The sequence below is a fragment of the Pseudomonas sp. JAI115 genome (genome assembly GCF_014200835.1).
Lineage (GTDB): Bacteria > Pseudomonadota > Gammaproteobacteria > Pseudomonadales > Pseudomonadaceae > Aquipseudomonas > Aquipseudomonas putida_A.
Genome location: NZ_JACHCY010000007.1, coordinates 1 through 225,318, shown reverse-complemented (window position 1 = coordinate 225,318; position 225,318 = coordinate 1). Strand labels below are relative to the sequence as shown.

General features: G+C 60.8%; 212 protein-coding genes (1 of these 212 only partly in view). 118 read left to right on the top strand and 94 right to left on the bottom strand.

Annotated features, from left to right (window positions below; all coding sequences use genetic code 11):
* Positions 1-340, bottom strand: partial view of an excinuclease ABC subunit UvrA gene (uvrA, locus tag HDC30_RS18265; RefSeq protein ID WP_183784276.1) — the 5' portion only. It extends 2,495 nt beyond the left edge of the window; the window shows 340 of its 2,835 coding nt (coding positions 1-340); it begins with the start codon at positions 338-340; the stop codon falls past the left edge of the window.
* A 191-nt stretch (positions 341-531) separates the two neighbouring features.
* Between uvrA and HDC30_RS18260 the strand changes: the two genes are divergently transcribed.
* Together HDC30_RS18260 and HDC30_RS18255 are read left to right on the top strand one after the other, a co-directional pair.
* Positions 532-1,929 carry an MFS transporter gene (locus HDC30_RS18260; protein WP_139055401.1) on the top strand — a complete coding sequence of 466 codons (1,398 nt, stop codon included), beginning with the start codon at positions 532-534 and terminating at the stop codon, positions 1,927-1,929.
* Positions 1,930-1,938: 9 nt separating this feature from the next.
* A complete protein-coding gene (locus tag HDC30_RS18255; protein ID WP_007966163.1) occupies positions 1,939-2,457 on the top strand; it encodes a single-stranded DNA-binding protein in 519 nt (172 codons plus the stop codon).
* Between the two features lie 200 nt (positions 2,458-2,657).
* Here the strand turns inward: HDC30_RS18255 and HDC30_RS18250 are convergent, their stop codons facing one another.
* The 6 genes from HDC30_RS18250 to HDC30_RS18225 form a co-directional block, all read right to left on the bottom strand.
* A complete protein-coding gene (locus tag HDC30_RS18250) occupies positions 2,658-3,815 on the bottom strand; it encodes a glutathionylspermidine synthase family protein (RefSeq protein ID WP_183784274.1) in 1,158 nt (385 codons plus the stop codon).
* A 2-nt stretch (positions 3,816-3,817) separates the two neighbouring features.
* Positions 3,818-4,495, bottom strand: coding sequence for a DUF1190 domain-containing protein (locus HDC30_RS18245; protein WP_183784272.1), 678 nt, complete (start codon positions 4,493-4,495; stop codon positions 3,818-3,820).
* 17 nt (positions 4,496-4,512) lie between these two features.
* Complete coding sequence (locus HDC30_RS18240; protein WP_041074455.1) at positions 4,513-4,938, bottom strand: DUF350 domain-containing protein; 426 nt, start codon at positions 4,936-4,938, stop codon at positions 4,513-4,515.
* A 15-nt stretch (positions 4,939-4,953) separates the two neighbouring features.
* On the bottom strand, positions 4,954-5,604 hold the full coding sequence (locus HDC30_RS18235; protein WP_095139068.1) for a DUF2491 family protein: 651 nt from the start codon (positions 5,602-5,604) through the stop codon (positions 4,954-4,956).
* Between the two features lie 195 nt (positions 5,605-5,799).
* Complete coding sequence (locus HDC30_RS18230) at positions 5,800-6,498, bottom strand: PspA/IM30 family protein (protein ID WP_007966153.1); 699 nt, start codon at positions 6,496-6,498, stop codon at positions 5,800-5,802.
* Positions 6,499-6,515: 17 nt separating this feature from the next.
* Positions 6,516-7,184: a YjfI family protein gene (locus tag HDC30_RS18225; RefSeq protein ID WP_047602485.1), complete on the bottom strand. Its 669-nt coding sequence runs from the start codon at positions 7,182-7,184 to the stop codon at positions 6,516-6,518.
* A 570-nt stretch (positions 7,185-7,754) separates the two neighbouring features.
* Here HDC30_RS18225 and HDC30_RS18220 point away from each other — a divergent pair.
* The 5 genes from HDC30_RS18220 (at position 7,755) to HDC30_RS18200 (ending at position 12,943) form a co-directional block, all read left to right on the top strand.
* Positions 7,755-8,885: a ThiF family adenylyltransferase gene (locus HDC30_RS18220; protein WP_097089405.1), complete on the top strand. Its 1,131-nt coding sequence runs from the start codon at positions 7,755-7,757 to the stop codon at positions 8,883-8,885.
* Positions 8,886-10,079, top strand: a complete 1,194-nt coding sequence (locus HDC30_RS18215; RefSeq protein ID WP_183784270.1) for an MFS transporter — start codon at positions 8,886-8,888, stop codon at positions 10,077-10,079. It abuts the gene before it with no gap.
* A gap of 90 nt (positions 10,080-10,169) precedes the next feature.
* Positions 10,170-10,904 (top strand): TenA family transcriptional regulator, encoded by a 735-nt coding sequence (locus HDC30_RS18210; RefSeq protein ID WP_183784268.1) that lies wholly within the window; start codon positions 10,170-10,172, stop codon positions 10,902-10,904.
* Positions 10,905-11,085: 181 nt separating this feature from the next.
* Positions 11,086-12,195 (top strand): DUF3182 family protein, encoded by a 1,110-nt coding sequence (locus tag HDC30_RS18205; protein ID WP_027614240.1) that lies wholly within the window; start codon positions 11,086-11,088, stop codon positions 12,193-12,195.
* Entirely contained in the window at positions 12,185-12,943 is a 759-nt protein-coding gene (locus tag HDC30_RS18200; RefSeq protein ID WP_027614239.1) for a S9 family peptidase, read from the top strand. The genes HDC30_RS18205 and HDC30_RS18200 overlap by 11 nt, the downstream gene beginning before the upstream one ends.
* 114 nt (positions 12,944-13,057) lie before the next feature.
* Here the strand turns inward: HDC30_RS18200 and HDC30_RS18195 are convergent, their stop codons facing one another.
* The 5 genes from HDC30_RS18195 to HDC30_RS18175 all read right to left on the bottom strand — a co-directional run bounded on the left by HDC30_RS18195 (position 13,058) and on the right by HDC30_RS18175 (position 18,439).
* Positions 13,058-14,032, bottom strand: coding sequence for a lysylphosphatidylglycerol synthase domain-containing protein (locus HDC30_RS18195; RefSeq protein ID WP_183784266.1), 975 nt, complete (start codon positions 14,030-14,032; stop codon positions 13,058-13,060).
* Complete coding sequence (gene clsB, locus HDC30_RS18190; protein ID WP_183784264.1) at positions 14,029-15,303, bottom strand: cardiolipin synthase ClsB; 1,275 nt, start codon at positions 15,301-15,303, stop codon at positions 14,029-14,031. The genes HDC30_RS18195 and clsB overlap by 4 nt, the downstream gene beginning before the upstream one ends.
* Positions 15,300-16,097 carry an endonuclease/exonuclease/phosphatase family protein gene (locus tag HDC30_RS18185; protein ID WP_183784262.1) on the bottom strand — a complete coding sequence of 266 codons (798 nt, stop codon included), beginning with the start codon at positions 16,095-16,097 and terminating at the stop codon, positions 15,300-15,302. Before HDC30_RS18185 ends, clsB begins: the two co-directional genes overlap by 4 nt.
* Entirely contained in the window at positions 16,094-17,020 is a 927-nt protein-coding gene (locus HDC30_RS18180) for a DUF72 domain-containing protein (RefSeq protein ID WP_183784260.1), read from the bottom strand. Before HDC30_RS18180 ends, HDC30_RS18185 begins: the two co-directional genes overlap by 4 nt.
* A gap of 213 nt (positions 17,021-17,233) precedes the next feature.
* The gene (locus tag HDC30_RS18175) at positions 17,234-18,439 is read right to left on the bottom strand and encodes an MFS transporter (RefSeq protein ID WP_183784258.1); all 1,206 of its coding nucleotides are present in this window, start codon (positions 18,437-18,439) and stop codon (positions 17,234-17,236) included.
* Between the two features lie 339 nt (positions 18,440-18,778).
* Here HDC30_RS18175 and HDC30_RS18170 point away from each other — a divergent pair, with 339 nt between their 5' ends.
* Positions 18,779-20,872, top strand: a complete 2,094-nt coding sequence (locus tag HDC30_RS18170) for a mechanosensitive ion channel family protein (protein ID WP_183784257.1) — start codon at positions 18,779-18,781, stop codon at positions 20,870-20,872.
* A gap of 142 nt (positions 20,873-21,014) precedes the next feature.
* Here the strand turns inward: HDC30_RS18170 and HDC30_RS18165 are convergent, their stop codons facing one another.
* A complete protein-coding gene (locus HDC30_RS18165; RefSeq protein ID WP_183784255.1) occupies positions 21,015-25,448 on the bottom strand; it encodes a DEAD/DEAH box helicase in 4,434 nt (1,477 codons plus the stop codon).
* 324 nt (positions 25,449-25,772) lie between these two features.
* Here HDC30_RS18165 and HDC30_RS18160 point away from each other — a divergent pair, with 324 nt between their 5' ends.
* Both HDC30_RS18160 and HDC30_RS18155 read left to right on the top strand, forming a co-directional pair.
* Positions 25,773-26,657 (top strand): sugar nucleotide-binding protein, encoded by an 885-nt coding sequence (locus HDC30_RS18160; RefSeq protein WP_041074483.1) that lies wholly within the window; start codon positions 25,773-25,775, stop codon positions 26,655-26,657.
* A complete protein-coding gene (locus HDC30_RS18155; RefSeq protein ID WP_150368202.1) occupies positions 26,650-27,579 on the top strand; it encodes an NAD-dependent epimerase/dehydratase family protein in 930 nt (309 codons plus the stop codon). The genes HDC30_RS18160 and HDC30_RS18155 overlap by 8 nt, the downstream gene beginning before the upstream one ends.
* A 183-nt stretch (positions 27,580-27,762) precedes the next feature.
* On the opposite strand, the gene HDC30_RS18150 is transcribed toward HDC30_RS18155, so the two are convergent.
* The 5 genes from HDC30_RS18150 to HDC30_RS18130 all read right to left on the bottom strand — a co-directional run bounded on the left by HDC30_RS18150 (position 27,763) and on the right by HDC30_RS18130 (position 31,933).
* On the bottom strand, positions 27,763-28,461 hold the full coding sequence (locus HDC30_RS18150) for an OmpW family protein (RefSeq protein ID WP_027612943.1): 699 nt from the start codon (positions 28,459-28,461) through the stop codon (positions 27,763-27,765).
* A 223-nt stretch (positions 28,462-28,684) separates the two neighbouring features.
* Entirely contained in the window at positions 28,685-29,203 is a 519-nt protein-coding gene (locus HDC30_RS18145; protein ID WP_003228673.1) for a DUF3299 domain-containing protein, read from the bottom strand.
* A gap of 11 nt (positions 29,204-29,214) precedes the next feature.
* On the bottom strand, positions 29,215-30,480 hold the full coding sequence (locus HDC30_RS18140) for an ABC transporter permease (protein WP_064589441.1): 1,266 nt from the start codon (positions 30,478-30,480) through the stop codon (positions 29,215-29,217).
* A 1-nt stretch (position 30,481) separates the two neighbouring features.
* Entirely contained in the window at positions 30,482-31,192 is a 711-nt protein-coding gene (locus HDC30_RS18135; RefSeq protein WP_108183942.1) for an ABC transporter ATP-binding protein, read from the bottom strand.
* A gap of 138 nt (positions 31,193-31,330) precedes the next feature.
* Entirely contained in the window at positions 31,331-31,933 is a 603-nt protein-coding gene (locus HDC30_RS18130; protein WP_150368199.1) for a DUF2796 domain-containing protein, read from the bottom strand.
* Between the two features lie 135 nt (positions 31,934-32,068).
* Here HDC30_RS18130 and HDC30_RS18125 point away from each other — a divergent pair, with 135 nt between their 5' ends.
* Positions 32,069-32,428, top strand: coding sequence for a hypothetical protein (locus tag HDC30_RS18125; protein WP_183784253.1), 360 nt, complete (start codon positions 32,069-32,071; stop codon positions 32,426-32,428).
* 4 nt (positions 32,429-32,432) lie between these two features.
* On the opposite strand, the gene trxA is transcribed toward HDC30_RS18125, so the two are convergent.
* The 3 genes from trxA to HDC30_RS18110 form a co-directional block, all read right to left on the bottom strand.
* Positions 32,433-33,305 carry a thioredoxin gene (gene trxA, locus HDC30_RS18120; RefSeq protein ID WP_096796332.1) on the bottom strand — a complete coding sequence of 291 codons (873 nt, stop codon included), beginning with the start codon at positions 33,303-33,305 and terminating at the stop codon, positions 32,433-32,435.
* Between the two features lie 170 nt (positions 33,306-33,475).
* Positions 33,476-34,132 (bottom strand): methyltransferase, encoded by a 657-nt coding sequence (locus tag HDC30_RS18115; RefSeq protein ID WP_097089378.1) that lies wholly within the window; start codon positions 34,130-34,132, stop codon positions 33,476-33,478.
* Entirely contained in the window at positions 34,129-34,593 is a 465-nt protein-coding gene (locus tag HDC30_RS18110; RefSeq protein WP_027612936.1) for a YbaY family lipoprotein, read from the bottom strand. The genes HDC30_RS18115 and HDC30_RS18110 overlap by 4 nt, the downstream gene beginning before the upstream one ends.
* A gap of 127 nt (positions 34,594-34,720) precedes the next feature.
* On the opposite strand from HDC30_RS18110, the gene nrdR reads away from it, so the two are divergent.
* The 12 genes from nrdR (at position 34,721) to HDC30_RS18050 (ending at position 43,688) form a co-directional block, all read left to right on the top strand.
* On the top strand, positions 34,721-35,185 hold the full coding sequence (gene nrdR / locus HDC30_RS18105; protein ID WP_003228656.1) for a transcriptional regulator NrdR: 465 nt from the start codon (positions 34,721-34,723) through the stop codon (positions 35,183-35,185).
* Complete coding sequence (ribD, locus tag HDC30_RS18100) at positions 35,182-36,315, top strand: bifunctional diaminohydroxyphosphoribosylaminopyrimidine deaminase/5-amino-6-(5-phosphoribosylamino)uracil reductase RibD (RefSeq protein ID WP_183784251.1); 1,134 nt, start codon at positions 35,182-35,184, stop codon at positions 36,313-36,315. Before nrdR ends, ribD begins: the two co-directional genes overlap by 4 nt.
* 47 nt (positions 36,316-36,362) lie before the next feature.
* A complete protein-coding gene (locus tag HDC30_RS18095; RefSeq protein WP_095139117.1) occupies positions 36,363-37,025 on the top strand; it encodes a riboflavin synthase in 663 nt (220 codons plus the stop codon).
* Between the two features lie 16 nt (positions 37,026-37,041).
* A complete protein-coding gene (gene ribBA / locus HDC30_RS18090) occupies positions 37,042-38,133 on the top strand; it encodes a bifunctional 3,4-dihydroxy-2-butanone-4-phosphate synthase/GTP cyclohydrolase II (RefSeq protein ID WP_007966103.1) in 1,092 nt (363 codons plus the stop codon).
* Between the two features lie 236 nt (positions 38,134-38,369).
* Complete coding sequence (gene ribE / locus HDC30_RS18085; protein ID WP_003228649.1) at positions 38,370-38,846, top strand: 6,7-dimethyl-8-ribityllumazine synthase; 477 nt, start codon at positions 38,370-38,372, stop codon at positions 38,844-38,846.
* Positions 38,843-39,343, top strand: coding sequence for a transcription antitermination factor NusB (nusB, locus tag HDC30_RS18080; RefSeq protein WP_123588845.1), 501 nt, complete (start codon positions 38,843-38,845; stop codon positions 39,341-39,343). Before ribE ends, nusB begins: the two co-directional genes overlap by 4 nt.
* A gap of 17 nt (positions 39,344-39,360) precedes the next feature.
* Entirely contained in the window at positions 39,361-40,326 is a 966-nt protein-coding gene (gene thiL / locus HDC30_RS18075; protein ID WP_115988798.1) for a thiamine-phosphate kinase, read from the top strand.
* Complete coding sequence (locus HDC30_RS18070; protein WP_007910933.1) at positions 40,323-40,826, top strand: phosphatidylglycerophosphatase A; 504 nt, start codon at positions 40,323-40,325, stop codon at positions 40,824-40,826. Before thiL ends, HDC30_RS18070 begins: the two co-directional genes overlap by 4 nt.
* 34 nt (positions 40,827-40,860) lie before the next feature.
* On the top strand, positions 40,861-41,598 hold the full coding sequence (locus HDC30_RS18065) for an ABC transporter substrate-binding protein (protein ID WP_183784249.1): 738 nt from the start codon (positions 40,861-40,863) through the stop codon (positions 41,596-41,598).
* 256 nt (positions 41,599-41,854) lie between these two features.
* On the top strand, positions 41,855-42,472 hold the full coding sequence (gene ribA, locus HDC30_RS18060; protein ID WP_027612931.1) for a GTP cyclohydrolase II: 618 nt from the start codon (positions 41,855-41,857) through the stop codon (positions 42,470-42,472).
* Positions 42,469-42,888, top strand: coding sequence for an MFS transporter (locus HDC30_RS18055; protein ID WP_115988800.1), 420 nt, complete (start codon positions 42,469-42,471; stop codon positions 42,886-42,888). The genes ribA and HDC30_RS18055 overlap by 4 nt, the downstream gene beginning before the upstream one ends.
* Positions 42,888-43,688, top strand: a complete 801-nt coding sequence (locus HDC30_RS18050) for a cobalamin-binding protein (RefSeq protein ID WP_183784247.1) — start codon at positions 42,888-42,890, stop codon at positions 43,686-43,688. Before HDC30_RS18055 ends, HDC30_RS18050 begins: the two co-directional genes overlap by 1 nt.
* 110 nt (positions 43,689-43,798) lie before the next feature.
* On the opposite strand, the gene HDC30_RS18045 is transcribed toward HDC30_RS18050, so the two are convergent.
* From HDC30_RS18045 to HDC30_RS18025, 5 genes are all read right to left on the bottom strand, one after another.
* The gene (locus tag HDC30_RS18045; protein WP_183784245.1) at positions 43,799-45,682 is read right to left on the bottom strand and encodes a TonB-dependent receptor domain-containing protein; all 1,884 of its coding nucleotides are present in this window, start codon (positions 45,680-45,682) and stop codon (positions 43,799-43,801) included.
* Positions 45,683-45,823: 141 nt separating this feature from the next.
* Entirely contained in the window at positions 45,824-47,722 is a 1,899-nt protein-coding gene (gene dxs / locus HDC30_RS18040) for a 1-deoxy-D-xylulose-5-phosphate synthase (protein ID WP_150368191.1), read from the bottom strand.
* 91 nt (positions 47,723-47,813) lie between these two features.
* Positions 47,814-48,701, bottom strand: coding sequence for a (2E,6E)-farnesyl diphosphate synthase (ispA, locus tag HDC30_RS18035; protein ID WP_183784243.1), 888 nt, complete (start codon positions 48,699-48,701; stop codon positions 47,814-47,816).
* Positions 48,698-48,940, bottom strand: coding sequence for an exodeoxyribonuclease VII small subunit (locus HDC30_RS18030; RefSeq protein ID WP_003228627.1), 243 nt, complete (start codon positions 48,938-48,940; stop codon positions 48,698-48,700). The genes ispA and HDC30_RS18030 overlap by 4 nt, the downstream gene beginning before the upstream one ends.
* Positions 48,941-49,045: 105 nt before the next feature.
* On the bottom strand, positions 49,046-50,191 hold the full coding sequence (locus HDC30_RS18025) for a Fic family protein (protein ID WP_183784241.1): 1,146 nt from the start codon (positions 50,189-50,191) through the stop codon (positions 49,046-49,048).
* A 280-nt stretch (positions 50,192-50,471) separates the two neighbouring features.
* On the opposite strand from HDC30_RS18025, the gene HDC30_RS18020 reads away from it, so the two are divergent.
* The 13 genes from HDC30_RS18020 (at position 50,472) to rffA (ending at position 67,098) form a co-directional block, all read left to right on the top strand.
* On the top strand, positions 50,472-51,263 hold the full coding sequence (locus tag HDC30_RS18020; RefSeq protein ID WP_183784239.1) for a YfaP family protein: 792 nt from the start codon (positions 50,472-50,474) through the stop codon (positions 51,261-51,263).
* Positions 51,264-51,301: 38 nt separating this feature from the next.
* Complete coding sequence (locus HDC30_RS18015) at positions 51,302-53,014, top strand: DUF2138 domain-containing protein (protein WP_183784237.1); 1,713 nt, start codon at positions 51,302-51,304, stop codon at positions 53,012-53,014.
* On the top strand, positions 52,999-53,649 hold the full coding sequence (locus HDC30_RS18010) for a DUF1175 domain-containing protein (RefSeq protein WP_064589422.1): 651 nt from the start codon (positions 52,999-53,001) through the stop codon (positions 53,647-53,649). Before HDC30_RS18015 ends, HDC30_RS18010 begins: the two co-directional genes overlap by 16 nt.
* Positions 53,646-58,220 (top strand): alpha-2-macroglobulin, encoded by a 4,575-nt coding sequence (locus HDC30_RS18005; protein ID WP_183784235.1) that lies wholly within the window; start codon positions 53,646-53,648, stop codon positions 58,218-58,220. Before HDC30_RS18010 ends, HDC30_RS18005 begins: the two co-directional genes overlap by 4 nt.
* A gap of 1 nt (position 58,221) precedes the next feature.
* Positions 58,222-59,841 carry a DUF2300 domain-containing protein gene (locus tag HDC30_RS18000; RefSeq protein WP_183784233.1) on the top strand — a complete coding sequence of 540 codons (1,620 nt, stop codon included), beginning with the start codon at positions 58,222-58,224 and terminating at the stop codon, positions 59,839-59,841.
* 3 nt (positions 59,842-59,844) lie between these two features.
* A complete protein-coding gene (locus HDC30_RS17995) occupies positions 59,845-60,657 on the top strand; it encodes a YfaP family protein (protein ID WP_183784231.1) in 813 nt (270 codons plus the stop codon).
* Entirely contained in the window at positions 60,654-62,468 is a 1,815-nt protein-coding gene (locus HDC30_RS17990) for a hypothetical protein (protein WP_260319942.1), read from the top strand. Before HDC30_RS17995 ends, HDC30_RS17990 begins: the two co-directional genes overlap by 4 nt.
* Entirely contained in the window at positions 62,465-63,157 is a 693-nt protein-coding gene (locus tag HDC30_RS17985) for a WbqC family protein (RefSeq protein ID WP_183784229.1), read from the top strand. Before HDC30_RS17990 ends, HDC30_RS17985 begins: the two co-directional genes overlap by 4 nt.
* Positions 63,154-64,083: a glycosyltransferase family 2 protein gene (locus HDC30_RS17980; protein WP_183784227.1), complete on the top strand. Its 930-nt coding sequence runs from the start codon at positions 63,154-63,156 to the stop codon at positions 64,081-64,083. The genes HDC30_RS17985 and HDC30_RS17980 overlap by 4 nt, the downstream gene beginning before the upstream one ends.
* Positions 64,064-64,693, top strand: coding sequence for a trans-aconitate 2-methyltransferase (locus HDC30_RS17975; protein ID WP_183784225.1), 630 nt, complete (start codon positions 64,064-64,066; stop codon positions 64,691-64,693). Before HDC30_RS17980 ends, HDC30_RS17975 begins: the two co-directional genes overlap by 20 nt.
* A complete protein-coding gene (locus HDC30_RS17970) occupies positions 64,650-65,360 on the top strand; it encodes an acetyltransferase (protein WP_260319941.1) in 711 nt (236 codons plus the stop codon). The genes HDC30_RS17975 and HDC30_RS17970 overlap by 44 nt, the downstream gene beginning before the upstream one ends.
* 133 nt (positions 65,361-65,493) lie before the next feature.
* The gene (locus tag HDC30_RS17965; protein ID WP_311661348.1) at positions 65,494-65,868 is read left to right on the top strand and encodes an EamA family transporter; all 375 of its coding nucleotides are present in this window, start codon (positions 65,494-65,496) and stop codon (positions 65,866-65,868) included.
* Between the two features lie 78 nt (positions 65,869-65,946).
* Positions 65,947-67,098: a dTDP-4-amino-4,6-dideoxygalactose transaminase gene (rffA, locus tag HDC30_RS17960; protein ID WP_183784223.1), complete on the top strand. Its 1,152-nt coding sequence runs from the start codon at positions 65,947-65,949 to the stop codon at positions 67,096-67,098.
* 429 nt (positions 67,099-67,527) lie between these two features.
* On the opposite strand, the gene HDC30_RS17955 is transcribed toward rffA, so the two are convergent.
* The 9 genes from HDC30_RS17955 to HDC30_RS17915 form a co-directional block, all read right to left on the bottom strand.
* Positions 67,528-68,274 (bottom strand): helix-turn-helix transcriptional regulator, encoded by a 747-nt coding sequence (locus HDC30_RS17955; protein ID WP_027612915.1) that lies wholly within the window; start codon positions 68,272-68,274, stop codon positions 67,528-67,530.
* A 223-nt stretch (positions 68,275-68,497) separates the two neighbouring features.
* A complete protein-coding gene (gene ppa, locus HDC30_RS17950; protein WP_008052339.1) occupies positions 68,498-69,025 on the bottom strand; it encodes an inorganic diphosphatase in 528 nt (175 codons plus the stop codon).
* Positions 69,026-69,137: 112 nt separating this feature from the next.
* Positions 69,138-69,950, bottom strand: coding sequence for a zinc-dependent peptidase (locus HDC30_RS17945; RefSeq protein ID WP_027612913.1), 813 nt, complete (start codon positions 69,948-69,950; stop codon positions 69,138-69,140).
* A gap of 4 nt (positions 69,951-69,954) precedes the next feature.
* On the bottom strand, positions 69,955-70,611 hold the full coding sequence (locus HDC30_RS17940) for a DedA family protein (protein WP_027612912.1): 657 nt from the start codon (positions 70,609-70,611) through the stop codon (positions 69,955-69,957).
* Positions 70,612-70,957: 346 nt separating this feature from the next.
* Positions 70,958-71,419 (bottom strand): N-acetyltransferase, encoded by a 462-nt coding sequence (locus tag HDC30_RS17935; protein ID WP_003228592.1) that lies wholly within the window; start codon positions 71,417-71,419, stop codon positions 70,958-70,960.
* A gap of 114 nt (positions 71,420-71,533) precedes the next feature.
* Complete coding sequence (gene eutC, locus HDC30_RS17930) at positions 71,534-72,358, bottom strand: ethanolamine ammonia-lyase subunit EutC (RefSeq protein ID WP_183784221.1); 825 nt, start codon at positions 72,356-72,358, stop codon at positions 71,534-71,536.
* Positions 72,359-72,363: 5 nt separating this feature from the next.
* A complete protein-coding gene (locus HDC30_RS17925; protein WP_183784219.1) occupies positions 72,364-73,758 on the bottom strand; it encodes an ethanolamine ammonia-lyase subunit EutB in 1,395 nt (464 codons plus the stop codon).
* Positions 73,759-73,964: 206 nt separating this feature from the next.
* Positions 73,965-75,335 carry an ethanolamine permease gene (eat, locus tag HDC30_RS17920; protein ID WP_183784217.1) on the bottom strand — a complete coding sequence of 457 codons (1,371 nt, stop codon included), beginning with the start codon at positions 75,333-75,335 and terminating at the stop codon, positions 73,965-73,967.
* Between the two features lie 306 nt (positions 75,336-75,641).
* On the bottom strand, positions 75,642-77,162 hold the full coding sequence (locus tag HDC30_RS17915) for an aldehyde dehydrogenase family protein (protein WP_025108675.1): 1,521 nt from the start codon (positions 77,160-77,162) through the stop codon (positions 75,642-75,644).
* Between the two features lie 462 nt (positions 77,163-77,624).
* Between HDC30_RS17915 and HDC30_RS17910 the strand changes: the two genes are divergently transcribed.
* The 4 genes from HDC30_RS17910 to HDC30_RS17895 all read left to right on the top strand — a co-directional run bounded on the left by HDC30_RS17910 (position 77,625) and on the right by HDC30_RS17895 (position 81,959).
* Positions 77,625-79,532 carry a sigma-54-dependent Fis family transcriptional regulator gene (locus HDC30_RS17910; RefSeq protein ID WP_183784215.1) on the top strand — a complete coding sequence of 636 codons (1,908 nt, stop codon included), beginning with the start codon at positions 77,625-77,627 and terminating at the stop codon, positions 79,530-79,532.
* A 156-nt stretch (positions 79,533-79,688) separates the two neighbouring features.
* Complete coding sequence (gene mpl, locus HDC30_RS17905) at positions 79,689-81,038, top strand: UDP-N-acetylmuramate:L-alanyl-gamma-D-glutamyl-meso-diaminopimelate ligase (protein WP_183784213.1); 1,350 nt, start codon at positions 79,689-79,691, stop codon at positions 81,036-81,038.
* Entirely contained in the window at positions 81,035-81,682 is a 648-nt protein-coding gene (gene ubiX, locus HDC30_RS17900) for a flavin prenyltransferase UbiX (protein WP_007968137.1), read from the top strand. The genes mpl and ubiX overlap by 4 nt, the downstream gene beginning before the upstream one ends.
* Positions 81,675-81,959 (top strand): YceK/YidQ family lipoprotein, encoded by a 285-nt coding sequence (locus HDC30_RS17895; RefSeq protein ID WP_096796309.1) that lies wholly within the window; start codon positions 81,675-81,677, stop codon positions 81,957-81,959. Before ubiX ends, HDC30_RS17895 begins: the two co-directional genes overlap by 8 nt.
* A 117-nt stretch (positions 81,960-82,076) precedes the next feature.
* On the opposite strand, the gene HDC30_RS17890 is transcribed toward HDC30_RS17895, so the two are convergent.
* From HDC30_RS17890 to HDC30_RS17880, 3 genes are all read right to left on the bottom strand, one after another.
* On the bottom strand, positions 82,077-82,718 hold the full coding sequence (locus tag HDC30_RS17890; protein WP_007968134.1) for an oxidoreductase: 642 nt from the start codon (positions 82,716-82,718) through the stop codon (positions 82,077-82,079).
* Between the two features lie 27 nt (positions 82,719-82,745).
* Positions 82,746-84,473, bottom strand: coding sequence for a C13 family peptidase (locus HDC30_RS17885; protein ID WP_183784211.1), 1,728 nt, complete (start codon positions 84,471-84,473; stop codon positions 82,746-82,748).
* 110 nt (positions 84,474-84,583) lie between these two features.
* Complete coding sequence (locus tag HDC30_RS17880) at positions 84,584-85,039, bottom strand: MaoC family dehydratase (RefSeq protein ID WP_003228575.1); 456 nt, start codon at positions 85,037-85,039, stop codon at positions 84,584-84,586.
* A 180-nt stretch (positions 85,040-85,219) separates the two neighbouring features.
* Between HDC30_RS17880 and HDC30_RS17875 the strand changes: the two genes are divergently transcribed.
* From HDC30_RS17875 to HDC30_RS17865, 3 genes are read left to right on the top strand one after another with little or no spacing between them, the layout of a single operon-like run.
* Entirely contained in the window at positions 85,220-85,582 is a 363-nt protein-coding gene (locus HDC30_RS17875; RefSeq protein ID WP_095139173.1) for a CidA/LrgA family protein, read from the top strand.
* Positions 85,582-86,298 (top strand): LrgB family protein, encoded by a 717-nt coding sequence (locus HDC30_RS17870; protein WP_007960614.1) that lies wholly within the window; start codon positions 85,582-85,584, stop codon positions 86,296-86,298. Before HDC30_RS17875 ends, HDC30_RS17870 begins: the two co-directional genes overlap by 1 nt.
* A 10-nt stretch (positions 86,299-86,308) precedes the next feature.
* Entirely contained in the window at positions 86,309-86,899 is a 591-nt protein-coding gene (locus tag HDC30_RS17865) for an LON peptidase substrate-binding domain-containing protein (RefSeq protein ID WP_007960613.1), read from the top strand.
* Between the two features lie 3 nt (positions 86,900-86,902).
* On the opposite strand, the gene HDC30_RS17860 is transcribed toward HDC30_RS17865, so the two are convergent.
* Entirely contained in the window at positions 86,903-88,219 is a 1,317-nt protein-coding gene (locus tag HDC30_RS17860; protein WP_027612902.1) for a bifunctional DedA family/phosphatase PAP2 family protein, read from the bottom strand.
* 110 nt (positions 88,220-88,329) lie between these two features.
* Complete coding sequence (locus HDC30_RS17855; RefSeq protein ID WP_103367244.1) at positions 88,330-89,028, bottom strand: DNA-3-methyladenine glycosylase; 699 nt, start codon at positions 89,026-89,028, stop codon at positions 88,330-88,332.
* Positions 89,029-89,205: 177 nt separating this feature from the next.
* Between HDC30_RS17855 and HDC30_RS17850 the strand changes: the two genes are divergently transcribed.
* The 13 genes from HDC30_RS17850 to HDC30_RS17790 all read left to right on the top strand — a co-directional run bounded on the left by HDC30_RS17850 (position 89,206) and on the right by HDC30_RS17790 (position 101,763).
* Complete coding sequence (locus tag HDC30_RS17850; RefSeq protein WP_183784209.1) at positions 89,206-90,477, top strand: glutamate-5-semialdehyde dehydrogenase; 1,272 nt, start codon at positions 89,206-89,208, stop codon at positions 90,475-90,477.
* The gene (nadD, locus tag HDC30_RS17845; protein WP_049827899.1) at positions 90,446-91,168 is read left to right on the top strand and encodes a nicotinate-nucleotide adenylyltransferase; all 723 of its coding nucleotides are present in this window, start codon (positions 90,446-90,448) and stop codon (positions 91,166-91,168) included. The genes HDC30_RS17850 and nadD overlap by 32 nt, the downstream gene beginning before the upstream one ends.
* Before the next feature lie 72 nt (positions 91,169-91,240).
* Positions 91,241-91,735 (top strand): ribosome silencing factor, encoded by a 495-nt coding sequence (gene rsfS / locus HDC30_RS17840; RefSeq protein WP_007960601.1) that lies wholly within the window; start codon positions 91,241-91,243, stop codon positions 91,733-91,735.
* A 9-nt stretch (positions 91,736-91,744) separates the two neighbouring features.
* A complete protein-coding gene (gene rlmH / locus HDC30_RS17835) occupies positions 91,745-92,212 on the top strand; it encodes a 23S rRNA (pseudouridine(1915)-N(3))-methyltransferase RlmH (RefSeq protein WP_003185785.1) in 468 nt (155 codons plus the stop codon).
* A 10-nt stretch (positions 92,213-92,222) separates the two neighbouring features.
* Positions 92,223-94,118: a penicillin-binding protein 2 gene (gene mrdA, locus HDC30_RS17830; protein ID WP_183784207.1), complete on the top strand. Its 1,896-nt coding sequence runs from the start codon at positions 92,223-92,225 to the stop codon at positions 94,116-94,118.
* A gap of 31 nt (positions 94,119-94,149) precedes the next feature.
* A complete protein-coding gene (gene rodA, locus HDC30_RS17825; protein WP_047296919.1) occupies positions 94,150-95,253 on the top strand; it encodes a rod shape-determining protein RodA in 1,104 nt (367 codons plus the stop codon).
* 17 nt (positions 95,254-95,270) lie between these two features.
* Positions 95,271-96,281 (top strand): lytic murein transglycosylase B, encoded by a 1,011-nt coding sequence (gene mltB, locus HDC30_RS17820; protein ID WP_007960589.1) that lies wholly within the window; start codon positions 95,271-95,273, stop codon positions 96,279-96,281.
* Positions 96,281-97,291, top strand: a complete 1,011-nt coding sequence (locus HDC30_RS17815; protein ID WP_007960588.1) for a septal ring lytic transglycosylase RlpA family protein — start codon at positions 96,281-96,283, stop codon at positions 97,289-97,291. Before mltB ends, HDC30_RS17815 begins: the two co-directional genes overlap by 1 nt.
* Before the next feature lie 187 nt (positions 97,292-97,478).
* Positions 97,479-98,636: a D-alanyl-D-alanine carboxypeptidase family protein gene (locus HDC30_RS17810; protein ID WP_003228546.1), complete on the top strand. Its 1,158-nt coding sequence runs from the start codon at positions 97,479-97,481 to the stop codon at positions 98,634-98,636.
* Positions 98,637-98,721: 85 nt separating this feature from the next.
* A complete protein-coding gene (locus HDC30_RS17805; RefSeq protein WP_027612895.1) occupies positions 98,722-98,997 on the top strand; it encodes a DUF493 domain-containing protein in 276 nt (91 codons plus the stop codon).
* Positions 98,997-99,644, top strand: coding sequence for a lipoyl(octanoyl) transferase LipB (gene lipB, locus HDC30_RS17800; protein ID WP_027612894.1), 648 nt, complete (start codon positions 98,997-98,999; stop codon positions 99,642-99,644). Before HDC30_RS17805 ends, lipB begins: the two co-directional genes overlap by 1 nt.
* Before the next feature lie 25 nt (positions 99,645-99,669).
* On the top strand, positions 99,670-100,668 hold the full coding sequence (lipA, locus tag HDC30_RS17795; RefSeq protein WP_160768663.1) for a lipoyl synthase: 999 nt from the start codon (positions 99,670-99,672) through the stop codon (positions 100,666-100,668).
* A gap of 129 nt (positions 100,669-100,797) precedes the next feature.
* Positions 100,798-101,763 (top strand): LD-carboxypeptidase, encoded by a 966-nt coding sequence (locus HDC30_RS17790; RefSeq protein WP_096796300.1) that lies wholly within the window; start codon positions 100,798-100,800, stop codon positions 101,761-101,763.
* A gap of 100 nt (positions 101,764-101,863) precedes the next feature.
* Here the strand turns inward: HDC30_RS17790 and HDC30_RS17785 are convergent, their stop codons facing one another.
* The 5 genes from HDC30_RS17785 to leuS form a co-directional block, all read right to left on the bottom strand.
* A complete protein-coding gene (locus tag HDC30_RS17785; protein ID WP_183784205.1) occupies positions 101,864-103,186 on the bottom strand; it encodes a lytic murein transglycosylase in 1,323 nt (440 codons plus the stop codon).
* 61 nt (positions 103,187-103,247) lie between these two features.
* Positions 103,248-103,412 carry an alternative ribosome rescue factor ArfA gene (gene arfA / locus HDC30_RS17780; RefSeq protein WP_027612891.1) on the bottom strand — a complete coding sequence of 55 codons (165 nt, stop codon included), beginning with the start codon at positions 103,410-103,412 and terminating at the stop codon, positions 103,248-103,250.
* A 182-nt stretch (positions 103,413-103,594) separates the two neighbouring features.
* A complete protein-coding gene (holA, locus tag HDC30_RS17775) occupies positions 103,595-104,632 on the bottom strand; it encodes a DNA polymerase III subunit delta (protein WP_097089332.1) in 1,038 nt (345 codons plus the stop codon).
* A 39-nt stretch (positions 104,633-104,671) separates the two neighbouring features.
* Positions 104,672-105,277: an LPS assembly lipoprotein LptE gene (lptE, locus tag HDC30_RS17770; RefSeq protein ID WP_007960576.1), complete on the bottom strand. Its 606-nt coding sequence runs from the start codon at positions 105,275-105,277 to the stop codon at positions 104,672-104,674.
* A gap of 88 nt (positions 105,278-105,365) precedes the next feature.
* A complete protein-coding gene (gene leuS, locus HDC30_RS17765) occupies positions 105,366-107,972 on the bottom strand; it encodes a leucine--tRNA ligase (protein WP_183784203.1) in 2,607 nt (868 codons plus the stop codon).
* Between the two features lie 256 nt (positions 107,973-108,228).
* On the opposite strand from leuS, the gene HDC30_RS17760 reads away from it, so the two are divergent.
* Together HDC30_RS17760 and HDC30_RS17755 are read left to right on the top strand one after the other, a co-directional pair.
* Positions 108,229-108,552, top strand: coding sequence for a hypothetical protein (locus tag HDC30_RS17760; RefSeq protein ID WP_096796296.1), 324 nt, complete (start codon positions 108,229-108,231; stop codon positions 108,550-108,552).
* Between the two features lie 105 nt (positions 108,553-108,657).
* Positions 108,658-109,437 carry a YdcF family protein gene (locus tag HDC30_RS17755; protein WP_097089329.1) on the top strand — a complete coding sequence of 260 codons (780 nt, stop codon included), beginning with the start codon at positions 108,658-108,660 and terminating at the stop codon, positions 109,435-109,437.
* 91 nt (positions 109,438-109,528) lie between these two features.
* On the opposite strand, the gene lnt is transcribed toward HDC30_RS17755, so the two are convergent.
* From lnt to miaB, 5 genes are all read right to left on the bottom strand, one after another.
* On the bottom strand, positions 109,529-111,052 hold the full coding sequence (lnt, locus tag HDC30_RS17750) for an apolipoprotein N-acyltransferase (RefSeq protein WP_096795276.1): 1,524 nt from the start codon (positions 111,050-111,052) through the stop codon (positions 109,529-109,531).
* 17 nt (positions 111,053-111,069) lie between these two features.
* The gene (locus HDC30_RS17745; RefSeq protein ID WP_027612886.1) at positions 111,070-111,909 is read right to left on the bottom strand and encodes an HlyC/CorC family transporter; all 840 of its coding nucleotides are present in this window, start codon (positions 111,907-111,909) and stop codon (positions 111,070-111,072) included.
* Between the two features lie 5 nt (positions 111,910-111,914).
* Positions 111,915-112,409, bottom strand: a complete 495-nt coding sequence (gene ybeY / locus HDC30_RS17740; protein WP_096795275.1) for an rRNA maturation RNase YbeY — start codon at positions 112,407-112,409, stop codon at positions 111,915-111,917.
* Positions 112,402-113,400, bottom strand: a complete 999-nt coding sequence (locus HDC30_RS17735; RefSeq protein WP_097089326.1) for a PhoH family protein — start codon at positions 113,398-113,400, stop codon at positions 112,402-112,404. Before HDC30_RS17735 ends, ybeY begins: the two co-directional genes overlap by 8 nt.
* Before the next feature lie 284 nt (positions 113,401-113,684).
* Complete coding sequence (gene miaB, locus HDC30_RS17730; protein WP_064589373.1) at positions 113,685-115,013, bottom strand: tRNA (N6-isopentenyl adenosine(37)-C2)-methylthiotransferase MiaB; 1,329 nt, start codon at positions 115,011-115,013, stop codon at positions 113,685-113,687.
* Between the two features lie 132 nt (positions 115,014-115,145).
* Between miaB and HDC30_RS17725 the strand changes: the two genes are divergently transcribed.
* Positions 115,146-115,475 (top strand): DUF1820 family protein, encoded by a 330-nt coding sequence (locus HDC30_RS17725; protein WP_003185742.1) that lies wholly within the window; start codon positions 115,146-115,148, stop codon positions 115,473-115,475.
* Between the two features lie 124 nt (positions 115,476-115,599).
* Here HDC30_RS17725 and HDC30_RS17720 read toward each other — a convergent pair whose 3' ends face one another.
* The 4 genes from HDC30_RS17720 to HDC30_RS17705 all read right to left on the bottom strand — a co-directional run bounded on the left by HDC30_RS17720 (position 115,600) and on the right by HDC30_RS17705 (position 119,118).
* Positions 115,600-116,154, bottom strand: a complete 555-nt coding sequence (locus HDC30_RS17720; protein WP_003228518.1) for a tetratricopeptide repeat protein — start codon at positions 116,152-116,154, stop codon at positions 115,600-115,602.
* Positions 116,155-116,379: 225 nt separating this feature from the next.
* Complete coding sequence (gene hemL, locus HDC30_RS17715) at positions 116,380-117,663, bottom strand: glutamate-1-semialdehyde 2,1-aminomutase (RefSeq protein WP_183784201.1); 1,284 nt, start codon at positions 117,661-117,663, stop codon at positions 116,380-116,382.
* Between the two features lie 15 nt (positions 117,664-117,678).
* Positions 117,679-118,302, bottom strand: coding sequence for a thiamine phosphate synthase (gene thiE / locus HDC30_RS17710; protein ID WP_007960555.1), 624 nt, complete (start codon positions 118,300-118,302; stop codon positions 117,679-117,681).
* 18 nt (positions 118,303-118,320) lie between these two features.
* Positions 118,321-119,118, bottom strand: a complete 798-nt coding sequence (locus HDC30_RS17705; RefSeq protein ID WP_007960553.1) for a hydroxymethylpyrimidine/phosphomethylpyrimidine kinase — start codon at positions 119,116-119,118, stop codon at positions 118,321-118,323.
* Positions 119,119-119,559: 441 nt separating this feature from the next.
* Here HDC30_RS17705 and HDC30_RS17700 point away from each other — a divergent pair, with 441 nt between their 5' ends.
* The 4 genes from HDC30_RS17700 to HDC30_RS17685 all read left to right on the top strand — a co-directional run bounded on the left by HDC30_RS17700 (position 119,560) and on the right by HDC30_RS17685 (position 126,049).
* Positions 119,560-121,914, top strand: coding sequence for a hybrid sensor histidine kinase/response regulator (locus tag HDC30_RS17700; RefSeq protein WP_183784199.1), 2,355 nt, complete (start codon positions 119,560-119,562; stop codon positions 121,912-121,914).
* Between the two features lie 97 nt (positions 121,915-122,011).
* The gene (locus HDC30_RS17695; protein ID WP_183784197.1) at positions 122,012-123,661 is read left to right on the top strand and encodes an acyl-CoA dehydrogenase family protein; all 1,650 of its coding nucleotides are present in this window, start codon (positions 122,012-122,014) and stop codon (positions 123,659-123,661) included.
* 182 nt (positions 123,662-123,843) lie between these two features.
* Positions 123,844-125,343 carry an AMP nucleosidase gene (gene amn / locus HDC30_RS17690; RefSeq protein WP_167734182.1) on the top strand — a complete coding sequence of 500 codons (1,500 nt, stop codon included), beginning with the start codon at positions 123,844-123,846 and terminating at the stop codon, positions 125,341-125,343.
* 70 nt (positions 125,344-125,413) lie between these two features.
* The gene (locus HDC30_RS17685) at positions 125,414-126,049 is read left to right on the top strand and encodes a pseudouridine synthase (protein ID WP_260319940.1); all 636 of its coding nucleotides are present in this window, start codon (positions 125,414-125,416) and stop codon (positions 126,047-126,049) included.
* Here the strand turns inward: HDC30_RS17685 and HDC30_RS17680 are convergent.
* Together HDC30_RS17680 and HDC30_RS17675 are read right to left on the bottom strand one after the other, a co-directional pair.
* Entirely contained in the window at positions 126,044-126,253 is a 210-nt protein-coding gene (locus HDC30_RS17680; protein ID WP_003228500.1) for a DUF2788 domain-containing protein, read from the bottom strand. The genes HDC30_RS17685 and HDC30_RS17680 overlap by 6 nt on opposite strands.
* A 216-nt stretch (positions 126,254-126,469) precedes the next feature.
* Complete coding sequence (locus HDC30_RS17675; RefSeq protein WP_008081091.1) at positions 126,470-126,949, bottom strand: Lrp/AsnC family transcriptional regulator; 480 nt, start codon at positions 126,947-126,949, stop codon at positions 126,470-126,472.
* Between the two features lie 454 nt (positions 126,950-127,403).
* Between HDC30_RS17675 and HDC30_RS17670 the strand changes: the two genes are divergently transcribed.
* Complete coding sequence (locus tag HDC30_RS17670) at positions 127,404-128,444, top strand: DUF6515 family protein (protein WP_096795269.1); 1,041 nt, start codon at positions 127,404-127,406, stop codon at positions 128,442-128,444.
* Here the strand turns inward: HDC30_RS17670 and HDC30_RS17665 are convergent.
* Positions 128,438-129,346, bottom strand: a complete 909-nt coding sequence (locus HDC30_RS17665) for a cation diffusion facilitator family transporter (protein ID WP_183784195.1) — start codon at positions 129,344-129,346, stop codon at positions 128,438-128,440. The two genes, HDC30_RS17670 and HDC30_RS17665, sit on opposite strands and share 7 nt — an antisense overlap.
* Before the next feature lie 15 nt (positions 129,347-129,361).
* Positions 129,362-129,781, bottom strand: a complete 420-nt coding sequence (locus tag HDC30_RS17660; protein WP_025108718.1) for a hypothetical protein — start codon at positions 129,779-129,781, stop codon at positions 129,362-129,364.
* 109 nt (positions 129,782-129,890) lie between these two features.
* Here HDC30_RS17660 and hrpB point away from each other — a divergent pair, with 109 nt between their 5' ends.
* The gene (gene hrpB / locus HDC30_RS17655) at positions 129,891-132,410 is read left to right on the top strand and encodes an ATP-dependent helicase HrpB (RefSeq protein WP_183784194.1); all 2,520 of its coding nucleotides are present in this window, start codon (positions 129,891-129,893) and stop codon (positions 132,408-132,410) included.
* A gap of 95 nt (positions 132,411-132,505) precedes the next feature.
* On the opposite strand, the gene HDC30_RS17650 is transcribed toward hrpB, so the two are convergent.
* Positions 132,506-133,585 (bottom strand): endonuclease/exonuclease/phosphatase family protein, encoded by a 1,080-nt coding sequence (locus tag HDC30_RS17650; RefSeq protein WP_183784191.1) that lies wholly within the window; start codon positions 133,583-133,585, stop codon positions 132,506-132,508.
* 74 nt (positions 133,586-133,659) lie between these two features.
* Complete coding sequence (locus HDC30_RS17645; protein ID WP_183784189.1) at positions 133,660-134,334, bottom strand: YciC family protein; 675 nt, start codon at positions 134,332-134,334, stop codon at positions 133,660-133,662.
* A gap of 178 nt (positions 134,335-134,512) precedes the next feature.
* Between HDC30_RS17645 and HDC30_RS17640 the strand changes: the two genes are divergently transcribed.
* The 3 genes from HDC30_RS17640 (at position 134,513) to HDC30_RS17630 (ending at position 136,641) form a co-directional block, all read left to right on the top strand.
* Positions 134,513-135,271: a DUF2076 domain-containing protein gene (locus HDC30_RS17640; protein ID WP_098965755.1), complete on the top strand. Its 759-nt coding sequence runs from the start codon at positions 134,513-134,515 to the stop codon at positions 135,269-135,271.
* A 244-nt stretch (positions 135,272-135,515) separates the two neighbouring features.
* The gene (locus tag HDC30_RS17635; protein WP_007963710.1) at positions 135,516-135,995 is read left to right on the top strand and encodes an NYN domain-containing protein; all 480 of its coding nucleotides are present in this window, start codon (positions 135,516-135,518) and stop codon (positions 135,993-135,995) included.
* A 40-nt stretch (positions 135,996-136,035) separates the two neighbouring features.
* Complete coding sequence (locus HDC30_RS17630) at positions 136,036-136,641, top strand: PolC-type DNA polymerase III (RefSeq protein WP_027612872.1); 606 nt, start codon at positions 136,036-136,038, stop codon at positions 136,639-136,641.
* Positions 136,642-136,776: 135 nt separating this feature from the next.
* On the opposite strand, the gene HDC30_RS17625 is transcribed toward HDC30_RS17630, so the two are convergent.
* Entirely contained in the window at positions 136,777-137,229 is a 453-nt protein-coding gene (locus HDC30_RS17625; RefSeq protein ID WP_095139246.1) for an Lrp/AsnC family transcriptional regulator, read from the bottom strand.
* 163 nt (positions 137,230-137,392) lie between these two features.
* Between HDC30_RS17625 and yedA the strand changes: the two genes are divergently transcribed.
* On the top strand, positions 137,393-138,334 hold the full coding sequence (gene yedA / locus HDC30_RS17620; protein ID WP_097089307.1) for a drug/metabolite exporter YedA: 942 nt from the start codon (positions 137,393-137,395) through the stop codon (positions 138,332-138,334).
* A gap of 65 nt (positions 138,335-138,399) precedes the next feature.
* The gene (locus tag HDC30_RS17615) at positions 138,400-139,740 is read left to right on the top strand and encodes a DEAD/DEAH box helicase (RefSeq protein WP_097089306.1); all 1,341 of its coding nucleotides are present in this window, start codon (positions 138,400-138,402) and stop codon (positions 139,738-139,740) included.
* A gap of 117 nt (positions 139,741-139,857) precedes the next feature.
* Here HDC30_RS17615 and HDC30_RS17610 read toward each other — a convergent pair whose 3' ends face one another.
* Both HDC30_RS17610 and HDC30_RS17605 read right to left on the bottom strand, forming a co-directional pair.
* Positions 139,858-141,099: a TIGR03862 family flavoprotein gene (locus tag HDC30_RS17610; RefSeq protein ID WP_183784187.1), complete on the bottom strand. Its 1,242-nt coding sequence runs from the start codon at positions 141,097-141,099 to the stop codon at positions 139,858-139,860.
* Positions 141,100-141,392: 293 nt separating this feature from the next.
* Complete coding sequence (locus HDC30_RS17605; protein WP_183784185.1) at positions 141,393-142,313, bottom strand: histone deacetylase; 921 nt, start codon at positions 142,311-142,313, stop codon at positions 141,393-141,395.
* A gap of 82 nt (positions 142,314-142,395) precedes the next feature.
* On the opposite strand from HDC30_RS17605, the gene HDC30_RS17600 reads away from it, so the two are divergent.
* From HDC30_RS17600 to HDC30_RS17590, 3 genes are all read left to right on the top strand, one after another.
* Entirely contained in the window at positions 142,396-142,965 is a 570-nt protein-coding gene (locus HDC30_RS17600) for a GNAT family N-acetyltransferase (protein ID WP_027612866.1), read from the top strand.
* Between the two features lie 105 nt (positions 142,966-143,070).
* The gene (gene tesB, locus HDC30_RS17595) at positions 143,071-143,940 is read left to right on the top strand and encodes an acyl-CoA thioesterase II (protein ID WP_003228466.1); all 870 of its coding nucleotides are present in this window, start codon (positions 143,071-143,073) and stop codon (positions 143,938-143,940) included.
* A complete protein-coding gene (locus HDC30_RS17590; protein ID WP_183784183.1) occupies positions 143,937-144,530 on the top strand; it encodes an HAD family hydrolase in 594 nt (197 codons plus the stop codon). The genes tesB and HDC30_RS17590 overlap by 4 nt, the downstream gene beginning before the upstream one ends.
* A 117-nt stretch (positions 144,531-144,647) precedes the next feature.
* Here the strand turns inward: HDC30_RS17590 and HDC30_RS17585 are convergent, their stop codons facing one another.
* From HDC30_RS17585 to HDC30_RS17570, 4 genes are all read right to left on the bottom strand, one after another.
* The gene (locus HDC30_RS17585; protein ID WP_183784181.1) at positions 144,648-145,598 is read right to left on the bottom strand and encodes an alpha/beta fold hydrolase; all 951 of its coding nucleotides are present in this window, start codon (positions 145,596-145,598) and stop codon (positions 144,648-144,650) included.
* A complete protein-coding gene (locus HDC30_RS17580; RefSeq protein WP_027612863.1) occupies positions 145,599-146,489 on the bottom strand; it encodes a neutral zinc metallopeptidase in 891 nt (296 codons plus the stop codon).
* Positions 146,490-146,678: 189 nt separating this feature from the next.
* Complete coding sequence (locus tag HDC30_RS17575) at positions 146,679-147,512, bottom strand: aldo/keto reductase (RefSeq protein WP_183784179.1); 834 nt, start codon at positions 147,510-147,512, stop codon at positions 146,679-146,681.
* Entirely contained in the window at positions 147,496-149,235 is a 1,740-nt protein-coding gene (locus tag HDC30_RS17570; RefSeq protein WP_183784177.1) for an FAD-dependent oxidoreductase, read from the bottom strand. The genes HDC30_RS17575 and HDC30_RS17570 overlap by 17 nt, the downstream gene beginning before the upstream one ends.
* A gap of 176 nt (positions 149,236-149,411) precedes the next feature.
* On the opposite strand from HDC30_RS17570, the gene HDC30_RS17565 reads away from it, so the two are divergent.
* The 4 genes from HDC30_RS17565 to HDC30_RS17550 all read left to right on the top strand — a co-directional run bounded on the left by HDC30_RS17565 (position 149,412) and on the right by HDC30_RS17550 (position 153,237).
* Positions 149,412-150,188 (top strand): IclR family transcriptional regulator, encoded by a 777-nt coding sequence (locus tag HDC30_RS17565; protein ID WP_183784174.1) that lies wholly within the window; start codon positions 149,412-149,414, stop codon positions 150,186-150,188.
* A gap of 226 nt (positions 150,189-150,414) precedes the next feature.
* Entirely contained in the window at positions 150,415-151,476 is a 1,062-nt protein-coding gene (locus tag HDC30_RS17560) for a Gfo/Idh/MocA family protein (protein WP_103367269.1), read from the top strand.
* Positions 151,477-151,478: 2 nt separating this feature from the next.
* Entirely contained in the window at positions 151,479-152,294 is an 816-nt protein-coding gene (locus HDC30_RS17555; protein ID WP_027612858.1) for a sugar phosphate isomerase/epimerase, read from the top strand.
* 64 nt (positions 152,295-152,358) lie between these two features.
* Positions 152,359-153,237, top strand: coding sequence for a DMT family transporter (locus tag HDC30_RS17550; protein WP_103367270.1), 879 nt, complete (start codon positions 152,359-152,361; stop codon positions 153,235-153,237).
* Between the two features lie 127 nt (positions 153,238-153,364).
* Here the strand turns inward: HDC30_RS17550 and HDC30_RS17545 are convergent, their stop codons facing one another.
* Positions 153,365-154,702 (bottom strand): MFS transporter, encoded by a 1,338-nt coding sequence (locus tag HDC30_RS17545; RefSeq protein ID WP_183784172.1) that lies wholly within the window; start codon positions 154,700-154,702, stop codon positions 153,365-153,367.
* A gap of 267 nt (positions 154,703-154,969) precedes the next feature.
* Between HDC30_RS17545 and quiC the strand changes: the two genes are divergently transcribed.
* Positions 154,970-156,871 carry a 3-dehydroshikimate dehydratase QuiC gene (quiC, locus tag HDC30_RS17540; RefSeq protein ID WP_183784169.1) on the top strand — a complete coding sequence of 634 codons (1,902 nt, stop codon included), beginning with the start codon at positions 154,970-154,972 and terminating at the stop codon, positions 156,869-156,871.
* Positions 156,872-156,973: 102 nt separating this feature from the next.
* Positions 156,974-157,651: a TetR family transcriptional regulator gene (locus HDC30_RS17535; protein ID WP_027612854.1), complete on the top strand. Its 678-nt coding sequence runs from the start codon at positions 156,974-156,976 to the stop codon at positions 157,649-157,651.
* 117 nt (positions 157,652-157,768) lie between these two features.
* Here the strand turns inward: HDC30_RS17535 and HDC30_RS17530 are convergent, their stop codons facing one another.
* Complete coding sequence (locus HDC30_RS17530) at positions 157,769-158,623, bottom strand: shikimate dehydrogenase (protein ID WP_096795254.1); 855 nt, start codon at positions 158,621-158,623, stop codon at positions 157,769-157,771.
* Entirely contained in the window at positions 158,620-159,069 is a 450-nt protein-coding gene (gene aroQ, locus HDC30_RS17525; RefSeq protein WP_025108744.1) for a type II 3-dehydroquinate dehydratase, read from the bottom strand. Before aroQ ends, HDC30_RS17530 begins: the two co-directional genes overlap by 4 nt.
* Positions 159,070-159,399: 330 nt before the next feature.
* Between aroQ and HDC30_RS17520 the strand changes: the two genes are divergently transcribed.
* Entirely contained in the window at positions 159,400-159,828 is a 429-nt protein-coding gene (locus tag HDC30_RS17520) for a DUF4160 domain-containing protein (RefSeq protein WP_183784167.1), read from the top strand.
* Positions 159,825-160,271, top strand: a complete 447-nt coding sequence (locus tag HDC30_RS17515; RefSeq protein WP_097089285.1) for a DUF2442 domain-containing protein — start codon at positions 159,825-159,827, stop codon at positions 160,269-160,271. The genes HDC30_RS17520 and HDC30_RS17515 overlap by 4 nt, the downstream gene beginning before the upstream one ends.
* Before the next feature lie 55 nt (positions 160,272-160,326).
* Here HDC30_RS17515 and trmA read toward each other — a convergent pair whose 3' ends face one another.
* Positions 160,327-161,406, bottom strand: coding sequence for a tRNA (uridine(54)-C5)-methyltransferase TrmA (gene trmA / locus HDC30_RS17510; RefSeq protein ID WP_027612851.1), 1,080 nt, complete (start codon positions 161,404-161,406; stop codon positions 160,327-160,329).
* Positions 161,403-162,698, bottom strand: coding sequence for an NCS2 family permease (locus HDC30_RS17505; protein WP_007963748.1), 1,296 nt, complete (start codon positions 162,696-162,698; stop codon positions 161,403-161,405). The genes trmA and HDC30_RS17505 overlap by 4 nt, the downstream gene beginning before the upstream one ends.
* 224 nt (positions 162,699-162,922) lie before the next feature.
* On the opposite strand from HDC30_RS17505, the gene HDC30_RS17500 reads away from it, so the two are divergent.
* A complete protein-coding gene (locus HDC30_RS17500) occupies positions 162,923-163,372 on the top strand; it encodes a DUF4879 domain-containing protein (RefSeq protein WP_135296611.1) in 450 nt (149 codons plus the stop codon).
* Between the two features lie 66 nt (positions 163,373-163,438).
* Positions 163,439-163,990, top strand: a complete 552-nt coding sequence (locus tag HDC30_RS17495) for a DJ-1 family glyoxalase III (RefSeq protein ID WP_183784165.1) — start codon at positions 163,439-163,441, stop codon at positions 163,988-163,990.
* Between the two features lie 5 nt (positions 163,991-163,995).
* Here the strand turns inward: HDC30_RS17495 and HDC30_RS17490 are convergent, their stop codons facing one another.
* From HDC30_RS17490 to HDC30_RS17480, 3 genes are all read right to left on the bottom strand, one after another.
* Entirely contained in the window at positions 163,996-164,283 is a 288-nt protein-coding gene (locus HDC30_RS17490; RefSeq protein WP_027612848.1) for a HigA family addiction module antitoxin, read from the bottom strand.
* 14 nt (positions 164,284-164,297) lie between these two features.
* Positions 164,298-164,576 (bottom strand): type II toxin-antitoxin system RelE/ParE family toxin, encoded by a 279-nt coding sequence (locus HDC30_RS17485; RefSeq protein WP_027612847.1) that lies wholly within the window; start codon positions 164,574-164,576, stop codon positions 164,298-164,300.
* 100 nt (positions 164,577-164,676) lie between these two features.
* Entirely contained in the window at positions 164,677-165,915 is a 1,239-nt protein-coding gene (locus HDC30_RS17480) for an MFS transporter (protein ID WP_007963751.1), read from the bottom strand.
* A 425-nt stretch (positions 165,916-166,340) separates the two neighbouring features.
* Between HDC30_RS17480 and HDC30_RS17475 the strand changes: the two genes are divergently transcribed.
* The 3 genes from HDC30_RS17475 (at position 166,341) to HDC30_RS17465 (ending at position 169,045) form a co-directional block, all read left to right on the top strand.
* Positions 166,341-167,783, top strand: coding sequence for a cytochrome ubiquinol oxidase subunit I (locus HDC30_RS17475; protein WP_027612845.1), 1,443 nt, complete (start codon positions 166,341-166,343; stop codon positions 167,781-167,783).
* A 3-nt stretch (positions 167,784-167,786) separates the two neighbouring features.
* Complete coding sequence (gene cydB, locus HDC30_RS17470; RefSeq protein ID WP_007963753.1) at positions 167,787-168,794, top strand: cytochrome d ubiquinol oxidase subunit II; 1,008 nt, start codon at positions 167,787-167,789, stop codon at positions 168,792-168,794.
* An 83-nt stretch (positions 168,795-168,877) separates the two neighbouring features.
* On the top strand, positions 168,878-169,045 hold the full coding sequence (locus HDC30_RS17465; protein ID WP_007963754.1) for a DUF2474 domain-containing protein: 168 nt from the start codon (positions 168,878-168,880) through the stop codon (positions 169,043-169,045).
* A gap of 76 nt (positions 169,046-169,121) precedes the next feature.
* Here HDC30_RS17465 and HDC30_RS17460 read toward each other — a convergent pair whose 3' ends face one another.
* Together HDC30_RS17460 and HDC30_RS17455 are read right to left on the bottom strand one after the other, a co-directional pair.
* A complete protein-coding gene (locus HDC30_RS17460) occupies positions 169,122-170,246 on the bottom strand; it encodes a methyltransferase (RefSeq protein WP_183784163.1) in 1,125 nt (374 codons plus the stop codon).
* 150 nt (positions 170,247-170,396) lie between these two features.
* Positions 170,397-171,125, bottom strand: a complete 729-nt coding sequence (locus tag HDC30_RS17455) for an autoinducer binding domain-containing protein (RefSeq protein WP_027612843.1) — start codon at positions 171,123-171,125, stop codon at positions 170,397-170,399.
* A gap of 330 nt (positions 171,126-171,455) precedes the next feature.
* On the opposite strand from HDC30_RS17455, the gene HDC30_RS17450 reads away from it, so the two are divergent.
* Positions 171,456-172,232, top strand: coding sequence for a ferredoxin--NADP reductase (locus HDC30_RS17450; RefSeq protein WP_027612842.1), 777 nt, complete (start codon positions 171,456-171,458; stop codon positions 172,230-172,232).
* Between the two features lie 42 nt (positions 172,233-172,274).
* On the opposite strand, the gene mscL is transcribed toward HDC30_RS17450, so the two are convergent.
* Positions 172,275-172,688, bottom strand: coding sequence for a large-conductance mechanosensitive channel protein MscL (gene mscL / locus HDC30_RS17445; protein ID WP_027612841.1), 414 nt, complete (start codon positions 172,686-172,688; stop codon positions 172,275-172,277).
* A gap of 285 nt (positions 172,689-172,973) precedes the next feature.
* Between mscL and katB the strand changes: the two genes are divergently transcribed.
* Genes katB through radA form a run of 3 tightly spaced genes read left to right on the top strand, consistent with a single transcriptional unit; the run spans position 172,974 to position 176,523 of the window.
* Entirely contained in the window at positions 172,974-174,515 is a 1,542-nt protein-coding gene (katB, locus tag HDC30_RS17440) for a catalase KatB (RefSeq protein ID WP_183784160.1), read from the top strand.
* A 60-nt stretch (positions 174,516-174,575) separates the two neighbouring features.
* The gene (locus HDC30_RS17435; RefSeq protein ID WP_183784158.1) at positions 174,576-175,112 is read left to right on the top strand and encodes an ankyrin repeat domain-containing protein; all 537 of its coding nucleotides are present in this window, start codon (positions 174,576-174,578) and stop codon (positions 175,110-175,112) included.
* Positions 175,113-175,155: 43 nt separating this feature from the next.
* On the top strand, positions 175,156-176,523 hold the full coding sequence (gene radA / locus HDC30_RS17430) for a DNA repair protein RadA (RefSeq protein WP_007963764.1): 1,368 nt from the start codon (positions 175,156-175,158) through the stop codon (positions 176,521-176,523).
* Between the two features lie 110 nt (positions 176,524-176,633).
* On the opposite strand, the gene HDC30_RS17425 is transcribed toward radA, so the two are convergent.
* Positions 176,634-177,002, bottom strand: a complete 369-nt coding sequence (locus HDC30_RS17425) for a PilZ domain-containing protein (protein WP_183784156.1) — start codon at positions 177,000-177,002, stop codon at positions 176,634-176,636.
* A 159-nt stretch (positions 177,003-177,161) separates the two neighbouring features.
* Here HDC30_RS17425 and HDC30_RS17420 point away from each other — a divergent pair, with 159 nt between their 5' ends.
* The 3 genes from HDC30_RS17420 to yjiA all read left to right on the top strand — a co-directional run bounded on the left by HDC30_RS17420 (position 177,162) and on the right by yjiA (position 180,565).
* Positions 177,162-179,228 carry a carbon starvation CstA family protein gene (locus HDC30_RS17420; protein WP_007963766.1) on the top strand — a complete coding sequence of 689 codons (2,067 nt, stop codon included), beginning with the start codon at positions 177,162-177,164 and terminating at the stop codon, positions 179,226-179,228.
* Positions 179,229-179,243: 15 nt separating this feature from the next.
* Positions 179,244-179,441, top strand: a complete 198-nt coding sequence (locus HDC30_RS17415; protein WP_003228401.1) for a YbdD/YjiX family protein — start codon at positions 179,244-179,246, stop codon at positions 179,439-179,441.
* A gap of 152 nt (positions 179,442-179,593) precedes the next feature.
* On the top strand, positions 179,594-180,565 hold the full coding sequence (gene yjiA, locus HDC30_RS17410; RefSeq protein WP_027612836.1) for a GTPase: 972 nt from the start codon (positions 179,594-179,596) through the stop codon (positions 180,563-180,565).
* Positions 180,566-180,681: 116 nt separating this feature from the next.
* Here yjiA and HDC30_RS17405 read toward each other — a convergent pair whose 3' ends face one another.
* The 5 genes from HDC30_RS17405 to morA all read right to left on the bottom strand — a co-directional run bounded on the left by HDC30_RS17405 (position 180,682) and on the right by morA (position 189,140).
* Positions 180,682-181,392, bottom strand: coding sequence for a GntR family transcriptional regulator (locus HDC30_RS17405; protein WP_115988856.1), 711 nt, complete (start codon positions 181,390-181,392; stop codon positions 180,682-180,684).
* Between the two features lie 23 nt (positions 181,393-181,415).
* On the bottom strand, positions 181,416-182,120 hold the full coding sequence (locus HDC30_RS17400; protein WP_183784154.1) for a FadR/GntR family transcriptional regulator: 705 nt from the start codon (positions 182,118-182,120) through the stop codon (positions 181,416-181,418).
* A gap of 84 nt (positions 182,121-182,204) precedes the next feature.
* A complete protein-coding gene (locus tag HDC30_RS17395; RefSeq protein ID WP_007963773.1) occupies positions 182,205-183,518 on the bottom strand; it encodes a C4-dicarboxylate transporter DctA in 1,314 nt (437 codons plus the stop codon).
* 280 nt (positions 183,519-183,798) lie between these two features.
* Positions 183,799-185,052, bottom strand: coding sequence for a serine hydroxymethyltransferase (gene glyA, locus HDC30_RS17390; RefSeq protein ID WP_003228394.1), 1,254 nt, complete (start codon positions 185,050-185,052; stop codon positions 183,799-183,801).
* 239 nt (positions 185,053-185,291) lie between these two features.
* The gene (morA, locus tag HDC30_RS17385; protein ID WP_183784152.1) at positions 185,292-189,140 is read right to left on the bottom strand and encodes a cyclic di-GMP receptor MorA; all 3,849 of its coding nucleotides are present in this window, start codon (positions 189,138-189,140) and stop codon (positions 185,292-185,294) included.
* A 287-nt stretch (positions 189,141-189,427) separates the two neighbouring features.
* Between morA and ettA the strand changes: the two genes are divergently transcribed.
* On the top strand, positions 189,428-191,092 hold the full coding sequence (gene ettA / locus HDC30_RS17380) for an energy-dependent translational throttle protein EttA (RefSeq protein WP_003228391.1): 1,665 nt from the start codon (positions 189,428-189,430) through the stop codon (positions 191,090-191,092).
* 346 nt (positions 191,093-191,438) lie between these two features.
* Positions 191,439-192,776, top strand: coding sequence for an NADP-specific glutamate dehydrogenase (gdhA, locus tag HDC30_RS17375; protein WP_150367950.1), 1,338 nt, complete (start codon positions 191,439-191,441; stop codon positions 192,774-192,776).
* Here the strand turns inward: gdhA and HDC30_RS17370 are convergent.
* The 4 genes from HDC30_RS17370 to HDC30_RS17355 all read right to left on the bottom strand — a co-directional run bounded on the left by HDC30_RS17370 (position 192,773) and on the right by HDC30_RS17355 (position 196,351).
* Positions 192,773-193,267 carry a GreA/GreB family elongation factor gene (locus tag HDC30_RS17370; RefSeq protein WP_096795243.1) on the bottom strand — a complete coding sequence of 165 codons (495 nt, stop codon included), beginning with the start codon at positions 193,265-193,267 and terminating at the stop codon, positions 192,773-192,775. The genes gdhA and HDC30_RS17370 overlap by 4 nt on opposite strands.
* A gap of 71 nt (positions 193,268-193,338) precedes the next feature.
* Entirely contained in the window at positions 193,339-193,695 is a 357-nt protein-coding gene (locus HDC30_RS17365) for a hypothetical protein (RefSeq protein WP_007963787.1), read from the bottom strand.
* Positions 193,696-193,913: 218 nt separating this feature from the next.
* Positions 193,914-195,767: a DUF4105 domain-containing protein gene (locus HDC30_RS17360; protein WP_183784150.1), complete on the bottom strand. Its 1,854-nt coding sequence runs from the start codon at positions 195,765-195,767 to the stop codon at positions 193,914-193,916.
* Between the two features lie 95 nt (positions 195,768-195,862).
* Positions 195,863-196,351 carry a DUF3015 domain-containing protein gene (locus tag HDC30_RS17355; RefSeq protein WP_007909797.1) on the bottom strand — a complete coding sequence of 163 codons (489 nt, stop codon included), beginning with the start codon at positions 196,349-196,351 and terminating at the stop codon, positions 195,863-195,865.
* Positions 196,352-196,628: 277 nt separating this feature from the next.
* Here HDC30_RS17355 and HDC30_RS17350 point away from each other — a divergent pair, with 277 nt between their 5' ends.
* Both HDC30_RS17350 and HDC30_RS17345 read left to right on the top strand, forming a co-directional pair.
* Positions 196,629-199,067: a Lon protease family protein gene (locus HDC30_RS17350; RefSeq protein WP_027612829.1), complete on the top strand. Its 2,439-nt coding sequence runs from the start codon at positions 196,629-196,631 to the stop codon at positions 199,065-199,067.
* Between the two features lie 264 nt (positions 199,068-199,331).
* Positions 199,332-199,661, top strand: coding sequence for a hypothetical protein (locus HDC30_RS17345; RefSeq protein WP_007963794.1), 330 nt, complete (start codon positions 199,332-199,334; stop codon positions 199,659-199,661).
* A 6-nt stretch (positions 199,662-199,667) separates the two neighbouring features.
* Here HDC30_RS17345 and HDC30_RS17340 read toward each other — a convergent pair whose 3' ends face one another.
* Entirely contained in the window at positions 199,668-201,500 is a 1,833-nt protein-coding gene (locus HDC30_RS17340; protein WP_183784148.1) for a hypothetical protein, read from the bottom strand.
* 174 nt (positions 201,501-201,674) lie between these two features.
* On the opposite strand from HDC30_RS17340, the gene HDC30_RS17335 reads away from it, so the two are divergent.
* From HDC30_RS17335 to HDC30_RS17325, 3 genes are all read left to right on the top strand, one after another.
* Positions 201,675-202,163: a TIGR00645 family protein gene (locus HDC30_RS17335; RefSeq protein ID WP_007963798.1), complete on the top strand. Its 489-nt coding sequence runs from the start codon at positions 201,675-201,677 to the stop codon at positions 202,161-202,163.
* A 135-nt stretch (positions 202,164-202,298) separates the two neighbouring features.
* Complete coding sequence (locus tag HDC30_RS17330; RefSeq protein ID WP_027612827.1) at positions 202,299-202,604, top strand: DUF6482 family protein; 306 nt, start codon at positions 202,299-202,301, stop codon at positions 202,602-202,604.
* A gap of 121 nt (positions 202,605-202,725) precedes the next feature.
* Entirely contained in the window at positions 202,726-203,343 is a 618-nt protein-coding gene (locus HDC30_RS17325; RefSeq protein ID WP_003228367.1) for an FKBP-type peptidyl-prolyl cis-trans isomerase, read from the top strand.
* A 136-nt stretch (positions 203,344-203,479) separates the two neighbouring features.
* Here the strand turns inward: HDC30_RS17325 and HDC30_RS17320 are convergent, their stop codons facing one another.
* From HDC30_RS17320 to HDC30_RS17310, 3 genes are all read right to left on the bottom strand, one after another.
* Positions 203,480-203,737 (bottom strand): hypothetical protein, encoded by a 258-nt coding sequence (locus HDC30_RS17320; protein WP_003228365.1) that lies wholly within the window; start codon positions 203,735-203,737, stop codon positions 203,480-203,482.
* 204 nt (positions 203,738-203,941) lie between these two features.
* Positions 203,942-204,283, bottom strand: a complete 342-nt coding sequence (locus HDC30_RS17315) for a zinc ribbon domain-containing protein YjdM (protein ID WP_025108781.1) — start codon at positions 204,281-204,283, stop codon at positions 203,942-203,944.
* Between the two features lie 180 nt (positions 204,284-204,463).
* The gene (locus tag HDC30_RS17310) at positions 204,464-205,432 is read right to left on the bottom strand and encodes a polyprenyl synthetase family protein (protein WP_003228362.1); all 969 of its coding nucleotides are present in this window, start codon (positions 205,430-205,432) and stop codon (positions 204,464-204,466) included.
* Between the two features lie 241 nt (positions 205,433-205,673).
* On the opposite strand from HDC30_RS17310, the gene rplU reads away from it, so the two are divergent.
* The 5 genes from rplU to HDC30_RS17285 all read left to right on the top strand — a co-directional run bounded on the left by rplU (position 205,674) and on the right by HDC30_RS17285 (position 209,432).
* Positions 205,674-205,985, top strand: coding sequence for a 50S ribosomal protein L21 (rplU, locus tag HDC30_RS17305; RefSeq protein ID WP_003228361.1), 312 nt, complete (start codon positions 205,674-205,676; stop codon positions 205,983-205,985).
* A gap of 35 nt (positions 205,986-206,020) precedes the next feature.
* Positions 206,021-206,278 (top strand): 50S ribosomal protein L27, encoded by a 258-nt coding sequence (gene rpmA, locus HDC30_RS17300; RefSeq protein WP_003228360.1) that lies wholly within the window; start codon positions 206,021-206,023, stop codon positions 206,276-206,278.
* A 194-nt stretch (positions 206,279-206,472) separates the two neighbouring features.
* The gene (cgtA, locus tag HDC30_RS17295; RefSeq protein ID WP_097089258.1) at positions 206,473-207,696 is read left to right on the top strand and encodes an Obg family GTPase CgtA; all 1,224 of its coding nucleotides are present in this window, start codon (positions 206,473-206,475) and stop codon (positions 207,694-207,696) included.
* Positions 207,697-207,833: 137 nt separating this feature from the next.
* Complete coding sequence (gene proB / locus HDC30_RS17290) at positions 207,834-208,952, top strand: glutamate 5-kinase (RefSeq protein WP_027612826.1); 1,119 nt, start codon at positions 207,834-207,836, stop codon at positions 208,950-208,952.
* Between the two features lie 12 nt (positions 208,953-208,964).
* Positions 208,965-209,432 (top strand): CreA family protein, encoded by a 468-nt coding sequence (locus tag HDC30_RS17285; protein WP_183784146.1) that lies wholly within the window; start codon positions 208,965-208,967, stop codon positions 209,430-209,432.
* Positions 209,433-209,615: 183 nt separating this feature from the next.
* Here HDC30_RS17285 and rpsT read toward each other — a convergent pair whose 3' ends face one another.
* Positions 209,616-209,888 (bottom strand): 30S ribosomal protein S20, encoded by a 273-nt coding sequence (rpsT, locus tag HDC30_RS17280; RefSeq protein ID WP_003228351.1) that lies wholly within the window; start codon positions 209,886-209,888, stop codon positions 209,616-209,618.
* Between the two features lie 252 nt (positions 209,889-210,140).
* Here rpsT and murJ point away from each other — a divergent pair, with 252 nt between their 5' ends.
* The 6 genes from murJ (at position 210,141) to ispH (ending at position 217,721) form a co-directional block, all read left to right on the top strand.
* On the top strand, positions 210,141-211,679 hold the full coding sequence (gene murJ / locus HDC30_RS17275; RefSeq protein ID WP_027612825.1) for a murein biosynthesis integral membrane protein MurJ: 1,539 nt from the start codon (positions 210,141-210,143) through the stop codon (positions 211,677-211,679).
* 129 nt (positions 211,680-211,808) lie between these two features.
* The gene (gene ribF / locus HDC30_RS17270) at positions 211,809-212,747 is read left to right on the top strand and encodes a bifunctional riboflavin kinase/FAD synthetase (protein WP_003228347.1); all 939 of its coding nucleotides are present in this window, start codon (positions 211,809-211,811) and stop codon (positions 212,745-212,747) included.
* Between the two features lie 13 nt (positions 212,748-212,760).
* Positions 212,761-215,592: an isoleucine--tRNA ligase gene (gene ileS, locus HDC30_RS17265; protein WP_183784145.1), complete on the top strand. Its 2,832-nt coding sequence runs from the start codon at positions 212,761-212,763 to the stop codon at positions 215,590-215,592.
* On the top strand, positions 215,585-216,097 hold the full coding sequence (gene lspA / locus HDC30_RS17260; protein ID WP_007963824.1) for a signal peptidase II: 513 nt from the start codon (positions 215,585-215,587) through the stop codon (positions 216,095-216,097). The genes ileS and lspA overlap by 8 nt, the downstream gene beginning before the upstream one ends.
* Before the next feature lie 7 nt (positions 216,098-216,104).
* Positions 216,105-216,542, top strand: coding sequence for an FKBP-type peptidyl-prolyl cis-trans isomerase (gene fkpB, locus HDC30_RS17255; protein ID WP_183784284.1), 438 nt, complete (start codon positions 216,105-216,107; stop codon positions 216,540-216,542).
* A 234-nt stretch (positions 216,543-216,776) separates the two neighbouring features.
* The gene (ispH, locus tag HDC30_RS17250) at positions 216,777-217,721 is read left to right on the top strand and encodes a 4-hydroxy-3-methylbut-2-enyl diphosphate reductase (RefSeq protein ID WP_097089253.1); all 945 of its coding nucleotides are present in this window, start codon (positions 216,777-216,779) and stop codon (positions 217,719-217,721) included.
* Here ispH and HDC30_RS17245 read toward each other — a convergent pair.
* The gene (locus HDC30_RS17245; protein ID WP_183784143.1) at positions 217,678-218,244 is read right to left on the bottom strand and encodes a GspH/FimT family pseudopilin; all 567 of its coding nucleotides are present in this window, start codon (positions 218,242-218,244) and stop codon (positions 217,678-217,680) included. The genes ispH and HDC30_RS17245 overlap by 44 nt on opposite strands.
* 131 nt (positions 218,245-218,375) lie before the next feature.
* Between HDC30_RS17245 and HDC30_RS17240 the strand changes: the two genes are divergently transcribed.
* The 7 genes from HDC30_RS17240 to thiO are packed head-to-tail and all read left to right on the top strand — an operon-like array spanning position 218,376 to position 225,141.
* Complete coding sequence (locus HDC30_RS17240) at positions 218,376-218,849, top strand: GspH/FimT family pseudopilin (protein ID WP_183784141.1); 474 nt, start codon at positions 218,376-218,378, stop codon at positions 218,847-218,849.
* Positions 218,846-219,295 carry a type IV pilus modification protein PilV gene (gene pilV, locus HDC30_RS17235; RefSeq protein ID WP_097089249.1) on the top strand — a complete coding sequence of 150 codons (450 nt, stop codon included), beginning with the start codon at positions 218,846-218,848 and terminating at the stop codon, positions 219,293-219,295. The genes HDC30_RS17240 and pilV overlap by 4 nt, the downstream gene beginning before the upstream one ends.
* A complete protein-coding gene (locus tag HDC30_RS17230; protein ID WP_150367942.1) occupies positions 219,292-220,005 on the top strand; it encodes a PilW family protein in 714 nt (237 codons plus the stop codon). The genes pilV and HDC30_RS17230 overlap by 4 nt, the downstream gene beginning before the upstream one ends.
* 10 nt (positions 220,006-220,015) lie before the next feature.
* Entirely contained in the window at positions 220,016-220,495 is a 480-nt protein-coding gene (locus HDC30_RS17225) for a PilX N-terminal domain-containing pilus assembly protein (RefSeq protein WP_183784282.1), read from the top strand.
* Positions 220,482-223,565 carry a pilus assembly protein gene (locus HDC30_RS17220; protein ID WP_027612815.1) on the top strand — a complete coding sequence of 1,028 codons (3,084 nt, stop codon included), beginning with the start codon at positions 220,482-220,484 and terminating at the stop codon, positions 223,563-223,565. Before HDC30_RS17225 ends, HDC30_RS17220 begins: the two co-directional genes overlap by 14 nt.
* A gap of 15 nt (positions 223,566-223,580) precedes the next feature.
* Positions 223,581-223,982 carry a type IV pilin protein gene (locus tag HDC30_RS17215; RefSeq protein ID WP_027612814.1) on the top strand — a complete coding sequence of 134 codons (402 nt, stop codon included), beginning with the start codon at positions 223,581-223,583 and terminating at the stop codon, positions 223,980-223,982.
* Between the two features lie 58 nt (positions 223,983-224,040).
* Positions 224,041-225,141, top strand: coding sequence for a glycine oxidase ThiO (gene thiO, locus HDC30_RS17210; RefSeq protein ID WP_183784139.1), 1,101 nt, complete (start codon positions 224,041-224,043; stop codon positions 225,139-225,141).
* Positions 225,142-225,318: the final 177 nt, after the last annotated feature.

Sequence of the window (225,318 nt, the reverse complement as noted above, 5' to 3'; positions counted from 1 at the left end):
GTGCATACAGCAGGCGCAGGTAGTCATAGATTTCGGTGATGGTGCCGACCGTGGAACGCGGGTTGTGCGAGGTCGACTTCTGTTCGATGGAGATCGCCGGCGACAAACCTTCAATGGTGTCGACGTCGGGTTTTTCCATCATCGACAGGAACTGTCGGGCGTAGGCCGACAGGGATTCGACATAGCGGCGCTGACCTTCGGCGTACAGCGTGTCGAAGGCCAGGGACGACTTGCCGGATCCGGACAGGCCGGTGATGACGATCAGTTTGTCCCGTGGCAGGGTCAGGTCGATGTTCTTCAGGTTGTGGGTACGGGCCCCACGTATCAGGATCTTGTCCAAAGTGGCCTCGCTCGGCGGGCGTCGAAAACGTAGGAGTATACGGGCAAATACTGGATGGATGCACACTATCAAACGAAGGGTTTTTTACCTTGCATGAAGAGAGTTTCATCTATACGCGTCATAGCGTCGCGATATACCCCGTCTTTCGATGGGACTGGTAGAATCGCCGCCGGTTCACACGAGGTTTTTCCATGCACGATCCCCACAGCGAACGCATGAGTGGCAGCGAGACCCGCGCAGCGAGCGGTCTGGCCCTGGTGTTCGCCTTCCGTATGCTTGGCATGTTCATGGTGTTGCCGGTACTGGCGACCTACGGCATGGACCTGGCGGGAGCGACCCCGGCCCTGATCGGGCTGGCGATTGGCGCTTACGGCCTGACCCAGGCGATTTTCCAGATTCCGTTCGGGATCATTTCCGACCGTATCGGCCGGCGGCCGGTGATTTTCCTCGGGCTGGTGGTCTTCGCCCTCGGCAGTGTGCTGGCGGCTCAGGCCGATTCGATTTGGGGCGTGATCGCCGGACGCATCCTGCAAGGCGCCGGGGCAATTTCCGCTGCGGTGATGGCGTTGCTTTCCGACCTGACTCGCGAACAACACCGCACCAAAGCCATGGCCATGATCGGCATGACCATCGGGCTGTCGTTTGCCGTGGCCATGGTGGTCGGGCCGTTGCTGACCCGCGCGTTCGGCCTGTCCGGCCTGTTCCTCGCCACGGGCGGCATGGCCCTGTTCGGGATCGTCATCGTGATGTTCATGGTGCCGAAATCCACCGGGCCGCTGAGCCATCGTGAATCCGGAGTGGCGCGTCAGGCCTTGATGCCGACGCTCAAACATCCCGATCTGCTGCGCCTGGACTTGGGCATTTTTGTGTTGCACGCGATGCTGATGTCGAGCTTCGTCGCGCTGCCGCTGGCGCTGGTGGAAAAGGCCGGTTTGCCCAAGGAGCAGCACTGGTGGGTTTACCTGACTGCGCTACTGATCTCTTTCTTCGCCATGATCCCGTTCATCATCTATGGCGAGAAGAAACGCAAAATGAAACGAATTTTGCTCGGCGCCGTCCTGACGCTGATGTTCACTGAGCTATTCTTCTGGCAGTTCGGTGACAGTTTGCGGGCTCTGGTGATCGGTACGGTGGTGTTCTTCACCGCGTTCAATCTGCTGGAAGCTTCGTTGCCGTCGCTGATCAGCAAGGTTTCACCGGCAGGCGGGAAGGGCACGGCCATGGGCGTGTATTCCACCAGTCAGTTCCTCGGTTCGGCACTCGGCGGGATACTTGGCGGCTGGCTGTTTCAGCATGGCGGTCTGTCGGTTGTGTTCCTTGGATGTGCGGGTCTAGCTGCCATCTGGCTGGCCTTTGCTGTTACCATGCGCGAACCTCCCTACGTGACGAGCCTGCGCTTGCCGTTGTCGCCCGAGGCGATCCGCGAAGCGGGTCTGGTCGAGCGCCTCAAGGCCCTCGTAGGGGTAACAGATGCAGTGATAGTTGCTGATGAAGCGGCTGTTTACATCAAACTGGACAAAGAATTAGTGGATCGCGACACCCTCGAACGCCTGGTGAACAACCCGGCCGGGGCTGCTTGCGAAGCCTAGGAGAACGTTATGGCCCGTGGGGTTAACAAAGTCATATTGGTCGGCACTTGCGGCCAGGATCCCGAAGTTCGCTACCTGCCTAACGGTAACGCCGTGACCAACCTGAGTCTGGCAACCAGCGAACAGTGGACCGACAAGCAAACCGGTCAAAAGGTCGAGAAGACCGAATGGCACCGTGTTTCGATGTTCGGCAAGGTTGCGGAAATCGCCGGCGAGTACCTGCGTAAAGGTTCGCAGGTGTACATCGAAGGCAAGCTGCAGACCCGCGAGTGGGAAAAAGACGGTATCAAGCGTTACACCACAGAAATCGTGGTCGACATGCAAGGCACCATGCAACTGCTCGGCGGCCGTCCACAACAGGGCGACCAACAAGGCGGTGGCAACAACTACCAGCAGCAGGCGCCACGCCAACAGGCTCCGCGTCCGCAGCAGTCGGCTCCGCAACAGCGTCCAGCCCCGGCTCCACAGCAGGCTGCACCGCAACCAGCTCCGGATTTCGACAGCTTCGATGACGATATCCCGTTCTGATTCGCTGCTGCATCCACGCTGAATAAAAAAGGCCCGTCGTTCAAAACGACGGGCCTTTTTCATTGCGCAAAATCCGCGATTACCACTGATCTCCTGTGGGAGCGGGCTTGCTCGCGAAGGCGTCGGATCAGTCAAAGCATTTGTTGAATGGCAGTCCGCTTTCGCGAGCAAGCCCGCTCCCACAAATGCGGATGTGTGGTTCAGTCGAGGATCAGGTGCGGCAGAAACCGGCTTGAATCCTTGGTGATCAGACTGTTGTCTTCGCGCACGCCGATCCCCGCCGCCTGATCACCAATCACCCACGAGCCGATCAGCGTGTAGCTGTCGTCGAACTTCGGCAATGGCGCAAATTCCTGCAGGATGAATGGCGCATCGGTGTAGGGCCCGTCTTCTTTGACGATCAGACCTTCTGCCGTTTGCAGTTCGATATTCGCGCCTTCGCGGGAGAAGTACGGTTTGCGTACCCAGCCCTTGGGCACCGCACTGGCCGGATTCGGATCAAGGTGCGCCGCGAGCAGATTCGGATGCCCCTTGTGCAGCTCCCACAGCAAAGGCAGCGCGCCTTTGTTTGACAGGATCGACTTCCACGCCGGTTCGAAAAACTGCGTATCGCTTTCGGCAATCGCTGCACCGAACGGCTCGTGGAAAATGAATTCCCAGGCATGCAGCTTGAACAGGTGCGGGATCCAGCGATCCTCAAGGTCGACGAAGCGACCCTCGGCGGTCAGGCCGATGTCTTCGATGTCGATGTGCCGGGATTCGATGCCGACCTTTTCCGCGATCAGGCGCAAGTAGTCGGTGGTGCCCTTGTCTTCGACCGAGTCTTTCATCGACGCAAAGTAGAACGGCCGCTTGAGCTGCAACTCGGCAAACGCCTGGTGCAGCTTGGTATCGATGCTGTTGAACTGGTCGGCATGGCGCGGCAGCATCCCGCGCTCGATGCACTGCTCCAGCCAGCCCCACTGAAACGCCGCTGCCTCATAAAGGCTGGTCGGCGTGTCGTAGTTGAGTTCCAGCAGCTTCGCCGGGCCGTTGCCGCTGTAGGAAAAGTCCATGCGCCCGTAGAGATGGGGATGACCTTCCAGCCAGGAAGTGCGGATCATGTCGTAGTACGGCGCCGGGATGCTCAGGCGATCCAGCAGCTCTTCGCTGTGCACCACGCGGTCGACCAGGTTCATGCACATCTCGTGCAGTTCGGTGGTCGGATCCTCCAGATCGTTTTCAATCTGCGCGAGCGTGAACTGGTAGTAGGCGCTTTCGTCCCAGTACGGCTCGTCGTCGATGGTGTGGAACAGAAAGCCGAGGCTTTCGGCAGTCTGTTTCCAGTCGGGGCGCTCGGCGCAGTGGATCTTCTTCATGGTCAGCTGCTCGAACTGCCCCAGCCGCCCCAACCGCTGCGCGCGGAAGACTGGCTGCCGAAGCCGCCGCGGGACGTCGACGAAGCGACGTTGACCGGTTTGCTCCGGGTGCTGTCGTAGCGGGTGTCGGTGCGGGTAGCCGGTGCCGATTCGATTTTGCGGTACCGCGTCGAGGTGTTGTAGGTCTGGCGCGTATCGCGATCGCGATAGACCGTGCGATTGGCGTTGTTGCTCATCGCATTGCCGATCAGCCAGCCCGTCAGCCAACCGTTGCCGCCGCCGGACGAGTGAGATGTACTTTGTGCGTTCTGCGCGGCGGAGGCTTCACCGGCAGGCATCTGCGCATTGGCAAGCGCATTCAGGTCCTGTGGCGCCTCGCCGTTCTGCGGCACCTTGAAACCGCCGAGCTTCGGCACGAAGCGGCCATCGGAGTTTTTCTGGCACCAGTCGGCGGCGAAGTCGGCGTCGCACTTGGCCTTGTCATCGTAGGCCGGGGCAATGCGTCGGTGTTCGGTCAATGCCGCGACGTAGGCGTTGGAGCAGACATCGGCGGCCACTTCGGCGCCGACGCACTCCTCGACAGATTGGAAGCGTTGCTGATCCTGCGCGGCAACCTCGCCGGAAATCGCCAGCGCCACCGAAGCGGCGAGGGACAGTTGAACGTACTTGCTGCGTTTCATCGAAGGCTTCCTGCCGATCAGTTGGACGGGGTCATGCACGCGGCATTGAGCATGCCGACACTGATGGCCACTGCGGCCACGTAGATACCCGAAGCGATTTCACCGTTGGCTATCCGCTTGGAGGTGCCTTTGAGAACCAGGCCGGTGGCGAGGAACGCGAGCAATTGCACCACCGCCGCAATCACTGCCCACAGCACGAAATCGAGGACGTTGACCGAAAACGCGATCACGTTGCTGGCCGGAATCGCAAAACCGATGATCGCGCCGGACAGGGCGATCGCGGCAGCGATGTTGCCGGAGCGGATCAGCTCAAATTCTTTGTGGGGCGTGATGCGCGTGTAGACGAACTGAAACAGCATGAACAGCAGCACGGCGCCGATCAGGTAGACGACGAAACCGACCAGTGCGGTCTTGTTCAGGGAAACGGCCAGCACTTCCAGCATGGAAAACTTCCTTATTTAAATGGTGCTCAAATCAGTCGTGTACAGCGAAATGCCCAGCGAGGTACTCAGGCTGACGGTGCCTTCCTCGTCCTGTTCGACGGAGAACAGCAGCAGTTCGCGGCGATCGGTCAGGCCGGTCTCGCGCGCGTAAAGCATGGAGTGGTGTTCGATGGTGTAGCTCTCGTCCGGGTTGACCACATGTTCGGTCATCGGTACGAGTTCGGTCTGGCCTTGTTCGGTGCCCCATTCGCGGCTGTACTGGACGCCGTCGTGGGTGTAGATCGGCAGGCCGATCGGGCTTGCGGGGCCGGCCAGGCGCTGCAGCTCGGCGTCACTGTTGACGGTCACGTAGCTGAGGTAGTTGAACAGGGTGACCGACTCGATCTGGTCGTCACCGGTGACGTGGATCTGCAGCCAGAAGTCTTCGTTATTGAGGTAGTAGCGATGCAGCTTGTTGGATTGGCCGAGGTCGATCCAGCCGGCGCTCCAGATTGCCTCTGCCGCTGGAACCTGCACCGAAGTGCTGCCATCGAGCAGCAAGGCCAGAGTCGAATCGAATCGCACGCCTTTGCCTTGTGCCATCCCGAGTGGGCCACTGGCAACGGTTGGCGTTGGCGCAGCGGTCTGCCAGTTGCTGGTGCCCAGCAAGTCTTTGAACCATCCCATGGGTACATTCCTTGACGCAGGTGGAGGTGTTCGTCGTAAAAAACGCCGCCAGTGTACCGGGCCGGGCGACGAACGACACGCCGTAAACCATGTGGGAGCGGTTTGCTCGCGAAGGCGGTGTGTCAGGCAGCTAAGGTACCGACTGGCACACCGCTTTCGCGAGCAAGCCCGCTCCCACAGGTTTTGTGCAAACGCTTACTGCGCGGACTTCTGCTTCAGACGCTCGAGGATCGCATTGGCGCTGCCTTCGTTCGGCGTGATGCCGGCGTCGCGCAGTTTGCGTTCCAGGTCATTGCCGGTCGAAGCGTCAGCCAGCTCATCGGCGGCACTCAGCTCGGCAGCGCGTTGCTGCTGCTTGGCCTGCAGACGGTTCAGCGTGCCCACCGCGGTTTCCAGCTTGCCATTGGCGCCGCCGCTGGCGATGGATGCGCTGACCTGTGCTTTCTGCACGCTTTCACGGGCCTTGGCCATGTCCACCTGCTGGCGCAGGCTCTTGATCCGCGACTCGGCCTTGCTGATGTCCTTGCGCATGTTTTCGGCGTAGGTGCCGAATTCGTCGCTCTGGGCTTTCTCGGCGGTCAGGTCGTTGGTCAGGGTCGAAATCGCTTCAGCCACTTCCATCGCCAGGTCTTCGCGGCCGGCGTTCAGCGCGGAAACCGCCTTGGCTTCCAGATCCTTGATCTTGGCGTCGTACTCGCTCACGCGGTCGGCGGCCAGCTTGTGCTTGGCCATGATGGTGACCAGCTCACGGCGGGCATTCGACAGCGCGGTGTCGGCGTCGCGGATTTCCTGGTCGAGGATGCGCAGGGCCTGTTGGTCGACGATCGCTTCGCCAACTTCATTGGCGCCGCCGCGCAGCGCGGTGAACAACTTGCTCCAGATGGACTGAGTCATTGGATATTCCCTGTTGATTACTTGAAGAAGTGTTCGAAGGCTTCGCTCGCGCGCTGCACGTTGTCGACCAGGGTTTTCACCTCGGTGACGACGTTGGTCAGGCTCGAGTCGGCGCTGAGGGCGCCAAACATGTTGTAGACGGTCTGACCGTTGGGCATCGACTCGATGCCGATCGACGACAGCGGGAACATTTCCCGGCTGCGCAGCACGGCGTCGTTGAAGGCGCGCACGTCAGTGATCGAATCGATATCCACCAGCACGGTGTCGACGATGATCTGCTGACCGGCCACGGCGATGTGAATCGGCAGACCGCCGAATTCGTTCATTTCCAGCCTGATGCTGGGTTCGGAGCTCTGGATCAGAGACAGCGTGATCTCGTGCGAAGCCACCTCGTCCAGTGCCTTGAGGGCGTTGAAGAGGCTATCGATGTTCCAGTTGTTGCCTGCGCTCATGTAATTCTCCGACATGAATGAGCCAGCCAGAATCGGTTGGCGTAGCTGTTGCTCCATCTGCTTGAGCAAGCTTCGGTTTTCCGGAAGCACCCAAGTTTCGTGTTTCACATAACCGGCGGCAGCCAGGCCCGCGCGCATCTGCTTCATGTAGAAGCTCGACGGTTTTTTCGCGGACGGTTTCGAGCGCTCTCCCTTTGGGCTCTCTGATGCAACGGTGGGGGAGCGACTTTTCATGGCAATGACTCCGTTATGAACATCTCACGCGTGAGCCACACTACAACCAATTCAAAATGCCATCAATGGCTCACGCGTGAGATTTTTTCGGCATGTCGACATCGCTGATGAGGTGGTGGTCGCAAGCGTTGTCCCGGGTGGGGAGTGTGTTTCTGATTAATCACTGATGTTTATTGTCTGGAAGGCGAGTTTGTTTCTCAATTCTCTCGCTGTGATTTTTTATTGTTTAAGTATTGAAGATAATTCCTACATTGTTTTTCTATGTTTCCGTAAGAAGTAATGGCGGCACTTCGTAAAAGCGTAGGAAGTGTATTTTGCGTGAGTAATATTAAGAAACAAGGTGAGTTCGCAACCACTGAAAACTTATTCTAGTTTTGGGGTGTGCACATCTTCACCCCGGTGGAAACAGCTTCACCACCGGCCCTTCAACTTTTGAGGAAATCATTATGACTTTCGAAAAAGCATCTTCCGCTGGCGATTCTCAGATCGGCTGATCTGATCAGTAAGAACCGGGGCCTTAATGGCCCTGGTTCTTTATCAAGTTGTTTTAATAGCGATTGAGGCTCGAATATGAAGCTTTGTCTTAAACCGACGATTATTCCGTTCAAACTTGATGGTCAGGTCGTTTTGCGCTTTAACGGTCAATACGCAAAAATCCCCGACCCCCACGGTGCTGTCTGGGAGTTCGCCAAGGCACTTGATGGCCGTACACCCTATGAGGAGTTGATTACCCAGGTGGCAGGCCGTTATCCCGCGGTGGATCAGGACGAAATCCGAAGCGTCGCGCAAGATCTGATCAAATACCGGCTGGTCGAGAGTCCGGATGCCTTTGAGACTACTTCTCTTTCGGATCATGATCGCATCAGATTTTCCCGCAACATCGACTTTTTCGGGTCGATGGCGGCTGTGGGCGAGAACAAGTTCACCCCCCAGGAAAGACTGCGCATGGCCAAGGTCTGTGTCCTGGGCTGCGGCGGTCTGGGCACCCATATTCTGTTCGACCTGGTAGCGCTGGGTGTCCACCATCTGACGATCCTCGATTTTGACACGATCGAGTTGAGCAATTTGAACCGGCAGATCCTTTACAAGGAAGCCGACGTCGGCATGCCGAAGGTTGCAACGGCCAGGCGCAGGTTGCTTGAATTCAACAGTCACCTCGACATTACTGCTCACGAAACCCGCCTGCAGTCGGCGCAAGACGTCGCCGGCATCGTACGCGGCCACGATATTGTGATTTGTGTCGCCGATAAACCCGCGAACTACATGGCCGACTGGCTGAATGAGGCCTGTGTTGAACAGGGCGTACCCTTCATTTCAGGCGGGCTTGATGTACGGCGCTCGGTGTTTTATTCGGTGGTGCCTGGCTCCTCGGGCTGCGGTGCTTGCTGGCTGACGTCGGCGCGTAACAAGAGCAGCCTGGTGAACAGCGTTTCGACCATGGCCAAACAGCACGACATCACTTATGAGCATCCCGGCCCGGCTCTTGTGACTTTGGTGGCTGTCACCGCCGGGATGATGGTCAGCGAAACGGTCAAGATCATCACCGGCTGCCAACCGCCACAATTGACCAACAAGCTCAAGGAATTCACATTCGACGACCTGAACGTCAGCGTTGCTGAAGTCTGGCAGCAGAATCCGGACTGCACAGTGTGTGGACATCTCGCGAACGGGCAACGGTCGCGGCAGGCGGAGACTGTCTAGATGTTCAAACTCCTGGCTTCCTATGCCATCACGTCCATCTGTTCATGGGCCATCGCGTTTCTGATCCCGCTTTATGTTTATGAGCAGACCGGCTCCCCAGTCTGGACGTCGCTGGCTTTTTTCGCCGCGATGGCGCCCTACATACTGGTCACGCCCTTCGCCGGTGTGTGGAGTGATCGCTACAGCAAACGGCGTTTTCTGATTGGTGGTGATCTGATCAACATCGTCACCGGCTGCCTCATATATGCTGCCGTGAGTACGCTGTCCGGGAGCAACTTGAGTATTACTCTGTTACTGCTGAGCTTTCTGTTGGCAAGCGTCGGTGCCACCCACCACCCGGTCTTCCAGAGTATTGCGCCTGCGCTGATCGAGGGGCCCAAACTCCACCGGTTCAATGCGATCGTCAACGCCAGTGACAACATCATTCGCATCGTTGCACCAATCGGCGTTGCAGCCTTGCTGGCCTTCAGTACCAAGGAGCAGTTGCTGATTGGCAGCATTGTCGGATTTGCGCTATCCCTGCCGCTTTGCTTCTTGCTGAAAGAGCAGGGTAAGCCTGCGCCTGCCACCACGCGGGTATTCACGGAAATCAAAGCCGGACTGCTGTATGTCATCCAGCAGCGAGAACTGTGTTCGTTTGTCATGCTGTTCTTTTTCTGCAATTTCGGTTTTGCCTTGATCGGTGCCAGCCTTGTCTATGTCTACACCACGCTACTGGCCGTGCCATTGAGTGATGTGGGCTATTACTACGGGCTCATTGGTGCAGGTGCCGTCGCCGGATCAGCTATGGGGGGGGTTCTGGTGAAGAGATATCCGGCCGGCATTCTTATCCGTCGAAGCTGTTTGCTGGCCGGGGTGTTCACGCTGATGGGGGCGATGGCCAACGATCCGTGGTCACTTTCGGCACTGTGGGCGCTTTCTACCGGTTGCCAATCCGTGGTGGTCATCGCTTTTTTCACCTATCGCCAGCAAGTGGTTCCGCAAACCATTCTGGGGCGAACGGTGGGAGTTACACGGCTCATTGCCTACCTCGCGATTCCTCCCGCGAGCCTGCTGAGTGGATGGCTGTTACTGCATTTCTCGAGCAGTGCTGTGATTCTTGCGTCAGGCGGTCTGTGCATCATTTTCGCCTCTCTATGTGCTTACTTTCTGGCCAGGTTTGAGCGCCCGGTCATTTACAGCGACGCACAATGAATACGGTTTTGTAAGTTTTTCGGGGTTTCGGAATAACTGGAAAGTTTCGATCAGTTGGATGGCTGATAAAGAATTAAAAGGAATTTAAAGTTGGATGAAAACAAAGAGTTGAATGGCGGCGATAGGGTGAAGGTCATTAAATTCATAACCGGAGGCACATTATGGGACGAATGGCTGGACGCTGATGCGTTAGATGGATTGGTTAATCATGAACTGTTGCTGGCAATGCAAGACGGTCATGTTTCTCTGCAGGGGATGCGTTACTTTCTGATCCAGCATCATTACTACTCGCGAAACTTTACCCGCTTTCTGTGCGCGATCCTCAATCGCCTTGAGTCCCTTGGCGACATAAAATTGCTATTGGAAAACATGCAAGAGGAAATGGGCATAGATGGGAATAACAAGCTCACGCATGCCGAGTTGTTTCAAAGGTCGCTGCGGATCCTGGGCACCCATCCCTTGGCTGAATTGCCTTTACCTCAGACCGTGGATTTCACCCAATGCATCATGCAGCTTTGCCGGAGTGAAAATCCTGTAGAGGGCCTCGCAGCGCTCTGCCTGGGAGCCGAAGCCATTGTGCCGCTGATTTACAAACCGATTCTGCTGGCACTGGAGGGACTGAATGTCAGTGAGGAAGGCCTGGAGTTCTTTCGCCTGCATATCGAAGAGGATGAGGACCACGCGATAACCATGCTGGGAATTCTGCAACGCCTGACTAACCAGACTCCTGAAGCCAAGCGGCTTGCGATTCAAACCGGGCGTCAGGCTATGCTCAAACGTTGTGTCATGTTCGATGCCATCTGGAAGGAAGTCAGTCAGCAGTAGTCGGCGTCCCGTTTCGTGCAAATTGCCGCGGATTCGCTGGCAGTCGTGCAGTTTGAAACAGGCCCGATGCCACCATGCTTGTTCCAAGCGATTGAATCATTGGGCATTCCCGGCGCCAGGCGATTGGCCTGATCTCTGCACTTCTCTCATTACATTCATCAATTGGCTTGAAGGGGGACGCATGACCCCGATGTCGAGCAGGAAAGTGGTCGTCGCCCATTCGGTTCGGGCCGGGGCGCCGCAACATGAAGTGCAGACCAACAAGGCACTTGCCCGCTGGCTGGCGCAGATTCTGGGGCTCAGCTTCGGCGGAAGCTTTGACCCGCAGAAGCATCGCGGTCGCGATTTGTATTGGCTGCCGACCCAGACCATTGTTGGCCCGGCCAGCGCGCGTAATCTGGGGATCAGGGGTCCCGGCGATTTGTGGGGCGGGTACGTCGAACACGATTTCATTTGCACCAAAGCCATCAGCCACGGCTTGCGCAGTCATCTGGCTCACGCGCCACAAGGCTGGGCGCCGCAATTCTCCGAGCGCGTTCGCGATGTGGTGCTCGACGGCTTGACGGTGTTTGCCGTGGAAGATGCGCGACCCGCTGCCGAGCATCTGCTGTACAGCGGACCGATCCGCCTGAAGCCGATTCACGCCTGTGCCGGTCGTGGCCAGGAAGTTATCAACAGCCTCGACGCGTTCGATGAAGTACTGGCCCGTGCAGAAGCGGAAGCGTTGTTTCGCGATGGCGTGGTGCTCGAACAGGACTTGAGCAAGGTCTTCACCCACAGCGTTGGCCAGTCATTCATCGGCGACAAAGTGCTTAGCTACTGCGGTGATCAATACTTGACCAAGGATGCCCATGGCGAAGACGTCTATGGTGGTTCGAATCTGTTGGTAGTGCAGGGCGGCTACGAAGATCTGCTGGCGCTGGACTTGCCGGATGACGTGCGACTGGCCATCAAGCAGGCGCAGATTTTCGACCGGGCGGCGGATGAGGCTTATCCAGATTTCTACGCCTCGCGGCGCAACTACGACATTGCCCAAGGCCTGGACAGCAATGGCAAACCCCGCAGCGGGGTGCTCGAACAATCCTGGCGCATGGGCGGTGCCAGCAGCGCTGAATTGGCCGCGTTGCAAAGCTTCGTCAATGATCCGCAGATGCCCGCGATCCGCGTGTCGACCGTAGAAACCTATAGCGATCAAAGCCTGCCGGCGGACGCCATCGAAATCTATCGCGGGCCAGCGGAGAACAGCGACTTCCTTCTCAAATACGTAACGGTCAAATCTTATGACGGCTAGAAGCGAAAGCATTCAGATCGACATTGATGATGAACAGATGAGCGGGACGTTTCTCAGTCCAAAATCGAAGGTCCCCGGCGTGTTGTTTGTGCACGGTTGGGGCGGTAGCCAGGAGCGTGATCTTGAACGCGCCAAGGGCATCGCCGGTCTCGGTTGTGTATGCCTGACCTTCGACCTGCGCGGCCACACCGGTGGCACCGGCATTCCGCTGACGCGGGTGACGCGCGAAGACAATCTGCGTGACCTACTCGCAGCCTACGACCGCCTGCTGGCGCATCCGGCGCTCGACACCTCGGCGATTGCGGTGGTTGGCACCAGTTATGGCGGTTACCTGGCTTCGATCCTCACCTCGTTGCGTCCGGTGCGCTGGCTGGCGCTGCGGGTACCGGCGCTGTATCGCGACGAGCAATGGCACACGCCCAAGCGTGAACTGGACAAGGCCGACCTGCGCGACTACCGGGCGACGTTGGTCCGTGCAGACAGCAACCGTGCATTGCACGCCTGTTCACAGTTCACCGGGGATGTGTTGCTGGTGGAATCGGAAACCGACGACTACGTGCCCCACGCGACGATCATGAGCTACCGTGCCGCCTGTCAGCAGACGCATTCGCTGACGCACCGGATAATCGATGGCGCCGACCATGCCTTGAGCGAGCCGGTTTCGCAGCAGGCCTATACTTCGATTCTGGTGGACTGGATTACCGAGATGGTGGTGGGTGAGCGGTTGAGCATCATCCAGTCCACATGATTTGTTGTGGCTCTTCGGACGCCTTCGCGAGCAAGCCCGCTCCCACATTTGGAATGCTTTCTACCTGTGGGAGCGGGCTTGCTCGCGAAGGGGCCATCAGCCATAACAAAAAAATCATGAAGGTTTCTTTTCGATCCGCAACGCCTTCGCCTTGGCCTCGACCAGCAAATACATCACCACCGTAATCAACAACGGCAACAGAAAATAGATCGCCCGATAAGCCAGTAACCCCGCCACCAGACTGCCCCGCGAAGCTTCGTGCTGCAGCAGCGCGACAAACACCGCTTCCAACACTCCAAGCCCCGCCGGAATGTGCGTGATGACTCCGGCAATCGCGCTGATCAACAGCACGCCGAGCACCAACGGATAATCCAGTTTGCTCGGCAGCAGAGTGAAAATCACCGCCGCCATCAGCGACCAGTTCAATGCACCGAGCAGCAATTGCAGGACGGCCATGCGCAGTGATGGCAGGTTGATTTCCACCCCGCGAATCGACCACTCGCGGCGCTTGGAGAACTTGCACGCGGCGAGGTAACCGGCACTCAATAACAACAGCAGCACGCCAATGCCCTGCAACGCGGCGCTGCTGATTTTCCAGCCCGGCGGCATGCTCACCAGGCCGCTGCTGAACACTACGCCGGCAATCGTCATATAACCGAACCAGTTGGTGGCCAGGCTCAGACCGAGAATCTTGGCGATGTTGCTTTTGCTCACCCCCAGGCGCGAATACAGCCGATAGCGCATGGCAATCCCGCCGACCCAGGCGCTGAGATTGAGGTTGAACGCATAACTGATGATTCCCACCGGGAGGATCTGTTTCCAGGTCAGGTCCTGGCGAATGTAGGTGCGGCCGATCAGGTCGAAACTGGCGTAGGTGAGAAAGCTCAGCAGGGTCAGGCTGGCGGCAATGATCAGCGTGCGCACCTTGAAGTCGGCCAGGGTTTGCAGGACTTCCGCCCATTCGATACGGGTGGCGAACATCGTCAGCAACACGATCAGCGCGAGGAAGAACAGCAACGTCAGTGGGCGTTTCCAGCGACTCCAGCGAGAGTGAGTGGCGGGCGCAGACTGTGCGTGGGAATGGCTCATGACGTGCGCCCCCGAAACGGCTTTAGCCGCGGTTTGTGCGCCGGCAACCATCCGGCCATTGACGGGAAATGCCGCAGGAAGTGAAACACCAGAAACCCTACGGTCATGTGCCAGATCCGCCCGCGTGGCGACATGTCGGCGTCCATGGCCTTGCAGTGATTCTGGCTCAGGTCTTCAAGGCGCTGAAACAAATGCTGATTGAACGCGCGATCGCGGATCAGCACGTTGGCTTCCAGGTTCAGCGACAGGCTCAGCGGGTCGAGATTGCTCGAGCCGACGGTGCTCCATTCCTCATCCACCAACGCGACTTTGCCGTGCAGCGGGCGCTGGCAATATTCGTGGATCTGCACGCCGGCCTTGAGCAGGTAGTCGTAGGTCATGCGCGCCGCGAGTTTGGCCACCAGCATGTCCGGTTGACCTTGCAGGATCAGCCGCACCTCGACGCCACGGCGCGCGGCGTTGCGGATCTCGCGCAGCAGGCGGTAGCCGGGGAAGAAATAGGCGTTGGCGATCACCACCCGGCGTTTGGCCCGGCGCAATGCGTGCAAGTACACATCTTCGATGTCGGTGTGATGCTGATCGTTGTCGCGAAACACCAGACGTACCTGACCGTCGTGATCGTTGAAAGCCATGTCCGCCCGGCGCTGACGCCGGCGCTGCCACCAGAACCGTGCGCGTCCCGGACGACCACTTTGCAGCAGGGCGAAATGATGAATGTCAGCGACCGCTGGCCCTTGAATCTGCACCGCATAATCCTGTTTCGCTTCGGGGCCGAAATCGGCTAGGTGATCGCCGGAAAAGTTGATCCCGCCAATGAACGCGATCAGTCCGTCGACCACCACAATCTTGCGGTGCAGGCGGCGGAACCAGTTGGTGCGAATGCCCAGGTGCTTGGGCGCCGGGTCAAACATTTGCAGATGCACGCCCGCTTCGCTCAGTGCCGCGAGATAACCGGTGGTCAACTCGCCGCAACCAAAACCGTCGAGGCTGACAGTGGTGCGCACGCCACGCCGGGCGGCGTCGATCAGGATCTGCTGCAACTCTGCGCCGACCTTGTCTTCGAAAACGATGAAGGTCTCCAGCAGAATTTCACTCTTCGCCGCACGCATGGCGTCGAACACCCGGGGGAAATATTCCTCGCCGTTTTCCAGCAACTCGACGCGGTTATTGCCCTGCCAGCCGTACTCGACATCGACATGCCCGGGCTCGCGCACTGGCGGGTTGATGCTGATCGGTTCCACGGCGGATTTCTCCAGCGGTGCGCTGCTCATAGTTCGATCTCCACCGATAACGGGACGTGGTCGGAAAGGTGTGACCAGGGCCGGTTGGCCAGGACTTTCGGTTGGCTGGCCTTGAGGTTGCGTACATAAATACGATCGAGCCGCAGCGTCGGCAGGCGCGCCGGAAAACTGCGCGCCGGTTTGCCGTGATGCTCGGCGAACACCTCGCGCAGGCCGCAGGGTTCGAGCAGCGCGTCGGCACGCTGGCGCCAGTCGTTGAAGTCACCGGCAACGATCACCGGTGCGTCAACCGGCAGCTCCGCCAGACGCTCGCCGAGCAGTTTCAATTGCGCATTGCGATGGCTTTCGCGCAGACCCAGATGCACGCAGATCGCATGCACTTCGACGCCATCGCCGGGCAGGCGCAGCACGCAATACAGCAGCCCGCGGTTCTCGTGGCCGCTGATCGAGACGTCGAGGTTGTCGTGGCGGATGATCTGGAATTTCGACAGCAATGCATTGCCGTGATCGCCCTCCGGGTACACCGCGTTGCGCCCGTAGGCGAACTGCGGCCACAGGCTGTCGGCGAGGAACTCGTATTGCGGCATCGTCGGCCAGTTGCTGTAGCGCTTGGGATGATGCTCGTGGGTGCCGTGGACTTCCTGCAAAAACACCACGTCGGCGGCCACGCTGCGCACCGCTTCGCGCAGCTCCGGGAGGATGAAACGTCGGTTGAGCGCAGTGAAACCCTTGTGGGTGTTGACCGTCAGCACGGTGAAACGACGCACCGACACTTCAACGCTGGTCTGCTCGTCGGTGAACCCGACCGGCTCTGGAATACTCATGCCAGCACCCCTTCGGCAGCCGGTTCACCGGGGGTGGTGGCGAGCGTTTTATCCAGCTCGAATCGGTGGAGCAAACTGCGCGCGTCGTAGGGCGCGCGGACTTTGATGTCGTTGTCGAAATAGCAGAACACTTCGCGGGATGTACGCGCCCGCGGCTTGAGGCGCGGCGCGATCAGATGCGCATCGCCCGGCTGCCGGCCGTGATGCCAGGCGTCGATGCGTTCAGCCCATTTGTTCAACGCGGCGTCGGTGTAGCCGCTGGCGTACAGCTCTTCGGCACCGTGCAGGCGCAGGTAGACGAAATCGCTGGTGAGGTCTTCGCGGTACGGCCATTTGCCGGCGGTGTCGGCGATCACCAGGGCGGTGTTGTAGCGTTTCAACAAGCGCACGAAGTTGGGATCGATGAACGTGTCATTGCGCACTTCCACGGCATGGCGCAGCGGTTTTTTGCGCCAGGCTTTGAGGCTGGCGTGGCCGTGAAGATGTGAATCGTGTTGGCGGGCGAGGGCGGCGGCCGCTGCAGTATCGTGGGGCAACAATGAGAGGAAGTGTTCGAAGCGCTCGGGGTCGAATTTGAAGTTCGGCGGAAACTGCCAGAGGATCGGCCCGAGCTTTTCCTTAAGCTCCAGCACCCCGGAGGCGAAGAAGTTCGCCAGCGGCTTTTCGATCTCGCGCAGGCGCCGGACGTGGGTGATGAAGCGCGGCGCCTTGACGCTGAACACGAAGTCGTCCGGCGTTTCGCTGTACCACTGGGCATAACGTTCGGGCCGTTGCAGGGCGTAGAACGATCCATTGATTTCGATGCTGTTGACCGCCCGCGAAGCGAACTGTAATTCGCGCTTCTGCGTCAGTCCTTTCGGGTAGAAATCCCCGCGCCACGGAGCGTAGCGCCAGCCGGAAATACCGATGTGAATCGTTGCCATGCCGCCCTCCCGTTGTCAGTCCTCGTACAGCCTGTGTCTGTTGATGACTGCGGGCGGTTCGGGAAAGTTTCGGTGGCGTTACGGACGGTACATCCCTGAGAGCAACACAAAGCTAATGTGGGAGGGGGCTTGCTCCCGAAGGCGGTCGTTCAGTCAACATCAATGGCGACTGATACACCGACTTCGGGAGCAAGCCCCCTCCCACAGGGTTACTCAGTGGCCCGTGAATACTCGGCCTTGAGCCGGTTCGGCATAGGCCGGACCGAGCCGATCCAGTCGACCGCTCCATGCGGTGAGTGCCAGCGCCACCAGCACCACCAGACCACCGATCCACGCCGTATGAATCAGGCCCAGATGTTCGACGATCAATCCGCCGCCCCACGCCCCACCGGCAATCCCGAGGTTGAACGCAGCAATGTTCAGCCCGGATGCCACGTCCACTGCCCGCGGTGTGTGATGTTCAGCCTGACGCACCACATACACCTGCAACCCCGGCACGTTGCCAAACGCCACCGCGCCCCACACCAGCACCGTGGCCAGCGCCAGCCATGGATGGGCGGCGGTGAAGGTCAGCACGAACAACACGGCCGCGAGCAGGGCGAAGATGATTTTCAGGGCGCTGATCGGCCCGCGTTTGTCTGCCAGTTTGCCGCCCCAGATATTGCCGACCGCCACCGACACGCCGTACACCAGCAACACCAGGCTGACGGTGCTGGCGCTGAAGCCGGAGAGGTCCTGCAGGATCGGCGCGAGGAAGGTGAAGGCGATGAACGAGCCGCCGTAACCGATCGCGGTCATGGCGTACACCAGCAGCAGACGCGGTTGTTTCAGCACTTGCAGTTGCTGCAGCAAGGACGCCGGTTTGCTGTGGGCGATGTTGTTCGGCACATACAGCAGGCTGCCAATGAAGGCGATCACACCCAACGCCGAGACGGCGAGGAAGGTTTCGCGCCAGCCGAAATGCTGACCGATGAACGTGCCCAGTGGCACGCCGGTGACCAAAGCCACAGTGAGGCCGGTGAACATTATGGCAATCGCGCTGGCAGCTTTTTCCTTGGGCACCAGGCTGGTGGCGATGGTCGAGCCGATAGAGAAGAACACCCCGTGGGCCAGACCGGTGACGATCCGCGCCAGCACCAGCGATTCATAACCCGGCGCCATCCACGCCAGCAGGTTGCCGAGGGTGAACAGCACCATCAGCGACAGCAGCAACAATTTGCGCGGGACTTTGCCGGTGAGGGCGGTCAGCACCGGCGCGCCAATGGCGACGCCCAGTGCATACAGACTGACCAGCAGCCCGGCGGACGGCAGGCTGACGCCGAGATCGGCGCCGATGGTGGGCAACAGGCCAACGATGACGAACTCGGTCGTCCCGATGGCGAATGCGCTGAGAGTCAGCGCGAGCAAGGCAATGGGCATGACAGCACTCCGGTAGAGGTTTGAATGGAGCGCAGTGTCGGGGTTTGGGTTGTGCGGAAAAATACGGGGTTGGGCATTTGATATTTGCCTTGGACGCAAAGGTCAAAAGCGCTCCCCCTCACCCCAACCCTCTCCCCCAAAGGGGCGAGGGGGAAGGGAGCTGATCTCGGTTGCACTCAATATTGAGTTCGGCTGGATATTTCAGGTCGATGTAGCTCGAGAGCACAACTCGGTCGGCTCCCTCTCCCTCGGGGAGAGGGCTGGGGTGAGGGTGCTCTTGAACTTGCCAGACAATTACCGATCAGTTCCTTACAGGTTCAGCCAAGAGGGATCGGAGTTTTGATCAAGTTCAGGATCGCCATTTTGCTGGGAGCGCTGCTGTTTCTCGGCGCCAGCGAACTCGAAGCCGCCACGCTGCCGGGTGTTCCGGCCGCTGTTGAAGAACCGGCCAAACCCGAGCCGATTGTGCAGGGTGGTCTGCTCGGCGCGATCAGTTCGAGCATCGACGATGTGCAGGACAAACTCGATCTCAACGAGCATCTGGTCGACGCCTGGCGCCTGCGTGCCGATCGCGCGGCGGATGAGGTCGACAAACTGGTCAACCAGCCGACGGACCGATCCGGCTGGAGCGTCGCCGGGGATTTCCTGACTCTGTCCGGCGTGTGGCTTGGCACCTTCGCGTTGCTTACGGTGCTCGGCAGCCTGCTGGCCAAGCGGCTGAGTCAGGGCCGTTGGCTGCGCACCCGCCAGCGCAGTCAGGATCTGGCGGGTTACCTGCTGCCGTACACCGTGCCGGCGCTGATCTGCCTGCCGCTGACGCTGTACGTCAGCCACTTTCTGCAAGCCTCGGTGGGTCGGGCGCTGGCGTTGTGTCTGGCGTATGCCACCAGCAGCGGGATTTTCTCCACCTCGATGCTGTTGTGCGTGGTGGTGATGTTCAACGTCGGCCACAAACGGCCGGCCGCGCGGATCATCCGCGACTACTGCCCGAAGCCGCTGTTCCTGATTGGCTTTCTCGCCGCCCTCAGTGACGCGTTGACCAGTCCACAGATCGCCCGTCAGTTGGGTGGCAACATCACCAGCAGCGTCGCGGTGTTCACTGGGTTGATAGCCTCGATCATCTTCGGTCTGCTGGTGATTCGCCTGCGCCGGCCGGTGGCGCACCTGATCCGTAATCGGCCACTGGCGCAACGTCTGAAACAGCCCTCACTGCAGGAGTCGCTGCGGATTTTTTCCGGGCTCTGGTACTGGCCCATCGTGCTGATGGTGCTGGTTTCGGCGGTGAATCTGATCGGCATCGGTGAGGACAATCAAAAGGCCCTGCGCTGTGCGCTGTTCACCACCGTGCTGCTTATCGGCACGGTGTTCCTCAGCACCATCCTCCAGCACCTGTTCAAGTCGCGCAAAGCCGAAGCGATCCAGCGCAGCAGCGCCTACAAGGAACGCTTTCTCAGCCTGTTGCACGCGCTGCTGCGGATCGTCATTGCGATTGCCTTCATCGATATTCTCGGGCGGATCTGGGGCGTTTCACTGCTTGATTTCGCCCAGAGCAGCACGATCGGCCGGGCGATCAGTAATGCGTTGAGCAGCATCGGCCTGATCTTCCTCGTCACCTGGCTGCTGTGGGTGGTGCTCGACACGACGATTCAGGAAGCGTTGAAACCACCGGTGAGCAAACGCTCGTCGCGCCAGCCCAGCACCCGGGTGAAAACCATCCTGCCGCTGCTGCGCAACGCGATCAAAATCATCCTCGTGGTGATCTGCGCGATTACCACCATGGCCAACCTCGGTATCAACGTTGCGCCACTGTTGGCCGGGGCCGGGGTGGTCGGCTTGGCCATCGGTTTCGGTTCGCAGCAACTGGTGCAGGACGTGATTACCGGGCTGTTCATCATCATCGAGGACACCCTGTCGATCGGCGACTGGGTGGTGCTTGATTCCGGGCACGCCGGCACCGTCGAAGGCCTGACCATTCGCACCCTGCGCCTGCGTGACGGCAAGGGGTTTGTGCATTCGGTGCCGTTCGGCCAGATCAAGGCAGTGACCAACCAATCACGCCAGTTTGCCTACGCATTTTTCTCGGTGCAGTTCACCTACGACACCGACGTCGACAAGGCCATCGAGCTGATCCGCGAGACTGGCGACTCGATCCGTGAAGACCCGTTCCTCAAGTACAACCTGCAAGGGCCGCTGGATGTGTTCGGGGTGGACCGGATGGACCTGAACGGCGTGGTGCTGACGGCGCAGTTCCGTACCGTGTCGGGTGGGCAATATGCGGTGAGCCGGGCGTTCAACCAGCGTTTGAAAAAGCTTGTGGATAACAGTCCCGAGGTGCATTTCGCGCAGACTTATCCACAGCAGGTTTTGTTGCCCAAGCGGCAGGGTGAGGGGGAGTTGGTGGCGAGCGAGGCGCCACAACGGTCGAGTACCTGACGGCCGGATTTCGTGCTGGGATTGCCGGCCTCTTCGCGGGCAAGCCCGCTCCCACAGGGTTCTGGGTGATGTTGAAATAGTAGGCACACCAAAAATCACTGTGGGAGCGAGCTTGCTCGCTAAAGGGCCGGAACTGTCGACATCAATGCCGGATCAGCTTGCTACGCACCTGCTCCATGACCACCTGATCCAGCTCACTCCAGAAAACCTGCTTGCCGGCAATCTCGGCAGCAACCGGCACCCCATCCCGATACACCAACCGATTACTAACCAACGCTGGCACCTTCGCTCCCGGTAACAATGTCCCCGCCAGGTTCAATGGATCCACCCCGCACACCGCGATCAAACTGCCGTCATGCGCCCGCCGCCGTACTTCGCGCAGCAACGGAATCGCCTCGGGCAAGGCAAACTGTTCCCCCGCCAGACCACTGACAAAGCGCCCGCCGCGAATCTCGCCACGGGCCTCCAGCCGATGAAACGTGCGCAGCAATTCGCGCCAGCTCGGCAGCCAGTCCGCTTCGCGCTCCAGCAGACGCCAGAACACCACGCCGTAGCGGCGCAGCAACGTCATGGCGACATGTTCGAGGGTTTCCGGCGAAGCGCTCTGGCTGTTCTCCACGAGCGGCCCGCGCCGCAACAACGCCCAGCGCCCGGCATCGTCCATGCCACCGACAAACGCCCCGCGCCCGCGTCGACTGCTGCGTTGCTGGCGCTTGCTCGCCGGGGTAATCAGGGCGCGCAAACCGGCGAAGCTGTCGGCGTTCACCAGGCCGGCACCGACCAGTTCCTGCAAGGCGATTTCCAGCTCGGTGCGCAGCAGATGCGCTTCATGCATCAACTCATCGAAAAACAACGCGCCGTGCTGACTCAGCGCCTCGTAGACCTTTTGCGTTTTCGCTGACAGTTCGCTGACCGGCGTTTGCTCGGCCAGCGCACTCCACAGTCCGACCTGACTGCGCGGCAGCAGCACAATCGGCGTACTGCGCAACGCCGTGCCGCTGACTTTCTGCCGGGCGCTGAGGCGCGTCCACACCAGTTTGCCGTTGCGGCACAGGTCATCCAGCCAGCTCGGCGAATAGTCTTTCAGGCGTGCCGGGAGAATGTCGCTGTCCCACGCGGAGGCCGCTGCCGGGTAACCTTCGAACTGGCCGACAATCGCCGGCAACACCGCGCTGCCCTGAGCGCGCGTAGCGGAGGACAGATGCTGCCAGTCGAACAGAAAACGCATGAAATCCTGCAGAGCCACCGGCTCGATTTCCCGGCGCAAACGCTTGACCGTGTAGCGATGAATGCGCGCCAGCAGATGCCGTTCGCACCATTCTTCAACCGTCGCGCCCGGGGTGAATTTACCGCGCAGCACGTAGCCTTCGCGCTCCAGTTGCGCGAGGGCCTGATTGACCTGCGGTATCGGCAACGCGAGTGGTTCGGCAATGGCGGCTAACGGCAGCGGGCCAAATGCGCCCAGTCGCGCGCGGAGCACTTCGACCAGCGCTTCCTCTAACGTCCAAGGTTCGTTGAAACCGGGCAAGGCCTCTTGCTGCGGTTGCAGCGTGGCCTGTGGATAAAGCGCCAACAGGCAGGTCAGGCGTTCTCGCGCCAGCCACAACGAGCCAGGCTGTGGATGTGTAGTGACTGTGAGGCCGTCTTCGCGAGCAGGCTCGCTCCCACAGTTGACAGTGTTCCAACTGGCGGAACGCGGTTGAATGTGGGAGCGAGCCTGCTCGCGAAGCTTTTCTTTTGCCGTTACTGGCGGAACGGCCAAGCGGCAGGCGCGACCGCTCGCAGTCAGCGCGTCAAGCCATTCGCGCCAGTGTTCGCCAGCCTGAACTTCAAGGTCGCTGATGCAGGCCAGGCTCATCAGCGCCTCGTGCATTTCATCGACGTTGGCCGGCGTCGGCCACGCTTCTTCACGCACCGCGTTAATGGCGTCTGCGTCCAGCGCACCGAGATCATCAGTGGACTGCGGATCGCTCCAGCGCCGGTTGATCACCGCTTGGGTGCGGCGTTCTTCCAACGGCGCATCGTCGAGAAAGCTGTACGGCCGCGCGCTGAGAATTTCTGCCGCCAGCGGTGACGGCGTCGGCAGATCGCGGCTGATTAACCGCACCTCGCCGCGCTCCATGCGCCGCAGCAGATTGAGCCAGCCGTCGCTGTCCATGGCCTCGTGCAGGCAATCGTCGAGAGTCTGTTCAATCAGCGGATGCTCGGGAATTTCCCGTTCACCGGCGAGGTTTTCCAGGCAGGCGATCTGATCGGGAAATACGCTGGCAATCAGGTCTTCGCTTTTCATCCGCTGCAACTGCGGCGCGACTTTGCGCCCGCCGGTAAAACGCGGCAGCGCCAACGCCACCCCGGCATTCCAGCGCCAGCGCACACCGAACAATGGCGCGTCGAGAATTGCCTGAATCAGGATGTGCTCGGCGCTGTTGCTGTGCAGGTACCGCCAGACATCATCCAGTTCGAAACTGTGGCTGGTGGACAGCGACAGGACGATCGCGTCTTCGCTGGCGGCAGCCTGCAATTCGAAGTTGAAGGTGCGGCAGAAACGCTTGCGCAGCGCCAGGCCCCAAGCGCGGTTGATGCGGCTGCCGAACGGTGAATGGATGATCAATTGGGTGCCGCCGGACTCATCGAAAAACCGTTCCATCAACAGCGTGTCCTGCGAGGGCAGGGCGCCGAGGGTCAGGCGAGCGCGGGCGAGATAGTCCACCAGTTGTTCGGCGCTGGCGCGGTTCAGACCGAGGGTTGCGGTCAGCCAAACGAGCGCCGGTTGCAGATCGCCGGGGCTGGCGCCGAGCAACAGGTCGAGAGTCGCTTGCAGCCGCGCCACCGCCGCAGACAATTCATCGCTGCGCCCCGGGGCTTCGCCGAGCCAGAACGGAATGGTCGGCGGCTGGCCCTGAGCATCCTCGACCCGCACCTTGCCGGTTTCAACCCGCAGGATTCGGTAGGAGGTGTTGCCGAGCTGGAACACATCACCCGCGATACTTTCCACGGCAAAGTCTTCGTTGACGCTGCCGATGTTCAGGCCTTGTGGCTCAAGCATCACGCTGTAATCGGCGTTGTCGGGGATGGTGCCGCCGCTGGTCACGGCGGTCAGTTGCGCGCCACGGCGGCCACGCAGGGTGCGGCTGACCGCATCGCGGTGCAGGTAGGCGCTGCGGATGCCCTGACGACCGTTATAGCCTTCGGCGAGCATGGTCAGCAGCGCCTGATAGTGTTTTTCGTCGAGATCGCGGTACGGCGAGGCTTTGCGGAACAGCGCCAGCAGCGCGTCTTCCGCCCATTCCCGGCAACTGACTTCGGCGATGATCTGCTGCGCGAGTACATCCAGTGGCGCTTGGGGAATGTGCAGGGTGTCGAGTTCGCCACGGCGCACGCAGTCGAGCAGGGCGGCGCACTCGATCAGGTCGTCGCGGGTGGTGGCGAACAAGCGGCCCTTGGGTGTGCCGCCGACTTGGTGCCCGGAGCGCCCGACCCTTTGCAGAAACCCGGCAATCGAACGCGGCGAGGATATTTGGCAGACCAGATCGACTTCGCCGATATCGATGCCCAATTCCAGCGAGGCGGTGGCGATCAGCACTTGCAGTTCGCCACGCTTGAGCCGCTGTTCGGCGTCGAGGCGGAATTCTTTGGCCAGGCTGCCGTGATGCGCGGCCACCGCGTGTTTGCCCAGACGCTCGCTGAGGTGTCGGCTAAGGCGTTCGGCCAGGCGCCGGGTGTTGACGAAAATCAGCGTGGTGCGGTGTTCGCGGGCCAGTTCGGCGAGCCGGTCATAAACCAGTTCCCAGACATCGTTGGCCATCACCGCCGACAACGGCACCGGCGGCACCTCGATGCCCAGATCCCGTGGCCGGGCGTGGCCGATGTCGATGATTTCGCAGGGGCGATCGGTGCCGACCAGAAACCGTGCCACGGCATCGATCGGCTTTTGCGTGGCGGACAAGCCGATGCGGGTCAAGGGTTCGGCACACAGCGCCTGCAGGCGTTCGAGGCTCAGCGCCAGATGACTGCCACGTTTGCCGGCAGCGATGGCGTGAATCTCGTCGATGATCACCGTGCGCGTGCTGCCGAGCATTTTGCGTCCGGACTCGGAGCCAAGCAGCACGTACAGCGATTCCGGAGTGGTCACCAGAATGTGCGGCGCACTTTTGCGCATGGCGGCGCGGTCTTTCTGTGGCGTGTCGCCGGTGCGCACTGCCGTGGTGATCTGCAGTTCGGGCAGGCCCGTCTGGCGCAACTGCTCGGTGATTCCCGCCAGCGGGTTTTGCAGGTTGATGCGGATGTCGTTGGACAACGCCTTGAGCGGCGAAACGTAGACCACCAGGGTTTCGTCCGGCAGACCTTCGGGGTTTTCCAGGCCACGGTGGACGAGGTCGTCGAGCACGGCGAGGAATGCGGTGAGGGTTTTACCGGAGCCGGTGGGCGCGGCGATCAGTGTCGAGCGGCGCTGGCGGATCAACGGCCATGCGCGGGCCTGGGCGGCGGTGACCGTCGGGAAGGTGCTGCTGAACCAGGCGCTGACGGCGGGGTGAAAGCCTGCCAGGGCCGCGTCCTTGGGGATGGGCAGATTCATGGCTCAAGTTATGCGGGTGGGGGCGGCAAGATGCAAGTACCGCTGGGGACCTGCGCTGTTCATCAGGGCCTCATCGCTGGCAAGCCAGCTCCCACAGTGATTTTTGTTGTTCACAAGTTGGCAATCAACACTGAACCCTGTGGGAGCTGGCTTGCCAGCGATGGGGCCAGTTGATTCAGCACAATTCCCGGCGATCTACACTTTACGGGTGACGGTTGCGCACTAAACCCGCAAAATGCAACGATTCCGGCAATTATCGACGACGGGTGTCACAAGCACCGTCGCTAAAGCCATCGTTCCAATCAGACTGGGCCTGCTGACTCTATGCGAATGCGCCTTATGTTACTGGGCGGCGGAAATGCCCTTGGGCAGGCGCTGATTCGCCTCGGTGCGGAAGAAGACATCGGTTTCCTCGCCCCCCGCCCGCCAGAAGACGGCTGGGATGCCGCGAGCCTGACGCAACTGCTCGACGATACCCGTCCGGATGCGTTGATCAACCTCGCCTACTATTTCGACTGGTTCCAGGCCGAGACCGTCAGCGAAAGCCGTCTGGCCGGGCAGGAACGCGCCATCGAACGGCTGGCCGAGCTGTGCCAGCACCACAACATCATCCTCGTGCAGCCTTCCAGCTATCGGGTGTTCGACGGTTCGCGTGCGACCGCCTACAGCGAAAAGGACGAGCCGGTGCCGTTGGGCCTGCGCGGTCAGGCGCTGTGGCGGATCGAACAAAGTGTCCGCGCCACTTGCCCGCAACACGTGTTGCTGCGCTTCGGCTGGCTGCTCGATGACAGCCCTGAAGGCACCCTCGGGCGCTTCCTCGCCCGCGCCGAACAACCGGACGAATTGCTCATGGCCGATGACCGCCGGGGCAATCCGACCCCGGTGGATGACGCGGCACGGGTGATCATTTCGGTGCTCAAGCAACTCGATTGCGCAGCGCCGCTGTGGGGCACTTACCATTACGCCGGCCACGAAGCGACCACGCCGCTGGCGCTCGGCCAGGCGATTCTGACCGAAGCGCGCAGTCTGCATCCGCTGGCAATCGAAGCACCGACCGCTCAGGCCCACGCCGCGCGGCCGGACGCCGCCGAGGAACCGCAGCACGCGGTACTCGCCTGCAAGAAAATTCTGCACACTTTCGGGATCAAGCCCCGCGCCTGGCGCGCCGCACTCCCGGCTTTACTGGATAGGTTTTATCGTCATGGCTGAAGGCCCTGTTTTAATCACCGGCGGCGCCGGTTTCATCGGCTCGCACCTGACTGACGCGTTGCTCGCCACCGGCCACTCGGTGCGGATTCTCGATGATCTGTCGACCGGCAAACGCAGCAACCTGCCGCTGGACAACCCGAAGGTCGAACTGATCGTCGGTGACGTCGCCGATGCCGCGCTGGTCGCGCAGGCCATGCAAGGCTGCAGCGCTGTCGCGCATTTGGCGGCGGTGGCCTCGGTGCAGGCGTCGGTGGACGATCCGGTGAAGACCCACCAGAGCAATTTCATCGGCACCCTGAATGTCTGCGAAGCCATGCGCCAGGCCGGGGTCAAGCGCGTGCTCTACGCCTCGAGCGCAGCGGTGTACGGTAACAACGGTGAAGGCGAGTCGATTGACGAAGAGACGCCAAAAGCCCCGCTGACGCCATATGCCTCGGACAAATTGGCCGGCGAGCACTACTTCGATTTCTACCGTCGTCAGCATGGTCTGGAGCCGGTGATCTTCCGCTTCTTCAACATCTTCGGCCCGCGCCAGGATCCCTCTTCGCCGTACTCCGGGGTCATCAGCATCTTCAGCGAGCGGGCACAGAAAGGCCTGCCGATCACGGTGTTCGGCGATGGCGAGCAGACCCGCGATTTCCTCTATGTCGAGGATCTGGTCGACGTGCTGGTGCAAGCGATCGACAAGCCTGAAGTGGAAGTGGGGGCGATGAACGTCGGCTGGAATCAGGCAATGAACCTCAAGCAGATGCTGCAAGCGCTGCAGGAAGTGGTCGGCGAGTTGCCCCCGGTCAGCTACGGCCCGGCGCGCTCCGGCGACATCCGTCACTCGCGGGCGAATAACGCGCGTTTGCTGCAACGCTTCAAGCTGCCAGAGCCGACGCCGATGCGTGTGGGGCTGGCGCGGTTGCTCGGCAAATAGGTTTACCGCAGACATGAAAAAGGCGCCTTTTTACAGGCGCCTTTTTCACGGCCGGAATTTGTCGCTAATCCTGTGGCGAGGGGATTTATCCCCGATCGATCAAGAAGTGATCGTCGTCAGTTCTAAGCCTGCTCACCCAAAGCCTCATTCACCACCACGTGAACGTTCCTGGTTGAATCTGCCTTAGAACTTGTAGCCCAGACCCACCATGTACACAAACGGATCGACATCAACATTGACCTTGGCACGGGTGCCCGGCGCCACGGCGTTGTTCTCGACGGTGGCTCGAGTATCGATGTCGATGTAGCGCACCTGGGCGTTGAGCATGATGTTGTCGGTCAGCATGTAGTCGGCGCCGACCTGCCAGGCCAGGCCCCAGGAGTTTTTCGCCTTGAAGTTGCTGAAGCCGTTGGACTGGGCTTCGCTGCCGACGTGCTCGTCGTAGATCCAGGTGTAGTTGATGCCGCCACCGATGTACGGCTGGAATGGCGATTTCGCATCCAGCGGGTAGTACACGACGCTGAGGGTGGGCGGCAGGTGTTTCAGGGTGCCGAGTTTGCCGTTGGCAGCTGGCAGCGCGGTGCCTTTGATTTTAACGTCATGCTCGAACGGCGAGGCCGCCAGCAACTCGATCCCGATGTTGTTGGTCAGCATGTAGGCGAAGTTCAGACCCAGTTGGGTATCGCTGCTCATGGTCGCCTTGCCGCCCAGGTTGGTGCCGCTCAACGGACCCTGATCGACCTTGACATTGGAGCTGTCGGCCTTCGGGTTGACGGTGATCGCACCGGCGCGAACGATGATGTCGCCGGCTTCGTGAGCGTGGGCGAGCGGGGCTGCGAGCGCGAGGGCAAACAGCGAGGCGCTGAGCAAGGACTTGTTCATGGGGGCTCCAAAAGGACGTTAAAAGTGTCTGATGTCCTATGGTATGAAGCCAACTGATACGGTCTTTTGACTCAGCTCAATGAAACAGTGATGCCGCGGTTTTTTGTGGAACCTTGGCCGGCCCCTTCGCGAGCAAGCCCGCTCCCACTTTGGAACGCGGTCACCTGTGGAGCGGGCTTGCTCGCGAAGAGGACGGATCAAACAATACAAAAACTACCGGGATTCACTCCGGCAGCTCATACACATAAATCTTGTCAGCCGCCATCTGATACCCGGCATCGGCCAGTTCGCTGGTGGACGCCTTGACCTGCAACGGTCCCTCGACCCAGTACGGCTGATACAGCTCGTCGAGCTTCACGCCCAGCTCGCTTTTCACATGCACGATCTGGTTCGATGGCGGTGGCGGCACATGGATGCAAGCGCCGAAATACGGCACCAGCAGGAAATCGGTGGTGCGGCCCTCTTCGTTGACTTCCAGCGGCACGATGTAACCCGGCAGGCGGATGTTCTGCCCGTCGAGACTCTGCACCACCGGCGCGTTGGGCATGTCCTGCTTGGCGGCTGGCGCCGACTCGGCCGAGAGCGCATCACTCATCTTCGACATGTCGTGCAATGGCGTCATGTTCGGCACTTCCGGCGCGGCGTCTGGCGGGATCATCTCCGACCAGGTCAGGTCTTTCGGCGCCGCTGCCCACACAGGCAGGGCAACCAGCAACAGCAGCGCAAGCACGGCGCGGGGCATGGTGAACATCCTCATAAACGGATCGACAGGCCATCGGCCAGGGATTGGCGATACGCGCGCCAGGCCGGCACGCTGCCCATCAGCAGCGCGGCCGCCAGAATGCCACCGAGCAGCGTCCATTCATACTCGCTCGGCCACGCCAGCGGCAGATACAAACCGTAATTGGCCTGCACATAGCCCTGCGCGGCGGCGATGCCGATGTACAGCAATGCCAGTCCTGCGATCACCCCGGTCAGCGCCAGCGCGAAGGCCTCCAGCACCAGCAGGCTCGCGATGTGCCACGGCCGCGCGCCGACCGAACGCAAAATCGCCATCTCCCGGCGGCGCTCGTTGAGGCTGGTGAGAATCGCCGTGAGCATGCCGATCAACCCGGTCAGCACCACGAACAGCGAGACCACGAACAGCGCCTTTTCAGCGGTACTCATCAGGCTCCACAACTCCTGCAAGGCCACGCCCGGCAGGATCGCCAACATCGGCTCACCGCGGTATTCGTTGATCTCGCGTTGCAGGGCGAAGGTGGAAATCTTGCTGTTGAGGCCGAGCATGAACGCGGTGATCGCCTGTGGCGTCAGATCCATGTTGCGTGCCTGATCTGCGGTGATCCGGCCGTTGCCGCGCGCCGGCACGCCGTTGTGCCAGTCGATGTGAATCGCCTCCATGCCGCCGAGGCTGATGTGCAACGTGCGATCTACCGGCGTGCCGGTGCGCTTGAGAATGCCGACCACGGTGAACGGTTTGTCGTCGTGTTTGACCAGACTGATAGCCGCCACCCCGTGGGCCAGCACCAGTTGATCGCCGAGTTTGTAATGCAGCGCTTCGGCGACTTCGGCGCCGAGCACCACTTCGAACGGGTCGGTGGCAAATGCGCGGCCGTCGGCCAGTTCCAGATGCTGCTGGCGGCCGTATTGGTAGTGCTCGAAATAGGCTTCGGTGGTGCCCATCACCCGGTAGCCGCGATGTGAATCGCCGAGGGACATCGGGATCGCCCACTTCACCTTCGGGTTGCTGGCGAAGTGTTCGAAGCTGTCCCAGCGGATGTTGTTGGTCGCGTTGCCGATGCGGAACACCGAATACAGCAGCAGGTTCACCGAACCTGAACGGGCGCCGACGATCAGGTCTGTGCCGCTGATGGTGCTGGCGAAACTGGCCTTGGCCTCGGTGCGCACGCGCTCGACGGCGAGCAACAGGCACACCGACAGGGCGATCGCGAACGCGGTGAGCAGGGCGGTAAAGCGGCGGTTGGCCAGGCTGGCCATGGCCAGACGAAACAGATACATCTCAGACCTCGGCAGACGTGGCGGCGCGATTGAGCTCGGCCAAGGACAGGTGGCGGTCGAACAGCGGCGCCAGGCTCTGGTCGTGGCTGACGAACAACAGGCTCGATCCGGCTTCGCGGCATTCGGCGAACAGCAGACGGATAAAGTTTTCCCGGGCGTCGTAATCCAGCGCCGAGGTCGGTTCGTCGGCGATCACCAGTTCCGGTTGGCCGATCAAGGCACGAGCGGCGGCGACCCGTTGCTGCTGACCGATCGACAGCGAATCGGCGCGACGACCGAGGATGCTTTCATCTTTCAGGCCCAAGTGGGCGAGCAGGGTGGCGGCGGCCTGATCGACGCTGCCGTGACGCTGTTTCGCCCGTTCGGCACGCAGTTTGGAGAAGTGACACGGCAACTCGACGTTCTCACGCACCGAGAGAAACGGCAGCAGGTTGAACTGCTGGAAGATGTAGCCGGTGTGATCGACGCGAAAGCGGTCGCGGGCGCCGGCACCGAGTTCGGTCAGTTCCTGGCCGAGCAGACGAATGCTGCCGCGACCGGGCTTCTGCACGCCACCGAGCAGGCCGAGCAGGGTGGTCTTGCCACTGCCGCTGGGGCCTTTGAGGAACAGGGTTTCGCCCGGTTCCAGGCGAAACGTCGGGATGTCCAGCAGCGGCGGGTGACCGGGCCAGTTGAAGCCCAGGTCGGACAGTTCGATGAGTGCTTGGGTCATGGCACCAATTTCATGGAGTGAACACATAACCCTGTGGGAGCGGGCTTGCTCGCGAACGCGGTGGATCAGCCAAATCTATGTTGACTGACACACCGCATTCGCGAGCAAGCCCGCTCCCACAGGGGATTATCGGTGTGATCAGAAATTCAAGGCAGCCGCCTTGGCCGTCACTTCGGTACCTTGCTGGCCGCTCGGCCCGATCAGTTGTACCTGAATTTTCTGGGTGGCCGGGAAGGTATTGAAGATGTTCGCCAGATCCAGCGTCTTCAGAGCACCCGGGGCCGCGCAGGTAAATTGATAGTGCGCGTGGATTTCGCTGTGATCGTGGTGATGCGCTTCACCACCCTTGGCATCTTCGTCGTGGTCATCATCGTCATGCTCGTCGGCAGCCGGTTTGTCGCCGAACAGCGGGCTTTCCAGTTCCTGGCTGGTGACCTTGCAACCGGCGGCGGCTGGCAGGCTGAACAGCGCCAGCGGGTTTTCCAGTTTGGTGCGCGCGGCCACGACTTTGGCTTTGTCGGCGTCGCTGGCGGCGGCGTGTTCGAAGCCCACCAGGTTCATCGCCGGGCTTTCCAGTTCCAGCTCCAGGGTCTGGCCGTCGAGTGCGGCGTTCAGTCGGCCTACACCGTGTTCGTGGGCCCCGAGGCTGCCGTGCTCATGGTCATGATCGTGCTCATCGGCGGCATGGGCGATGGCCAGCGGCAACAGGGCAAACGGCAAAGCGAGCAGCAGACGACGCATGGCGGTCTCCGGAAAGTAAAGTGAAGAGTTTGTTATGTAATCTTATAACGAAAGTTCGCAGAGTTTGCCCGTGCGCTTGGCGTTGCACAAGTCCCGTGGGAGCATGCAGGTCAGAAATGTGCAGGAGCGAAGCAGATGTTGCGGATACGCGGAACCGTCGGCGCGACGCCGGTGGATTTGACGGTGGAGCTGGATGACAGTGATTGGGCGAAGCTCGGCGCAGCCCTTGGCGCGCAGCCGCAGGGCGATCAGCCTGAAGCGGCATTGAGCACGCCGGCAGTGAAGCCACTGAACCAGGACGATGCGTTGTGGCACGTCGCGCAGGATCTGTTGCGCAAGGCCGGGCAACTCAGCGGGCCAGATCTTCTGGAGCAGCTTGAGGGATTGACCGGCAGCGCGGCCGCAGGCAAACGCCTGCTGGTGCGCTTGCGCCACAGTTCACAGGTGAAAGTGGCGAGCGGCGGCGATACGCCGCTCTACAGCTGGGTCGAGTGAGCGGTTAGTACAGCGCAGCGAAGACCTTGCGCCGGTAAGCGGTCACCAGCGGATGATCGTTGCCCAGCAGTTCGAACACCTGCAGCAACGTCTTGTGCGGCAACCCTTCGCCGTAGCTACGGTTACGGATGAACAGCTTGAGCAACGCCTCCAGCGCCGCTTCGTATTGCTGACGCGCCAGTTGCTGGATCGCCAGTTGATACACCGCTTCGTCGTCTTGCGGATCTTTGGCCAGACGCGCCTTGAGGTCGGCAGCATCCGGCAGATCACGGGCAAGTCCCAGGAACTTGATCTGCGCCTTGGCCCCGGCCAGTGCAGCCTTGTGCTCATCGCTCTTGACCGCGTCGAGCACGGTTTGCGCTTCGCCCAGTTCGCCGCGCTCGGTCAGGCAGCGGGCGTAGAGGATCAGCGCCTTGGCGTTGCTGTTGTCTTCGGTGAGCATGACCACCAGCGCCGCTTCCGCGTCAGCGAAACGCCCTTCATCGAACAGCGCCTGCGCCTGTTCGAACGGATCGGCGGCGGCCGGCGGCGGCATTTGCACATGCGGCTCAAGCAACGCGCGCACTGCGGATTCCGGTTGCGCACCGGCAAAACCGTCCACCGGTTGACCGTCCTTGAACAGCACCACGGTTGGCAGGCTGCGGATGCCGAAGCGGGCGACGATGTCCTGTTCGATGTCGCAGTTGACCTTGGCCAGCAGCAGTTCGCCCTGATAGCTCTCGGCAATGCCTTGCAGCATCGGCATCAACGCCTTGCACGGCGCACACCACTCGGCCCAGAAATCCACCAGCACCGGTTTGTTGAAGGAGGCTTCGATCACCGACTGGTCGAAATCGGCAGTCGTGGCGTCGAAGATGTACGGCGTTTGCTGACTCATGGGGGATCTCGTAAAAGCGTGGATGGGGCAACTATACGGCTTGGCGGGGTGTGGCCGGAAGCGGTCAGTCTTTGAGAGGTGTGTTGCCTGCCAGAATGCTTTCGCGAGCAGGCTCGCTCCCACATTTGGAATGCGTTACCCCTGTGGGAGCGAGCCTGCTCGCGAAGCTTTTAGTCACGCCGCGCATGGTAAAGACTGACATGTCTGAACTCTTCCGGCTCCGCCAGATCCGGCAAGGTCATCGCCTCAAGCATTTCGATTCGCTCATACAACGGATGGCGAAAATCCCGGACCCGTGAATCCGCCACCAGCGCCTCGCGGCCACGGCTGAGAAACGCATCGAGCAGCGGCAGGTTCTCGCGGTCGTAGAGCACGTCCGCCACCAGAATCAGATCGAAGCGATCAGCCTCGGCAAAGAAGTCCGTCGAATAACTCATCTGCACATCATTGAGTTGAGCATTGGCCCGGCACGCAGCAATCGCCAGCGGATCCAGATCACAGGCCACCACCTCCAAAGCCCCGGCCTTCACCGCAGCAATCGCGGCGATCCCGGAGCCGGCGCCGAAATCCAGCACCCGCTTGCCGCGCACCCATTCCGGGAACTCGGCCAGATAGCGCGCCACCGCCAGGCCGCTGGCCCAGCAGAAACTCCAATAGGGCGGCTCGTGAAGGATGCGTCGGGTTTCATCCGGGCTGAACTCGCGGTGCATGTTGTCACCGTCGATCAGCCACAGCTGCAAATCGGTGCCCGGCAATGCACAGGCCTTGAGCCGCGCATCACCGAGCAATTCACCCAACGCCTGTTGCAGGTCGAGCGGTACGGTCAAGGTGCTTTGACAAATTGCAGCTGGCCAAGCGCCTGAGTGGTCGGCTGGGTGATGGTTTGCGACGGCAGGTGCAGGATCAACTGACCGGACTGCGTGGCTCGCCCGCGCAGCTCAACCCGTGCGCCGGCCGGGAAGGCTTCCGGATTGAAGCGCAGGCGAAACGGCAGAATCTGGTTGTTGCCGATCAGGCTGGAACTGGCGAGCAGTTGTTGCGGGCGCGACTTTTCATCGATCACCAGCAGCGCCAGTTCGACTTCGGCCCCGGCCGGCACGCCTTGCAGGGTGCCGCTCAGTTCCCGTTGATAGGCCGGCAGCGGACCAAGATCAGCGGCCTCGCGGGCTTTTTTCTGCGCCTGTTGTGGTGCAGGTCCCGGTGTTGGCGGTTGCGGTTTGGGCTTGTCGCTGCCGCAGGCCACCAGCAGGGCGAAAAGACTGAGCAAAACGAGCGGTCGTAGCGACATTGGCAGCTCCAGAAAATGAAATCCGTGGATCAAACGATCATGGCAGTCTGTATACCGCAAACCCTATGGCTTGTCTTGCCACCGGGATGCGCTACCATGGCCCTCCCTTTTTTTGTTGCCAGCCACCATGCACTGTCCCTTCTGCGGTGCCAACGACACCAAGGTCATCGACTCGCGTCTGGTCGCCGAGGGCGAACAGGTGCGCCGCCGGCGTGAATGCCTGGCCTGCGGCGAACGTTTCACGACATTCGAGACGGCCGAACTGGTGTTGCCGCGCCTGATCAAAACCGACGGCAGCCGCCAACCGTTCGACGAAGAAAAACTCCGCGCCGGCATGCAACGCGCGCTGGAGAAACGTCCGGTGAGCGTCGAGCGCCTCGAATCCTCTCTGGTTCACATCAAGCACAAGCTGCGCGCCACCGGCGAGCGCGAGGTCAAATCCCTCGTGGTCGGCGAACTGGTGATGGCCGAGCTGCAAAAGCTCGATGAGGTGGCCTACATCCGTTTCGCTTCGGTGTACCGGCGCTTCCAGGACCTCAACGAGTTCCGTGAAGAGATCGACCGCCTCGCCCGCGAACCGGTGAAAGAATGACCCGCGCCGCCGAGCAGGCGATCCTCGACGCCCACTTCATGGCGCGCGCGCTGGAACTGGCGCGCAAGGGCCACTACACCACCCATCCCAATCCACGGGTTGGCTGCGTGATCGTGCGTGACGGGCAGATTGTCGGCGAAGGCTTTCACGAGCGCGCCGGCGAACCCCACGCCGAGGTCCACGCCCTGCGCGCTGCCGGTGAACTGGCCCGGGGCGCCACGGCTTACGTGACCCTTGAGCCGTGCAGCCACCATGGCCGCACACCGCCGTGCGCCGATGCGTTGGTGACTGCCGGGGTGGCTCGGGTGGTCGCCGCGATGCGCGATCCGAACCCACAGGTCGCCGGGCGTGGCTTGCAGCGTCTGAGCGATGCCGGGATCGCCACCGAAAGCGGCGTGCTGGAAGTCGAGGCGCGCCAGCTCAATCAAGGTTTCCTGAAGCGCATGGAACATGGCTTGCCGTTCGTGCGGGTCAAGTTGGCGATGAGTCTCGACGGGCGCACGGCGATGGAAAGTGGCGAGAGCCAGTGGATCACCGGCCCGGCCGCGCGTTCCGCCGTGCAGCGTTTGCGCGCACAGGCGGCCGTGGTGTTGACCGGCGCCGACACCGTACTGGCCGACGGCGCGCGCCTGACCGTGCGCGCCGACGAACTGGGTCTGGATGCCGAACAAACCGCACGGGCCATGAGCCGTCCGCCGCTGCGGGTGCTGATCGACGGGCGCTTGCGGGTGCCGTTGGATGCGCCGTTCTTCAAGGCCGGCCCGGCGCTGGTCGCCACCTGCATGGCGGTCGAAGAGCAATACGCCAATGGCCCGGAATGCCTGATCGTGCCGGGTGACGACGGTCAGGTCGATCTGCATCAGTTGCTCATCGAACTGGCCAACCGTGGCGTCAACGAAGTGCTGGTCGAGGCTGGCCCACGCTTGGCCGGCGCGTTCGCGCAGCTTGGTCTGGTCGATGAGTTCGTGATCTTCATCGCCGGCAAGTTTCTCGGCTCCTCGGCGCGGCCGCTGCTGGACTGGCCGCTGGCCTATATGAAGGACGCTCCCGAGCTGAAAATCACTGAAATCCGCGCGGTTGGCGATGACTGGCGAGTCACTGCGACGCCAGTCGTTTCGGCGAGCGTATAATTCCCGGCCATCGCCTTAGCGCTGGCTTCGTTCTCAAGGAGAACCCCATGTTTACCGGCATCATCGAATCCATCGGCAGTATCCGTGCACTGACCCCCAAGGGCGGTGATGTGCGGGTGCATGTCGAAACCGGCAAGCTCGACCTGAGCGACGTCAAACTCGGCGACAGCATCGCGGTCAACGGCGTGTGCCTGACGGCGGTTGAACTGCCGGGCAACGGTTTTGCCGCCGACGTCAGCCGCGAAACCCTCGACTGCACCGCCATGAATGACCTGAAAAGCGGCAGCCCGGTCAATCTGGAAAAAGCCCTGACCCCGACCACCCGTCTCGGCGGGCATCTGGTCAGCGGTCACGTCGACGGTGTCGGCGAAGTGGTGTCGCGCAGCGACAATGCCCGCGCCGTCGAATTTCGCATCCGCGCGCCGAAAGAACTGGCCAAGTACATCGCCCATAAAGGCTCGATCACCGTCGACGGCACCAGCCTGACCGTGAACGCGGTCGATGGCGCCGAATTCCTGCTGACGATCATTCCGCACACCTTGAGCGAAACCATCATGGCTTCCTACAAGCCGGGCCGCCGGGTGAACCTGGAAGTCGATTTGCTGGCGCGTTATCTGGAGCGTTTGCTCCTCGGCGACAAGGCTGCTGAGCCAAGCGCTGGCGGTATTACTGAAAGCTTTCTGGCCGCCAACGGCTATCTCAAATCCTGACTGAAGGGGGTGCCTTGTGGCGCTCAATAGCATCGAAGAACTGGTTGAAGACATCCGCCAAGGCAAGATGGTCATCCTCATGGATGACGAAGACCGCGAGAACGAAGGCGACCTGATCATGGCCGCCGAATGCTGCAAGGCCGAGCACATCAACTTCATGGCCAAGCACGCCCGTGGCCTGATCTGCATGCCGATGAGCCGCGAGCGCTGCGAACTGTTGAAGCTGCCGTTGATGGCCCCGCGCAACGGTTCCGGTTTCGGCACCAAGTTCACCGTGTCGATCGAAGCCGCCGAAGGCGTGACCACCGGTATCTCCGCCGCCGACCGTGCGCGCACCGTGCAAGCGGCGGCGGCAAAAGACGCCAAGGCTGAAGACATCGTCAGCCCGGGCCACATCTTCCCTCTGATGGCCCAGGCCGGCGGCACCCTGGCGCGCGCTGGTCATACTGAAGCCGCCTGCGACCTGGCGCGTATGGCCGGTTTCGAACCAAGCGGCGTGATCTGCGAAGTGATGAACGACGACGGCACCATGTCCCGTCGCGCTGAGCTGGAAGCGTTCGCCGCCGAACACAACATCAAGATCGGCACCATCGCCGACCTGATTCACTACCGGATGATCCACGAACGTACCGTTCAGCGGATTGCCGAGCAGCCGCTGGACAGCGAACTGGGCCAATTCAACCTGGTGACCTATCGTGATTCGGTGGAAGGCGACGTGCACATGGCCCTCACGCTGGGCACCGTTTGCGCCGAGGAACCGACCCTGGTTCGCGTGCACAACATGGATCCGCTGCGCGACCTGCTGATGGTCAAGCAACCGGGCCGCTGGAGCCTGCGCGCCGCGATGGCTGCGGTGGCCGAGGCCGGCAGCGGTGTGGTGCTGTTGCTCGGCCACCCGCTGGACGGCGATGTGTTGCTGGCGCATATCCGCGAAACCGCTGATCAGGCGGCGGTGAAAAAGCCGACCACTTACAGCATCGTCGGTGCCGGTTCGCAGATCCTGCGTGACCTCGGCGTACGCAAAATGCGCCTGATGTCTGCGCCAATGAAATTTAATGCGATATCCGGTTTCGATCTGGAAGTTGTAGAATACGTGCCCTCCGAATAATGACCCGGTGAATTCGGCATTGTTGATGTAGATCCTTGTGGTGAGGGGATTCATCCCCGACGGGCTGCGTAGCGGCCCTATTTGGTTGGGACTGCTGCGCAGTCCATCGGGGATGAATCCCCTCGCCACAGGGGTGTAGTCGAACAGCAATGCGGTGTTTCCGGTCATGAATTTGTGGCTAATATCACTGAGGGATGCGTACGAAACGTGTCCCGGCTCTTTAAGAGATCTGACGAATGACCCTGAAGACCATCGAAGGTACCTTCATCGCCCCTAAAGGCCGCTACGCTCTGGTAGTGGGCCGTTTCAACAGCTTCGTGGTTGAAAGCCTGGTCAGCGGTGCAGTTGATGCCCTGGTTCGCCACGGCGTGAGCGAAAGCGACATCACCATCATCCGCGCGCCTGGCGCCTTCGAAATCCCGCTGGTTGCGCAGAAAGTCGCCCAGAAAGGCGAGTTCGCAGCCATCATCGCCCTCGGCGCGGTCATTCGTGGCGGCACTCCACACTTCGAATACGTGGCAGGCGAGTGCACCAAGGGTCTGGCCCAGGTGTCCATGGAGTTCGGCGTACCGGTCGCGTTCGGCGTCCTGACCGTTGATTCCATCGAGCAAGCCATCGAACGTTCCGGCACCAAGGCTGGCAACAAAGGTGCTGAAGCTGCCCTGTCCGCTCTGGAAATGGTCAGCCTGCTGGCGCAGTTGGAGGCCAAGTGATTAGCGACGATAGCGATCGTTTCAACCCGCGCGATCCGAAACCTGCGGATGCCGGCAAGCCATCGAAGAGCGTCAAGCGTCGCGAAGCCCGTCAGCTCGCGACTCAGGCCCTGTATCAGTGGCACATGGCCAAGGCTTCGCTGAACGAGATCGAAGCGCAGTTCCGCGTTGATAACGATTTCACCGATGTCGACGGCGCGTATTTCCGCGAAATCCTCCACGGGGTTCCGCAGTTCAAGACTGAAATCGACACCGCGCTCAAGCCGTGCCTGGACATAGAAATCGAAGAGCTGGACCCGGTTGAACTGGCGGTTCTGCGCCTGTCCACCTGGGAACTGCTCAAGCGCGTCGATGTGCCGTACCGCGTGGTGATCAACGAGGGTATCGAGCTGGCGAAAGTCTTCGGTTCGACCGACGGCCACAAGTTCGTCAACGGCGTACTCGACAAGCTGGCTCCGCGCCTGCGTGAAGCTGAAGTGAAGGCGTTCAAGCGCTGATACGCGCTTGAGACCTCATGGGCGAGTTTGAGCTGATCCGCAATTTCTTCGCCGCCGCGCCTTGTGCGCAGGGCGGCGAGGGCGTTGCTCTGGGGATCGGCGACGACTGCGCCTTGCTGGCGGTTCCCCCCGGGGAACAGCTGGCGATTTCCACCGATACGCTGGTGGCCGGCGTGCACTTCGCCGATCCCTGCGATCCGTTTCTGCTCGGTCAGCGCTCGCTGGCCGTTGCGGTCAGCGACCTGGCCGCCATGGGCGCCACGCCCGTTGCCTTTACCCTTGCCCTGACTGTGCCGACGGTGACCGCCGATTGGCTGCAAGCCTATGCCCACGGTTTGAACCGCATGGCGCAGAGCTGCAGCATCGCGCTGGTCGGCGGCGACACCACGCGCGGGCCGTTGAGCCTGACGGTCACGGTGTTCGGTCGGGTGCCGGCCGGGCAGGCCTTGACCCGCAGCGGCGCACAACCGGGCGATCTGCTCTGCGTCGGCGGCGAGCTGGGCAATGCCGCCGGTGCCTTGCCGCTGGTGCTTGGCCAGCGTGAAGCCGCAACGGATATCGCCCAGCCGTTGCTCGATCATTACTGGTCGCCTCAGCCGCAACTGGCTCTTGGTCAGGCGCTGCGTGGCAAGGCCACTGCGGCTCTCGATATCTCCGACGGCCTGCTCGCCGACTGTGGGCATATCGCCCTGGCCTCGCAGGTTCGCCTCAAAGTTGAACGTGAGCGCGTACCGTTGTCCGATGCTTTAGTGGCGTTTCTCGGTCAGCGCGGTGCCGAACGGGCGGCGTTGAGCGGCGGCGATGACTATGTGCTGGCCTTCACGCTACCGTCCGTCGAGTTGCCGGCACTGCTGGCCGATGGCTGGCCGATCCATGTGATCGGGCGTGTGGCGCAGGGCCAGGGTGTGGTCCTGCTGGATCGCGAAGGACACGACATCACCCCGCAAATCCGGGGTTATCAACATTTTCAGGAGACACCGTGACAGATCACCCGAAACAGGTTCCGGCCGAATTCGTTCCGCCGTCGGTCTGGCGCAATCCCTGGCATTTCCTCGCGTTCGGCTTTGGCTCCGGCACCTTGCCGAAAGCGCCGGGCACGTGGGGTTCGTTAGTTGCGCTACCCTTTATCCCGTTGTGGCAGATGCTGCCCGACTGGGGTTACTGGCTGATGCTCGGAATCACCATGCTGTTCGGCTTCTGGCTGTGCGGCAAGGTCGCCGACGATCTGCGGGTGCACGACCATGAAGGCATCGTCTGGGACGAAATGGTCGGGATGTGGATCACCCTGTGGCTGGTGCCGGAGGGCTGGTACTGGTTGCTCGCGGGGTTCCTGGTGTTCCGTTTCTTCGACATTCTCAAGCCGTGGCCGATTCGCTGGATCGACCGGCATGTCCACGGCGGCGTCGGCATCATGCTCGACGACGTGCTGGCTGGCGTATTCGCCTGGCTGGCAATGCAGGGACTGGTGTGGATTTTCGCCTGATCCGGATCGTCAGGGTTAAGTGAGGAAACTAGGGATGGCTCGACGCTGGTTGGCGCTTGTGATGTTTACCTTGTTGAGCACCGTCGCCGGTGCCCAAGAAGCCGTGCCGACGCCTGCGGTCATCCATCTGGCCAGCGAAGACTGGGAAGACTACACCGCCGCCGACGGCCACGGCCTGGGCTGGGACGTGCTGCGCAAGGTGTTCGAACCGGCCGGGGTGAAACTCGACATTCGCAGCGAACCATACACTCGTTCAGTTGGGCTGGCCCAGCGTGGCGAGGTCGATGCTTGTGTCGGTTCTTATCATGAAGAATTCAGCGACCTGCTCTATCCGCGCTGGAATTTCGACACCGACCACATCTACGCCCTGGGCCTGGCAAGTAATCCAGCACCGACCCCGGAAACCCTCGGTCAATATCGGCTGGCCTGGGTTCGTGGTTACGACTATCAGAATTATCTACCCGGCGTACGCAACTTCAACGAGGTCGTGCGACGTACCGGGATCCTCTCGATGCTCACCCACAACCGCGCCGACTATTACATCGATGCTTTGACCGAAATCGATTACGTGCTTGGCCGGGCCAGGGAACCGACGCAGTTTCGCAAGACGCATATCGCCGAACTGCCGCTGTACCTGTGCTTCGCCAACACACCGCAAGCGCGCATGTTGATGACAGTGTTCGACCGGCGCATGGAGCAGTTGATCAAGAGCGGCGAGCTGAAGCCAATTTTCGAACAGTGGAAGCAGCCGTATCCGTTCGAGCCGAACTGAGTGCAGATCTTGTGTGCAGCACTGCCCCCCCCTGTGGGAGCGAGCCTGCTCGCGAAAGCGCTGGGTCAGGCAGCACAGAGATTGAATCTACCGACGCCTTCGCGAGCAGGCTCGCTCCCACAGGGATCTGCACTGCCCGGGTGTTATCAAACTTTTTGATCGTTATGCCCGATAATTCAGCCTAAGCGTCTGCAGGAACCTGCTGTTACAATGCCGGCCTGCGAATTTTCAGAATTTTTAGATCAGGAGCACACCGGTGCCTGTCGTTTTTGTCGCCGCTTCCAAGCTGCCAACGCCTTTTGCGCAATTCACCATGCACGGTTTTCTCGATGAGGCTACCGGCCGCGAGCACGTTGTGCTGAGCCTGGGTGATTTCGCCGACGGTGCCCCGGTTCTCGGCCGGTTGCACTCCGAGTGCCTGACCGGTGACGCCCTGTTCAGCCAGCGCTGCGACTGCGGCTCGCAACTCGAAGCGGCGCTCAAGGCCATCGCCCGCGAAGGCCGCGGCGTGCTGCTGTACCTGCGTCAGGAAGGTCGTGGCATCGGTCTGCTGAACAAGATCCGCGCCTACGAGTTGCAGGACGGCGGCGCTGACACTGTTGAAGCCAACGAGCGTCTGGGCTTTGCCGCCGATCAGCGTGACTACGCCATGTGCCTGCCGATGCTCGAGCATCTGGGTGTGAAGTCGCTGCGTCTGATGACCAACAACCCGCGCAAGGTCAAAGCCCTGACCGACATGGGCATCGTCGTCGCCGAGCGCGTGCCGCTGCACACCGGCCACAACCCGCACAACAAACTGTACCTGGCGACCAAGGCCAGCAAGCTCGACCACATGATGGGCAACGAGCATCAGGGCGAGGTCGACCGCGCGTGACCCGCGGTCAGGTGCGACGCCGTCTGGCGGTCGACTGGTGGAAATACCTGGCGTTGGCGCTGCTGCCACTTTTTGTCCTGAACCTGCTGTTCGGTCAGGGCGAGGGCATTCTGCCGGTGCTGACCATGCCATTGTTCATCGCCGGCGTTGCGTCGATGTTTGTCAGCCTGAAGTTCTTCGGGCGCTACAAACACGCGTTGATCGCCACGCAGAAAGCCCTCGACACCCCTGATGAACCGGCGGCCTGGATTGCCTTGGCGGCCCAGCGTCGCAGTGCATTCCTCGCGGCCGCATTGCCGGCATGGATCGGTGCGCTGGCGGTGTTCGTCGGCCTCGAAGCCGTACCGCTGATGCTGCTGGCGTTGTCCACGGCGGTGCTGTTCTACCTCTATCGCATCCCGCGTCAACTCGGCTGATGCGTCGTCTGTGGCTGGCGGTTCTGCTGCTGGCCTGCGCCGGCCCGGTGCTGGCGAGTCTGCGAGTGGTCAGTCTCGCGCCTTCTCTGTCGGAAATCGTTATCGAGCTGGGCTCGGCCGATCTGCTGGTTGGCGTGCTCGATGCCGGCGAGCGTCCGGCGGCGCTCAAGGATATCCCCTCAGTGGGGCGCTACGGTCAGCTGGACATGGAGCGTCTGCTCAGTTTGAAGCCCGATTTGCTGCTGCTGTGGCCCGGCAGTGTCGGCCCGGCACAACGCGATCAGCTCAAACGCCTGAACATTCCGACCTACGTCGCCGAGCCGCACAATCTCGAACAGCTGTCTGCGCAGATCGAGACGATTGCCGCGCAACTGGGGCGACCTGAGCGTGGGACGAAACTGGCGGCGGACCTGCGCCAGAAGCTCGATGACCTGCGCCAACGCTATCGCCGGGACACGCCGCTGACCGTGTTCTATCAAGTCTGGGACAAGCCGCTGTACACCGTCGGTGGCGGGCAGATCATCAGCGATGCGCTCGAAGTCTGTGGCGCACGCAATGTGTTTGCCGATCTGAGTTTGCCGGCGCCGCAGGTGAGTGTCGAGGCGGTGCTGCAGCGCGATCCGCAGGTGATACTGGCCGGTGAGCAGGCCCAGCTCGATGCATGGAAAGACTGGCCGCAGGTGGCAGCAGTGAAGCAGGGGAAACTGCTGTTGGTTACCGATAAAGGCCTTGAGCGCCCAAGCGGCCAAATGATCGATGCCACCGCCAAACTCTGCCAATTGATCGCGCCTGACCGCTGAAGCCGGGGTGGCTTCTTCGCGAGCAGGCTCGCTCCCACAGGGAATTGCATTCCAAATTGTGGGAGCGAGCCTGCTCGCGAAGGAGCCAGTCAAATCAGCGAAGATTCAAATCAAAGCTGGGGAGTCCAGGTGACGCCAACTACCCACGCCCGACCTTCCTCGCGATAGCCATACTGGCTGCCGTCATAGCTGTACAGCGCACGGCTGTAACCCTTGTCCAGCAGATTCTCGACCTTCAGATCCAGTTTGATCTCGCGATTCAGCGCCCAGTTGCTGCGCAGTCCAAGCGTGCCGTAGCCACCCAACGGCTGGGTGTTGTTCAGATCGTCGTAACTGCTGCTGACCAATTGCCAGCTCGCGCCGACGCCCAACCGGTCAAACTGTCGATCCAGATCCCAACTCATCGTGCGCCGCGCACGACGCGCCAACGTGTGCCCGCTATCGCGATCACGCGGGTCGATAATCGCCACACCGAGATTGCTCTGCCAGCCGAACAGTTCCTGTTTCAGCGCCGCTTCAAAGCCATTGATCCGCGCCGAGGCCACGTTCTCCGGGCGTGAGTTGCTGCCAAAGATGATCGCGTCTTGCAGATCAGTGCGGTAAATCGACGCCTCCAGCCGACTGCTATCGCTCAACTGACTGCGCCATTGCAGCTCGTAGCTTTTCGAGGTTTCCGGTTTCAGATCCGGGTTACTGAAGTCCGGGTAGTACAGGTCGTTAAAGGTCGGCGCGCGAAAGCCTTCGCTGTAGCTCAGCAGCAGATCGTTGTCCGGGTTCAGGGGCAGGGTGAAGGTGCCGCTCCAGGTGTTCTGGCTACCGAATTGCTGGTTGTCGTCGTGACGCAGACCCAGTTCCGTGGAGAAGCTGTCGGCCTGATAGCGATGCTGGATGAACGCGGCACGGTTCCAGCGGCTGTCCTCGTTGAATGCGGTGCTGCTGTTGACCCGGTCTTCGTACCAGTCGCCGCCGAGGATCAAGCTGTTGCGCGCATCCAGAGTCAGGTCGTTCTGCCAGTTCACCGAATCGCGATAGGTATTGAACACCGTGCGCTCGTCGCTGAGCTTGTCGAAGGTTTTCTCGCGATTTTCGCTGTGACCGAATTCGACGCGGGTTTTCCAGATTTCGTTGACCCGGGCATCGACGTAGCTGCTGACACTGCTGACGTTGAAGTCGCTGTAAGGCTGCTGTTGCACCGACTCGAAAGTAGTCGTATCGAAGCGGCCGAACGGGTTGTCGAACTCGCTTTTGCCACGGTTATCCAGCAGGTTGCCGCCGACTTCGATGTCATCGGTCAGTGCATGGCTGAGACTCAGGCTGACGGATTGATTGCGATAGGCATCGTGATCGCTGTCGCTGGGGTATGACTCATGAGTACGGTCGAGGCCGGCGGTGTCATCGAGGCTGGCGCCGAGGTTGAAGCGGGTCTTGTCATCGCCACCGGACAGGCCGAGGCTGCGTTCCCAGGTCTGGTTGCTGCCGAAGCCGACGTGCAAGCGCGGCTGCAGGCCTTGCTCGGTGCCGCGCCGGGTGAAGATCTGGATCACCCCGCCAATCGCATCGCTGCCGTAAATCACCGAGCGCGAACCGCGCAACACTTCCACGCGCTCGATCTGGTCGATGTTCAGGTGCTGCAGATTGCTGTCGCCGGAGGTCGAACTGCCGATGCGCTGGCCGTCGACCAGCACCAGACTCTGCGCCGATTGCGTGCCGCGAATGTAGATCCCCGGCAGGCTGCCGCGCCCACCGGCCTGCGCCACTTGCACGCCCGGTACCCTTTGCAGCAGGTCGGTGACGCTGCCCGGTTGCAGGCGGTCGATGTCTTCTCGGGTGAACACGGTGTTGGCGGCGCTGCTGTCGTTGCGCGCTTCGACCTGGCGGTTGGCGCTGATCAACGTGTCGGGCAGCTTCAGCGCTTCGTCGCGTTCGAAGGTGTCGGCGAGGGCGCTGGCGGCTGGCAGCAGGAGAAAGGGCAGGGCGAGGCGCGAGAGGTTCATCGGTGTTCCCGTGGGTATTTCTGATGTACACAAATCAAATGTGGGAGCGGGCTTGCTCGCGAAGGCGGTGTATCAGTCCACTCATCATCGACTGATCCGACGCCTTCGCGAGCAAGCCCGCTCCCACATGGGTATTGCGTGTTACTTGTTGAGCAGTTCCAGGCGCTCGCGAATCGAGGCTTCGATTCCCGCTTCATCCAGCCCGCACTCGGCCAGCATCTGCGCGGGTTTGGCGTGCTCGACGTAGATGTCCGGCAAGCCCAGATGCAGCATCGACTTGAGAATGTTCTCGCGCGCCAGGAATTCGCTGACCGCGCCACCGGCGCCGCCCATGATCGCGTTCTCCTCGATGGTCACCAGCAACTCGTGGCTGCCGGCAATCTCGCGTACCAACGCTTCATCCAGCGGCTTGACGAAGCGCATGTCGACCACGGTCGCATCCAGCTTCTCGGCGACTTTCAGCGCTTCGGTCAGTTGCACGCCGAACACCAGCAGGGCGACTTTGCTGCCCTGGCGGCGGACGATGCCCTTGCCGATTTCGATCGGCTCGAGATCCTTGTCGATGGTCGCGTTCGGGCCGGTGCCGCGCGGGTAGCGCACCGCCGCCGGGCCGTTGTACAGGTGGCCGGTGGTGAGCATTTTGCGCAATTCGTTTTCATCGCTCGGGGTCATGATGACCATGCCCGGAATGCAGCGCAGGAACGACAGATCGAAGCTGCCGGCGTGGGTCGGGCCGTCTTCGCCCACCAGACCGGCGCGGTCGATGGCGAACAGCACGTCGAGGTTCTGCACCGCCACGTCATGCACCAACTGGTCGTAACCGCGTTGCAGGAACGTCGAGTAGATCGCCACCACCGGTTTGGCGCCTTCGCAGGCCATGCCGGCAGCGAACGTCACAGCGTGCTGTTCGGCAATCGCAACGTCGAAGTAGCGCAGCGGGAAACGTTCGCTGAACGCCACCAGGTCCGAGCCTTCCTTCATCGCCGGGGTAATCCCGACCAGGCGCGGATCAGCCGCGGCCATGTCGCACAGCCATTCGCCGAACACCGCCGAATACTTCGGCCCGCCGGCCTTTTTCGGCGCAGCAGCCGGGGCGTCGACCGGCTCGAGCTTGGTGATCGCGTGGTAACCGATCGGGTCGACTTCCGCCGGGGCGAAGCCTTTGCCTTTCTTGGTGACGATGTGCAGGAACTGCGGGCCCTTCAGATCGCGCATGTTGCGCAGGGTGGCGATCAGGGTCGGCAGGTCGTGGCCGTCGATCGGGCCGATGTAGTTCCAGCCCAGCTCTTCGAACAGGGTGCCGGGCACCAGCATGCCTTTGGCGTATTCTTCGGTGCGGCGGGCGATTTCCCAGGCGCCGGGCAGGCGCGACAGGACTTTCTTGCTGCCCTCACGCATGCTCGCGTAAGTGCGGCTGGACAGGATCTTCGCCAGATAATTGGACAGGCCGCCGACGTTGCGCGAGATCGACATGTCGTTGTCGTTGAGGATCACCAGCATGTTGGCGTTGACTTCCGGCGCGTGGTTCAGCGCCTCGAAGGCCATGCCGGCGGTCAGCGCGCCGTCACCGATCACCGCAATCGCCTTGCGATCGCTGTTTTGCAGGCGGGCGGCAATCGCCATGCCCAGCGCGGCGCTGATCGAGGTGCTGGAGTGGCCGACGCCAAAGGTGTCGTACTCGCTCTCGGCGCGACGCGGGAAAGCGGCGATGCCGTCCTTCTGGCGCAGTGTTTCCATGCGCTGGCGACGACCGGTGAGGATCTTGTGCGGATACGCCTGATGACCGACGTCCCACACCAACCGGTCATCCGGGGTGTCGAAGACGTAATGCAACGCGATGGTCAGCTCGATGACGCCCAGGCCGGCACCGAAATGCCCACCGGTCTGACCGACCGTGTAGAGCAATTCCAGGCGCAACTCATCGGCCAGGGTTTCCAGCTCGGCTTCGCCTAACCGGCGCAGGCCGTCCGGCGTGTTCGCGCGGTCGAGCAGGGGCGTGGTCGGGCGCTTGCGGGGAATCTCATGAAACGTCGTGGGCATCAGGCGAATCGTTATAGGTATAAAAGATGCGGCAGTTTACCTGATGCATCGCCCCCTGCCCACGCGTTGGTCTTTTTTGGCAGGTTGGCGTTCAGTTGCGCCGCTCGACGATATACCGGGCCAGGTCGCGCAAAGGCTCGGCTGCCGCGTCAAACGGTCGCAGCGCGTGCAGGGCCTGATCGCGCAGTTCCAGAGCGTAGACCTTGGCCGCGTCCAGTCCCAGCAGGGCCGGGTAGGTCGGTTTGTCGCGAGCGATGTCGGCGCCCTGGCGTTTACCGAGGGTTTCGGTATCGCTTTCGACGTCGAGAATGTCGTCCTGCACCTGGAAGGCCAGACCGATGGCCTGTGCATAAGTCTGCAGGGCTTTGAGTTGATCCTGCTCGGCGCGGCCGCTGGCCAGGGCGCCGAGCTTGACGCTGACTTCGATCAACGCGCCGGTCTTGTGCCGGTGCATTTGCTCCAGCGCTTGCTGATCCAGCTTCAGGCCGACCGAGCCGAGGTCGATGGCCTGACCGCCGACCATGCCTGCCGGGCCGGCCGCGTGCGCCAGCGCCGTGACCTGTTGCAGACGGATGTCAGCGTCGAGGTTGCTCAGGCGCGGGTCGAGCAGGGCGCTGAAAGCCAGGCTCTGCAAGCCGTCACCGGCGAGAATCGCGCAGGCTTCGTCGAATTTCTTGTGGGTGGTGGGCTGGCCGCGACGCAGATCGTCGTCGTCCATCGCCGGCAAATCGTCGTGCACCAGCGAATAAGCGTGGATCAGCTCCACCGCGCAAGCCGCACCGTTGGCTTGCTCAGCCTTGCCGCCCAGCGCTTCGCACGCAGCGTAGGCGAGTAGCGGACGTACGCGTTTGCCGCCGATCATCACGCTGTAGTGCATCGCCTCATACAGGCGCGACAGCTCCGGCAGCGGAGCCTTGAAGAGGATTTCCAGTGCCGCATTGACCCGCGCCTGGCTGGTCGCCGAATACGCGGCAATCATTCTGGCTGTTCCGCGTCGAAGGGTTCCTCGGCGAGTTCGCCATCGCGCTCCAGCAGCACTTGCACCTTCTGCTCGGCCTGGGCCAGCGCTGCCTGGCAGTCACGGGTCAGACCGATGCCCTGCTCGAAAGCGGTCAGCGAGTCTTCCAGCGACAATTCACCGTTCTCCAGACGCTCGACCAGTGTTTGCAGGTCGGCGAGGGACTGTTCGAAATCCAGTGCAGCTTTTTTGCGGGCCATGGCGGCGATTTCCGGTTGACGTTAAACCGGCGCGACACTAGCAGATAGGGGGTTTATGGGCAAATGAGCGGGTCTTTCGCGAGCCCTCGCCACAGGGGCAGCGGTTCAATTCGAGGAATTGTCCGGGTAATTGATTTTGTATCGTGTGCTCCGTCCGCCTCCGGGCATACGCTGCAGACAACCCTTTTCCAGCAGTTCCGCCAGATGTCGCGTCGCCGTGGCTTTGGAAACCTTGGCCACCGCCTGATACTGCGCCGCGCTGATACCGTGTTCGAACCCGCGCTCTCCACCGTCAAGCAAACGATTGAGCACTTTACTCTGCTCCACCGAAAGCTCGGATTCACGGTGCGCCTGCCAGAAGCGGGTTTTACCCAGCACACTTTCGATACGCGCGATGGCTTGCCGCAGACTGCGTAAAAGAGTCTGCAGAAACCAGGTGAGCCATTGGGTGACGTCCAGCGTGGCCTTTTGGCTGGCCTCAAGCACTCGGTAATAGCCGCTTCGGTCATCGAGGATGCTGGCCGACATGGCGTAAAACCGGATGGCCTGTGCTTCGCCTTGCGCCAGCGCCAGATCGGTGATGGTCCGAGTCAGTCGACCGTTGCCGTCATCAAACGGATGCAGCGTGACAAACCAGAAATGCGCGATGCCGGCACGTAGCAAAGGATCAAGCGCTGTTTGATGCTGGCTGGCCTCGAACCAGGCGAGAAATTTATCCACCTGTCGTTCGAGACCTTGGCGCGCAGGGGCCTCGAAATGCACAGTGGGACGGTCGAGACGACCGGAAACTACCTGCATCGGCTCCTCGCCGCGAAGCGCACCGAGATGCATCGACCTTGCGGTGAAGTCGCTTTCCTGGTCCGGAGACAGCCATCGATGCCATTCCAGTAATCGCTCCAGCGTCAGTGGTTCGGCGAAGCGTCGCGTGGCATCGAGCATCAGTTGGGCCAGGCCTTCGCTCCGTTGACTGACTTTATCGCTATCGGGCAACTCCAGCCCCAGGCGTCGAGCCAATGACGAGCGCACCGAGCCGACATTCAACTGCTCACCCTCAATGGCCGAAGAGGTCACGATGTTTTGCAACAGTGCGTCGAGTTCGGTCTGAGCGCTCAGGGAGTTGCCTACGGATCCAGCCATGCCCATCAATTGGCCTTGTGCCTGAACGCATTCACGCAGCAGCGGCGCCAGACGTTCTGCCTGCCAGTTGAAGTCGGGCCAATCCGGCTGCTGCCAGATCCATTGAGTGGTCATCGGTTACTGCCTGTAATAGGGGCGTGAGCCGAATAGAAATGCTATTCGGCTCATTTAGTGAGCCGAATATGACGGCTATTCGGCTCACCGTCTACTTTACGGCGTGATTCCCACCGCAAATCCACATGTATCCGATTGTTAAAAAACTGCCGAATCGCTAATCTTCGCGCCTTCTACGACCCCATAGTCACGGGTCTTTCAGACGAAACGCAGTTTCCACCGCTGTGAAGTACCGAGGATCGGGTGCAAGGTTTCGTTCAGGCATGGCAGGAGGCATTACATGCGTTCATTTCTTTGGCTGCTGATCGGTTTGGCCTGCGCGCCTGCGCTGCTGGCAGCGCCGAATGCCGAGCTGTCGGAACCGGTGGGCGGTTGGCGCTATAACGGCTTGCTTGATCGCAGTGAAAACCCGCAAGTCGCCTATCCCACGCCGCCGATCGATCGCGGCATTCAGCGCAATCGCACGATGATTCAGGGCCAGCTCAAGGCCATCGGCAATCAGCGCGGGCCGCACACGCTGGCGGTCAACGGCAATCCATTGAATCTGTATACCGACGATGACGGGCGTTTCGCCCGGCCGTATGCGTTCGGCGCCGGTTCCAACAGTGTCGAAGTGCGCAGTGCCGAGGTCCAGTCGCTCAAGCGCGTGCAGTTCTATGAAGCGAACAACCTGCGCACCCCGGCGAAGATCCGTGTGGTGCTCGGCTGGGACGATCCCAAGGCCGAGCTCGACCTGCACATCATCACCCCGGACGGCCAGCACGCGTTTTTCGCCCATACGGCGCTGACCAACGGCGGCGGTCTGGACCCGGACGGCGTCGATGGCCCCGGCCCGGAAATGTTCACCATGACCGCGCCGCTGCATGGCACCTATCTGGTTTACGTCAACTATTGGGGCAACTTCGGCGACGGCGGCTATAACTTCGAGGAGGCCAGCAATCAGAACGAGGTCATCACCTCGCAAATCACGCTGGTGCTCAACGAAAACACGGTCGACGAAAAACGCGAAACATTCATCGTGCCCCTGCGGGCGATCGGTGATCTGCTGCTGGTCAAGACTTTCAACTATTAAGCATCCCGCTCCACGGATGAACTTCGGGTTTTGTGAACATGAGTGATAACGCTGCTTCTCCGGCCGTCCCGACACCTGCCGGCCAAACCTCCCGGCGCTGGCCGGCGCTGCTGATCGGCCTGGTCCTGGTAGCCGGGGTGGCCGGTGGTCTTGGCTGGCTCCTGCACAAGCCCAAGGTGCCGGCAGCTCTACTTGCCAGTGACAAGCTCGGCCTGAGTCGTCCGGATGCGCTGCTGGAAACCCGCTCCTTGAGCCAGTTGCCCAAGGACCTGCTGACGGTGCCGTTCCTCAAGGCCACGCTCACCGAGGATTTCGTCTTCTATTACGAAACCCACGCCGACCGCCTGGGGTTGATCGGCAGCCTGCGGCGGATCATCTACGAACACGACCTGAAGCTGCAGGACAGCCTGATCGAACAGCTTTTCGATCAACCGGCCGATGTGGCGTTGTGGCGTGGCGCTGATGGCCGGCTCAAGGATTTTCTGCTGGTAATGGATCGCGGCGGGTTGGCGAAGCTGCTCGAACCGCTGGCGAAAGTGGCGCTGGACGATTCGCAACTCAGCGTCTTCGGCAGCCTCAAGGTCGGCAGCGACGAAGTGCCGCTGTACCAGCTCAGCTACAACGCCAGCAAATCGCTGCTGTTCGCGTCGCGCGGCGACAAACTGGTGGTGCTGTCCAACCCGAACAAATATTACGACCCGGCCAGTGGCGAATCGGAAGAGTCCGGGCACGTCTCGCCGCAAGCGCTGGCAGCGCTGCTCAGCGGCGACAAACTGTTCCCCGAGGCTTTCGGTCTACCGGCCAAGGCGCCGGAGCTCAAACAGCGTCTGTCGGTCAATTCCAGCGTCCTTGCGATGGGCTATCAGCGCTTCATCCCGAACTTCGCCGGGCTGCGTTTCGACATGGACGACAAGGGCTGGCACAGCTACCTCGCCATGGACGAACTGGATAATCAGCCGGACTTCGATTTCAAACCGGTGTGGCAAGCCATGCCGCTGGGCGCCAGTGCCTGCGTGACCTTGCCGGTGGCGGCCGAACCGCAGAAACCGCTGCTGGTGAAACTTGGCGCCGACGAAGCGGTGGCGCAGAAACTCACCGAGCACGTGGCCGGCGCGGCAGGCCTGTGCTGGTACGCAGATTCGCGGTTGTACACGCCGTTGCTGGTCGCCAGCCTGAAGGACGAGGACAGCAGCAAGCTCGATGGCGACCTGGGCACGTTGTTCGGTTCGATGGTGGGCGCCTACGAGGCGAATGTCGATGAACACGCATTCCCGGTGGTTGAAAAACAGGAAGGCCAGAGTCATGTCTGGCAGCGTCAGGTCAGCTCGAACTTCGGCCCGTACGCCGCCAAGACTGCCGAGAATCCGGACGCGATCAGCGGCCGCGCTTATATGAAAGTCAGCCTCGCCCGTCACGGTTCGACGCTGCTGTTTTCCCTCGACGACAAACTGGTGGACAAGGCCCTCGGCACCCTCGACAAACGCTTCCCGCCGATGGCCGACGTGCTGCCGAAAGATGTGCTGATGCCGATCTATTTCGGCCCGGATTCGATGGCGCAACTGATGCAGCAGGAAACCCTCGACAGCCTGCCGCAGGACATGGAGCCGGTGTTCTACAACGCCGCACAAACCTACCTGATCCCGAAACTGCGCACCCTCGGCGGCTACGGAAAATACGCGCTGACCCTGCCTGAAGGCAGCGAGCCTGACGGCCACTGGCAATGGCTGCCGCTGGAATGGAAAGCGCTGTGACGGCATTGATCCGCAGCCTCGGCCTGCTCGCGCTGCTACTCAGCGCCGGTGCCAGAGCCGTCGAAGCGCCGGCGCTGGATCCGGCGCAGTCCCAGGTGTTCCGTGCCTGGTTCGTGCGCATCGCTCAGGAACAACTGAGCCAGGGCCCGAGCCCGCGCTGGTATCAGCAGGACTGCGCAGGCCTTGTGCGTTTCGCCGCCAACGAAGCGCTGAAAGTCCACGACGACAAGTGGCTGCGCAGCAATGGCCTGTCCAATCGCTACCTGCCGCCGGAGCTGACGCTCAGCGATGAGCAGCGCAAGCTCGCCCAGCAATGGCAGCAGGGCGGCGGCAAGGTCGGGCCGTACGTCAACGCGATCAAACTGATTCAGTTCAACAGCCATCTGGTCAGCCGCGACGTGTCCCAGGCACGCCCCGGCGACCTGATGTTTTTCGATCAGGGCGACGACCAGCACCTGATGATCTGGATGGGCCGCTACATCGCCTATCACACCGGCACGACCACCCCCACTGACAACGGCATGCGTTCGGCAAGCCTGCAGCAACTCATGACATGGAAGGACACCCGATGGATACCCGACGCAGCCAACCCCAACTTCATCGGCGTCTATCGACTGAACTTTCTCTCCCAATGACCGGTGCCCGCATGCTGCGACTCTGCGCTCGAATTCCTCTGCTGCTGGCGCTGTTGCTGCCATTGGCGACCGTCAACGCTGAAGATTCGGTGGAGCCGAGCGGCTACACGCCGGTCCCCGGTGAAAGCTTCTTCCTGCTGGCCGACAGCAGTTTCGCCGCCGACGAACAGGCGATGGTTCGTCTCGAAGCGCCGGGCCGGGACTATCGTCGTTTCCGCATGGAGCCGTACGGCGGCGCCGACATCCGCGTATACCACATCGACAAGCCGCTGGATTTCCTCAAACGTCAGAAGAACCTGCACCGCGTGGTCAGCGACGGTCAGTTCAAGGGCGAGGGCTTGTCCAACACCCTCGCGTACCTGTGGGACAACTGGTACCGCAAATCGCGGCGGGTGATGCAGCGCGCGTTCTCCTACGAGTCGCGCAAGCAGGTCACCGAGGAAGTGCCGGAGCTGAAGATGGGCACCGCCATCGCCGCGCCAACCCCGTACGACGCGCAGCCGCAATTCGCGCTGATTCCGGGTCTGCCGGTGGTCAGCCAGTTCCGCTATCCGCTGTGGCAGGCCAAACCGATACAGCCGCCGGCCGGGGTCAATCTGGCCGGTTCTTCCAGCGAGTTCGTCAGCGTTGCACCGGGTAACGTGTACATCCCGTTGGGCAACCTGAAGCCGGGCCTGTACCTGGTCGAAGCGCTGATCGGCAAGTATCGCGCGACCACCATGGTCTTCGTTTCCAACACCGTGGCAGTGAGCAAGATTGCCGGTGATGAATTGCTGGTCTGGGCCGCACGCAAACACGAAGGCAGTTCGGTGCCGAAGGTCAATGTGCTGTGGACTGACGGCCTCGGCGTGATGAGCAGCGGTGCCACTGATGCCGATGGTTTGCTGCGCCTGAAACACGTCAGCCCCGAGCGCTCGTTCGTCATTGGCGAGGACGAAGAGGGCGGGGTGTTCGTCTCGGAAAACTTCTATTACGACAGCGAAATCTACGACACCAAACTCTATGCGTTCACCGACCGACCGCTGTATCGCCCGGGGGATTGGGTGTCGCTGAAAATCGTCGGTCGCGAGTTCAAGAATGCGCGGGATTCGGTGCTGCCGGGCGCTGCTGACGTCAACGTCAGTGTGCTTGATGCCACCGGCACCGAGCTGCAACGCCTCGACCTGAAACTCGATTCCAAGGCTGGTACCCAGGGCCGGTTCCAGTTGCCGGACAACGCTGTGGCCGGTGGTTACGAGATCCGCTTCAACTACAAGGATCAGGCCTACAGCAGCGCCTTCCGCGTGGCCGAGTACATCAAGCCGCACTTCGAAATTTCGCTGAATCTGGCCAAGCAGGATTACCGCACCGGCGAGCCGGTGAAGGGCAGTCTGGTGCTGCTGTACCCGGACGGCAAACCGGTGGCCAACGCCAAACTGAGCCTGAGCCTGCGTGCCCAGCAACTGTCGATGGTCGACAACGAGTTGCAATACCTCGGGCAATTCCCGGTGGAGCTGACCAGCACCGAACTGACCACTGACAGCAAGGGTAACGCGACACTCGACCTGCCTGCCGCCGACAAACCGAGCCGTTACATGCTCACCGTGTTTGCCAGCGATGGCGCGGCGTATCGGGTCAAGACCACCAAGGAGATCCTCATCGACCGTGGCGCTGCGAGCTTCCGCCTGAGCGCGCCGCAACGTTTCAGCGCAGTCAACGACAAAGTCGCGTTCAGCTACGCCAACGAGGGCGGCAGCGAGCAGAGCAAAGCCGTGACCCCAAGCAGCTACAGCTGGGTGCGTCTGGAAGACCAGAGCACTGGCGAAGGCAAACTCGCGGCGACTGACAAAGGCTTTAGTCTGGCCTTCGAGCGTCCGGGTACTTACAACCTGACGCTGAAAGATCAACACGGTCGCGTCCTCGGCGCCACCGGCCATTCGGTCACCGGCGACGGTGTCAAAGCGGTGCCGGGCACTGTGGAAATCGTCCTCGACAAGCCCGAGTACAAGGCCGGCGATGAAGCGCTGGCACTGATCACCTTCCCTGAGCCGGTCAGCGATGCATTGCTGTCGCTGGAGCGCGACAAGGTCGAAGCCACCGCGCTGCTGGCCAAGGGCGGCGACTGGCTGAAACTGGAAAAACTCAGCGACACCCAATACCGCGCGCGCATTCCGGTGAAGGACAACTTCGCGCCGAACCTGACCTTCTCGGTGCTCTACACCAAGGGCGGGCAGTACAGCTTCCAGAACGCCGGGATCAAAGTGATTGCCCCGCAAATCGACGTGGCGATCAGCACCGACAAACAGGTGTATCTGCCGGGCGACACGGTGACCGTCGACCTGACTACGCAGTTCGCCGGTAAAGCAGTTCCGGCGCATCTGACGGTGAGTGTTGTCGATGAAATGGTCTACGCGCTGCAACCGGAAGTCGCGCCGACCATCGACCAGTTCTTCTACCACCCGCGTCGCAATAATGTGCGCACCAGCGCCAGCCTGTCGTTCATCAGTTACGACGTGGCGTTGCCGGGCAGCCCCGGCGCGCCGGGCAAGGCCAACCGCAGCGAACGTGGGGTGAAAGTGCTGGAGCGCCCACGTCGTGAAGACGTCGACACCGCCGCGTGGCAGCCGGAATTGCTCACAGGTGCCGACGGCAAAACCCGTTTCACCTTCAAGATGCCGGACTCGCTGACCCGCTGGCGCATCACCGCCCGGGCTATCGCCGACGACGGCCAGGTCGGGCAGAAGAAGCAGTTCGTCCGTTCGGAAAAACCGCTGTACCTGAAGTGGAGCGGGCCGAGCAAATTCCGCAAGGGCGATCAGCCGCAACTCGGTGTGTTTGCCTTCAGCCAGGCCGAAAAACCGGTCAAGGCTGAGCTGGTCACCCATTACGCTGGCGCCGAACAACGCCTGCCGGTAACCCTGAACAACGGCATCAACTACGTGCCGCTGCCAGCGTTCGCCCTGGCCTCGGGTGAGTGGACCGCCGAGTTGGTGCAGGACGGCAAAACCGCTGACGCCCTCGCCGTGCGCCTGAGCGCGACCGGTGACGGCTGGCAAGTCACGCAAACCCAGAGCTTCGACGTCGCCAGCGGCGACACCCCGTTGAGCCTGCCGGCCGACGCCACCGACATTCGTCTGCGTCTGGATGACAGTCCGCAAGCGCTGTTCCGTTCCGCCCTCGATGATTTGCTGAGCTACCCGTACGGCGGCGTCGAGCAGACCGCCAGCCGCTTGCTGCCGCTGAGCATCGCGTATCCGTCGCTGGCGTCGAGCCCGCAGATCCGCGATCGCCTGCGCCTGATCATGCAGAACAGCCGTCTGCGTCTGGTGCAAATGGCCGGGCCGTCGGCGAGCTTCACCTGGTGGGGCTTCGACGGCGAGCCGGACGCGTTCCTCACCGCTTACGCCTACTACGCCGACTGGAACGCCAGTCAGGTGCTGGAACTGACTTTGCCGCCGGAGCATTGGCAGCGAGTGCTGGAGGTCTACGCCAAGCAAGCGCCGAACACGCCGCTGCTGCAGCGGGCGCTGATCCTGTCGTTTGCCAGGCAAATGCATCTGCCAGTGAACACCTTGCTCAGCGGTTTGATGGACGATCTGGCCAAGGCCGGTGAGGGCAATGCCGAAACCCTGATGGACGACGGCGAAGACAGCCTGGTGATGAGTGACCCGGATTCGGCGCTCGGTCTGGCGGCCGCGCGGGTGTTGACTGCGGCGCTGGCGACCCAGTCGAAAGTCGCGTTGCCGGAGGCATTCAACCGTCAGGTTGGCGCGGCGCAACAGCGTCTGGCGGTCAGTTCGCAGCCGTTTGCCGAAGCGCTGAACCTGTCGCTGCAACCGTTTGATCAGGCGCGGGCGACGGCGCTGTTGCAACGTCTGTTGCCACAGCAATCGACCCTCGAACGCGCCCTGGCGCTGAGCTGGTTGCAACGCAGCATCGCCCAGGCCTCGCCGACCATCGCACTGATGCCGGGTGAAGGCTGGAAGAAAAACTACGGCGCAACCGGCGAGATGTTCTGGACCTGGCAGGGTGCGACGCCGGTGCCGAGCGTGTTGTCGGTGTCCGGCACGCAGGAGCGTCCGCTGCGGGCGGCGTTGAGCTTCCAGACCCAGCAACCGGCGGTCGACCCAATGGCCGTGACCATCACCCGTCGTCTGTCGCGACTGGTGCCGGGCGACGAGGCATTCACCTTCAAACTGGAACCGGTCGGCAACAAGCCGCTGTCCAGCGACAGCCTGTACCTGGACGAAGTGATCCTCACCAGCAAGGCGCCGAAACCGTTGCGCTACGGCATGCTCGAAGTGCCGCTGCCACCGGGCGCCGATGTCGAGCGCACCACTTGGGGGATCAAGTTGCAGGGCAAGGACGGCACCGAGCCGACCGCGCTGGAAAAGGCGCGCTTCGAACCGGGGCAATTGGCCTACGCGGTGCCGGTGGATGCGCTGAGCGGCGAATTGCGTCTGCGCCATCTGGTGCGCTTCTCGCAGAAGGGTCAGTTCAACCTGCCGCCGGTGCGTTTCACTCAGGTCTACGCGCCGCAGCATCAGGCCCGGGAAGCGAAAGCCGCCCTCGGTCAGGTCACGGTCAACTGACATGAACCGGCCGCTGCTGTGGCTGTTGATGTGTGTGATGCCTGCGCTGGCGACGGCGCAGGATGAGCCGCTGCGGCTGGCGTACAAGGGCGAGTTGCTGTCGTTGAATCAGACGCAACTGACCGCCCGCGAGCCCTTGCCGTCGACGCTGGATACGCCGCTGGGCAGTCTGTGGAAATTGTTCGTCTATGCGTGGCTGGTGGATACCGGTGCGCGCGAGCCGGCGTATGAATGTCGCGGGCAGTCGAAGGAAGAGGTTTATTGCTGCTCGGCGGGCGGCAGGATCGAGCGTGATCAGGCGTTGGTCAAATCCTGCGGCTTGTACTTTGAGCCGGCGCGATTGGGCATCGCTGCTGCCGATTGGCGCACGTATTGGCAGGTGCGGCAGGCGCCTTCGTGGTTGCTGGATTTGCCAGGCGTGCAGCCGGCCACGCGGGTTTCCGTGACTGACTTGCTGAAGGTGTTGTCGGTGCTGCCAGCGCGGGAGCAGATGCGCCGCGTGTTGCTCGACGTCGTGCTGAATGCGGCGGACGGCAATGTGGTCGGTGAGCTGGGCGGGCGCTTGCGGGTGAAAACCTGGAGCTGGCTCGGCGATCAGGATCCGCAATCGCGGCAGGGCGGTTTCGCCGGTTGGACGGCGGACGGCTCGCCGATCTGGGCCAGTGGGCGTGGTACCAGTCAGATGGTTTTGCGCCATTACGGTCAGTCGCTGGCGACGGTGCTGCCTTCTTCGTGGCCGGCGGAAGCAGGGCGTTGTGTAGAGGTCGGACTGTTCTCGCGTTATCCGCTTTCGCGAGTCCTGTCGGGTGAGCGCGTCGCTGGCTCTGGGCCTTTGCAGGGCGACTACCGCGTCGAATTCGCCAACGGCAATGCGCTGGATATCCACAGCGGCGGCGAACTGTTTCTGCTCAACGACAAACTGGTCGCCAGACTTGATCGCGAAGAATACGTCGCCCGTGTGCTTGAGCGCGAAGCCAAACCTGAACCGGCCGAAGCCGCCAAAGCCTTGGCCGTGGCGATCCGCACCTATCTGCTGCAAAACGCCACGCGCAACGGCGATTGCCTGAGCATCGACGACAGCAGCAACCGCCAGCGCGTCGCCCCACGCCCAGCCTCCGCCGAGTCGCGCAACATCGCCGCATGGACCGCGGATCTGGTGTTGGCCGGCAGCACCGTCACCTATCACTCCGATCAACCCGGCCCGGACAAACTCGCCTGGCAACAAGCCGTCGAGCAGGCCAACGCCGGCCAGCGCTACGACGCGATTCTGCTGCACGCCTATCCGCGCGCCAGCCTCAGCCGTTGGGACAACCCGGTTGCTTCCTGCGAAGCACTGCCCGCCGCACAGGACTGGCTGCAAAAGCAGCGTCGCGGCTGGCGTCCGACGCTGGAAAGCGAAACCGGCTACAACGAAGTCAGCTCGTTCGCCGTGTGCAAACTTGCGTTCGGCCGCCCGTTTGTCGATCGCGAACGCCAGCGCATTTACGTGCGCGGCGTGCTCACGCTGCAGGATCGCCTCGACCTGACTCACGAATACCTGCACCTGGCCTTTGAAGCACATCCCAATGGTCAGGATGAAACCTACATCGAAGGGCTCGCCCGTCACCTCTTGCTGGAATAGACCATGACACTCCGTTATCCACAGGTCTTGCTGTTGCTCTGTGCGTTCAATGCATGGCCGATGGCAATGGCCGCTGACAGCGTCAAACTCGATACCCCGGTCGGCGGCTGGCGCACCGGCGCGCCCGAGGGCGAAGGCGAGAACTTCCGCCAGACCGTCAACTACCCGGCCTCCTCGGTCAACACCCCGGTCGGCCAGGCCAACACCGCGCGCATCAGCGGCGAAATCAAAGCCACCCCCAAGAGCAAGGATCCCGGCCGGCTGATCGTCAACGGTGTCAGCATGCCGCTGAAAATCGACGACAGTGGCCGCTTCGACCGCCCGTTCTCCTTCCCCAACGGCAGCAACAGCGTCGAAGTGCGCAGCCCCGACGGCCAGCAACGCCATCGCACGCAGTTCCTCAACGCCAGCGGCGGCGCCACCCCGGCCAAACTGCGCGTGCTGCTCTCCTGGGACAGCGACGGCACCGACCTCGACCTGCACCTGATCACCCCCGACGGCGCGCACATCTGGTACGGCGACCGCGTCGCACCCAACGGCGCCGCGCTCGACGTCGACGTCACCACCGGCTATGGCCCGGAAATCTTCGCCATGCCGGCGCCGATCAAGGGCCAGTATCTGGTGTATGTGAATTATTACGGCGGTGGGTATCGCGGGGATGATGAGGGTGGAGATGAGGCGGTAAAGGCACTGACCACGGCGCAGGTGACGGTGATTACTGAAGAGGGGACGCCGAGCGAGAAGATGGAGACGTTTCTGATCCCGATGCGGGCGGTGGGGGAGTTGACGTTAATAAAATCTTTCAGCTATCCATGAGCGGCAGAGCAGTTGCTGAAATTCGGCTCACTAATACTGAATACTGGAAAAAACGCGGTGTGGATCTCATTTTCAGGTGGAACAGAAGCGGCAACACGATAGGTAAAACTGTTTATAATTGCGCGTCACGGGGCATTAGTAGCCCCGTATTTTGCGTGTGGCGTACGGGCTACCTCCCAGATCAAAGGGTGACGTTTATCTCTGCGCCGATCAATATGGCAATTTTATCGAAAGAAGTGATCATGAACCGCTTGGGGCAAAACAAATTATATATCCCATTTAAAGAATTAATATTGTCTTTGTTTATAATCGCTTTGCTTTTTATATGGCAAGGAAGCAAGGGATTTAATCTTTGGGATGAAGGGTTTCTTTGGTACGGCGTCCAGCGGGTCATGCTGGGTGAAGTGCCAATACTTGATTTTATGGCCTACGACCCAGGGCGTTATTATTGGTCTGCGGCGATTATGAACATCGTCGGTAGCAACGACATAATTAGTCTGCGGGCCAGTGTTGCGATTTTTCAGGGGGTGGGGCTTTTTGTCGGCCTTTGGTTGATTTCCCGATCCGGAAAAGTTGCACGTAAGCCGGATATTGTATTCGCTTTGATCTCGGCTTTGACTCTAGTTCTCTGGATGTTTCCGCGGCATAAGCTTTTTGATATTACCCTGTCGATATTACTGATTGGCGTACTCAGCTATCTGATCAGTCATCCAATTCCAAAACGCTATTTTATTGTCGGAATTCTTGTAGGTCTGGTCGCGGTTTTCGGACGCAATCATGGCATTTATGGCGTTGCTGGCAGTGTGGGAGTGTTTGCCTGGATCTCTATCAGGAATCATTCTGCTCCAAACTTTTTCAAAGGGGGATTGTTGTGGGCGGCCGGTGTCGTTGTCGGATTTCTTCCTGTTATTTTAATGGCATTGCTAATGCCAGGCTTTGCCATGGCATTTTGGGAAAGTATTCGTTTCCTGTTCGAGCAGCAGGCGACAAATTTGCCGTTGCCGATCCCTTGGCCGTGGACGGTCGGATTTGCCAGCGCTACGGTCGGTGAGGCTGTCCGCGGCTTACTGGTCGGCCTTTTCTTTGTCGCAACTCTCGCCTTTGGCGGGATCTCGATTGCATGGGTTATCTACTGCAAGTTCAGGGAAAAGCCTGTACCTCCGGCGCTGGTTGCATCGGCCTTCCTTTCACTTCCCTATGCGCATTACGCCTTCTCGCGTGCGGATGTGGGGCATCTCGCGCAAGGTTTATTCCCGTTTCTTATGGGATGTCTGGTGGTGCTTTCCAGCGTTCAATCGAAAGCAAAATGGCCGCTTGCCGTTGCCCTGTGTGCTGCCAGTTTCTGGGTGATGAATGTGTTCCATCCTGGCTTGCAATGTCTGGCAAGCAAAGAATGTGTGAATGTCGAGGTTTCCGGTAGGAACCTTCAGGTCGATCTTGGCACGGCAAAAGCAATAACCCTGCTCCATCAACTGGATAATCAGTATTCCTCCGGTGGTGAGAAGCCTTTTGTCGTAGTGCCGTTCTGGCCGGGAGCCTATGCACTGTTGGAGCGCAAATCCCCAATGTGGGAGATTTATGCGTTGTTCCCTCGCTCCGCAGTGTTCGAAGAAAAGGAAATTAGCCGGATAGAGGAATCCAGACCCGGCTTTGCACTTGTTTTTGATCTGGCCTTAGATGGAAGAGATGAACTGCGCTTCAGAAATACACACCCTTTGACTTATCAATATATTGTTGACAAGTTTGAGCGGGTTCCGGATTTGAGCAATCCGCCCTTTGAGATTTATCAAACAAAAGTCCCCGGTCAATGAAAAAAATCGCCATTCTTCAGTCGAACTATATTCCATGGAAGGGCTATTTCGACATGATCGCCGCCGTGGATGAGTTCATCCTTTTCGACGACATGCAATACACCCGACGCGACTGGCGAAACCGTAACCAGATCAAAACGCCTCAGGGTATTCAATGGTTAACCGTTCCTGTATCGGTCAAGGGTAAATACCATCAAACCATTCGAGAAACCAAAATCGATGGCACAGACTGGGCAGAGGCACATTGGCGAACCTTGCAGCAGAACTATCGCCGCGCTCCGCATTTCGCTGAGATTGCGCAGTGGCTAGAGCCGCTTTATCTGCAGGAGAGCTATACGCATCTCTCGCAGTTGAACCGCAGCCTGATCGAAGCCATCTGCCGCTATCTTTCGATCAAGACTAAGATCAGCAACTCGTGGGACTACACCTTTGAGGATGGAAAGACCGAGCGCTTGGTGGACCTTTGTATGAAAGCTGGTGGCGGTGAATACATCTCGGGTCCGGCGGCTAGAGACTATATCGATGAAGGTCTTTTTTCCGCCTCCGGGGTCAAACTTAGCTGGTTCGATTATGCCGGATACCCCGAATACCCTCAGATGTGGGGCGACTTCGCGCATGGCGTCACTATTCTCGATCTGCTTTTCAATTGTGGCAGGGACGCTCCCCGCTACATGAGGTACGTTGCATGAATCTTTCCATTGTGGCGACTCTCTATCAGTCTGCTGCCTACGTTACCGAGTTTCACGAGAGAGCCAGTGCTGCCGCCAGAACACTGGTGGGCGACGACTACGAAATAATCCTCGTAAACGATGGTTCTCCGGACAATAGTTTAAAACTGGCAGTAAAGTTGACCGAACAGGATCCGCATGTCGTTGTGGTTGACCTGTCACGCAACTTTGGTCACCACAAGGCCATGATGACCGGGCTGGCGCAAGCCAGAGGTAAACGCGTGTTCCTGATTGACAGCGATCTTGAAGAAGAGCCCGAATGGCTTGTGGATTTCGCCGGGCAAATGGAACGGGAACACTGCGATGTAGTGTATGGCGTTCAGGAGAGCAGAAAAGGCAATTGGTTCGAGCGCTGGAGCGGCCAGTGGTTTTATCGTTTCTTCAAAGGTCTGACGGGGCTCGCATTGCCAGTAAACGCTGTTACGACGAGAATGATGACGCGGCGTTATGTAGATGCCCTGTTGCAGCACCGGGAGCGTGAAGTCTTCATGGCAGGCCTTTGGCATACCACTGGCTTTACTCAACATGCCCGTGTGATCAATAAACACAGCACCAGTGAAACCACCTATACCCTTCGCAGGAAAATGTCGCTGTTGGTCAATTCCGTGACCTCGTTCAGCAACGCGCCCTTAGTGAGTATTTTCTATATAGGCGTATCCATCTCCCTGTTTGCAAGTATATACATCGCCTACCTCGTTGCGCACTGGTTGTTCCTTGCAAAACCCATGAGCGGCTGGACTTCGGTGATGGCGTCGATCTGGTTGCTCGGCGGCATGATCATTTCATTCATCGGTGTAGTGGGTATCTACTTGTCGAGAATCTTCTCGGAAACGAAACAGCGTCCCTATACCATCGTGAGACAGATTTATGCACAACGACAAGAATGATTTGCTCAAAGAAGTAGCGACGTACTACTCGGAAAAACTGGCCGAGCATGGCGTAACGCCTCGCGGAGTCGACTGGAACGGTGTAGAGAGTCAATTCGTCCGGTTCGAGCAGTTATGCAAAATTATCGACCCGACGTCAGCTACGTTTTCGTTGACTGACCTCGGCTGTGGATATGGTGCACTGTACGATTTTCTTGTGGCGAAACATCCAAAGGCTTCTTACCTGGGGGTAGATGTGTCGGCGGAGATGACTGCTGCCGCCGAGGCCCGCATCCAATCAGCCAATGCGCGATTATTCACCGCATCGCAACCCGATGTAGTGAGTGACTACAGTGTTGCCAGTGGTATTTTCAATGTTCGTCTGCAGCGTACGGATGCTGAATGGTATGACTACCTTCAGGCGACGCTGGATATCCTGGATCAATCCAGTCGACGCGGTTTTTCCTTCAATTGCCTGACTTCATATTCCGATGAAGACAAGAAGCGTGATTATCTTTACTACGCGGACCCAAGCCAGTTATTTGATCTGTGCAAGCGCCGTTACTCACGTCAAGTAGCGTTGCTGCATGACTATGGGCTATATGAGTTCACTATTCTGGTGCGAAAGTAATATGAGAAGGCAGATTGTAATATTCGGCTCTGGCGAGATCGCCCAACTTGCGTATTTCTACTTCAGTTCGGACTCGGAATATGAAGTGGTCGCCTTTACCGTTGATTCCAAATACATCAAGGCCCCAGAGTATTGTGGTCTGCCTGTCATTGCATTCGAGGATATACCAGGCAGGTTTCCGCCAGAGCATTTCGATTTTTTTGTAGCGCTCGGTTACGCCAGTCTTAATGCCGTGCGCAAAGAAAAGTTTCTCGCTGTAAAGGCTTTGGGTTACACCTTGGTCAGTTATATCAGTTCCCGCGCAACGGTTCTCAACAATGGCGAGATAGGCGAAAACTGCCTGATTCTGGAAAACAGTATCGTCCAGCCTTTCGTATCGATTGGCAAGAATGTGACTTTGTGGAGCGGAAGTCATATTGGCCATCACTCGGTAATCGGAGATCACACGTTCATTGCCCCGCATGCGGCTATTTCCGGTGGCGTCGAAGTCGGCGAGCAGTGTTTCATCGGGATAAATTCCACTTTGCGCGATCATATAAAAGTCGCAGAAAGGTGTGTTATCGGTGCCGGAACACTGCTACTGGCAGATGCGGCTGCCGATGGCGTCTATATTGGCACCGCTACCGAGCGTTCAAACTTTCCAAGCACGAGTCTGAGGGGACTATGAGGTATTCTGGCAGAGGTTGCGAGATGGTTGAGTATCTGATCGTGGTCGTTCACGCAAAATTCCAGCACCGGCTTTATTGCGGCCGAAATTACGGGCGGAAGGAATCGGGCATCGCTGTAGTGGAGAGATATTCGTGATCCGCGTTTTCGATTACATGTACATTCTGGCAACTATCGTTTTCACCGTATATGGACAGTTAATTTTAAAGTGGCGTATAGCACAGTTTGGTCCGCTGCCAGTGGATACTTTCAGCAAAATCAAGTTTCTTTTAGGGCTGCTTCTGGATCCTGCAATATTTTCGGGGTTCGCCGCTGCCTTTTTGGCTTCGCTGGCGTGGATGGCGGCCATGACAAAGTTTGAATTGAGTCACGCTTATCCATTCATGAGTATCAACTTTGTTGTGGTTTTGCTTTTGAGTGCTTGGATTTTGAGTGAGCCCATTACATTGCAGAAAGTATTAGGAGTCGGATTGATCGTTGTAGGTACCGTGGTCGCCGCCCGGGGCTAGTTGCCGGTCACCCAATGTTTCTGGCTCAGGTTGTTTTCAGTTTTGAATTCCGCGTTGAAGTCGCATTTCGGAGAGTAAATGAAAAAAGTAAACTCAAAAATTCCTTTCAACTGGCCACATATGACGGGAAAGGAGCTTTACTACATAGCCGAAGCGCACTTCAACGGCAGCCTGGCGGGTGATGGGCCTTTTACGAAGCGTTGCCATAGCTGGCTCGAAGAGCGTTCCGGGTGTAATACGGCATTGCTGACCCACTCTTGCACAGCGGCGCTAGAGATGACAGCCCTTCTGCTGGACATTCAACCGGGTGACGAAATCATCATGCCGTCGTACACGTTTGTGTCCACTGCTAACGCTTTTGTTCTGCGCGGAGGGGTTCCCGTCTTTGTCGATATTCGTGAAGACACGTTGAATCTTGATGAAAAACTTATCGAGTCAGCGATTACGCCGCGTACTCGTGCAATCGTGCCCGTTCATTATGCGGGTGTAGCGTGCGCGATGGATGAAATCATGTCGATCGCACGCCGCCATGGCTTGATGGTCGTCGAAGATGCGGCGCAGGGAGTTATGGCCAGATACAAGGGGAGGGCGCTGGGCAGTATTGGTGACCTCGGAGCGTACAGCTTCCATGAAACCAAGAATGTGATATCCGGAGAGGGCGGAGCATTACTGGTCAATCAGTCCACTCTGGCCCTGCAGGCAGAGATCATTCGCGAGAAGGGCACAGACCGTAGCCGGTTTTTCCGAGGCGAGGTGGATAAGTACACATGGCAGGAAGTTGGCTCTTCGTTCTTACCGGGAGAACTCATTGCTGCCTTTCTCTGGGCGCAACTTGAAGAGGCCGACCGCATTACTCGGGAGCGCCTGGCCAGTTGGGAGCGTTATCACGAGTTACTCGCGCCGCTGGAAGCCAAGGGCGTGCTGAGACGTCCGATCGTGCCTGCAGAGTGTGAGCATAATGCCCACATGTATTACGTGCTGTTGTCACCGGAAATTGATCGTCAGGACGTGCTGAACCAGTTCAAGAGCAACGAGATCTGGTCGGTTTTCCACTATGTTCCTCTGCACTCATCACCGGCCGGGCTGCGATATGGACGTGCTCATGGAAATCTTGATGTCACCAATCGACAAGCTGAGAGGCTCGTACGGTTACCCCTTTGGGTGGGACTGTCGGAGGAGCAGCAGGATCGCGTTGTAGCGATACTGAATGACGTTGCAAGCAGGCTCTAAACGTCAACGCGCCGGCGATTTGCAATTCAGCTTGATTGATTGTCTGGTCCTGAAACAGGTGTAAGCGTTATTCAGGGTCAGACAGAAAGGCATTAAAAAGCCGGCTTGTGGCCGGCTTCTCGGGGACTGGCTTGGTTTATTTTTGGTAAACCGCGTCAGCCTTCAAAACGTACACCCGGATCTGCGTCCGGCTGTGGGACTTGGCCAGACGTTGGTCTGCCGCGTCAGGCGTCATCTGAGCCGCGGGAGCGGGGCGATGCGCAAATGTGGGGCGCAGGATACTGAGTTTTGTTGGGGATTCCCAGCCTCAACTGCGGAATAGAGCCACCGCGGGGGGCAAAATTCGCGATTTGTACTGATTTTCGGGGCCTCTTCGCGAGCATGTTCGCTCCCACAGGGGTTGGTGCAGGGTTGAAGATCCCTATCCGATCAGAGAAACGGCACCACCGGCCGGCGTTTGCCCAGGGTCGACCACCAGAATACCCAGCCCAGAATATGGATCCGCTGCTCATCGATCTGCGCTGCGCGGAAGATTTCGTCCGGGTATTCGGCGCTGTTGTGGCTGCGCAGGCGCAGGGCGTTGCCGGGCATGCGGTGCAGGTATTTGATGCGCAGCATGCCGTCGTGTTCGATGGCGTAGATTTCGCCGTCGACCACCTGGGTCAGGCCGCGGTCGATGCCGACGATGGAGCCGTCTTCGATGCGCTCGGCCATGCTGTTGCCGATCATGTGCGCGCAGATGGCGTCGCTTGGGCGGATTTCCAGTTGGGCGAGATGGGCCCGGGGCAGGCGGACGGTCTGCTCGGGGTCGAGGATGACGTGGGTTTTGTCGGCGCCGGCGCTGAGCGGTGTTTCCTTGAAAAACGGCAGTTCGATGTCGTTGGGGTTGATGATGGAATAGACGCCGTTGACGGACTGCGCGTCGAAGGTGTCGCCGTTGCTGGCAGGCGTTTGCAGGCGGGGTGACTCTTTGCTGCCTTCGCCGGTTTTCAGCCACTCGCTGTTGACCGAGAGCAGGCGTGAGACTTCCTCCATGCGATACGCCGGGACGCCCCGGGTGTACCAGTTATGAATGTTTTGGGCTTCCGTGCCCCAGAACTTTGCGAATCCCGTGGTGGTGATGTTCGCTGCTTCCAGGAGTGCCTTGAATCTTGGACCGCTAGTGTTCTTTCTCATAAACACCGAGTCTACGGCCGTGCCAGAGCGGTTTGAATAAACCGGCTGTTCAAAAAAAGCCTGTATTTTGCGACTGGATGTAAGACGTGCTTGTGGGAAATCACTCACTTCGAAACTTTTCTGTAGTCCGCAATAAACACACTGTTTAAAGCGGCGTTTCTCAGGCACAAAAAACCCCGGATCAACCGGGGTTTTCTTCAAGCGTCATGCAGCCAGCCGGCGCTTAGCCCTTGTAGGCAGCTACCGACTTGGTGATCGCGTCGCGAGCGGCATCAGCGCCAGCCCAGCCTTCGATCTTGACCCACTTGCCTTTTTCGAGATCCTTGTAGTTCGCGAAGAAGTGCTCGATCTGCTGGATCAGCAGCGGTGGCAGGTCGGTGTATTCCTTCACGTCGACGTACAGCTGGGACAGCTTGTCGTGTGGGACTGCGATGACTTTGGCATCGCCGCCGCCGTCGTCGGTCATGTTCAGGATGCCGACTGGACGCGCGCGGATCACCGAGCCTGGAGCAACCGGGTAAGGGGTCACAACCAGCACGTCGAGGGGATCACCGTCGTCAGCCAGGGTGTTCGGGATGTAACCGTAGTTGGCCGGGTAGAACATTGGGGTGGCCATGAAACGGTCAACGAACAGGCAATCGCTGTCTTTGTCGATTTCGTATTTGATCGGCGCGTGGTTGGCCGGGATCTCGATCGCGACGTAGATGTCGTTCGGCAGGTCTTTGCCAGCCGGAATCTTGCTGTAGCTCATTGGGCGTTGCCCCCGTAGTTGACCAAAAACACTTGGCCGGATTGACCAAAAAGTGGCGGCGATTATAGGCATATTCCTACGCCGACGCCACGTACCAGAAGTCGTGCAGCGCTTACTCGTGCGCCTGATAGACCGGGTCTGTGGCCTGAAGTTGCCGCAGCCTGCCCAACGGATCCTGCCGGTAGAAAAGCTGCAGTTGCAAGTAGACCTGTGGATAAGCCGCGTGCAGCAGATCCGGAGCGCTGAAGAAGTATTCGCTGGTGACCGCAAAGAACTCCGCCGGGTTCTCCGCGGCGTACGGGTCGATGGCGGTTTCGGCGTCGGGGTTGCGGTCGAGCTGGCGGTTGAGGTCATCGTAGGCGTGTTGCATGACCTCGGCCCAGTCGCTGACGCGCATGTCGGCGTGCAGTGGCGGCAGACCGTTGGCGTCGCCGTTGAGCATGTCGAGTTTGTGCGCCAGTTCGTGGATCACCAGGTTGTAGCCTTCCCAGCCACCACTGGCCATCACCCCCGGCCAGGCGAGGATGATCGGCCCCTGTTGCCAGGCTTCGCCACTGTGTTCGCCGTCCCACTCGTGCTCGACGCCGCTGGCATCGCGATGGCGTTGCGGGCTGAGGAAGTCGTCGGGGTAGAGGACGATTTCGTGGAAACCCTGATACCAGTTCAAGTCGCCGAGATTGAGCAGCGGCAACTGGGCCTGGGCGGCGAGCAGCAGGCGCTGTTCCTGATGCAGTTCGACGCCGGGCAGGGCGGTCAGGTGTTTTTCTTCCAGAAACAGCACGCTGGCTTCACGCAACCATTGGTCTTCGGCGGCGCTGATGCCGTCGAGAAAGCTCAGGTGATGGCGCACCCGTTGCCACAGGTCGTCGGCAATCGGGTGCCTGGCCAGAATGCGCCGGCGACGCCAGGCGCTCAGTGACCACATCGGATCAGTGGGTTTCGGCTTTGGAGCTGGAGCCGCCGAAACGGCTGCGCACCACGCCGATGATCATCGGCACCAGCGACAGCAGGATGATGCCAACCACCAGCAACGACAGGTTCTTCTTGATGAACGGCACGTTGCCAAAGAAGTAACCCAGGGTCACTAGGCCGCCGACCCAGAGGATGGTGCCGAACACGCTGAACGCGAAGAAACGCGGGTAGGGCATTTTCCCGACGCCGGCGACGAACGGGGCAAACGTGCGGATGATCGGCAGGAAGCGCGCCAGGGTCACGGTTTTACCGCCGTGCTTGTCGTAGAAATCGTGGGTTTTTTGCAGGTAGTCGCGACGGAAGATTTTCGAGTTCGGGTTGCTGAACAGTTTTTCGCCCGCCGTTCGGCCAATCACATAGTTGGTGCTGTCGCCGAGGATCGCCGCGAGCATCAGCAGTCCGCCCAACAGCACCGGATCCATGCCACCGCCCGCCGCCACGGCACCGGCGATGAACAACAGCGAATCACCCGGCAGGAACGGCATCACCACCAGACCGGTTTCACAGAAGATGACAGCGAACAGAATCGCGTAGATCCACGGCCCGTAGTTGGTGACCAGCAAATCGAGGTACACATCGAGATGCAGGATAAGGTCGAGCGGGTTGAAATCCATGGGGGCACCTGTGGTGACGGCCCGACTCGGCAGGCCTGTGCGGATGATTCGGGTGTAAGCCTACAGCGGGGTGTAGTTTTTCTTACAAGCCGGAAAGCTCGGGATTATACGGTCTGAGAGGTGAAAAGCGCGTTGGTTTTGTAGCGAGGGATGTCGGGGTGTGAACAAATGTCAGGCAGGCATTGATGGTGGCGGCAAGGTTGGTGTGGCGAGGGAGCTTGCTCCCGCTGGAGGGCGAAGCACTCCCAAGCCTTGATTTGTCTGACCTGTTGAGATGACTGAGGTGGGGCCGCTTCGCAGCCCGGCGGGAGCAAGCTCCCTCGCCACAACAGGCCCTTGATGAGTGCTAGAGCTCGTCGCTGATCGGCAGCACGTAGTTCTTGAACTCGGTGTCTTCCTTGAAGCCAATGGATTCGTAGGTTTTCTGCGCCACTTCGTTGTTGCTGCTGGTGGAAACGCGCATGCGCACGGCCTGGGTTTCCTTGGCCATTTTCTTCGCGGTGCGAATCAGGTTGTCGGCCACCAGTTGGCGGCGGGCGTCTTCGGCGACATAGATGTCGTTGAGGATCCACACGCGCTTGAGCGACAGCGAGGAAAAGCTTGGATACAGCTGGCAGAAACCCATGAGCTTCTTGTCGTCATCATCGGCCAGGGCCAGATAAATCACCGACTCCTTGCGGCGCAGGCGTTTTTCGAGAAACGCGCGGGAGGAATCCGGGTAGGGCAGGGAACCGTAGAACTCGCGATATTTGACGAACAACGGGGTCAGCAAATCCAGGTGTTCGAGGGTCGCTTGAATAATCCGCATGATAGGTCTCGTCTTCAAGTGGCTGTCTTCAACTGCTCTGACGGCGATGGGAAACCCTGCGGCCGTGCGTCGATCCTGCCTGAAAGCAGCGCAGAAACGCAATGCGGAAACGGTTCAGGTTGTGGGCGGATCGAGCAGGAAGTTTCCCTTCATGTCCGCACCGGCGTCCGACTCCAGCGTCTGCACCTGTGCTTCGTCCTTCAGATTGACCCCCGACAGCTGCCGCCGGCAGGCTTCGCGCATCAGATACAGCAAGCGATGCGCCGCCATGCCGTAGCTCAAGCCCTCAAGCCGCACGTTGGAGATGCAATTGCGGTAGGCATCGGTCAGCCCGACTTTTGGATTGTAGGTGAAATATAAACCGAGGCTGTCGGGCGAGCTGAGGCCCGGACGCTCTCCGATCAGCATCACGACCATTTTTGCACCCAGCAACTGACCGATCTCGTCACCGATGGCCACTCGACCCTGCTCCACCAACACCACGGGGGCAAGCGACCAGCCGTCGGCGCTCATCTGCTCCTCCAGGCGGGTCAGAAACGGCAGGGTATGCCGATGCACCGCCAGTGCCGACAGACCGTCCGCCACCACAATCGTCAGATCGACCCCGCCGGGGTTGGCCTGCGCGTAATCCCGCAGGCTCTGCGCCGAGGTGTCGCTGAGCTTGCGCCCCAGATCCGGGCGTTGCAGGTAGCTGTTGCGATCAGTCGCGGCGCTGTGAAGCAACAAGGTCTCGCGCCCGCGCTCGCTCAGTTGCGCGCTGAGCCCGGCGTGGTCGAACGGCAGATGCACCGCATCCCGTGCCTGAGCGTGGGCGAACTGGAAATCCAGCTGGGCGCTGGTTGGCAGGCTGGTGCCGGTACGGCCCAGAGCGATGCGCGCCGGGGTCAGGCGGCGCAGCTCCAACCATGGGTTTTGCGGGTCGACAGGCGGTTTGTCCATCACACTCATCCCAGTTGCGCCAGCGCCTGGCGGAAGGCCGGCGGGAGGTTGTTGCCAAAGCGAACCTTGCCGTCCGCCTGGGTGAAAATGCCCATGTTCGCCAGCCATTGCTCGAACTCCGGCGCCGGTTTCAGGCCCAGGGTCTGACGGGCGTAGAGCGCGTCGTGGAACGAGGTGGTCTGGTAGTTGAGCATGATGTCGTCGGAGCCGGGGATGCCCATGATGAAGTTGATCCCGGCCACACCGAGCAGGGTCAGCAGGGTGTCCATGTCGTCCTGATCGGCTTCGGCGTGATTGGTGTAGCAGATGTCGCAACCCATCGGCACGCCGAGCAACTTGCCGCAGAAGTGGTCTTCGAGGCCGGCGCGGATGATCTGTTTGCCGTTATAGAGGTATTCCGGGCCGATGAAGCCGACCACGGTATTCACCAGAAACGGCTTGAAATGCCGCGCCACGGCGTAGGCCCGGGTTTCGCAGGTCTGCTGGTCGACACCGTGGTGGGAGTTGGCCGATAGTGCGCTGCCCTGACCGGTCTCGAAATACATCAGGTTCTGTCCGAGGGTGCCGCGTTTGAGGCTCAGCCCGGCGTCATAGCCTTCCTGCAATACATTGAGGTTGATGCCGAAACTGGCGTTGGCCGCTTCGGTGCCGGCAATCGACTGGAACACCAGATCCAGCGGCACCCCCCGGTTGATCGCCTCGATCGAGGTGGTGACGTGGGTCAGTACGCACGCCTGGGTCGGGATGTCGTAGCGCTGGATGATCGCGTCGAGCATCTCCAGCATCGCGCAGATCGAGGCGATGCTGTCGGTGGCCGGGTTGATCCCGATCATCGCGTCACCGTTGCCGTACAGCAGGCCGTCGAGAATGCTCGCGGCGATGCCGGAGGGTTCGTCGGTCGGATGGTTCGGTTGCAGCCGGGTCGACAAGCGCCCGCGCAGGCCGAGGGTGCCGCGAAATTTTGTGACCACGCGGATCTTCTGCGCCACCAGCACCAGATCCTGCACGCGCATGATTTTCGACACGGCGGCGACCATTTCCGGGGTCAGACCGGGGGCGAGGGCGCGCAGGCTGGTTTCGTCAGCGGCGTCGCTGAGCAGCCAGTCGCGGAAACCACCGACGGTGAGGTGGCTGACCACGGCAAAGGCTTGTTTGTCGTGGGTGTCGATGATCAGTCGGGTGACTTCATCGGTCTCGTAAGGAATCAGCGCTTCCTGCAAAAAATGCGTGAGCGGGATGTCGGCCAGCGCCATTTGCGCGGCCACGCGTTCGCCGTCATTGAGCGCGGCAACGCCGGCCAGAAAGTCACCGGAGCGCGCCGGGCTGGCCTTGGCCATGACGTCCTTGAGGCTGTCGAAGCGGTAGGTCTGGGCGCCGACGGAATGGGCAAATGCGGCCATGGGGCGGTGTTCTCCAATCATTACTGCAATCTGCTTTTGTGCAGGAGGTGAGCCTTTGTGGGAGCGAGCCTGCTCGCGAATACGGACTGACATTCAACACAGGTGTCGACTGACACTCCGCTTTCGCGAGCAGGCTCGCTCCCACAGGGGATCTTCATGCACTTCTATATAGCGGGCACCGGGCGACAGGCCCGGTGCCGGTGCAACTAGATACCTTCGAGCATAGCGTCTGCCGGGGCTTCTGAGCGTTGCTTGGCGGTCAGCTGGAAATACAGATAGCCAGCGGCCATGAAACCCAGGAACGCACAGCCGATCAGCGTGTTGAACCACGCCATCGCCACCAGGCACACCACGGCCAGAAACAGCGCAATTGCTGGCACCACCGGATAGCCCGGGGCGCGAAAGGTGCGTTCCAGATTCGGCTCGGTCTTACGCAGTCTGAACAGGCTGAGCATGCTGATGATGTACATCACGATCGCGCCGAACACCGACATGGTGATCATCGCAGCAGTCAGGGTCATGCCTTGCAGATTGACCAGTCCATCGCTGTAAATCGCCGCGATACCAATCACACCGCCGGCCAGAATCGCCCGATGCGGGGTCTGAAAGCGCGACAACTTGGCCAGGCTTTTCGGCAGATAACCGGCGCGGGCGAGGGCGAAGAATTGTCGCGAGTAGCCGAGGATGATCCCGTGGAAACTCGCCACCAGGCCGAACAGGCCGATCCACACCAGCATGTGCATCCACGATGAGTTGTTGCCGACCACCGCTTTCATCGCCTGCGGCAGCGGGTCGTTGATGTTCGACAGCTGACGCCAGTCGCCGACGCCGCCGGCCATCACCATCACGCCGATGGCAAGGAACACCAGGGTCAGGATGCCGCTGACGTAGGCCTTGGGAATCGTGCGTTTCGGATCCTTCGCTTCTTCGGCGGCCATGGCCGCGCCTTCGATGGCGAGGAAGAACCAGATCGCGAACGGGATCGCGGCAAAGATTCCGGGGATCGAGCCCAGGGTGAACTCGTTGGCACCCGACCAGCCGTTGAGCACGAAGTTGCTGAAGCTAAAGCCCGGCGCGACCACGCCCATGAACACCAGCAACTCGGCGACCGCCAGCACGGTGACCACCAGCTCAAAAGTCGCGGCGATGCTGACGCCGAGGATGTTCAGGGTCATGAACACGAAATACGCGCCGACCGCCGCGACCTTCGGATCAAGCTCCGGGTACTGCACGTTGAGGTAGGCGCCGATGGCCATGGCGATCGCCGGTGGGGCAAAAACGAATTCGATCAGCGTGGCGATGCCGGCAATCAACCCGCCTTTTTCGCCAAACGCCCGGCGGCTGTAGGCAAACGGTCCGCCTGCGTGGGGAATCGCGGTGGTCAGTTCGGTGAAGCTGAAGATGAAGCAGGTGTACATGGTCGCGACCATTAGCGCCGTGACCAGAAATCCGAGGGTGCCCGCGGTGCCCCAGCCGTAACTCCAGCCGAAGTATTCGCCGGAAATCACCAGGCCGACGGCAATACCCCAGAGGTGCAGGGTGCCGAGTGTGGGTTTGAGCTGTGTGGTGGAAGTCATAAGTCCTCTCTGTTTTTTATTGTTCGATCTGTTGGACTTTCGGGTGCAGTGGTTGAGGTGGATGGATGCTGTTCACGCAGCGGCAGTTTTTGTGCAAAACCTGAATGACGGGTACGCAAGGGCCGTGCCAGAGCGGCCAGGCCTTGTGTTGTGTCATTGAGGACGCCATCGCGAGCAGGCTCGCTCCCACAGTGGATTTGTGCCGAGCCTGTGTATGTGGTGCGACACGACTCCCTTGTGGGAGCGAGCCTGCTCGCGAAAGCGGTCGAAAGGGCGACACAGAAATATCTGTATCGCCCCCGGGTTTTAGAAGAAGCCCAACGGATTGATGTCGTAGCTCACCAGCAGGTTTTTGGTCTGCTGATAGTGATCGAGCATCATCTTGTGGGTTTCACGGCCAACGCCGGACTTCTTGTATCCGCCGAACGCGGCGTGCGCCGGGTACAGGTGGTAGCAGTTGGTCCATACGCGACCGGCCTTGATCGCGCGGCCCATGCGGTAGGCGCGGTTGATGTCGCGGGTCCACAGGCCGGCGCCGAGGCCGAACTCGGTGTCGTTGGCGATCGCCAGGGCTTCGGCTTCGTCCTTGAAGGTGGTGATGCTTACCACCGGGCCGAAGATTTCTTCCTGGAACACGCGCATTTTGTTGGTGCCCTTGAGCAGGGTTGGCTGGATGTAATACCCGGTTGCCAGGTTGCCCTCGAGTTTTTCCACCTTGCCGCCGGTCAGCAGCTCGGCGCCTTCACCCTTGGCGATTTCCAGGTACGACAGGATCTTGTCGAATTGCTGTTCGGACGCCTGCGCGCCAACCATGGTGTCGGTGTCCAGCGGGTCGCCGCGTTTGATCTGCAGGACTTTCTTCATCACCACTTGCATGAATTCGTCGTAGATCGATTCCTGTACCAGTGCGCGGGACGGGCAGGTGCAGACTTCGCCCTGGTTGAAAAACGCCAGCACCAGGCCTTCGGCAGCTTTTTCGATGAAGGTCGGTTCGGCCTGCATGATGTCTTCGAAGAAGATGTTCGGCGACTTGCCGCCCAGCTCCACGGTCGATGGAATGATGTTCTCGGCCGCGCATTTCATGATGTGCGAGCCGACCGGGGTCGAACCGGTGAAAGCGATCTTGGCGATGCGTTTGCTGGTGGCCAGGGCTTCGCCGGCTTCTTTGCCGAAACCTTGCACCACGTTGAGCACGCCCGGTGGCAGCAGATCACCGATCAGCTCCATCAGCACGCAGATGCCCAGCGGGGTTTGCTCGGCAGGCTTGAGTACCACGCAGTTGCCGGCGGCCAGTGCCGGGGCGAGTTTCCACGCGGCCATCAGCAGCGGGAAGTTCCACGGGATGATCTGCCCGACCACACCCAGCGGTTCATGGATGTGATAGGCCACGGTGTTGCCGTCGATTTCGGCAGCGCTTCCTTCCTGCGCGCGCAGGCAGCCGGCGAAGTAGCGGAAATGGTCGGCGGCCAGCGGGATGTCGGCGTTGAGGGTCTCGCGGATGGCTTTGCCGTTGTCCCAGGTTTCGGTGATCGCCAGCAGTTCGAGGTTCTGTTCGATGCGGTCGGCGATTTTCAGCAGGATCAGCGAGCGCGCCTGCACAGAGGTCGCGCCCCACGCATCGGCAGCGGCGTGGGCGGCGTCCAGTGCCTTGTCGATGTCTTCGGCAGTGGAGCGAGGGAATTCGGCAATTGGCTGGCCATTCACTGGCGAGGTGTTGGTGAAGTACTGACCTTTGACAGGTGCGACGAACTCGCCGCCGATGTAGTTACCGTACTTGCTCTTGAACGAGACTTTGGCGCCTTCAGTACCGGGGTGAGCGTAACGCATGATGTTGTTCTCCTTGGCTTTGTACTTATTAGAGAAACGCGCAAGTGCGCTTGCTATAAGCGTAGAGCAAAGGTCGGGCCACTGCCGTGCAGGGCAGGCAAATCAAGGCTTTGCGCGGTTTGTGTCGGACGGGCGGACGCAGCCTGTGATGGTTTCGGTACAGAGGGGGTGACAGTTTGTACCGCTTTTGGCACAGCCAGTGACCGGCTGGTCTTGCCAGCATTGCAATGCGCCGATGGCTGGAGGATGCTGACTGCCAATCGCCCAGATGCACCTTTGTGGTGAGGGGATTTATCCCCGATGGGTTGCGAAGCAGCCCCAATAAAAATTGTGGCGACTCAGATTCACCGCGTATGCCGGATTTACGACTGCTGCGCAGCCGATCGGGGATAAATCCCCTCACCACAAGGTATGTGCCAGCCAATAAAGAGGCGGCACTGATCTCGGGGAGAATAATAAGAAATGCACGACAACCATTTGAGTCGCCATGCCCAGCAGGTTCTCACCGTCAGTCAGGGCAAGCCGCACCTGCACGGGCCCGGTGCCGATCCGTCGATTGCCCGCTCGTGGCTGCGCTGTCTTGAGGACTATCACCTCGATCCGGCCCTGACCATGGCGCCCACCGTGCTCGAACACGGGCGCGTGCTTGAAAGCCGCGAACGCCTGCAACAGGTGTTGCAGATCGCCGGTAATGAAATGAGCAGCCTGCATCAACAACTCTCCGGCGCCGGTCATGCGGTGCTGCTGACCGACGCGCGCGGGGTGATCCTCAACTGCCTCACCGCGCCGGCCGAGCGCAAGATTTTCGAACGCGCCGGTCTCTGGCTCGGCGCCGACTGGAGCGAAGCCTGCGAAGGCACCAACGGCATCGGCACCTGTCTGGTCGAGCGCCAGGCACTGACCATCCATCAGGACGAACACTTTCGCGGCCGCCACACCGGCCTGACCTGCTCGGCGAGCCCGGTGTTCGACCCGCACGGCGAACTGCTGGCGGTGCTCGACGTGTCCTCGGCGCGCCACGACGTTTCGCGGCAGAGCCAGTTCCACACCATGGCGCTGGTCAATCTGTCGGCGAAGATGATCGAGAGCTGCTATTTCCTGCGCTGCTTCGATAACCAATGGCTGCTGCGTTTCCATCTTCAGGCCGAATCCGTCGGCTTGTTCAGCGAAGGGCTGCTGGCGTTTGACGGGGAAGGGCGGATCAGCGCGGTCAACCAGAGCGCGCTGAACCTGCTCGGGCATATTCGCGGAGGCTTGCTCGGCAAGCCGGTGGAAGCGTTCTTCGATTGTTCGCTGGACGAGTTGTTCGGTCGGGCCAGCGCCAATGCCAGCGCCAGTTGGCCGCTGCGCACCCGCGACGGGCGGCATCTGTTTGCCTTGTTGCGCGGCGAATCGCGCAAGCCGGCGCCGATCCTGCCGGCCCCGATCGTGGCCAAGCCGCAAGCGCTGGCGGGCATTTGCCTCGGCGACACGGCGCTGCAAGCGGATTTCCGCAAGGCGCTGCGGGTGTTCGAACGCGACGTGCCGCTGCTGATCAATGGCGAAACCGGCTCCGGCAAGGAAGCCTTTGCCAAGGCTGTGCATCACGCCAGCCAGCGCGCCAACAAAGCCTTCGTCGCCCTCAATTGCGCGGCGATCCCGGAAAGCCTGATCGAGAGCGAGCTGTTCGGTTATCGCGGTGGCAGTTTCACCGGCGCGCGCAAGGACGGCATGCGCGGCAAGCTGCAGCAGGCCGATGGCGGCACGTTGTTCCTCGATGAAATTGGTGACATGCCGCTGGCGCTGCAAACCCGGTTGTTGCGGGTGCTGGAAGACCGGCAGGTGGTGCCGATTGGCGGCGAGCCGGAAGCGGTCAACGTGCGGATCATCAGCGCCACTCACCGCAATCTGCTGGAACGGGTCGAAGGCGGCAGCTTCCGCGAAGATCTGTATTACCGGCTGAATGGGCTGGAGGTCGCGCTGCCGGCGCTGCGTGAGCGTAGCGACAAGTCTCAGTTGCTGGATTTCCTGCTGGCCGAGGAGGCCGGCGGAGAAACAATCGTGATCGAAGAGACGGCACGTCAGGCGTTGCTGGCGTTCAACTGGCCGGGCAACGTGCGGCAGTTGCGCAATGTCCTGCGCACGCTGGCGGCGTTGTGCGATGAAGGATGGATCGGGCTGGAGGATTTGCCGGCGATGATTCGCCAGGCGCAGCCAAGGCTGGAGCTGAAGACGGTTGAGTCCGGGCATCCGCTGGAGGACGCCGAACGCCTGGCGTTGCTCAATGCGCTGGAGCAAACGCGCTGGCACATGACCCAGACCGCGCAGCAGCTCGGGGTCAGCCGTAATACGCTCTATAGAAAGCTGCGCAAACACGCGATCTCCCGTTGAACCGCGTCGCGCCATTCGCGAGCAAGCCCGCCCCACAAGATCAGCGCCAACCTTGTGGGAGCGGGCTTGCTCGCGAAGGCGTCGGCGCAGGCGAAACACCAGGTGCGATTTCCCCCTCCCTGCGCTAACCTGCGGCCATGTTTTACGAGGTCGACTATGCACATTCATATTCTGGGTATCTGCGGGACTTTCATGGGCTCGATGGCGGTTCTGGCCAAAGAGCTGGGCCATCACGTGACTGGCTCCGACGCCAACGTCTATCCGCCGATGAGCACGCAGCTTGAGGCCCAGGGCATTCAGTTGACCCAGGGCTACGACCCGGCCCAGCTCGATCCGGCACCGGATCTGGTGGTGATCGGCAACGCCATGTCCCGCGGCAACCCGGCGGTGGAATATGTGCTGAACAAAGGCCTGCCGTACGTCTCCGGCCCGCAGTGGCTGGCAGACCATGTGCTGCAAGGTCGCTGGGTGCTGGCAGTCGCCGGTACGCACGGCAAGACCACCACCAGCAGCATGCTCGCCTGGGTGCTGGAACATGCCGGCATGAGCCCGGGGTTCCTGATCGGCGGCGTGCCGCAGAACTTCTCGGTGTCCGCACGTCTGGGCGGCACGCCGTTCTTCGTGATCGAGGCCGACGAATACGACAGCGCGTTCTTCGACAAGCGTTCGAAGTTCGTCCACTACCGTCCGCGTACCGCGATCCTCAACAACCTTGAGTTCGATCACGCCGACATCTTCCCCGATTTGCCGGCGATCGAGCGGCAGTTCCACCACTTGGTGCGGACTATTCCGAGCGAAGGTCTGGTGATCCACCCCACCACCGAGCCTGCCTTGCAGCGCGTGATTGAAATGGGCTGCTGGACCCCGGTGCAGACCACCGGCGTCGGCGGTCAGTGGCAGGTCAAGTTGCTCAAGGACGATGGCTCGGCGTTCGAAGTGATGTTCGAAGGCGTGTCCCAGGGCACTGTCGAATGGGAGCTGACGGGGCAGCACAACGTCGCCAACGCCTTGGCTGCGCTGGCAGCGGCGCGGCATGTCGGTGTGGTGCCAGCGATGGGCATCGCCGGGTTGAGCGCATTCAAGAACGTCAAACGCCGGATGGAGAAAGTCGCCGAAGTGCGCGGCATCACCATCTACGACGACTTCGCCCATCACCCGACCGCCATTGCTACCACCCTTGATGGTTTGCGCAAGCGCATCGGCGACGCACCACTGATTGCGATCATCGAGCCGCGCTCCAACTCGATGAAGCTTGGCGCGCACCGTGACGGTCTGCCGGACAGCGTGGTCGATGCCGATCAAGTGATCTGGTATGCCCCGGCCTACCTCGGCTGGGATCTGGGCGCCACCGCCGCGCTGTGCAGCGTGCCGTCGATTGTCAGCGATTCGCTGGAAGGCATCATCGAACGCGTGAAGAGCCAGGCCCAGCCCGGCACCCACGTGGTGATCATGAGCAACGGCGGTTTCGGCGGCCTGCACGGCAAACTCGCCGAGGCGCTGCAATGAACACTTTTGCCCAGAGCGGCGGCCCGGAACGCATCACTCTGGCGATGACCGGCGCGTCTGGCGCGCAGTATGGATTGCGCCTGCTCGACTGCCTGGTACGGGAAGATCGCGAAGTGCACTTCCTGATCTCCAAGGCCGCGCAACTGGTGATGGCTACCGAGACCGATGTCACGCTGCCGCCCAAGCCGCAGATGATGCAGGCGTTCCTCACCGAGTACACCGGGGCGGCCGCCGGGCAGATCCGCGTGTATGGCAAGGAAGACTGGATGTCGCCGGTAGCTTCGGGCTCCGGCGCACCAGCGGCGATGGTGGTGGTGCCGTGTTCCACGGGTACCTTGTCGGCGATTGCCACGGGCGCGTGCAACAACCTGATCGAGCGCGCGGCGGACGTCACCTTGAAGGAGCGCCGCCAGTTGATTCTGGTACCGCGCGAGGCGCCGTATTCGAGTATTCATCTGGAGCACATGCTCAAGTTGTCGAACATGGGCGTGACCATCCTGCCGGCCTCGCCGGGTTTCTATCACCAGCCGCAGACTATCGATGACCTGATCGATTTCGTCGTGGCGCGGATTCTCAATCTGCTGGGCATTCCACAGGACATGCTGCCGCGTTGGGGCGAGCATCATCTGAGCAGCGATGAATAAGCTGTTGATGATTGCGCTGGCGCTGCAACTGGCCGGCTGCGCCACCGCGCGCACGCTGGATGCCGCCAAGCCGGGGGCGCCGGTGGTGTATTCCGGGACACGCCTGGATTTGTACGCGATGAATGGCGGGTGCTGTGCGATGGACCGCTTCGGGGCTGAGGCGCCGAGTTATCCGGGAGTGGACCTGCCGGCGAGTGCGTTGCTTGATACGCTGCTGTTGCCGTTGTCTTTGCTGACCGTGATTGGCGTGGGGTTTCAGGCGACTGGTGGGTTGTAGGGGAGTGTGGCGAGGGGATTTATCCCCGATGGGGTGCGCAGCGCCCCCAAAATCTGAAAAACGACGACTGCTGCGCAGCCGATCGGGGATAAATCCCCTCGCCACAAAGTACGGTGTTTACTTGCCGAGCTTGCGCAGCTCATCCGACTCGACGATCCGCACCCCATCCTGTTCTTCCAACGCCAGGCGCCACATCGCCCGGGCCAGTTGGCAGGCTTCGATGCCGCGATATTTGCCGGGAATCAGTTTGGAGAACGGCGCCGCCAGTTGTTCGCCCAAGCGCGGCTCGGTGCGATCTCCCAGCAATAGCGATGGTCGGCAGATGGTCAGTTGCGGCCAGTCCTGCGCGCGCAACGCCTGCTCCATCTCGCCTTTGACCCGGTTGTAGAAAATCGACGATTTCGGATCGGCGCCCAGCGCGCTGATCACGATCAGGTGCCGCGCGCCCATCTCCCGCGCACGTTTGGCGAAGGCCACCACCATGTCCAGATCCACCGCGCGGAACGCGGCTTCGGAACCCGCCTGTTTGATGGTGGTGCCGAGGCAGCAATAGGCGATATCGACGCGACCACTGAGTTGCGGCAGAAACGCCTGTGGGTCGCCCACCGGGTTTTCCAGATGCGGATGTTCCGCCAGCGGCCGACGGGACGGCGCGAGCACGCGGGTGATCGTCGGCTCGTTGAGCAAACGGTCGAGCAGATGCTCACCGGTCAGTCCGGTGGCTCCGGCAAGCAATACGTGCTGAGGCGTCAAGTACATAGTGTTTCTCCCTTGATACTGTTCAGCTTAGTTGCTGTTTGTTGCTCCGTCGTTCAATGCAGCACTCTGCAACGCTTTTCTGGCCTGCTGTTTACGCAGCAGTTGCCAGTGCGCCAGCACGGTTTTCGGTGCCCAGATCTGTGGCTCCGAGGCTTCGAAGTTGTCCGCCAGTTCGCGCTCGGCGACGGTGGCCTTGGCCAGTTTGAAGGCTTGCTCCAGATCGTCGGTCTGGTTCAGGGCCTGAGCGAACAGGGCGTCGCCGAAGTAGGTGAAGTTGGCTTCTTCCGAGCAACCGAACGACACGCGGTCGGCGCGCGAGGCGGTCATGATCAGTGTGCGCTCATCTTTCAGCGCGGGGATGAAACCGCCGGAATAGCACGATGAGATCACGATCACCTTGTCGCGATTTTTCAGTGGCGCAAGCACGGCGGCGAGTTCGTCGGCGGGCAGGTCGGCCAGCTCCATACGCGGCTGATCGAGCACCAGTTCGTGTTCGGCGGTGCCGTGGCTGGTCAGGTAGATGAACACCAGGTCTTCCGGGCCGCTGCGTTCAGCGAGGGTCTGCGCGGCGCGGCGCAGGTTTTCGCGGGTGGCCATCGGCCGGTCGGCGAGATGCTCGCGGTGGTTGACCAGACGAATCTGGCCGTAGGCACCGAAACGTGTGGTGAGCATGTTGGCGACGTAGTCGGACTCGCGCAGGAACACGCTTTGCTTGCCGTCGCCGCCGAGGGTCAGGGTGTACAGCTCGACTGCCGGAGTTGAGGCAGGCACGGCGGCCAGTGCGTCATCGAGCAGACGCCCTTGGGCCAGCAAGCCGAGTTCGAGGGTGTCGGGCAACAGCTTGCCGTCGGCGTCACGTACGCGCTGGCCGTTGATCCACGTGCCGCTGAGCACGGTGCCGTCAGTCAGCACCAGAGTGCCGCGTCCGGCGTAGCTGTCGCCGTCGAACCCGCCGATGTAGAAGCTGCCGTCAGACAGGTTCAAGCGGCCCTGACCGCTGAAGCGCCAGTCGTTGAAGAAGCCGATGTAATGGCTGCCGTCGGCACCGATCAGTTCGCCCTTGCCGGTCAGCGCACCTTCCTTGAACTGGCCGAGCCACACGTCGCCGTCGGCGTTCTCGTAGCGGCCCTTGCCGTGCAACTGACTGTTCTTGAAACCGCCGACATAGATGTCGCCATCGGCACTGTTGAACGTGCCATTGCCTTCGAGCTGGCCGTTGACGAAGTGGCCGCTGAACGTATTGCCGCTGGAGTCGCCGCGCTGGCCTTCGCCGTTGGGTTTGCCGTGGGCGAACTGGCCTTGATAGGAGCTGCCGTCGTCCATTTCCAGACGGCCCAGCCCGGAATACTGGTCAGCCTTGAACTCGCCACGGTAGGTCATGGCGTTTTCCTTGAGGGTGCCTTCGCCGTCGCGTCGGCCCTGCCTGAAACCGCCGGTGTAACTGCTGGCGTTGGTGGTCAGGCTGCCCTGGCCATCGAACAGGCCCTGCTGAAACTGACCGCGATAGACTTCGCCGTTGCTGCCGTGCCACTCGCCCTGGCCATGCCATTGGCCCTTGTCGAACTGCCCGGCGTACCAACTGCCGTTGGGGTAGTCGACCCGACCCTGGCCTTGCAGCAAGCCGTTGACCAGTTCACCGCGATAGCGTCCGCCGTCCGGCAGCCGTGCATCCGGGGGCAACAGCGATTCGCCGTCGCCGCACGCGGTGAGCATCAGGGTCAGGGCAAGGGGTGCAAGAGAAGCGAGTGGGCGCATAGCGGGATCCGGGCAATTAGGCGACCGAGTATGCCGCAGCTATGTGACCTTATACAGCCGGGAAAACAGCGCTGATGCGAAACAGCGTGCGCTGTTTCGCATCCCGTGACTCAAACGAAGCAGAGCGACAGCGGTTCGGCGATATAGGCCGGTTTGTCCGAGCCTTCTATCTCAAGCGTCGCGGTGGCCTTGAGCAGCCATTGACCGGGCTTTTTCTCGGTCACTTCGGCCAGATCGACTTTCAGGCGCACTTTTGAATTGACCTTCACCGGCTGGATGAAACGCACGCTGTCCAGACCATAATTGACCACCATCTTCAGGCCTTGCGGCAGCACGAGGATGTCTTCCATCAGTTTCGGGATCAGCGACAACGACAGGAAACCGTGGGCAATGGTGCTGCCAAAAGGCGTTTGCGCGGCTTTGACCGGGTCGACATGGATGAACTGATAATCCCCGGTGGCTTCGGCGAACAGGTTGATGCGCTCCTGATCGATGGTGAGCCATTCGGAACGTCCGAGTTCCTTGCCGACATAATCTTTGAGCTCTGCAACGGGAACATAGGGCATTGAGACTCTCCTTGGGTTCATCGGTTTTATAGTTTTTCAGGTGGGGGATTTGACCGCCCTGCGAACCACTGTAGATCAACATGGCGATTTGCTCCGGTCAACCGACCATGCTTTTGGCGAATGCCGATCCATAGCGCTGCCGTGCTTATAATGCCGAGGACTTGCGGGGGGAGATGTCTGATGTTGTTACGTGGCCTGACCATGCTGGTGCTGTTCCAATTGCTCGGCACGGCACTCAACCATTTGCTGTTGCCGGTGCTGCCGGGGCCGATCATCGGTCTGCTGCTGTTGCTGGTGTTCCTGATCATTCGCGGTGAAGTCGGCGAGCCGCTGAACCTCGCGGCCGGCAGTCTGTTGCGTTATCTGCCGCTGCTGCTGGTGCCGCCGGCGGTGGGCGTGATGGTTTATGCGAGCGACATTGCCGCTGACTTCTGGGCCATTGTCGGCGCGCTGGTGTTGTCGTTGATCCTGTCGATGGCTTTCGCCGGGGTGCTGATGCAACGCCTGGTCAAGCGCCATGCGCCGCACTCGGAGGAGTCGTGATGCTCTTCGATTGGCAAGGCGCCTGGGCTTCGGTGATCCATCATCCGCTGTTCGGCATCGGCATCACCCTCGGTGCCTATCAACTGGTACTGGCGGCGTTCGAGAAAACCCGCTGGATCTTTCTGCAACCGGTGCTGGTCTCGATGCTGCTGGTGATCGGCGTGCTGGTCGGCTGCGGCCTGACCTACGCCGAGTACCGCAAGAGCACCGAAATCCTCAGCATTCTGCTGGGCCCGGCGACGGTGGCGCTGGCGGTGCCGCTGTATCTCAACCTCAAACGCATCCGCCAATTGTTCTGGCCGATTTTTACTACGCTGGTGATAGGCGGCGTGGTCGCCACGGGCATGGGCGTGTTGCTCGGCTGGTGGTTCGGTGCCGAACACATGATTCTGATGACCATGGCGCCGAAGTCGGTGACCTCGCCGATTGCCATGCTGGTGGCCGAGCAGATCGGTGGCGTGGCGGCGCTGGCGGCGGTGTTCGTGCTGATCACCGGGGTGATCGGCGCGATCTTCGGCCCGGCGCTGCTGACCCGGCTCGGCGTGCACAGCCCTGAGGCGCGCGGCATGGCGCTGGGCATGACCGCACACGCGGTAGGCACCTCGGTGGCGTTGCAGGAAAGCGATGAGTGCGGCGCCTTCGCGGCGCTGGCGATGAGTCTGATGGGCGTGGCCACGGCGGTGTTCCTGCCGTTGGCGGTGTCGATGGTGGTGTAAGGAAATGTCTATGAGTCTGCCGCTTTTTCCGCTGAATACAGTGCTGTTTCCCGGCTGCAACCTTGACTTGCAGATCTTCGAGGCGCGCTACCTGGACATGATCGGCCGCTGCATGAAACAGGGTGGCGGTTTCGGCGTGGTGTGCATTCTTGACGGCCACGAAGTCGGCGTTGCGCCAGAGGGCTTTGCCCTGGTCGGCTGCGAGGCGCGGATCACCGATTTCCAGCAACAGGACAACGGTCTGCTGGGGATCCGGGTGCAGGGCGGGCGGCGTTTTCAGGTGTTGCGCACAGAGGTGCAGCGCGATCAGTTGATCCTCGCCGACGTCGAGTGGCTGGACGATGAGCCGGAGCAACCGTTGCAGGACGAAGACGCCGATCTGGTGGCGCTGCTCAAGGCCTTGGCCGAGCACCCGATGGTCGAGGCGTTGAACATGGGCACCGAAGCGCTGGGGCAGCAGTCGCTGGCCAATCAGCTGGCGTATCTGCTGCCGTTCGCCGAAGAAGACAAGATCGACCTGCTGCAACTCGACGATCCGCAGCAGCGACTGGATGCGATCCAGGCGCTGCTCGATGAGTTGCAGGGCGAGCTGTTCGCCTGAGTATCAGTAGGCGTAACGCAACATCGTGTCCGGCAGATGCCGCAGAACGAACAGGCTGAACAGCACCAGCAGTGCCGGCAGAATCAGCCACCAGACCTTGAACGGCATGGCATTGAGCGGCGCCTTGCGCTGGCTCAGCCACAAGCCCGCCGCACATACGCATGCCGCCAGCATTGCGCCGGCCAGAATATCCGTCGGCCAGTGCGCACCCAGATACACCCGTGACAAAGCAATCGACAGCGCTGGAATACAGCCGAGCAGCAGCCAGGTCAGGCGCATGCGCGGCGGTTGTCCGCGACCGGCGAGAACCGCCAGCACCAGAAACAGCGCAAACGAACCGGAGGCATGGCCGCTGGGCATGCTGTAGCTGGTCAGCGGATCGGTCAGCACTTCCGGGCGGACCCGGGCGAAAAACTGTTTGGTGACGGTATTGAGCAGCGCGGTGCACAGCAGCGTACCGCCGGCAAAAATCGCCTGACGCCATTGCCGGCACAGCAGCAACAGACCGGTGAGCAGGGCGCTGAACATCAACATATTGCGGAATTCACCGATCAGGGTGAAGGTCACTGCGATTTCATCGAGCATCGGCTGGCGATGTTCCTGCACCAGGGTCATCACGCCCTGGTCGAGGGCGTGCAGGTACGGATAGCCAATAAACAGGCCGATCAGAATCATCAGGCTCATGCTGCTGATCCAGATCGTCGCCCGGCGATGCTGGCGCAAGCTGCTGTTGACGCTCATGCCGACCATCACCGCAATACTGGCGGCAACGATGCCGGCCTGCAGCCAGAAACCTTCCGGCAGCGGCAAGCGGATCGCCGCGCCGGTGGCCCAACCCGGCAGCAGGTAGGCGACGCTCCAGCCAGCGGCGGCCAGCAGGCTGACGGCGGCGAAACGCGGGAAGGGCATGTCGCACATCCCGGCAACCATCGGCAACATCGGCCGCAACGGGCCGATGAAGCGCCCGACCAGCAGGCTGGCGATGCCGTAACGCTGGAAGTAGGTTTCGGCCCCGGCCATCCATTCCGGATGGTGGCGCAGCCCCGGCAGGCGGCGGATGTTCTGATGGAAATGGCGGCCGAGGAAGTACGAGATCACATCGCCGAGTATCCCGCCGAGAAAGCCCAGCAGCAGGGTTTCACTCAACGACAGTGCGCCGCTGCCGGCGAGTACGGCCACGGCAAACAGCAACACCGTGCCGGGCACGATCAGCCCGGCAATTGCCAGGCACTCCACGCAAGCGACGATAAATACCGCAGCCGCCAGCCACTGCGGATTGGCGGCGAGCCACCCGGTCACGCTATCGAGCCATGGGCCCATACACACAACTCCATCAAATCTTCAATAAGTCCCGAAGGCTGCACAAAATTTCAGCAATCACTCAGTACCCCTGTGGGAGCGGGCGCATTGGGTTCAAAACCTGTGTCACTTCAGGACAGCAAAAAATAATCGCGACCTTCGACCTGGCCCCGGCGCAGCGGGTTCCGCGTGCACCACTGGGCATACGCGGCGTCGACGAAACGGTACATCAGGTGTTCGTCGCGGCCATGGGGGATGCCCAGGCGGGTGGTCTGGATAATCTGGGTCGGCGCCGGCCCGGTGTCTTCCACCAGCATCAGCTCGTGATCGAAACGCTTGGCGTCCCACATCGGCACCTTCAACCCCAGCGCCTTGCACAGCAGCGTCTGCCCGGCGCAAAGCTTTTGCGAAGGGCGCGGCCGGCCTTGGGCATCGGGGTTGTTCAGCAGCATCTGCGCCAGACTCGCCGGCCCACTGATTTCATCGACCCACGGGTAGGCGGACTTGATCAGCACCGCATTGCCGGGCCCCTGAGCGCTGAAGTTCAGCGAATCGCCACCGCGGGCGTAATACATATAGATGTGCCCGCCATCCAGAAACAAAGCCTTACGTTTTTCCGTGTAGCCGAGCGATGCATGACTGCCTTTTTCCGCGCAGTAATAGGCTTCGGTTTCGATGATCCGGGCGCTGAGCCACAGATCGCCGACCCGGTGGCGGATGACTTTGCCGAGCAGGTCGCGGGCCAGCACTTGCGCGTCACGGTCGAAAAAAGCGTCCGGAAGGCCCAGTGGCAGGCGCTCGGCGGTGGCGCGAACGGTCAGGTTGGACATGGCAAACGGTGGTTATCCAGGCGAAGGAGGTCGTGATGATAACAATCCGCGGCTTAATTACGGCTGAACGTCGGCAAATTGCAGTCCATTTCGACCATCCGCCTGTCTCCGCTGTTAGTCCCGGGACGCGACAGCTATAATCTGCCGCTTTCCTCTTTGCCAAGACCCCAGCAGACCATGACTGAGTCCGTTCTTGACTACATGACCCGATTGGGTCGCGCCGCCCGCGAAGCTTCCCGGGTCATCGGCCGTGCCAGCACCGCGCAGAAAAACCGCGCCCTGCAGGCTGCTGCCAATGCGCTGGACGCTGCTCGCGCCGAGCTGGCCGCAGCCAATGAACAGGATCTGGCCGCCGGTTGCGCCAATGGCCTGGAACCGGCCTTGCTGGAGCGTCTGGAACTGACTCCGGCGCGCATCGACGGGATGATCGTCGGCCTGCGTCAGGTGGCAGCATTGCCCGATCCGGTCGGTGCGATCCGTGACATGAGCTTTCGCCCGTCCGGGATTCAGGTCGGCAAGATGCGCGTACCGCTGGGCGTTATCGGGATCATCTACGAATCCCGGCCCAACGTGACCATCGATGCCGCCAGCCTGTGCCTGAAGTCCGGTAACGCGACCATCCTGCGCGGTGGCTCCGAGGCGATTCATTCCAACCGGGCGATTGCCGCGTGCATTCAGCGCGGTCTGGCCGAGGCCGAATTGCCGGCAGCCGTGGTGCAAGTGGTCGAAACCACCGACCGTGCCGCCGTCGGCGCGATGATCAGCATGCCCGAGTATGTCGACGTGATCGTGCCGCGCGGTGGCCGTGGCCTGATCGAACGTATCAGCCGTGATGCCCGGGTGCCGGTGATCAAGCACCTGGACGGTATCTGCCACGTATTTGTCAGCGAGCACGCCGATCTGGCCAAAGCCCAGCGCATCGCCTTCAATGCCAAGACTTACCGTTATGGCATCTGTGGCGCGATGGAGACCTTGCTGGTTGATCAAAGTGTTGCGAAGGATTTCCTGCCGTCGATGGCTGCCCAGTTCCGCGAGAAAGGCGTCGAGCTGCGTGGCTGCGAACGCACCCGCGCGATCATCGACGCGGTGGCGGCCAGCGAAGACGACTGGAGCACCGAGTATCTGGCGCCGATCCTGTCGATCCGTGTGGTCGACGGACTGGATCAGGCCATCGAACACATCAACCATTACGGCTCGCATCACACCGACTCGATCGTCAGTGAAAACCTCGCCGACACCCGGCGTTTCGTCGCGGAAGTCGACTCGGCGTCGGTGATGATCAACACCCCGACCTGCTTCGCCGATGGATTCGAATACGGATTGGGTGCCGAGATCGGCATTTCTACTGATAAGCTGCACGCCCGCGGCCCGGTGGGCCTCGAAGGACTGACCTGCGAGAAGTACATCGTGGTCGGTGATGGCCAGTTGCGCGGCCAGGCGACGGTCTGACTTGACCGACCTCGACTTGACAGCGCCGCTGCCTGACGGCGAACTCCGACCCCGGCGCATCGGCGTACTGGGCGGCACGTTCGACCCGGTGCACATCGGCCATTTGCGTGGTGCGCTGGAAGTCGCCGAAGCGCTGCTGCTCGACGAGCTGCGCATGATGCCCAGCGCCCGGCCGCCGCACCGCGATACGCCGCAGGTGTCGGCGCAGGATCGGTTGGCAATGGTTGAGTGCGCGGTGGCCGGAGTGCCGCCGCTGGTGGTGGACGCCCGCGAATTGCAGCGGGACAAGCCGTCTTACACCATTGATACCCTGGAGTTGATGCGTGCCGAAATGGCCGCCGAGACCCAGGTTTTTCTGCTTTTGGGCTGGGACGCATTTTGCGGCCTGCCCACTTGGCACCGCTGGGAAGAGTTGCTCCAGCATTGCCACATCCTGGTGCTACAGCGCCCGGACGCCGACAGCGAACCGCCGGATGCCTTGCGCAACCTGCTGGCAGCGCGTTCGGTGAGCGACCCGCTGGCCCTGAAAGGGCCGAGCGGACAGATTGCATTCGTCTGGCAGACACCGCTCGCGGTTTCCGCCACCCAGATCCGTCAACTGCTGGCCAGCGGTAAGTCGGTACGTTTCCTGGTGCCCGACGCGGTCCTGGCCTACATCGATGCGCACGGTCTCTACCGTGCGTCGAACTGAACAAGGCGTGCTTCACTGATACGAATCCACGTATCGCCAAGCCGCCGAATATACGAGCAAAACGAGTTTTATATGACTGACAAAGACGTAAGCAAAGTTAAGCGCAAAGGCACGTTCAAGAGCGCACCGCTGCCGGAAGTCGCCAACACCAACGAGCCGCTCAAGGGCGACGAGCTGGTCAAGGTTGCCGTGGCAGCTCTGGAAGACGTCAAGGCACAAGACATCCAGATCATCGATGTGCGCGACAAGCAGAGCATCACCGACTACATGATCATCGCCACCGGTACGTCCAATCGCCAGATCAACGCGATGCTGGACAAGGTCCGTGAAGAAGTCAAAAAGCAGGGCGCCAAGCCGCTGGGCGAAGAAGGCAAGGGCGACAGCGACTGGGTGCTGCTCGACCTGGACCTGGTGATCGTGCACATGATGACTGCCTCGGCACGTCAGTTCTATGACCTGGAGCGCCTGTGGGCCGGTGCCGAGCAAAGCCGTGCGGCAGACGCCAAGCACCACAGCCCGGAAAACACCCACGAGCATTTCACCAAGCTCAACAAAGACCAGCTGTAAGGGATTGCTGTGCGACTGCGACTGATCGCCGTCGGTTCACGCATGCCCAAGTGGGTGGAAGAAGGCTGGCATGAATATGCCAAGCGTCTTCCGTCCGAGCTGGCGCTGGAACTGGTGGAAATTCCGCTCAATACCCGTGGCAAGAACGCCGACGTGGCCCGTTTCATCCGCCAGGAAGGCGAAGCCATGCTGGCCAAGGTCGGGCCGAACGAGCGGATCGTCACGCTGGAAGTCCACGGCAAGCCCTGGAGCACCGAGCAACTGGCGGTCGAACTCGACCGTTGGCGGCTGGATTCGCGCACGGTCAATTTCATGGTCGGTGGCCCCGAAGGGCTGGCGCCGGAAGTCTGTGCCCGCGCCGATCAGCGCTGGTCGTTGTCGCCGCTGACCTTGCCACACCCGCTGGTGCGGATCCTGATCGGCGAACAGCTGTACCGTGCCTGGACCGTGCTGTCCGGTCACCCTTACCACAAGTAGTCCTGCCCTCATGTCTCAGCCGATCCGCATTAAGGACCACGAAAAGGACGCCCGCCTGGTGCGCAGCCGCGTCGTGTTCGGGGCCATTGCGGTCATTCTGTTGATCTGCGTGCTGATTGCGCGGCTGTACTACTTGCAGGTGATCCAATACGAGTACCACTCGACACTCTCGGAAAACAACCGCGTCCACGTGCAGCCGATTCCACCGACCCGCGGCTTGATCTTCGACCGCAACGGCGTGGTGGTGGCGGACAACCGTCCGAGCTTCAGCCTGAGCATGACCCGCGAGCGTTCCGGCGACTGGCAGCAAGTGCTCGACGTGATCGTCGAAGTGCTGCAACTGACGCCCGAGGACCGGGTGATCTTCGAGAAACGCATGCGTCAGGGGCGTCGGCCATTCGAGCCGGTGCCGATCCTGTTTGAGTTGACCGAAGAGCAGATCGCCCGGATCGCGGTTAACCAGTTCCGCCTGCCTGGGGTGGAAGTGGTCGCGCAACTGGTGCGCCACTACCCGCAGGGCGCGCATTTTGCGCACTCGGTGGGTTACATGGGGCGCATCAACGAGAAAGAGCTGAAGACCCTCGACCCGGTCAACTACAGCGGCACCCACCACATCGGCAAGACCGGCATCGAGCGTTTCTACGAGCCGGAGCTGCACGGGCAGGTGGGGTACGAGGAAGTCGAAACCAACGCTCGGGGCCGCGTATTGCGCGTGCTCAAGCGTACCGATCCGATTCCCGGCAAGGACATCGTCCTGAGCCTGGACATCAAACTGCAGGAAGCGGCCGAAGCTGCGCTGGGCGGGCGACGTGGCGCGGTGGTGGCGCTCGATCCGAAGACTGGCGAAGTGCTGGCGATGGTCAGCCAGCCGAGTTTCGACCCGAACCTGTTCGTCACCGGCATCAGCTTCAAGGCCTATGCCGAACTGCGCGATTCCATCGACCGGCCGCTGTTCAACCGCGTGCTGCGCGGCCTGTACCCGCCGGGTTCGACGATCAAGCCGGCGGTGGCGATTGCCGGTCTCGATTCTGGCGTAGTGACAGCGTCGAGCCGGGTGTTCGACCCCGGTTACTACATGCTGCCCAACTACGATCACAAGTACCGCAACTGGAACCGCACCGGTGACGGCTTCGTCGATCTCGACACGGCGATCATGCGTTCCAACGACACCTACTTCTATGACCTGGCGCACAAGCTGGGCATCGATCGGTTGTCGGCCTACATGAACAAGTTCGGCATCGGCCAGAAGGTCTCGCTGGACATGTTCGAAGAATCCCCCGGCCTGATGCCGTCCCGCGAGTGGAAGCGTGCGACGCGCAAGCAGGCGTGGTTCCCGGGTGAAACCCTGATTCTGGGGATTGGCCAGGGTTATATGCAGTCCACACCGTTGCAACTGGCGCAGGCCACGGCGCTGGTCGCCAACAAAGGCATCTGGAACCGGCCGCACCTGGCCAAGACCATCGAAGGCGCCAAACCGGTAGACGAGAACCCGATGCCGGACATCGTCCTGCGCGATCCGTCGGACTGGACCAAGGTCAACCACGGCATGCAGCAGGTGATGCACGGCGCCCGGGGTACTGCGCGCAAGGCAGCAATCGGTGCGCAATACCGCATCGCCGGCAAGTCCGGTACCGCTCAGGTCGTCGCGATCAAACAAGGTGAAAAATACGACCGCTCCAAGGTTCAGGAACGCCACCGCGACCACGCCTTGTTCGTCGGTTTCGCCCCGGCCGACAACCCGAAAATCGTGGTCTCGGTGATGGTCGAGAACGGTGAGTCCGGCTCCGGTGTCGCCGCGCCAGTGGTGCGTCAGGTCATGGATGCCTGGCTTCTGGACCAGGATGGTCGATTGAAGGCCGAATACGCCGGTCCTATCAGTGCGGAGGCTACGGCCCGTGATGAATAATTTTGATCGCATGCTCTCCAGCGAGGATGTGATGCGTCGCCGGGCGACGCTGCTGCAACGTCTGCATATCGATGGCCCGCTGTTGATCCTGCTGCTGATCCTCGCCGCAGGCAGTCTGTTCGTGCTGTATTCGGCCAGTGGCAAAAGCTGGGATTTGCTGGGCAAACAAGCCACGTCGTTCGGCATCGGCCTGGTGTCGATGATTGTCATCGCCCAGTTCGAACCACGGTTCATGGCGCGTTGGGTGCCGCTCGGCTACGTGGTCGGCGTGGTGCTGCTGATGGTGGTGGACATCATGGGCCACAACGCCATGGGCGCGACGCGCTGGATCAACATCCCCGGGGTGATCCGCTTCCAGCCCTCGGAGTTCATGAAGATCCTGATGCCGGCGACGATTGCCTGGTATCTGTCCAAACGCACGCTGCCACCGCAACTCAAGCACGTCGGCATCAGCCTGATGCTGATCGGTGTGCCGTTCATTCTGATCGTGCGCCAGCCCGACCTCGGCACGTCGCTGCTGATTCTGGCCGGCGGCGCGTTCGTGCTGTTCATGGGCGGACTGCGCTGGCGCTGGATCCTCAGCGTGCTGGCCGCCGCCGTACCGGTGGCGATCGCCATGTGGTTCTTCATTATGCACGACTACCAGAAGCAGCGGATCCTCACGTTCCTCGACCCGGAAAGCGATCCGCTCGGCACCGGCTGGAACATCATCCAGTCGAAAGCCGCGATCGGTTCCGGGGGCGTGTTCGGCAAGGGCTGGCTGCTGGGCACCCAGTCGCACCTGGACTTTTTGCCGGAAAGCCACACCGACTTCATCATCGCCGTACTGGGCGAGGAGTTCGGTCTGGTGGGCATCTGCGCGCTGCTGCTGATCTATCTGTTGCTGATCGGTCGCGGCCTGGTGATTACCGCCCAGGCGCAGACGCTGTTCGGCAAATTGCTCGCCGGCGCGCTGACCATGACGTTTTTTGTTTATGTTTTCGTCAACATCGGTATGGTCAGTGGCCTATTGCCGGTGGTGGGGGTGCCGTTGCCCTTCATTAGCTACGGAGGAACTTCGCTGGTGACACTGCTGTCAGCGTTTGGGGTTTTGATGTCGATTCATACGCATCGCAAGTGGATCGCACAGGTTTGAATAAGGTGAAGAGTTCAATGCAAGTCATGCGCAGCTGGGCGACTCGTTACGCGCCGTGGGTCGGCCTGGTCGGCATCCTTGGCAGCGCGCAGGAAGCGCTGGCCGGCGATTACGAAGGCTCACCGCAGGTGGCCGAATTCGTCGGTGAAATGACCCGCGACTACGGTTTTGCCGGCGAGCAACTGATGGCGGTGTTCCGCGAGGCGCAGCGCAAGCAGGCGATTCTCGACGCCATCTCCAAACCCGCCGAGCGGGTCAAGCAGTGGAAAGAATATCGCCCGATGTTCATCACCGACGCGCGCATCGCCCGTGGTGTGGACTTCTGGCGCCAGCACGAGGCCGTGCTGGCCCGTGCCGAGCAGGAATACGGCGTACCGGCACAAGTCATCGTGTCGATCATCGGCGTCGAGACCTTTTTCGGACGTAATACCGGCAATTACCGGGTGATTGATGCATTGTCCACGCTCGGTTTCGACTATCCTCCCCGTGCCGAATTTTTCCGCAAGGAATTGCGTGAGTTCCTGCTGCTGGCCCGTGAAGAACAGGTCGATCCATTGACCCTCAAAGGCTCGTACGCCGGGGCGATGGGCTTGCCGCAATTCATGCCGAGCAGCTTTCGCGCCTATGCGGTGGATTTCGACGGTGACGGTCACATCAATATCTGGACCAATCCGGACGATGCGATCGGCAGCGTGGCCAGTTACTTCAAACGGCATGGCTGGGTCGCCGGGGAACCGGTGGTCAGTCGCGCCGATGTGCGCGGCGAGCAGGTCGATGAAGGCCTGACCACCGGCATCGAGCCGACGAAAACGGTCGGAGAGTTGCGGGCGCTGGGCTGGTCAAGTCATGATGCGCTGCGCGATGATATGCCGGTTACTGCATTTCGCCTCGAAGGCGACAACGGCCCTGAATACTGGATGGGCCTGAAGAATTTCTACGCGATCACGCGTTATAACCGCAGCGTGATGTACGCCATGGCCGTACATCAACTGTCTGAAGAGCTGGTAAAAGCACGGGGCGTCAAGTAATGCGGGCATTGCCTATCAATAAACCCCTGAAGCTGGTGGCATTCGCCGCGTTGGCGGTGCTGGTCGCCAGCTGTTCGACCAGCCGCGCGCCAACCCAGAAGACCTCGTCTACCGCCGTACGTGCGCAGCCGGGGCTGGACATCAACCGCGCGCACAAAGACGGCGCGCCGTGGTGGGATGTCGATGTTTCGCGGATCCCGGACGCCACGCCGACCCTGCACACCGGCCCGTACAAGGCCAATCCGTACACCGTGCTGGGCAAGACCTATTTCCCGTTGCAGGAATCCAAGACCTACGTCGCCTCGGGCACGGCGTCCTGGTACGGCACCAAGTTCCACGGGCAGAACACCGCCAACGGCGAGGTGTATGACCTGTACGGCATGAGTGCTGCTCACAAGACTCTGCCACTGCCAAGTTACGTTCGGGTGACCAACCTGGACAACAACAAGAGCGTGATCCTGCGGGTCAACGATCGCGGGCCGTTCTATTCGGACCGGATCATCGACTTGTCCTACGCGGCCGCGAAGAAGCTCGGTTATGCCGAAATCGGCACCGCGCGGGTCAAGGTCGAGGGCATCGATCCGCAGCAATGGTGGGCCGCCAAGGGCCGTCCGGCGCCGCTGATGCTCAACGAGCCGCAAGTTGCGCAGAATAGCGCCCCGGTGATCACGGCGTCGGCCGGTACCATCGAGCAGTGGACCCCGCCACCGCAGCAACATGCCTCTGACACTGTCCCTGTACAGATCAGCGCAAAAAAAAACGCTTCTGCACCAGCGTCTGGCCAGTATCTGCAGGTGGGCGCGTTCGCCAACCCGGACGCTGCAGAACTCCTGAGGTCGAAGCTCAGCGGGATGGTGAGCGCTCCGGTGTTCATCAGCTCGATCGTGCGCAATCAGCAGACCCTGCACCGGGTACGCCTGGGGCCGATCGGGTCGCCGGGTGAGATCGCGCAGGTGCAGAACAGCGTGCGCCTGGCCAATCTCGGCTCGCCGAGCGTGGTCACCGAGTAAGAAACGTAGCACTTGATTGACGGTTCACTTGCGGTTTTGGGGGGTGGACCAGGTTGTTGGCTCGTCGAAGAACAAAAGCCCGGCAAGGGTGACTGGAGTGAGCAACTGAACACGCGATGGCCCGTTAGAAGGCTGTCTGAATAGTTTTGCCTTCGGGCAAGTTTCCATTAGCGATTTCGAGAGACGGATGAACATCACCACCTTTGCCAAACGCCTGTGTCTGCTAGTCCCGCTGCTCCTCTCGCCAGCCGCCTTCGCGGCCGAGATGATGCCGTCGCCACCTCAACTGGCTGCAAAAGCCTACGTGCTCATGGACGCCAGCAGCGGCAACGTGCTGGTGGAGAACAACGGTGACCAGCGTCTGCCGCCAGCCAGCCTGACCAAACTGATGACCGCGTACATCGCTACGCTGGAAATCCGTCGTGGCCAGATCGGTGAGAACGACCCGGTGACCGTCAGCGAAAACGCCTGGCGTACCGGCGGCTCGCGGATGTTCATCAAAGTCGGCTCGCAAGTGACCGTCAGCGACCTGCTGCACGGCATCATCATCCAGTCCGGCAACGACGCCAGCGTTGCGCTGTCCGAGCACATCGCCGGCAGCGAAGACGCGTTCGCCGACCTGATGAACAAGACGGTCGCCGATCTGGGCATGACCAACTCGCACTTCATGAACCCGACCGGTCTGCCGAACCCTGAGCACTACTCGTCGGCTCACGACATGGCGATCCTGGCCCGTGCGATCATCCATGAAGACCCGGCTCACTACGCGATCTACTCGCAGAAAGAGTTCTTCTGGAACGGCATCAAGCAGCCTAACCGCAACCTGCTGCTGTGGCGCGACAAGACCGTTGACGGTCTGAAAACCGGTCACACCGACGAAGCCGGCTACTGCATGGTGTCCTCGGCTGTACGTGATGGCCAGCGTCTGATCGCCGTGGTGTTCGGCACCAACAGCGAAGTGGCGCGTGCCGCTGAAACCCAGAAGCTGCTGACCTACGGTTTCCGTTTCTTCGAAACCCAGACCTTCTACCAGAAGGGCACCGAACTGGCTCAGGCCCCGGTGTGGAAAGGCACCACCAGTCAAGTCAAGGCCGGCCTGGCTGAAGACCTGACCATGACCCTGCCAAAAGGCCAGCTGAAAAAGCTCGCTGCCAGCATGACCATGAACCCGCAACTGACCGCGCCAATCGCCAAGGGCGACGTGATCGGTAAAGTCGAAGTGAAACTGGACGACAAGGTAGTGCACAGCGCTGACCTGATCGCTCTGGACGCTGTCGAGGAGGGTGGTATCTTCCGCCGCATGTGGGATAGCATCCGTCTATTCTTCTACGGCTTGTTCAACTGATTTGTGTTGACCTGCATGGCCCCGCCCCGATCCGGTGCGGGGCCATGTGCGTTACCACGGCTTGCGCTCTAGAGGCCGTTACGCCATGACCGATACCGAAGTAAAGGCGCCAAAGATCGAATTTCCGCAGACTGATTATCCGATTAAGGTGATCAGCGATACGGGCGTCGGCAACAAAGACAAAATCATCGACATCGTCAAGAAACACGCAACCATCAATGATGAGCGCATCGACGAGCGTCAAAGCAGCAACGGCAAGTACACCACCATCCAGCTGCACATCGTCGCGACAGACCAGGATCAGCTGTACAACATCAACAGCGAACTGCGGGCTTCCGGTTTCGTGCACATGGTGTTGTGATGCCGGGCACGCTGGGCTTTCGCGAACTTGGCCAGATGGCTTACGAGCCGGTCTGGCATGCCATGCAACGCTTCACCAACGAACGCGGCAGCGATGCCGCCGACGAAATCTGGCTGGTCGAGCACCCTCCGGTGTTCACCCAGGGCCAGGCCGGCAAGGCCGAACACCTGTTGCTGCCGGGCGATATCCCGGTGGTACAGGTCGATCGCGGCGGGCAGGTGACTTATCATGGCCCCGGCCAATTGGTGGCTTACCTGTTGCTGGATGTGCGCAAGCTGGGTTTCGGCGTACGTGATCTGGTCACGCGCATGGAACAGTGCCTGATCGAACTGCTGGCCAGCTACGGCGTCACCGCCGCCGCCAAGCCAGATGCTCCCGGCGTCTACGTCGACGGAGCGAAAATCGCTTCTCTGGGTTTGCGGATTCGCCACGGTTGCTCCTTTCATGGCCTAGCCCTGAACGTGGATATGAACCTGGAGCCGTTTCGACGGATTAATCCCTGCGGCTATGCCGGGCTGGCGATGACCCAGCTGAGCGATCACGCAGGATCGATTGAATTTGCCGAGGTAAGTGCCCGGCTGCGCGCGCAGCTCGTCAAACACCTCGACTATGCTGAGCAGACGACCCTGACGGGCGGAATCGACTGATATGACTACTGATGCAGTGCAAACCATGATCCCGACGCTCGACGTGACCGAGCGCCCGGCCCCGCGTCCCAAGGTTGAAGCCGGCGTCAAGCTGCGCGGCGCCGAGAAGGTTGCACGCATCCCGGTAAAGATCATTCCGACCACCGAACTGCCGAAGAAACCCGACTGGATTCGCGTGCGCATCCCGGTTTCGCCGGAAGTCGACCGGATCAAGAGTCTGCTGCGCAAGCACAAGCTGCACAGCGTCTGCGAAGAAGCCTCCTGCCCGAACCTGGGCGAGTGCTTCTCCGGCGGCACCGCGACCTTCATGATCATGGGCGACATCTGCACCCGTCGTTGCCCGTTCTGCGACGTTGGCCACGGTCGTCCGAAACCACTGGACGTCAACGAGCCGGAGAGCCTGGCGATCGCCATTGCCGACCTCAAGCTCAAGTACGTGGTGATCACCTCGGTTGACCGCGACGACCTGCGTGACGGTGGTGCCCAGCACTTTGCCGACTGCATCCGCGAGATCCGCAAGCTGTCGCCGAACGTGCAGCTGGAAACCCTGGTCCCGGACTACCGTGGCCGCATGGACATCGCCCTGGAAATCACTGCCGCCGAGCCGCCGGATGTGTTCAACCACAACCTGGAAACCGTGCCGCGCCTGTACAAGGCTGCGCGTCCGGGTTCGGACTACCAGTGGTCGCTGACCCTGCTGCAACGTTTCAAGCAGATGATGCCGCACATCCCGACCAAATCCGGCCTGATGCTCGGCCTGGGCGAGACTGACGAAGAAGTCATCGAAGTCATGAAGCGCATGCGCGAACACGACATCGACATGCTGACCCTCGGCCAGTACCTGCAACCGTCGCGCAGCCACTTGCCGGTGCAGCGTTTCGTGCACCCGGACACCTTCGCCTGGTTCGCCGAGGAAGGTTACAAGATGGGCTTCAAGAACGTTGCTTCCGGTCCGCTGGTACGTTCCTCGTATCACGCCGACGAGCAGGCGAAACTGGTCAAGGCTGAACTGCTCGGTTCCTGATCCGGCGCTGATAGCCTCGAAAAATACCCGCTTCGGCGGGTATTTTTGTTTGGGCCTGCCGCGCACTCTTTTGTTTGTCTCTGGACCTGACTAATGTGTCTGCAAGACTTCACACAGGGAGACCCATGGATGACCGTTCGACCGACCCACAGCCTTTTTCCGCATAAACCCGTACCGGCGCTGCCATCCGAAGGGCTGATCGGCGTGATCGCCCCTGCTGGCCCCGGTGCGCTGGACACGGAAAAGGCTGTGCAGTGGATGCGCGCCCGCGGCTATGCGCTGAAAGTGTTCCCCGGTGTCTACGAGAAGGACGGCTATCTGGCCGGCAGCGATGACGTACGCCTCAACGACCTGCATGCCGCGTTCGCCGACCCTGAAGTCGACGCGATCATTTGCCTGCGCGGCGGCTACGGTACGCCGCGCCTGCTGGACCGGATCGATTACGATCTGCTCAGCCGCCACGCCAAGCCGTTTGTCGGCTACAGCGACATCACCGCGCTGCATCTGGCGATCAGTCGCTACGCCGGGTTCGTGACCTTCCACGGCCCGCTGCTCAACGCCGATTTGCTGGGCGACAAGGAGCCGCCGACTGTCACTTCATTCTTCGCCATGCTGCGCGGTCAGTTGAAGGCGGGGAGTGTGTTGAGCCATCCGGTGGCTTATCCCTTGACCACCGTCGAACCGGGCATTGCGCACGGGCGTTTGCTCGGCGGCAATCTGGCGATGATCGCCGCAACGCTGGGCACGCCGTATGAGATTGATGTCGAGGGCGTGATTCTGCTGATCGAGGACGTCAACGAGCCGCTGTATCGCATCGACCGTTTGCTCACGCAGATGCGTCTGGCCGGCAAGCTGGCCAGATTGCGCGGTGTGCTGGTGGGGGATGTCGCCGGGGTCGATGTCGAGGCTTTGAACCGCTTGCTCAAGCAGACGTTCGAGCCGTTACGGATTCCGGTGCTGTCGGGGTGGCGCAGCGGGCATTGTGATCCGAACCTGACGCTGCCGATGGGGGCGCTGGTGCGACTGGATGCGGGGAAGAAGGAATTGATGTTGGAACAGGATGTGGTGATCAAGACTGAAACGGTTATTGCCTGACAGTCAGTCTTCGCGAGCAGGCTCGCTCCCACATTGGAATACGGTCAACTGTGGGAGCGAGCCTGCTCGCGAAAGCGATACCCGCCATACGGCAGTGTTTCTATTGGGCGCGCAGGCTCTCAAGCAGCTTATGCGTCGGATACCCGTCCGCCGGCCAGCCAAACGACTGTTGGGCACTGCGGATCGCCTTGCGGGTATTGGCGCCGATAATCCCGTCCGCCGTGCCCGCATCGTAATTACGCGCGCTCAGCAGGTTCTGCAATTCGATGCGTTCGGAACGGCTCAGTGGCAGATCGTCTTTCGGCCAGGTGCCGTTGATCAGGCCTGCGCCGTTGAAGCGCTCGGACAACAGACTGACCGCCAGCGCATAGGACGACGAGTTGTTGTACTTGAGGATCGCCCGGAAGTTGTCGAGGATCAGGAACGCCGGGCCACGGTAACCGGCCGGCAGCAGCAGGGCCGCGGACAGCTGTTCCGAACCGGCTGGGGCCTGACCGCCATTGGGCAGAATCACCCCCAGTTGACGCCATTCAGCGACGGTCTTGCGCATCGCGCCATCGGCCAAGGTGTAGTTGAAGCCGCTCGGCAGTTGCACTTCGAAGCCCCATGGCTGACCACGCTGCCAGCCGGAGCTTTGCAGGTAATGCGCTGTGGAGGCCAGGGCATCGGCCGGGCTGCCCCAGATGTCGCGGCGGCCGTCACCGTCGAAATCCACGGCGTGGGTGTTGTAGGTGGTCGGAATGAACTGGGTCTGGCCCATCGCCCCGGCCCACGAGCCGAGCATCTTCTCTGGAGTGATATCGCCCTGTTGCAGGATCTGCAGCGCCGCGATCAGTTGCGCATGGGCGAAGCCCGGGCGGCGGCCTTCGTAGGCCAGGGTCGCCAGCGAGTTGATCACCGATTTGCTGCCCTGGAACTGACCGAAGTTGCTTTCCATGCCCCATACCGACACCAGTGCCTGGCGATCCACGCCATAACGTTGTTCGATGCTTTGCAGGATGTCGGCGTACTGACTGATCAGCGCCTGCCCCTTGCGCACTCGCAGCGGCGACAGGGCGCCATCGAGGTATTCCCATACCGGACGAGAGAACTCCGGCTGGCTGCGGTCGGCTTTGATCACACTGGCATCGAAGCTGACATTGGCAAACGCGCGGTCGAACAGATCGGCGCGGATCCCGGCTGCCAAGGCATCCTTGCGGAAACCCGCCTGCCATTCGGCAAAGGTCTGGGTTGGCTGAAGATCAAGCGGGTCAGCGGACGGCACTACCGGCGGGATGATTGCCGGGGCTGTTGCGACAGGGGCGGCTTGAAGGGGTTGCGCATCGGCGGCGGTAGGTTTTTCCGCGCAGGCGACAAGCAGAATGAAGCTGGAGGCAGCGATCAGTTGGCGAACGGGCCAACGACGGGAAAGACTGAAGGGCATGCACAGTTCCAGGGGATACGAATCAGGTGCAGACCTTAACATGACCAGGGGGTGCTGTGCTTCAGGCGGCCAGAAAGTAAGAAGCCTCCCAGCTATTAGACTGGAAGGCTTCGCGGCGGTAGCTGCCTTTACCCTTGGTTGGTCGTTCCTGGCGACTGCGGAACAGGGGTTGGGCGATGATGGATTTGGCCTTGTTCGGGCCATGTTTCGATGGCTTTTTGCTCATGAGGGTTCTCTCGAGTGAGTGGTTTTGCGGGGGAAATAATCTGCCGATGTTGGACGTCTGTCCAGTCCCTGATATGTAGGAATGTTCTGACGCTTTCGCGAGCAGGCTCGCTCCCACAGTTGGAAAGCACTTCAATGTGGGAGCGAGCCTGCTCGCGAAGGGTCGTTATACGGTATGACAGATTATTCGGCGGGAAGAGTCAGGCGCTGGCCGGACATCAACAGCGCCAACCGGCTCAGGCTCATCCACGGCGAACCGGCGGCCTGACCCTTGATCTGCGCATCGATGCGCTGGGCTTCGAGCAACAACTGCGCCCAGCGTTGCGCCGAGTAGCGTTGCAGGGCTTTGCTCATCAGCGGTTTGCGCTTGTCCCAGACTGGCGGTTTCGCCTGGCTGAAGCACTTGTCCAGCGGCGTGCCTTGGCTGTACTGCAGCGAGATATTGGCCAGCAGGCGCAACTCCCGCGCCAGTGCCCAGAGAATCACCGGTGGCTCGACGCCTTCACCGCGCAGGCCTTCAAGCATGCGCAAGGCGTGGGCCGGTTCGCCGTTGAGTACGGCGTCGGTCAGGCCAAACACGTCGAAGCGCGCACTGTCGGCCACCGCGGCCTGCACGGTTTCGACGGTGATCTGCCCACCTTCGGCCATCAACTTGAGCTTTTCGATTTCCTGCGCAGCGGCGAGCAGGTTGCCCTCGACGCGTGCGGCGATCAGTTCGACCGCGTCCTGGCTGGCCGACAAGCCGGCCTGCGACAGACGCTGGCGAATCCAGCTCGGCAACTGGTTGGCATCCACCGGCCAGATCTGGATGAACTGGGTCTGCTGGCCTTCGACCAGGGCCTTGCCCCACTTGGTTTTCTGCGCACTGCCGTCGAGCTTGGGCAAGCTGATCAGCAGCACCGTGTCTTCAGCGGGGCGCGAGCAGTATTCGATCAGCGCGGCGGCGCCCTTGTCACCGGGCTTGCCCGAAGGCAGGCGCAGTTCCAGTAGGCGTTTTTCGGCGAACAGCGACATGCTGGCGCCGGCCTGCAACAAGGTCCCCCAATCGAAATTGGCGTCGGCGGCGAACACCTGGCGTTCGTCGAAACCTTGCTGGCGGGCAGCACTGCGAATGGCGTCGGCGGCTTCCTGGCACAACAGCGGGTCATCGCCGCTGATGATATAGACGGGCGCGAGCGCGCCTTGCAGGTGTTTGCCGAGTTGAGCGGGAGCGAGCTTCATAAGAGAGGGCGAACGGGGCGCCTGAGCGCCCCGTACGTCTTACTGCTGCGGCAGTTCGAGCGGCGACTGACGCGGGGTTTCCGCTTCAGCTTTCTGTGCCGCCTTCAGCGCGTCGGCTTCAGCCCGGGCACGGTCGTTGGCCGCTTGCTGCAATTGCTGCAGTTGGCCCGGCGTCAGCTGTTGCAGGCGCAGCATCATGCGCTGAACCAGTTCGCGACGGGTTTCGCGACGGGCGTCGTTGGCTTCCTGATCGGAGCCGACGAGGTTGTTGCCGTCGTGGATGAACACTTTCTGCACTTCAAGCTTGTCGCTCAGCAGGTTCAGATTGTGTTCGCCTACGATGTCGTAGTTCAGCACGGTGGTCACTTGGTACTCACCCGTACGACCGGCGCCGGCGTAGCTGAGGATGCGCTGGTTTTCCTGTTCGTCAGCCAGATACAGCTTGTACGGTGCACCGCTGTAGACCTTGACGCCGCTGGACTCGAGCACCTGACGCAGCTGGGTGACGGTCTCGCCATAAGCGTTACGGGCGCTCAGATCGAGCTCCTTGATCGACAGTTCGTTGGTGCCGGTGCCACGCAGCTGGAAACCGCAGGCGCTCAGCAGAACGGCGAGGCCCATCACCAGCAGATTGCGTTTGATCATTGTGTTGCTCCCCTTGAAACCATGTGGGCCGACCCTGCGGCCCGAAAGGTTTTACAGTGCGTCAGGCGAGCCTGACGCCCAATCCAATTTAGCTGGCGACGATGTTAACCAGTTTCCCCGGTACAACGATCACTTTGCGAATGGTCAGACCGTCGACGAAACGCAGCACGTTTTCGTTGGCGCGGGCCGCCGCTTCAACTTCTTCGCGGGTGGCGCTGGCCGGCATTTCGATCTGGCCACGCAGCTTGCCGTTCACTTGAATGACCAGTTGCAGGCTGTCCTGCACCAGTGCGCTTTCATCGACCGCAGGCCAGCCGGCATCGATCACCGGGTCCGCGTGGCCCAGTTGATTCCACAGCTCATGGCTGATGTGCGGCGTGATCGGAGCCAGCAACAACGTCACGGCTTCCAGACCTTCGTGAATCAGCGCGCGGTCCTGTTCGGTGCCTTGCGCAGCTTTTTCCAGCACGTTCATCAGCGTCATCACCTGAGCGATGGCGGTGTTGAATTTGTGGTTCTGGCCGACGTCATGGCTGGCCTGTTTGATGGCCAGGTGGATGGCGCGGCGCACGGCTTTCTGCTCGTCGTTCAGGCCGGCGATGTCCAGCTTGCCCGGCAGGCCCTGAGTGACGTGGGCCTGCGCCAGGCGCCAGACGCGCTTGAGGAAACGGTGCGAGCCTTCAACGCCGGAGTCCGACCATTCGGCGCTCATGTCCGGCGGCGAAGCGAACATCATGAACAGGCGGCAGGTGTCGGCGCCGAACTGATCGATCATCGACTGTGGGTCGACGCCGTTGTTCTTCGACTTGGCCATTTTCTCGGTGCCACCGATTTCCACCGGCAAGCCGTCGGATTTCAATTTGGCGCTGATGACCTTGGCCTTGCTGTCACGCTCGAGTTCCACGTCCGCCGGGTTGAACCAGGTGTAGGCACCGTTGGCTTCGCGACGATAGTAAGTCTCGGCGATCACCATGCCCTGGGTCAGCAGGTTCTTGAACGGCTCGTTGGAGCTGACCAGACCTTCGTCACGCATCAGCTTGTGGAAGAAACGCGCGTACAGCAGGTGAAGAATGGCGTGTTCGATACCGCCGATGTACTGATCCACCGGCAACCAGTGGTCGGCCGCGGATTTTTCCACCAGGCCACCTTCGAAGTGCGGCGAGGCGTAACGGGCGTAGTACCACGAGGACTCGACGAAGGTGTCCATGGTGTCGGTTTCACGCTTGGCAGGCTGGCCGCATTTCGGGCAGCTGCACTCGTAGAATTCCGGCATGCGCGCCAGCGGCGAACCGGCGCCGTCCGGCACTACGTCTTCCGGCAGCACCACCGGCAACTGGTCTTCCGGCACCGGCACGTCACCGCAGGTGGCGCAGTGGATGATCGGAATCGGGCAACCCCAGTAGCGCTGGCGGCTGATGCCCCAGTCGCGCAGGCGGAACTGGGTACGCGAGGCGCCGAGGTTTTTCTTGATCAGGGCGACTTCCATGGCGTCGAAAGCGCCGGTGAAGTCCAGGCCGTCGAACTCGCCGGAATTGATCAGCGTACCGTGCTCGCCGTAGGCGTCTTGCCACGGAGCCGGGTTGGTGTCGCCGGAGCTGGTGCGCACCACCGATTTCACCGGCAGGTCGTACTTGTGGGCGAATTCGAAATCGCGCTCGTCATGCGCCGGGACCGCCATCACGGCGCCGTCGCCGTAGTGCATCAGCACGTAGTTGGCGACCCAGACCGGGAGTTTTTCACCGGTCAGCGGGTGCTCGACGAACAGGCCGGTCGGCAGGCCTTTTTTCTCTTGAGTGGCGACGTCGGCTTCAGCCACGCTGCCGCCCTTGCATTCGGCGATGAAGGCTTGCAGCTCTGGGTTGTTCTGCGCTGCCTGGGTGGCCAGCGGGTGCTCGGCAGCCACGGCAACGTAGGTCGCGCCCATCAGGGTGTCCGGACGGGTGGTGAAGACCTTGAGGGTGCCTGCTTCGCCGATCGAGTCGACGTTGTACGGGAACTGCACTTCCATGCCGCGGGACTTGCCGATCCAGTTGCGCTGCATGGTCTTGACCTGTTCCGGCCAGCCAGTCAGTTCGTCGAGGCTCTCCAGCAGCTCATCCGCGTAAGCGGTGATCTTGAAGTAGTACATCGGGATTTCGCGCTTTTCGATCAGCGCGCCGGAGCGCCAGCCGCGACCGTCGATCACCTGTTCGTTGGCCAGCACGGTCTGGTCGACCGGGTCCCAGTTCACGGTGCCGTTCTTGCGGTAGATCACACCTTTTTCGAACAGGCGAGTGAACAGCCATTGTTCCCAGCGGTAGTAATCCGGCTTGCAGGTGGTCACTTCACGGGACCAGTCCACCGCCAGGCCCAGGCTGCGCAGCTGGGACTTCATATAGGCGATGTTTTCGTAGGTCCACTTGGCGGGCGCCACGTTGTTCTTCATCGCGGCGTTTTCCGCCGGCATGCCGAAGGCGTCCCAACCCATCGGTTGCAGAACGTTCTTGCCTTGCATGCGCTGGTAGCGGGAGATCACGTCGCCGATGGTGTAGTTGCGCACGTGCCCCATGTGTAGCTTGCCGCTGGGGTAAGGGAACATCGACAGGCAGTAGTAGGTTTCCTTGCCTTGCTGTTCACTGACTTCAAAGGACTTTTGCTCGTCCCAGAACGACTGGGCGGCGGCTTCGATTTCACGGGGCTGATATTGTTCGTGCATGGCTACTTTTGTACTGGATAGGGGTGGCCTAATCCTCTTCAACGCGCCCTCCGGGGGATGCTCCGGACAGGCTGGAAGTGGAATGACAGGAAGCGCCGTAGCATACATGACCGCGCTTGGCCTAGGGAAACCCTGATTACAGCTGTCTGGCCCCGGAAAACCGTGGCGAGGGCCGTTGGTCGCGGCGTTCAGCCGGTTTGTGCAGCGAAGCTAAGCTCTTATTGGGGAGTGAGTCTTATCTTCAATGAGGTGAGGGATGGTGGAGCAACGGCAAAAAAACGTGACGAAACCCGAGTTGTACGAACGGTTGATGGATCGTCTGGGCATGGCGCTCGACGCTGCAAAAACCGCTGGCCGGCTGCGCGACGAGCGCCCCGTGGAACTGGAATTGCGTGGCTTGAGCCCCGCCGAGTTCAAACTGGTCAAGGCCTATCTGGATCGCAGTGAGCGTGAATCGCATGGATACCTGTCGCAGGCAGTGAAACAGCTCGATGCAGCACATTCAGCCAAGGTCATCTGGCTCAAGGACAAGGCGCCCGGCAGAGACACCGTCAAGGTTCGTTCTGTGCAGGCCAAGTAATCGCATGGCAGGTCGAGTAACGGATCTTTTCCAACAGGATCCTACCTATCGGTTGTAACGTGTCATTAACACTCTTAGGCTTCGGGCATCTCTGGAGATGCCCCGATGCCTTTGCGTTACTTCATCAAACAACTTCTATTGCCGCCTGGCATTCTTTTGCTGCTGTTGCTGGTCGCCTGGTGGCTGCGCCGCTCCCGGCCACGGCTGGCCGGCCTGTGTTTTGCCCTTGGCCTGGGTGGTTTCTGGCTGATGAGCCTGCCGGTGGTGGTGCAGTGGGGCGCCAAGGCGCTGGAGCGTGAGCCGCCGCTGCCCCGTGACGCGTGGTCGATATTGGCGCAGCGCGCCGATGCCATCGTGGTGCTGGGTTCCGGGCGCGAGCGCGGCGATCTGGCCTGGGGCGAGGACCAGCCAACCGGCGTGGGGCTGGAGCGTCAGCGCTATGCGGCGCGACTGGCCAAGGCCTCCGGGCTGCCGATTCTGACCAGCGGTGGCTTGCATTACGGCACGCCGCCGACCGAGGCGAAGCTGATGGCCGATTCGTTGCGCGATGATTTCGGCGTGACCACGCGCTGGCAGGAAGGCGAGAGCCGTACCACCTGGGAAAACGCCAAATTCAGCGCCGACATCTTGTTGCCACAAGGCATCAAGCGCGTCGTGGTGGTCACGCAGGCCTGGCACATGCCGCGCGCCGTGTGGTGTTTCCAGCAGGCAGGATTCGAAGTGGTGCCGGCGCCCGTCGGGTTTCTCGGGACCGATAATGCGCGCCCGTTTGGTGGCTGGCTGCCGGAGTTCAAGTCGATCTGGCAGAGCGGGCAGTTGCTGAATGAGGCGGTGGGGCAGGTGGGGTATTCGTTGTTTTACCGGGGTGATGCCAACCCTGATTGATTGGGTGCTGCTGATGCCCATTCGCGAGCAAGCCCGCTCCCACATTTGAATTGCATTCCAAATGTGGGAGCGGGCTTGCTCGCGAAGCTTTTTAAAGGGTTTTCGACATCCGGCTCGCCATCAGCGCCCAGCCAAACAGCAGCACACAGACGATGATCAGCGGCCACGAACGCCATTGCAGGTACGGCGTCAGGTTGTGCATCGGCACCACTTCGCCATACAGAATGCCCTGTTCGAACTGCGGGATCTGCTCGGTGATCTGCCCGAACGGGTTGATCAGTCCGGTCACGCCATTGTTCGTAGCGCGGATCATCCAGCGGCCTGCCTCAAGTGCGCGCATTTGCGCCATTTGCAGGTGTTGCAGCGGGCCGATCGAGGTGCCGAACCAGGTGTCGTTGCTGATCGTCAGCAGCAGATCGCTGCGTGCCGACAGCCCAGCGGCGAATTCGGGATACACCACTTCGTAGCAGATGAATGGCGCGATTTGATAACCCTTGGCCTGCAGCAATGGCTGATCCGCCGGCCCGCGAGCGAAGTCGGACATTGGCAAATCAAAGAACGCAATCAACCCGCGCAGCAGATCCTGCAACGGTACGTATTCACCGAACGGCACCAGTTTCTGCTTGAGGTAAGTGCCATCGCCTTCGCCGACCACGGTGATGCCGTTGAAGAAGCGTTTTTCGTGACGAACCGTCTCGCGGATCGGCACCCCGGTGATCAGCGCCGATTTACGCTCGGCGGCGAAGTTACCCATCATGTTCAGGTAGCCCTCGGCGGACTCCTTGAGCACCGGCACGGCGGTTTCCGGCCAGATCAGCAGGTCCACCGGCTTCGAGCGAAAACTCAGGTCGCGATACAGCGCCAGTTGCGCGTTAAGCTGCGCCGGATCCCATTTCATGCTTTGTTCGACGTTGCCCTGAATCGCGGCGACGCTCAGTGCCGGGCCGGACGGACTGGTCCAGGCGTGGCCCTTGAGCGCAATACCCGCCACCCATGGCCCGACCAGCAACAGCAAACCGGCCGCGATAAAGCCTTTACGACCGGTTTGCAGCAAGCGCGGCGCGTTATAGATCAGCGCCGCAGTCAGCGCCAGAACGAACGACACCAGCCACATGCCACCCACTGGCGCGAGCCCGGCCAATGGGCCGTCGAGCTGGCTGTAGCCGGAGTAGAGCCACGGAAAACCAGTGAGGAACCAGCCACGAAACGCTTCCTGCCCGACCCACAGCGCGGCAAACGCCAGCGCATCGGCCAACGGTGCCTCGTTGCGGCGCAACCAGCGCGCCCAGACCCAGGCGGGCAGGGCGAAGAAAAACGCGATCGCTGCGGTGAACAGCAGCATCAGGAACCCGGCCAGCAGCACCGACGCGCCACCGAAATGGTGGATGCTGTAGTAAATCCAGCTGGTACCGGCGCCGAACAGGCCGAAACCGAAGCACCAGCCACGGCCCAGTGCCTGACGCGGTTTCAGCTCGCGCAGGCCGGCGTAGAACAGGCCGACCGCGAGCAAAGCCAGCGGCCAGATGTTGAACGGGGCGAGGGCGAAGGTGGTGATTGCACCGGCCGCCACGGCCAGCAGGTTACCGGGCCAGCCGGGGCGGGTTGTCCAGCGCATTTCAATCCTTAGATTTCTTACCGGGCGATAGGGGTCAGTCGCAGCAAATGAATCCGACGGCTGTCGGCGTTCAGGATGCGGAAACGATAGGCGCCGATTTCAGTGATTTCGTTGCGTTTTGGCAAGTGCCCGAACGCGCTCATCACCAGGCCGCCGACGGTGTCGAATTCGTCGTCGGAGAATTCGCTGTCGAAGAACTCGTTGAAGTTCTCGATCGGCGTCAGGGCCTTGATCAGGAAGTCGCCGCTGGGCAGCGGTTTGATGTAGCTGTCTTCTTCGACGTCGTGCTCGTCTTCGATGTCGCCGACGATCTGCTCCAGCACGTCTTCAATCGTCACCAGGCCGGCGACGCCGCCGTATTCGTCGATGACGATGGCCATGTGGTTGTGGTTGGCGCGGAATTCACGCAGCAACACGTTCAGACGCTTGGACTCGGGCACGAAGGTGGCCGGGCGCAGCAGGTCCTTGATGTTGAAGCTGTCACCGTTCTCCTTGAGGATCAGCGGCAGCAGATCCTTGGCCAGCAGCACGCCCATCACGTCGTCGTGGCTTTCGCCGATGACCGGATAGCGCGAGTGGGCCGAGTCGACCACGGCCGGGAGGAATTCACGGGGTGTCTGGTTCGCCTTGATGCTGATCATCTGCGAGCGCGGCACCATGATGTCGCGTACTTGCAGGTCAGCCACTTGAATGGCGCCTTCGACGATGGCCAGCGCTTCGCTGTCCAGCAGTTTGTTCTGATGTGCATCACGCAGCAGCTCAAGCAGCTCCTGACGGTTCTTCGGCTCGTGGGCAAAAGCCTGGGTCAGTTTACCCAGCCATGACTTCTGCCCGTTGCTCGATCGATCTTCGCTCATAGCGATTACTCTGAATCCTTTGTTGTAACGATAGGGGATGTTTCGGCTTCGTCGTCCGCGTACGGATCGGGATAGCCCAGTTCGGCAAGCAACTCGCGTTCCAGTGCTTCCATTTCTTCGGCTTCGTCGTCATCTATATGGTCGTAACCGAGCAGATGCAAGCAGCCGTGAATGACTAGATGTGCCCAATGGGCCTGGAGTTCCTTGCCTTGTTCGGCAGCTTCGCGCTCGACCACGGCCACGCAGATCACCAGATCGCCGAGCAGCGGGATGTCGAGAAACTCGTCCGGGACTTCGGCCGGGAACGACAGGACGTTGGTCGCGTAATCCTTATGGCGCCAGGTGTGATTCAGCTCACGACCTTCTTCCTCGTCAACCAGACGAATGGTCATTTCCGAGTCGGCGCTGCGCTGGCGCAGGGCCAGTTCGCACCATTTGCGGAAGTCGGCTTCACTCGGGGCGTTCGCTTCGGTAGCGATTTGCAGATCCAGCTCAAGCATCGCGCGAGGTTTCCCTGGCGGCTTCGGCACGGGTCTCGAAGCGCTCGTAGGCCTCGACGATCCGCTGCACCAATGGATGGCGCACGACGTCTTTAGGCTGGAAGTGGGTGAAACTGATGCCCGGGACATCCTTGAGTACTTCGATCACATGATGCAGCCCGGACTTGGTGCCGCGCGGCAGGTCGACCTGGGTGATGTCGCCGGTGATGACCGCGGTGGAGCCAAAGCCGATCCGGGTCAGAAACATCTTCATCTGCTCGACGGTGGTGTTCTGGCTTTCGTCGAGAATGATGAAGCTGTTATTCAGCGTACGACCGCGCATGTAGGCCAGCGGCGCGACTTCGATCACCTGGCGCTCGATCAGCTTGGCCACGTATTCGAAGCCGAGCATTTCGTAGAGGGCGTCGTACAGCGGGCGCAGGTACGGGTCGATCTTCTGGGCGAGATCACCCGGCAGGAAACCGAGTTTTTCACCGGCTTCAACCGCCGGACGTACCAGCAGGATGCGGCGGATCTGCTCGCGCTCCAGGGCATCAACGGCGCAAGCCACGGCCAGATAGGTCTTGCCGGTACCGGCCGGACCGATGCCGAAGTTGATGTCGTTGCCGAGGATTTCCTTCACATAGCGCAGCTGATTCAGGCCGCGTGGGCGAATCATGCCTTTCTTGGTGCGCAGGGCGACGGAGGCTTCGGCGGGGGCGTGGTTGTCCAGTTCGACCACGGCCGATTCCTGGAGGAACAGGTGCACCATGTCTGGCGACAGCTCGGTACCCTTGGTTTCGCGGTACAGGCGGCGCAGCAGGTTTTCCGCAGACGTGGTGTGCTTGGGGTCGCCGATCAGCTCGAACTGGTTTCCGCGATTGCGGATCTCGATGGCCAGGCGCTGTTCGATCAAGCGCAGATGCTCGTCGAATTGCCCGCACAGATTGGCGAAGCGGCGAGCCTCAAAGGGCTCGAGGATAAAACGATGTGGTTCTATGGGTGCGTTCAAGGTCGTATTTAGCCGCCCTGGGGCAATTAAGATGAAATCAAGGATAACGCCAGTGGCGTGGGTGCGAAAGCTCTTAAATATCGATGCGAGTTTGGAGCGCCTTTCTATGGCGGGTGGAGTTATCTGTGGCGAGGGGATTCATCCCCGATGGGCCGCGGAGCGGCCCCAAAACCAGAGCTCTCGTTATGGCAGATTCACCGCAACTTCAGCTTTGGGTCGGCTGCGCCAACCATCGGGGATAAATCCCCTCACCACAACAGCCCTGCCACAGAAGACGCGCGGTGTTACTGGATCAACGAGCCGCGCAGCGAGTGCGGTTGCGCCGCGTCGATGTGCACGTCGGCGAACTGGCCGATCAGGGTCGGATTATCGCAGCGGAAGTTGACGATACGATTATTCTCGGTACGCCCTTGCAGCTCGCCCGGGTCTTTCTTCGAGTAGTCGGTGACCAGAATGCGCTGGATCGAACCGACCATTTGTCGGCTGATCTCGAACCCTTGCTGATTCAAACGATGCTGCAAGGCGTTCAGGCGTTCTTTCTTCAGCTCTTCCGGGGTGTCGTCGGCCAGATCGGCCGCCGGGGTGCCCGGGCGCTGGCTATAGACGAACGAGTAGGAGAAGTCGAAACCGACATCGGCAATCAGCTTCATGGTCTGTTCGAAGTCTTTCTCGGTCTCGCCAGGGAAGCCGACGATGAAGTCCGAACTGATGCAGATGCCCGGTACCGCAGCGCGCAGTTTACGCAGCTTGGATTTGTACTCCAGCGCGGTGTGGTTGCGCTTCATCGCCGCGAGGATCCGGTCAGAACCCGACTGCACCGGCAAGTGCAGGTGTTTGACCAGCTCCGGCACTTCGGCGTGGGCCTGGATCAGGCTGTCGGAGAACTCCAGCGGGTGCGAAGTGGTGTAGCGGATGCGGTCGATGCCGTCGACAGCGGCGACCACGCGGATCAGCTCTGCCAGATCGGCCAGGCGACCGTCATGAGTCGTACCGCGATAACCGTTGACGTTCTGCCCCAGCAAGGTCACTTCACGCACGCCGTTCTCGGCGAGGTGGATGATCTCGGCAATTACGTCATCGAACGGCCGGCTGACTTCTTCGCCACGGGTGTAAGGCACCACGCAGAACGTGCAGTACTTGCTGCAACCTTCCATCACCGACACGTAGGCGCTCGGGCCGTCGATGCGCGGCTCGGGCAAATGGTCGAATTTTTCGATTTCCGGGAACGAGACGTCGACTTGCGGCAACTTGCTGCTGCGTGCGGCGTCGATCATTTCCGGCAGGCGGTGCAGGGTCTGCGGGCCGAAGACCACGTCGACATACGGGGCGCGATCACGGATCGCCGCACCTTCCTGGCTGGCCACGCAACCACCGACGGCGATCACCATGTCCGGGTTGGCCAGTTTCAGTTCGCGCCAGCGGCCGAGCTGCGAGTACACCCGATCCTGGGCACGTTCGCGGATCGAGCAGGTGTTGAGCAGAATCACGTCGGCGTCTTCGGCACGGGCGGTGACTTCCAGGGCCTGATGTTCGCCCAGCAGATCGACCATGCGCGAGCTGTCGTACTCGTTCATCTGGCAACCGTGGGTTTCGATGTAAAGCTTCTTGGCCATGGATTTTGGTCGTCACGTGATTCAAAGAACCGCGCATTATAGGGAACAAGCCCTCAGGTTCCTACCGCTGTGCGTCCGGTGGCTATGCTATAGTTTGCGCCCTCATTTTTATCCCCGATGTTATCCCCCGCCATGACCAAACGCGAAGCTCCAATCTATAAGGTGATTTTCCTCAACCAGGGCCAGGTGTTCGAAATGTACGCCAAGCAGATCTATCAAAGTGATCTGTGGGGTTTTCTGGAAGTGGAAGAGTTCGTCTTTGGCGAGCGCACGCAAGTGGTGGTCGATCCGAGCGAAGAGAAGCTCAAGGCGCAGTTCGAAGGTGTGGTGCGCAGCTTTGTGCCGATGCATTCGATCGTGCGCATCGACGAGGTGGAACGTCTGGGCACCCCGAAAATCAGCGAAGCCCGTGGCGCGGTCGGCAATGTGATGCCGTTTCCGATGCCGATGCCTGAGAAGTAGGGCTCAGAACCGCGTCGCCCCCTTCGCGAGCAGGCTCGCTCCCACAAAAGATCTTCGCAGCGCTGGAGATCAAATGTGGGAGCGAGCCTGCTCGCGAATGGGGATAGTCAGAGCAAAGCAGAAATCAGGGAAGTGGCGAAAACGGCGTACGCCCGTCGGCGCTCTGCAGTTCCATCAGGTATTTACGGAAAATTTGCCCGAGCACCTGGGTCGCGGTTTCGAGGTCTTCGCGGGACATTTTTTCGGAGACTTCGTCGGCGGTGTCCAGCGCATCTTCGGCGCCGTTGACCGCGGCCATCTTCAGCACGATGTACGCCTGAATGTTGTTGGCCTGCACGCCTTCGCCGTGGAAGAACATGGTGCCAAGCTTGAACTGCGCCTGAGCGTGGCCTTGCAGCGAGGCCTTTTCGAAATAGCTCAGGGCTTGATTGAGATCGCGTGGCGCATTCTTGCCGTCGTAGTAGAACTCACCCAACTCGTATTGCGCTTGCGCATCCCCTTCGTCGGCCGCTTTCTGGCAGGCGGCCAGTGCCTGCGTGACGTCTTGCGGCTGAGTGTTGAGGGTGCAACGACCCATCGCCGGGATCAACAACGAGTTGCCGCCTGCTTGTGCATGCGCGAGCAGGGGCTGAAGGAGCAACAGGCAGCCCAAGGCAAGGGTGCGGCCGGTGCGGTTCATGGGAATCGACTTACCTCTGAAGGGCACGCGGACCCATCGAGGGATCCAATAAGCGCGCATTATGAAATAAGCAGGGCCAACCTTACAAAGTCTTTACTCGTTTTTCTGCTGCGCGGGAAATATATCGGCCACTTTCTTGCGGATTTTTAGCAGAGGCGTGGGAAAAACAGCGTGGGTGTAGGTGAAAGCTGACGCTGGCCATGGCCAACGTCAGCGGTACGGCGATTACTTCAGTGCAGCGAAGGCACGTTCGGCAGCGTCCAGAGTGATTTTCAGCTCGGTTTCGCCGTGGGCGATCGAGGTGAAACCGGCTTCGAATGCACTCGGTGCCAGGTACACGCCACCTTCCAGCATCAGATGGAAGAAGCGACCGAACAGTGCTGCGTCGCTGGCCATCACGTCTTCAAAGGTGACGATGTCGTCGGCGCCGCTGAAATACAGGCCGAACATGCCACCCGCTTGCGTGGTCACGAACGGAATGCCCGCGGCATCGGCGCGTTGTTGCAGTCCGTCGAGCAGGCGCGTGGTGTAGTCGGTCAGTTCGGCGTGGAACCCAGGACGGCTGATCAGGCGCAGGGTGGTCAGACCGGCGGCCATCGCCAGCGGGTTACCCGACAGGGTGCCGGCCTGGTACACCGGGCCCAGCGGCGCGATGCGTTCCATGATTTCACGTTTGCCGCCGAAGCAGCCGACCGGCATGCCGCCGCCGATGATCTTGCCGAAGGTGGTCAGATCCGGGGTCACGTCGTAGTGCGCCTGGGCGCCGCCGAGGGCAACGCGGAAACCGGTCATCACTTCGTCGAAAATCAGCACCACGCCATGCTTGTCGCACAGCGCACGCAGGCCTTCGAGGAAACCCGGTGCCGGCGGCACGCAGTTCATGTTGCCAGCGACTGGCTCGACGATGATGCAGGCGACGTCCTGACCGACTTCGGCGAGCATCTTTTCCACGGCGTCGATGTCGTTGAACGGCAGGGTCAGGGTGTGTTTGGCGAACGCGGCCGGCACACCGGCGGAGCTTGGCACGCCCTGGGTCAGCGCGCCGGAACCGGCCTTGACCAGCAGGCTGTCGGAGTGACCGTGGTAGCAACCTTCGAACTTAATGATGCTGTCACGACCGGTGTAACCACGGGCCAGACGAATCGCGCTCATGGTCGCTTCGGTGCCGGAGCTGACCATGCGCACCATGTCCATCGACGGTACCAGCGAGCAGACCAGGTCGGCCATCTCGGTTTCCATCGCGGTCGGCGCGCCGTAGGACAGGCCGTGTTGCAGTTGATTGCGCACTGCGTCGAGCACGTCCGGGTGGCTGTGGCCGAGGATCATCGGCCCCCACGAACCGACGTAATCCACATAGCGCTTGTCGTCTTCGTCAGTGACGTAGGCGCCTTCGGCATGCTTGAAGAACAGCGGTGTGCCGCCCACGCTCTTGAACGCGCGAACCGGCGAGTTCACGCCACCGGGAATGTGTTTCTGGGCATTGGCAAACAGGGTTTCGGAACGAGACATGTTCGGGCTCTCAAATCAGATTTTCAGAAGTTCGTTGAAGGCGCGGGCGCGGCGGGTCACTTCGGCGGTGCTCTCGGCACCGAACAAACCGTGGACCACCGCCAGCAGGTCGACCCCGTGGGCCACCAGTGGCGCGGCGTTGTCGAGGGTGATGCCGCCAATCGCGCAGACCGGCAGATGCAGCTTGCGTTTGGCCTCGTCGAGCAGATCGAGGCTGCAGCTTGGCGCGCCGGGTTTGGTGTTGGAATTGAAGAAGCGACCGAAGGCGACATAGCTCGCGCCTTCCTTGGCGGCCTGTTCAGCCAATTCAAGCTGCGCGTGGCAGGTCGACCCGATGATGGCCTTGGAGCCGAGCAGGGCGCGGGTCGGCGACAGCGGGCCATCGGTCTGCCCCAGGTGCACGCCGACGTTGAGGCGCGCGGCCAGCTCGGCGTCATCGTTGATGATCAACTGCGTCTTGTAGCGTTCGCACAGATCGCGCAGCGCTTCGGCCTCGCGCAGACGGCGGGCCTCGTCGCTGCTTTTGTCGCGGTATTGCAGCAGGGTGACACCGCCTTCCAGCGCCGCCTCCACGTACGACAGAAACTTGCCCGCCAGCAATTGGCTGTCGGTGATGGCGTACAGGCCACGGAGTTTCATCAGGCAGACCTCACGACGTTACGAGCAAAAATCCAGCGGCAGGCGACGCGGCACGAACTGGCCTTTGCCCAGTTGTTCGGCATCGCGCAGGGTGCGCCAGGTGTAATCCAGTGCCGTACGCACGGCGCTGGCGAGGTTTTCACCCTGGGCCAGCCGACCGGCGAGGGCGCTGGCCAATGTGCAGCCGGAACCGTGATAACTGCCCGGCAAACGCTGGCAATAGAAGGTTTCACGCAGGCCGTCACGGCTGTACAGGCGATTGTGGATTTCAGTTTCGTCGCCATGGCCGCCAGTGATCAGCAGGTTTTTGACGAACGGCAGGAGTTTTTCCGCGCACTCGTCCGCAGTGCCTTCGGGCAGTTCGGCGAGAATCCGTGCTTCGGGAAGGTTGGGGGTGGCAATGATCGACAGCGGCAGCAGACGCTCGCGCATCGCATAACCCACTTCGTCCTTGCCCAGGCGTCCGCCGCCGCCGGCACGCAGCACCGGGTCGCAGACCACCGGCAGGTGCGGGTGCGCGGAAAGCAGTTCGACCACGGTGTCGACCATTTCCAGCGAACCGAGCATGCCCAGTTTGACCGCAGCGACTTCGGAGTCGTTGAGCACGGCATTGGCCTGGGCCAGTACCCACTCACGGTCGAGGACGCGGAAGTCAGTGACGTTGACAGTGTCTTGCACGGTCAGGGCGGTGACGGCCGGAGCCGCATGGCAACCCTGCGCGAGCAGGGCTTCGATATCTGCCTGCAAGCCGGCGCCACCACTGGGGTCGTGGCCGGAGAGACAGAGGACAACGGGGCGGGAGCTGTAGATATTCATGGTGCGCGAGCTTACCACCAAACCTGATTTTGGGGTTCAGTCCTGACGGTGTTTGCGAGCAGATTGTCGGACAACACTGCAGCTACCATTGTGGCGAGGGAGCTTGCTCCCGCTGGGTTGCGAAGCAGCCCCCTGCATTTATTCAGGCACAGCGCATTTACAGGTTTTACGACTGCTGCGCAGCCGAGCGGGAGCAAGCTCCCTCGCCACAAAAGCGGATCGCAATGATTGAGTTGACCAACTCAACAGCTCTAGCTCGCTGCTTTGCTCTGAAACGCCCGTTCTAGAGCCTTTGTAGGAAAAATTTCGATGGTGCTCAATGGCCATCAACGGCTATGCTAGGCTGGATCCAAACCAATAACAGGTAATACCGGTTTTACGTCTACTCAAAGGGAATGGGGGGCTTCCTGACACAACCGGACGAGCCACGCTGGGGCTTCAATGCGCTATTTGCTGATGTTGCTGTTCTGCTTGCCCCTCCTCGCAAGCGCCGTCGAGTTCGACGAAAATACCCAGAGCCTCCCGCTGGGCCGCTCCTTGCAAGTGTTCGAAGACCCGAGCGGTCAGGCGAACATCGCCGACGTCCGTGCTCAAGCGGCGGCGGGCAATTTCAAACCCCACGACAAAGCCACGCTCAATGCCGGTTACTCGCGTTCGGCGTTCTGGCTGAAGATCGACCTGCATTACCGTCCGAACAATCCGGCCGCCCAACGCACCTGGCTGCTGGAACTGGCGTATCCGCCGCTCGATCATCTCGACCTTTATATGGCCGATGCCAATGGCGACTACCGCCTGATCCGGCAGACCGGCGACGCCTTGCCGTTCACCAGTCGCGAGATCCGGCAGAACAATTACCTGTTCGACCTGACCTTCGCCCCTGACCAGCAAAAAACCGTGTACCTGCGCCTGGCCAGTGAGGGATCGATTCAGGCGCCGGTGACGTTATGGTCGAGCACCGCGTACCTCGAAGACCAGCCGGTGCGCCTGTATGTGCTGGGGATTATCTATGGCGTGCTGCTGGGGATGCTGGTCTACAACCTGTTCATCTACCTGAGCGTGCGCGACACCAGCTACCTCTATTACATCTTCTACATCGCCTCGTTCGGCCTTTATCAACTGTCGGTGAACGGCGCGGCGGTCGAGTATTTCTGGCCGGACAATCCGTGGTGGGCCAACGCCGCCACACCGTTTTTCATCGGTTGCGCCGGGTTGTTCGGCAGCCAGTTCGCCCGCAGTTTCCTGCAGACCAGAACCCACAGCCGCTGGCTCGACTATCTGCTGATCGCCCTGATCGCGTTCGGCGCGCTGGTGGTCGGGCTGTCGCTGATGACCAGTTACGCATTGTCGCTGCGCCTGGCGACCCTGTTGGCGCTGGTGTTCACCGTGGTGATCTTCGCCGCCGGGATTCTCGCCTGGTGGCGCGGCTTGCGGGTGGCGCGTTATTTCATCATTGCCTGGTCGGCATTCCTGCTCGGCGGCATCGTCAATACGCTGATGGTGCTGGGCCTGCTGCCGAACGTGTTCCTGACCATGTACGCCAGCCAGATCGGTTCGGCCATCGAAGTCGCGCTGCTGTCGCTGGCGCTGGCCGACCGCATCAACGCGATGCGCGAGCAACAGGCGCAAACCCTGTTCGACGCCGGGCAGAAGCTCGAAGTGCTCAACCAGCAACTGGCCCACAGCAACAAGCTCAAGGATGAATTCCTCGCGACCCTGACCCACGAGTTGCGCACGCCGATGAACGGGGTGATCGGATCGCTGGAGCTGATGCAGACCGTCGAGCTGGAGCCTGAACTGGAGCAATACCAGCAAACCGCCGCTGGCTCTGCCCGGGACATGATGCGCATGGTCAACGGCATCCTCACCCTCACCGAATTGCAGGCCGGCAAGCTCAAGGCGACGCCGGGCAGCTTCAGTCTGCGCGCGGTGGTCGAGGCCTTGCGCGTGCAGTTCGACGGCAACGCGGCGAGCAAGTCGCTGGACTTCAAGGTCGAGGTGCTGCCGACCCTGCCGGATCGCTTGCACGGCGACAGCGCAAAACTGGCGCAATGCCTGGAGTGCCTGCTGGACAACGCGATCAAGTTCACCCGAGTCGGTGGTCTGGCGCTGCGGGTGACCGGCAAGCCGACAGCGGACAACCGCTTGGCGTTGTCGTTTGCGGTGATCGACACCGGCATCGGTTTCACCGATCTGGGCGAGGCGACGATGTATCAGCGCTTCTTCCAGCTTGATGGCTCGATGACCCGCGAATACGGCGGGCTGGGCGTGGGGCTGGCGATCTGTCGGCAACTGGTGGAACTGCTCGGCGGCAAGCTGACTCACCGCTCCCAGCCTGGCAGCGGCAGCCGTTTTCAACTGGATGTCGAGTTCGAGCTGCCGCCGCTCGAAGCGGCGCCAACCCCGCAAGCGCTGCATGAGCGCAGCCGTGCACCGCAGGACTGCACGGTGTTGCTGGTGGATGACAACAGCGTCAACCAACTGGTGATGCGCGGCATGCTGCTCAAGCTCGGTTTCCGCGTGCGCACGGCGGACAACGGCGCGGCGGCACTTGATTGCCTGCAACGGGAAACCTTCGACGCGGTGCTGATCGATTGCCAGTTGCCCAATCATGAAGGCGCGTCGTTGTGCTGCCAGATTCATGCGTTGCCTGGCTGCGCCAATCTGCCGGTGTTCATGCTGGCGCTGGGCACGGATCGCGAACACTGCGCGCCGGGTACGCGCATCGATTACCTGAACAAACCGGTGAAATTCGAAGACCTGCAGACGGCGCTGGAGCGTCGGGTGCTCAGCGCGTAACAGGGTGAAAGCGCCGACAGTTCGGCGCATATGACACTTTGATCAACCACGGGCCGGTGCTTAACTGAATCCCTTGGCTGACCAAAGGAGCCCCGTCATGAACCTGCATCAGTTCGCCGAAACCCACGAAGTCACCAACCAGCCACCGTCGCTGGACGGTGCCAACCTGTACCGCATCGACCTGCCATTGCAGGAGTGGTCGCGCCGCTTTGGCGCCGGGTGGGCCGAGTCGAGGATCGATGCCTACGGCGCGCTGGCCGGCGGGCCGTTGATGGCGGCAGGGTTCCTTGCCAATCAGAACAAACCGGTGTTTGTCAGCCATGACCGCTACGGTCATCGCATCGATCTGGTGGAATTCCATCCCGCTTATCACGAGCTGATGCGCACCGCGATCGAACATGGCCTGACCTCATCACCCTGGACTCATCCGCAGGACGGCGCACATGTCGCCCGCGCCTCGATGAGCTATCTGCACAGCCAGGCCGAGGCAGGCAGCGGTTGCCCGTTGACCATGACCTTCGCCAGCGTCCCGGCCATGCGCTTGCAGCCGGATCTGGCCGAACAGTGGTTGCCGAAAATCCTCGCCACCGAATACGACCCGCGCAACGTCGGCATGGCGCACAAGGCCGGCGTGACCATCGGCATGGCGATGACCGAGAAACAGGGCGGCACCGACGTGCGCGCCAACACTACCAAGGCCTATCCAGTGGGGGCCAGTGGCCCGGGCCAGGCCTATGAACTGGTCGGGCACAAGTGGTTCTGCTCGGCGCCAATGTGCGATGCGTTCCTGACGCTGGCGCAGACCGACAAGGGCCTGACCTGCTTCCTGCTGCCGCGCCACCGCCCGGACGACACGCGCAATCAGTTCTACATCCAGCGCCTGAAAAACAAACTCGGCAATCAGTCCAACGCCTCCAGTGAAGTGGAATTTCGCGGCGCGCTGGCATGGATGGTTGGCGAAGAAGGGCGCGGCGTGCCGACCATCATCGAGATGGTGGCGATGACCCGTTTCGATTGCATGGTCGGTTCCAGCTCGCTGATGCGTCAGGCGCTGACCCAGGCCAGCCACCACTGCGCGCATCGCAAGGTCGGCGGCAAACTGCTCAGCGAGCAACCGTTGATGCAGAACGTGCTGGCCGATCTGGCGCTGGAAAGCGAGGCCGCGCTGGCGCTGAGCCTGCGCATGGGCAAGGCGCTGGATCATCTGGATGATCGCCATGAAGCGCAATTCGCCCGGCTGGTGACGGCGGTGGGCAAATACTGGATCTGCAAACGTGCCCCCGGAATGATCAACGAAGCCGCCGAGTGCATGGGCGGTGCCGGGTATGTCGAGGAGAGCATCCTGCCACGGCTGTATCGCGAAGCGCCGGTCAACTCGACGTGGGAAGGCTCGGGCAATGTGCAGTGCCTCGACGTGTTGCGCGCACTGTCGAAAGAACCGGGTGTGCTCGACGTGTTGTTCAGCGAATTGGGCGATGGGCACGGCGACAAGCGCCTGGCCGCGCATATCCAGCAGTTGCAGGCGCAGTTCAAGGACACCAGCGACATTCAGTATCGGGCGCGGCAACTCACCGAAGACATCGCGCTCGGTTTGCAGGCCAAGCTATTGCTGGAGGCCGGCAACTCGGCGGTCAGCGACGCGTTCATTGCCAGCCGCCTGAACGGTGGCGGCCGGGTCTACGGTGCATTGCCGCGTGGGCTGGACGTCGAAGCCATCGTCGCTCGCTCAACCCCCCAGGGTTTCTGACCCAACACAAATCCCCTTGTGGGAGCGGACTTGCTCGCGAATGTGGTGTGTGAGTCAATGGATAGGTCGACTGACACAGCGCATTCGCGAGCAAGCCCGCTCCCACAGGGGATCTCCATTGACAGGGAGATTTGGGTACAGCCACAACGCCACTGTTCCCGTGAGACCACGATGCAGGCAAGATGAAGCTCTGCAAGTCAGAACACAGGAAGCTGATCGTGACCGAAGCGTTTATTGTCGTTCAAACCGCCGAACAAGCCGTGGATCGTCTGGCCGAGCTGCATGAGCGGGCCACCACTGCGCTCAACTCGGCGCTCAAGCGTTACCTCAAGGATCGCGTCGAGCCTGACGCCGAACAGCGTGCCCTGTTTCGTTATCCCGAACTGCGTCTGACCTACCTGTGTCAGGGCGAAGTCCCGCAGACCACCCGCGCCTACGCCAAGGTGCAACTGCCGGGCACCTACAGCGTCACCGTCACCCATCCCAAGGCGTTCCGCAAATACCTGCTGGAACAACTGGTGCCGTTGATGCACGACTTCACCGTGACCGTGGAAGTCGGCGTCAGTCAGCAGAATATTCCATACCCGTACGTGGTCGAGCAGGGCGATGAGCTGGCCGGCTCCGGCGTCACCGCTGCGGTGCTGGCGCGAGTGTTCCCGAGTACCGACCTGTCCGCCGCCACCGATGGCATCGCCGACGGTCTCTACGACTGGGAAAACACCGATCCGCTGCCACTGGCGCTGTTTGACGCCGCGCGCGTCGACTTCTCCCTGCGTCGCCTGGTGCACTACACCGGCAGCGACTGGCGCCATGTACAGCCTTGGATTCTGCTGACCAACTACCACCGCTACGTCGACCAGTTCATCGTCCATGGCCTGGAACAACTGCGCAACGACCCGCGTTTCGTGCGCATGGTTTTGCCGGGCAACGTGATCATCGAGAAAGGCATGGATCACGGCGAAGCGTCGGCGATTGCCGCCGGCGTGGTCTGGCACCGCTACCAGATGCCGGCCTATCATCTGATCGCCAATGACGGCCATGGCGTGACTCTGGTCAACATCGGCGTCGGCCCATCCAACGCCAAGAACATCACCGACCACCTGGCGGTGCTGCGTCCGCATTGCTGGCTGATGATCGGTCACTGCGGCGGGCTGCGTCAGTCGCAGACCATTGGCGACTACGTGCTGGCCCACGCTTACATGCGTCGCGACGGGATTCTCGATCGCGTGGTGCCACCGAACATTCCGATCCCGGCACTGGCGGAAGTGCAACTGGCGCTGCAGCAAGCCGCGGCCAATATCACCGGCGAGAAGGGCGAGGAGCTGAAAAAACGCCTGCGCACCGGCACCGTGCTGACTTACGACGACCGTAACTGGGAACTGCGCTGGGCGCAGGAACGTCCGCTGATCAACCTGTCCCGCGCCGTGGCGGTGGACATGGAAAGCGGCACCATCGCCGCCCAGGGTTATCGCTTGCGGGTGCCTTACGGCACGTTGCTGTGCGTTTCGGACAAACCGCTGCACAGTGAAATCAAGCTGCCGGGTTCGGCCAACGCGTTCTACGAGCGCGCGGTCAGCCAACACTTGAAGATCGGCATCGCGGCGGTGGATCTGCTGCGCACCGAACTCAATTCGCTGCACTCGCGCAAACTGCGCAGCTTCGACGAGCCGCCGTTCCGCTGATTTGTTGATGGTCATTTAACGGTCGGGCTACTAGCATTAGCAGCCCTGACCGTTAGATGTTTGTTCTCTTATGTCCCGTCCCCCGCGTTCTCCTTCCCGCCGCCCTGGCGCGAAGCCTTCCCCCTCAGCTCCACGCCGTGTCGCCAAGGCGCCGCCGGCCGAGCCGAAGCTGATCCTGTTCAACAAACCGTTCGATGTGCTGACGCAGTTCAGCGACGAAGGCGGGCGGGCGACGCTCAAGGATTTCATCGATCTGCCCGGCATCTATCCGGCCGGACGCCTTGATCGCGACAGCGAAGGTTTGCTGCTGCTGACCAACGACGGTCAGTTGCAGGCGCGGATTGCCGACCCGAAACACAAGTTGCCGAAGACGTACTGGGTGCAGGTCGAGGGCGAGCCAACGGCCGAGCAACTGCAGCGTTTACGCGATGGCGTCGAACTGAACGACGGCATGACCCTGCCCGCCGAGGCGCGGCAACTGGAAGAACCTGAACTGTGGCCACGCAATCCGCCGGTACGCTTTCGCAAAAGCGTGCCGACCAGTTGGCTGGAGCTGGTGATTCGTGAAGGACGCAACCGTCAGGTACGGCGGATGACCGCAGCGGTGGGGCTGCCGACGTTGCGGCTGGTGCGGGTACGGATTGGCGACTGGACGCTCGAAGGGCTCGATCAGGGCCAGTGGAAGGAAGTGCCGGCGCGGTTATAGAGCGCCGGATTCGATCAGGCCGATCACCACACTCTTGATGATGAACGCAGCCACGCCCAGGCCCAGGACGAAGAACAGAATGAACGAGCCGAAACGCCCGGCCTTGGACTTCTTCGCCAGATCCCAGACGATGAAACCCATGAAAATGATCAGGATGCTGACCAGGCCAGTCATCATCCACTCTTCGAATACTGCAGGATCCATCGGGCATCTCCGGCGCGCACAGGGCTGAAAGGGCTGGGCGATTATACGCCGAGGGTGGCAGGGCCGCATTGACCTGTGTCGGTGTGCCGCGGTTATGGGGTGCCTGTACCGGCCTCTTCGCGAGCAAGCCCGCTCCCACAGGGGATCTCGGTTGAACACAAATTGTGTGCTCGACGAAGATCAACTGTGGGAGCGGGCTTGCTCGCGAAGGCGATGTCAGTTGCGCAGATGCGTCAGCGGCAGTTCGGTGCTGTTGAGCACCTGATTCAGTACAAAACTCGAACGCACGCTGGTCACCCCTTCAATCCGGGTCAGATGCCCCAGCAACAGCTTCTGATAGTGGTCCATGTCCGGCACCACCACTTTCAACTGATAGTCGGCATCCACGCCGGTCACCAGGCTGCATTCCAGCACCTGCGGCAGGGTGCGGATCGCCGCTTCGAAATTCTCGAAACGCTCGGGTGTGTGGCGGTCCATGCCAATCAGCACGTAGGCCGTCAGGCTCAGGCCGAGCATCTTGCGGTCGAGCAGGGCAACCTGGCGCGAGATGTAGCCGTCGTCCTCCAGTTGCTTGACCCGGCGCGAGCAGGGGGAAGGTGACAGACCGATGCGCTCGGCCAGTTCCTGGTTGGAGATGCGGGCGTCGCGCTGCAATTCCGCCAAAATACTCAGGTCGTAACGGTCGAGTTTGCTCATGAATCAGTCCTTGGTTGTAACTATTGCGGCGGATTATCTATCCAGGGTTAAAAATTGCGCAAGCAGTGTTTATTTGAGCAATCTTCGCAATCCTCTGTCGCGCCTCCCGGCCTATTCTTATCACCAGAATCACTGCTCGGTAACACAGTCCACTGCGGCCCGCCCAATCAGGCCCGCCGCGGCCGCCACCCCCACCGGGGCTGGGCCGGCCCCCGAGCTGCACACTGTCCAGAAGACGGCGTGAGGTGAGCCGACGTCAAAAGCGTCGAGCCAGGACGAAGTTCTCTAAAGGGAGGCCGACGGGTCTCCCTTTTTCTTGTCTGCGATTTTTGTGCCTCGATGCACAGCCTTCCTCAATAAATAAGTTTCGTGACTGATAACCTGTCGCAGAACCCGGTATGCGTATTCCCGGTCTTAGCTATAAGCCCTCTTAATACCCGCAGTGAGGAAAAGCATGAAGTCGCGCATCTGGCGTCTGGCCGGTGTTGGTTTGCTGTGTGTGAGCGTCAGTGCGCAAGCGCTCGCCGACGATCCGGAGAGCCGCAGCCCTAATGGTGGACGCGGCCCTGAGCATCAGGGAAACAACCAGGGCCATGGGGGCGATCATCAGCCCCACGGGCAGAACAATCCGCCGCCGCAAAATCAGCCGCGGCCGCAGAACAACGAGATCATTCGGGGCGACAATAGCCGTCAGTTCGAGCACAACGGCCAGCAGCACAACAATGGCCAGTGGCAGAACCAGAACCGCGCGCCCAATCAGCCTGCTCCGGTGCATCAGGCGCCCCCGTCGAACAACCTGCCGATCCAGCCACGGCCCGACACCGTGCGCCAGACTCAGGAACCGCGCCAGGGTTACTACCGCGACGAGCGGCCGCAGAATGGTTACCACAACCAGCAATGGCAAACCGGCAACCGGCCCAATGACAATCGCTGGCCGGGTCGCCCGGACGGGCATGGCAACGGTTGGGGCCCAGGCCCGCAATACCGTCCGGGGCATGTGATCGACCGCTTCCCGGATCGCGAATACCGAGTGCCGTATCGCGGTCAGGATTACTTCTATTCCGGCGGTTACTGGTATCGCCCGCAAGGCCCGCGCTACATCGTCGTGCAGCCGCCACGAGGGATTCGCACCCAGTATCTGCCGGACTATGCCCGTGAAGTGTGGATCGGCGGTGCGCTGCTGTTCCTCGCTGCCGGTTCCTACTATGCGTATCAGGAAGCCACTCAGGATTACGTCGTAGTCGAACCCCCGGTGCAGCAACCGCCGCAACCGCAGCCGCAATCCCAGGGCTATGACGTCGAGGCCTATCCGGCCAACGGGCAGTCGCCGGAACAGGTGCAGCAGGACGGTTATCAGTGCTACCAATACGCCGTGCAGCAGAGCGGTTTCGACCCGCGTACCGCGACCTATCAACCAGCGCCTGAAGTGGTGCAGGCTTACCGTCAGGCGCAGGGCAACTGCCTGAGCAGTCGCGGTTATCAGGTGTCTTACTGAATCCGGGTTTGCGCCCGTTCGGTCTTGACCACTTCCTGCGGGTCGGCGTGCACCAGCACTTCGGCTCGCGGGTAGGCGGCGTGAATCGCATCCGCCGCCTGATCGCTGATACCGTGAGCGACTGACAAGGTCAGCTCTCCCGGCAATTCCAGATGCAACTGCACGAACCAGTGGTTGCCTGAAATCCGCGTGCGCAAATCATGCGCGCCCAGTACGCCGGGTACGCCGCAGGCCAGTTCGAGCATGTGCTGACTGACGTCCGTCGGCAGCTCTTCATCCATCAGCACCGAAAAACTTTCCCGGGCGATCTGGATCGCGCTCCACAAGATGTACCCGGCAATCCCCAGGCCGAACCATGCGTCCAACTGATGAAAGCCCATGCCGGCGAGAATCAGCGCAATCAGAATGCTGCCGTTGAGCAGCATGTCAGAACGGTAGTGCAGCGAGTCGGCGCGCACGGCGTTGGAGCCGGTCTGCTTGATCACCCGATGTTGCAGCGTCAGCAACGCCGCGGTCAGCAGCAGCGAGAACACGATCACGCCGATGCTCAGCCACGGTGCGCCCAGCGGCTCCGGTTGCTTGATGCGCTCATACGCCTGAAACGCAATCAGCACCGCACTGCCACCGATGAACAGCGCCTGCGCCATGCCCGCCAGCGATTCAGCCTTGCCGTGGCCGTAACGGTGATCGTCATCGGCCGGGCGCAGTGCGTAATGCACCGCCAGCAGATTGAGCAGCGAAGTGACGCCATCCAGCGCCGAGTCGGTGAGGCCTGCGAGCATGCTCACCGAACCACTCAGCCACCAGGCGATGGCTTTGGCGATGATCAGCGTGCAGGCCACCGCCACCGAGGCGCGGGTTGCCAGCCGCAGCAGGCGGGCGTGTTCGGGGCTGGAGGTCATGGGGCAGGAATGTCCTTATGCAGCAGGTTGCAGACCAAACATCGCCAGTTGTTGCGTGCTGCCCTTGTGCTGGATCAGGCGTGGATCGTCCAGCGGCAGATTGCGGCCCAGTTCTGTTTCGAGAATAGCCTGCAACTTGAGGTTATCGACCTGACCGTCCGGGCCGATGGCTTGTTTGAGTTTGGCCGGATCGACCTGAGCGGTGTGGCCCGGTTCGAAATAGATCGCGCCGGTGGTGAAGTCGACCGCGAACGCGATCAGCCCTGGAATCACGTAGAACAGCAGGCCCACGGCGTCGAGCACGGCAATCGCCGGGTCGATCTTGCCATCGATCTGACCGCGACGATCCGGGTAGAAAATCGAACCGCAGGCCGTGAGTTGAGTGAGCAGGGTGGCGACCAGTACACCGCCGATCAGGCGAGAAGGTAAGCGCATGGAAAATCTCCTGAGTCATCTATTAACGAAGCTTCGTCTTGTGAAGTTAAGACCCTGACGAACGCTTGGCAGTTCGCCGTTATACTCGCCGCTCTGTTTGGGAGCCAGCATGATTTCTTTGCCGATCGATGAAGTTTTACCCGCCCTGCGTGAAGCCTTGGCGACACGCCACGAAGCCGTGCTCGAAGCACCGCCCGGCGCCGGTAAAACCACCCGCGTGCCTTTGGCCTTGCTCGATGAAGCGTGGCTGGCCGGGCAGACCATTCTGATGCTCGAACCACGGCGTCTCGCCGCGCGAGCCGCTGCCGAACGGTTGGCCAGCGAACTGGGTGAGAAGGTCGGTGAAACCGTCGGTTACCGCATCCGTCTCGATAGCAAGGTCGGCCCCAATACCCGTATCGAAGTGGTCACCGAGGGGATTCTCACCCGACGCCTGCAGGATGATCCGGCGCTGGAAGGCGTCGGTCTGCTGATCTTCGACGAATTTCACGAACGCAGTCTTGATGCCGACCTGGCCTTGGCCCTGAGTTTGAACGGTCGTGAGCTGTTCCGCGCTGAACAGCCGCTGAAGATTCTGCTGATGTCCGCCACGCTGGAAGGCGAGCGTCTGGCCGGGTTGCTGGATGACGCGCCGATCCTGCGCAGCGAAGGGCGTATGTACCCGGTGACGATGCGCTGGGGGCGGCCGTTCCAGCCCGGCGAATACATCGACCAGCGCGTGACCCAGACCGTCCTCGAAGCGTTGCACGATGAAACCGGCAGCCTGCTGGTGTTCTTGCCGGGGCAGGCGGAAATCCGTCGGGTGCATCAGCAACTGAGCGATGCCATTGGCGAGCGTAAAGACGTATTGCTCTGTCCGTTGCACGGCGAACTGGACCTCAACGCCCAGCGCGCTGCCATCGACCCGGCGCCGACTGGCCAGCGCAAAGTGGTGCTGGCGACCAACATTGCCGAGACCAGCCTGACCATCAACGGCGTGCGCGTGGTGATCGACGCCGGGCTGGCGCGGGTGCCGCGTTTCGACCCAGGCAGCGGCATGACCCGCCTCGATACTCAGCGTATTTCCAGGGCCAGCGCCACCCAGCGTGCGGGCCGGGCCGGACGTCTGGAGCCGGGCGTTTGTTATCGCCTGTGGTCGCAGGATCAGCACGAGCAGCTCGCCGCTTACGGCAGTGCGGAAATACTGTCGGCGGATCTGGCGAGTCTGGCGCTGCAACTTGGACGCTGGGGCGTGACCCCGGGCGAGCTGGTCTGGCTCGATGTGCCGCCGGCAGCGGCCTATGCCCAGGCGCAGGATTTGTTGCAGCGCCTGGGCGCACTCGAAGGCGAGGCGCTGACGTCCCACGGTCAGGCCATGGCCGAGTTGCCGGCGCATCCGCGCATCGCCCATCTGTTGCTGCGCGGTCAGGCGTTGGGGCTGGCGAACATGGCGTGCGACGTCGCGGCACTGCTCGGCGAGCGCGATATCCTGCGCGGCGCCGGTGCGGATCTGCACAGTCGCCTGGTGCTGCTCTCCGGCGAAGAACGCGCGGCACGCGGTGCTCAGGGCGGCGTGCAGCGTGCGCGGCAACTGGCGCGGCAATATCGCGGTTACCTGCGCGGCAAGGCCAGCGCGCCGGTCAGCGATCCCGATCACCCGCGCTGGCTCGGTGCGCTGCTGGCGCTGGCTTACCCGGATCGGGTTGCCCAGCAGCGGCGTGCCGGTGGCGCCGAATATCGTCTGGCCAATGGTCGCGCTGCGCTGTTCGCCGAAGCCGACAGCCTGATGAAGGAGCCGTGGATCGTTGTCGCCGATCTCGGCAGTCGTCAGGGCCAGCGTGAGGAGCGGATTTACCTGGCGGCGGATTTTGATCCGGCGCTGTTCGATTCGGTGCTCGCCGAGCAAGTGCGCGCTGTCGATCAACTGGACTGGGATGAGCGCGAAGGCGTGCTGCGCGCCGAGCGTCAGCGCAAGGTTGGCGAACTGATCCTCAGCCGCGAGCCGTTGACCGGTCTCGACGAAGCGGCGCGCAGTCAGGCGCTGGTCAATCTGGTGCGGCGCAAGGGGCTGGAGTTGTTGCCATGGACGCCGGAGTTGCGCCAGTGGCAGGCGCGGGTCGCGTTGCTGCGGCAACTGGATCTGAACGCTCAGGCCGAAAGCCAATGGCCGGATGTCAGCGATGCAACGTTGCTGAACACTCTCGAGCATTGGTTAATGCCTTACCTGGGCAAGGTCTCGCGGCTCAGCCATTTCGCCAATCTGGACCTGTCGAGCATCGTCCGCAATCTGCTGCCGTGGCCGTTGCCGCAGAGGCTTGATGAGCTGGCGCCGCATCACATCAGCGTGCCGTCGGGGTCATCGATTCGTCTGGATTACAGCGAGTCTCCGCCTATTCTCGCGGTGCGTCTGCAGGAGTTGTTCGGCCTCGCCGAGACGCCGCGAATTGCCGGCGGCCGGCAAGTGGTCAAGCTGCACCTGTTGTCCCCGGCACGGCGGCCGGTGCAGGTGACGCAGGATCTGGCCAACTTCTGGCGCAGCACCTATGCCGAGGTGAAGAAGGATCTGAAGGGGCGCTATCCGAAGCATTATTGGCCGGATGATCCGTTGGTGGCCGAGGCGACCGCGCGGGCCAAGCCGCGCGGCACCTGAAGAGCAAAACATCGCAGCCTGCTACCCCATCACGGTACGACATCAATCTATTGTGGGAGCGGGATATCGTGTTAACTGGCTACGGGGCTACGGGGCTACGGGGCTGCGGGCAGCAGGAACCGCGCAATCACGGGCAAGTGATCGGAAATGCGCAACGTATCGTCCTGGCGCACCCTCGCTTCGACCCGTTTGATCTTCGGGCTGTAGAAGAGATAGTCCACGGTGCGATCCGGGCCATTCAGGCCGGGGTCGTTGGGGTAGTGGGTCAGCCAGTGGGCGCGGTCGATGCCGCTGGCTTCGTTGTTGGTCGGGATCATCGGGTACTTGTCCCACAACAGATGCAGCGCGCTGTCGATCGAGTAGGGCGTGCGCTGCTCGGCGGGCAGGCGTTGATACTGACCCAGTGGCAACAGATTGAAGTCGCCGCCGATCAGCCACGGCAGGCCCTGGCTTTCGTACTTGTCGAGCACTTTGGCCACCGCCGTCACTTGCGCCTGCAAAGTCTCGTCCGGTTGGCGGGCGCGATCCAGATGGGTGTTGAATACCGTCAGTTGTCCGCCGTCGCTCAGCGGCAGCTTGGTGGCGAGCAGGGCGTCTTTGGGTTGGAACTGGCGGGAGATGAAATTCGCCGGCGGCACCGGCAATTGCAGGCGTTCGGCGTGTTCGATGCGGTAGCGGCTGAGGGTCGCCAGTTGCCGGCCAACGCTGCCGAAGATGTGCGGATCGGGGACAAAATCGGCCTTCCAGTCGAAGGCGTGAGCGCTGCACGGGTAGAGATCGGTGACCCGCTCCTGCAACAGCTTGAGCTGATTCTGGTAATCGCTGGCCTTGGCGCCGTCATCCAGCTCCTGCAGGAGCACTACGTCGGGTTGCTCGTCGCGGATCACCCGCGCCACTTCGTCGAGACTGAAGGCCATGTCTTCCGGGGATGGCGCCTCATCAGAGCCTTGGGCGAGATCGTTCCAGAACACGTAGCGCTTGCCCGCGAGGTACTGCACGTTCCAGGTCATGACTTTCAGCGCTTGCCCCGGCACCAGGGTCGGCGGCGTACCGGTGCAGGTAACGGGCAGGGTCTCCCGTGCGCCGGGGCGCCAGGTCAGGCTGTAGAACAGCCCGCCGATCAGGACGATGGCGAGCACAATCAGTGACAGGGTGTAGCGCAGCAGACGGGGCATGGCTCGGCTTATCGCGTTACAAAAGTGGCTCCGAGCATACCTGACCGCAGAGCCTTGGCCCAAGGGTCGCGAAGTCAGACCGCTCCGGTACGTTTGTCAGGCAATTCGCTGATCAGCATGAACAGACGGAACAGCACCACACTGGTGAACAGCTGCAGGAAACTGTGCGCGCTGTCGATCAATACCGCGATCAGCGGATTCTGCGGGTCGGGGTACGCCGCCAGGGTCGCGCCCTTGAGCAGCCACAACGGCCCCATCACACACAGAATGCACAGCAGGATCCGCCAGAAATGCCCACGGGTCAGGCGCAGACTTTCCTTCATCGCCTGCAACGGCCCCATACCGCGCAACACCAGCAGGTATTCAGCGAATGCGAGCATGACCATCAGCATCAGGCCCGGCAGGAAATACAGCGACAACCCCAGCAGAATCAGCAAGGTATTGAGCGCGGTGAGCAAGGCGAAACGCGGCCACAGGCGCGCGGACATCGCCAGCAGGTCGAGATTGCGCGGAGCTTCGCCACGGGTGCGTGCGTCGAGGAACAGGATCAGCGCGGCGGTGTACAGCGGATACACCAGCAGACCGACGACCACGCTGGCGGCGGAGAAACTGTCCGGGTCGGTGACGTGATCCACCACTTGCTGCAGCGCCGCCTCGAAGATCACCAGCGGCAGGCATAACTGCACGATGCTGGCCAGATGGCGTTTGAAAAAATACAGAGAGTCGCGCAGTACATCGAAGGCATTCATCAGTCGGTATCGCAGGTCGAAAACAGTGGCTCACTTTAACCGATGATGGGCGGGCGGACACAAACGTAAACATTCGGTAAAGGTCGTTGAAACATCCTGTCACTGCCTCCATTACAGAGGTGCGCCATGTCCACAGTGGACACGGGCAACGTTATCCCCGGCAATCTACGAGGTCGCCATGAACAGCGAAGAGCAAACCCTGATCGATGGACTGTTTTCCCGGCTGCAACAGGCCGAAACGGAGGCAGCCCCGCGCGACGCCCAGGCCGAGGCGCGGATCAAGGAACACCTGACCCGCCAGCCGGCGGCAGGTTATTTCATGACCCAGGCGATTCTGGTGCAAGAGGCGGCCATCAAGAGCCTCGACGAACAGAACAAGCAGCTGACCCAGCAAGTCCAGCAATTGCAGGCTGAACTGCAAGCGGCCAAGTCCCAGAGCGCGGCCCCGGCTCCAAGCGGCGGCGGTGGTTTCCTGTCGAGCATCTTCGGCGGCGGCAGCTCGCGTCCAGCGCCGACCCAGAGCGCTCCGGCTTCTACCGGCGGCTGGCGTGAGCCGGCACCGCAGCAGAACTACGCTGCGCCAGCGCCACAACAGAACTATGCCGCACCACCGCCCAACTACGCGCAGCAAGCAGCTCCGGCTGCGGGCAGCAGCTTCCTCGGCGGCGCCCTGAAGACTGCCGCTGGCGTGGCCGGTGGCGTGATGCTGGCGCAGGGCATCAGCAGCCTGTTCCATCACAACCAGCAGCCCGAAGAAATCGTTGAAGTGATCAAGGAAGAGCCGGCGCAAGTGGCCGACCAGAGCGGTAACGACTGGGGCAATGACCAGCGTGTGGCCGATAACGGTTTCTCTGGCAATGACCAGGGCGGATTCACTGACACCGACTACAGCGATGACAACTCGTCATTCTTCGATGACGACGATTCGTTTGTCTGACTGATCAGCCGTCAGTATCAAATCTGTGGTGAGGGGATTTATCCCCGATGGAGTGCGCAGCAGTCCCATTTTCGGGGCCGCTGCGCTGCCCATCGGGGATAAATCCCCTCACCACAATCCACCATCCGTCCGGAGTGGTGGGTCGATTATTCGCGCCACCTTCCTGTGGGCTGGCATACTGAGCGCCTTTTTCGGGCCCGGCGCCTGATCCCGCTTCGTGCGCTATGCGCTCACAGGAATCCCGGTGAAAAAAATCGCAGTGTTCGCCGATGTGCAGAACCTCTACTACACCGTGCGTCAGGCCTATGGTTGTCACTTCAACTACGCCGCGCTGTGGGCTGACATTAGCAAGCAAGGGCAGATCGTCGAGGCCTATGCCTACGCAATCGACCGTGGCGACAGCAAGCAGCAGCAGTTCCAGCAGATCCTGCGCAACCTCGGTTTCACCGTGAAGCTCAAACCCTATATCCAGCGCAGCGACGGCTCGGCCAAGGGCGACTGGGACGTGGGCATCACCCTCGACATTATGGACGCCGCCGACCACGTCGACGAAATCGTCCTGGCCTCCGGTGACGGCGACTTCGACATGCTGCTCGAACGCATCATCAGCAAGCACGGCGTACAGGCAGTGGCCTATGGCGTGCCGGGCCTGACCGCCAACTCGCTGATCCGCGCCGCCAGCCGTTATGTGCCGATTGAAGGCGCACTGCTGTTGAAAAACTGAGCGTTGCTCAAGAATTGATTTGTACGGAGTTGAACCCGGTTTGGAACGCATTGCAGTCATCGACTTTGAAACCACCGGCCTGTCGCCGAACAGCAGCTGCCGCGCCACGGAAATCGCCGTGGTCATGCTGGAAAACGGCCGTATCGTCGAGCGTTACCAGAGCCTGATGAACGCCGGCGTCCGCGTCCCCGCGTTCATCGAACAACTGACCGGCATCAGCAACGCCATGTTGCGCAGTGCACCCTCGGCCGAGCGGGTCATGGAAGAGGTCAACGAATTCGTCGGCTGCACGCCACTGGTTGCGCACAATGCCTCGTTCGACCAGAAGTTCTGGGACTTCGAGCTTGGACGGATCAAACGCACCCGTCTGCAGAATTTCGCCTGCTCGCTGCTGCTGGCCCGTCGCCTGATGCCGGCTGCACCGAATCACAAGCTCGGCACGCTCACCACTTTCGCCCGCCTGCCACACACCGGCCAAGCGCACAGGGCGATGGCGGATGCGGAGATGGCGGCCAATCTGATGGCGCATCTGGCGGAAGAACTGCGGCACAAGCATGGGGTGCGGGAGCTGAATCACGATCTGCTGTGCAAACTGCAGAAAGTCCCGGCGGCCAAAGTCAGCGAGCACCTGCAGCGCTACCGCTGATCTCGAAGTCACCCAAAATCCCCTGTGGGAGCGGGCTTGCTCGCGAAAGCGGTGTGTCATTCGGCAACTACGTTGTCTGACACTCCCTCTTCGCGAGCAAGCCCGCTCCCACATTTGGATCTTCTGAGTTCCTGATTACTTACCGTTGCCTTCGATGTGGCTGAGCGGCACGCGCTTCTCGATCGCGCTCGACAACACAATCGAGGTCTTGCTGAAGCCGAACTTCGCCACGCGATTGATCAACTCTTCCAGCTCCGTCATCGAGCCCACCGCGCCTTTCATCATCACGCACGGATCGCCCGTCACCCGAAAGCACTCGGTCAGTTGCGGGATTTTCACCAGTTCGTCGTAGACCTTCTGGCTGCCGTTCTGGTGCAGGCGCAATTCGATCATGCACTGGATCGGCAAGCCGATTTTCGACAGGTCGATGTTCGCCTGATACCCGGTGATCACGCCGGCGGCTTCAAGCTTGGCCACGCGCTCGGCCACTGCCGGGGCGGACAGGTTCACTTTGCGCGCCAGATCGGCGTAGGACGCGCGACCGTTTTCCAACAGGGCGCTGAGCAGCATGCGGTCGTATTTGTCCAAGGCCGGACTCCTGAAATTGCCAGACTTTCGAAATCGCGGTTTATTCCGCCGATCTCCGTTGTTTCAAAAGTGTACCGGCGCGATAAACAGGTTTTGTAGCTTATTTTTGCTCGCCGGCCTTTCTAGAATAATTCACACCCTGCCTCTGACTGTCGAGCTGCCCATGCCTGCCTTGCGCCGTTTTTCCTTGCCATTGATCGCCGCGTTTTTCGCGCTGTACGTGATTTGGGGATCGACCTATCTGGTGATCCGCCTCGGCGTCGAATACTGGCCGCCGCTGATGCTCGGCGGGGTGCGCTTCGTGATTGCCGGCAGCCTGATGTACGCCTTCCTGCGCTGGCGCGGGGCGCCGGCACCGACCTGGGCGCAGTGGAAAGCGGCGGGGATCATCGGGATTCTGCTGCTCAGCTTCGGTAACGGCGCGGTCAGTGTCGCCGAGCACACTGGCGTGGCGTCAGGCGTGGCAGCACTGGCAGTGGCGACGGTGCCGTTGTTCACGTTGCTCTTCGGGTATTTCTGGGGCGCGCGTAATACCCGCCTCGAATGGGCCGGGGTGGCGTTGGGGATCGTCGGCATTGCCATGCTCAACATGGGTTCCAACCTGCAATCGAGTCCGCTGGGCGCGGCGTTGCTGATTTTTGCAGCGGCGACCTGGGCGTTCGGCTCGGTGTGGAGCAAACACCTGCCGCTGCCGCAAGGGGCGATGGCCAGTGCCGTGGAGATGCTGGTGGGCGGCGTGGTGCTGTTGATCGGCAGCGCGGTCAGCGGCGAACACCTGCAAGCCTTGCCGCCGGTGGAGGGCTGGCTGGCCTTGGGTTATCTGATCTTCTTCGGCTCGATCATCGCTTTCAATTCCTACATGTACCTGCTCAAGCACGTGCGTCCTGCGGCGGCCACCAGTTATGCCTACGTCAACCCGGCGGTGGCGGTGTTGCTGGGGATCGTGTTTGTCGGCGAGACCATCGGCATGGAAGAAGCGCTGGCGATGCTGGTGATCATCAGTGCTGTGGTGCTGATCGGTCTGCCGCAGTGGCGGCGACCGGCGCAGCCGCTCGTCGTGGAGACGCCGAAGACCGCCGTTCCAGCAGAACAGCGTGTGAATTAGGGTAAACTGCGCGCCATTGCACACTCGTGTCGCACAATTGCGCTGAATTTTCCTACGGTACTCCCATGACTTTCGCCTCTCTTGGCCTGATCGAACCCTTGCTGCGCTCCCTCGAGAAGCTCGGCTACCAGACTCCAACGCCGGTCCAGGCGCAAGCCATTCCGGCCGTTCTGGCCGGTCGCGACCTGATGGCCGCGGCCCAGACCGGGACCGGCAAGACCGCCGGTTTCGCCTTGCCGCTGCTGCAGTTGCTGGCCATGGAAGGGCCGAAAGTGGCCGCCAATTCGGCGCGTGCCCTGATTCTGGTGCCGACCCGCGAGCTGGCGGAGCAGGTTCATGAGTCGGTGCGCCAATACGCTGAAAACCTGCCATTGCGTACGTATGCGGTGTACGGCGGCGTCAGCATCAACCCGCAGATGATGAAGCTGCGCGGCGGCGTTGATGTGCTGGTCGCCACGCCTGGTCGCCTGATCGACCTGTTCCGCCAGAACGCGTTGAAACTCGATCAGTTGCAAACTCTGGTGCTCGACGAAGCCGACCGCATGCTCGACCTGGGCTTCTCCGAAGAACTGGCGAACATTTACCGCATGCTGCCGAAGAAGCGCCAGACGCTGCTGTTCTCCGCGACCTTCTCCGATGACATTCGCCTGCTCGCCGGGCAGATGCTCAACGATCCGCTGAGCATCGAAGTCAGCCCGCGCAACGTCGCGGCCAACACCGTCAAACAGTGGGTGGTGACGGTGGACAAGAAGCGCAAGCCGGAACTGTTCGTGCACTTGATGCGCAAGAACAAGTGGAAGCAGGTGCTGGTGTTCGCCAAGACCCGCAACGGCGTGGATGCGCTGGTGGAAAAACTCCAGGGCCTGGGCATCAACGCCGACGGCATCCATGGCGACAAACCGCAGGCGACCCGTCAGCGTGCGCTGGATCGTTTCAAACTCAGCGAAGTGCAGATTCTGGTGGCGACCGACGTCGCTGCCCGTGGTCTGGATATCGAAGATTTGCCGCTGGTGGTCAACTTCGACCTGCCGATCGTCGCCGAGGATTACATCCACCGCATCGGTCGTACTGGCCGTGCGGGCGCGACGGGCGAGGCGATCTCGCTGGTGTGCGCGGATGAAGTAAACATGCTCTCGGCAATCGAGATGCTCACCCGCCAGACCCTGAAGCGCCAGAACGAACCGGACTTCGAACCCGAGCACCGCGTGCCGGATACCGATGCCAGTGGTCAGGTGATCAAAAAGCCGAAAAAACCGAAAAAGCCGAAAACGTCCGGCGGCGGTGGCGGCAAGCGCAATCTGGGCAAGTGGGTCGACAGTGGCGACACCCAGGCGCCGGAGCCGTCGATCAAGCCTGTGCGTAAAGTGCCGGTGTTCAATACCGGGCCGCGTAAGCGCAAGCCTTGATCTGATGAGGCGTCTGTAAGGACGCCTTCGCGAGCAGGCTCGCTCCCACAAGGGATCTCCTTGTTACTGGAGATCAGTGTGGGAGCGAGCCTGCTCGCGAAGGACGCACCTCGGTCTTCAGCCCTTACTCTGCAACCACTCCAACATTCCCAATCCCACCGCCCGGCCACTGGCAAAGCACCCGGTCAGCAGATAGCCGCCTGTCGGCGCTTCCCAATTCAGCATCTCGCCCGCACAGAACACCCCTGGCAACGCCTTGAGCATCAAACGTTCATCCAGCGCTTCGAACGTCACGCCACCGGCACTGCTGATCGCTTCGTCAAGCGGACGGGTTTTCACCAAGGTCAGCGGCAACGTCTTGATCGCCCGCGCCAGCAACGCCGGATCAGCGAAGGTTGCCGCGTCAGTCAATTCACGCAACAACGCCGCTTTCACCCCATCAATTCCGACCTGACTGTGCAGATGCTTGGCCATCGAGCGTGAACCGCGTGGCTTGCTCAACGCTGCCTGCAATTTATCCACAGGTCGGCCGGGCAACAGATCGATGTGCACGGTGGCTGAACCCTGCGTATTGATCGCCTCGCGAATCGGTGCCGACAGCGCATAGATCAGGCTGCCTTCGACCCCGGTTGCGGTAATCACGCATTCGCCCAAGCGCGGGATATCGTCGTTCAAACCGATGGCGACATTTTTCAGCGGTGCGCCGGCGAATTTGCTGACAAGGAACTCGCTCCAGGCCTGCACTTCGAAGCCACAATTGCTTGGTTGTAACGGCGCCAGCCCTACGCCTTTTTGTTCCAGAGGCAGCATCCACGCGCCATCCGAACCCAGCCGCGACCAACTGCCACCGCCGAGGGCGAGCAGGGTGGCGTCGGGTTTGACGGTGATTTCGCCGTCGGGGCTGGCGATGCGCAGCGCATCGTGTTCATCCCAGCCGAGCCAGCGATGGCGGGTGTGGATAACCACGCCGCTGTCGCGCAGGCGCTTGAGCCAGGCGCGCAGCAGGGGAGCGGCTTTCATGTCGGTGGGAAATACCCGGCCGGAGCTGCCGATGAAGGTCTCGATGCCCAGATCATGAATCCAGCGGCACAGCGCGTCGGCATCGAAGCCGCGCAGCAGTGGCGCGATCTGCGGCGCGCGTTCGGCGTAGCGCGCGAGGAATGCCGGGTAAGGCTCGGAGTGGGTGATGTTCATGCCGCCGACCCCGGCCAGCAGGAACTTGCGCCCCACCGAGGGCATGCCGTCGTACAGATCGACGCGCACGCCGGCCTGGCTCAGCACTTCGGCGGCCATCAGGCCGGCGGGGCCACCGCCGATGATGGCGACGTGAGCGGGGTGGGGGGCGGAGTTCTGGGTCATGGCGTGCGCTGCGGTATGGCGGGATAAGGCGCGCATTCTAACAGCGCAGACCAATGTGGGAGATCCCTGTGGGAGCGAGCCTGCTCGCGAAAGCGGTGGGTCAGTCACCTTCTAAGTCGAATGTGCCGAAGTCTTCGCGAGCAGGCTCGCTCCTACAGGGAGATCATGTGGATTAGATGACTGGTCAAAAAATAACCATCGCGCTGTACGCCATGTTCGATATGGCCTGTAGTCCCTTTCGCTCAGGTTATCCACAGGCCGTTCCACAGCGATTGTGGGTAACGCAGCACAGCTTAGTGACATCCGTGTGACGTCCAGACCCGTTGCGCGCTGTGATGCAGGATGCCGTGGCGGCGGGCGAGGGCGTGGCGATCCTTGCTGTAGCCGCCGCCGATCACGCCGACCAGCGGGATGTCGCGGCCCAGACAATGGCGCATCACGCTTTCATCGCGGGCGGCGACGCCTTCGTCTGTCAGTTGCAGATAACCGAGGGCGTCGTCCTTGTGCACATCGACCCCTGCGTCGTACAGCACCACGTCCGGTTGATATAGCGGCAGCAGGTAGTTGAGCGTGTCATCCACCACTTTCAGATAATCGGCATCGCCCATGCCGTTGGGCAGCGGAATGTCCCAGTCGCTTTCGGCCTTGCGTGCAGGAAAATTCTTCTCGCAGTGCAGGGAAACGGTAATGGCCTCTGGGGTGTCATGCAGGATCCGCGCGGTGCCGTCGCCCTGATGCACGTCGCAATCGAAGATCAGCACCCGGTTCACCCGACCGCTTTGCAGCAGGTAATGGCTGATGATTGCCAGGTCGTTGAAGATGCAGAAGCCGGCCGGGTAATCGTAGTGGGCGTGATGGGTGCCGCCGGCGAGGTGACAGGCCAGACCATGCTCGAGGGCTTTTTCCGCCGCCAGAATCGAGCCGCCGACCGCCCGCACCGTGCGCCGCGCCAAGGCTTCGTTCCACGGCAGGCCGAGGCGCCGCTGGTCTTCGCGAGACAACTCGCCGCTCATATAGCGTTCGATATAGCGACGGTCATGCGCCAGGGCGAGGATGTCGTTGGGGCAGATCTCGGGACGCAGCAGGTCGGCGTCGCGGGTCAGGCCGCTGTCGACCAAGTGGTCGCGCAGCAAGCGGAATTTGTCCATCGGAAAGCGGTGATCCGCCGGAAACTCGGGGCTGTAGTCTTCGTGGTAGATCAGCGGCAGGGGCATGGCAACTTCATGTAGGAACGATGGAAAGAGTGAACGATCCTACCAGCGATGTAGACTTGCGGCATGGAAATGGAGGGGCATGATGGAGCCGATTCAGCAACTCGAAAGCGCACGCCTGCTGATGCGTCAGTGGCGCGACGAGGATTTGCCGGAATTTGCGGCGATGTGCGCCGATCCTCAGGTGATGCGCTACTTTCCGGCCCCGCTCAGCCGTCTCGAAAGTGCGTCGATGATCGGCCGGGTGCGCGGGCATTTTGCCGAGCACGGTTTCGGTCTGTGGGCGCTGGAGCGCAAGGACAGCGGTGAGTTCATCGGTTTCACTGGCCTGGGTGTGGTCGGTTTCGATGCGCCGTTCACCCCGGCGGTGGAAATCGGCTGGCGTCTGGCCCGTGAGCATTGGGGGCTGGGCTATGCCAGTGAGGCGGCTTGGACGGCATTGCGCGCAGGTTTTGATCGGCTGGGACTGAAGGAAATCGTGTCTTTCACCGCCCAGAGCAATCTGCCGTCGGAGAAAGTCATGCAGGCGATTGGCATGCAGCACGATCCGGCCGATGATTTCGATCACCCCAAACTTGCCGTCGATCACCCGTTGCGCCGGCATTTGTTGTACCGAATTACCAGGGAGCAATGGCTGCAAACCCTGCATGGCTAAGCCGACACGGACGTTTACAATGGCGCGACAGTGGCTCGCGCCAGAACCTGAATGGGCCGCCGCAGCCAAGACTGCGCGGCATAGCGTTGTGTGAGGAGAGTCTGAATGAGCCAAGTGTTGGAAGATCTGGTCGACCTGCTGACCCTGGAGCCAATCGAGGAAAACCTGTTCCGTGGCCGCAGCCAGGACTTGGGTTTCCGTCAGTTGTTCGGTGGTCAGGTACTCGGTCAGTCGCTGTCGGCGGCCAGTCAGACGGTTGAAGAGGCGCGCCACGTGCATTCGATGCACGGCTATTTTCTGCGCCCGGGCGACGCCAAGTTGCCGGTGGTGTATTCGGTGGATCGCGTGCGTGACGGCGGCAGCTTCAGCACCCGACGGGTCACTGCGATCCAGAAGGGCCACCCGATCTTCACCTGCAGCGCGTCGTTCCAGTACGACGAGGCAGGCTTCGAGCATCAGAGCCAGATGCCGGTGGTGGTCGGCCCGGAAAACCTGCCGTCGGAGCTGGAACTGACCCAGCAACGCGCGCACCTGATCCCCGAGCACATGCGCGAAAAACTGCTGTGCCCGAAACCGATCGAAGTGCGCCCGGTCACCGAAAAGGATCCGTACAACCCGCAGCCGGCCGATCCGGTGAAGTATGTGTGGTTCCGTGCCGACGGTGCGCTGGCGGATATTCCGGCGCTGCACAAGTACCTGCTGGCCTACGCCTCGGACTTCGGCCTGCTGACCACTTCGATGCTGCCGCACGGCAAGTCGGTCTGGCAGAAAGACATGCAGGTCGCCAGCCTCGATCATGCATTGTGGTTCCACAACGATCTGCGCGCCGATGACTGGTTGCTCTACGCGATGGACAGCCCGTGGGCCGGCAATTCCCGGGGATTCTCCCGTGGCAGCGTGTACAACCGCGCCGGGCAACTGGTGGCATCGGTGACCCAGGAAGGCCTGATTCGTCACCGCAAGGACTGGGCATGAGCCTGAGCGATGTGAAGCACTGGGTGTTCGACATGGACGGCACCCTGACCATCGCCGTGCATGACTTTGCGGCGATCCGCGTGGCGCTGGCGATTCCGCCCGAGGACGACATTCTCACCCACCTCGCGGCGCTGCCGGTAGAGGAGGCCGCGGCTAAGCATGCCTGGTTGCTGGAGCATGAGCGCGATCTGGCGCTGGGTTCGAAACCTGCGGCCGGTGCGGTGGAGCTGGTGCGTGACCTGCACGGGCGCGGCTATCGGCTCGGTATCCTGACGCGCAATGCACGGGAGCTCGCGCATGTGACGCTCGACGCCATCGGTCTGGCCGACTGCTTCGCCGTGGAAGATGTGTTGGGCCGCGATGAAGCGCCACCGAAGCCGCATCCCGGCGGGTTGCTGAAACTGGCCGAAGCCTGGAACGTACCGGCCAGCGAAATGGTGATGGTCGGGGATTACCGCTTTGATCTGGATTGCGGTCGGGCGGCCGGGGCACGGACGGTGCTGGTGAATCTGCCGGACAACCCGTGGCCGGAACTGACGGATTGGCATGCGCAGGATTGTGTCGAGTTGCGGCGGATGCTTTCGGTCTGAGATCTTTATTGTCTGATCTGGCCTCATCGCGAGCAGGCTCACTCCTACAATTGGAATGCGTTTCCCCTGTGGGAGTGAGCCTGCTCGCGATGGCGCCTCAACAGTCACTACAAGTCATTAATCAAACAGCGCTTTCAGCCCCTCCGGCGACGTCAACATCCCATCGCCGTTATGCCCGACCCCGGGCACTTCAACCAGTCGCTGATTGACCCCTTCCGGATGCCGGCGCAGCAGGTAGCCGAAAAACAGCTTGCCGCGTTCCAGCCGATACGCGCCTTGTGCCTCGGCGGCGCAACTCTTGTCCAGCGCCGGATGTTGCGGGTCTATGTCCTGCTGCCCCAGCAGGTAAATCACTTCGCGTTTGATGTAGCTGCTCTCAAGCTGCAACGGTGTTTGCCCACCGGCGTACACCGGCATGTCGGTCAACCCGTACTTCCAGCGATTGAAACCCGGGCACTGTGCGTGATCGAACGCTACCGGCCGCTGTTCGTTGAAATACGCGTACGACGACGGATTGGCCACCACATAGCGCAGGCGAATGCCATTGGCCTTCAGCGCCGGTTGATCCTTGGCCAGCAAGGCATAACGCTGCACCACTTGACCGCCACCGGAATGGCCGAAAATCACGATCTGCTTCACGTCCGGAAACTGCTTGCGGTCGCTGACCCGGGCGACGATGGCGTCGAGTGCGGCGTAGGAACTCAGCGGCTTCGGCCCTGTGGATAACCCGCCGCCCATCCACTCGTTGCCTTTCCAGCGCAGCAATGTATTGGGCAGGGAGTACAGCGCGACGTCGCTTTCGTTGAGAAACTGCGGCGCGATCACCAGCGTGTGCGCCGTTTGCCCGGCCAGTTCGGTGGCGTGCTCGGCACTCTTGCGATAGGTCTCGGCATTGCGCAGACGACCGTGAATGACGACCAGCACCCGCTCGATTTTCTCAGGTGCCGGGCTGATGCCAACGGCCATTTCGCCAGCCTCGAATTGCAGGCGCCCGGGGCTGATGGCATCGACGCCTGCCGCGTGCGCGTTGCCGCCGATGATCAGTAAAGCCAGAAGCCATTTGCGCATTTACAGGTTTTTCGCCGCGAAGGTATCGCACTGGCCGACCTGGCCCTGGGCGAAACCGGTTTTGAACCAGCGCACCCTTTGCGCCGACGTGCCATGGGTAAACGAGTCCGGTACCACACGGCCCTGACCCTGTTGTTGCAGGCGATCATCACCGATGGCGTTGGCCGCATTCAAGGCCTCTTCGACGTCACCCGGTTCCAGCCAGTTCAGGCGCTTCTGCGCATGGTAGGCCCAGACGCCGGCCAGGCAGTCGGCCTGCAATTCCTGACGCACCAGCAAACCGCCGTCGCCCTGCATCTGCCGGCCCTGCTGACGGGCCGTCTGAATTTTTGCCGAGACGCCGAGCAGCGTCTGCACATGATGGCCGACTTCGTGCGCGATCACGTAGGCCTGGGCGAAGTCGCCGGCGGCCTTGAAGCGCTGGGCCATTTCCTGAAAGAAGGCCATGTCCAGATAGACTTTCTGATCTGCCGGGCAATAGAACGGGCCGGTCGCCGAAGTCGCCAGACCGCAGGCGGAATTCACCCGGTTGCTGAACAGCACCAGGGTCGGGTCCTTATATTGGCGCCCGGCCTGCTGGAAGATGGCGCCCCAGGTGTCTTCGGTATCGCCGAGGATCGAACGCACGAATTCGGCCTGCTGGTCGTTGGCCGGTGGCGCCTGACGCGTCTGCGTACTGGCCGGTGCCGATTGCTCGGTCATTTGCCCAGTGAGCTGGCCGAGGATCTGCAACGGATCCTGTCCGGTGATCCAGCCGATGCCGACGATCAGCAGGATCGCCCCCAGGCTCAGGCCTTTGCCGCCACCGAACCGCATGCCACCACCGCCGCCGCTATCATCGCCACGGGCATCGACGACGTTGTCACTGCGTCGGCCTTTTTTCCATAGCATGTGGGAATCCTCTTTCTGTTCGTGGTGATGAGTGTTGCTGGTGTGGGAGTGTGGCGCCAGTCCGGTCGTCCGTCTATTGGCGTACACGCAAACAGGCCCGGCCTCGGGTGACGAGGGCGGACCTGTTATTGACGAGCGTGTGCGCGACTAATTCAATCCGTCGGCGGATTTCTCTCGGCGCGCTGTGCGTCAGCGATCGAAGGCATCCCACACCGGGGCGAAATCCGGGCTGACCTGACGCTGATTCTTCGGCAGCGCGGCGATCAGTGCGCGGTCTTCAGCGTCCAGTTCAACCTGCAGCGAAGCCAGGTTCGCCAGTTGATTGGCCCGGCTGCTGGCTTTGGGAATCGCTGCCACGTTGTTCTGATCCAGCAGCCATTTCAACGCCACCTGAGTCGGCAGCACGCCGTGTTTTTCGGCAATCTGCTGAATCTGTGGAATCTCCGAGACCTTGTTGCGCGCCAGCGGTGTGTACGCGGTCAGCGCCAGGTCGTGTTGGCGCGCGTAGTCGAGCAGGGCGTTCTGGCCGAGCAGGACGTGGTACTCGACCTGGATCGCTGACAGAGGGATGCCGTATTCCTCGACGACTGTGCGCAGCAGCGGCAGCGGAAAATTCGCCACGCCGATGTTGCGCGCCAGACCCTGTTCCTTGAACGAGGCCAGGGTGTCGAGAGTGCGCGGCAGATCCCAATCGGTACTCGGCCAGTGGATCATGAACAGATCGACGTACTCGCTGCGCAAGGCCTTGAGGCTTCGTTCCATCGAGTGGCGCATGGCGTCCGGTTGCAACTGGTCCCACCAGACCTTGGTGGTGACATGAATCTGCTCGCGGGGTGTCGGTGTATTCGCCAATGCTTGTCCGACCGAGTCTTCGTTGTTGTAGGCCGCTGCCGTGTCGATGTGCCGATAGCCGAGTTCCAGGGCCTGCTCGACGGCACGGGTGCATTCGTCGCCGAGCATCGGCCAGGTGCCGAGGCCGAGTTTCGGCATGTTCAAACCCTGGGCGTTAACGATGTGCTGCATGGTCGATCTCCTGTTCGAAAGCAGTGATGCCGGCGATATGCCGGGCGGCGATGTAGCCGAAAGTCAGCGCCGGGCCGAGGTTGATCCCGCCTGCCGGATAGTGCCCGCCCATGATGCTGGCCATGTCGCCACCGGCGGCGTAGAGCCCGGCGATGGGGTGGGCATGGGCATCGAGCACTTGCGCCTGCGGGTTGACCTTGAGCCCGGCAAAGGTGCCGAAGCAGCCCGGTTGCACTTTCACGGCATAAAAAGGGCCGGCCTCTATTGGGGCAACGCAAGGGTTGGGAAGGTTCGCCGGATCGCCCTGCTTGCGGTTATAGGGCGTTGCGCCGCGACCGAACGACGGGTCCTCGCCGTGGCGTGCATGGCGGTTGTAGTCCTCCACCGTCTGGCGCAATCCGCTGGGGTCGATGCCGCAGGCGCTGGCCAATTCTTCAAGGGTGTTGCCGGTTTTCAGATAGCCGCTGCGGATAAATCCTGACAGCGGAACGGGAAATGGCCGCGACATGCCCAGGCCATAACGCCGTTGAAAGGCGCGGCTGCAGATCAGCCACGAGGCGACTTCCTCGCCTTCCGGGGTGGCGGCAACCATGGCGCTGACGTAGTCGAAGTAACCATTGGCTTCATTGACGAAACGCTGGCCGTTGCGCAGTACGCCGATGATTCCCGGTTTGCCGCGTTCGATGATGTGTGGGAAATGGCCGATGCTGCCGTCGGCATGCGGCACTTGCGAGACCGGCGCCCAGGCCACGGGTGACGCCAGGTCGGTGTTGACCGTGGCGCCGACGCTTTCGCCCAGACGCAGGCCATCGCCATTCACCGCCAGCGGCGGCAGTGCCCAGTGTTCATGACCCGTGGGCGTGCGCGGAAACAAGGCCTTGCGCCGCTCGATGTCGTTGGCGAATCCGCCGGCGGCCAGCACCACGGCTTTACGTACATGAATGTGGATCGGGCCTTTGGCGCTGCTGACCACTGCGCCGCAAACCCTTGCTTCATCGCGCAGCAGTTCGGTCACGGGTGCCGACTCCCACAACAAAACGCCAAGGTCCTCGGCGGACTTCGCCAGCCTTGCGACCAACGCCACCCCGTTGACCAATTGCATGGCCCGGCCGTGTACCGCCAGATCGAGCAAGTGTCGGGTAAAACGACGGGTTACATGCCACGCGGCTTTCAGCGAACGGGTGAGATTGAGGAACGCCGAAAGGTCGGCGCCGGCCATGATCGGCATGCCCATGAAGGACGTTTCGCGCATTGTTGTACGCAGGCGCCTGAGCAGGCGTCCGACTGTTCGTCCGTCGTAAGGCGCTGCGATGACCGAGCGACCGCCCGTACCCGCCCCCGGCGTATCGCCATGAATGTCGGCAATAGCGTTGCCGTCGGCAAATTGCAGAGCAGTGTGCTGTTCGAAAAACGCCACCATGTGCGGCCCGGCAGTGAGGAAAGCGTCGACCATTGCCGGGTCGTAATGCTCGCCGAGTTCATGGCGCAGGTACGTGCGCGGTTGCTCGACGTCTTCGACGATGCCGGCGCGTCGGGCCAGCGGATTGCATGGCACCCATGCCCAGCCGCCGGACCACGCGGTGGCACCGCCGAACACCGGATCTTTTTCAACCACGATGACCTTCAGGCCGTGCCATGCGGCAGTGACCGCGGTGGATAAACCGGCGGCACCGGAGCCGACGACCAGAACGTCGCAGTCGATTTCGGGAAGTTCGGCAGGCATCAAGCAAAGCTCCGCAGTAAGAATTTATTGGAATTAGATTCCAGAAATTAACCAATGAAGTTCAACTGCAACAAGGCATGTTTCAGTAAAGTGGGCGGTTATCGCACGGCCAGTTCCGGATTTCGCTTTGTCCCGGATGTCTTCTAGAATCGGCAAAATTTTACTTGGACCTTCCCATGGCCGGCAGTCAGATCGAACGGGTTTTCAGCGTGCTGGAAAGCCTCACCAGTGAGCCGCGCGGGCTGCCGATGCAGACCCTGGCCGAGCAACTGGACATCCCGAAAAGTGCCACGCACCGGATGCTCGCGGAGCTGATTCGGCTGGGCTACGTGCGACAGAATGCCGAGACTTTGCGCTATCACCTGTCGACCAAATTGGTGGCGATGGGGTTTCAGTATCTGTCGAGCAGCGGTGCCGACATCGTGCAACCGGTGCTGGATCGACTGGCTCAGGAAACCGGTGAGCTGGTGCGTCTGGGGGTGATCGATGGCGAGCGCCAGACTTGGATCGCCAAGGCGCAGGGCGCACGGACGGGCTTGCGTTATGACCCGGACATGGGCCGCGATGCACCGCTGTTCTACACCGCTTCCGGGCACGCGTGGCTGGCCTGCATGAGCGATGCCGAGGCCTTGTCGCTGGTCGAGCGCCAGGGCGTGGAAGTACCGGTGGGCGTCGGGCCGAATGCGCCGCGCTCCAATATCGAACTGCTGAAGCGCCTGCGCCTGGCGCGGGAACAGGGTTATGCCTGTGTCGAGGAAAGTTCGGCGGTGGGCACCTCGGCGATTGCCGCGGTGGTCAAGCATCCGGTTGACGGGCGAGTGATCGGCGTACTGAGCATTGCCGGGCCGAGCGCACGGATGCCCGGCGCGCGACTGCATGAATTGGCGCCGCTGCTGATGAAGTTCACGGAGGAATTGTCGGCGGCGAGCCTGGCGTCCGAATTGTTCATCTGACCGATCCCCTGTAGGAGCTGCCGAAGGCTGCGATCTTTTGACTTTGTTTCTTAAGGTCAAGATCAAAAGATCGCAGCCTTCGGCAGCTCCTACAGGTCCGGGTGTCGTGTATGAAGTTGTGCGGTGTTCGCACGGTTTTCCCATCACTGGGTGTTTGATTGTGGAACGCGGTTCTAAATTGTTGCTGGAGTGACATTTCCAACAACAATCACAAAAGGATCGCGCCTTGACTCCGCCCCTTCGTATCGCCCTGATCGGCGCTGGCAACATGGGCCAGCAGCATTACCAGCACCTGCAAACCCTCGAAGAAGCCCGGTTATGCGCAGTGGCCGATCCCGGCCCGCAGGCTCCCGCGCTGGCGGCGCAGTGGGGCGTGGCGTATTTCGCCGATCACCGGCAGATGCTGGAGCAGGTGCGGCCCGATGCGGTGATCGTGGCCAATCCGAATAATCAGCACGTCAGCACGGCGCTGGATTGCCTCGCCGCCGGGGTTCCGGTGTTGCTGGAGAAACCGGTGGGCGTGCATCTGGATGAGGCACGCGAACTGGTGGCGGCAGTCAAACGCAGTGGCGTGCCGGTGCTGGTCGGCCACCATCGGCGGCACAATCCGTTGATCGTGCGTGCCCACCAATTGTTGCTCAGCGGCGCGCTCGGGCGGCTGACCACGGTTACTGCACTGTTCCAGTTACGCAAACCCGACCGATATTTCGAGGTCCCGTGGCGCCGTGAACCGGGGGCGGGCCTGTTGCTGACCAATCTGATTCACGACCTCGATCTGCTGCGTCACCTGTGCGGTGAAGTGCAGTCGGTGCAGGCCGTCACCGACAACGCGGTGCGTGGGGTTGCCAACGAAGACAGTGTCGCGGTGTTACTGCAATTTGCCGGCGGTGCACTGGGCACGCTGAGCGGTTCCGATGCAGTTGCCGCGCCGTGGAGTTGGGAGCTGAACTCCGGGGAGAACCCGGTCTATCCGCGTCAGGACGATCAGCCGTGTTATCTGCTGGCGGGAACCGCCGGGGCGCTGAGCATTCCGCAACTCAAGTGCTGGCATTACGCTGCCGATCAAGTCGATGCCGGCTGGCACGAACCGCTGATTGCGCAGCAAGAACGGTGTGAGGCAGGGGACGCGTTGCGGTTGCAGCTGCAGCATTTTGTGCAGGTCGCGCGGCGTGAAGTCGAACCCTTGGTCAGTGCCGCCGATGCCGCGCGAACATTGGCGCTGGTCGAGGCGATACGTGAGGCGGCGGCCAGCGGTCGTGCCTGTTGCCCAGCAGCGGTCGAGGCTTGAGCATGAACGAACGAATCCTGTCCCTGGCCAGTCTCACCGTGCTCGAATTGTCGCCACCGCAAATGGTCGAGGTCGCGGCGCGTGCCGGTTACAGCCATGTTGGCCTGCGCCTGGAGCCGGCGACGCCGGAGGAATATCACTTTCCATTGGTGGCCGATGGCGGATTACGGCGTCAGACGTTGGCGCGTTTGCGCGACACTGGCATCGCTGTGCTCGATGTGGAAATCCTGCGTCTGAAACCGCAAACCGTGGTCGCCGATTTCGACAAGCTGCTGGCCGTTGGCGCGGAGTTTGGCGCCAGTGAATTACTGGTCGCCGGCAATGATCCTGACGAACAACGGCTCACCGACAACTTTGCCGCGCTGTGTGATCTGGCGGCGCCTTACGGTTTGCATCCGCATCTGGAGTTCATGCCCTGGACCGATGCGCGCAACCTCGAACAGGCGTTGCGCATCGTTGCCAATGCCGACCGGGAAAACGCCGCGGTGCTGGTCGATGCCTTTCATTTCGATCGCTCCGGTTCACGGCTGGAGGATCTGGCCCACGTCGCACCTGCGCGCCTGCGTTATGCGCAATTGTGTGATGTGGCGGGACCGAGACCGGCGGACATGGCCGAGATCTTGCGTCAGGCTCGCAACGAACGGCGGTTTCCCGGCGAGGGCGATTGCGACCTGCACGGTTTGTTGCGCAGTCTGCCAGCTAATATTCCACTGAGCCTGGAGATCCCCACGGTAAAACTGCTGGAGCAGGGCGTCAGCGGATTGCAACGAGCGCAGATGGCGCTCAACAGGACGCGGGAATTGTTGGCGCAGTTGTAAGTCAGTTTTTGTGGCGGGGCGCCAGCGTCCTCGCCACTGTTTATTTTTCCTTCAGAGATATCCAATGACCGTCAGCACCCCGCTCTCCGGTGTCAATCAACCCTTCAAGGGGATCTTGCTGATTGTCGTGGCGACTTTCCTGTTCTCCAGCCACGATGCGCTGTCGAAATACCTATCGGGTTTCTACCCGATCATCATGGTGGTATGGGCGCGGTATCTGGTGCACACCTTGCTGATGGCGGGGATTTTCCTGCCGCAGTCGGGGTTGCGTGTACTGCGCACCAAACGACCGCTATGGCAGTTGGCGCGGGCGCTGTGCCTGCTCGGCACCAGTCTGTTTTTCACCACGGCGCTGCTGTACATCCCGCTGGCCGAGGCCACCGCGGTCAACTTTCTCGCGCCGGTGCTGGTGACGGCGCTGTCAGTGCCGTTGCTCAAGGAACGGGTGACGCGCGGGCAGTGGATCGCGGTGATCTGCGGTTTTATCGGGGTGCTGATCATCGTCCATCCGGGAGGCGAGTTGTTCACCCCGGCGGTGCTGCTGCCATTCTGCTCGGCGTTGTTTTTCTGCTTCTATCAACTGCTGACGCGCAAGCTCAGTGAGGTCGACAGCCCGACCACCAGCAACTTCTTCGCTGGTCTGTGCAACACGCTGGTGATGAGTGCGCTGGTGCCGTTCTTCTGGCAGGTGCCGACCTTGTCGCACGCCGTGTTGATGCTGGCGCTGGGCAGCTGCGGGATGACCGCGCACTTGTTTCTGACCCAGGCGTTCCGCCACGCAGCACCAGCGTTGCTGGCGCCATTCGGCTACTGCCAGATCGTGTTTGCCGGGTTGTTGGGGTGGGTGGTGTTCAATCACACGCCGAGTCTGTTGACGGTGATCGGGATTGCGGTGATCTGCTGCAGCGGCCTGGCGGCGGCTTGGCAGCAGAGCCGCAGATGAGAGAGATAAATAACCCTGTGGGAGCGGGCTTGCTCGCGAAGGCGGTGGATCAGTCGACATCTTCAGTGACTGACTAAATGCTTTCGCGAGCAAGCCCGCTCCCACAGGGGGGAGGGGGGTATGCAGGTTATTCGGTGACGTCTGGAATCTTGCGCGGGGCCATGAAGTACATCCAGGTCAGCGCCAGGAAGTACATCGCCGGGATCAGCGTGAACAGCACCGTGTAGTTGTTGTTGGTGACGGTCAGGATGTGGCCGACGATCTGGGTCATGAACATCCCGCCGATCGCTGCGCACATGCCGCCGAAACCGAACACCGTGCTCATCATGTGCTTGGGCGTGTAGTCCATCACCAGGCTCCAGATGTTCGCAGTCCAGGCCTGATGCGCGCCGATTGCCAGGGAGATTGCCGCGACGGCTACCCACAGATTGCTTGAGCCGGCGGCCATGATCACGCCGATGATGCAGCAGGCGAACAGGAACATCGACAGCAGCCGCGCCTTGATCGAGTTCATGCCGCGACCGATCAGAAACGAAGACAGAATGCCGCCGCCCACGCTGCCGAAGTCAGCGGTGACGTAGATGATGATCAGCGGAATACCCATCTGGGTCACGTTGATGCCCAGGTTGTATTGCTGATTGAGAAACGGCGGCAGCCAGTACAGGTAGAACCAGAACACCGGCGCAGTCAGCGAATAGGCGAGGGCGAAGGCCCAGGTGCCGCGCATGCGCAGGATTCGCGAGAACGGTACGCGGGCCTGTTCCGGTTCGACCTCCTGCTGGATGTAGTCGAGTTCGGATTTTTTCACCCGTGGATGGTCTTCCGGGTTGAAGTATTTCAAGCCCCAGAACAGCAGCCAGATCCCGCCGAGTGCCGACATGCACAGGAACGCCGCCTGCCAGCCCCACACGTGGAGAATCAGCGGCAGCAGCATCGGCGTGAACATGGCGCCGACGTTGGTCCCGGCGTTGAAGATGCCGGTAGCCACTGCGCGTTCACCGGCGGGGAACCACAGGCGCGTGGTTTTCACGCAGGCCGGGTAGTTGGCTGCTTCGGTCAGGCCGAGGATGAACCGGCAGACCATGAAGCCGACGGCCGAAGTCGCCAGACCGTGGGCGCCGGTGGCCAGGCTCCAGAGCAGCACCGCGCAGAAGAACACGCGCTTCACGCCGATGCGGTCGATCAGGCGTCCCTGCAGGACGAAACCGATGGCGTAGCCGACCTGAAACCAGAAGTTGATGTTGGCGTAATCCATCGCCGTCCAGCTCATTTCCTTGGCGAGGATCGGCTGCATGACGCCGAGGGCTGCGCGGTCGATGTAGTTCAGGGTCGTGGCGAAAAACACCAGCGCCAGCATGCCCCAACGGGTCTTGCCGACAGCCATGGCGCCGCGGATCTTGTCGCCGATGCCACCCGTGGCAGTGCTCATGGCCGGGGCCATGCGGGAAGTCTGTGAAGGAATCATTGTTCCACCCGTTTTTGAATTTGTTATGTGGTGTTGTTTGCACGCACTGCGACCGAAGGTTCATTTCCGGACTCAATGTGAAGTCGATGGTGGGCAGTGGACGAAAAATCGTCAATTCGCCGAAACGCCATAGTGTTCGATAATCGCACGCAAAACTAACCGGCTGGTACACTTTAAATTGCTGCTGAAGACGATGCAGCCAATAATTTCCTCACGATAAAAAATGATCCCCTGTAAAAAACTGCAGCGCAGTCCGGGAGTAGCAACATGCAGCGTTCCATTGCCACCGTTTCCCTGAGCGGCACCCTGCCGGAAAAGCTCGAAGCCATTGCCGCCGCCGGGTTCGACGGCGTCGAGATCTTCGAGAACGATCTTCTGTATTACGACGGCAGCCCGCGGGAAATCAGGCAGATGTGCGCTGACCTGGGGATCGCCATCACCCTGTTCCAGCCGTTCCGCGATTTTGAAGGCTGCCGCCGCGATCGGCTGGCGCGTAATCTGGAGCGGGCCGAGCGCAAATTCGACCTGATGCAGGAGCTGGGCACCGATCTGGTGCTGGTGTGCAGCAACGCTTCGGCGGACAGCGTCGGCGACCGGCAGATTCTCGTCGATGATCTGCGGCTGCTGGCCGAACGTGCCGGCGCTCGCGGGTTGCGTATCGGCTATGAAGCGCTGGCCTGGGGCCGGCACGTCAATACTTATCAACAGGTCTGGGACATCGTTCGCCAGGCCGACCACCCGGCACTCGGCGTGCTGCTCGACAGCTTTCACACCTTGTCGTTGAAAGGCGATCCAAGCGCGATTGCCGACATTCCCGGCGACAAGATCTTCTTTGTGCAAATGGCCGACGCGCCGATACTCGCCATGGATGTCCTGGAGTGGAGCCGGCATTTCCGCTGTTTCCCGGGGCAGGGCGAATTCGATCTGCCGGGGTTCCTCGCGCCAATCATCCAGAGCGGTTACACCGGGCCGTTGTCGCTGGAAATTTTCAACGATGGCTTCCGCGCCGCACCGCCACGGGCGAATGCCGCCGATGGTCTGCGTTCGCTGCTGTATCTGGAGGAAAAAACCCGTCAGCGCCTGGAACAGCAAACAACGCCGGTGGCCAACCACGACATCCTCTTCGAAACGCCGCCGGCCAGCGAGTACAACGGCATCGAGTTTCTTGAGTTCGCCGTCGACGAAAGCCTTGGCGCCAAACTGAGCAACTGGCTGGAGCGGCTGGGCTTCGTCAAGGCCGGGCAGCACCGCTCCAAGAGCGTGAGCCTGCTGCGTCAGGGCGATATCAACCTGATCCTCAACGCCGAACCGTACTCGTTCGGCCACAGTTTCTTCGAGGCCCATGGCCCGTCGCTGTGTGCCACCGCTGTGCGGGTCAAGGACAGCGCCAGCGCCCTCGCTCGTGCGGTCGCTTACAAGGGCCAGCCCTATCGCGGCCTGGTCGGCCCCAACGAACTGGAACTGGCCGCGGTGCGTGCGCCGGACGGCAGCCTGATTTATCTGGTGGATGAGGCGGCGGACGTTTATGGCACTGACTTCAATCTGCTGCCGAACGCACAGGCCCGTGGCGGCCTCAAGCGCATTGATCACATGGCCATGGCGCTGCCGGCCGACAGCCTCGACAGCTGGGTGCTGTTCTACAAGAGCCTGCTGGATTTCGAGGCCGACGATGAAGTGGTGCTGCCCGATCCGTACGGTCTGGTGAAAAGCCGGGCGTTGCGCAGCCGCGACAGCTCGATCCGTCTACCGCTGAACATCTCCGAGAATCGCAACACCGCGATCTCCCACGCGCTGTCGAGTTATCGCGGCTCCGGTGTGCATCACATCGCCTTCGATTGTGATGACATCTTCGCCGAAGTCAGCCGCGCCAAAGAAGCTGGTGTGCCGTTGCTGGATATCCCGCTCAACTATTACGACGACCTCGCCGCGCGCTTCGATTTCGACGACGAGTTCCTCAGCGAGCTGGCGTACTACAACGTGCTCTACGACCGCGACGCGCAGGGCGGCGAGCTGTTCCACGTGTACACCGAGCCGTTCGAGGGGCGCTTCTTCTTCGAGATCATCCAGCGTAAAAACGGCTATGCCGGTTATGGTGCGGCGAACGTTGCGGTCCGTCTGGCGGCGATGGCCAAGTCACGCAGCGGTGCGGTGCGTCAGGCGAAGTTGTAGGAATTTCGTAAACGCGGGATTAAACACGAGCCGCGTGGCTTCCTTCACTGTGCAGCGCGGCCCATAATCGCCAACCTGTGCAGTGATGGCCGTGAGCCCGCAATGACAATGACTTCAGAACTCCCCGCCGCTCCCGTCGAATCCGGTATCGAGCCGCGCAAGAGTCGCAAGAACAACCCGGAAAAAACCCGCGAGAACATCCTGCAGGAGGCGATCGTCGAGTTCGTCCAGCAGGGCTTGTCCGGCGCCCGCGTCGACGCGATCGCCGAGCGTATCCACACCTCCAAACGCATGATCTATTACTACTTCGGCAGTAAGGAGCAGTTGTACGTCGAGGTGCTGGAGAAGCTTTACGGCGACATCCGCAGCACCGAAAACCGCCTGCACCTGGCCGAGTTGCCGCCGGTGGTGGCGATCCGTCGACTGGTGGAATTCACCTTCGATCACCACGACCGCAACGTCGATTTCGTGCGCATCGTCTGTATCGAAAATATTCACAACGCCGAGTTCGTGAAGCGTTCGGACACGATCAAGGCGATGAACAATACGATCCTCGATTCACTGGGCGAGATTTTGCGTCGCGGTGCCGAGGAGGGTGTCTTCCGCGCCGGGCTGGACGCGCTGGATGTGCACTTGCTGATCAGTTCGTTCTGTTTCTACCGCGTCTCGAACCGCCATACGTTCGGTGAGATCTTTCAGATCGACCTGCCGGACGAAAGCATCAAGCAGCGTCATCGCGAGATGATCTGCGAGTCGGTGTTGCGTTACTTGCAGCCGTGACACCTATCCAATGTGGGAGCGGGCTTGCTCGCGAAAGCGGCGTGTCAGCCTATACATCTAGCGCCTGACACACAGCCTTCGCGAGCAAGCCCGCTCCCACAGGATCGATGTTTATCTTCAGCCATTCATGCTTTGAAAATGCGCCAGCATCCGCTGTGCGTCCGGCACCACGCCGCTGAACAATTCAAACGCCTTCACCGCTTGAAACACCGCCATGTTGCCGCCGTCCAGCGTGCGGCAACCCAGCGCGCGGGCGTTGCGCAGCAGTTCGGTTTCCAGCGGGAAGTAAACGATCTCCGCGACCCACAATTCCTTGCGCAGCAGTTCCACTGGCACCGGCATGCCCGGCAGTTTGGCCATGCCCATCGGCGTGGTATTCACCAGACCATCGGCCTGATTCAGCGTGCCCGGCAGATCACGCCCGGCCACCGCGCGGCCTGAGCCGAAATGCTGGTTGAGGTTGTTCGCCAGACTCTCGGCGCGCTCGCGGTCGACATCGAAAATACTCAGCTGCTGTACGCCTTCGCTCAACAGCGCGTGGGCCACTGCCGCTCCCGCACCGCCGGCGCCCATCTGGACGACACGCTCACGGGCGACATCCTGCAAGCCGCGACGAAAACCTTCGGCAAAACCCAGGCAGTCGGTGTTGTGGCCGATGCGTTTGCCGTCCTTGAGCACCACGGTGTTGACCGCGCCGATGCCCCGGGCTTCCGGCGACAGTTCGTCGAGCAGCGGGATGATCGCCTGCTTGCACGGGAAAGTAATGTTCAGGCCGGTGTAGTTCATCCGCTCGGCCGCCTGCAGCAAGTCGGGCAGGGCGTTGCTGTCCAGATGCAACTGATCGAGATCAATCAGCCGATACAGGTAGCGCAAGCCTTGGGCGTCGCCCTCATGTTCATGCAGTGCTGGCGTGCGCGAGGCTTGAATACCCGCACCGATCAGGCCAGCCAGTATTACCGGTTTACGGGTCATGCTGCGCGCCCCTTCAGTCGCTGACTGAAATGCTCCAGGGCCAGGCGATAGCCATGGCTGCCGAAGCCGCACATCACCGCCGTGGCGATGGCCGAGACAAACGAGTGGTGGCGGAATGGCTCACGCGCATGCACGTTGGACAGGTGTACTTCGATCACCGGCAACTCACTGGCCACCAGCGCGTCGCGGATCGCCACCGAGGTGTGCGTCCACGCCGCCGGGTTGATCACGATCCCGGCGCAGCGGCCGCGTGCCGCATGAATCCAGTCGAGCAATTCGCCTTCGTGATTGGTCTGGCGAAACTCCACGGCCAGGCCGAATTCTTCGGCAGCGCGGCCGCACAGAGCAGAAATATCAGCCAGGGTTTCGTGACCGTAGGTTGCCGGTTCACGAGTGCCGAGCAGGTTCAGGTTCGGGCCGTTGAGCACCAGAACGATAGGGGGCATGGGGGCAAACTCCACTTATTGTTTTTGGCTTGGGCCGAAGGTTTCAGCCTGTGGAGGTAAAATGTACCAGATGGTTACCATGGTCAATTGAACTGATTTAACCCGATGGTTTTGTGTTCGGTGATCGCACAAAAGCTACATCGCATTCAGATTTTCCGAATTGTATCGACAGTTTTGCTTACGTTTTTTTTCGAAGATGCAGCGCTTCCTCATCCGTGCCGACGCTAGTCTGAATGTGGTGAAAGGCATTGAGGTGCTGTGCAGCACCGGCCGTCGGATTTGAAAGGAAAATCAAATCCTGAAACTTATTAACCTAACGGATGGGTTTGCATGAAAGTATGCAACTACAGGGGATTGTCGATAAGCATCATGTTGCGAGATGAGCATTGCCCGCCACATGTTCACGTTAATGCAGGCGCCTGGAATGCCCGATTTCAGTTCAGTTTCTGGCACAACGACATTGAACTGTGGGATGTCGTGCCGCTTTCACGTCGACCGCCGCTGGCGGTGCTGGAAGGATTGTGTCGATCACTGGGGCAACCTGCTCATCTGCGTCGCGCACGAGGGATCTGGTGGTCAGGCTTGCAGACAGTTTGTCTCGACAATCAGGTGTGGGACTGCGAGTCAAACGAAGTCCCCGTGATGAAACCGGTCACCGCTACGACCTACAGGATCAGTTCGACGCGCTATGAACCAGAAGCAGACAAGACTGTTCTGACATTGCTCGGCAAACTGGCAGGAGTTGAAATCGATTTATGAAAGTCATCAAGGCAAAGCCGTCCGTACATCGTCCGCTGACGGAAGAAATGCTCGATGCCGCGATAAAACGTGGCGAAGCGCGCCAAGCTAGCAGCTTGCAGGCTGTTTCTGTGACCTTTGAAAGCCCGTCTCTGGTCATTCGTTTTGAAGACGGCAGCGGTGTGTTGCTACCGGTGAGCCAGTATTCGGAGTTCGACGGGTTTGATTCAGACGATTATGCGAACCTGACAGTCGGCTATGCAGGCACTGCGCTTTGCCACGAGGGCAAAGACCTCGACGTTTCCATCTCCGGAATGATTTCGGCGAGCCCGTCACTCATGAGGATGGCGGCTTCGGTGGTTGCGTCGCGTAACGGTCGTCAAAGCAGTGCGGCAAAATCCGAAGCTGCACGAGCAAATGGCAAGAAGGGCGGGCGTCCACGTAAGACCGACACTGCACCGTAAGCACCCACAAAAAAGCCGTCAATCAAGACGGCTTTCTCGTACCCGGCATTCGCCATCAACGCCGGGTCAGCAACACCCCGGACTCCATGTGATGCGTCCACGGGAACTGGTCGAACATCGCGCAGCGGGTGATGCGATGCGTGTCGTGCAGTTGGGCGATGTTGGCGGCCAGGGTTTCCGGGTTGCAGGAGATGTACAGGATGTTGTCGAAGCGCCGGGTCAGCTCGCAGGTGTCCGGGTCCATGCCGGCGCGCGGCGGGTCGACGAACACGCTGCCGAACTCGTAGCTCTTCAGGTCGATGCCTTGCAGGCGACGGAACGGGCGCACTTCGTTAAGCGCTTCGGTCAGCTCTTCGGCGGACAGGCGCACCAGCGTGACGTTATCCACAGCGTTTTCGCTGAGGTTGCTCAGTGCGGCGTTGACCGAGGTCTTGCTGATCTCGGTGGCCAGCACTTTGCGCACACGGGTGGCGAGCGGCAGGGTGAAGTTGCCGTTGCCGCAGTACAGCTCCAGCAGATCGTCGGGACGATCGCCCAATGCTTCGTAGGCCCAGTTCAGCATCTTCTGGTTTACCGTGCCATTGGGCTGGGTGAATGCGCCTTCCGGCTGGCGGTAGCTGAAGGTGCGACCACCGACTTCGAGTTTCTCCACCACGTAATCGTGGCCGATGACTTCGCGCTTGCCCTTGGAGCGGCCGATGACGCTGACGTTGAGATCAGCCGCCAACTTCGACGCGGCCGCATGCCAGTGTTCGTCCAGCGGACGGTGATAGCACAGGGTAATCATCGCATCGCCGGCCAGGGTGGTGAGGAACTCCACCTGGAACAGCTTGTGGCTCAGCGCCGAACTGGCCTGCCATGCCGCCTTGAGCTGCGGCATCAACTGGTTGATGCGCAGGCTGGCAATCGGGAACTCTTCGATGAGGATCGGCGTGCGTTTGTCGTCCTGAGAGAACATCGCGTAGTGCCGCTCACCGGCCTCGCGCCACAGGCGAAATTCCGCGCGCAGGCGGAAGTTTTGCAGGGGCGAGTCGAACACGGTCGGCTCTGGTGCATCGAACGGGGCCAGCAGGTCACGCAAACGCGTGACCTTGTCTTCGAGCTGAGTGGCGTAGGCCTGGGAATCGAAAGTCATGCGTTGAACCAACCCAACTTGATCACAAACAGAATCGACAGAATCACCAGCGCCGGGTTCAGCTCACGGGCGCGGCCCGACAGCAGCTTGATCACGGTCCAGGAGATGAAACCGAAGGCGATGCCGTTGGCGATCGAGTAGGTGAACGGCATGGCCAGCGCGGTGACCACGACCGGTGCGGCGACGGTGATGTCTTCCCAGTCTATTTCCGCCAGGCCCGACGTCATCAGCACGGCGACGAACAGCAACGCCGGTGCGGTGGCGAATGCCGGAACGCTGGCCGCCAGTGGCGAGAAGAACAGCGCCAGCAGGAACAGGATCGCCACGACGATCGCCGTCAGGCCAGTGCGGCCGCCAGCGCTCACGCCAGCCGCGGATTCGATGTAGCTGGTGGTGGTCGAAGTACCCAGCAGCGAGCCGGCCATCGCCGCGGTGCTGTCGGCGATCAGTGCGCGACCCATTTTCGGCATGTGGCCGTCCTTGCCCATCAGGCCGGCGCGTTTGGCGACGCCGATCAGGGTGCCGGAGTTGTCGAACAGGTCGACGAACAGGAAGGCGAAGATCACGCTGACCAGACCAATGTCCAGTGCGCCCTTGATGTCCAGTTGCATGAAGGTCGGGGCCAGCGAAGGTGGCATCGACGTCACGCCGCCGAACGGGGTGAAGCCCATGGCGATGGAAATGATGGTCACTGCCAGAATGCCGATCAGCACTGCGCCGCGCACTTTCAGCGCCTCGAGGGCGACGATCAGGGCGAAGCCGAGGGTGGCGAGGATCGGCGCCGGGGCTTTCAGGTCACCGAGGCCGACCATGGTCGCCGGGTTGCTGACCACGATACCGGCGTTGTGCAGGGCGATCAGCGCCAGGAACAGGCCGATACCGGCGGCAATCGCCGAGCGCAGCGGCAGCGGGATGCTGTTGATGATCCATTCGCGGATGCGGAAGATCGACAGCAGAAAGAAGCACACCGCCGAGATGAACACCGCGCCCAGCGCCACTTGCCAGGTGTGGCCCATGTGCAGGACCACGGTGTAAGTGAAGAAGGCGTTCAGGCCCATGCCCGGCGCAAGCGCGATCGGGTAATTGGCGATCAGGCCCATGATGGTCGAGCCGATGGCGGCTGCCAGACAGGTGGCGACGAACACAGCGCCCTTGTCCATGCCGGTCTCGCCGAGGATGCTCGGGTTGACGAACAGAATGTAGGCCATGGCCAGGAAGGTCGTGACGCCCGCCAGAATCTCGGTACGCACGTTGGTGTTGTGTGCCTTGAGTTGAAACAGCCTTTCCAGCATGTCTGCTCCCCGTGGCGCGCGCGGCGCCGTGAATGTATCGACCTCAACAGCAAAGCACAGACCGTCGCAAGCGCCTGGGAATTTGTGGTGGGCCGGAAAAAGCCGCGCATCATACCAGCAGCGTGAGGAATATGGCGGTTGTTGGTGCCGAACGTCGTCGAAGTTTTGCCACAGGGCCAACTGCGCCATACTGCGCGCTGAATTTTTTGGGGAAATACGATCACATGGGCAAGCGCTGGATAAAGGCTTTGGGGGTAATGGCCGGGCTGATGGTCGGGTCGACGGCGGCGCTGGCAGCCTCGGCGCCACCATTGACTGAAGTGAAGGTGATCAAGGTTCAATCGCCGGCCTGTGGTCTGGAAGACATCGGCGATAACCAGCCGCAAACCCAATGCGATCACAGCGGCCCGAGCATCAAGGTGTTCGTGCTGGAAATCGGCTATGGTCAGAACCAGCCGCATGCCACGCTGGACGGTTTTGAAGTCAACGGCACCCGGGCGCCGGTGTGCGCCTTTGATAACGGCAACCTGACTGAGTGCAAGCCCGGCAGCAACACTGTCGGCTCACTGTATACCTTTGATCTGGCGGGCAAGCAGGAAGGCACCTTCACCTTCAGTAACACCTCGATCAACGCGCCACGCAACACCCTGTCGGCCCAGCTTTACATCAAGTAACGGCTGTCATCGAACAGGCAGGGCAAAGCTGACTACGCTTTAAAGATCACCCAGCGGATAGCGCCCATGACCTTTAGAGCCCTGATTACCCTCGCCGAGGGCATCGATGATCTGCAAAGTGTGACCCTGGTCGACGTGCTGCGCCGCGCCGGCGTCGAAGTCGTGGCGGCCAGCATCGAAGGCCGGCGCATGCTGACCTGCGCGCGCGGTACGCGCCTGACAGCGGACGGCATGCTGGTTGATGTATTGGCGCAGACCTTCGACCTGATCGTCCTGCCCGGTGGTGCCGTCGGCGCCCAACATCTCGCGGCGCATCAGCCGCTGCAGCAATTGCTCAAGGACCAGGCCAGCGCCGGCCGCCTGTTCGCCGCCATCGGCGAAGCCCCGGCCATTGCCCTGCAAGCCTCAGGTGTATTGCGCCAACGGCGCATGACCTGCCTGCCGAGTGCCAGCCATCAATTGTCGGGCTGTACGTTTGTTGATCAACCGGTGGTGGTCGACGGCAATTGCATCACCGCCCAAGGCTCCGGCGCCGCACTGGCGTTTGCCCTGACGCTGGTGGAGCAGCTTGGTGGCAAGGCGTTGCGGGCGAAAGTGGCGGGGGAGATGTTGGTTTGATGGCTTCAGGCGTGGGCAGCGATAGGCGTAATGGCTGGTTGCTCCCGATGCTCTGCTTGCCACAGATCGTAATCGGTTTGAACGCCTAGCCACACACGCGCCTTGCCAATGCCTGCTCGCTCCAGCCGTACAGCCAGATCCGGGCTGATCGGTGCATGGCCGTGCAATACGCGGGAAAGGTGAGGGCGGGCGAAGCCCAGATGTCTGGCCAATTCACTCACACTGATGCCTAACTCTGGCAAGACATCCGTGAGCAGGGTTTCACCGGGGTGTGGCGGGTTGTGCATGGTCATGAGCCTGCCTCCTGTCAGTGGTAGTCCAGATAATCGACCAATTCGATGTCCGAACCGACAAAACGAAAGATAACCCGCCAGTTGCCTGAAACACTGAGCGACCAATATTCGGACAGTTCACCCTTCAGTGGATGCAGGCGCCAACCCGGCAGATCAAGATCTGCGGGAAGTGCTGCGCGATCCATGAACTGCAGCATACGCGCCAGACGTTTTGCGTGATCGGCGCGAATTCCGCGGGTCGAACCTGTTTCATAGAAGCCACGAAGGCCTTTGTGCTGAAAGGATTTGATCATGGCGGCGAGTGTAAGGCGATACGTTACACTCTGTGCGGTAACTATGTACCGCACCTTTTCAATCAATTTGTGCCTGGCCTGTTGATTTCACTGATGTGACCTAGACCTTCGCCTCTTCCACCGGCACATGCATCCGGTCGCGGTTGGCCAGGGTCGGGAACAGTTTGATCCACGTTCCGGTGACCACCAGCGTGCCGATCCCGCCCATCACCACCGCCGGGACGGTGCCGAACCAGTGCGCGGTGAGGCCGGATTCGAATTCGCCCAACTGGTTCGAGGCGCCGATGAACAGGCCGTTCACCGCGCTGACCCGGCCACGCATTTCGTCCGGGGTTTCCAACTGAACGAAGGAGGCGCGGATCACCATGCTGATCATGTCCGCCGCGCCGAGCACCACCAGCACCGCCAGCGAGAACCAGAACGAGGTCGACAGGCCAAAGGCGATGGTTGCGACGCCGAACACGCCAACGGCGGTGAACATCACCCGGCCAACATTGCGCTCGACGGCAAATCGCGCCAGAAACAGTGACATCCCCAACGCGCCTACCGCCGGCGCCGAGCGCAGCAGGCCCAAGCCCCACGGCCCGGTGAGCAAGATGTCCTTGGCGAACACCGGCAGCAACGCCGTAGCGCCACCGAGCAACACCGCGAACAGATCCAGCGAGATCGCCCCGAGAATGTCCGGGCGGCTGCGAATGAAGCGGATACCCGCCAGCAACGAATCCAGCGTGGCTTTGCCTTTGTTCAGCGGCGTTTGCCGGGCGGGCAGGTTGAGCATCAAGGTGCAGGCGATGACATAGAGCAACACCGTCGGGCCGTAGACCCAGACACTGCCAAACGCGTAAAGCAAGCCACCGAGGGCCGGAGCGACAATGGTGGCTGACTGTTGAGCCGACTGCGCTGCGGCGACCGCCCGTGGAAACAGGGCGCTGGGCACGATGCTCGGCAGCAGCGCCTGGGTCGTCGGCATTTCGAAGGAGCGCGCCGCACCGAGCAGGAAGGCGAGGATAAAGATCATTTCCCGGGTGACGTGGTCGGTCGCACTGCCGATGGCCAGTGCCAGGGCAATCAACGCCTGCAACGACTGACAGATCGCCGCGACCCGACGCCGGTCATAGCGGTCGGCGACATGCCCGGTGTGCAGCATGAACAGCACCCGAGGCGCGAACTCGACCAGACCGACCAGACCCAGGTCGAGCACGTTGCCGGTCAACTGATACAGATTCCAGCCGATCGCCACCGTGAGCATCTGAAAGCCACTGGCGGTGAAGATCCGGGCGAACCAGAACGCGAGAAACGGACGATGGTGACGTAACAGCAGGGGCTCTTGGCTGGGCATCTGAAGGCAGGTCTGGCTCTTGGGGGAACCGCGAGGTTATCACCAGTCTGTAACAGGAAGTTGCTATGACAGAAAATTTAGTTAGCCAGACATCTATCTCGCGTTCTGGATGCCGATCCCCCCTCGCTACAGGTCGTGCAGCTCTGAGGAGTGTCTTTCAGAACGTTGCCCAGGCAATGAGGCAACTTGTCACGCGGCAAACGACCACGCCGTTCTTCGTCGGAAATGGGACTACTCTTTTAACGTTGCTTGATCCAGATCAAGACCCTCCCGGGCCATGCTCTGGTGGCCCGTTGGCCAGACTCCCTGCGTTGCGATGGCTGTTAAAAAAGAACGAATCAGAATTCGCCGCACTCCATATCCGTGGGGGCAGTAGGCAGGGGCCACAAGCCCCAATGCCGGTATTACCTGACAGAGGAAGACTTATGTTCGGTTTAGAGGCACTCGATCTCGCCCGAATTCAGTTCGCGTTCACAATCTCGTTCCACATCCTGTTCCCGGCCATCACCATTGGTCTGGCGAGCTACCTGGCGGTGCTTGAAGGGTTGTGGTTGAAAACCCATAACGACACTTACCGGGATCTCTACCACTTCTGGTCGAAAATCTTTGCCGTCAACTTCGGCATGGGTGTGGTCTCCGGTCTGGTGATGGCTTACCAGTTCGGCACCAACTGGAGCCGTTTCTCGGACTTTGCCGGTTCCGTCACCGGACCGTTGCTGACCTACGAGGTGCTCACGGCATTCTTCCTTGAGGCCGGTTTCCTCGGGGTGATGCTGTTCGGCTGGAACAAGGTCGGACGCAAACTGCACTTCTTCTCCACGGTGATGGTGGCGATCGGCACGCTGATCTCGACATTCTGGATCCTCGCTTCCAACAGCTGGATGCAGACGCCGCAAGGCTTCGAGATCGTCAACGGCCAGGTGATCCCGACCGACTGGCTGGCCATCGTCTTCAACCCCTCGTTCCCGTATCGCCTGATGCACATGGCGACCGCTGCGTTCGTGGCCACGGCGTTTTTCGTTGGCTCCTCGGCGGCCTGGCACCTGCTGCGCGGCAAGGACAACCCGGCGATCCGCACCATGCTGTCGATGGCAATGTGGATGGCGCTGATTGTCGCGCCGATCCAGGCGGTTATCGGTGACTTCCACGGCCTGAACACCCTTGAGCACCAGCCGGCGAAAATCGCTGCGATCGAAGGTCACTGGGAAAACAAAGGCAACGAAGCGACCCCGTTGATCCTGTTCGGCTGGCCGGACATGAAAGAAGAGAAAACCAAATTCGCCGTAGAGATCCCGTACCTCGGCAGCTTGATCCTGACCCACTCGCTGGACAAGCAAGTGCCGGCACTCAAGGAGTTCCCGCCTGAAGACCGGCCGAACTCGACCATTGTGTTCTGGTCGTTCAGGGTCATGGTCGGCCTCGGCTTCCTGATGATCTTCACCGGTCTGTGGAGCCTGTGGCTGCGCAAGCGCGATTCGCTCTACACCTCGCGGCCGTTCCTGTATCTGGCGCTGTGGATGGGGCCGTCCGGCCTGATCGCGATCCTCGCTGGCTGGTTCACCACTGAAATCGGTCGGCAGCCGTGGGTGGTCTACGGGCTGATGCGCACGGCGGATGCCTCGTCCAATCACAGTTTCATGCAGATGAGCATCACCCTGATCATGTTCGTCGTGGTGTATTTCGCGCTGTTCGGTGCGGGGCTTGGCTACATGATGCGCCTAGTGCGCAAAGGGCCGAAAACCGACGAAGGCAAGGAAACCAACGAAGGTGGTCCTGGCCAGAAACGCACTCCGGCTCGGCCGTTGTCCGCAGCCGATGATGAAGGTACCGACGCCGACTCGCAGCGCAGCCTGGAAAAGGAGATTTGACTCATGGGTATTGATCTTCCGCTGATCTGGGCCGTGATCATCATCTTCGGCATCATGATGTACGTGGTCATGGACGGCTTCGACCTGGGGATCGGGATTCTCTTCCCGTTCATCCCGGGCAAGACCGACCGTGACGTGATGATGAACACCGTCGCCCCGGTTTGGGACGGCAATGAAACCTGGCTGGTACTGGGCGGCGCGGCGTTGTTCGGCGCGTTCCCGCTGGCCTATTCGGTGGTGCTGTCGGCGCTGTACCTGCCGTTGATCTTCATGCTGATCGGCCTGATTTTTCGCGGTGTGGCATTCGAGTTCCGCTTCAAGGCCAAGGATGACAAGCGTCACCTGTGGGACAAGGCGTTTATCGGCGGTTCGGTGGCGGCGACGTTCTTCCAGGGCGTGGCACTCGGGGCCTTCATCGACGGTTTGCCGGTGGTCAATCGGCAATACGCCGGCGGTTCACTGGACTGGCTGACACCGTTCACCCTGTTCTGCGGCGCCGCGCTGGTGGTGGCCTATGCCTTGCTCGGTTGCACCTGGCTGATCATGAAGACCGAAGGCAAGTTGCAGGAGCAGATGCACAACCTCGCGCGGCCCTTGGCGTTCGTGCTGTTGGCGGTGATCGGCATCGTCAGTCTGTGGACGCCGCTGGCTCACCCCGAGATCGCGACACGCTGGTTCAGCATGCCGAACCTGTTCTGGTTCATGCCGGTGCCGATTCTGGTGCTGGTGACGCTGTACGGGCTGATCCGCGCGGTGGCGCGCAATGCCAACTACATGCCGTTCCTGCTGACCCTGGTGCTGATATTCCTCGGCTACAGCGGTCTGGGCATCAGCCTGTGGCCGAACATCGTGCCGCCGTCGATCTCGATCTGGGACGCCGCCGCACCGCCGCAAAGTCAGGGCTTCATGCTGGTCGGTACGCTGTTCATCATCCCGTTCATCCTGGGTTACACCTTCTGGAGCTATTACGTGTTCCGCGGCAAGGTCACCCATGAAGACGGTTACCACTGATCTCTCGCTCTGCTCACCCTGTGAGAGCAAGCCTTCTCGCGGTGGCGTCCTCAGCGACGCCATCGCCCAAGAGGAACGATGCAATGAACGGCAAACATTCCCTGCACGAGATTGAAGAAGCCGAAAAAAAGCCGCTGTGGCAGCGGCTCGGCTGGTTGGCCCTGATCTGGATCGGTAGCGTCGGCGCGCTGTTCATTGCCGCCAGCCTGATGCGCCTGTTCATGAACGCGGCCGGCCTGACCACACACTGAAACATCCCGTCCCGCTGCCCTTGGGCACGGTTCTACGACCCTCCGCATTGCGGAGGGTTTTTTTTGGCCTGACGCTTTACTTGCGGGCTTTGAGAATCACGAACTTCGGTGTGGCCGCCACTTGCTCGACGCCACGGAACAGCCGCGCCAGCTTGCTGTGATAACCCAGGTGCCGGTTGCCGACGATGTACAACGCACCGCCTACCACCAGCGCCTCGCGCGCCTGCTGGAACATGCGCCAGGCGAGGAAATCGCCCACCACCTGTTGTTGATGGAACGGCGGATTGCACAGCACCACATCCAGCGATTGCGGCGCCTGTCCGGCCAGACCATCGCCAGCGCGCACGAGCACTTCGCGCTCGCCCAGCGCGGCGCGCCAGTTCTCGGCGGCCGATTGCACGGCCATGAACGATTCGTCGACCAGCGTGTAGTGCGCGTCGGGGTTGTGCAGGGCGCTGGCGATGGCCAGGACGCCGTTACCGCAACCAAGGTCGGCGACCCGGGCGCTGCCGAGGTTTTTTGGCAGGTGCGGGAGGAAGGCCCGGGTGCCGATGTCCAGACCTTCACGGCAGAACACGTTGGCGTGGTTGAGCAATTCGATGGCCGGCTCGTCCAGTTGATAACGCGAAGGGTAGGGCGAGGTCGCCGGGGCTTTGGCTTCAGGCGTTGCGATCAACAGGCGAGCTTTCTTCACCGCCAGTGAAGCCTGTACCGGGCCAATGTAACGCTCCAGCAGATCACCGGCTGCGCGCGGCAAATGCTTGATCATGGCCGCTGCCACCACTTCGGCGCCGGGTGCCAGTAGCCCTTGCAGGCGGATCAGTTGCTCTTCCAGCAATGCCAGCGTCTTGGGCACGCGGATCAGCACCCGGTCGAACGGCCCGATCAACGGCTCACTGGCCGCAATCCCGCGCACGGCATCAAATGCCAGGCCGTTGCGTACCAAGTTCTTTTCCAGGCCCTGGAATGCGAGAAACGAGTCGCCACTGCTGCTGACCTGAACCTTGCCTGCCAGACTCGCCGCCAGCGCTCCGAAGCTGTCATTGAGTACCAACACCCGGGTGTCTGCCGCCGGTTGTTGCGCGGCCAGATGATTGAGCAGGTATTCGTCAGCCGCATCGAACGCTTGCAGAGGTTCATTCTGCTGCTCGGGCTGGCGGATCAGGTCGAGTTGGGCAAAGGGTGTTTCGAGCAAGGGCATCGGGCGAGAACTCTGGTTATTCAACGGGTGGCCCGCAGCCCAAGGCGTCGCGCGGCGGAACCATCCGAGTGGACTGCGGCGTGCGGCGCACGTCATCACTCAGGAAGGTTGCAAATGGTACGTTTTTTTCCGTTGAAATACTCGCAGCTTTTAGTGGGCGGGCATGTCGAGAAGGCCGCAACTCTTGGCGGCAATGACCGCAGAAATCTTGTTGCAGACGTTCAGTTTGAGAATCACGTTTTGCACGTGGTAATTCACCGTCCGCTCGCTCAGGCAGAGGATCCTGGCAATCTCATAGGCCGTCTTGCCGAGCGCCGAGAGCTTGAGCACTTCCAGTTCTCGCGGTGAAAGGCGTGGGGGGACGGGCTTTTTGGCCGGTTTGGGCAAGGTTTTGGCGAACAGGTCACTCAGGTGGCTGGTTGCGTAAAACATATAGCCAAAATGCTCGTATAACTCGAGCGGACTTAATGGACCGTTTTTCCTGGCAAGGCTCAGGGTGCTGCACAGCCCGCTGTCTTCGTGGTGGAACGACTGGGACCAACCGTGTCGCAACCCATGCCTCTGTTGCGCGTCCCACAGCGACAAGGTTTGCGAAAACACGTCCTCGGTCCAGACAATCGGCAGCATTGAATGACTGCAGTGTGCTACTACCGGGTCGATTTTTCTGTAGTTTTGTCTTTCATAAAGTTGGTTCCACTCTTTCGGATAGTTATTGATTTGCAAGGTCTTTAAGTCAGCGTTCCGATTGTTTGATGTCAATGAGATGGCACAAAAATTGAAGCCAATATTTTGAGCGAATCGCAGCAGGATCGGATAAGCGGTCTCTATTTCTCTTGCGAAAGTCAGTTGCTTTAATTGCGACTCCTTCCACATTTCCATCACTCACTCTCCATGAGTCGTTCGTCGGGTGCTTTTTATGGATCCAATCGGATCCTGCACGCAACCGAGTGTAGGACAGGTCTTACAAATGGCGTTGAATTTTTTTGCTCTTGGAGGGGGCGGTTAGTTGCTGGAAAGGTTATTAGTCATCAATAACGCGTTGGATTTAACCTGTCATTCAATCGGACTTTGAATAAAGCTGTATTAACGGCATTTGGGTTTAATTCTCATTTTTTCGGGCGGTCTGAACGGTAAACCACTACAAAAGCAGTGGTGTTTATGCTCTGAGTTTGCGCGAGACTGTCAGGGTCTTTTCCGTGGAGTGCCCCCATGACTGTCAGCGCAGATAAATTTACTGCCCAGACCTTGCTCGACGTGCAGCCTTTGACCCCCAGTCTGTTTACCCTGCGCACCACGCGCGATACGGGCTTCAGGTTTCGCGCGGGACAATTCGCTCGCCTGGGGGTGACAAAGGCTGATGGCAGCACGGTCTGGCGTGCTTACTCGATGGTCTCTTCACCCTTCGACGAGTTTCTCGAGTTCTTCTCCATCGTGGTGCCAGGTGGCGAATTCACCAGTGAACTTAGTCGCTTGCAGGTCGGCGATACCCTGCTGGTGGAACGCCAGGCCTTTGGTTACCTGACGCTGGATCGGTTTGTCGACGGTCGGGATTTGTGGCTGTTATCCACCGGGACCGGGGTTGCGCCGTTTCTGTCGATTCTGCAGGACTTCGAAGTGTGGGAGCGATTCGAGCGGATCATTCTGGTGTACAGCGTGCGCGAAGCGCGGGAACTGGCCTATCAGTCGTTGATTGCAGAACTGTCCGAGCGTGATTACCTGGCAGAACACGCCCATAAACTGCAGTTCATTCCCACCGTTACCCGAGAAAAGGTTCCTGGTGCCTTGCATGGCCGTATTACCAGCCTGATTGAAAGCGGCGAGCTGGAGCGTGAAGCCGGTGTTGAACTGGCCCCCGAGCACTCGCGCGTCATGCTGTGCGGCAATCCGCAGATGATCGACGACACCCGGGCACTGCTGAAGAAACGCCACATGAGCCTGAGCCTGACGCGGCGGCCGGGACAGGTGGCGGTGGAAAACTACTGGTAAAAAAACGGCGCCATCAGGCGCCGTTCTTTATTCATCAAGCAGTCAAGGCCGGTTGTTCTGGGCCTTGAGCAGATCGCGGATCTCACCGAGCAACTCTTCTTCCTTGGTCGGAACCGGTGGCAGGGAAGGGGCTACGGCTTCTTCGCGTTTAAGGCGGTTGATGGCTTTGACACCCATGAAGATCGCGAAGGCGACGATCACGAAGTCCAGAATGCTCTGGATGAATTTACCGTAAGCCATGACCACGGCAGGGGCGTTGCCCTCGGCGGCTTTAAGCGTGATGGCCAGATCACTGAAGTCCACCCCTCCGATCAACAGGCCGATTGGCGGCATGATCACGTCGCCGACAAACGACGAAACAATTTTGCCAAAGGCGGCACCGATGATGATACCGACGGCCATGTCGACCACATTGCCTTTGACCGCGAAGGCCTTGAACTCACTAAGCACGCCCATAGGTTATTTCCTTGTTACAGATGAGGTTGGTGTACGCAGTGTAAATCAGCAAACGCGTCCTGCGCGAAACACCTTCTTACAATGCCCGTTTTTATCGACCGATAAATCTGCAATTAGTTTGCAAAGTGCCACTAATCGCGCGCGAAATACGCCGTAACACGCTGATCGGGAAGCCAAAATTTTCAATCGTCGGGTTACGAACTTTCTATTTATGTTCGCGGACTTAGCCCTCTAGCCTCTGGTTGGCGCACCTGGATGCGCCCAAAAGAACCAGAGGAACCTGATATGAATTCCACCCTTGGACTGGGGGCTTTTCCCCATCGCCGTACGCTCGGCGTACTCACCGCCAGCCTGTTGACCTTCTCCGTGCACGCCGCGCCCCTGACCCGGGATAGTGGTGCAGCGGTGGGCGACAATCAGAACTCGCAAACCGCCGGCGCCAACGGCCCGGTGCTGCTGCAAGACGTGCAACTGATCCAGAAACTCCAGCGTTTCGACCGTGAACGCATTCCCGAACGCGTGGTGCATGCCCGCGGTACCGGTGCCCATGGCACGTTCACCGTGACCAACGACCTCAGCGACCTGAGCAAGGCCAAGGTATTCGCTGCCGGGCAGGTGACGCCAGTGTTCGTGCGCTTCTCCGCAGTGGTTCACGGTAACCACTCCCCGGAAACCCTGCGCGATCCACGGGGCTTTGCCACCAAGTTCTACACCGCTGATGGCAACTGGGACCTGGTCGGCAACAACTTCCCGACCTTCTTCATTCGCGACGCGATCAAGTTTCCGGACATGGTCCATGCGTTCAAACCCGATCCACGCACCAACCTTGACGATGACTCGCGTCGTTTCGACTTCTTCTCCCACGTGCCGGAAGCCACTCGCACGCTGACCGAGCTGTATTCCAATTCGGGTACTCCAGCCAGTTATCGGGAAATGGACGGTAATGGCGTGCATGCCTACAAGTTGGTTAACGCCAAAGGCGAAGTGCACTATGTGAAGTTCCACTGGAAAAGTTTGCAGGGCATCAAAAACCTGACACCTGAACAAGTCGAGAAAGTTCAGGGCAAAGATTACAGTCATATGACTAATGATCTGGTCAGTCATATCAATAAGGGTGATTTCCCGAAATGGGACTTGTACATCCAAGTGCTGAATCCGCAAGATTTGTCCAAGTTTGATTTCGATCCATTGGACGCTACCAAAATCTGGCCGAATGTTCCTGAGCGAAAAGTTGGACAAATGGTGTTGAACCGTAATCCGGCCAATGTGTTCCAGGAAACCGAACAAGTTGCCATGGCCCCGGCCAATGTTGTGCCGGGTATCGAACCTTCAGAAGATCGTCTGTTGCAAGGTCGAGTGTTTTCTTATGCCGATACGCAGATGTATCGCCTGGGTGCAAACGGCCTGCAACTTCCGATCAATGCGCCAAAAGTTGCGGTCAACAATGGCAATCAGGACGGTGCGATGAACTTCGGTGCCACGGCGTCTGGCGTGAACTATCAGCCAAGCCGCCTGCAACCGCGTGAAGAGCCGCAGAGCGCGCGTTACAGCCAGCTGGCACTGTCGGGCAGCACCCAGCAGGCGAAGATTCAGCGTGAGCAGAACTTCAAACAGGCCGGGGATCTGTATCGCTCGTTCAGCCAGCAGGAGCGTCAGGACCTGATCGCCAGCTTCGGCGGTTCGCTGGCGACCACCGATGACGAGAGCAAGCACATCATCCTGTCCTTCCTTTATAAGGCCGATCCGGAATACGGCACCGGTGTGACCAAAGTGGCCAAGGGTGACCTGAGCCGGGTCAAGGCGCTGGCGGCGAAACTGGTCGACTGATCTCGACGCCATGCCATGCGGGGCCTGACTCAGGCCCCGTTCTGTCCAAGGAGAGCGTTTATGCGTGCCTTTCTTTTACTGTTGCTCGGATGCCTGTCCTGCACAGCGCAGGCCGGGCAAAGCCCCGAGGCGATCAAGGCCCAGTTGCAGGATTACTATTTCGATGCTGCCCGGCGTGGCGATGTACCGATGCTCGAGACCTTTATCGAATCCGGTTACTCCCTCGATACTCGCGACAGCAAGGGCTACACCGCTTTGATTCTGGCTGCGTATCACGGCCAGGGTGCGGCAGTTGAGCGATTGCTGGCGGCGGGTGCTGATGCCTGCGCGCAGGACCAACGTGGCAACACAGCGCTGATGGGGGCGATTTTCAAAGGCGAGATGCAGATTGCTCGAAGGCTGATGGCCACCGATTGCAGCCCCGATCAGCGCAACGGCGCAGGCCAGACTGCGGCGATGTACGCCGGGTTGTTCAAGCGTGTCGAACTGCTCGATGCGCTCAAGGCCAAAGGCGCCGATCTCAATGCCGAAGACCCGCTGGGCAATAGCGCCGCGCGTCTGGCCAACGGCGAAATCCGTACCGCCGCGCCGCGCTGAGCGGTGGCTGCGTTATCATCGCGGTTTTTGCCGGGGGATCCAGATGGCCAAGGCCAAGCGCATGTACGGCTGCACCGAGTGCGGCGCAACCTTTCCCAAGTGGGCGGGCCAGTGCGGCGAGTGCGGCGCCTGGAACACCCTGACCGAAACCATGATCGAAAGCGGCGGGGCCACGGCGCCCACCGGGCGTACCGGCTGGGCCGGGCAGCAGGCGCAGATCAAGACCCTGGCCGAAGTCAGTATCGAGGAGATTCCGCGCTTCTCCACCGCCTCCGGTGAGCTGGATCGGGTTTTGGGTGGCGGTCTGGTCGATGGCTCGGTGGTGCTGATCGGTGGTGATCCGGGCATCGGCAAGTCGACGATTCTGTTGCAGACCCTGTGCAACCTCGCCAAGAGCATGCCGGCGCTGTACGTCACCGGTGAAGAGTCCCAGCAGCAAGTGGCGATGCGCGCCCGGCGTCTGGGGTTGCCCCAGGATCAACTGCGGGTGATGACCGAAACCTGCATCGAAACCATCATCGCCACCGCCCGTCAGGAAAAACCCAAGGTGATGGTGATCGACTCGATCCAGACCATTTTCACCGAACAACTGCAATCAGCTCCGGGTGGCGTCTCGCAGGTACGTGAGAGCGCGGCGCTGCTGGTGCGTTATGCCAAGCAGAGCGGCACGGCGATCTTCCTCGTCGGTCACGTCACCAAGGAAGGCGCGCTCGCCGGCCCGCGGGTGCTGGAGCACATGGTCGATACCGTGCTGTATTTCGAAGGCGAATCCGATGGCCGTTTGCGTCTGTTGCGGGCGGTGAAAAACCGTTTCGGTGCGGTCAACGAACTCGGTGTGTTCGGCATGACCGACAAGGGCCTGAAAGAAGTCTCCAACCCTTCGGCGATTTTTCTCACCCGTGCCCAGGAAGAAGTCCCGGGCAGTGTGGTGATGGCCACCTGGGAAGGCACCCGGCCGATGCTGGTGGAAGTGCAGGCGCTGGTGGATGACAGCCATCTGGCCAATCCACGGCGCGTGACGTTGGGCCTTGATCAGAACCGATTGGCGATGTTGCTGGCGGTATTGCACCGTCACGGTGGTATTCCGACTCACGACCAGGACGTGTTCCTCAACGTGGTCGGCGGGGTGAAGGTGTTGGAGACAGCATCGGATCTGGCGTTGATGGCGGCGGTGATGTCGAGCCTGCGCAACCGGCCATTGCCGCATGATTTGCTGGTGTTTGGTGAAGTCGGTTTGTCCGGCGAGGTGCGTCCGGTGCCGAGCGGTCAGGAGCGTTTGAAGGAAGCGGCCAAGCATGGCTTCAAACGGGCGATCGTGCCCAAGGGCAATGCACCGAAAGAGGCGCCGCCGGGGTTGCAGATCATTGCCGTGACCCGGCTGGAACAGGCGCTCGACGCACTTTTCGAATAGTCCTATGGGAGCGGGCTTGCCCGCGAAAGCGGTGTGTCAGTCGAAATCAATGTCGACTGACACGGCCTCTTCGCGGGCAAGCCCGCTCCCACAGGGATTTGTAGTGGTTTCTAGATTTCGATCAGGGCGCCCAGTTCGCGCTCCAACTCCTGCGGATCGCCCAGGTTGAACTCGATCAATCGCCGCAAGCGCTCGATCGACTCCAGACTGATATGCCGGCAGACAAACCCCAACTGGCCATTTTCTTCATGGGTCAGACGCACATCCATCTCGATATCGACATCGTCGCTCAGATGAATGTCGACGAAAAAATCCTTTTCCCGATCGCCCAGCCAAGGCTCCGGCCGTTCGATCAGCAGCCCTTTGAGCGACAGGTCGATCAACTTCACCGGCCAGATGAATTGACCCTGACTCAGCTCGGTTCTGGCATCGAACGCAATACGTTTGAAGCGACGGCGATTGGCTGGGTGTTCGCTCATGGCGCAATCCTCGGAAGAGTTCGCTGACTATAGACCCGTCCGTTGGGTGGCTGCCAATCGACAAGCCGTCTAGACCAACGTCGGGGTATGGCCTTTGGCGCCGTAAGCGCTAAACTCGGGGTGGCTGTCTTTCTTGTCCACCCTGGCTGGAATAATAAAATGAAAAATAATAATAGCCTGCTACGCCACTTACCCTGGCTAGTGCTGGCAATCGTAGGAGCGTGCGCCCTGGGCGTAGTGGCATTGCGCCGAGGAGAGGCGATCAACGCCTTGTGGATCGTGGTCGCGGCCGTGGCCATTTATCTGGTCGCGTACCGTTACTACAGCCTGTTCATCGCCAACAATGTGATGCAACTGGATCCGCGTCGGGCCACCCCCGCTGTGCTCAACAACGACGGTCTGGACTATGTGCCGACCAACAAACACATTCTTTTCGGTCACCACTTCGCCGCGATCGCGGGCGCCGGACCTCTGGTCGGCCCGGTATTGGCGGCGCAGATGGGTTATCTGCCCGGCACGCTGTGGCTGATTGCCGGGGTGGTGCTGGCGGGCGCGGTGCAGGACTTCATGGTTCTGTTCATGTCGACCCGGCGCAACGGCCGTTCCCTGGGCGACATGGTCCGTGAAGAAATGGGCCGCATCCCCGGCACCATCGCCCTGTTCGGCTGCTTCCTGATCATGATCATCATCCTCGCGGTGCTGGCGCTGATCGTGGTCAAGGCACTGGCAGAGAGCCCATGGGGCATCTTCACCGTGATGGCGACCATCCCGATCGCGATGTTCATGGGCATCTACATGCGCTACATCCGCCCGGGCCGCATCGGCGAGATCTCAGTCATCGGTGTGTTGCTGCTGCTCGGTTCGATCTGGCTCGGCGGGCAGATTGCCGCTGATCCGGTGTGGGCCAAGGCCTTCAGCTTCACCGGCGTGCAAATCACCTGGATGCTGATCGGTTATGGATTCGTCGCCGCCGTGTTGCCGGTGTGGCTGATCCTCGCGCCACGCGACTACCTGTCGACGTTCCTCAAGATCGGCACCATCATCGCACTGGCGATCGGCATTCTGGTGACCATGCCCGAGCTGAAAATGCCGGCGCTGACCCAGTTCGTCGACGGCACCGGGCCGGTGTGGAAGGGCGGTCTGTTCCCGTTCCTGTTCATCACCATCGCTTGCGGTGCGGTGTCCGGGTTCCACGCACTGATCTCTTCGGGCACCACGCCGAAGTTGCTGGATAACGAAACCAACGCGCGTTACATCGGTTACGGCGGCATGCTGATGGAATCGTTCGTGGCGATCATGGCCATGGTTGCCGCTTCGGTGATCGAGCCGGGCGTGTACTTCGCCATGAACAGCCCGGCCGCCGTGGTCGGCGGTGACGTCGCATCGGTGGCGCAGATGGTCAGCAGCTGGGGCTTCGCGATCACGCCGGAGGCACTGCAAGCTGTGGCTCACGACATCGGCGAAACCACCATCCTCGCCCGTGCCGGTGGTGCACCGACCCTGGCGGTCGGTATCGCGCAGATCCTGCACAGTGTCCTGCCGGGTGAAAACACCATGGCGTTCTGGTACCACTTCGCGATCCTGTTCGAAGCGCTGTTCATCCTGACCGCTGTGGACGCCGGCACCCGTGCCGGGCGCTTCATGCTGCAGGACCTGCTCGGCTCCTTCGTTCCGGCGCTCAAGCGCACCGAATCGTGGACTGCCAACCTGATCGCCACCGCCGGTTGTGTGGCGATGTGGGGCTGGTTGCTGTATCAGGGCGTCATCGATCCACTGGGCGGCATCAACACCCTGTGGCCGCTGTTCGGTATCTCCAACCAGATGCTGGCCGGTATCGCGCTGATGCTCGGCACCGTGGTCCTGATCAAGATGAAGCGCCAGCGCTACATCTGGGTCACCCTGCTGCCAGCCGCCTGGCTGCTGATCTGCACCACCACCGCAGGCTTCATCAAGCTGTTCGACGCCAACCCGGCGATCGGCTTCCTGTCGCTGGCCAAGAAATACAGCGATGCCCTGGCCGCCGGCCAAGTCATTGCCCCGGCCAAGAGTATCGAGCAGATGCAGCACGTGATCTTCAACGCCTACACCAACGCAACGCTCACTGCGCTGTTCCTGTTCGTGGTCTTCAGCATCCTGTTCTATGCGCTCAAGGTCGGCATCGCTGCCTGGGGCAAAAAAGAGCGTACGGATAAAGAATCGCCATTCCAGGCCCTGCCGGACGCGTAACCAGAGGATTGCACCATGTTCAATGACCTGAGTCGCCTCGGTAAATACCTCGGTCAGGCCGCACGCCTGATGGTCGGCATGCCCGACTACGACACCTACGTCGAGCATATGCAAACCAAACACCCGGACAAACCGGTGATGAGCTACGAGATGTTCTTCCGCGAACGTCAGGAAGCGCGTTACGGTGGCAAGGGTGGGCCGAAGTGCTGTTGAGCTGACAGCCTGCGGTTGAGGTAATCCCCCGGTGGGAGCGGGCTTGCTCGCGAATACGGAGTGTCAGTTGATACGTGTGGTGACTGACACACCGCTTTCGCGAGCAAGCCCGCTCCCACATTTGTTTTGTGTTTCTTTAAGGAGATCGTGTTTTGTCTTCTCCCATACCCGTAACGGTACTCAGCGGTTTCCTCGGTGCCGGCAAGACCACCTTGTTGCGCCATCTGCTTAAAGCCGAGCACGGCCTGAAGATCGCCGTGATCGAGAACGAATTCAGCGACGCCGGCATCGACACCCAGTTGCTCGGCGTCGAACCGGTGCAAGTCATGACCCTGGCCAACGGCTGCGTCTGCTGCACCATCCACACCGATCTGACCAAGGCCCTGTACCTGCTGCTCGAACGCCTGGACAGCGGTGAAATCGCCTTCGACCGTCTGGTGATCGAGTGCACCGGGCTGGCTGATCCAGCGCCTGTGGCGCAGACCTTTTTCATCGATGAAGAACTGCGCGAACGCTATCTGCTCGACGGCATCATCACCCTGGTAGATGCCGCTCACGCCGACCTGCACCTGACCCAGACCATCGCCCAGGCGCAGATCGGTTTCGCCGACCGCTTGCTGGTGAGCAAGACCGATCTGGTGGATGAGGCCACGTTCAACGCACTGAGCGAACGCCTGACGCGAATCAATCGTCGTGCGCCGATCCGCGTGGTCGAGCACGGCAACATCGATCTGGCCGAACTGCTCGACGTGCGTGGCTTCAATCTCAATGCCGACCTCGGTGGCGGGGTGAGCCTGCGTCCGGTGAGCAAGGCGCCGTCCATCGACCGCATCTCCAGTCTGGTGCTGCGCACAGACCAGCCGCTGGATATCGATCAACTCAGCGAGTTCATGAATGAGCTGCTGGAAGAACATGGCAAGCAGTTGTTGCGCTACAAGGGCGTGTTGAACATCGCTGGCGAGGATCGGCGGCTGGTGTTTCAGGGCGTACTGAAACTTTACGGGTTCGACTGGGACACCGAGTGGGCCGAGGGTGAGGCGCGGGAAAGTGTGATTGTGTTTATTGCCGATGATTTGCCGGAAGAGAAGATTCGGGCGGGGTTTGCCAGAGTGACTTCTGCCTGATGATTCTTCGGCGCCAGGGCTGACGCCTTCGCGAGCAAGCCCGCTCCCACAGTAGGCCGCATTCTGTCAGGAGGAATGCAATTCACTGTGGGAGCGGGCTTGCTCGCGAAGGCGATCTAACCGGCGACACGATGCTCAAGGGCTGTACCCAGCAAGGTCTGCTCAAGATGATCCAGGTGTTGATTCATCAGTCGCTCAGCCATGGACATATCCCCAGACGCGACCGCCTCGACAATCGCCAGATGCTCCTGCCACGCGCAGCAACCCGGCGTCGATCCATCACACCGCGCAATCGCCAGCGACGTCAACGGCACCAGACTGCCAAGAAAATGCGCCAACGGTGCATTCCCCGCCATTTGTGCCAACTGCAGATGAAACTCGCCGGACAAACGAATCGCCGCCGCACGCCGTTCCTGTGTCACGGCCAGACGTTCGCGTTCGACCAGCGTGCGCAAGCGTTTCAAACCCTCCGCTGAGGCATTCTGACAAGCCAGACGCGCCAGCGTCGCTTCGGTCAGGCGCCGGGCGTGCAGGGTTTGCCGGGTCTGCTCGGCATCCGGTGTGGCGACCCGTGGCCGATGGTTGGCGCGCAGCACAATCACCTGCTCATGGGACAACTGCGTCAGCACCCGGCGCACATCGGCGCGGCTGACGCCAAACATCTGCTTGAGACTGTCTTCGGTGAAGCGGCTGGCCGGGTCGATTCGCCGGTCCAGAATCGCGTCGAACAGCCGCGGGTACAGATCGTCTGCCGACGCCTGCAGGCGGGAGAAGGGCAGGGGGGCCGACATCTGACGAGTGTGCGGCGACGTGGCAAGGCTGTTCATGGCCGGTCTCCAGTGTGAATCAATCAGTGGCTGAGGTTGTCATCCGGAATGTTCAATTCAACGCCCATCCGTTGGCCTTCGCGCAGAATGTGCCGACGCATTTCGGCGCTGGCCTGAGCGCTGTTCTTGCTGCGGATTGCGCGCACCACCGCTTCGTTTTCTTCCAGGCGTTCGGCCAGATGCTCAGGCGAATTGCGCAGCACTTCGGCGCTTTGCTTGAGGGCATTGCTGGTTTGCTGCACCACGCTCTGGAAAATCGGGTTCGAGGTCAGGGTGAACAGCTCCTCGTGGAAGGCGATGTAGGCGCTGACCCCGGCTTCGCTTTCGCCCGCTTCGAGGGCTTCGCGCATGTCCATCAGGGTCAGGCGCAATTGCCCGATTTCCTTGCTGCTGATCGACTGCGCGACCAGACCGACGATGAATGGCTCAAGGGTGTAGCGCAGTTGCAGCACGTCCTCGAGGCTGGCGCCGGCCACCGCGCTGTCGTGGCTCTGGCTGTCACTGAGCTGGGCGTCGAGCACCACCACGCCTTTGCCCGGCATCGAACGCACCAGGCCAAGGGTTTCCAGGACGATCACCGCTTCGCGCAGGCTTGGGCGGCTGATGCCCAGTTGTTCGGCCAGTTCGCGCTGACCCGGCAGCATGTCGCCGGAGCGCCACTGACCGCGGGCGAGGGCGGCGCGCAGTTTTTCTACGACTGAGTTGACGACGGTTGATGTGGTGATCACTTGTCTTGCTCCGTAAGCCCGTTGGGGCTGCCGCAAACAGGATCAAAAGATCGCAGCCTGCGGCAGCTCCTACAGGGTTGAAAATCAGAACTCTTGCTGGTGCGCCGGAGTTCCGGTTTTACGCGGTTGAAAGGTGTAGCCCTGCTGACCGCTGAGTACTTTGTTGGCGCGTTGCACATCGATGTCCTTTTCCCAACGGGCGATGGCCACGGTAGCGACGCAGTTGCCGATCAGGTTGGTCAGTGCCCGGCCGATGCCCATGAACCAGTCCACTGCCAGTACCAGCACCAGACCCACGACCGGAATCGCCGGGATCGCCGTCAGCGTCGCCGCCAGAATCACCAGCGCCGAGCCGGGAATGCCGTGGGCGCCCTTGGAAGTGATCAGCGACACCAGCAGAATCGTCAGCAGATCGGTCATCGCCAGTGGCGTGCCGGTGGCGTTGGCAATGAACACGATGGCCAGGGTCAGGTAGATCGAGAAACCGTCGAGGTTGAACGAATAGCCGGTGGGAATCACCAGCCCGACTGTCGAGCTGCCAATCCCCAGGTGTTCAAGTTTGCGCATGATCTGTGGCAGCACGGCGTCGGAAGAAGCGGTGCCCATGACAATCAGCAGTTCTTCACGCAGGTACTTGAGCAGCGGCCACAGACGCAGGCCCGAGGCGCGCATTACCACGCCGAGGATCACGCTGACGAACGCCATGCAGGTCAGGTAAAACAAGCCCACCAGACTGCCCAGGTGTTGCAGCGAATCGAGGCCGTACTTGCTGGTGGTGAAGGCGATGGCGCCGAACACGCCGATCGGCGCCAGGCGTACGATCATGCCCATGATCCGGAAGATCACATGGCTCAGCTCGTTGATCAGCCGTGAGATCCCTGAAGCCGCTTCGCCCACCAGATTCAGCGCGCTGCCGAACAGCACCGAGAACAGCAGCACTTGCAGAATGTTGTTGTCGGCGAAGGCACCGAGCACCGAGGTCGGAATCAGGTCCATCAGGAACTGCGTGGTGGTGTGCATATGCTGGCCGCGTTCGGCGATGTCGCCCATGTCGGCGGCGGACAACTGCTCCAGATGGATATTCGCGCCACTGCCGATGCCGGTGCTGAAGGCGAATACCAGGCCGATCACCAGCGCGATGGTGGTCAGCACTTCAAAGTAGATCACCGACTTGAGGCCGATGCGCCCGACCTTCTTCAGATCGCCCGCGCCGCTGATGCCGCTGACCACCACGCAGAACACGATCAGGCCGATGAGCATCTTGATCAGTTTGATGAAGCCGTCGCCCAGTGGTTTGAGCTGAGCGGAATATTCGGGAAGGGTCAGCCCGCAGACGATGCCGAGCACCAGTCCGAGAACCACTTGGAGGAAGATTGAACGCGAGCACCATCTGAGCATGGGAGGAATCCTGGTCGGTGTCCTGGCTGCCGTGCGCCTTTGGGCGCATCAGATTCAGAACTTAATTATTGTGGTCTTACCGGTATGTCCAGTGCGGGTGCAGTCTAGGCGCGGATTTTTGCGGATCGCAAGTGAAAATTGACGAATTGGCATGACCGGTCTGACCAGTTGTGCGGTGAGTCCCATTCTTGAGCGGTTCAGGCGTTTGAAAAAAATGTGGGCACAAAAAAACCGGCCAATCACTTGGCCGGTTTCTCATGCTGCGGATTTAACGTCGCGATTACGCGCCGTACACCGGCAGTTTCTTGCAGATGGCTTTGACTTTCTCACGAACGGCGTCGATCACCGCTTCGTTGTTCAGGTCAGCCAGGATGTCGCAGATCCAGCCGGCCAGCTCTTTGCACTCTGCTTCCTTGAAGCCGCGAGTGGTCACAGCCGGGGTACCGAAACGCAGACCGGAGGTCACGAATGGCGAGCGTGGGTCGTTAGGCACGGAGTTCTTGTTCACGGTGATGAACGCTTTGCCCAGCGCGGCGTCGGCGTCTTTACCGGAGATGTCCTGCTTGATCAGCGACAGCAGGAACAGGTGGTTCTTGGTACCGCCGGACACCACGTCGAAACCGCGCTCGATGAACACTTCGGCCATGGCCTGGGCGTTCTTCACCACTTGTTCCTGGTAAGCCTTGAACTCAGGCTGCAGCGCTTCCTTGAAGCAGATCGCTTTAGCGGCGATCACGTGCTCCAGCGGGCCGCCCTGGGCGCCCGGGAATACCGCGGAGTTCAGCTTCTTCTCGATTTCGGCGTTGGCGCGCGCCAGGATCAGACCGCCACGAGGACCGCGCAGGGTCTTGTGGGTGGTGGTGGTGACCACGTCAGCGAATGGCACCGGGTTCGGGTAGACGCCAGCGGCGACCAGACCGGCCACGTGAGCCATGTCGACGAACAGGTAGGCACCGACTTTGTCAGCGATGGCGCGGAAGCGTGGGAAGTCGAGGATCTGCGAGTAGGCAGAGAAACCGGCCACGATCATTTTCGGCTTGTGCTCAACCGCCAGACGCTCGACTTCGTCGTAGTCGATCAGGCCGTTGGCGTCGATGCCGTACTGCACGGCGTTGTACAGCTTGCCGGAGGACGAAACGCTGGCGCCGTGGGTCAGGTGACCACCGTGGGCCAGGCTCATGCCCAGGATGGTGTCGCCACCTTGCAGCAGGGCCAGGTAAACAGCGGCGTTGGCTTGGGAACCGGCGTGCGGCTGAACGTTGGCGTAATCGGCGCCGAACAGCTCTTTGGCGCGGTCGATGGCCAGTTGTTCAACAACGTCGACGTACTCGCAACCACCGTAGTAGCGCTTGCCCGGGTAGCCTTCGGCGTACTTGTTGGTCAGTACCGAGCCTTGAGCTTCCATCACCGCAGGGCTGGTGTAGTTTTCCGAAGCGATCAGCTCAATGTGCTCTTCCTGGCGCTGAGCTTCTTGCTCCATGGCGGCAAAGAGATCGGCGTCGTACTTGGCAATAGTCAAATCACGGCTGAACATGGCGGTCCTCAAGGATCGGGGGCAGAAAAGGGGGGCATTCTAACCCAATGGGTTTTGGATGGCATATGAAACGACATCATGTCGCAGACAAGTGGCGTTCATGCCAGATGTGCGATGCTTTTGAAGGCCTCTTCGCGAGCAGGCTCGCTCCCACAGTAATCGAGGCAGGCCTGCGATTTTGTGATCGACATCAATCCCTGTGGGAGCGAGCCTGCTCGCGAAGGGCGCGCCGCCGATGTTCAGTCGAACATGAACAGCGCGTCATTGCTGAACTGCGCTTCAAACCGGCTCGCCGGCATTGGCCGTCCGAACAGATAGCCCTGAACCTCATCGCAGCCATGTTCGCGCAGGAAGTCCAGTTGCTCATGGGTTTCCACGCCTTCGGCGATCACCGCCAGATTGAGGCTGTGGGCCATGGCGATGATTGCGCGAGCGATCTGCGCGTCCTGCTCGCCGGACGGCAGGCCGTCGACGAAGGTACGGTCGATCTTCAGCACGTCGATCGGGAATTGCTTGAGGTAGTTCAGCGACGAATAACCGGTGCCGAAGTCGTCGACCGCAATGCTCAGGCCCAGGTTTTTCAGCCCGGCCAGAATCTGCATTGCTTCGCTGACTTCGCGCATCAGGATACTTTCGGTCAGCTCCAGCTCCAGACACGCCGGTGGCAGCCCGGTTTCGCGCAGGATCGTGGCGATGCGCGTACCGAGCTGGCCATCGGAGAACTGCCGCGCCGAAATGTTCACCGACACCTTCGGCACGCGCACCCGATTCTGGTGCCAGGTCTTGAGCTGACGGCAGGCCTCGCTGATCACCCAGTCGCCAACGTCGACCACCAGACCCAGCTCTTCCAGCACCGGAATGAAATCCCCCGGCGGCACCAGTCCACGACGCGGATGGCGCCAGCGTAGCAGTGCCTCGGCGCCAGTCAGGCGTTTGCCGTCGCCACTGAATTGCGGCTGGTAATACAGGACGAATTCGTTCTGCTCCAGCGCATGACGCAGGTCGCTTTCCAGCTCCAGACGTTCCAGCGCACTGGCGTTCATGTCGGCCTGATAGAACTGGAAGTTGTTCTTGCCGCGCTCCTTGGCGTGGTACATCGCGGTGTCGGCGTTCTTCATCAACTGGCTGAGTTCGTTGCCGTCCTGCGGGCTCAGGGCGATACCGATACTGGCGGTGACGAAGAACTCGCGACCTTCCAGCACAAATGGACGCACCAGGCTGGCGAGAATCTGCTCGGCCACATGAATCGCTCGGTTCAGCGCCATTTCGCGGCTGGAGCGGTGTTGCAGGAGCAAGGTGAACTCGTCACCGCCCATGCGCGCCACGGTGTCGTCATCGTCGACGCAGGCCAGCAACCGCGTGGCCATGTCTTTCAACATGCGGTCGCCAGCCGCGTGGCCGAGGGAGTCGTTGATCGGTTTGAAGCGGTCGAGGTCGAGGAACATCAGCACCACCCATGACTTCTGCCGTTCGGCCGATTGCAGCGCGGTGTGCAGACGATCCTGGAACAGCGTGCGGTTCGGCAGGTGGGTCAGGGCGTCGTAGTAAGCGAGACGATGGATGCGTTGTTCGCTGGCCTTGCGCTCGCTGATGTCGCTGAAGAAGCACACGTAACTGGCCAGATCGCCTTCATCGTCGAGTACCGCCGTGATGCCGACCCACGCCGGGTAATGCTCGCCGTTACGGCGCTTGAGCCAGACTTCGCCTTCCCAGGTGCTGTGCTGATGCAATTGCTTGAGCACGTAGCGCAGGTGCGCGTCCTGTTGCTCGTCGACGGTGAGCATGTTCGGCAACTGATCGAGCACCTCCGACACCGCGTAACCGCTGACCCGGCTGAAGGCTTCGTTGGCCTGCACGATGTAACCGGCAGGGTCGGTGATCAGGATCGCCGAGGTCGAGTGCTCGAATACGGTGGCGGCCATGCGCAAGTCTTTCTCGGCGCGGCGCTGCTGGCTGATGTCGCGACCGACGCCGAGCACGCCTTCGAACGCGCCGTGTTCGTCCCACACCAGCACCAGCCGCAGCTCGATCGGGATCTTGCGGCCGTCGGCGCGCAGGCAGTCGAACAGGAACATCTGCGTCTGTACCTGGCTTCGCAGTTGCGCGAGTTGCTCAGGCTTGTCGAGCGCTTTGCTGACCCGATCCATCAAGGTGTAGATGCCGGATAGCTGCTGCGGGTTGGCGATCGTCGATTGCCAGCCATTCTGGAAGATCCACTCGGCGTCATAACCCAGCACCGCCTGCACCGACGGGCTGACGTAGTTCAACGACAGCTTGCTGTCGGTGGAGAAAATCACATCGCTGATGCTTTCGGCGAGCATGCGGTAGCGCTGCTCGCTGTCGCGCAGCGATTCGCTGGCCTCGATCTGCTCGGTGATGTCCTTGGCCACGCCGATGATTCGCGTGACCTGATCATGCTTGTCGCGGGCCAGCGCCTGCTCGCGAATGTCGAAGCGCCGCCACTTGCCGTCGCGATGGCGGAAGCGCAACTGGCACTGCAACAACTGGCTGTAACCGGCGTGCCGCTGCATCTGCCGCGAGCGGTGGTAATAGTCGGCGTCTTCCGGGTGCAGGAGGATTTCCCAGAAGTACTCGCCCATCTGGTGCAGCTCGGAGCGGTTGTAACCGAGGGTTTGGCCGAGGTGGTGGTTGCTGAAAATCATCCGCTGGCTGATCACGTCCTGCACATACAGATGGTCCGGCACGGTGCGCACCACGTCCGACCAGAAACCTTCGCGCTCCAGCAGCGACAGTTCGATCAGCTTGCGGCTGGTGATGTCGTTGATGCTCAGAATCACCGCTTTGTAGTCGTGCTGTTCCTGTGGCAGGCGCAGAACCATCCACAGGTGCTGATCGCGGCCGTTGATGTCCGGCAGTCTGATTTCCAGCTCCAGCTGTTTTTGCTGCTGCAGAACCGCGTCGAGCACCTGGTTGCCGATGGCGCACTGGCTGTGCGGATGGCCATCGATCAGCAACTGCCAGGCGTGCTCGCAGGAATTGACATTGAGCAGCTGCAGCGCGACCTGATTGACTTCGGTGACGCGCAGCTCTTGCAGCAGTTGCTGGCGCTGGGCCGGTTGGTCGAGCCAGGCCTTGAGCTGGTCGCTGGTCTGGATCTGTGCCTTGTCGAACACCTGCTTGAGGCCGGACAGATCGAGCACACACAACGCAACGCCAGTGCCTTCGAAGATGTCCTGATAACGTCGGCGACCTTCATGCAACTGGCGCTGGCGGCGACGCATGTTCAGCAGGGCGATCACCGGCAACATCGAGAACGCCAGACCCAGCAGGCATTTGCCGATGAACGCCGGCAGCAGTTCTTCGAGCACGCGCTGGCGATCGAACAGCCCGCGCAACTGCCAGTCGCTGCTGCTCAGTGGCACGGTCAGCACGGTGTTGGCCATGTCGTCCGGGCTCAGCACCCCGGGCCGGGCGGAGGATAGCGCTTCGTCGCGGCTGATGATCTGATGGTTGAGACGGTTTTCCACCAGCCACAACGGGCGGATGCCGGTTTCGCCCAGCTTGGTCAGCGAGTCGAAGAAGGTCGGGGTCAGGCGCAATACCCAGTAGCCGCGCGTGCTGCCGCTGGCCTGATGCAACAACAGATGCACCACCGAGCCGTCGTCGGCGTTACTGAAGTAATGCGCCTGGGCGCGGCTGCGGCGCACCAGTTCAGCGAGGTAATCGGCGTCGTGGCTGTCGCTGGCGCTGTCGTTGAGGATTTTCCCGGACGGGCTGAGCAGGGCCAGACTGCGCAGGTCCGGCAGCGATTGCTGGAGCTTGCGCAGCAGCGCCTGCTGTTCGTCGGACGACTGCGGCTGTTCGACGATCGGTAGCAGGTTGAGGGCGATTTGCGCATTCAGCGACATGTTCAGGCTGACCTGCGAGGCGAGGTCGGCGGTGTAGTCGATGGTGTACTGGCGCTGGTTTTTCTGGGTCTCGCGCAATTGATCGAGCAGTTGCCAGAACAGCAGGGCCAGCAGCAAAAGTACCAGCGTCGCCAATGCCCCCTTCAATGTTCCGCGCAGGGGCGAGCCGGTCCCCGGATTGGACGCGCTCACAGAAGCTGGCGGGGTAACGTTGGACAAGCTGAAATCCTGCGGTTTGGCTGGACTGGCGCGACGTGCACTATAAGCCGGACGCCCGAAGGGCGGCTAGCATGCCTTGAGTTGTGGCGAAGTGCCAGCCCCACTCGGCTGGACTGCCACCGGTCATTCAGGTAGCTTTGCCGGTTACGCGGGAGCGTTCCAGCTCCTAGAATCAGACTTTTTTCCGCGCGCACGCATTGATGACCATCAAGTGAACGACGCGCATCGGTCTGGCCGGGCATCGCCTGCGCTCCAATCATTCATCTGTCACTGACCCAAGGTTCTCCATGGCTCAATACGTCTTCACCATGCATCGGCTGGGCAAAGTTGTTCCGCCGAAGCGGGAAATCCTGAAAAACATTTCGCTGTCGTTCTTCCCCGGCGCCAAGATCGGCGTACTCGGCCTCAACGGTTCGGGTAAGTCCACGCTGCTGAAAATCATGGCCGGCGTCGACACCGAGTTCGAGGGCGAAGCCCGTCCGATGCCGGACCTGAACATCGGTTATCTGCCGCAAGAGCCACAACTTGATCCGACCAAAACCGTGCGTGAAGTGGTCGAGGAAGCGGTCAGCGTGATCAAGGATGCGCAGGCGCGTCTGGACGAGGTCTACGCCGCTTACGCCGATCCGGATGCCGATTTCGACAAACTGGCTGCCGAACAGGCCAAGCTCGAAGCGATCCTGCAGGCCAGCGATGGTCACAACCTGGAGCGTCAACTGGAAGTCGCTGCCGACGCCCTGCGTCTGCCGGCCTGGGACGCCAAGGTTGAACACCTGTCCGGTGGTGAAAAACGTCGTGTGGCCCTGTGCCGTCTGCTGCTGTCCGCTCCGGACATGCTGCTGCTCGACGAACCGACCAACCACTTGGACGCTGATTCGGTGGCGTGGCTGGAGCACTTCCTGCACGACTTCCCGGGCACCGTGGTCGCGATCACGCACGACCGTTACTTCCTGGATAACGTTGCTGGCTGGATTCTCGAACTCGACCGCGGCGCGGGCATTCCTTACGAAGGCAACTACTCGGGTTGGCTCGAAGCCAAGTCCGATCGTCTGGCGGCCGAATCCAAGCAGCAGTCGGCTCACGAAAAAGCCATGAAGGAAGAACTGGAGTGGGTGCGCAAAGGCGCGAAAGCCCGTCAGTCGAAATCCAAGGCTCGTCTGCAACGCTTCGAAGAAATGCAGTCGCAGGAATTCCAGAAGCGTTCGGAAACCAACGAGATCTACATCCCGGCCGGTCCGCGTCTGGGCGACAAGGTCATCGAATTCAAGAACGTCACCAAGGGCTACGGCGATCGCGTGCTGATCGACAACCTGTCGTTCTCCATGCCGAAGGGCGCCATTGTCGGCGTGATCGGTGGTAACGGTGCCGGTAAGTCGACCCTGTTCCGCATGCTGATGGGCAAGGAAACTCCGGATTCCGGCACCATCGAAGTCGGCGAAACCGTGCAACTGGCCTGCGTTGACCAGAGCCGCGAAGACCTCGACGGCAGCAAGACCGTGTTCCAGCAGATCTCCGACGGTTCCGATCAGATCCGCATCGGCAACTACGAGATCCCATCGCGCACTTATGTCGGTCGCTTCAACTTCAAGGGCGGCGACCAGCAGAAGTTCGTCAAGGACCTGTCCGGTGGTGAGCGCGGTCGTCTGCACCTGGCGCTGACCCTGAAGGAGGGCGGCAACGTCCTGCTGCTCGACGAACCGTCCAACGACCTCGACGTTGAAACCCTGCGTTCGCTGGAAGAAGCCCTGCTGGACTTCCCGGGCGCCGCCATTGTGATCTCTCACGATCGCTGGTTCCTGGACCGCGTCGCGACCCACATCCTGGCGTACGAAGACGACTCGCAAGCGGTGTTCTTCGAAGGTAACTACACCGAGTACGAAGCCGACCGCAAAAAGCGCCTCGGCGAAGCGGCGGCCCAGCCACATCGGGTACGCCACAAGAAACTGGCCTGATTCGGGTTGGTTGCATGAAAAAGCGGAGCCTTCGGGCTCCGTTTTTTTTGAGTTTTTTTCAGTGATACCGAGTCGTGGCCATCGCGAGCAGGCTCACTCCTACAATTGAAATACGGTCCCCTGTAGGAGTGAGCCTGCTCGCGATAGCGGTGTAATTGTTGGTGCATTACTTCGATTTGACCTCCCCATTCAGGTGCAAAACCAGCTCAAAAAACCGCCTGATTTATATCCTGTGCACCATTTAATTTCATAACTGCGACATTTTGCGCTGTTCCTGTGCGCAAATCGTTTGCTACAGTCCGGCTCAATCGCTTCCAACGACAATAAATTTGCCGAGACTTTTCCCATGATCGAATCCGTCGAATCCTTCCTCGCCCGCCTGAAAAAACGCGACCCGGATCAACCCGAATTCCACCAGGCCGTCGAAGAGGTCCTGCGCAGTCTGTGGCCGTTTCTCGAAGCCAATCCGCGTTACCTGACCTCAGGCATTCTGGAGCGCATCTGCGAGCCGGAGCGCGCGGTGGTGTTTCGCGTGTCGTGGGTCGACGATCAGGGCAAGGTCCAGGTCAATCGCGGGTTCCGCATTCAGATGAACAGCGCAATCGGCCCGTACAAGGGCGGCTTGCGCTTCCATCCTTCGGTGAACATGGGCGTGCTGAAGTTTCTCGCCTTCGAACAGACCTTCAAGAACTCCCTGACCTCGTTGCCCATGGGCGGCGGCAAGGGCGGTTCGGACTTCGATCCTAAGGGCAAGAGCGACGCCGAAGTCATGCGTTTCTGCCAGGCGTTCATGAGCGAGCTGTACCGCCACATCGGCGCGGACGTTGACGTGCCGGCTGGTGACATCGGTGTCGGTGCGCGGGAGATCGGTTTCCTGTTTGGCCAGTACAAACGCCTGAGCAACCAGTTCACCAGCGTGTTGACCGGTAAAGGCATGACCTATGGCGGCAGCCTGATTCGCCCGGAAGCCACCGGTTTCGGTTGCGTGTACTTCGCCGAGGAGATGCTCAAGCGCCGCGGGCAGACCGTCGAAGGCAAGCGCGTGGCGATCTCCGGTTCCGGCAACGTCGCGCAGTACGCGGCGCGCAAGGTCATGGACCTGGGCGGCAAGGTGATTTCGCTGTCCGACTCCGAAGGCACGCTGTACTGCGAATCGGGCTTGAGCGAAGAACAGTGGCAGGCGCTGCTGGAGCTGAAAAACGTCAAACGCGGACGCATCAGCGAACTGGCCACGGCGTTCGGTCTGGAGTTCCGCGCCGGTCAGTTGCCCTGGTCGCTGTCGTGCGACATCGCGCTGCCGTGTGCCACGCAGAACGAACTCGATGCAGACGCCGCACGTACGCTGCTGCGCAACGGCTGCGTATGCGTGGCCGAGGGCGCGAACATGCCGACCACGCTTGCGGCTGTGGATATCTTCGTCGAGGCCGGCATTCTGTTCGCCCCGGGCAAGGCGTCGAACGCCGGCGGGGTCGCGGTCAGCGGTCTGGAGATGTCGCAGAACGCCATGCGCCTGCTGTGGACGGCGGGTGAGGTGGACAGCAAGCTGCACGCGATCATGCAGTCGATCCACCACGCCTGCGTGCATTACGGCGAAGAGAACGGACGGATCAACTACGTCAAAGGCGCGAACATCGCCGGCTTCGTCAAAGTCGCGGATGCGATGCTCGCGCAGGGTGTGGTTTAAGCCGGTTCGATGCGAATCACTTCAATCAGCTGATCGCCAGCGGGGCGCTGCCACAGCACTTCGTCATTGAGCCGGGCGCCGAGCAGCGCCCGGCCCAGCGGCGAAGCCCAGTTGATCAGGCCTTGGCTGGCGTCGGCCTGATCTTCGCCGACCAGTTGCACCCGACTTTCGGTGTCGTGTTCGTCGGCGTAGGTCACCCAGCTGCCGATCTGCACTTTATCGGTCGAGATCGCCGGGGCCGCGACCTGTGCGCTGGCGAGGCGTTGGTTGAAGTAGCGCAAATCTCTTTCGAGATCGGCCTGGCGCTGCTTGTCGGCCTGTTCGCCCTTGGCCGATTGCTCGGCGTGCAGGGCTTGCAGTTCGGCGACTTTGGCCTGCAACTGCACCAATCCTTGGGGGGTGACGTAATTGGGCTGCGCACTGACCTGCCGTTCGACGGGCTGATCGGCTTGCGCAGCGGCGTTATCTTCGTTGACGAAAGCGCGGCTCATGCTGTCCTCCTCTGCAAAGAGTTTGGGCCATGGTCGCCGGCATTTGGTTTCACTGGATGTCTGGAAGCGACCTATTGCGAGCGATAAGCCCGCCCGGCGTCCTGATCTTTCTGCTGCTGCCAGGCGCGCTCGCGTTCGTCCCAGTGCTCGTTGCGATACTCTTCGCGATCCTTGTTTTCCAGCATTGCCTGACACTGGCGGAAGCCGTCGGTCCAGCCTTCGGCGTATTGCTTGTCCTTGAGATAGCGCGGCACGTTCTTGCGAAACTCGCCACTGATCGAACCGGCGGCTTGCCGACCACTGACGCAGCCATCATCAAAGCCGTCGGCGAAGGCCGGTGGATAACCTTTGGCGATCAAGTCTTCATGGGTGGTCTGGCAACCCCCGAGCAACAGCAAAACACCCAGCAATCCCGCACACCGCCACATCGCACTCTCCCGCGCCGATTCTCGGCTGATAGGGAAAGTCTAGAAGCGGATTCATGAGACGGATGTCGAAGACGAGTGAAAAATCCATTACCCGCCAAAAACCAATGTGGGAGCGAGCCTGCTCGCGAATGCAATCTGGCATTCAACAATGATGCTGAATGACCCACCGCTTTCGCGAGCAGGCTCGCTCCTACAGGGGGGATTTGTCGGCCTTCAGGTCAGTAGTGATACCACTTCACTTCAAGCATGACCTCGGTTTCCGGGGTGGCGAGGTGGCTGAACTCACGCTGTGCCGTCAGGCGCAAACCGAGGTTGCGCGACAGCTCCCATTGCTGATTCAGGCTCAAGCTACGGCGCACTTCACCATTGAAGAAGTAATCGCCCTTGGCTTCCAGGCTGAGATTGCCCAACGGGTTTTTCCACAACACGCCGGTATTGAAACCGCCGGCCGGGGAGACGAACTCGGCGAAGTCATTGTTGTGTTCAACGCGCACGGTGCCGAGGGCAAAACCCAATACGTCATCACCTAACGCCCAGGTACCGCCACCACCACCGTTGACGTGGCTGACCAGCGTCTCGTCATCATGCTTGCCCGGTACTCGCTCAAGGCCACCGGTGACTTGCCACGACAGAGGCTGCAGCAGTTCATTGCGCGGGGTCAGCGAGCGGATGGTCGCCAGGTCCAGTTGCTGAAATTGCCACTGGTTGCCTTCGTACTGGCGCAGCTTCATCTGCAGAATTTCGATCTGCGCGCCGAGGGGGAAGCTCTCGGCGTTGTCATTGAGATCGTGATAGGCCATGCGCAAGCCGTACTCGCCGAATGCACGATCGCCCCGCGTGCCGATGCCGGCCTGCCAGGTGCGTGATTCATGGCCGTCTTCCGGCAGGCCCGGTTGTGGAATCTGCAACTCCGGCGCCGGGTTCTTGTTGATCGCCCGCAGCAGATCGAAGCTGCGCTGAGCGCGTTGCACATCACGCTCCTGGCCGTTGGCGCGGTAGCGCTCGAGACGATATGCCGCATCGATGATCAACGCCTGACGATCCCGGGGCAGGGCCTTGAAAGTCGGCTCCTGCAACACCTGTTGATCGGCACTGACCTTCAGCACCCATTGCTGTTCTTCGCTGTTCAACGGTTCGGCGCGGCTGAGCAATTCACGCTCGCGTGACGGGCGATATTCGATGCTTTCCACCAGCCCGGCCTCTTTCACCGCTTTGACCGTATCGGTAGGGATGGCGGTCAGCGGGAATTGCTCGGTCAGGTGCAGGCTCGGACGTGCCACTTGCAGCAGTTCGAGCAGGCGATAGGAGCAGTTTTCGTCGAAGAAGAAATAGTCGAACTGGATCTGCTTCAGCTCCCACACATGCTCGACCATGCGTGCGGTTTCTGCTTGCGTCAGGTTCAGCCGGTATTCCCACAGGTCGCGGTTTTCCAGGCTGCGGTACTCGGAGAGTTTTTCCTGGTACGGCACCAGTGCGAACAGCCCGGGATAGCCACCCATCACGCCCTTCCAGGCGTAGAGAATGCTGTTGTCCGAGCCTTCAATGTAAGCGCCGAAGTTGATCGCGTAACTCAGCAGTGAAGTCTTGTCGGCCTGCACGTCAGCCTGATCGATGCGCAACAGCGTGTGGCCGAACATCGACGACGGGCTGTTGAGGTAGGCCGCCGGGAAGATCATCACCGCGCTGTGCGGCGAGACGTCCTTGAACCACTTCTTGAATTCGGCGCAATCGGGGGCGGGCAGATCGGTCAGGTTGAGCTGGGCTTTCAGCCAGCGCGTACGCGCCGGGTAGACGCATTGCGCATGCTGCTCGCCGAGACTGGCCGGGGCGTACAGCGCCTGCACGGTGGCGGCCAGCTCATGGTCGGGGTGTTCGTTGCCATCGGGCGCGAGAAAGAATTTCCTGTCGCTGACATAGCTGCGCCAGCCGCCAAGCTTGGCGGTTTCGTAATGACCGAGGGAAATCCAGAAGCGGTCGTTGGCCAGTTGCTGCAAACGTTGAGGGTCGATGTGAGGCGCGGCGGACAGCGGGGCGCAGACACAGAGCGCCAGCCAGGCAAGGCGTTTGAGCATAAGTGGCAACTTAAGTCGAAAAGAAACAAAAGACCCAAGGAGGGCAGGTCCAAAAAACAAAACCCGCTTCCCGAAAGAAGCGGGTGGGGTCGAGCTTAAGCCTGAGTTGCGTACTTGGCCAGACGTGGGTCCGACTTCAGCACGGCCAGGGTGTTGGTATGCACGTCTTCTGCGGTCACGTCAGCTTTGCTGAAGATCTGCTGGAAGTGCTCGTGAGTGACAGCAGCGAAGTGCGCACGGTCTTCCGGCGCCACGCCCAGTACCACGGCGTAGGTCGTCAGCGCTTCGCCGTTGCCCTTGGCCATGTCTTCGGACAGCTCGTTCATCATGCCATTCATGGCGAACCAGGATTTACCGCCGTAGGTCAGAGACGCGTTGGTCGAGCAACCGTTGGTGCCGGAAGTCATACCGAACGTAGCGTTACCGGAGGTGCCGTTAGTGGTGGATGCCAGGAAGTGTGCCGGGGTGCCACGCTGACCTTCGAACAGCATGTTGCCCCAACCGCAATCCGGGCCACCCGGGGCTTGCGCCATGGCGTTGATGGAAACAGCGGTGAAGAGAGTACCGAGAAGAATCCGTTTCATAGCTTTGTTCTCTTTGTGTGCATACCAATGGACAGGGTTCTGACACCTGAAGGTGCCAGTGGGCCAGTATTCGTTCCAGCCGCGCAGTTTGGAGTTTAGGCACGTTCCAGGGGTTCCGTGAGTTTTTACAAAAGATTTGGCGATAACCCCGATTTGCCGGGGGGCGGGGCAGGGTCACCCGGTTGTCTATGCTTTGTCGTGTGGCGCGCCTTGCCAGTGGGGCACGGGCAGCGCCAGAATGCCGCTATCCGCCCCGCCTGATTGTTAAGGAAGCCCGATGCCTGATCCTGTTGCTGCCAGCCTGCGTATAGCGCCCGAAGCGCTGACTCGTCCGTTTTCCGCTGAACAGTTCAGCTTCACTACCACCAATGATCTGGAGCCCTTTCGCGGTGTGCTCGGCCAGGAACGTGCGGTCGAAGCCTTACAGTTCGGTGTGGCGATGCCACGCCCCGGTTACAACGTCTTTGTCATGGGCGAGCCCGGCACTGGTCGCTTCTCGTTCGTCAAACGCTACCTGAAGGCCGAAGGCAAGCGCCTGCAGACCCCGGCGGACTGGGTCTACGTCAATAATTTCGATGAGCCGCGCGAGCCCCGCGCGCTGGAATTGCCTTCTGGCACTGCGGCTTCGTTCATCGGTGACATCAACGGCCTGATCGATAACCTGCTGGCAACCTTTCCGGCAGTGTTCGAACACCCGTCCTACCAGCAGAAGAAAAGCGCCATCGACCGCGCCTTCAACCAGCGCTACGACAAGGCCCTCGATATCATCGAGCGGCTGGCGCTGGAGAAGGACGTCGCCCTGTACCGCGACAGCAGCAATATCGCCTTCACGCCGATGCTTGAAGGCAAGGCGCTGGATGAAGCGGAATTCGCCCAATTGCCGGAAGCCGAGCGCGAACGGTTTCACGAAGACATCTCCGGCCTCGAAGAGCGTCTGAACGAAGAACTCGCCAGCCTGCCGCAGTGGAAGCGTGAGTCGAACAATCAACTGCGTCAGCTCAACGAGGAAACCATCACCCTGGCCTTGCAGCCGTTGCTCTCGCCGTTGTCCGAGAAGTACGCGGAGAACGCTGCGGTCTGCGGTTACCTGCAAGCGATGCAGGTGTACTTGCTGAAAACCGTGGTCGAGCAACTGGTCGACGACAGCAAGACCGACGCCGTGGCGCGCAAACTGCTGGAAGAGCAATACGCGCCGAGCCTGGTGGTCGGTCATCCGGCCAGCGGCGGGGCGCCGGTGGTGTTCGAGCCGCACCCGACTTACGAAAACCTGTTCGGCCGCATCGAGTACACCACCGATCAGGGCGCGCTTTACACCACTTACCGGCAGTTGCGCCCAGGTGCTTTGCATCGCGCCAACGGCGGCTTCCTGATCCTTGAAGCGGAAAAAATGCTCAGCGAGCCGTTCGTGTGGGACGCGCTGAAACGCGCCCTGCAATCGCGCAAGCTGAAAATGGAATCGCCGCTGGGCGAGATGGGCCGTTTCGCCACGGTGACCCTCAACCCGCAACACATTCCGTTGCAGGTCAAAGTCATCATCATCGGCGCGCGGCAGTTGTATTACACGCTGCAGGACCTCGATCCGGACTTCCAGGAGATGTTCCGCGTGCTGGTCGACTTCGACGAAGACATCCCGATGGTCGACGAAAGCCTGGAGCAATTTGCCCAGTTGCTGAAAACCCGCACTTCGGAAGAAGGCATGGCACCGCTGACCGCCGATGCGGTGGCGCGTCTGGCGACCTACAGCGCACGGCTGGCCGAGCATCAGGGGCGTTTGTCGGCGCGGATCGGCGATCTGTTCCAACTGGTCAGTGAAGCGGATTTCATTCGTCATCTGGCCGGTGATGAAATGACCGATGCCGGGCACATCGAGCGGGCGCTGAAAGCCAAGGCCACTCGTACCGGTCGGGTTTCGGCGCGGATTCTCGACGACATGCTCGCCGGGATCATCCTGATCGACACCGACGGCGCGGCGGTCGGCAAGTGCAACGGGCTGACTGTGCTCGAAGTGGGTGATTCGGCGTTCGGTGTGCCGGCGCGGATTTCCGCCACGGTGTACCCGGGCGGCAGCGGTATCGTCGACATCGAGCGCGAGGTCAACCTCGGTCAGCCGATCCACTCCAAGGGCGTGATGATCCTCACCGGGTATCTGGGCAGCCGTTACGCGCAGGAATTCCCGCTGGCGATTTCCGCGAGCATTGCGCTGGAGCAATCCTACGGTTACGTCGATGGCGACAGTGCGTCGCTGGGCGAGGCCTGCACGCTGATTTCGGCGCTGTCGAAGACGCCGCTCAAGCAGTGCTTTGCGATCACCGGCTCGATCAACCAGTTCGGCGAAGTGCAGGCAGTAGGCGGGGTCAACGAGAAAATCGAGGGCTTCTTCCGTCTCTGCGAAGCACGTGGGTTGACCGGCGAGCAGGGCGCGATCATTCCGCAGGCCAACGTCGCCACGCTGATGCTCGACGAGAAGGTGCTGGCGGCGGTGCGCGCCGGGCAGTTCCACGTGTACGCGGTGCGTCAGGCTGACGAAGCGCTGAGCCTGCTGGTCGGCGAGCCGGCCGGTGAGCCGGATGCTGACGGTCAGTTCCCTGAAGGCAGCGTCAACGCGCGCGTGGTCGAGCGTCTGCGGGTGATTGCCGAGATGATCAGTGAAGACGACCTCAAAGAGGCGGAAAAGGAACTGGCGCAGGAGGCACTAGCCGAAGCCAAACCAGCCTGACCGCAAACGCGGTAAAAACTGTGGGAGGGAGCAAGCCCCCTCCCACAGTTGTTTTTCCAGATTGATTTTTGTGGTGATCTTCGGGAAAAGTGCCACTACTCTGACGTCAGAATTCACACAATGACCATTCGGCGCCTTCTGGTTCTATCCAGCTTGCGCGGCGGACTTTTCTTCTATTCTCTGCTCAAGGACATCGACAGTATCACTGGATCGAAACAGCCTTCGCGTGAAGGCTGAATACAGGCTTTACCGAGGGTCGCCGCCATGTCGCGCAACCTCTGCCTCACCCGTCAATGCCTGGGTCTTGTGACCCGCATCGAATGCGCCATCAAACCGCTGGCCGGCGATAACGGCATGTGGACCTTGCTCTTCGCTGCCGGCATGGCCGGCGAACAACCCTCCGCCATCAAGGCCCAGGGCCCGTTTCACGGGCCGGTCGCCGCCGAGTCGATTCTCGACACTATTGTGGAAAGCCTGACGATGCACGGCTACGAGCTGGCCGACGATCCGCAGATCTGGAGCCTGCACCTGCAGGCACAGTTGCGCCAGATCAATGGCGGGCGTGGGCGTACGGTCGGCGTGTTCGACCACTAGGCGCAATCATGGCGCGGTGTCGGACTGCTGCGCCTTGTCGAGTTTGACCTCAAAGCCGTATTGCACGGTATTGAGCTCGGTCCGCTGATAGGTCTCCACGTGCGTTGGACGACCATAGAAGTAATGCACGCCGAACAGCGCCGGGCCATCCGCACTCGCGTCATGACTGACCGAGAGAATCTGTTTCAGGTAGTTGCCGCTGTCGTCCTTGACGAAGAATCGCCAAGCGTTGGCCGGAAATAGTTTCAGGTCCACCACCAACGTGTTGTTCTTGATCTCCAGGCCTTTGGGCAGGGATTTGGCGTCGTAGGCTTTTTTCTCCACGCTGGCGAGAAACAGCGGCATCGACCCCACGGCAATCGCCGGGGTTTCCGGAAACAGGTTCAAATCGTAAGTGATGGTCGCCTGCAGCGGATCGACCTGATACGCCTCGGGCGGCAGTTCGATCGGCTCATCGAGTTTGCCGCTGCGTTTCTCGGTGAAGAACGTCACGGGACTCTCGCCGGGGCTGAAATCATCACCGAGCAATTCATCGTTGAAGGTTCGCCGGTGAGAGAACTCGATGCGTGCAGCGCTCGGATCCTCCACGGACTGATGGATGCGGATACCGGCCTTCAACGCTTCCTCGGTGAGGCTCGCGCCCTTGAGCCAGTTCGGCGCCAGATCGTCATAGACGACCACCGCCGGGTCCAGCGGTTGGATGGCTTTTTCGGTGGTGTGCTGGCTGAAAGTGCGCACTGGCAGATCCAGTGTTTTGCGGGTCACGGTTGCCGATGAGAAATCCAGCACGCTGACTTCGAGGGTGTCGATGGGGCCGTTGAAGTAGACCTTGTTGTAGCGGCGCGGATGCTGCTGCTCGAAGGTCTGCTGTTCGTCCTCGAGCTGTTTTTCCAACGCCTCGCTCCAGGTTTTCTGCTGTTGCAGATGCGCCAGTTGTTTCTCGTAGAAAGCGACTTGTGCCGGGCTCTCATTGATTGAGCCGGCGCGCACCAGGTATTGCCCGTTGGTGTCACGGGCCTGAACGATGACTGGATTGAGTTGCGCACCCTCGACCTCAGGGGCCAGTGGCAGGCTGTTGCTGAATTCGACTTCGGCGTAGTTCTTTTCAAGCTTCAGCAGGGTGACGCTGAGGTTGTCATCGGTGCGGGTCTGGCCGACGTCCTTCTGGCTCAGGTTGAAGCTGAACAGGCGGCGCGGCGCGATGACTTCGACTTTGCCTTGCAGGCTCACCGGTTGTGGCTGGCTCTTCTTGTCCACGTTCAGCCCTTCGATGAACGGGTAGGTCACGGTCAGGTCATCGGGGTTGGTGACGTTGGAACTGGACGGGCTCAACTGAATGCCGGGATCGGTTTCCGACCATTCCGGCTGATAGGCGATCACGCGCTTGTTGCTCAGGGTCACCGACTGCCATTCCACGCCGTGCGGGAACAGAAAACCGCCGGGGATGTTCAGGTTGAACGGGAACACCGGTTGCAGGTCAGTGAGGTAGTCGGAGCTGGCGTCCTTGTGCAGCACGAACAGGCCGTTGATAAAGGTATCGACCAGCGCCTGCGGCGAAGGGTAGTGCTTGAGGATGCCGAGGGTGTCTTCGCCGTAGACGGTTTTCAGCGGGGTGCTGTCGAGCTTGAGCTGCGCGCGTTCGAGCAGCAGCAGCGAACCACCGAGTTCGGTCACGGCGTCCTTGAGTTTCGGGTCGGTAATGGCGTCCAGTGAGTGTTCGAAGGTTGCCGTCTTCGCGTCGAGGCTGACCGAGGGCTTTTTCTCATCGCCGGGTGAGCAGCCACCCAGCAGCAGAACGAGGCAAACTCCGGCAGTCGTCAACGGTAATCGCACATGCATTTCCAGTCGTCCTGTCCACTTTCGCTAGGCGGTCAATGGTTTGGACAGTAGCAGAAAAAAATTAACACACACACGCAGGTTGCGGTGATGGGAGGTGCGAGCCGGGCGGTTTCTGGCGGTCACGGGCGGCTGGTATACTCGCCGCCGATTTCAATCCTTATTGTGTGAGAGTCAATGGAACGCTTTATCGAAAATGCAATGTACGCCACGCGCTGGCTGCTGGCGCCGATCTATATCGGGCTGTCCCTCGGGCTGCTGGCGCTGGCATTGAAATTCTTCCAGGAAGTGTTTCATGTCATTCCCAACGTGTTTTCCATGGCCGAATCGGATCTGATCCTGGTGCTGCTGTCGCTGATCGACATGGCGCTGGTGGGCGGCTTGCTGGTGATGGTGATGATTTCCGGCTACGAGAACTTCGTGTCCGAGCTGAACATCGACGAAGGCAAAGAGAAGCTCAGCTGGCTGGGCACCATGGACTCCTCGTCGCTGAAGATGAAAGTGGCGGCGTCGATCGTGGCGATTTCCTCGATCCACCTGCTGCGGATCTTCATGGATGCCAAGAACGTCGATCCCGAGCACCTGATGTGGTACGTGATCATCCACATGACCTTCGTGATTTCGGCGTTCGCGATGGGTTACCTGGACAAGCTCACCAAGCACTGATCATTGGCTGAACGCTGCAAAAACACCGCCCGTCTGTTGCGAAACAGACGGGCGGTGTCGTTTGTGGCTTGTGCTTTGGTGCGCGCGGGCATATCCCTGTAAGGGTCCTGGCTCGCCACCGCACGAGGTGCGTTCATGAACCTGCAAGAGTTGAATGCGTTTGCCATCGCCAGAAAGGTCGATGAGCTGAACCTGATCTCCATGGAGGGCGGGATTTATCTGCTCGAAGCGCGGATGCACGGGGCGGCGTATCCGCTTAGTGATCTCAAGGGCGAGATGCTGCAGCTGCGTTCGGTGGAGCATGCACGGGATCTTTTGCATAACTTTCCGGTGCTGCCGTTCAACCTTGTGCACACCTCGGTGCACGACGAAATGTGCGGCCTGGGCGGCAGCGTCGATGAAAGCCTGAAAGTGCCACTGGCCTGGCGTTCGGCCCTATAGGCCTTGCGCCCCATCGCCGGGCATCTGTGCTAGTCTGCTCGCCCTTTTGGTTCCGGGCGCGCCGGGACGCGCTGTGCACGCACGGCAAGTCTGATGGCCGTCCGCACAGCGGAGCAGTGTCATGTCCGAAGTAAATCTGTCCACCGACGAAACCCGCGTCAGCTACGGTATTGGCCGTCAGCTGGGTGACCAGCTGCGCGACAACCCGCCACCGGGTGTCAGCCTGGACGCCATCCTGGCCGGTCTGACCGACGCATTCGCCGGCAAGCCAAGCCGTGTCGATCAGGAAGCCATGTCCGCCAGCTTCAAGGTTATCCGCGAGATCATGCAAGCCGAAGCCGCCGCCAAAGCTGAAGCGGCTGCCGGTGAAGGCCGTGCTTTCCTGGCTGAAAACGCCAAGAAAGAAGGCATCACTACTCTGGCTTCCGGTCTGCAATTCGAAGTGCTGACCCAGGGCGAAGGCGCCAAGCCGTCCCGTGAAGACACCGTGCGTACTCACTACCACGGCATGCTGATCGACGGCACTGTGTTCGACAGCTCCTACGATCGTGGCCAGCCAGCAGAATTCCCGGTTGGCGGCGTGATTGCTGGCTGGACCGAAGCTCTGCAACTGATGAATGCCGGCAGCAAATGGCGCTTGTACGTGCCGAGCGAACTGGCTTACGGCGCTCAAGGCGTCGGCAGCATCCCGCCGCACAGCGTTCTGGTATTCGACGTCGAGCTGCTGGACGTTCTGTAATGCCTGGCCTGTCCCGGTGACAGGTCAATAATGTGGGAGCGGGCTTGCTCGCGAAGGCGTCCTTTCAGGCAATCATTCGTTGCCTGACACAGCGCTTTCGCCAGCAGGCTGGCTCCCACAGTTTTTTCCGCGCTACTCATATTTCGATCTTGTGATGCAGCTCATTGGTCGGGCGCAAGGCCCGGGCATAGCAGAACAGGAACAGATTGCGCACCAGCTCCTTGAGCACCAGCGGTTCGCTGGAATTCAGGCTGCTGACGTCCAGATCACCCTGATCCTGCAGCTCATGCAGGGCTTCTTCTTCCAGTACCGCACAGACTTCGCCGGTTTCCCGATGCAGGATCCTGAGGTACGGGTGTGGGCGATCCAGCCAGGCGTCGATCAAATAAGTCATGGGTCTCATCTCCTTGAAAGGTTTCAATGAGAATAATTCTTATTCGTCAAATAGCAAGTGCCTATTGGCGGAATGCGATTTTTTCCGGGTAAAGATTGCGTAAGGTCAAAACGGCTGGCGTCTGGCTATTACGCGAGAATGCGGGGGCTGGCGGGGAGGGTGACGCACCATCCCGCGGCGGGCACGGGATGGCTGACAGCAGGATCAGACCTTTCTGACGAACTCGGACTTGAGCTTCATCGGGCCGATGCCATCGATCTTGCAGTCGATGTCGTGGTCGCCGTCGCACAGGCGGATGTTCTTGACCTTGGTACCGACCTTGACCACCAGCGAGGTGCCCTTGACCTTCAGGTCCTTGATCACGGTAATGGTGTCGCCGTCCTGAAGCACGTTGCCGACCGAATCTTTCTTCACGGCATCATCGGATGCCACTTCAGCTTCGCCGCTGGCCGACCACTCGTGGGCGCACTCAGGGCAGATCAGTTGGGCACCGTCTTCGTAGGTGTATTCGGAATTGCATTTCGGGCAGGGTGGCAACGTGCTCACTAAGGCTCCTTGATAGGGGATCGCTAAAAGTCGCACATTGTATAGGGTTTTACGCGCAGGAGGGCATAGCGCAGAAACAACTGTGGGAGCGGGCTTGCTCGCGAATGCGGTGTGTCATTGAACATTAATGTTGAATGACAGGTTGCTTTCGCGAGCAAGCCCGCTCCCACAGAAGGCAGATCAGTGCGTGCGGGCGACCGCAAACTCGCTCAGTTCCACCAGTGCATCGCGGTATTCGCTGGCCGGCAGCGCGTCGAGGCACTTGATCGCACGGGCCACGTAGTCGCGGGCCAGTTGCGCGGTGTACTCCAGCGAACCCGAGGCTTCCACGGCGATGCGGATGCTTTCGAGGTCTTCGATCCCGCCTTTCTGGATCGCCTGACGTACCAGAGCAGCTTGCTCCGGCGTACCTTCGCGCATGGTGTAGATCAGCGGCAGGGTCGGCTTGCCTTCGGCCAGATCGTCACCGACGTTCTTGCCCAGAGTCTCGGCATCGCCCTTGTAGTCCAGCAGGTCGTCGACCAGCTGGAACGCCACGCCGAGGTGATCACCGAAGGTGCGCAGGGCTTCGCTCTGCTCGGCGGTGGCACCGGCCAGTGCGGCGGCGCTGTGGGTCGAGGCTTCGAAAAGCATCGCGGTCTTGCCGCGGATGACTTCCATGTAGGTTTCTTCGGTGGTGCTGGCGTCGCGTACCTTGGACAGTTGCAACACTTCGCCTTCGGCGATGATGCGCGTGGCCTGGGACAGGATCTTCATCACCGGCATCGAACCCAGTTCGACCATCATTTCGAACGAGCGCGAGTACAGGAAGTCGCCGACCAGCACGCTCGGGGCGTTGCCCCACATGGCGTTGGCGGTCGAGCGGCCACGGCGCATGCCGGACATGTCGACCACGTCGTCATGCAGCAGGGTCGCGGTGTGCAGGAATTCGATGGTGGCGGCCAGCAGGCGCATGTCGTCGCCTTCGCGACCCAGGGCCTTGCCGCACAGCAGCACCAATAAAGGACGCAGGCGTTTGCCGCCGGCCGAGGTGATGTAATCGCCGATTTTCGATACCAGCGGCACTCGGGAAGTCAGCTGCTTCTTGATGATGCCGTCGACGGCGTTAAAATCGTCCGCCACCGCGCGGTAGAAAGCTTGGGGTTGCATCAGCGACAGTTGCTCCAGAAGGGTTGCGCGGCATGCTAGGACCCACACCGGGGCCTGTCAAGGCGCGATGGACGGCCACTTGCGTGACTCTCGCGGCTTGCGTACAATCGCGCACCCTGAACTTCCTGGGCAGCACCTGCCTTACGCAATTGCACTTGGGCCGTTCCAGCCCCATGCAGCCATGCCAGCCAATACCTCTTCTTATAAAGAGCTGGGTGAGCAGGATTATCGGAGAAATACCATGTACGCAGTAATCGTTACCGGCGGTAAGCAATACAAGGTCGCTGAAGGTGAATACCTGAAGATCGAAAAACTGGAAGTCGCTACTGGCGAATCCGTGACTTTTGACCGCGTTCTGCTGGTCGCCAATGGCGACGACGTGAACATCGGCGCACCTGTTGTTGCTGGCGCAACCGTCAAGGCTGAAGTGATCTCCCAAGGTCGTCACGATAAAGTCCGCATCATCAAGTTCCGTCGCCGTAAGCACCACATGAAGCGTATGGGCCACCGCCAGTGGTTCACCGAGATCAAAATCACCGGTATTCAGGCTTAATTACAGCCTAATTCCTCACTAGGAGAATTGAACTCATGGCACACAAAAAAGCTGGTGGTAGTACCCGTAACGGTCGCGACTCAGAAGCCAAACGCCTTGGCGTGAAGATGTATGGCGGCCAGGTCATCAAGGCCGGCAACATCATCGTGCGTCAGCGCGGCACCCAATTCCACGCTGGCTACGGCGTTGGCATGGGTAAGGATCACACCCTCTTCGCGAAAATCGAAGGCGTGATCAAGTTTGAAGTAAAAGGCGCCTTCGGTCGTCGTTACGTGAGCGTTGTCGCGGCTTAATCGCGAGATCGCTGGAAGAGCCCTGTCTTGCGACGGGGCTTTTTCGTTTGTGGGGTGAGTCTCTTGCAAAACTGTTTGTATGGGCTGTCGGCGTGCGATGCAGGTCGTGTTTTGGGGTCGCTGCGCTCATTTTTGCAAGAGTCTTATGTCTTGATTGTTTTTCGGCTCGTCCGTATGGCGAGAGGCGTTGAGTTATGAAGTTTGTAGACGAAGTATCGATCCGCGTAAAAGCTGGCGACGGCGGCAATGGCTGCATGAGTTTCCGTCGGGAAAAATTCATTGAAAACGGCGGCCCGAACGGCGGTGATGGCGGTGACGGCGGTTCCATCTACATGATGGCCGACGAAAACCTCAACACCCTGGTCGACTACCGTTACACCCGGCACTTCGATGCCGAGCGTGGCTCCAACGGCGGCAGCACCGATTGCACCGGCAAGAAGGGTGAAGACCTGATCCTGCGCGTGCCGGTCGGTACCACCGTGATCGACTCGGCCACCCAGGAAGTAATTGGCGACCTGACCAAGGCCGGCCAGAAGCTGATGGTGGTGCAGGGCGGTTGGCACGGTCTGGGCAATACCCGTTTCAAATCCAGTACCAACCGTGCGCCGCGCCAGACCACTCCGGGTAAGCCGGGTGAGCAGCGTGACCTGAAACTGGAAATGAAAGTGCTGGCTGACGTTGGTCTGCTGGGCTTGCCGAACGCCGGTAAAAGTACCTTTATCCGTTCGGTGTCGGCGGCCAAGCCGAAAGTCGCCGACTACCCGTTCACCACGCTGGTGCCGAACCTGGGTGTGGTCAGCGTTGATCGCTGGAAAAGCTTCGTCATCGCCGATATTCCGGGTCTGATCGAGGGCGCTTCCGACGGTGCCGGCCTGGGTATTCGCTTCCTCAAGCACCTGGCGCGTACGCGTCTGTTGCTGCACCTCGTCGACATGGCGCCGCTGGATGACACCAGCGCACCGGACGCGGCTGAAGTGATCGTCAACGAGCTGGTCAAATTCAGTCCGTCGCTGGCCGAGCGTGATCGCTGGCTGGTGCTGAACAAGTGCGACCAGATCCTCGAAGAAGAACATGAGGAGCGCGTCAAGGAAATCGTTGATCGCCTGCAGTGGGAGGGTCCGGTCTACGTGATCTCGGCCATCGCCAAAGAAGGCACCGAGCGCCTGACGCGCGACATCATGCGTTATCTGGAAGATCGTGCCGATCGCCTGGCTAACGACCCGGTGTACAAGGAAGAGCTTGCCGATCTCGATCAGCGCATCGAAGACGAAGCCCGTGCACAGTTGCAGGCGCTGGATGACAAGCGTGCTCTGCGTCGCAGCGGCGTGAAGTCGGTCCACGACATCGGCGACGATGACTGGGACGAAGAAGATGTGGATGATGAAGACGGTCCGGAAATCATTTACGTGCGCGACTGATTCGTTGCAGTAAACTTAAGCGCCGCTCAATCGAGCGGCGTTTTAGTATCTGGAAATCGATCGTTGGTCACCAATAGCCACGATTAACGTCACGGGCAGCGCTGGGTCGCGCTGTCCTCAAGCTAAGGTTGAAGATGATGCGGAGCAAAGTGACAGGTGCGCAGCGTTGGGTCGTGAAGATCGGCAGCGCTTTGCTGACAGCTGATGGCAAAGGGCTGGATCGTGCGGCAATGAGTGTATGGGTCGAGCAGATGGTCGCCCTGCATGAGGCGGGTGTCGAGTTGGTGCTGGTGTCCTCCGGGGCAGTGGCTGCCGGCATGAGCCGCCTGGGCTGGACCGCACGACCCAGTGCGATGCACGAGCTCCAGGCCGCTGCTGCAATCGGCCAGATGGGCTTGGTGCAGGCCTGGGAGTCGAGCTTTGCCGAGCATGGCCGGCACACCGCGCAGATTCTCCTGACTCACGATGACCTGTCCGACCGCAAGCGCTACCTCAACGCCCGCAGCACCCTGCGTGCGCTGGTCGAGCTGAAAGTCATCCCGGTGATCAACGAAAACGACACCGTGGTCACCGACGAAATCCGTTTCGGCGACAACGATACGCTGGCGGCGCTGGTGGCCAATCTGGTCGAGGCTGATCTGCTGGTGATCCTCACCGATCGCGACGGCATGTTCGACGCCGATCCGCGCAACAATCCTGATGCGCAACTGATTTACGAAGCGCGCGCCGATGATCCGACCCTGGATGCGGTGGCGGGCGGCACCGGTGGCGCACTGGGGCGCGGTGGTATGCAGACCAAGCTGCGTGCGGCGCGGCTGGCGGCGCGCTCCGGGGCGCACACGATCATCGTTGGTGGGCGTCTGGAGCGAGTACTCGATCGCCTGAAGGCTGGCGAGCGCATCGGTACGCTGCTGTCGCCTGAGCGCGGCATGCTGGCGGCGCGCAAGCAGTGGCTGGCCGGGCATCTGCAGACTCGCGGCACGCTGGTGCTGGACGAAGGCGCGGTGTCGGCGTTGTCGCAGGGCAACAAGAGTCTGTTGCCGGTCGGCGTCAAATTGGTCCAGGGCAGCTTCCGGCGTGGCGAGATGGTGGTCTGCGTGGCGCCGGACGGTCGTGAGATTGCCCGTGGCCTGGCCAACTACAGTGCGCTTGAGGCGCAAAAAATCATTGGTCAGTCGTCAGATGCAATTGTCGGCGTGCTGGGCTACATGGCTGAGCCGGAACTGGTTCATCGTGACAATCTGATTCTGGTCTAAGGGAAAATACGCATGCGCATGGCTAAAGGATTGTTGGGTCTGCTGATGGCGCTGCCATTGCTGGCCTCGGCCGAGGAAATCGGTCAGGTGTCGACGGTGTTCAAGTTCGTCGGCCCGAATGACCGGATCGTGGTCGAGGCTTTCGATGATCCGAAGGTCGACGGTGTGACCTGCTACCTGTCTCGCGCCAGGACGGGAGGGGTGAAGGGTGGTCTGGGTCTGGCCGAGGATCGCGCCGAGGCGTCGATCGCCTGTCGTCAGGTCGGTCCGATCAAGTTCAAGGGCGAACTGAAGGATGGTGATGAGGTGTTCAAGGAGCGCACATCGCTGGTGTTCAAGACCATGCAGGTGGTGCGTTTCCTCGACAAGAAGCGCAATACGCTGGTGTACCTGGTTTACAGCGATCGCGTGATCGAAGGCAGCCCGCAGAATGCGGTAACCGCGATTCCGATCGTGCCGTGGGTACCCGTCCAGCAGTAACAACGCAAATCCGGAATGTGGGAGCGGGCTTGCTCGCGAAGAGGTCGTGTCAGTTGCTAGAGATGTCGGCTGACAGATTGCATTCGCGAGCAAGCCCGCTCCCACTTTTTTGAGTGCGGGATTCACCAAATCGCAGGCAATAAAAAACCGACCCTAAGGTCGGTTTTTTAATGACTACGTCGATTAAGCAGCTTCTTTCAGTGCCTTGACGTGGCCATTCAGACGGCTCTTATGACGAGCAGCCTTGTTCTTGTGGATGATGCCTTTATCGGCCATACGGTCGATAACTGGCACAGCCAGAACGTATGCAGCTTGAGCTTTTTCAGCGTCTTTTGCGTCGATGGCCTTAACTACATTCTTGATGTAGGTACGAACCATGGAACGCAGGCTGGCGTTGTGGCTGCGACGCTTCTCAGCCTGTTTTGCACGTTTTTTGGCGGAAGGTGAGTTGGCCACCGTCGAGCTCCTCGAAAGACTTTTTAGGAAATAGCAAACAAAATAGGCCGCGAATCATGCCGATGAAGAGAAGTCTTGTCAAGGGCGCTTGAAACGTTCCGCTAAGTGGTAGGTGTAAAGAGGCGGGATATTTATTTCCGGCGCTTGACCTGTAAACTCGCGAGCTTTGGCTCTGTGCTGTTGCGGCGCAGAGTATCGCACAAGTAGGCGCATTGTTCGCCTGCTGTTTATCGACAGGCACACATTCCCTCAATGAATCTGCTCAAATCGTTGGCCGCCGTCAGCTCTATCACCATGCTTTCCCGGGTTCTCGGGTTCGTCCGTGACACGCTCATCGCTCGCACGTTCGGCGCCGGAATGGCCACGGACGCCTTCTTCATTGCCTTCAAATTGCCCAACCTGCTGCGGCGAATCTTCGCCGAGGGCGCGTTCTCGCAGGCCTTCGTACCGATTCTGGCGGAATACAAAAGTCAGCAGGGTGAAGAGGCGACCCGTACTTTTATTGCTTATGTATCGGGCCTGCTGACGCTGGTGCTGGCACTGGTCACCGCGCTGGGCATGATCGCCGCACCGTGGGTGATCTGGGCCACGGCGCCGGGTTTTGCCGACACGCCGGAAAAATTCCAGCTCACCTCCGACCTGTTGCGGGTGACATTCCCTTATATATTGCTGATCTCCCTGTCCTCGCTGGCTGGGGCGATTCTCAACACCTGGAACCGTTTTTCGGTGCCGGCGTTCGTGCCGACCCTGCTCAACGTCAGCATGATTGTGTTCTCGCTGTTCCTCACGCCGTATTTCGATCCGCCGGTGATGGCCCTCGGCTGGGCGGTACTGGTCGGTGGTCTGGCGCAGTTGCTCTATCAACTGCCGCACCTGAAAAAGATCGGCATGCTGGTGCTGCCGCGCCTGAATCTGCGCGATAGCGGCGTCTGGCGAGTGATGAAGCAAATGCTGCCGGCGATCATCGGCGTCTCGGTCAGCCAGATTTCGCTGATCATCAACACCATTTTTGCCTCGTTTCTGGTCGCCGGCTCGGTGTCGTGGATGTATTACGCCGACCGTTTGATGGAATTGCCGTCCGGTGTGCTCGGCGTAGCGTTGGGCACCATTTTGCTGCCGACGCTGGCCAAGACTTATGCGAGCAAGGATCGCCACGAATATTCGCGGATCCTCGACTGGGGGCTGCGCCTGTGCTTCGTGCTGGTGTTGCCGTGTGCACTGGCTCTGGGAATTCTCGCCGAGCCACTGACCGTCTCATTGTTCCAGTACGGTCAATTCAGCGCGTTTGATGCGTCCATGACCCAGCGTGCGCTGATTGCCTATTCTGTCGGTCTGCTCGGAATTATCGTGATCAAAGTGCTGGCGCCGGGCTTTTACGCGCAACAGAACATCCGCACCCCGGTAAAAATCGCAATCTTCACACTGGTGTGCACACAGCTGTTCAACCTGATGCTGATCGGCCCGCTGGCTCACGCCGGGCTGGCGCTGGCGATCAGTGCCGGTGCCTGTCTGAATGCCGGGCTGTTGTTCTATCAACTGCGCAAGCAAAAGATGTATCAGCCCCAACCGGGCTGGTACATGTTCGGCTTCAAGCTGGTAGTGGCGGTAGCGGTGATGTCGGCGGTATTGCTGCTGGGCATGCATTTCATGCCGGCCTGGGATCAGGGGCACATGCTGGAGCGCTTTCTGCGTCTGGGGGCGCTGGTGGTTGCTGGTGTGGTGGCGTATTTCGGTATGTTGCTGCTGCTCGGTTTCCGTCTGCGCGACTTCAATCGCAAGGCTTTGAGCTGAGGTTTCAGCCTTTATAACCGGGCACGGGCCGGCAGTTTTGTCGGCTCGATCACTTTGCGTTACGGTGTTGCCTGTCGTCGACCGTCGGGTGTGGTTATAATCGACCACTTTATGAGCAAGAAGCGCGTTATGCAGCTGGTTCGAGGCCTCCACAACTTGCGCCCCCAGCATCGGGGCTGCGTCGCCACTATTGGCAACTTTGACGGTGTTCACCGTGGTCACCAGGCTATCCTGGCCCGGCTGCGTGAGCGTGCGCTCGAGTTGGGCGTACCCAGCTGCGTGGTGATTTTCGAGCCGCAGCCACGGGAATTCTTTGCCCCGGAGACCGCGCCGGCGCGCTTGGCTCGCTTGCGCGACAAGCTGCAGCTGCTGGCCGCCGAAGGCGTTGACCGGGTGTTGTGCCTGGCTTTCAATCAGCGCCTGAGCAAGCTCAGTGCCAGTGAGTTCGTCGATACCATCCTGGTGGACGGTCTCGGCGTGCAGCATCTGGAGGTCGGTGACGATTTCCGCTTCGGCTGCGACCGCCTCGGCGACTTCGATTTCCTGTTGCAGGCCGGGCAGGTTCACGGTTTTACCGTGGAAGCCGCGCAAACCGTCGAGCTGGACGGCATTCGCGTCAGCAGCACTCAGGTGCGTAACGCGTTGGCCGCGGCCGATTTTGCCTTGGCCGAACGCTTGCTCGGTCGTCCGTACCGGATCGCCGGTCGCGTGCTGCACGGTCAGAAACTGGCCCGGCAACTGGGTACGCCCACTGCCAACATTCAACTCAAGCGCCGTCGCGTACCGTTTACCGGGGTTTACCTGGTGGATGTGGACATCGACGGCAAGACCTGGCCCGGCGTCGCCAATATTGGCGTGCGGCCTACGGTCCAAGGTGATGGCAAAGCCCACCTTGAAGTTCATCTACTGGATTTTGCCGGCGATCTGTATGACCGGCGTCTGACGGTGGTTTTCCACCAAAAGCTGCGTGAAGAGCAGCGTTTCGCCTCCCTGGAGGCACTGAAAACGGCGATCAACGCGGATGTCGCCGCCGCCCGTGCACTAGCCGCACCTAGCGCCCATCGCTAATGAAGAGCCTTAAATGACCGACTATAAAGCCACGCTAAACCTTCCGGACACCGCCTTCCCAATGAAGGCCGGCCTGCCACAGCGCGAACCGCAGATCCTGCAGCGCTGGGACAGTATTGGCCTGTACGGAAAGTTGCGCGAGATTGGCAAGGATCGTCCGAAGTTCGTCCTGCACGACGGCCCTCCGTATGCCAACGGCACGATCCACATCGGTCACGCACTGAACAAGATTCTCAAGGACATGATCATCCGCTCGAAGACCCTGTCGGGCTTCGACGCGCCGTATGTCCCGGGCTGGGACTGCCACGGCCTGCCGATCGAGCACAAGGTTGAAGTGACCCACGGCAAGAACCTGGGCGCGGACAAGACCCGCGAGCTGTGCCGTGCCTATGCCACCGAGCAGATCGAAGGGCAGAAGAGCGAGTTCATCCGTCTCGGCGTGCTGGGCGACTTCGCCAACCCGTACAAGACCATGGACTTCAAGAACGAGGCCGGTGAAATCCGCGCCCTCGCCGAAATCGTCAAGGGCGGTTTCGTGTTCAAGGGCCTCAAGCCTGTGAACTGGTGCTTCGATTGCGGTTCGGCGCTGGCCGAAGCCGAAGTCGAGTACGAGAACAAGAAGTCCTCGACCATCGACGTGGCGTTCCCGATCGCCGACGAAGCCAAACTGGCCGCCGCGTTCGGTCTGCCGTCGCTGGGCAAGCCTGCCTCGATCGTGATCTGGACCACCACCCCGTGGACTATCCCGGCCAACCAGGCGCTGAACGTACACCCGGAATTCAACTATGCGCTGGTCGATATCGGCGACAAGCTGCTGGTTCTGGCTGAAGAGCTGGTTGAATCCTGCCTGTCGCGTTATGGCGTAGAAGGCACCGTACTGGCCACCGCGCCGGGCTCGGCACTGGAACTGATCAACTTCCGTCACCCGTTCTACGACCGCCTGTCGCCGGTGTACCTGGCCGACTACGTCGAACTGGGCGCCGGCACCGGTGTGGTTCACTCCGCCCCGGCCTACGGTGTGGACGACTTCGTGACCTGCAAGAAGTACGGCATGGTCAACGATGACATCCTCAATCCGGTACAAAGCAACGGCGTGTACGTGCCGTCGCTGGAGTTCTTTGGCGGCCAGTTCATCTGGAAGGCCAACCCGGCCATCGTCGAAAAACTGACCGAAGTCGGTGCGCTGCTGCACACCACCGTCATCGAACACAGCTACATGCACTGCTGGCGCCACAAGACCCCGCTGATCTACCGCGCCACCGCGCAGTGGTTCATCGGCATGGACAAAGAGCCGGTCAGCGGCGACACCCTGCGCGTGCGCTCGCTCAAAGCCATCGAAGACACCAAGTTCGTTCCGGCCTGGGGCCAGGCGCGCCTGCACTCGATGATCGCCAACCGTCCGGACTGGTGCATCTCCCGTCAGCGCAACTGGGGCGTGCCGATCCCGTTCTTCCTGAACAAGGAAAGCGGCGAACTGCACCCACGTACCGTCGAGCTGATGGAAGAAGTCGCCAAGCGCGTTGAAGTCGAAGGCATCGAAGCCTGGTTCAAGCTCGACGCCGCTGAACTGCTGGGCGACGAAGCGCCGCTGTACGACAAGATCAGCGACACCCTCGACGTGTGGTTCGACTCGGGCACCACCCACTGGCACGTGCTGCGCGGTTCGCACCCGATGGGTCACGAAACCGGCCCGCGCGCCGACCTGTACCTGGAAGGTTCCGACCAGCACCGCGGCTGGTTCCACTCGTCGCTGTTGACCGGTTGCGCCATCGACAACCACGCGCCGTACCGCGAGTTGCTGACCCACGGCTTCACCGTCGATGAGTCCGGCCGCAAGATGTCCAAATCGCTGGGCAACGTGATTGCGCCGCAGAAAGTCAACGACACCCTGGGCGCCGACATCATGCGTCTGTGGGTCGCGTCGACCGACTACTCCGGCGAAATGGCCGTGTCCGAGCAGATCCTGCAGCGCAGCGCGGACGCCTATCGTCGCATCCGTAACACCGCGCGTTTCCTGCTTTCGAACCTGACCGGTTTCAACCCGGCCACCGACCTGCTGCCGGCTGAAGACATGCTCGCACTGGATCGCTGGGCGGTGGATCGCACGCTGCTGCTGCAACGCGAATTGCAAGAGCACTACGGCGAATACCGTTTCTGGAACGTCTACTCGAAGATCCACAACTTCTGCGTGCAGGAGCTGGGTGGTTTCTATCTCGACATCATCAAGGATCGCCAGTACACCACCGGCGCCGACAGCAAGGCACGTCGCTCGTGCCAGACCGCGCTGTTCCACATCTCCGAAGCGCTGGTGCGCTGGATCGCGCCGATCCTCGCGTTCACCGCCGACGAGCTGTGGCAGTACCTGCCGGGCGAGCGCAACGAATCGGTGATGCTCAACACCTGGTACGAAGGTCTGACCGAGCTGCCGGAAGGCTTCGAGCTGGGTCGCGCCTACTGGGACCGCATCATGGAAGTGAAGGTGGCGGTCAACAAAGAGATGGAAATCCAGCGTGCGGCCAAAGCCGTCGGTGGCAACCTGCAGGCCGAAGTGACGCTGTTCGCCGAAGAGGCGCTGAGTGCCGACCTGGCCAAGCTGAGCAACGAGCTGCGCTTTGTCCTGATCACCTCGACTGCCAGCGTGGCGCCTTTCGTTCAGGCACCTGCGGACGCGGTAGCCACCGAAGTCAGCGGCCTGAAACTGAAGATCGTCAAATCGGCCTTCCCGAAATGCGCGCGTTGCTGGCATTGCCGCGAAGACGTCGGCGTGAACCCGGAGCATCCGGAAATCTGCGGTCGTTGCGTCGACAACATCAGCGGCGCCGGCGAGGTTCGTCACTATGCCTAACGCCGTTGGCCGTTTCGGACGGTTGAGCTGGCTCTGGTTGAGTTTGCTGGTTCTGGTCATCGACCAGGCCAGCAAGTTCTACTTCGAAGGCAAGCTCGAAATGTTCCAGCAGATCGTGATCATTCCCGATTACTTCAGCTGGACCCTGGCCTACAACACCGGCGCGGCCTTCAGCTTCCTGGCCGACAGCTCCGGCTGGCAGCGCTGGCTGTTCGCCCTGATCGCGATCGTGGTCAGTGCGGTGCTGGTGGTCTGGCTCAAGCGTCTGGGCCGCAACGATACCTGGCTGGCTGTCGCACTGGCACTGGTGCTGGGCGGTGCGCTGGGCAATCTGTATGACCGCATTGCCCTGGGCCATGTGATCGACTTCATTCTGGTGCACTGGCAGAACCGCTGGTACTTCCCGGCGTTCAACTTTGCCGACAGCGCCATCACCGTCGGTGCGGTGATGCTGGCACTGGACATGTTCAAAAGTAAGAAAACCGGAGAAGCCGTTCATGACTGAACAGGTATTGGCTGAGCAACGCATCGGCCAGAACACGGAAGTCACTTTGCACTTTGCATTGCGCCTGGAGAACGGCGATACGGTCGACAGCACGTTCGACAAGGCCCCGGCGACCTTCAAGGTCGGCGACGGCAACCTGCTGCCGGGTTTCGAAGCCGCATTGTTCGGCTTCAAGGCCGGCGTCAAGCGTACGCTGACCGTCGAGCCGGAAAACGCTTTCGGCCAGCCGAACCCGCAAAACGTACAGATCATCCCGCGTTCGCAGTTCGTCGACATGGAGTTGTCGCCGGGTTTGCTGGTGATCTTCAATGATGCGGCCAATACTGAGCTGCCGGGTGTGGTGAAAGAGTTCGACGACGCGCAAGTGACCATCGACTTCAACCACCCGCTGGCCGGCAAGACGCTGACCTTTGACGTCGAGATCATCAGCGTCAAAGCGATCTGAGTAACACTGCAAAACCACTGTGGGAGCGGGCTTTTGTGGTGAGGGGATTTATCCCCGATGGGGTGCGAAGCGCCCCCGAATCTGATCACCGCGATTCAGAACCGGAAAGCGTTGACTGTTTTGACGATTGCTTCGCAATCGATCGGGGATAAATCCCCTCGCCACAACAGGCTCGCTCCCACAATGTTTTCAACCGTTTTCGCTATTTCTTGCGCGCAAGACACGAGGCACAGCATGCAAATCAAACTCGCCAACCCCCGTGGCTTCTGCGCCGGTGTGGACCGGGCGATCGAAATCGTCAACCGCGCCCTGGAAGTCTTCGGGCCGCCGATCTACGTGCGTCATGAAGTGGTGCACAACAAGTTCGTGGTCGAAGACCTGCGCAGCCGTGGCGCGATCTTCGTCGAGGAGCTGGATCAGGTGCCGGACGACGTCATCGTAATCTTCAGTGCTCACGGCGTTTCTCAAGCCGTACGCAGCGAAGCCGCCGGCCGTGGCCTGAAAGTTTTCGACGCTACGTGCCCGCTGGTCACCAAGGTGCACATCGAAGTCGCCAAATACAGCCGCGACGGTCGTGAGTGCATCCTGATCGGCCACGCCGGTCACCCGGAAGTCGAAGGCACCATGGGCCAGTACGACGCCAGCAATGGCGGCGCGATCTACCTCGTCGAAGACGAGAAAGACGTCGCCGAACTGCAAGTGCGTGACCCGGAAAGACTGGCGTTCGTGACCCAGACCACCCTGTCGATGGACGACACCAGTCGGGTGATCGATGCCCTGCGCACACGTTTCCCGGCCATCGGTGGCCCGCGCAAGGACGACATCTGCTACGCCACGCAAAACCGTCAGGATGCGGTCAAGCAACTGGCTGACGAATGCGACGTGGTGTTGGTGGTGGGCAGTCCGAACAGCTCCAACTCCAACCGTCTGCGCGAACTGGCCGAACGCATGGCCACGCCGGCCTACCTGATCGACGGCGCCGAAGACCTGCAGAAGAGCTGGTTCGAGGGTGTCGAGCGCATCGGCATCACCGCCGGTGCTTCCGCGCCGGAAGTGCTGGTGCGCGGCGTGATCCAGCAATTGCAAGCCTGGGGCGCGACCGGTGCCGATGAACTGGCCGGCCGCGAAGAGAACATCACGTTCTCGATGCCGAAAGAGCTGCGCGTGCGTTCGATCTGACGCTCTTCTTCAGGCACAGCGCCTGCTCAGCCTTCGCGCTGGTCAGGCGCACCCGGCCAGTTGCCGCCAGTACTACCTGGCGCTGGCTGACCGGCTCGTGTGCCGAACAGATATGTAAAGTCCCTGCCTGAAACGCCCGCCCGGGCATCAGCGGTTGTCCCAGACTGCTGAAACGTACATAACGACTGACCAGCCAATTGCCGACGATCGGTGTCCGCCCGTCACTCGCATGCTCCACCAGCAGCGGATTGCTGCTGTCCAGCGGCCCCTTGCCGCTGATATCCAGAATGATCCGCCAGCCCTGACTCCAGTCGCCGTTGATGCCATGGATAACCACGCTCTGATTGCGGGTGATGGCCAGGGTGCGGGCGTTGCGAATGCCTTCAACCAGTGACCGCGCCGCCTGGTCGCGCTGAGTCGACTCGGTGAAGGCGGCGAACGCCGGACTGACCAGCGCCAGAACAATTGCGCCAATTGCCAGTCCCATAAGCAATTCGAGCAGGCTGAAACCCTGTTGCGGCATGACGACTCCCTCCGTGGAGCATGAAGCCCGGGGCGATCCTTTTCGCCGGGCAGGGCAAATCAACCGACGCAGGCCGGTTGAATGTTCTAGTTTGTAGAAGCAGGTATAGCCGACGGCAACGGAGGGCATCGATGGATCTTCGTACAAAAGGTTTCACGCTGCCCGAGTTGTTGGCTGCGGTAGCGGTGATGGTGATCCTCATCACCCTCGCGGTGCCGGGTTTTACCCGCTCGATCCAGAGCAGCAAGGCCGACACGGAAATGGGCGACCTGCAGCGCGCCATCAACTATGCCCGGCTGGAGGCGATTGATCGCGGCGTGACCACGCGCTTGCGCCCGAGCGCCGGCGGCAGCGTGTGGACCGGCGAATTGTCGGTCTACGACAGTACTGGCACACCGGCCAATGTATTGCGGGTTGTTCCAGCGATGAGCAGCGGCGCGACTCTGACGCTACCCTCAGGAGTGACCGCACTGGATTTCAATAATCTGGGTGGCCTGGCGGCGCCGTCGACGGCGGTGGCCATCAGTTACGTGTTGGGCACGCAAAGCAGGACGCTGAACGTGTGTCTGAATGGACGAATTCAAGTGGGTGGAAGTTGCGGATGAGGGCAGGGAGCACACAGGCACAGGAGGGCATGTCGCTGATCGAGGTGCTGGTCGCGTTGCTGATTCTGACCGTCGGGATATTGGGCGCGGCAGCTGTTCAAGTGAATGCGCTGAAGTACACCGACAGTTCGCGGATGACCAGTCAGGCGAGCTTTATCGCCTACGACATGATGGACCGCATCCGCGCCAACGCCGCCGCCGATTACACGGTGACACCGCCGACCTCGGGCAACCTCAGTGTCGCCCGCGATCAGGATCTCTACGATTTTACCACCAACATCGTCAATTTCGGCGGGCCAACCGCCACCGGCACGATCACCCGCAATCAGCGGGTGTACACCATCACCATCAACTGGAATGACTCACGGGCCGCGAATGCCACCGGTACCACGCGCAGTTTCGTCCTGACCAGCCGTGCAACGGTCGATCCGGTGGCCACGCCATGAAGCACTCCAATCGTGGTTTCGGCCTGATCGAAATGCTTATCGCCCTGGCCCTTGGGCTGATCATCGTGCTGGGGGTGGTGCAGACGTTTCTCGCCGCTAAAAACACTTACGTCAGTCAGAACACCGCTGCAGCGATGCAGGAAGATGCGCGCTTCGTATTGAGCAAGATGATTCAGGAACTGCGGATGGTCGGCATGTTCGGCTGCCTGGGCACGATTACTGACGCGAGCTCGGCGGGGGATTTCAACGCGGCGCAGGTCATCCCGATCAGTTGGGACAACAGCAACCTCAAGCTGACTCTGGTTACCGCCGATGTCGGCGGCAGTGGTGGCACGCCGACCTGGACGGTGGTCTCCGATTGCCGCAACAGTGCCACGGCCTATACCGGGTTGCGGGCGGCAGCGAGCGGGCAGATCGCCTTTCCGATCCGCCGCTTGATCTACAGCTTCAGCAACAACCAGATTCTCATGGGCACCGGCAGCGGCACGCCGACCCAACAGGTGTTGGTGAACAACGTCAGCGCGTTCACTGTCATGTTCGGTCTGGCGACGTCCGCCACCGATGTCGCGGCATCCTCCTACAGTGCCAACCCTAGCGATCCGGCGCGCATCCGCAGTGTGCGACTGAGCCTGACCCTCACTGACCCGAACAACCGGGTGGCCAATCAAACCTTCAACGTGGTTGCCGCTTTGCGCAACCGCTTGCAGTGAGGCCGGAATGATGAGGATCACGTTCAACCAGAGGCAAACCCAGCGCGGCATGGTGTTGCTGGTCAGTCTGGTGTTTCTGTTGCTGCTGACCTTGATCGGGCTGTCCTCGATGCAGAGTGCCAACCTGCAGGAGAAAATGGCCGGCAGTGTCAGCCTGCGCAATCAGTCGTTCCAGACCGCCGAGGCGGCGTTGCGCATCGGCGAGAGTGCGGTGCAACTCGACAGTTATTCGCTGGCGGTGTGTGCCAGTACCACGCAATGTGCGCCGCCGGCGGAGTCTTCTGTGGTCAGCGCGGCGGGGTTCAATTCGACTTCCGGAGTTACGTGGATCGCTGCCGGTAACGGCTTTTATGGTGTGCAGAACATTGGCACCACCCTGACGGCGGTCAACGTGCCGAGCAACACTTCGGCGACGCTGTATCGAGTTACGGCAGTCGGCATCGCCGGTACTTCGCGCAGTGTGGTGGAGAGCGTCTATGCGAAGTATTAAGCGCTGCTGGACGTTATTGACCGGCATGCTGCTGAGCTTGTATCTGGCGGCACCGGCCTACGCGTTCACGCCGTCCGACTCGCCACTGTTGAGCGCTGCAGCGGTGCCGCCCAACGTGATGTTGCTGATCGATGATTCCGGCAGTATGAACAGCATTATTTATGCGGCAGGATTCGACCCCGGCGTTGATCGCACACCCGCCCGGCAGTGCAACGCGTTGCTCGGACTGTGCCTGAGTTCTACTGCCATCACTGGTGATTCGGTGTTTCTCTCGAGCCTGCCGACCTCGGGTTGTTCCGGTGGGGCCTATGCCTTTTACAACAACAGTATCGCGCCGCTATGCCTGAAACTGCCGGATCCGGTGGGTGGCGGCAACACCCGCTACACCGGGGACTACATCGCCTACGTTGTCGGGCTGGCGATCAACAACGGCACCCGCGACTTCACCAACGGGGCCATTCCCAACGACTATCGGATCAACGTCGCGCGCAATGTGTCCACCGCGCTGGTCACCAGCAACCGTACCTTGCGCATGGGCCTGTCGACCTTCAATCCGGCCACCAGTAACAATTCGGGCAATGGCGGATATATCGCGCGATCGATCAGCGACCTGTCCCCGGTCTCCGGCAGCGTGACCCAGGCGCAGGCCGACGCCAACTACAACGCGCTGATTTCTTCGATCAACGGTTTGAGCGCCGTGGCCAATACGCCGCTGGCAGAAACCTATTACGAAATCACCCGCTACATGCGTGGCATGGCGCCTTACTACAACAGTACGCCGGCGACCTACACCAGCCCGATTCAGTACCGCTGCCAAAAGAACTACGGCGTGGTGATCACCGACGGTTTGCCGACCTACGACCGCACGTTTCCCACCAATGATCCGTTGGGTGGCAGTCGCCTGCCGAACTGGGACGGTATCAACAATGACGGCAACAACCTCAATGGCGATAACGAGGGTGACACGCTGTATCTGGATGACATTGCCAAATTCGCCTTCGACATCGACATGCGTTCCACGGGGACTGACGCCGCTGGCAAAAGCTGGAATGCCGTGGATTTTCCCAAACAGAACATGAACACCTACACCGTGGGTTTTACCGCCGACAACGACATGCTGTCGGACGCCGCCGCTTACGGGCAGGGCAGGTATTACCAAGCCACCGACAGCGCCGGTCTCAACACCGCGCTGTCCTCGGCGTTGAGCGACATCACTTCCAAGGCCGGTTCCGGCGGCAGCGGGGTCACCAGCGGTACCACGCTGGCCAGTGGCACCAGTTATTTCCAGACCAGCTACGATCCCAAGGACTGGCGCGGGACGATCAAGTCTTTCGGCTTCACCTCGGCCGGCGCGGTGAATACTTCGACAGCCCTGTGGACCACCGATACCACGATCGTGCCGGGCGCGACCGCTCCAACCTATCAATCGTGGAACACCTCCAGTAACGCCGCCGTCACCCTGGCCTATGGCAACTTTTCCGCAGCCCAACAGACGACGCTCAGCCAGAGCCTGCCCACCGGTATCAGCGGCAGCGATCTGGTGGAGTGGAGCAAGGGCACCAACAAGACCGGGCTGAAAGTGCGCAGCGTATTGCTCGGCGACATCATCAACTCGCCGCTGGTGCTGGCCTCGCCCAGCGACAAAACCGCCTCCGACCTTTCGGGTGACACCACCTACACTACGTACCTGACCACCAAAGCGGCGAACATGAATTCGAATCTGGTGGTGAATGCCAACGACGGTTTCGTCAACGTGATCAACTCGGCTAACGGCACCCGGCGTTATGCCTACATGCCGTCCAGCGTGTTGCCGTCGCTGCGGCTGATTGCCGACCCGGCTTACATCAATGGCGTCAGCCACAAGTTTCTGGTGGACGGTCAGGTCGGTGTGTATGACGCGCAAATCAACAGCGCCTGGAAAACCCTGGCCATCGGCGGTACCGGTGCTGGCGGCAAGACTTTCTATGCGCTGCAACTGTTCGACGCGTCGGCGGGCAATGTGCTCAATGCCCTGTGGGAAGTCAGTGCACCTGCCACGGCTAACACCGCCAACGCATTCAATGATCTGGGTTACGCCTATGCCCGGCCGGAAGTGGCACGCTTGGCCGATGGTCGCTGGGCGGCGTTCATTGCCAATGGTTATGGCAGCAGCTCCGGGGTGGCGGCGTTGTATGTGCTGGATGTGCGTGACGGATCGTTGATCAAGAAGATCGTGATCGACAGCACCGAAACCACCAATGGCCTGTCGTCGGTGAAGCTCAAGGTCAATTCTTCCAACGTGGTGCAGGCCGCTTACGGCGGTGATTTGAAAGGGCGCTTGTGGAAATTCGATCTGAGCGCGACATCGACCGACAGTTGGGGCGTGGCGTTTTCCGGTAAGCCGCTGTTCACCACGGCGGGCGGGGCGACTCAACCGATCACCGCGCAGCCGCTGCTGGCGGACAATTCGCTGGGGGGCAAACAGATCTTCGTCGGCACCGGCAAATTCAACGAGACCGCCGACAAGACCAACAAGGATCTGCAGGCATTTTATTCGGTGTGGGATGCCGACGGCGGTTCCGGGCAACTGACGGTCAGCAGCCTGCAGGCGCAGGCAGTGACTGGAGTGTTCTCCGGCAGCACCGGGCAGTTCATCACCACCAGCCAGAACGACACGACCTATCCGGCGGAGAAGGGCTGGTACCTGCCGTTGGTGTACAACAACGTGCTGACCGGCGAGCGGGTGATCAATCAGGCCAGTCTGGTGCTCGGACGCATCGTGTTTACCACCGCCAGTGTCGATACCACCGACCCGTGTGCCAGTTTCGGCACCGGCAAACTGGTCGAACTCGATGCGTTCAGCGGTAAGATGCTCAACTACGCGGTGCTCGACACCAACGCCGATGGCGTGGTCGACAGCAACGACACGATTTCCAGCGGCGTGGTGTTCACCGGCGGGATTCCGACCCTGAACGCCATCGTCAATGGCGCGACGCGCAAGATCGTCAACGATTCCAGTGGCACTGTCACCACACTGGTGGAAAAATCCGGCGGCGGCAGCCGGCGTATCATGTGGCGACAAATACAGTAAGTGAGAGTTTGAGGCATGCGCAGATTCAACCGAGGTTTCACCCTGATCGAAATCATGATCGTGATTGCGATCATCGGGATCATCATCACCATCGCCGCACCGAGCTACACCGAATACCTGAAAAAGGGCCGACGCGCCGAAGTGGTGTCGCTGCTCTCGGAGCAGGCGCAGAGCCTCGAACGCTTCTATACCAAAAACAACGTCTACACCGGCATCACTGGTCTGAGCACGGGCAATGATTTCTACACCATCACCCCGACGATCGCTGATCAGACCTTCCTGCTGACCGCCACACGCAAGGCCGGCACTGCCATGGCCACCGACAAGTGCGGGGACTTCACCCTGACCAACACCGGCGTCAGAAGCATGAACAACGCTACCACCGGGCTGACCACCAAGGATTGCTGGGGCCGCTGAGGTACCTTCTTAAGGGCGCCTTTTTGCGCCCACTGTCTTTTTTACGGTTGGATCAAACATGACCAGGCAACAGCAAGTGGTGATTGTCGGTGGCGGGGTGATTGGCCTGCTGACCGCCTACAACCTCGCCTCAGAAGTGCGCAGCGTGGTGCTGCTGGATCGTTCGAATGTCGGTCAGGAGTCGTCCTGGGCCGGCGGCGGTATCGTTTCGCCGCTGTACCCGTGGCGCTATAGCCCGGCAGTCACCGCGCTGGCGCATTGGTCGCAGGATTTTTATCCACAGCTGGGCGAGCGGCTGTTTGCCGATACCGGGGTTGATCCCGAAGTGCACACCACCGGCCTGTATTGGCTGGATCTGGAGGATGAAGCCGAGGCGCTGGCCTGGGCCGAGCGGGAAAATCGTCCGCTGCGGGCTGTGGATATCTCGGCGGCGCACGACGCGGTGCCGGTGTTGGGCGGCTGGTTCTCCCGGGCGATCTACATGGCCGATGTGGCCAATGTGCGTAACCCGCGTCTGGTCAAATCATTGAAAGCCGCTTTGCTGGCGCTGCCGAACGTGACGATTCACGAGCAATGCGAAGTCAGCGGGTTTGTTCGCGAAGGCGAGCGGGTGGTTGGCGTCGAGACGTCCAAAGGCGTGATCAGTGGCGATCAGGTGGTGCTGACGGCCGGGGCATGGAGCGGTGATCTGCTCAAGACGCTGGACCTGACGCTGCCGGTGGAGCCGGTCAAGGGCCAGATGATTCTCTACAAATGCGCAGCGGATTTCCTGCCGAGCATGGTGCTGGCCAAGGGGCGTTATGCGATTCCGCGTCGCGACGGGCACATTCTGATCGGCAGTACGCTGGAGCACGAAGGCTACGACAAGACGCCGACCGATGTCGCGTTGCAGAGCCTCAAGGCTTCGGCGGTCGAGCTGCTGCCGGCGCTGGCGGAGGCCGAAGTGGTGGGGCACTGGGCCGGTTTGCGCCCGGGCTCGCCTGAGGGAATCCCGTATATCGGCCGGGTGCCGGGGTTTGAGGGGTTGTGGCTGAACTGCGGGCATTACCGCAATGGCCTGGTGTTGGCGCCGGCGTCGTGTCAGTTGTTTGCCGATATGATGCTGGGGCGTGCGCCGATTATCGATCCGGCGCCGTATGCGCCTGAAGGTCGCATTTAGTCAGATATTTCTCTGTAGCCTGGCAGAGCGCTTTCGCGAGCAGGCTCGCTCCCACAGTTGATCTTTGTCGATCACAAAATCCAATGTGGGAGATTCTATGTTGCTCAGCAACCCTAGAATCTCAAACTGATCGGTATTCGCCCTGATTCTTCATCAGGGTGAATGCCACTCGGCAGA

What these genes read in the sequence shown, in the direction of transcription:
- HDC30_RS18245 (WP_183784272.1), bottom strand. Translation starts at nt 4,495, where the DNA reads ATGAAACGCAGCAAGTACGTTCAACTGTCCCTCGCCGCTTCGGTGGCG.
- HDC30_RS17910 (WP_183784215.1), top strand. Translation starts at nt 77,625, where the DNA reads ATGCACGACAACCATTTGAGTCGCCATGCCCAGCAGGTTCTCACCGTC.
- cydB (WP_007963753.1), top strand. Translation starts at nt 167,787, where the DNA reads ATGGGTATTGATCTTCCGCTGATCTGGGCCGTGATCATCATCTTCGGC.
- HDC30_RS17345 (WP_007963794.1), top strand. Translation starts at nt 199,332, where the DNA reads ATGTCGCGCAACCTCTGCCTCACCCGTCAATGCCTGGGTCTTGTGACC.
- HDC30_RS17610 (WP_183784187.1), bottom strand. Translation starts at nt 141,099, where the DNA reads ATGACCCAGAACTCCGCCCCCCACCCCGCTCACGTCGCCATCATCGGC.
- thiE (WP_007960555.1), bottom strand. Translation starts at nt 118,302, where the DNA reads ATGAAACTCCGTGGCCTGTACGCCATCACCGACAGCCAATTGCTGGCG.
- mrdA (WP_183784207.1), top strand. Translation starts at nt 92,223, where the DNA reads ATGTCTCAGCCGATCCGCATTAAGGACCACGAAAAGGACGCCCGCCTG.
- HDC30_RS18205 (WP_027614240.1), top strand. Translation starts at nt 11,086, where the DNA reads ATGACCCCGATGTCGAGCAGGAAAGTGGTCGTCGCCCATTCGGTTCGG.
- HDC30_RS17465 (WP_007963754.1), top strand. Translation starts at nt 168,878, where the DNA reads ATGAACGGCAAACATTCCCTGCACGAGATTGAAGAAGCCGAAAAAAAG.
- HDC30_RS17565 (WP_183784174.1), top strand. Translation starts at nt 149,412, where the DNA reads ATGGCCGGCAGTCAGATCGAACGGGTTTTCAGCGTGCTGGAAAGCCTC.
- lnt (WP_096795276.1), bottom strand. Translation starts at nt 111,052, where the DNA reads ATGCGCTGGACAACCCGCCCCGGCTGGCCCGGTAACCTGCTGGCCGTG.
- HDC30_RS17245 (WP_183784143.1), bottom strand. Translation starts at nt 218,244, where the DNA reads ATGCCGCAACAGGGTTTCAGCCTGCTCGAATTGCTTATGGGACTGGCA.
- ispH (WP_097089253.1), top strand. Translation starts at nt 216,777, where the DNA reads ATGCAAATCAAACTCGCCAACCCCCGTGGCTTCTGCGCCGGTGTGGAC.
- ubiX (WP_007968137.1), top strand. Translation starts at nt 81,035, where the DNA reads ATGAACACTTTTGCCCAGAGCGGCGGCCCGGAACGCATCACTCTGGCG.
- ribE (WP_003228649.1), top strand. Translation starts at nt 38,370, where the DNA reads ATGACCCTGAAGACCATCGAAGGTACCTTCATCGCCCCTAAAGGCCGC.
- HDC30_RS17285 (WP_183784146.1), top strand. Translation starts at nt 208,965, where the DNA reads ATGCGCATGGCTAAAGGATTGTTGGGTCTGCTGATGGCGCTGCCATTG.
- HDC30_RS18195 (WP_183784266.1), bottom strand. Translation starts at nt 14,032, where the DNA reads ATGAGCCATTCCCACGCACAGTCTGCGCCCGCCACTCACTCTCGCTGG.
- HDC30_RS17225 (WP_183784282.1), top strand. Translation starts at nt 220,016, where the DNA reads ATGAGGATCACGTTCAACCAGAGGCAAACCCAGCGCGGCATGGTGTTG.
- HDC30_RS17320 (WP_003228365.1), bottom strand. Translation starts at nt 203,737, where the DNA reads ATGACTTATTTGATCGACGCCTGGCTGGATCGCCCACACCCGTACCTC.
- HDC30_RS17350 (WP_027612829.1), top strand. Translation starts at nt 196,629, where the DNA reads ATGCCTGATCCTGTTGCTGCCAGCCTGCGTATAGCGCCCGAAGCGCTG.
- HDC30_RS17520 (WP_183784167.1), top strand. Translation starts at nt 159,400, where the DNA reads ATGAAAGTATGCAACTACAGGGGATTGTCGATAAGCATCATGTTGCGA.
- rplU (WP_003228361.1), top strand. Translation starts at nt 205,674, where the DNA reads ATGTACGCAGTAATCGTTACCGGCGGTAAGCAATACAAGGTCGCTGAA.
- mltB (WP_007960589.1), top strand. Translation starts at nt 95,271, where the DNA reads ATGCAAGTCATGCGCAGCTGGGCGACTCGTTACGCGCCGTGGGTCGGC.
- HDC30_RS17645 (WP_183784189.1), bottom strand. Translation starts at nt 134,334, where the DNA reads ATGAATGCCTTCGATGTACTGCGCGACTCTCTGTATTTTTTCAAACGC.
- HDC30_RS17500 (WP_135296611.1), top strand. Translation starts at nt 162,923, where the DNA reads ATGGGCAAGCGCTGGATAAAGGCTTTGGGGGTAATGGCCGGGCTGATG.
- HDC30_RS17580 (WP_027612863.1), bottom strand. Translation starts at nt 146,489, where the DNA reads ATGCTATGGAAAAAAGGCCGACGCAGTGACAACGTCGTCGATGCCCGT.
- HDC30_RS18230 (WP_007966153.1), bottom strand. Translation starts at nt 6,498, where the DNA reads ATGACTCAGTCCATCTGGAGCAAGTTGTTCACCGCGCTGCGCGGCGGC.
- eat (WP_183784217.1), bottom strand. Translation starts at nt 75,335, where the DNA reads ATGACTTCCACCACACAGCTCAAACCCACACTCGGCACCCTGCACCTC.
- HDC30_RS17395 (WP_007963773.1), bottom strand. Translation starts at nt 183,518, where the DNA reads ATGCTCAGATGGTGCTCGCGTTCAATCTTCCTCCAAGTGGTTCTCGGA.
- HDC30_RS18255 (WP_007966163.1), top strand. Translation starts at nt 1,939, where the DNA reads ATGGCCCGTGGGGTTAACAAAGTCATATTGGTCGGCACTTGCGGCCAG.
- HDC30_RS18200 (WP_027614239.1), top strand. Translation starts at nt 12,185, where the DNA reads ATGACGGCTAGAAGCGAAAGCATTCAGATCGACATTGATGATGAACAG.
- HDC30_RS18225 (WP_047602485.1), bottom strand. Translation starts at nt 7,184, where the DNA reads ATGAAAAGTCGCTCCCCCACCGTTGCATCAGAGAGCCCAAAGGGAGAG.
- HDC30_RS17550 (WP_103367270.1), top strand. Translation starts at nt 152,359, where the DNA reads ATGACCGTCAGCACCCCGCTCTCCGGTGTCAATCAACCCTTCAAGGGG.
- gdhA (WP_150367950.1), top strand. Translation starts at nt 191,439, where the DNA reads ATGATCGAATCCGTCGAATCCTTCCTCGCCCGCCTGAAAAAACGCGAC.
- HDC30_RS18125 (WP_183784253.1), top strand. Translation starts at nt 32,069, where the DNA reads ATGTTGCGGATACGCGGAACCGTCGGCGCGACGCCGGTGGATTTGACG.
- HDC30_RS17760 (WP_096796296.1), top strand. Translation starts at nt 108,229, where the DNA reads ATGGTGGAGCAACGGCAAAAAAACGTGACGAAACCCGAGTTGTACGAA.
- mscL (WP_027612841.1), bottom strand. Translation starts at nt 172,688, where the DNA reads ATGGGCGTGCTTAGTGAGTTCAAGGCCTTCGCGGTCAAAGGCAATGTG.
- HDC30_RS17925 (WP_183784219.1), bottom strand. Translation starts at nt 73,758, where the DNA reads ATGGCCGCATTTGCCCATTCCGTCGGCGCCCAGACCTACCGCTTCGAC.
- HDC30_RS17850 (WP_183784209.1), top strand. Translation starts at nt 89,206, where the DNA reads ATGACTGAGTCCGTTCTTGACTACATGACCCGATTGGGTCGCGCCGCC.
- cgtA (WP_097089258.1), top strand. Translation starts at nt 206,473, where the DNA reads ATGAAGTTTGTAGACGAAGTATCGATCCGCGTAAAAGCTGGCGACGGC.
- HDC30_RS17480 (WP_007963751.1), bottom strand. Translation starts at nt 165,915, where the DNA reads ATGCCCAGCCAAGAGCCCCTGCTGTTACGTCACCATCGTCCGTTTCTC.
- HDC30_RS17640 (WP_098965755.1), top strand. Translation starts at nt 134,513, where the DNA reads ATGAACAGCGAAGAGCAAACCCTGATCGATGGACTGTTTTCCCGGCTG.
- HDC30_RS17555 (WP_027612858.1), top strand. Translation starts at nt 151,479, where the DNA reads ATGAACGAACGAATCCTGTCCCTGGCCAGTCTCACCGTGCTCGAATTG.
- thiO (WP_183784139.1), top strand. Translation starts at nt 224,041, where the DNA reads ATGACCAGGCAACAGCAAGTGGTGATTGTCGGTGGCGGGGTGATTGGC.
- lipA (WP_160768663.1), top strand. Translation starts at nt 99,670, where the DNA reads ATGATCCCGACGCTCGACGTGACCGAGCGCCCGGCCCCGCGTCCCAAG.
- HDC30_RS17785 (WP_183784205.1), bottom strand. Translation starts at nt 103,186, where the DNA reads ATGCCCTTCAGTCTTTCCCGTCGTTGGCCCGTTCGCCAACTGATCGCT.
- ileS (WP_183784145.1), top strand. Translation starts at nt 212,761, where the DNA reads ATGACCGACTATAAAGCCACGCTAAACCTTCCGGACACCGCCTTCCCA.
- ettA (WP_003228391.1), top strand. Translation starts at nt 189,428, where the DNA reads ATGGCTCAATACGTCTTCACCATGCATCGGCTGGGCAAAGTTGTTCCG.
- hemL (WP_183784201.1), bottom strand. Translation starts at nt 117,663, where the DNA reads ATGTCTCGTTCCGAAACCCTGTTTGCCAATGCCCAGAAACACATTCCC.
- lptE (WP_007960576.1), bottom strand. Translation starts at nt 105,277, where the DNA reads ATGATCAAACGCAATCTGCTGGTGATGGGCCTCGCCGTTCTGCTGAGC.
- HDC30_RS17675 (WP_008081091.1), bottom strand. Translation starts at nt 126,949, where the DNA reads ATGAGCAAACTCGACCGTTACGACCTGAGTATTTTGGCGGAATTGCAG.
- HDC30_RS17890 (WP_007968134.1), bottom strand. Translation starts at nt 82,718, where the DNA reads ATGTACTTGACGCCTCAGCACGTATTGCTTGCCGGAGCCACCGGACTG.
- HDC30_RS17530 (WP_096795254.1), bottom strand. Translation starts at nt 158,623, where the DNA reads ATGACCCGTAAACCGGTAATACTGGCTGGCCTGATCGGTGCGGGTATT.
- HDC30_RS17935 (WP_003228592.1), bottom strand. Translation starts at nt 71,419, where the DNA reads ATGCGGATTATTCAAGCGACCCTCGAACACCTGGATTTGCTGACCCCG.
- rpmA (WP_003228360.1), top strand. Translation starts at nt 206,021, where the DNA reads ATGGCACACAAAAAAGCTGGTGGTAGTACCCGTAACGGTCGCGACTCA.
- pilV (WP_097089249.1), top strand. Translation starts at nt 218,846, where the DNA reads ATGAGGGCAGGGAGCACACAGGCACAGGAGGGCATGTCGCTGATCGAG.
- HDC30_RS18240 (WP_041074455.1), bottom strand. Translation starts at nt 4,938, where the DNA reads ATGCTGGAAGTGCTGGCCGTTTCCCTGAACAAGACCGCACTGGTCGGT.
- HDC30_RS17585 (WP_183784181.1), bottom strand. Translation starts at nt 145,598, where the DNA reads ATGCGCAAATGGCTTCTGGCTTTACTGATCATCGGCGGCAACGCGCAC.
- HDC30_RS17695 (WP_183784197.1), top strand. Translation starts at nt 122,012, where the DNA reads ATGAACCTGCATCAGTTCGCCGAAACCCACGAAGTCACCAACCAGCCA.
- HDC30_RS17680 (WP_003228500.1), bottom strand. Translation starts at nt 126,253, where the DNA reads ATGGATCCTGCAGTATTCGAAGAGTGGATGATGACTGGCCTGGTCAGC.
- HDC30_RS18110 (WP_027612936.1), bottom strand. Translation starts at nt 34,593, where the DNA reads ATGTCGCTACGACCGCTCGTTTTGCTCAGTCTTTTCGCCCTGCTGGTG.
- ispA (WP_183784243.1), bottom strand. Translation starts at nt 48,701, where the DNA reads ATGATTGCCGCGTATTCGGCGACCAGCCAGGCGCGGGTCAATGCGGCA.
- lipB (WP_027612894.1), top strand. Translation starts at nt 98,997, where the DNA reads ATGCCGGGCACGCTGGGCTTTCGCGAACTTGGCCAGATGGCTTACGAG.
- HDC30_RS17955 (WP_027612915.1), bottom strand. Translation starts at nt 68,274, where the DNA reads ATGAGAAAGAACACTAGCGGTCCAAGATTCAAGGCACTCCTGGAAGCA.
- HDC30_RS17355 (WP_007909797.1), bottom strand. Translation starts at nt 196,351, where the DNA reads ATGAAACGGATTCTTCTCGGTACTCTCTTCACCGCTGTTTCCATCAAC.
- miaB (WP_064589373.1), bottom strand. Translation starts at nt 115,013, where the DNA reads ATGGCCAAGAAGCTTTACATCGAAACCCACGGTTGCCAGATGAACGAG.
- HDC30_RS17885 (WP_183784211.1), bottom strand. Translation starts at nt 84,473, where the DNA reads ATGCGCCCACTCGCTTCTCTTGCACCCCTTGCCCTGACCCTGATGCTC.
- rsfS (WP_007960601.1), top strand. Translation starts at nt 91,241, where the DNA reads ATGACTGACAAAGACGTAAGCAAAGTTAAGCGCAAAGGCACGTTCAAG.
- HDC30_RS17515 (WP_097089285.1), top strand. Translation starts at nt 159,825, where the DNA reads ATGAAAGTCATCAAGGCAAAGCCGTCCGTACATCGTCCGCTGACGGAA.
- HDC30_RS17805 (WP_027612895.1), top strand. Translation starts at nt 98,722, where the DNA reads ATGACCGATACCGAAGTAAAGGCGCCAAAGATCGAATTTCCGCAGACT.
- HDC30_RS17915 (WP_025108675.1), bottom strand. Translation starts at nt 77,162, where the DNA reads ATGCGTTACGCTCACCCCGGTACTGAAGGCGCCAAAGTCTCGTTCAAG.
- aroQ (WP_025108744.1), bottom strand. Translation starts at nt 159,069, where the DNA reads ATGCCCCCTATCGTTCTGGTGCTCAACGGCCCGAACCTGAACCTGCTC.
- glyA (WP_003228394.1), bottom strand. Translation starts at nt 185,052, where the DNA reads ATGTTCAGCCGTGATTTGACTATTGCCAAGTACGACGCCGATCTCTTT.
- HDC30_RS17365 (WP_007963787.1), bottom strand. Translation starts at nt 193,695, where the DNA reads ATGTGGCGGTGTGCGGGATTGCTGGGTGTTTTGCTGTTGCTCGGGGGT.
- HDC30_RS17310 (WP_003228362.1), bottom strand. Translation starts at nt 205,432, where the DNA reads ATGCAACCCCAAGCTTTCTACCGCGCGGTGGCGGACGATTTTAACGCC.
- ybeY (WP_096795275.1), bottom strand. Translation starts at nt 112,409, where the DNA reads ATGCTTGAGCTGGATCTGCAAATCGCTACCGAAGCGAACGCCCCGAGT.
- HDC30_RS17810 (WP_003228546.1), top strand. Translation starts at nt 97,479, where the DNA reads ATGAACATCACCACCTTTGCCAAACGCCTGTGTCTGCTAGTCCCGCTG.
- HDC30_RS18215 (WP_183784270.1), top strand. Translation starts at nt 8,886, where the DNA reads ATGTTCAAACTCCTGGCTTCCTATGCCATCACGTCCATCTGTTCATGG.
- HDC30_RS18180 (WP_183784260.1), bottom strand. Translation starts at nt 17,020, where the DNA reads ATGGCAACGATTCACATCGGTATTTCCGGCTGGCGCTACGCTCCGTGG.
- HDC30_RS17590 (WP_183784183.1), top strand. Translation starts at nt 143,937, where the DNA reads ATGAGCCTGAGCGATGTGAAGCACTGGGTGTTCGACATGGACGGCACC.
- HDC30_RS18025 (WP_183784241.1), bottom strand. Translation starts at nt 50,191, where the DNA reads ATGACCACTCAATGGATCTGGCAGCAGCCGGATTGGCCCGACTTCAAC.
- holA (WP_097089332.1), bottom strand. Translation starts at nt 104,632, where the DNA reads ATGAAGCTCGCTCCCGCTCAACTCGGCAAACACCTGCAAGGCGCGCTC.
- tesB (WP_003228466.1), top strand. Translation starts at nt 143,071, where the DNA reads ATGAGCCAAGTGTTGGAAGATCTGGTCGACCTGCTGACCCTGGAGCCA.
- yedA (WP_097089307.1), top strand. Translation starts at nt 137,393, where the DNA reads ATGCCTGCCTTGCGCCGTTTTTCCTTGCCATTGATCGCCGCGTTTTTC.
- HDC30_RS17485 (WP_027612847.1), bottom strand. Translation starts at nt 164,576, where the DNA reads ATGATCAAATCCTTTCAGCACAAAGGCCTTCGTGGCTTCTATGAAACA.
- HDC30_RS17405 (WP_115988856.1), bottom strand. Translation starts at nt 181,392, where the DNA reads ATGAACAGCCTTGCCACGTCGCCGCACACTCGTCAGATGTCGGCCCCC.
- HDC30_RS17705 (WP_007960553.1), bottom strand. Translation starts at nt 119,118, where the DNA reads ATGAATATCTACAGCTCCCGCCCCGTTGTCCTCTGTCTCTCCGGCCAC.
- HDC30_RS17495 (WP_183784165.1), top strand. Translation starts at nt 163,439, where the DNA reads ATGACCTTTAGAGCCCTGATTACCCTCGCCGAGGGCATCGATGATCTG.
- HDC30_RS17945 (WP_027612913.1), bottom strand. Translation starts at nt 69,950, where the DNA reads ATGTGGTCACTGAGCGCCTGGCGTCGCCGGCGCATTCTGGCCAGGCAC.
- HDC30_RS17330 (WP_027612827.1), top strand. Translation starts at nt 202,299, where the DNA reads ATGAACCTGCAAGAGTTGAATGCGTTTGCCATCGCCAGAAAGGTCGAT.
- HDC30_RS17415 (WP_003228401.1), top strand. Translation starts at nt 179,244, where the DNA reads ATGTTCAATGACCTGAGTCGCCTCGGTAAATACCTCGGTCAGGCCGCA.
- HDC30_RS18160 (WP_041074483.1), top strand. Translation starts at nt 25,773, where the DNA reads ATGCGAATGCGCCTTATGTTACTGGGCGGCGGAAATGCCCTTGGGCAG.
- HDC30_RS18095 (WP_095139117.1), top strand. Translation starts at nt 36,363, where the DNA reads ATGTTTACCGGCATCATCGAATCCATCGGCAGTATCCGTGCACTGACC.
- rffA (WP_183784223.1), top strand. Translation starts at nt 65,947, where the DNA reads ATGAAAAAAGTAAACTCAAAAATTCCTTTCAACTGGCCACATATGACG.
- HDC30_RS18130 (WP_150368199.1), bottom strand. Translation starts at nt 31,933, where the DNA reads ATGCGTCGTCTGCTGCTCGCTTTGCCGTTTGCCCTGTTGCCGCTGGCC.
- HDC30_RS17880 (WP_003228575.1), bottom strand. Translation starts at nt 85,039, where the DNA reads ATGCCCTATGTTCCCGTTGCAGAGCTCAAAGATTATGTCGGCAAGGAA.
- HDC30_RS17700 (WP_183784199.1), top strand. Translation starts at nt 119,560, where the DNA reads ATGCGCTATTTGCTGATGTTGCTGTTCTGCTTGCCCCTCCTCGCAAGC.
- HDC30_RS17490 (WP_027612848.1), bottom strand. Translation starts at nt 164,283, where the DNA reads ATGACCATGCACAACCCGCCACACCCCGGTGAAACCCTGCTCACGGAT.
- HDC30_RS17220 (WP_027612815.1), top strand. Translation starts at nt 220,482, where the DNA reads ATGCGAAGTATTAAGCGCTGCTGGACGTTATTGACCGGCATGCTGCTG.
- HDC30_RS17370 (WP_096795243.1), bottom strand. Translation starts at nt 193,267, where the DNA reads ATGAGCCGCGCTTTCGTCAACGAAGATAACGCCGCTGCGCAAGCCGAT.
- HDC30_RS17970 (WP_260319941.1), top strand. Translation starts at nt 64,650, where the DNA reads ATGACTATGGGCTATATGAGTTCACTATTCTGGTGCGAAAGTAATATG.
- HDC30_RS18250 (WP_183784274.1), bottom strand. Translation starts at nt 3,815, where the DNA reads ATGAAGAAGATCCACTGCGCCGAGCGCCCCGACTGGAAACAGACTGCC.
- HDC30_RS17720 (WP_003228518.1), bottom strand. Translation starts at nt 116,154, where the DNA reads ATGAACCGCACCGGCCGCACCCTTGCCTTGGGCTGCCTGTTGCTCCTT.
- HDC30_RS17670 (WP_096795269.1), top strand. Translation starts at nt 127,404, where the DNA reads ATGAAGTCGCGCATCTGGCGTCTGGCCGGTGTTGGTTTGCTGTGTGTG.
- radA (WP_007963764.1), top strand. Translation starts at nt 175,156, where the DNA reads ATGGCCAAGGCCAAGCGCATGTACGGCTGCACCGAGTGCGGCGCAACC.
- katB (WP_183784160.1), top strand. Translation starts at nt 172,974, where the DNA reads ATGAATTCCACCCTTGGACTGGGGGCTTTTCCCCATCGCCGTACGCTC.
- HDC30_RS17725 (WP_003185742.1), top strand. Translation starts at nt 115,146, where the DNA reads ATGACCAAACGCGAAGCTCCAATCTATAAGGTGATTTTCCTCAACCAG.
- HDC30_RS17475 (WP_027612845.1), top strand. Translation starts at nt 166,341, where the DNA reads ATGTTCGGTTTAGAGGCACTCGATCTCGCCCGAATTCAGTTCGCGTTC.
- HDC30_RS17230 (WP_150367942.1), top strand. Translation starts at nt 219,292, where the DNA reads ATGAAGCACTCCAATCGTGGTTTCGGCCTGATCGAAATGCTTATCGCC.
- clsB (WP_183784264.1), bottom strand. Translation starts at nt 15,303, where the DNA reads ATGAGCAGCGCACCGCTGGAGAAATCCGCCGTGGAACCGATCAGCATC.
- HDC30_RS17815 (WP_007960588.1), top strand. Translation starts at nt 96,281, where the DNA reads ATGCGGGCATTGCCTATCAATAAACCCCTGAAGCTGGTGGCATTCGCC.
- HDC30_RS17545 (WP_183784172.1), bottom strand. Translation starts at nt 154,702, where the DNA reads ATGATTCCTTCACAGACTTCCCGCATGGCCCCGGCCATGAGCACTGCC.
- HDC30_RS17855 (WP_103367244.1), bottom strand. Translation starts at nt 89,028, where the DNA reads ATGTCCAACCTGACCGTTCGCGCCACCGCCGAGCGCCTGCCACTGGGC.
- ribF (WP_003228347.1), top strand. Translation starts at nt 211,809, where the DNA reads ATGCAGCTGGTTCGAGGCCTCCACAACTTGCGCCCCCAGCATCGGGGC.
- nrdR (WP_003228656.1), top strand. Translation starts at nt 34,721, where the DNA reads ATGCACTGTCCCTTCTGCGGTGCCAACGACACCAAGGTCATCGACTCG.
- quiC (WP_183784169.1), top strand. Translation starts at nt 154,970, where the DNA reads ATGCAGCGTTCCATTGCCACCGTTTCCCTGAGCGGCACCCTGCCGGAA.
- ppa (WP_008052339.1), bottom strand. Translation starts at nt 69,025, where the DNA reads ATGAGCTACAGCAAGATTCCGGCTGGCAAAGACCTGCCGAACGACATC.
- HDC30_RS18050 (WP_183784247.1), top strand. Translation starts at nt 42,888, where the DNA reads ATGCGTCGTCTGTGGCTGGCGGTTCTGCTGCTGGCCTGCGCCGGCCCG.
- nadD (WP_049827899.1), top strand. Translation starts at nt 90,446, where the DNA reads ATGGCCAGTTGCGCGGCCAGGCGACGGTCTGACTTGACCGACCTCGAC.
- HDC30_RS18140 (WP_064589441.1), bottom strand. Translation starts at nt 30,480, where the DNA reads ATGTATCTGTTTCGTCTGGCCATGGCCAGCCTGGCCAACCGCCGCTTT.
- HDC30_RS17535 (WP_027612854.1), top strand. Translation starts at nt 156,974, where the DNA reads ATGACAATGACTTCAGAACTCCCCGCCGCTCCCGTCGAATCCGGTATC.
- HDC30_RS17450 (WP_027612842.1), top strand. Translation starts at nt 171,456, where the DNA reads ATGACTGTCAGCGCAGATAAATTTACTGCCCAGACCTTGCTCGACGTG.
- HDC30_RS17940 (WP_027612912.1), bottom strand. Translation starts at nt 70,611, where the DNA reads ATGGATTTCAACCCGCTCGACCTTATCCTGCATCTCGATGTGTACCTC.
- HDC30_RS17990 (WP_260319942.1), top strand. Translation starts at nt 60,654, where the DNA reads ATGAGCGGCAGAGCAGTTGCTGAAATTCGGCTCACTAATACTGAATAC.
- HDC30_RS18155 (WP_150368202.1), top strand. Translation starts at nt 26,650, where the DNA reads ATGGCTGAAGGCCCTGTTTTAATCACCGGCGGCGCCGGTTTCATCGGC.
- HDC30_RS17660 (WP_025108718.1), bottom strand. Translation starts at nt 129,781, where the DNA reads ATGCGCTTACCTTCTCGCCTGATCGGCGGTGTACTGGTCGCCACCCTG.
- HDC30_RS17325 (WP_003228367.1), top strand. Translation starts at nt 202,726, where the DNA reads ATGTCCGAAGTAAATCTGTCCACCGACGAAACCCGCGTCAGCTACGGT.
- HDC30_RS17605 (WP_183784185.1), bottom strand. Translation starts at nt 142,313, where the DNA reads ATGCCCCTGCCGCTGATCTACCACGAAGACTACAGCCCCGAGTTTCCG.
- ribD (WP_183784251.1), top strand. Translation starts at nt 35,182, where the DNA reads ATGACCCGCGCCGCCGAGCAGGCGATCCTCGACGCCCACTTCATGGCG.
- eutC (WP_183784221.1), bottom strand. Translation starts at nt 72,358, where the DNA reads ATGGACAAACCGCCTGTCGACCCGCAAAACCCATGGTTGGAGCTGCGC.
- HDC30_RS17985 (WP_183784229.1), top strand. Translation starts at nt 62,465, where the DNA reads ATGAAAAAAATCGCCATTCTTCAGTCGAACTATATTCCATGGAAGGGC.
- arfA (WP_027612891.1), bottom strand. Translation starts at nt 103,412, where the DNA reads ATGAGCAAAAAGCCATCGAAACATGGCCCGAACAAGGCCAAATCCATC.
- HDC30_RS17755 (WP_097089329.1), top strand. Translation starts at nt 108,658, where the DNA reads ATGCCTTTGCGTTACTTCATCAAACAACTTCTATTGCCGCCTGGCATT.
- HDC30_RS17435 (WP_183784158.1), top strand. Translation starts at nt 174,576, where the DNA reads ATGCGTGCCTTTCTTTTACTGTTGCTCGGATGCCTGTCCTGCACAGCG.
- HDC30_RS17505 (WP_007963748.1), bottom strand. Translation starts at nt 162,698, where the DNA reads ATGCTGGAAAGGCTGTTTCAACTCAAGGCACACAACACCAACGTGCGT.
- HDC30_RS18045 (WP_183784245.1), bottom strand. Translation starts at nt 45,682, where the DNA reads ATGAACCTCTCGCGCCTCGCCCTGCCCTTTCTCCTGCTGCCAGCCGCC.
- HDC30_RS17875 (WP_095139173.1), top strand. Translation starts at nt 85,220, where the DNA reads ATGTTGTTACGTGGCCTGACCATGCTGGTGCTGTTCCAATTGCTCGGC.
- HDC30_RS17975 (WP_183784225.1), top strand. Translation starts at nt 64,064, where the DNA reads ATGCACAACGACAAGAATGATTTGCTCAAAGAAGTAGCGACGTACTAC.
- HDC30_RS17425 (WP_183784156.1), bottom strand. Translation starts at nt 177,002, where the DNA reads ATGAGCGAACACCCAGCCAATCGCCGTCGCTTCAAACGTATTGCGTTC.
- HDC30_RS17860 (WP_027612902.1), bottom strand. Translation starts at nt 88,219, where the DNA reads ATGGGCCCATGGCTCGATAGCGTGACCGGGTGGCTCGCCGCCAATCCG.
- HDC30_RS18030 (WP_003228627.1), bottom strand. Translation starts at nt 48,940, where the DNA reads ATGGCCCGCAAAAAAGCTGCACTGGATTTCGAACAGTCCCTCGCCGAC.
- HDC30_RS17745 (WP_027612886.1), bottom strand. Translation starts at nt 111,909, where the DNA reads ATGAGCGAAGATCGATCGAGCAACGGGCAGAAGTCATGGCTGGGTAAA.
- HDC30_RS17420 (WP_007963766.1), top strand. Translation starts at nt 177,162, where the DNA reads ATGAAAAATAATAATAGCCTGCTACGCCACTTACCCTGGCTAGTGCTG.
- HDC30_RS17895 (WP_096796309.1), top strand. Translation starts at nt 81,675, where the DNA reads ATGAATAAGCTGTTGATGATTGCGCTGGCGCTGCAACTGGCCGGCTGC.
- HDC30_RS17870 (WP_007960614.1), top strand. Translation starts at nt 85,582, where the DNA reads ATGCTCTTCGATTGGCAAGGCGCCTGGGCTTCGGTGATCCATCATCCG.
- amn (WP_167734182.1), top strand. Translation starts at nt 123,844, where the DNA reads ATGAAGCTCTGCAAGTCAGAACACAGGAAGCTGATCGTGACCGAAGCG.
- HDC30_RS17360 (WP_183784150.1), bottom strand. Translation starts at nt 195,767, where the DNA reads ATGCTCAAACGCCTTGCCTGGCTGGCGCTCTGTGTCTGCGCCCCGCTG.
- HDC30_RS17865 (WP_007960613.1), top strand. Translation starts at nt 86,309, where the DNA reads ATGAGTCTGCCGCTTTTTCCGCTGAATACAGTGCTGTTTCCCGGCTGC.
- HDC30_RS18015 (WP_183784237.1), top strand. Translation starts at nt 51,302, where the DNA reads ATGAGTGATAACGCTGCTTCTCCGGCCGTCCCGACACCTGCCGGCCAA.
- mpl (WP_183784213.1), top strand. Translation starts at nt 79,689, where the DNA reads ATGCACATTCATATTCTGGGTATCTGCGGGACTTTCATGGGCTCGATG.
- murJ (WP_027612825.1), top strand. Translation starts at nt 210,141, where the DNA reads ATGAATCTGCTCAAATCGTTGGCCGCCGTCAGCTCTATCACCATGCTT.
- rodA (WP_047296919.1), top strand. Translation starts at nt 94,150, where the DNA reads ATGCGTCGCCGGGCGACGCTGCTGCAACGTCTGCATATCGATGGCCCG.
- hrpB (WP_183784194.1), top strand. Translation starts at nt 129,891, where the DNA reads ATGATTTCTTTGCCGATCGATGAAGTTTTACCCGCCCTGCGTGAAGCC.
- HDC30_RS18000 (WP_183784233.1), top strand. Translation starts at nt 58,222, where the DNA reads ATGAACCGGCCGCTGCTGTGGCTGTTGATGTGTGTGATGCCTGCGCTG.
- HDC30_RS18145 (WP_003228673.1), bottom strand. Translation starts at nt 29,203, where the DNA reads ATGCCCCGCGCCGTGCTTGCGCTGCTGTTGCTGGTTGCCCTGCCTGTG.
- lspA (WP_007963824.1), top strand. Translation starts at nt 215,585, where the DNA reads ATGCCTAACGCCGTTGGCCGTTTCGGACGGTTGAGCTGGCTCTGGTTG.
- HDC30_RS18260 (WP_139055401.1), top strand. Translation starts at nt 532, where the DNA reads ATGCACGATCCCCACAGCGAACGCATGAGTGGCAGCGAGACCCGCGCA.
- trmA (WP_027612851.1), bottom strand. Translation starts at nt 161,406, where the DNA reads ATGACTTTCGATTCCCAGGCCTACGCCACTCAGCTCGAAGACAAGGTC.
- proB (WP_027612826.1), top strand. Translation starts at nt 207,834, where the DNA reads ATGCGGAGCAAAGTGACAGGTGCGCAGCGTTGGGTCGTGAAGATCGGC.
- dxs (WP_150368191.1), bottom strand. Translation starts at nt 47,722, where the DNA reads ATGCCCACGACGTTTCATGAGATTCCCCGCAAGCGCCCGACCACGCCC.
- HDC30_RS17790 (WP_096796300.1), top strand. Translation starts at nt 100,798, where the DNA reads ATGACCGTTCGACCGACCCACAGCCTTTTTCCGCATAAACCCGTACCG.
- HDC30_RS18135 (WP_108183942.1), bottom strand. Translation starts at nt 31,192, where the DNA reads ATGACCCAAGCACTCATCGAACTGTCCGACCTGGGCTTCAACTGGCCC.
- HDC30_RS18220 (WP_097089405.1), top strand. Translation starts at nt 7,755, where the DNA reads ATGAAGCTTTGTCTTAAACCGACGATTATTCCGTTCAAACTTGATGGT.
- HDC30_RS18150 (WP_027612943.1), bottom strand. Translation starts at nt 28,461, where the DNA reads ATGAACAAGTCCTTGCTCAGCGCCTCGCTGTTTGCCCTCGCGCTCGCA.
- HDC30_RS17665 (WP_183784195.1), bottom strand. Translation starts at nt 129,346, where the DNA reads ATGACCTCCAGCCCCGAACACGCCCGCCTGCTGCGGCTGGCAACCCGC.
- HDC30_RS18235 (WP_095139068.1), bottom strand. Translation starts at nt 5,604, where the DNA reads ATGGGATGGTTCAAAGACTTGCTGGGCACCAGCAACTGGCAGACCGCT.
- HDC30_RS17615 (WP_097089306.1), top strand. Translation starts at nt 138,400, where the DNA reads ATGACTTTCGCCTCTCTTGGCCTGATCGAACCCTTGCTGCGCTCCCTC.
- HDC30_RS18065 (WP_183784249.1), top strand. Translation starts at nt 40,861, where the DNA reads ATGGCTCGACGCTGGTTGGCGCTTGTGATGTTTACCTTGTTGAGCACC.
- thiL (WP_115988798.1), top strand. Translation starts at nt 39,361, where the DNA reads ATGGGCGAGTTTGAGCTGATCCGCAATTTCTTCGCCGCCGCGCCTTGT.
- HDC30_RS18175 (WP_183784258.1), bottom strand. Translation starts at nt 18,439, where the DNA reads ATGCCCATTGCCTTGCTCGCGCTGACTCTCAGCGCATTCGCCATCGGG.
- HDC30_RS17455 (WP_027612843.1), bottom strand. Translation starts at nt 171,125, where the DNA reads ATGGAAATGTGGAAGGAGTCGCAATTAAAGCAACTGACTTTCGCAAGA.
- HDC30_RS18185 (WP_183784262.1), bottom strand. Translation starts at nt 16,097, where the DNA reads ATGAGTATTCCAGAGCCGGTCGGGTTCACCGACGAGCAGACCAGCGTT.
- HDC30_RS18010 (WP_064589422.1), top strand. Translation starts at nt 52,999, where the DNA reads ATGGAAAGCGCTGTGACGGCATTGATCCGCAGCCTCGGCCTGCTCGCG.
- HDC30_RS17340 (WP_183784148.1), bottom strand. Translation starts at nt 201,500, where the DNA reads ATGCATGTGCGATTACCGTTGACGACTGCCGGAGTTTGCCTCGTTCTG.
- HDC30_RS17335 (WP_007963798.1), top strand. Translation starts at nt 201,675, where the DNA reads ATGGAACGCTTTATCGAAAATGCAATGTACGCCACGCGCTGGCTGCTG.
- HDC30_RS17215 (WP_027612814.1), top strand. Translation starts at nt 223,581, where the DNA reads ATGCGCAGATTCAACCGAGGTTTCACCCTGATCGAAATCATGATCGTG.
- HDC30_RS17460 (WP_183784163.1), bottom strand. Translation starts at nt 170,246, where the DNA reads ATGCCCTTGCTCGAAACACCCTTTGCCCAACTCGACCTGATCCGCCAG.
- HDC30_RS17570 (WP_183784177.1), bottom strand. Translation starts at nt 149,235, where the DNA reads ATGCCTGCCGAACTTCCCGAAATCGACTGCGACGTTCTGGTCGTCGGC.
- HDC30_RS18020 (WP_183784239.1), top strand. Translation starts at nt 50,472, where the DNA reads ATGCGTTCATTTCTTTGGCTGCTGATCGGTTTGGCCTGCGCGCCTGCG.
- HDC30_RS17575 (WP_183784179.1), bottom strand. Translation starts at nt 147,512, where the DNA reads ATGCAGCACATCGTTAACGCCCAGGGTTTGAACATGCCGAAACTCGGC.
- HDC30_RS17685 (WP_260319940.1), top strand. Translation starts at nt 125,414, where the DNA reads ATGTCCCGTCCCCCGCGTTCTCCTTCCCGCCGCCCTGGCGCGAAGCCT.
- HDC30_RS17995 (WP_183784231.1), top strand. Translation starts at nt 59,845, where the DNA reads ATGACACTCCGTTATCCACAGGTCTTGCTGTTGCTCTGTGCGTTCAAT.
- trxA (WP_096796332.1), bottom strand. Translation starts at nt 33,305, where the DNA reads ATGAGTCAGCAAACGCCGTACATCTTCGACGCCACGACTGCCGATTTC.
- HDC30_RS17600 (WP_027612866.1), top strand. Translation starts at nt 142,396, where the DNA reads ATGGAGCCGATTCAGCAACTCGAAAGCGCACGCCTGCTGATGCGTCAG.
- HDC30_RS17650 (WP_183784191.1), bottom strand. Translation starts at nt 133,585, where the DNA reads ATGCCCCGTCTGCTGCGCTACACCCTGTCACTGATTGTGCTCGCCATC.
- HDC30_RS18005 (WP_183784235.1), top strand. Translation starts at nt 53,646, where the DNA reads ATGACCGGTGCCCGCATGCTGCGACTCTGCGCTCGAATTCCTCTGCTG.
- HDC30_RS17240 (WP_183784141.1), top strand. Translation starts at nt 218,376, where the DNA reads ATGGATCTTCGTACAAAAGGTTTCACGCTGCCCGAGTTGTTGGCTGCG.
- HDC30_RS17980 (WP_183784227.1), top strand. Translation starts at nt 63,154, where the DNA reads ATGAATCTTTCCATTGTGGCGACTCTCTATCAGTCTGCTGCCTACGTT.
- leuS (WP_183784203.1), bottom strand. Translation starts at nt 107,972, where the DNA reads ATGCACGAACAATATCAGCCCCGTGAAATCGAAGCCGCCGCCCAGTCG.
- HDC30_RS18165 (WP_183784255.1), bottom strand. Translation starts at nt 25,448, where the DNA reads ATGAATCTGCCCATCCCCAAGGACGCGGCCCTGGCAGGCTTTCACCCC.